Annotated in this window: 197 protein-coding genes, 8 tRNA genes, 1 other RNA gene, 1 pseudogene and 2 riboswitches (2 of these 209 running past the window's edge); of the genes and pseudogenes, 89 read left to right on the top strand and 118 right to left on the bottom strand. The window is 70.4% G+C overall.

Features of this window, described 5'->3' with window-relative positions; genetic code table 11:
- Both CT688_RS05615 and CT688_RS05610 read right to left on the bottom strand, forming a co-directional pair.
- Window positions 1-73: the 5' end (the start) of a TetR/AcrR family transcriptional regulator gene (locus tag CT688_RS05615; protein WP_107756087.1), read on the bottom strand. 503 nt of this gene lie to the left of the window's left edge; only the first 73 of its 576 coding nucleotides appear in the window; it begins with the start codon at window positions 71-73; its stop codon lies off the left edge, out of view.
- A 4-nt stretch (window positions 74-77) separates the two neighbouring features.
- A complete protein-coding gene (locus CT688_RS05610) occupies window positions 78-1,793 on the bottom strand; it encodes a class I adenylate-forming enzyme family protein (RefSeq protein ID WP_231750512.1) in 1,716 nt (571 codons plus the stop codon).
- A 165-nt stretch (window positions 1,794-1,958) separates the two neighbouring features.
- Here CT688_RS05610 and CT688_RS05605 point away from each other — a divergent pair, with 165 nt between their 5' ends.
- Window positions 1,959-3,908, top strand: coding sequence for an NAD(P)/FAD-dependent oxidoreductase (locus CT688_RS05605; RefSeq protein WP_197431476.1), 1,950 nt, complete (start codon window positions 1,959-1,961; stop codon window positions 3,906-3,908).
- On the top strand, window positions 3,905-5,038 hold the full coding sequence (locus CT688_RS05600) for a CaiB/BaiF CoA-transferase family protein (RefSeq protein ID WP_107756086.1): 1,134 nt from the start codon (window positions 3,905-3,907) through the stop codon (window positions 5,036-5,038). Before CT688_RS05605 ends, CT688_RS05600 begins: the two co-directional genes overlap by 4 nt.
- A 58-nt stretch (window positions 5,039-5,096) precedes the next feature.
- Here the strand turns inward: CT688_RS05600 and CT688_RS05595 are convergent, their stop codons facing one another.
- Both CT688_RS05595 and CT688_RS05590 read right to left on the bottom strand, forming a co-directional pair.
- Window positions 5,097-6,917 carry an FAD-binding dehydrogenase gene (locus CT688_RS05595; RefSeq protein ID WP_197431475.1) on the bottom strand — a complete coding sequence of 607 codons (1,821 nt, stop codon included), beginning with the start codon at window positions 6,915-6,917 and terminating at the stop codon, window positions 5,097-5,099.
- A gap of 17 nt (window positions 6,918-6,934) precedes the next feature.
- On the bottom strand, window positions 6,935-7,663 hold the full coding sequence (locus CT688_RS05590) for an AAA family ATPase (protein WP_231750511.1): 729 nt from the start codon (window positions 7,661-7,663) through the stop codon (window positions 6,935-6,937).
- 23 nt (window positions 7,664-7,686) lie between these two features.
- Between CT688_RS05590 and CT688_RS05585 the strand changes: the two genes are divergently transcribed.
- Together CT688_RS05585 and CT688_RS05580 are read left to right on the top strand one after the other, a co-directional pair.
- The gene (locus CT688_RS05585) at window positions 7,687-8,469 is read left to right on the top strand and encodes an MBL fold metallo-hydrolase (RefSeq protein ID WP_107758029.1); all 783 of its coding nucleotides are present in this window, start codon (window positions 7,687-7,689) and stop codon (window positions 8,467-8,469) included.
- Complete coding sequence (locus CT688_RS05580) at window positions 8,466-9,344, top strand: Sir2 family NAD-dependent protein deacetylase (RefSeq protein ID WP_107758028.1); 879 nt, start codon at window positions 8,466-8,468, stop codon at window positions 9,342-9,344. Before CT688_RS05585 ends, CT688_RS05580 begins: the two co-directional genes overlap by 4 nt.
- A gap of 38 nt (window positions 9,345-9,382) precedes the next feature.
- On the opposite strand, the gene proB is transcribed toward CT688_RS05580, so the two are convergent.
- The 10 genes from proB to CT688_RS05530 all read right to left on the bottom strand — a co-directional run bounded on the left by proB (window position 9,383) and on the right by CT688_RS05530 (window position 22,927).
- Entirely contained in the window at window positions 9,383-10,498 is a 1,116-nt protein-coding gene (gene proB, locus CT688_RS05575) for a glutamate 5-kinase (RefSeq protein WP_107756084.1), read from the bottom strand.
- A complete protein-coding gene (gene obgE / locus CT688_RS05570; RefSeq protein WP_017835682.1) occupies window positions 10,495-11,955 on the bottom strand; it encodes a GTPase ObgE in 1,461 nt (486 codons plus the stop codon). The genes proB and obgE overlap by 4 nt, the downstream gene beginning before the upstream one ends.
- Before the next feature lie 141 nt (window positions 11,956-12,096).
- Window positions 12,097-12,360, bottom strand: a complete 264-nt coding sequence (gene rpmA / locus CT688_RS05565; RefSeq protein WP_017835683.1) for a 50S ribosomal protein L27 — start codon at window positions 12,358-12,360, stop codon at window positions 12,097-12,099.
- A gap of 67 nt (window positions 12,361-12,427) precedes the next feature.
- On the bottom strand, window positions 12,428-12,733 hold the full coding sequence (gene rplU, locus CT688_RS05560; RefSeq protein ID WP_017835684.1) for a 50S ribosomal protein L21: 306 nt from the start codon (window positions 12,731-12,733) through the stop codon (window positions 12,428-12,430).
- Window positions 12,734-12,971: 238 nt separating this feature from the next.
- Entirely contained in the window at window positions 12,972-16,385 is a 3,414-nt protein-coding gene (locus CT688_RS05555) for a ribonuclease E/G (protein ID WP_107756083.1), read from the bottom strand.
- Window positions 16,386-16,715: 330 nt separating this feature from the next.
- Complete coding sequence (gene ndk, locus CT688_RS05550) at window positions 16,716-17,126, bottom strand: nucleoside-diphosphate kinase (RefSeq protein WP_107756082.1); 411 nt, start codon at window positions 17,124-17,126, stop codon at window positions 16,716-16,718.
- Between the two features lie 30 nt (window positions 17,127-17,156).
- Window positions 17,157-17,573, bottom strand: a complete 417-nt coding sequence (locus CT688_RS05545; protein ID WP_107756081.1) for a DUF4233 domain-containing protein — start codon at window positions 17,571-17,573, stop codon at window positions 17,157-17,159.
- Entirely contained in the window at window positions 17,570-19,162 is a 1,593-nt protein-coding gene (locus CT688_RS05540) for a folylpolyglutamate synthase/dihydrofolate synthase family protein (RefSeq protein WP_231750510.1), read from the bottom strand. The genes CT688_RS05545 and CT688_RS05540 overlap by 4 nt, the downstream gene beginning before the upstream one ends.
- Complete coding sequence (locus CT688_RS05535) at window positions 19,162-21,870, bottom strand: valine--tRNA ligase (RefSeq protein WP_107758026.1); 2,709 nt, start codon at window positions 21,868-21,870, stop codon at window positions 19,162-19,164. The genes CT688_RS05540 and CT688_RS05535 overlap by 1 nt, the downstream gene beginning before the upstream one ends.
- 64 nt (window positions 21,871-21,934) lie before the next feature.
- Entirely contained in the window at window positions 21,935-22,927 is a 993-nt protein-coding gene (locus tag CT688_RS05530) for a malate dehydrogenase (protein ID WP_107756080.1), read from the bottom strand.
- 295 nt (window positions 22,928-23,222) lie between these two features.
- Between CT688_RS05530 and pcaD the strand changes: the two genes are divergently transcribed.
- Window positions 23,223-24,005, top strand: coding sequence for a 3-oxoadipate enol-lactonase (gene pcaD, locus CT688_RS05525; RefSeq protein ID WP_107756079.1), 783 nt, complete (start codon window positions 23,223-23,225; stop codon window positions 24,003-24,005).
- Between the two features lie 51 nt (window positions 24,006-24,056).
- Window positions 24,057-25,268 carry an acetyl-CoA C-acetyltransferase gene (locus tag CT688_RS05520; protein WP_107756078.1) on the top strand — a complete coding sequence of 404 codons (1,212 nt, stop codon included), beginning with the start codon at window positions 24,057-24,059 and terminating at the stop codon, window positions 25,266-25,268.
- 22 nt (window positions 25,269-25,290) lie between these two features.
- Here CT688_RS05520 and clpX read toward each other — a convergent pair whose 3' ends face one another.
- The 5 genes from clpX to CT688_RS05495 all read right to left on the bottom strand — a co-directional run bounded on the left by clpX (window position 25,291) and on the right by CT688_RS05495 (window position 29,842).
- Entirely contained in the window at window positions 25,291-26,559 is a 1,269-nt protein-coding gene (gene clpX, locus CT688_RS05515) for an ATP-dependent Clp protease ATP-binding subunit ClpX (protein WP_107756077.1), read from the bottom strand.
- A 148-nt stretch (window positions 26,560-26,707) separates the two neighbouring features.
- A complete protein-coding gene (locus tag CT688_RS05510; RefSeq protein WP_107758025.1) occupies window positions 26,708-27,331 on the bottom strand; it encodes an ATP-dependent Clp protease proteolytic subunit in 624 nt (207 codons plus the stop codon).
- Between the two features lie 71 nt (window positions 27,332-27,402).
- Entirely contained in the window at window positions 27,403-28,044 is a 642-nt protein-coding gene (locus tag CT688_RS05505) for an ATP-dependent Clp protease proteolytic subunit (protein WP_107756076.1), read from the bottom strand.
- Window positions 28,045-28,305: 261 nt separating this feature from the next.
- A complete protein-coding gene (tig, locus tag CT688_RS05500) occupies window positions 28,306-29,715 on the bottom strand; it encodes a trigger factor (RefSeq protein WP_107756075.1) in 1,410 nt (469 codons plus the stop codon).
- Window positions 29,716-29,765: 50 nt separating this feature from the next.
- Window positions 29,766-29,842 (bottom strand) — tRNA-Pro (locus tag CT688_RS05495).
- 197 nt (window positions 29,843-30,039) lie between these two features.
- Here CT688_RS05495 and CT688_RS05490 point away from each other — a divergent pair.
- Window positions 30,040-30,113 (top strand) — tRNA-Gly (locus tag CT688_RS05490).
- A 296-nt stretch (window positions 30,114-30,409) separates the two neighbouring features.
- On the opposite strand, the pseudogene CT688_RS05485 reads toward CT688_RS05490, so the two are convergent.
- The 3 genes and pseudogenes from CT688_RS05485 to CT688_RS05475 form a co-directional block, all read right to left on the bottom strand.
- A pseudogene (locus tag CT688_RS05485) lies at window positions 30,410-31,255 on the bottom strand (Fpg/Nei family DNA glycosylase); the annotation flags it as partial.
- A 6-nt stretch (window positions 31,256-31,261) separates the two neighbouring features.
- Complete coding sequence (locus CT688_RS05480; protein ID WP_095718433.1) at window positions 31,262-31,735, bottom strand: ribose-5-phosphate isomerase; 474 nt, start codon at window positions 31,733-31,735, stop codon at window positions 31,262-31,264.
- A gap of 45 nt (window positions 31,736-31,780) precedes the next feature.
- Entirely contained in the window at window positions 31,781-32,407 is a 627-nt protein-coding gene (locus CT688_RS05475) for a DsbA family protein (RefSeq protein WP_107756074.1), read from the bottom strand.
- A 95-nt stretch (window positions 32,408-32,502) separates the two neighbouring features.
- Between CT688_RS05475 and pepN the strand changes: the two genes are divergently transcribed.
- The 4 genes from pepN to CT688_RS05455 all read left to right on the top strand — a co-directional run bounded on the left by pepN (window position 32,503) and on the right by CT688_RS05455 (window position 38,470).
- Entirely contained in the window at window positions 32,503-35,097 is a 2,595-nt protein-coding gene (gene pepN, locus CT688_RS05470; protein ID WP_107756073.1) for an aminopeptidase N, read from the top strand.
- A gap of 125 nt (window positions 35,098-35,222) precedes the next feature.
- Window positions 35,223-35,402 (top strand): biotin/lipoyl-containing protein, encoded by a 180-nt coding sequence (locus CT688_RS17670; RefSeq protein ID WP_370446332.1) that lies wholly within the window; start codon window positions 35,223-35,225, stop codon window positions 35,400-35,402.
- A gap of 152 nt (window positions 35,403-35,554) precedes the next feature.
- A complete protein-coding gene (locus CT688_RS05460; protein WP_107756072.1) occupies window positions 35,555-36,751 on the top strand; it encodes a cytochrome P450 in 1,197 nt (398 codons plus the stop codon).
- A 54-nt stretch (window positions 36,752-36,805) separates the two neighbouring features.
- On the top strand, window positions 36,806-38,470 hold the full coding sequence (locus tag CT688_RS05455; RefSeq protein ID WP_107756071.1) for an FAD-dependent oxidoreductase: 1,665 nt from the start codon (window positions 36,806-36,808) through the stop codon (window positions 38,468-38,470).
- Window positions 38,471-38,508: 38 nt separating this feature from the next.
- Here the strand turns inward: CT688_RS05455 and CT688_RS05450 are convergent, their stop codons facing one another.
- A complete protein-coding gene (locus tag CT688_RS05450; RefSeq protein ID WP_107756070.1) occupies window positions 38,509-39,147 on the bottom strand; it encodes a TetR/AcrR family transcriptional regulator in 639 nt (212 codons plus the stop codon).
- A 124-nt stretch (window positions 39,148-39,271) separates the two neighbouring features.
- Here CT688_RS05450 and CT688_RS05445 point away from each other — a divergent pair, with 124 nt between their 5' ends.
- The 5 genes from CT688_RS05445 to CT688_RS05425 are packed head-to-tail and all read left to right on the top strand — an operon-like array spanning window position 39,272 to window position 45,189.
- A complete protein-coding gene (locus tag CT688_RS05445; protein WP_107756069.1) occupies window positions 39,272-40,411 on the top strand; it encodes a VOC family protein in 1,140 nt (379 codons plus the stop codon).
- Window positions 40,408-41,346, top strand: a complete 939-nt coding sequence (locus CT688_RS05440) for a fumarylacetoacetate hydrolase family protein (RefSeq protein ID WP_107756068.1) — start codon at window positions 40,408-40,410, stop codon at window positions 41,344-41,346. The genes CT688_RS05445 and CT688_RS05440 overlap by 4 nt, the downstream gene beginning before the upstream one ends.
- Entirely contained in the window at window positions 41,343-43,229 is a 1,887-nt protein-coding gene (locus CT688_RS05435) for an acyl-CoA synthetase (RefSeq protein WP_107756067.1), read from the top strand. Before CT688_RS05440 ends, CT688_RS05435 begins: the two co-directional genes overlap by 4 nt.
- Window positions 43,226-43,588, top strand: a complete 363-nt coding sequence (locus tag CT688_RS05430) for a DoxX family protein (RefSeq protein ID WP_156607135.1) — start codon at window positions 43,226-43,228, stop codon at window positions 43,586-43,588. The genes CT688_RS05435 and CT688_RS05430 overlap by 4 nt, the downstream gene beginning before the upstream one ends.
- Window positions 43,585-45,189 (top strand): bifunctional 3-(3-hydroxy-phenyl)propionate/3-hydroxycinnamic acid hydroxylase, encoded by a 1,605-nt coding sequence (locus CT688_RS05425; protein WP_107756065.1) that lies wholly within the window; start codon window positions 43,585-43,587, stop codon window positions 45,187-45,189. The genes CT688_RS05430 and CT688_RS05425 overlap by 4 nt, the downstream gene beginning before the upstream one ends.
- 47 nt (window positions 45,190-45,236) lie before the next feature.
- Here CT688_RS05425 and CT688_RS05420 read toward each other — a convergent pair whose 3' ends face one another.
- Window positions 45,237-45,899, bottom strand: coding sequence for a TetR/AcrR family transcriptional regulator (locus tag CT688_RS05420; protein WP_107756064.1), 663 nt, complete (start codon window positions 45,897-45,899; stop codon window positions 45,237-45,239).
- 134 nt (window positions 45,900-46,033) lie between these two features.
- On the opposite strand from CT688_RS05420, the gene CT688_RS05415 reads away from it, so the two are divergent.
- From CT688_RS05415 to CT688_RS05405, 3 genes are all read left to right on the top strand, one after another.
- Window positions 46,034-46,870 (top strand): Emopamil-binding protein, encoded by an 837-nt coding sequence (locus CT688_RS05415; protein ID WP_107756063.1) that lies wholly within the window; start codon window positions 46,034-46,036, stop codon window positions 46,868-46,870.
- Window positions 46,871-47,351: 481 nt separating this feature from the next.
- A complete protein-coding gene (locus tag CT688_RS05410; protein ID WP_107756062.1) occupies window positions 47,352-47,927 on the top strand; it encodes a TetR/AcrR family transcriptional regulator in 576 nt (191 codons plus the stop codon).
- 93 nt (window positions 47,928-48,020) lie between these two features.
- On the top strand, window positions 48,021-49,691 hold the full coding sequence (locus tag CT688_RS05405; protein WP_156607134.1) for a hypothetical protein: 1,671 nt from the start codon (window positions 48,021-48,023) through the stop codon (window positions 49,689-49,691).
- A 71-nt stretch (window positions 49,692-49,762) separates the two neighbouring features.
- Here CT688_RS05405 and CT688_RS05400 read toward each other — a convergent pair whose 3' ends face one another.
- The 6 genes from CT688_RS05400 to CT688_RS05375 all read right to left on the bottom strand — a co-directional run bounded on the left by CT688_RS05400 (window position 49,763) and on the right by CT688_RS05375 (window position 55,613).
- Entirely contained in the window at window positions 49,763-50,836 is a 1,074-nt protein-coding gene (locus tag CT688_RS05400) for an ABC transporter substrate-binding protein (RefSeq protein ID WP_107756060.1), read from the bottom strand.
- On the bottom strand, window positions 50,833-51,648 hold the full coding sequence (locus CT688_RS05395) for an ABC transporter ATP-binding protein (protein ID WP_107756059.1): 816 nt from the start codon (window positions 51,646-51,648) through the stop codon (window positions 50,833-50,835). Before CT688_RS05395 ends, CT688_RS05400 begins: the two co-directional genes overlap by 4 nt.
- A complete protein-coding gene (locus CT688_RS05390; RefSeq protein ID WP_231750508.1) occupies window positions 51,645-52,757 on the bottom strand; it encodes an iron ABC transporter permease in 1,113 nt (370 codons plus the stop codon). Before CT688_RS05390 ends, CT688_RS05395 begins: the two co-directional genes overlap by 4 nt.
- Window positions 52,754-53,563 (bottom strand): hypothetical protein, encoded by an 810-nt coding sequence (locus CT688_RS05385; protein WP_107756058.1) that lies wholly within the window; start codon window positions 53,561-53,563, stop codon window positions 52,754-52,756. The genes CT688_RS05390 and CT688_RS05385 overlap by 4 nt, the downstream gene beginning before the upstream one ends.
- Before the next feature lie 39 nt (window positions 53,564-53,602).
- Window positions 53,603-53,792: riboswitch (cobalamin riboswitch) on the bottom strand.
- Between the two features lie 146 nt (window positions 53,793-53,938).
- Entirely contained in the window at window positions 53,939-54,865 is a 927-nt protein-coding gene (locus tag CT688_RS05380) for an undecaprenyl-diphosphate phosphatase (protein ID WP_107756057.1), read from the bottom strand.
- 136 nt (window positions 54,866-55,001) lie between these two features.
- A complete protein-coding gene (locus tag CT688_RS05375) occupies window positions 55,002-55,613 on the bottom strand; it encodes an HNH endonuclease (protein ID WP_107756056.1) in 612 nt (203 codons plus the stop codon).
- 214 nt (window positions 55,614-55,827) lie between these two features.
- On the opposite strand from CT688_RS05375, the gene CT688_RS05370 reads away from it, so the two are divergent.
- Together CT688_RS05370 and CT688_RS05365 are read left to right on the top strand one after the other, a co-directional pair.
- The gene (locus CT688_RS05370; protein WP_107758022.1) at window positions 55,828-56,223 is read left to right on the top strand and encodes a globin; all 396 of its coding nucleotides are present in this window, start codon (window positions 55,828-55,830) and stop codon (window positions 56,221-56,223) included.
- Window positions 56,224-56,258: 35 nt separating this feature from the next.
- Window positions 56,259-57,824, top strand: a complete 1,566-nt coding sequence (locus tag CT688_RS05365) for an alpha-amylase family glycosyl hydrolase (protein WP_370446353.1) — start codon at window positions 56,259-56,261, stop codon at window positions 57,822-57,824.
- 31 nt (window positions 57,825-57,855) lie between these two features.
- Here CT688_RS05365 and CT688_RS05360 read toward each other — a convergent pair whose 3' ends face one another.
- The 8 genes from CT688_RS05360 to CT688_RS05325 all read right to left on the bottom strand — a co-directional run bounded on the left by CT688_RS05360 (window position 57,856) and on the right by CT688_RS05325 (window position 65,634).
- Window positions 57,856-59,046: a site-specific DNA-methyltransferase gene (locus CT688_RS05360; RefSeq protein ID WP_107756054.1), complete on the bottom strand. Its 1,191-nt coding sequence runs from the start codon at window positions 59,044-59,046 to the stop codon at window positions 57,856-57,858.
- The gene (locus CT688_RS05355; RefSeq protein ID WP_107758021.1) at window positions 59,043-59,726 is read right to left on the bottom strand and encodes a hypothetical protein; all 684 of its coding nucleotides are present in this window, start codon (window positions 59,724-59,726) and stop codon (window positions 59,043-59,045) included. The genes CT688_RS05360 and CT688_RS05355 overlap by 4 nt, the downstream gene beginning before the upstream one ends.
- A gap of 2 nt (window positions 59,727-59,728) precedes the next feature.
- Window positions 59,729-60,214 carry a thioesterase family protein gene (locus CT688_RS05350; protein WP_182613722.1) on the bottom strand — a complete coding sequence of 162 codons (486 nt, stop codon included), beginning with the start codon at window positions 60,212-60,214 and terminating at the stop codon, window positions 59,729-59,731.
- Window positions 60,211-60,672 (bottom strand): thioesterase family protein, encoded by a 462-nt coding sequence (locus CT688_RS05345; protein WP_107756053.1) that lies wholly within the window; start codon window positions 60,670-60,672, stop codon window positions 60,211-60,213. Before CT688_RS05345 ends, CT688_RS05350 begins: the two co-directional genes overlap by 4 nt.
- Window positions 60,669-61,118 carry a thioesterase family protein gene (locus tag CT688_RS05340; RefSeq protein ID WP_107756052.1) on the bottom strand — a complete coding sequence of 150 codons (450 nt, stop codon included), beginning with the start codon at window positions 61,116-61,118 and terminating at the stop codon, window positions 60,669-60,671. Before CT688_RS05340 ends, CT688_RS05345 begins: the two co-directional genes overlap by 4 nt.
- Before the next feature lie 5 nt (window positions 61,119-61,123).
- Entirely contained in the window at window positions 61,124-62,797 is a 1,674-nt protein-coding gene (gene ettA, locus CT688_RS05335; protein WP_107756051.1) for an energy-dependent translational throttle protein EttA, read from the bottom strand.
- Between the two features lie 125 nt (window positions 62,798-62,922).
- Window positions 62,923-63,435, bottom strand: coding sequence for a single-stranded DNA-binding protein (locus CT688_RS05330; RefSeq protein ID WP_107756050.1), 513 nt, complete (start codon window positions 63,433-63,435; stop codon window positions 62,923-62,925).
- A 168-nt stretch (window positions 63,436-63,603) separates the two neighbouring features.
- Window positions 63,604-65,634, bottom strand: a complete 2,031-nt coding sequence (locus CT688_RS05325; RefSeq protein WP_107758019.1) for a cytochrome c oxidase assembly protein — start codon at window positions 65,632-65,634, stop codon at window positions 63,604-63,606.
- A 106-nt stretch (window positions 65,635-65,740) separates the two neighbouring features.
- On the opposite strand from CT688_RS05325, the gene CT688_RS05320 reads away from it, so the two are divergent.
- From CT688_RS05320 to CT688_RS05305, 4 genes are all read left to right on the top strand, one after another.
- A tRNA-Arg gene (locus tag CT688_RS05320) sits at window positions 65,741-65,813 on the top strand.
- Window positions 65,814-66,071: 258 nt separating this feature from the next.
- Window positions 66,072-66,169: riboswitch (TPP riboswitch) on the top strand.
- Window positions 66,152-67,027: an ABC transporter ATP-binding protein gene (locus CT688_RS05315; RefSeq protein WP_231750507.1), complete on the top strand. Its 876-nt coding sequence runs from the start codon at window positions 66,152-66,154 to the stop codon at window positions 67,025-67,027. It overlaps the preceding riboswitch by 18 nt.
- On the top strand, window positions 67,024-67,803 hold the full coding sequence (locus tag CT688_RS05310; RefSeq protein WP_107756049.1) for an ABC transporter permease: 780 nt from the start codon (window positions 67,024-67,026) through the stop codon (window positions 67,801-67,803). Before CT688_RS05315 ends, CT688_RS05310 begins: the two co-directional genes overlap by 4 nt.
- Window positions 67,800-68,885: an ABC transporter substrate-binding protein gene (locus CT688_RS05305; protein WP_107756048.1), complete on the top strand. Its 1,086-nt coding sequence runs from the start codon at window positions 67,800-67,802 to the stop codon at window positions 68,883-68,885. The genes CT688_RS05310 and CT688_RS05305 overlap by 4 nt, the downstream gene beginning before the upstream one ends.
- A 75-nt stretch (window positions 68,886-68,960) precedes the next feature.
- On the opposite strand, the gene CT688_RS05300 is transcribed toward CT688_RS05305, so the two are convergent.
- Window positions 68,961-69,953 carry a TIGR03557 family F420-dependent LLM class oxidoreductase gene (locus tag CT688_RS05300; protein ID WP_107756047.1) on the bottom strand — a complete coding sequence of 331 codons (993 nt, stop codon included), beginning with the start codon at window positions 69,951-69,953 and terminating at the stop codon, window positions 68,961-68,963.
- 126 nt (window positions 69,954-70,079) lie between these two features.
- On the opposite strand from CT688_RS05300, the gene CT688_RS05295 reads away from it, so the two are divergent.
- Window positions 70,080-70,754, top strand: a complete 675-nt coding sequence (locus CT688_RS05295; RefSeq protein ID WP_107756046.1) for an HAD family hydrolase — start codon at window positions 70,080-70,082, stop codon at window positions 70,752-70,754.
- 523 nt (window positions 70,755-71,277) lie between these two features.
- Here the strand turns inward: CT688_RS05295 and CT688_RS05290 are convergent.
- The gene (locus CT688_RS05290) at window positions 71,278-72,567 is read right to left on the bottom strand and encodes an MFS transporter (RefSeq protein ID WP_107758017.1); all 1,290 of its coding nucleotides are present in this window, start codon (window positions 72,565-72,567) and stop codon (window positions 71,278-71,280) included.
- A 314-nt stretch (window positions 72,568-72,881) separates the two neighbouring features.
- On the opposite strand from CT688_RS05290, the gene cmrA reads away from it, so the two are divergent.
- From cmrA to CT688_RS05275, 3 genes are all read left to right on the top strand, one after another.
- Window positions 72,882-73,700: a mycolate reductase gene (gene cmrA, locus CT688_RS05285; RefSeq protein ID WP_107756045.1), complete on the top strand. Its 819-nt coding sequence runs from the start codon at window positions 72,882-72,884 to the stop codon at window positions 73,698-73,700.
- A gap of 577 nt (window positions 73,701-74,277) precedes the next feature.
- Entirely contained in the window at window positions 74,278-74,946 is a 669-nt protein-coding gene (gene orn, locus CT688_RS05280) for an oligoribonuclease (protein WP_107756044.1), read from the top strand.
- 108 nt (window positions 74,947-75,054) lie between these two features.
- Window positions 75,055-75,127 (top strand) — tRNA-His (locus tag CT688_RS05275).
- 183 nt (window positions 75,128-75,310) lie between these two features.
- Here CT688_RS05275 and CT688_RS17285 read toward each other — a convergent pair.
- Window positions 75,311-75,484, bottom strand: a complete 174-nt coding sequence (locus CT688_RS17285; protein WP_156607131.1) for a tyrosine-type recombinase/integrase — start codon at window positions 75,482-75,484, stop codon at window positions 75,311-75,313.
- A gap of 461 nt (window positions 75,485-75,945) precedes the next feature.
- Here CT688_RS17285 and CT688_RS05265 point away from each other — a divergent pair, with 461 nt between their 5' ends.
- Window positions 75,946-77,259, top strand: coding sequence for an ISL3 family transposase (locus CT688_RS05265; RefSeq protein WP_107755580.1), 1,314 nt, complete (start codon window positions 75,946-75,948; stop codon window positions 77,257-77,259).
- A 29-nt stretch (window positions 77,260-77,288) separates the two neighbouring features.
- On the top strand, window positions 77,289-77,528 hold the full coding sequence (locus tag CT688_RS05260) for a hypothetical protein (RefSeq protein ID WP_107756042.1): 240 nt from the start codon (window positions 77,289-77,291) through the stop codon (window positions 77,526-77,528).
- Between the two features lie 124 nt (window positions 77,529-77,652).
- On the opposite strand, the gene CT688_RS05255 is transcribed toward CT688_RS05260, so the two are convergent.
- The 3 genes from CT688_RS05255 to CT688_RS17280 all read right to left on the bottom strand — a co-directional run bounded on the left by CT688_RS05255 (window position 77,653) and on the right by CT688_RS17280 (window position 79,987).
- Window positions 77,653-78,117, bottom strand: a complete 465-nt coding sequence (locus tag CT688_RS05255) for a hypothetical protein (RefSeq protein WP_156607129.1) — start codon at window positions 78,115-78,117, stop codon at window positions 77,653-77,655.
- 206 nt (window positions 78,118-78,323) lie between these two features.
- Entirely contained in the window at window positions 78,324-79,739 is a 1,416-nt protein-coding gene (locus CT688_RS05250) for an HIRAN domain-containing protein (RefSeq protein ID WP_107756040.1), read from the bottom strand.
- A gap of 32 nt (window positions 79,740-79,771) precedes the next feature.
- Complete coding sequence (locus CT688_RS17280; protein WP_156607127.1) at window positions 79,772-79,987, bottom strand: hypothetical protein; 216 nt, start codon at window positions 79,985-79,987, stop codon at window positions 79,772-79,774.
- Window positions 79,988-80,740: 753 nt separating this feature from the next.
- On the opposite strand from CT688_RS17280, the gene CT688_RS05240 reads away from it, so the two are divergent.
- The 10 genes from CT688_RS05240 to CT688_RS17660 all read left to right on the top strand — a co-directional run bounded on the left by CT688_RS05240 (window position 80,741) and on the right by CT688_RS17660 (window position 86,386).
- Window positions 80,741-80,992, top strand: a complete 252-nt coding sequence (locus tag CT688_RS05240; protein WP_107756038.1) for a hypothetical protein — start codon at window positions 80,741-80,743, stop codon at window positions 80,990-80,992.
- A 410-nt stretch (window positions 80,993-81,402) separates the two neighbouring features.
- Window positions 81,403-81,780 carry a hypothetical protein gene (locus CT688_RS05235; RefSeq protein WP_107756037.1) on the top strand — a complete coding sequence of 126 codons (378 nt, stop codon included), beginning with the start codon at window positions 81,403-81,405 and terminating at the stop codon, window positions 81,778-81,780.
- A gap of 26 nt (window positions 81,781-81,806) precedes the next feature.
- Window positions 81,807-82,049 carry a hypothetical protein gene (locus CT688_RS05230; protein ID WP_156607125.1) on the top strand — a complete coding sequence of 81 codons (243 nt, stop codon included), beginning with the start codon at window positions 81,807-81,809 and terminating at the stop codon, window positions 82,047-82,049.
- A gap of 358 nt (window positions 82,050-82,407) precedes the next feature.
- Window positions 82,408-83,307, top strand: a complete 900-nt coding sequence (locus CT688_RS05225; protein WP_159077988.1) for a putative toxin-antitoxin system toxin component, PIN family — start codon at window positions 82,408-82,410, stop codon at window positions 83,305-83,307.
- A 178-nt stretch (window positions 83,308-83,485) separates the two neighbouring features.
- A complete protein-coding gene (locus CT688_RS05220) occupies window positions 83,486-83,647 on the top strand; it encodes a hypothetical protein (RefSeq protein ID WP_231750506.1) in 162 nt (53 codons plus the stop codon).
- A 95-nt stretch (window positions 83,648-83,742) separates the two neighbouring features.
- Window positions 83,743-84,051 (top strand): hypothetical protein, encoded by a 309-nt coding sequence (locus CT688_RS05215; RefSeq protein ID WP_107756034.1) that lies wholly within the window; start codon window positions 83,743-83,745, stop codon window positions 84,049-84,051.
- Window positions 84,052-84,186: 135 nt separating this feature from the next.
- Complete coding sequence (locus CT688_RS05210; RefSeq protein ID WP_107756033.1) at window positions 84,187-84,540, top strand: hypothetical protein; 354 nt, start codon at window positions 84,187-84,189, stop codon at window positions 84,538-84,540.
- Window positions 84,541-84,893: 353 nt separating this feature from the next.
- Entirely contained in the window at window positions 84,894-85,607 is a 714-nt protein-coding gene (locus CT688_RS05205; RefSeq protein ID WP_107756032.1) for a flavodoxin family protein, read from the top strand.
- Window positions 85,608-85,652: 45 nt separating this feature from the next.
- Complete coding sequence (locus CT688_RS17665) at window positions 85,653-85,976, top strand: hypothetical protein (RefSeq protein WP_231750505.1); 324 nt, start codon at window positions 85,653-85,655, stop codon at window positions 85,974-85,976.
- Window positions 85,973-86,386: an HAD family hydrolase gene (locus tag CT688_RS17660; protein WP_231750504.1), complete on the top strand. Its 414-nt coding sequence runs from the start codon at window positions 85,973-85,975 to the stop codon at window positions 86,384-86,386. The genes CT688_RS17665 and CT688_RS17660 overlap by 4 nt, the downstream gene beginning before the upstream one ends.
- Before the next feature lie 34 nt (window positions 86,387-86,420).
- On the opposite strand, the gene CT688_RS05195 is transcribed toward CT688_RS17660, so the two are convergent.
- The 6 genes from CT688_RS05195 to CT688_RS05170 are packed head-to-tail and all read right to left on the bottom strand — an operon-like array spanning window position 86,421 to window position 105,762.
- Window positions 86,421-86,843, bottom strand: coding sequence for a hypothetical protein (locus tag CT688_RS05195; RefSeq protein WP_107756031.1), 423 nt, complete (start codon window positions 86,841-86,843; stop codon window positions 86,421-86,423).
- Entirely contained in the window at window positions 86,840-88,636 is a 1,797-nt protein-coding gene (locus CT688_RS05190; protein WP_107756030.1) for an ABC transporter ATP-binding protein, read from the bottom strand. The genes CT688_RS05195 and CT688_RS05190 overlap by 4 nt, the downstream gene beginning before the upstream one ends.
- Entirely contained in the window at window positions 88,633-90,378 is a 1,746-nt protein-coding gene (locus CT688_RS05185; RefSeq protein ID WP_159077987.1) for an ABC transporter ATP-binding protein, read from the bottom strand. The genes CT688_RS05190 and CT688_RS05185 overlap by 4 nt, the downstream gene beginning before the upstream one ends.
- Window positions 90,375-91,463: a bifunctional 2-polyprenyl-6-hydroxyphenol methylase/3-demethylubiquinol 3-O-methyltransferase UbiG gene (locus CT688_RS05180; RefSeq protein WP_156607121.1), complete on the bottom strand. Its 1,089-nt coding sequence runs from the start codon at window positions 91,461-91,463 to the stop codon at window positions 90,375-90,377. Before CT688_RS05180 ends, CT688_RS05185 begins: the two co-directional genes overlap by 4 nt.
- An 8-nt stretch (window positions 91,464-91,471) precedes the next feature.
- The gene (locus CT688_RS05175) at window positions 91,472-100,003 is read right to left on the bottom strand and encodes a type I polyketide synthase (RefSeq protein WP_107756028.1); all 8,532 of its coding nucleotides are present in this window, start codon (window positions 100,001-100,003) and stop codon (window positions 91,472-91,474) included.
- Complete coding sequence (locus CT688_RS05170) at window positions 100,000-105,762, bottom strand: amino acid adenylation domain-containing protein (RefSeq protein ID WP_156607119.1); 5,763 nt, start codon at window positions 105,760-105,762, stop codon at window positions 100,000-100,002. Before CT688_RS05170 ends, CT688_RS05175 begins: the two co-directional genes overlap by 4 nt.
- Before the next feature lie 158 nt (window positions 105,763-105,920).
- On the opposite strand from CT688_RS05170, the gene CT688_RS05165 reads away from it, so the two are divergent.
- The 5 genes from CT688_RS05165 to CT688_RS05145 are packed head-to-tail and all read left to right on the top strand — an operon-like array spanning window position 105,921 to window position 111,585.
- Window positions 105,921-106,868 (top strand): NAD(P)/FAD-dependent oxidoreductase, encoded by a 948-nt coding sequence (locus CT688_RS05165; RefSeq protein ID WP_159077986.1) that lies wholly within the window; start codon window positions 105,921-105,923, stop codon window positions 106,866-106,868.
- Between the two features lie 52 nt (window positions 106,869-106,920).
- Window positions 106,921-108,447 carry an ABC transporter substrate-binding protein gene (locus CT688_RS05160; RefSeq protein ID WP_159077985.1) on the top strand — a complete coding sequence of 509 codons (1,527 nt, stop codon included), beginning with the start codon at window positions 106,921-106,923 and terminating at the stop codon, window positions 108,445-108,447.
- The gene (locus CT688_RS05155; protein WP_107756024.1) at window positions 108,447-109,385 is read left to right on the top strand and encodes an ABC transporter permease; all 939 of its coding nucleotides are present in this window, start codon (window positions 108,447-108,449) and stop codon (window positions 109,383-109,385) included. The genes CT688_RS05160 and CT688_RS05155 overlap by 1 nt, the downstream gene beginning before the upstream one ends.
- Window positions 109,382-110,224 carry an ABC transporter permease subunit gene (locus CT688_RS05150; RefSeq protein WP_156607117.1) on the top strand — a complete coding sequence of 281 codons (843 nt, stop codon included), beginning with the start codon at window positions 109,382-109,384 and terminating at the stop codon, window positions 110,222-110,224. The genes CT688_RS05155 and CT688_RS05150 overlap by 4 nt, the downstream gene beginning before the upstream one ends.
- Window positions 110,224-111,585, top strand: coding sequence for an ABC transporter ATP-binding protein (locus tag CT688_RS05145; protein ID WP_107756022.1), 1,362 nt, complete (start codon window positions 110,224-110,226; stop codon window positions 111,583-111,585). Before CT688_RS05150 ends, CT688_RS05145 begins: the two co-directional genes overlap by 1 nt.
- A 44-nt stretch (window positions 111,586-111,629) precedes the next feature.
- Here the strand turns inward: CT688_RS05145 and CT688_RS05140 are convergent, their stop codons facing one another.
- The gene (locus CT688_RS05140; protein ID WP_107756021.1) at window positions 111,630-112,619 is read right to left on the bottom strand and encodes a DUF2804 domain-containing protein; all 990 of its coding nucleotides are present in this window, start codon (window positions 112,617-112,619) and stop codon (window positions 111,630-111,632) included.
- A 190-nt stretch (window positions 112,620-112,809) separates the two neighbouring features.
- On the opposite strand from CT688_RS05140, the gene CT688_RS05135 reads away from it, so the two are divergent.
- Entirely contained in the window at window positions 112,810-114,045 is a 1,236-nt protein-coding gene (locus tag CT688_RS05135; RefSeq protein ID WP_107756020.1) for a cation:proton antiporter, read from the top strand.
- A gap of 14 nt (window positions 114,046-114,059) precedes the next feature.
- On the opposite strand, the gene CT688_RS05130 is transcribed toward CT688_RS05135, so the two are convergent.
- On the bottom strand, window positions 114,060-115,289 hold the full coding sequence (locus CT688_RS05130; protein WP_182612954.1) for an Ig-like domain-containing protein: 1,230 nt from the start codon (window positions 115,287-115,289) through the stop codon (window positions 114,060-114,062).
- Between the two features lie 203 nt (window positions 115,290-115,492).
- On the opposite strand from CT688_RS05130, the gene CT688_RS05125 reads away from it, so the two are divergent.
- Window positions 115,493-115,565, top strand: a tRNA-Lys gene (locus tag CT688_RS05125).
- A 96-nt stretch (window positions 115,566-115,661) separates the two neighbouring features.
- On the opposite strand, the gene CT688_RS05120 is transcribed toward CT688_RS05125, so the two are convergent.
- Window positions 115,662-115,934 (bottom strand): DUF3618 domain-containing protein, encoded by a 273-nt coding sequence (locus CT688_RS05120; RefSeq protein ID WP_107756019.1) that lies wholly within the window; start codon window positions 115,932-115,934, stop codon window positions 115,662-115,664.
- A 149-nt stretch (window positions 115,935-116,083) separates the two neighbouring features.
- On the opposite strand from CT688_RS05120, the gene CT688_RS05115 reads away from it, so the two are divergent.
- Both CT688_RS05115 and CT688_RS05110 read left to right on the top strand, forming a co-directional pair.
- The gene (locus CT688_RS05115; RefSeq protein WP_107756018.1) at window positions 116,084-116,584 is read left to right on the top strand and encodes a peroxiredoxin; all 501 of its coding nucleotides are present in this window, start codon (window positions 116,084-116,086) and stop codon (window positions 116,582-116,584) included.
- An 8-nt stretch (window positions 116,585-116,592) separates the two neighbouring features.
- Window positions 116,593-117,303, top strand: coding sequence for a TetR/AcrR family transcriptional regulator (locus tag CT688_RS05110; protein WP_107756017.1), 711 nt, complete (start codon window positions 116,593-116,595; stop codon window positions 117,301-117,303).
- Window positions 117,304-117,515: 212 nt separating this feature from the next.
- Here the strand turns inward: CT688_RS05110 and CT688_RS05105 are convergent, their stop codons facing one another.
- The 3 genes from CT688_RS05105 to CT688_RS05095 all read right to left on the bottom strand — a co-directional run bounded on the left by CT688_RS05105 (window position 117,516) and on the right by CT688_RS05095 (window position 128,244).
- On the bottom strand, window positions 117,516-117,992 hold the full coding sequence (locus CT688_RS05105) for a holo-ACP synthase (protein ID WP_107756016.1): 477 nt from the start codon (window positions 117,990-117,992) through the stop codon (window positions 117,516-117,518).
- The gene (locus CT688_RS05100; RefSeq protein WP_107756015.1) at window positions 117,989-127,393 is read right to left on the bottom strand and encodes a type I polyketide synthase; all 9,405 of its coding nucleotides are present in this window, start codon (window positions 127,391-127,393) and stop codon (window positions 117,989-117,991) included. The genes CT688_RS05105 and CT688_RS05100 overlap by 4 nt, the downstream gene beginning before the upstream one ends.
- Window positions 127,394-127,707: 314 nt before the next feature.
- Window positions 127,708-128,244, bottom strand: a complete 537-nt coding sequence (locus CT688_RS05095; protein ID WP_231750503.1) for a hypothetical protein — start codon at window positions 128,242-128,244, stop codon at window positions 127,708-127,710.
- Between the two features lie 170 nt (window positions 128,245-128,414).
- Here CT688_RS05095 and CT688_RS05090 point away from each other — a divergent pair, with 170 nt between their 5' ends.
- The 7 genes from CT688_RS05090 (at window position 128,415) to CT688_RS05060 (ending at window position 134,248) form a co-directional block, all read left to right on the top strand.
- The gene (locus tag CT688_RS05090; protein WP_107756013.1) at window positions 128,415-130,034 is read left to right on the top strand and encodes a sodium-dependent transporter; all 1,620 of its coding nucleotides are present in this window, start codon (window positions 128,415-128,417) and stop codon (window positions 130,032-130,034) included.
- 3 nt (window positions 130,035-130,037) lie between these two features.
- On the top strand, window positions 130,038-130,175 hold the full coding sequence (locus CT688_RS05085) for a methionine/alanine import family NSS transporter small subunit (RefSeq protein WP_107756012.1): 138 nt from the start codon (window positions 130,038-130,040) through the stop codon (window positions 130,173-130,175).
- A gap of 138 nt (window positions 130,176-130,313) precedes the next feature.
- Entirely contained in the window at window positions 130,314-131,201 is an 888-nt protein-coding gene (locus CT688_RS05080; protein ID WP_197431473.1) for a maleylpyruvate isomerase family mycothiol-dependent enzyme, read from the top strand.
- A gap of 39 nt (window positions 131,202-131,240) precedes the next feature.
- Entirely contained in the window at window positions 131,241-131,792 is a 552-nt protein-coding gene (locus tag CT688_RS05075) for a gluconokinase (RefSeq protein WP_107756011.1), read from the top strand.
- A 148-nt stretch (window positions 131,793-131,940) separates the two neighbouring features.
- Window positions 131,941-133,425 (top strand): DUF1538 domain-containing protein, encoded by a 1,485-nt coding sequence (locus CT688_RS05070; RefSeq protein WP_107756010.1) that lies wholly within the window; start codon window positions 131,941-131,943, stop codon window positions 133,423-133,425.
- Window positions 133,422-133,772 (top strand): transcriptional regulator, encoded by a 351-nt coding sequence (locus CT688_RS05065; RefSeq protein WP_107756009.1) that lies wholly within the window; start codon window positions 133,422-133,424, stop codon window positions 133,770-133,772. Before CT688_RS05070 ends, CT688_RS05065 begins: the two co-directional genes overlap by 4 nt.
- An 86-nt stretch (window positions 133,773-133,858) precedes the next feature.
- Window positions 133,859-134,248, top strand: coding sequence for a CBS domain-containing protein (locus tag CT688_RS05060; protein WP_107756008.1), 390 nt, complete (start codon window positions 133,859-133,861; stop codon window positions 134,246-134,248).
- Window positions 134,249-134,283: 35 nt separating this feature from the next.
- Here CT688_RS05060 and CT688_RS05055 read toward each other — a convergent pair.
- Window positions 134,284-134,365 (bottom strand) — tRNA-Leu (locus tag CT688_RS05055).
- A gap of 58 nt (window positions 134,366-134,423) precedes the next feature.
- Here CT688_RS05055 and CT688_RS05050 point away from each other — a divergent pair.
- Together CT688_RS05050 and CT688_RS05045 are read left to right on the top strand one after the other, a co-directional pair.
- Window positions 134,424-134,969 carry a hypothetical protein gene (locus CT688_RS05050; RefSeq protein ID WP_107756007.1) on the top strand — a complete coding sequence of 182 codons (546 nt, stop codon included), beginning with the start codon at window positions 134,424-134,426 and terminating at the stop codon, window positions 134,967-134,969.
- Window positions 134,966-135,340, top strand: coding sequence for a DUF3817 domain-containing protein (locus CT688_RS05045; RefSeq protein WP_107756006.1), 375 nt, complete (start codon window positions 134,966-134,968; stop codon window positions 135,338-135,340). The genes CT688_RS05050 and CT688_RS05045 overlap by 4 nt, the downstream gene beginning before the upstream one ends.
- Window positions 135,341-135,346: 6 nt before the next feature.
- Here the strand turns inward: CT688_RS05045 and CT688_RS05040 are convergent, their stop codons facing one another.
- The 7 genes from CT688_RS05040 to clpS form a co-directional block, all read right to left on the bottom strand.
- A complete protein-coding gene (locus tag CT688_RS05040; protein ID WP_182613448.1) occupies window positions 135,347-135,997 on the bottom strand; it encodes a non-canonical purine NTP pyrophosphatase in 651 nt (216 codons plus the stop codon).
- The gene (gene rph, locus CT688_RS05035; RefSeq protein WP_107756005.1) at window positions 135,994-136,785 is read right to left on the bottom strand and encodes a ribonuclease PH; all 792 of its coding nucleotides are present in this window, start codon (window positions 136,783-136,785) and stop codon (window positions 135,994-135,996) included. Before rph ends, CT688_RS05040 begins: the two co-directional genes overlap by 4 nt.
- 66 nt (window positions 136,786-136,851) lie before the next feature.
- Complete coding sequence (locus CT688_RS05030) at window positions 136,852-137,631, bottom strand: MBL fold metallo-hydrolase (protein WP_107756004.1); 780 nt, start codon at window positions 137,629-137,631, stop codon at window positions 136,852-136,854.
- A gap of 82 nt (window positions 137,632-137,713) precedes the next feature.
- Complete coding sequence (murI, locus tag CT688_RS05025) at window positions 137,714-138,550, bottom strand: glutamate racemase (RefSeq protein ID WP_231750502.1); 837 nt, start codon at window positions 138,548-138,550, stop codon at window positions 137,714-137,716.
- Entirely contained in the window at window positions 138,526-139,212 is a 687-nt protein-coding gene (locus CT688_RS05020; protein ID WP_107756003.1) for a rhomboid family intramembrane serine protease, read from the bottom strand. The genes murI and CT688_RS05020 overlap by 25 nt, the downstream gene beginning before the upstream one ends.
- Window positions 139,213-139,222: 10 nt before the next feature.
- Window positions 139,223-139,834, bottom strand: coding sequence for a DUF2017 domain-containing protein (locus CT688_RS05015; RefSeq protein ID WP_107756002.1), 612 nt, complete (start codon window positions 139,832-139,834; stop codon window positions 139,223-139,225).
- 4 nt (window positions 139,835-139,838) lie between these two features.
- On the bottom strand, window positions 139,839-140,132 hold the full coding sequence (gene clpS / locus CT688_RS05010) for an ATP-dependent Clp protease adapter ClpS (protein WP_370446352.1): 294 nt from the start codon (window positions 140,130-140,132) through the stop codon (window positions 139,839-139,841).
- A 104-nt stretch (window positions 140,133-140,236) separates the two neighbouring features.
- Here clpS and CT688_RS05005 point away from each other — a divergent pair, with 104 nt between their 5' ends.
- The gene (locus CT688_RS05005) at window positions 140,237-141,583 is read left to right on the top strand and encodes a nicotinate phosphoribosyltransferase (protein ID WP_107756000.1); all 1,347 of its coding nucleotides are present in this window, start codon (window positions 140,237-140,239) and stop codon (window positions 141,581-141,583) included.
- 61 nt (window positions 141,584-141,644) lie between these two features.
- Window positions 141,645-143,753 carry an ATP-dependent DNA helicase gene (locus tag CT688_RS05000; protein ID WP_107755999.1) on the top strand — a complete coding sequence of 703 codons (2,109 nt, stop codon included), beginning with the start codon at window positions 141,645-141,647 and terminating at the stop codon, window positions 143,751-143,753.
- Window positions 143,754-143,989: 236 nt separating this feature from the next.
- Here CT688_RS05000 and CT688_RS04995 read toward each other — a convergent pair whose 3' ends face one another.
- The 3 genes from CT688_RS04995 to ctaD form a co-directional block, all read right to left on the bottom strand.
- Complete coding sequence (locus CT688_RS04995) at window positions 143,990-144,817, bottom strand: aminoacyl-tRNA hydrolase (RefSeq protein WP_107755998.1); 828 nt, start codon at window positions 144,815-144,817, stop codon at window positions 143,990-143,992.
- The gene (serB, locus tag CT688_RS04990; RefSeq protein ID WP_107755997.1) at window positions 144,814-146,043 is read right to left on the bottom strand and encodes a phosphoserine phosphatase SerB; all 1,230 of its coding nucleotides are present in this window, start codon (window positions 146,041-146,043) and stop codon (window positions 144,814-144,816) included. The genes CT688_RS04995 and serB overlap by 4 nt, the downstream gene beginning before the upstream one ends.
- A 176-nt stretch (window positions 146,044-146,219) precedes the next feature.
- Entirely contained in the window at window positions 146,220-147,980 is a 1,761-nt protein-coding gene (ctaD, locus tag CT688_RS04985) for a cytochrome c oxidase subunit I (RefSeq protein WP_107755996.1), read from the bottom strand.
- 250 nt (window positions 147,981-148,230) lie between these two features.
- Here ctaD and CT688_RS04980 point away from each other — a divergent pair, with 250 nt between their 5' ends.
- The 6 genes from CT688_RS04980 (at window position 148,231) to CT688_RS04950 (ending at window position 153,952) form a co-directional block, all read left to right on the top strand.
- A complete protein-coding gene (locus CT688_RS04980; RefSeq protein WP_231750501.1) occupies window positions 148,231-149,394 on the top strand; it encodes an ABC transporter substrate-binding protein in 1,164 nt (387 codons plus the stop codon).
- A gap of 192 nt (window positions 149,395-149,586) precedes the next feature.
- Entirely contained in the window at window positions 149,587-149,967 is a 381-nt protein-coding gene (locus CT688_RS04975; protein WP_107755995.1) for a GyrI-like domain-containing protein, read from the top strand.
- A gap of 147 nt (window positions 149,968-150,114) precedes the next feature.
- The gene (gene istA / locus CT688_RS04970) at window positions 150,115-151,683 is read left to right on the top strand and encodes an IS21 family transposase (RefSeq protein WP_231750298.1); all 1,569 of its coding nucleotides are present in this window, start codon (window positions 150,115-150,117) and stop codon (window positions 151,681-151,683) included.
- Entirely contained in the window at window positions 151,680-152,450 is a 771-nt protein-coding gene (locus CT688_RS04965) for an ATP-binding protein (RefSeq protein WP_107755567.1), read from the top strand. Before istA ends, CT688_RS04965 begins: the two co-directional genes overlap by 4 nt.
- A 291-nt stretch (window positions 152,451-152,741) precedes the next feature.
- Window positions 152,742-153,563, top strand: a complete 822-nt coding sequence (locus tag CT688_RS04955) for a MerR family transcriptional regulator (RefSeq protein ID WP_107755994.1) — start codon at window positions 152,742-152,744, stop codon at window positions 153,561-153,563.
- A gap of 11 nt (window positions 153,564-153,574) precedes the next feature.
- The gene (locus tag CT688_RS04950; RefSeq protein ID WP_107755993.1) at window positions 153,575-153,952 is read left to right on the top strand and encodes a nuclear transport factor 2 family protein; all 378 of its coding nucleotides are present in this window, start codon (window positions 153,575-153,577) and stop codon (window positions 153,950-153,952) included.
- 10 nt (window positions 153,953-153,962) lie between these two features.
- On the opposite strand, the gene nrdF is transcribed toward CT688_RS04950, so the two are convergent.
- The 5 genes from nrdF to ykgO form a co-directional block, all read right to left on the bottom strand.
- Window positions 153,963-154,979 (bottom strand): class 1b ribonucleoside-diphosphate reductase subunit beta, encoded by a 1,017-nt coding sequence (gene nrdF / locus CT688_RS04945; RefSeq protein WP_107755992.1) that lies wholly within the window; start codon window positions 154,977-154,979, stop codon window positions 153,963-153,965.
- 55 nt (window positions 154,980-155,034) lie between these two features.
- A complete protein-coding gene (gene nrdE / locus CT688_RS04940; RefSeq protein WP_231750581.1) occupies window positions 155,035-157,116 on the bottom strand; it encodes a class 1b ribonucleoside-diphosphate reductase subunit alpha in 2,082 nt (693 codons plus the stop codon).
- 68 nt (window positions 157,117-157,184) lie between these two features.
- The gene (nrdI, locus tag CT688_RS04935) at window positions 157,185-157,631 is read right to left on the bottom strand and encodes a class Ib ribonucleoside-diphosphate reductase assembly flavoprotein NrdI (RefSeq protein WP_107755991.1); all 447 of its coding nucleotides are present in this window, start codon (window positions 157,629-157,631) and stop codon (window positions 157,185-157,187) included.
- A 55-nt stretch (window positions 157,632-157,686) separates the two neighbouring features.
- Entirely contained in the window at window positions 157,687-157,917 is a 231-nt protein-coding gene (nrdH, locus tag CT688_RS04930) for a glutaredoxin-like protein NrdH (RefSeq protein ID WP_107755990.1), read from the bottom strand.
- Between the two features lie 554 nt (window positions 157,918-158,471).
- Window positions 158,472-158,594 (bottom strand): type B 50S ribosomal protein L36, encoded by a 123-nt coding sequence (ykgO, locus tag CT688_RS04925; RefSeq protein ID WP_003852698.1) that lies wholly within the window; start codon window positions 158,592-158,594, stop codon window positions 158,472-158,474.
- A 259-nt stretch (window positions 158,595-158,853) separates the two neighbouring features.
- Between ykgO and nadE the strand changes: the two genes are divergently transcribed.
- Window positions 158,854-159,705 carry an ammonia-dependent NAD(+) synthetase gene (gene nadE / locus CT688_RS04920; protein ID WP_107758010.1) on the top strand — a complete coding sequence of 284 codons (852 nt, stop codon included), beginning with the start codon at window positions 158,854-158,856 and terminating at the stop codon, window positions 159,703-159,705.
- Window positions 159,706-159,733: 28 nt separating this feature from the next.
- Here the strand turns inward: nadE and CT688_RS04915 are convergent, their stop codons facing one another.
- Window positions 159,734-160,828 (bottom strand): serine hydrolase, encoded by a 1,095-nt coding sequence (locus CT688_RS04915; RefSeq protein ID WP_107755989.1) that lies wholly within the window; start codon window positions 160,826-160,828, stop codon window positions 159,734-159,736.
- Between the two features lie 59 nt (window positions 160,829-160,887).
- Window positions 160,888-162,237, bottom strand: coding sequence for a glycoside hydrolase family 1 protein (locus CT688_RS04910; protein ID WP_107755988.1), 1,350 nt, complete (start codon window positions 162,235-162,237; stop codon window positions 160,888-160,890).
- 110 nt (window positions 162,238-162,347) lie between these two features.
- On the opposite strand from CT688_RS04910, the gene CT688_RS04905 reads away from it, so the two are divergent.
- Entirely contained in the window at window positions 162,348-162,767 is a 420-nt protein-coding gene (locus CT688_RS04905) for a YccF domain-containing protein (RefSeq protein WP_107755987.1), read from the top strand.
- On the opposite strand, the gene CT688_RS04900 is transcribed toward CT688_RS04905, so the two are convergent.
- Window positions 162,719-163,591 (bottom strand): helix-turn-helix domain-containing protein, encoded by an 873-nt coding sequence (locus CT688_RS04900; protein ID WP_107755986.1) that lies wholly within the window; start codon window positions 163,589-163,591, stop codon window positions 162,719-162,721. The genes CT688_RS04905 and CT688_RS04900 overlap by 49 nt on opposite strands.
- Before the next feature lie 84 nt (window positions 163,592-163,675).
- Here CT688_RS04900 and CT688_RS04895 point away from each other — a divergent pair, with 84 nt between their 5' ends.
- The gene (locus tag CT688_RS04895) at window positions 163,676-164,182 is read left to right on the top strand and encodes a glyoxalase/bleomycin resistance/extradiol dioxygenase family protein (RefSeq protein WP_107755985.1); all 507 of its coding nucleotides are present in this window, start codon (window positions 163,676-163,678) and stop codon (window positions 164,180-164,182) included.
- Window positions 164,183-164,285: 103 nt separating this feature from the next.
- On the opposite strand, the gene CT688_RS04890 is transcribed toward CT688_RS04895, so the two are convergent.
- The 9 genes from CT688_RS04890 to prfB all read right to left on the bottom strand — a co-directional run bounded on the left by CT688_RS04890 (window position 164,286) and on the right by prfB (window position 170,735).
- Window positions 164,286-164,358 (bottom strand) — tRNA-Ala (locus CT688_RS04890).
- Window positions 164,359-164,491: 133 nt separating this feature from the next.
- A complete protein-coding gene (locus tag CT688_RS04885) occupies window positions 164,492-165,235 on the bottom strand; it encodes a thioredoxin domain-containing protein (protein ID WP_182613808.1) in 744 nt (247 codons plus the stop codon).
- A 190-nt stretch (window positions 165,236-165,425) separates the two neighbouring features.
- Window positions 165,426-165,799, bottom strand: a transfer-messenger RNA (tmRNA) gene (gene ssrA, locus CT688_RS04880).
- A gap of 102 nt (window positions 165,800-165,901) precedes the next feature.
- Entirely contained in the window at window positions 165,902-166,411 is a 510-nt protein-coding gene (gene smpB, locus CT688_RS04875) for an SsrA-binding protein SmpB (RefSeq protein WP_107755983.1), read from the bottom strand.
- A 59-nt stretch (window positions 166,412-166,470) separates the two neighbouring features.
- Window positions 166,471-167,373: a permease-like cell division protein FtsX gene (ftsX, locus tag CT688_RS04870; RefSeq protein WP_107755982.1), complete on the bottom strand. Its 903-nt coding sequence runs from the start codon at window positions 167,371-167,373 to the stop codon at window positions 166,471-166,473.
- The gene (ftsE, locus tag CT688_RS04865) at window positions 167,373-168,062 is read right to left on the bottom strand and encodes a cell division ATP-binding protein FtsE (RefSeq protein ID WP_107755981.1); all 690 of its coding nucleotides are present in this window, start codon (window positions 168,060-168,062) and stop codon (window positions 167,373-167,375) included. Before ftsE ends, ftsX begins: the two co-directional genes overlap by 1 nt.
- Window positions 168,063-168,145: 83 nt before the next feature.
- Window positions 168,146-168,733, bottom strand: a complete 588-nt coding sequence (locus CT688_RS04860; RefSeq protein WP_107755980.1) for a hypothetical protein — start codon at window positions 168,731-168,733, stop codon at window positions 168,146-168,148.
- Window positions 168,733-169,629 carry a mechanosensitive ion channel family protein gene (locus tag CT688_RS04855; RefSeq protein WP_107755979.1) on the bottom strand — a complete coding sequence of 299 codons (897 nt, stop codon included), beginning with the start codon at window positions 169,627-169,629 and terminating at the stop codon, window positions 168,733-168,735. Before CT688_RS04855 ends, CT688_RS04860 begins: the two co-directional genes overlap by 1 nt.
- Window positions 169,626-170,735, bottom strand: a complete 1,110-nt coding sequence (gene prfB, locus CT688_RS04850) for a peptide chain release factor 2 (RefSeq protein WP_017836577.1) — start codon at window positions 170,733-170,735, stop codon at window positions 169,626-169,628. The genes CT688_RS04855 and prfB overlap by 4 nt, the downstream gene beginning before the upstream one ends.
- Before the next feature lie 166 nt (window positions 170,736-170,901).
- Here prfB and CT688_RS04845 point away from each other — a divergent pair, with 166 nt between their 5' ends.
- From CT688_RS04845 to CT688_RS04830, 4 genes are all read left to right on the top strand, one after another.
- Complete coding sequence (locus CT688_RS04845) at window positions 170,902-171,711, top strand: inositol monophosphatase (protein ID WP_107755978.1); 810 nt, start codon at window positions 170,902-170,904, stop codon at window positions 171,709-171,711.
- 121 nt (window positions 171,712-171,832) lie between these two features.
- The gene (locus CT688_RS04840) at window positions 171,833-173,239 is read left to right on the top strand and encodes an acyl-CoA dehydrogenase family protein (RefSeq protein ID WP_107758009.1); all 1,407 of its coding nucleotides are present in this window, start codon (window positions 171,833-171,835) and stop codon (window positions 173,237-173,239) included.
- A 49-nt stretch (window positions 173,240-173,288) separates the two neighbouring features.
- Entirely contained in the window at window positions 173,289-174,494 is a 1,206-nt protein-coding gene (locus CT688_RS04835) for an acyl-CoA dehydrogenase family protein (RefSeq protein WP_107755977.1), read from the top strand.
- A gap of 118 nt (window positions 174,495-174,612) precedes the next feature.
- Window positions 174,613-175,104: a GAF domain-containing protein gene (locus tag CT688_RS04830; RefSeq protein WP_107755976.1), complete on the top strand. Its 492-nt coding sequence runs from the start codon at window positions 174,613-174,615 to the stop codon at window positions 175,102-175,104.
- Between the two features lie 19 nt (window positions 175,105-175,123).
- Here CT688_RS04830 and CT688_RS04825 read toward each other — a convergent pair whose 3' ends face one another.
- The 3 genes from CT688_RS04825 to CT688_RS04815 all read right to left on the bottom strand — a co-directional run bounded on the left by CT688_RS04825 (window position 175,124) and on the right by CT688_RS04815 (window position 177,179).
- A complete protein-coding gene (locus CT688_RS04825) occupies window positions 175,124-175,645 on the bottom strand; it encodes a hypothetical protein (protein WP_107755975.1) in 522 nt (173 codons plus the stop codon).
- Window positions 175,646-175,732: 87 nt separating this feature from the next.
- Complete coding sequence (locus tag CT688_RS04820; RefSeq protein WP_107755974.1) at window positions 175,733-176,443, bottom strand: peptidase S1; 711 nt, start codon at window positions 176,441-176,443, stop codon at window positions 175,733-175,735.
- A gap of 133 nt (window positions 176,444-176,576) precedes the next feature.
- Entirely contained in the window at window positions 176,577-177,179 is a 603-nt protein-coding gene (locus CT688_RS04815) for a TetR/AcrR family transcriptional regulator (RefSeq protein WP_194861665.1), read from the bottom strand.
- A 160-nt stretch (window positions 177,180-177,339) separates the two neighbouring features.
- Here CT688_RS04815 and CT688_RS04810 point away from each other — a divergent pair, with 160 nt between their 5' ends.
- The gene (locus tag CT688_RS04810; protein WP_107755972.1) at window positions 177,340-178,500 is read left to right on the top strand and encodes an acyl-CoA dehydrogenase family protein; all 1,161 of its coding nucleotides are present in this window, start codon (window positions 177,340-177,342) and stop codon (window positions 178,498-178,500) included.
- A 50-nt stretch (window positions 178,501-178,550) separates the two neighbouring features.
- On the opposite strand, the gene CT688_RS04805 is transcribed toward CT688_RS04810, so the two are convergent.
- The 4 genes from CT688_RS04805 to CT688_RS04790 form a co-directional block, all read right to left on the bottom strand.
- On the bottom strand, window positions 178,551-179,681 hold the full coding sequence (locus tag CT688_RS04805) for an NAD(P)-binding domain-containing protein (protein WP_107758008.1): 1,131 nt from the start codon (window positions 179,679-179,681) through the stop codon (window positions 178,551-178,553).
- Between the two features lie 82 nt (window positions 179,682-179,763).
- The gene (locus tag CT688_RS04800; protein WP_107758007.1) at window positions 179,764-180,564 is read right to left on the bottom strand and encodes an enoyl-CoA hydratase/isomerase family protein; all 801 of its coding nucleotides are present in this window, start codon (window positions 180,562-180,564) and stop codon (window positions 179,764-179,766) included.
- A gap of 10 nt (window positions 180,565-180,574) precedes the next feature.
- The gene (locus CT688_RS04795) at window positions 180,575-182,041 is read right to left on the bottom strand and encodes an aldehyde dehydrogenase (RefSeq protein ID WP_107755971.1); all 1,467 of its coding nucleotides are present in this window, start codon (window positions 182,039-182,041) and stop codon (window positions 180,575-180,577) included.
- Between the two features lie 121 nt (window positions 182,042-182,162).
- Window positions 182,163-182,873 carry a TetR/AcrR family transcriptional regulator gene (locus CT688_RS04790; protein WP_107755970.1) on the bottom strand — a complete coding sequence of 237 codons (711 nt, stop codon included), beginning with the start codon at window positions 182,871-182,873 and terminating at the stop codon, window positions 182,163-182,165.
- Between the two features lie 102 nt (window positions 182,874-182,975).
- Here CT688_RS04790 and CT688_RS04785 point away from each other — a divergent pair, with 102 nt between their 5' ends.
- A complete protein-coding gene (locus tag CT688_RS04785; RefSeq protein ID WP_159077984.1) occupies window positions 182,976-185,918 on the top strand; it encodes a crotonase/enoyl-CoA hydratase family protein in 2,943 nt (980 codons plus the stop codon).
- Between the two features lie 60 nt (window positions 185,919-185,978).
- On the opposite strand, the gene CT688_RS04780 is transcribed toward CT688_RS04785, so the two are convergent.
- From CT688_RS04780 to CT688_RS04770, 3 genes are all read right to left on the bottom strand, one after another.
- Window positions 185,979-186,055 (bottom strand) — tRNA-Met (locus CT688_RS04780).
- 113 nt (window positions 186,056-186,168) lie between these two features.
- Window positions 186,169-189,159, bottom strand: a complete 2,991-nt coding sequence (locus CT688_RS04775; RefSeq protein WP_107758006.1) for a UPF0182 family protein — start codon at window positions 189,157-189,159, stop codon at window positions 186,169-186,171.
- Window positions 189,160-189,263: 104 nt separating this feature from the next.
- Window positions 189,264-190,322, bottom strand: a complete 1,059-nt coding sequence (locus CT688_RS04770; RefSeq protein WP_107755968.1) for a PDZ domain-containing protein — start codon at window positions 190,320-190,322, stop codon at window positions 189,264-189,266.
- 79 nt (window positions 190,323-190,401) lie between these two features.
- Between CT688_RS04770 and CT688_RS04765 the strand changes: the two genes are divergently transcribed.
- Window positions 190,402-191,775 (top strand): zinc-dependent metalloprotease, encoded by a 1,374-nt coding sequence (locus CT688_RS04765; protein ID WP_107755967.1) that lies wholly within the window; start codon window positions 190,402-190,404, stop codon window positions 191,773-191,775.
- Between the two features lie 19 nt (window positions 191,776-191,794).
- On the opposite strand, the gene CT688_RS04760 is transcribed toward CT688_RS04765, so the two are convergent.
- Window positions 191,795-192,439: a M48 family metallopeptidase gene (locus CT688_RS04760; RefSeq protein ID WP_231750500.1), complete on the bottom strand. Its 645-nt coding sequence runs from the start codon at window positions 192,437-192,439 to the stop codon at window positions 191,795-191,797.
- A 123-nt stretch (window positions 192,440-192,562) separates the two neighbouring features.
- Here CT688_RS04760 and CT688_RS04755 point away from each other — a divergent pair, with 123 nt between their 5' ends.
- Both CT688_RS04755 and CT688_RS04750 read left to right on the top strand, forming a co-directional pair.
- Window positions 192,563-193,531, top strand: coding sequence for a hypothetical protein (locus CT688_RS04755; protein WP_231750499.1), 969 nt, complete (start codon window positions 192,563-192,565; stop codon window positions 193,529-193,531).
- An 8-nt stretch (window positions 193,532-193,539) separates the two neighbouring features.
- On the top strand, window positions 193,540-194,856 hold the full coding sequence (locus CT688_RS04750) for an AarF/ABC1/UbiB kinase family protein (RefSeq protein ID WP_107755965.1): 1,317 nt from the start codon (window positions 193,540-193,542) through the stop codon (window positions 194,854-194,856).
- 21 nt (window positions 194,857-194,877) lie between these two features.
- Here CT688_RS04750 and CT688_RS04745 read toward each other — a convergent pair whose 3' ends face one another.
- Entirely contained in the window at window positions 194,878-196,998 is a 2,121-nt protein-coding gene (locus CT688_RS04745) for an ATP-dependent DNA helicase UvrD2 (RefSeq protein ID WP_107755964.1), read from the bottom strand.
- An 86-nt stretch (window positions 196,999-197,084) separates the two neighbouring features.
- On the opposite strand from CT688_RS04745, the gene CT688_RS04740 reads away from it, so the two are divergent.
- Entirely contained in the window at window positions 197,085-197,378 is a 294-nt protein-coding gene (locus CT688_RS04740) for a mycoredoxin (protein ID WP_107755963.1), read from the top strand.
- Window positions 197,379-197,391: 13 nt separating this feature from the next.
- On the opposite strand, the gene nudC is transcribed toward CT688_RS04740, so the two are convergent.
- The 8 genes from nudC to CT688_RS04700 form a co-directional block, all read right to left on the bottom strand.
- Window positions 197,392-198,309 (bottom strand): NAD(+) diphosphatase, encoded by a 918-nt coding sequence (nudC, locus tag CT688_RS04735; RefSeq protein ID WP_107755962.1) that lies wholly within the window; start codon window positions 198,307-198,309, stop codon window positions 197,392-197,394.
- A gap of 98 nt (window positions 198,310-198,407) precedes the next feature.
- Complete coding sequence (locus CT688_RS04730; protein ID WP_107755961.1) at window positions 198,408-199,487, bottom strand: TrkA family potassium uptake protein; 1,080 nt, start codon at window positions 199,485-199,487, stop codon at window positions 198,408-198,410.
- A 62-nt stretch (window positions 199,488-199,549) separates the two neighbouring features.
- Entirely contained in the window at window positions 199,550-202,876 is a 3,327-nt protein-coding gene (locus tag CT688_RS04725) for an ATP-dependent DNA helicase (RefSeq protein ID WP_107755960.1), read from the bottom strand.
- Window positions 202,873-206,049, bottom strand: coding sequence for a UrvD/REP family ATP-dependent DNA helicase (locus tag CT688_RS04720; RefSeq protein WP_231750498.1), 3,177 nt, complete (start codon window positions 206,047-206,049; stop codon window positions 202,873-202,875). Before CT688_RS04720 ends, CT688_RS04725 begins: the two co-directional genes overlap by 4 nt.
- A gap of 233 nt (window positions 206,050-206,282) precedes the next feature.
- A complete protein-coding gene (locus tag CT688_RS04715; protein WP_234414848.1) occupies window positions 206,283-207,395 on the bottom strand; it encodes an MFS transporter in 1,113 nt (370 codons plus the stop codon).
- Window positions 207,396-207,558: 163 nt separating this feature from the next.
- Window positions 207,559-208,452, bottom strand: a complete 894-nt coding sequence (locus CT688_RS04710) for a TIGR02569 family protein (RefSeq protein WP_231750497.1) — start codon at window positions 208,450-208,452, stop codon at window positions 207,559-207,561.
- Window positions 208,453-208,477: 25 nt separating this feature from the next.
- Window positions 208,478-209,704, bottom strand: a complete 1,227-nt coding sequence (locus CT688_RS04705; protein WP_231750496.1) for a ThiF family adenylyltransferase — start codon at window positions 209,702-209,704, stop codon at window positions 208,478-208,480.
- Complete coding sequence (locus CT688_RS04700) at window positions 209,701-210,744, bottom strand: DUF3152 domain-containing protein (protein WP_194305441.1); 1,044 nt, start codon at window positions 210,742-210,744, stop codon at window positions 209,701-209,703. Before CT688_RS04700 ends, CT688_RS04705 begins: the two co-directional genes overlap by 4 nt.
- 168 nt (window positions 210,745-210,912) lie before the next feature.
- On the opposite strand from CT688_RS04700, the gene CT688_RS04695 reads away from it, so the two are divergent.
- Window positions 210,913-211,602 carry a TetR/AcrR family transcriptional regulator gene (locus CT688_RS04695; RefSeq protein ID WP_107755956.1) on the top strand — a complete coding sequence of 230 codons (690 nt, stop codon included), beginning with the start codon at window positions 210,913-210,915 and terminating at the stop codon, window positions 211,600-211,602.
- On the opposite strand, the gene CT688_RS04690 is transcribed toward CT688_RS04695, so the two are convergent.
- A complete protein-coding gene (locus CT688_RS04690; RefSeq protein ID WP_107755955.1) occupies window positions 211,599-211,826 on the bottom strand; it encodes a DUF3107 domain-containing protein in 228 nt (75 codons plus the stop codon). The two genes, CT688_RS04695 and CT688_RS04690, sit on opposite strands and share 4 nt — an antisense overlap.
- 290 nt (window positions 211,827-212,116) lie before the next feature.
- Here CT688_RS04690 and CT688_RS04685 point away from each other — a divergent pair, with 290 nt between their 5' ends.
- Window positions 212,117-213,640, top strand: coding sequence for a DEAD/DEAH box helicase (locus tag CT688_RS04685; RefSeq protein ID WP_107758004.1), 1,524 nt, complete (start codon window positions 212,117-212,119; stop codon window positions 213,638-213,640).
- Between the two features lie 26 nt (window positions 213,641-213,666).
- Window positions 213,667-214,989 carry a hypothetical protein gene (locus CT688_RS04680; RefSeq protein WP_107755954.1) on the top strand — a complete coding sequence of 441 codons (1,323 nt, stop codon included), beginning with the start codon at window positions 213,667-213,669 and terminating at the stop codon, window positions 214,987-214,989.
- A 35-nt stretch (window positions 214,990-215,024) separates the two neighbouring features.
- Here the strand turns inward: CT688_RS04680 and CT688_RS04675 are convergent, their stop codons facing one another.
- Window positions 215,025-215,456, bottom strand: coding sequence for a hypothetical protein (locus tag CT688_RS04675; protein ID WP_234414847.1), 432 nt, complete (start codon window positions 215,454-215,456; stop codon window positions 215,025-215,027).
- 394 nt (window positions 215,457-215,850) lie between these two features.
- Between CT688_RS04675 and CT688_RS04670 the strand changes: the two genes are divergently transcribed.
- Entirely contained in the window at window positions 215,851-216,099 is a 249-nt protein-coding gene (locus CT688_RS04670; RefSeq protein ID WP_017836612.1) for a WhiB family transcriptional regulator, read from the top strand.
- Window positions 216,100-216,193: 94 nt separating this feature from the next.
- On the opposite strand, the gene CT688_RS04665 is transcribed toward CT688_RS04670, so the two are convergent.
- Window positions 216,194-216,409: a biotin/lipoyl-binding carrier protein gene (locus CT688_RS04665; RefSeq protein ID WP_107755952.1), complete on the bottom strand. Its 216-nt coding sequence runs from the start codon at window positions 216,407-216,409 to the stop codon at window positions 216,194-216,196.
- A 104-nt stretch (window positions 216,410-216,513) separates the two neighbouring features.
- Between CT688_RS04665 and CT688_RS18060 the strand changes: the two genes are divergently transcribed.
- Window positions 216,514-216,588: a 50S ribosomal protein bL37 gene (locus tag CT688_RS18060; RefSeq protein WP_370446351.1), complete on the top strand. Its 75-nt coding sequence runs from the start codon at window positions 216,514-216,516 to the stop codon at window positions 216,586-216,588.
- 73 nt (window positions 216,589-216,661) lie between these two features.
- Here CT688_RS18060 and CT688_RS04660 read toward each other — a convergent pair whose 3' ends face one another.
- Together CT688_RS04660 and CT688_RS04655 are read right to left on the bottom strand one after the other, a co-directional pair.
- A complete protein-coding gene (locus CT688_RS04660) occupies window positions 216,662-217,006 on the bottom strand; it encodes a zf-HC2 domain-containing protein (protein WP_107755951.1) in 345 nt (114 codons plus the stop codon).
- The gene (locus tag CT688_RS04655; protein ID WP_107755950.1) at window positions 217,006-217,683 is read right to left on the bottom strand and encodes a sigma-70 family RNA polymerase sigma factor; all 678 of its coding nucleotides are present in this window, start codon (window positions 217,681-217,683) and stop codon (window positions 217,006-217,008) included. The genes CT688_RS04660 and CT688_RS04655 overlap by 1 nt, the downstream gene beginning before the upstream one ends.
- A gap of 98 nt (window positions 217,684-217,781) precedes the next feature.
- Here CT688_RS04655 and CT688_RS04650 point away from each other — a divergent pair, with 98 nt between their 5' ends.
- Window positions 217,782-218,324, top strand: a complete 543-nt coding sequence (locus CT688_RS04650) for an aminoacyl-tRNA deacylase (protein ID WP_107755949.1) — start codon at window positions 217,782-217,784, stop codon at window positions 218,322-218,324.
- An 18-nt stretch (window positions 218,325-218,342) separates the two neighbouring features.
- Here CT688_RS04650 and CT688_RS04645 read toward each other — a convergent pair whose 3' ends face one another.
- Window positions 218,343-219,137: an SOS response-associated peptidase gene (locus CT688_RS04645; protein WP_107755948.1), complete on the bottom strand. Its 795-nt coding sequence runs from the start codon at window positions 219,135-219,137 to the stop codon at window positions 218,343-218,345.
- A gap of 41 nt (window positions 219,138-219,178) precedes the next feature.
- Here CT688_RS04645 and aroA point away from each other — a divergent pair, with 41 nt between their 5' ends.
- The gene (gene aroA, locus CT688_RS04640) at window positions 219,179-220,501 is read left to right on the top strand and encodes a 3-phosphoshikimate 1-carboxyvinyltransferase (RefSeq protein WP_107755947.1); all 1,323 of its coding nucleotides are present in this window, start codon (window positions 219,179-219,181) and stop codon (window positions 220,499-220,501) included.
- A 4-nt stretch (window positions 220,502-220,505) separates the two neighbouring features.
- Window positions 220,506-221,555, top strand: a complete 1,050-nt coding sequence (gene rsgA / locus CT688_RS04635) for a ribosome small subunit-dependent GTPase A (RefSeq protein ID WP_107755946.1) — start codon at window positions 220,506-220,508, stop codon at window positions 221,553-221,555.
- 30 nt (window positions 221,556-221,585) lie between these two features.
- Here the strand turns inward: rsgA and CT688_RS04630 are convergent, their stop codons facing one another.
- The 4 genes from CT688_RS04630 to CT688_RS04615 all read right to left on the bottom strand — a co-directional run bounded on the left by CT688_RS04630 (window position 221,586) and on the right by CT688_RS04615 (window position 225,235).
- Window positions 221,586-222,704 (bottom strand): ferredoxin reductase, encoded by a 1,119-nt coding sequence (locus tag CT688_RS04630; RefSeq protein ID WP_107755945.1) that lies wholly within the window; start codon window positions 222,702-222,704, stop codon window positions 221,586-221,588.
- Window positions 222,705-222,852: 148 nt separating this feature from the next.
- The gene (locus CT688_RS04625; RefSeq protein WP_107755944.1) at window positions 222,853-223,374 is read right to left on the bottom strand and encodes a hypothetical protein; all 522 of its coding nucleotides are present in this window, start codon (window positions 223,372-223,374) and stop codon (window positions 222,853-222,855) included.
- 31 nt (window positions 223,375-223,405) lie between these two features.
- Window positions 223,406-224,821, bottom strand: a complete 1,416-nt coding sequence (locus tag CT688_RS04620; protein ID WP_107755943.1) for a wax ester/triacylglycerol synthase family O-acyltransferase — start codon at window positions 224,819-224,821, stop codon at window positions 223,406-223,408.
- A gap of 3 nt (window positions 224,822-224,824) precedes the next feature.
- The gene (locus CT688_RS04615) at window positions 224,825-225,235 is read right to left on the bottom strand and encodes an HAD family hydrolase (RefSeq protein ID WP_107755942.1); all 411 of its coding nucleotides are present in this window, start codon (window positions 225,233-225,235) and stop codon (window positions 224,825-224,827) included.
- Between the two features lie 131 nt (window positions 225,236-225,366).
- Between CT688_RS04615 and CT688_RS04610 the strand changes: the two genes are divergently transcribed.
- Window positions 225,367-225,909, top strand: a complete 543-nt coding sequence (locus CT688_RS04610; RefSeq protein ID WP_107755941.1) for a hypothetical protein — start codon at window positions 225,367-225,369, stop codon at window positions 225,907-225,909.
- A gap of 6 nt (window positions 225,910-225,915) precedes the next feature.
- Here CT688_RS04610 and secA read toward each other — a convergent pair whose 3' ends face one another.
- The 4 genes from secA to CT688_RS04590 all read right to left on the bottom strand — a co-directional run.
- Window positions 225,916-228,687 (bottom strand): preprotein translocase subunit SecA, encoded by a 2,772-nt coding sequence (gene secA, locus CT688_RS04605; protein WP_182612219.1) that lies wholly within the window; start codon window positions 228,685-228,687, stop codon window positions 225,916-225,918.
- A 170-nt stretch (window positions 228,688-228,857) separates the two neighbouring features.
- The gene (gene hpf, locus CT688_RS04600) at window positions 228,858-229,541 is read right to left on the bottom strand and encodes a ribosome hibernation-promoting factor, HPF/YfiA family (RefSeq protein WP_107755939.1); all 684 of its coding nucleotides are present in this window, start codon (window positions 229,539-229,541) and stop codon (window positions 228,858-228,860) included.
- A 233-nt stretch (window positions 229,542-229,774) separates the two neighbouring features.
- Window positions 229,775-230,380, bottom strand: a complete 606-nt coding sequence (locus CT688_RS04595; RefSeq protein ID WP_107755938.1) for a ComF family protein — start codon at window positions 230,378-230,380, stop codon at window positions 229,775-229,777.
- Window positions 230,381-230,545: 165 nt separating this feature from the next.
- A protein-coding gene (locus tag CT688_RS04590) for an LpqB family beta-propeller domain-containing protein (RefSeq protein WP_107755937.1) crosses the window boundary here: on the bottom strand, window positions 230,546-230,686 show its 3' end. It continues 1,599 nt past the right edge of the window; only the last 141 of its 1,740 coding nucleotides appear in the window; its start codon lies off the right edge, out of view; it ends in the stop codon at window positions 230,546-230,548.

Genomic DNA, 230,686 nt, shown 5'->3' with positions numbered 1-230,686 from the left:
GGTAGCCCTGCTCGGCGAAGTACTCGGCCGCCGCGGCCAGTATCGAGTCGCGTCTGCTGGGCTCGGTGTTCAGCGTCTCAGTCCTTTGCGTGCAGGCGGCGCAGCTCTCTCTTGAGTAGCTTGCCCTGGGGGTCCGTCGGGAGCCCGTCCACGATCGTGATCACCTTGGGGACCTTATATCCTGCGAGCGCCGTCTTGCAGTGCTCTCGCAACTCCGGGCCCGACACGTCGCTGCCGTCGACGGCGATGACGAACCCGGTGACGGCCTCGGACCAGTACTCGTCCGGGAGTCCGACGACGGCGGCACGCGCCACCCCGGGGTGCGCCTGGAGGACGCGCTCGACCTCCTGGGAGGACACGTTGTATCCCCCTGTCTTGATCATGTCCTTGTTGCGGTCGAGGAAGAACATGTTGCCCTCGGCATCGCGTCGGACGATGTCACCGGTGTGGAGCCACCCGCCGTCGAGGACCGCGGCGGTCTTCTCGGGATCCCTGAAGTACCCCGCCATCACCGACGGGGTGCGGCACAGGAGCTCCCCGCTCTCGGACTCGTTCCCGTCGGCGTCGACCACCTTGACCTCCAGATGGCCGACGGGCTTGCCGATCCAGGTGGGGTCCTGCCCGGGAACGTCCTCGAGTTGCCTGAACCAGCCGACCGACCCCAGCTGGGTCAGCTCCGACTGGCCCCAGTAGGTTCCCCAGATCGACCGCGGCGCGGCGCGGTGCCAGGCGTCCACCGTTCGCGGGGAGACCTGTCCCCCGTAGGTCAGACACCGCTGGATGGTCCCCACCGCGTCGGGCCCGAAGTCCGGATGGTCCGCCAGCGAGATGAAGAACGTGGGCGTCTGAGCCAGGACCGAGATCTGCTCCGTCTTGATCATCGCCAACACGTCGGCGGGCGCGAGGCTGGCCGGGAGGACGAGAGTCGCGCCCAGCAGGATGAGCGAGGTCAGCGAGCCGATGCCGGCGATCGTGTGGAACGGCATGACGAAGAGCCAGACGTCGTCGTCCAGGCAGCGCAACCCCCACGTGTAGGCGGGCGAGGTGGAGATGAGGTAGTTGCGATGCGGCAGCATGACCCCTTTGGGGGCCGCTTCGGTCCCGCTCGTGTAGACGATCATCGCGAGGTCGAGCTCGTCGACGTCGCATTCGGGCTCCGTGTCCGAGGACGAGTCGAGGAGACGGTCGAAGTCGTGACACCCCGGGTCATCGGTGGAGCCGGAGTCCGGACCGTCGGGTCCCATGCCGTCGGTCCCCGTTCCGTCAGGCGCCGTGGCGTCGAGCACGATGATCTCGGGCCGGTGTCCGGAATCGCCGAGCGCCGCCCGGACGACCGGGAGGAACTCCGCGGCGACGACGACGGCCGCGGGCTCGAGGTGGTCGAGCTGATGAGCCACCTCTCCCACCCCCAGCAGCACGTTGATCCCGGAGTAGGCGGCCCCGATCTTGAGAGCTCCGTAGTAGGCGATGACCGACTCGACACGGTTTCGTGCCATCACAGCGACCCGGTCGCCGCGGGACACGCCGAGTCCGAGGAGCATGTGAGCAGCCCGGTTGGCGCCACGGTCGAGCTCACCGTAGGTGGTGACGGTCCGCCCGCCACCGGGGGCGTAGGAGACGATCGCGGCTTTGCCGGCCCGGCTCTGCGCGTGACGCCGGAGCTGATCACCGAGGGTCGCCCGTCCCAGGAGGGCGGACTGCGTGGAGGTCAGGCGCCGGTCCGTGGTGCGACCGTCCCCCGGGTTCTGGCGGGACTCGGGGGCACTCGAGGGGACTCGAACCGGCTGTTCCATGATTTCTCACTCTCCCGCGGCACTGACCGCCGTTAGTATGATCTGGCTCATACTTGCATCGCCAGCGGATGTGGTCAACCCGCCCTCGCGGGCAGACTTCGCATCTCTTCGCCGACTGATGTCAATCTCTTGGCCCTGGGACTAACTGCTGTTAGCCTGCGACGTATGACCACAGTCACTGAATCGGACCGTCGCCGCCTCCATTCGGCGGTCCGCGCGGGCAACGTCCCCACCCTGCTCGCCGTCCTACTGGAGCTGACGGCCGACGAGCGGTGGATGGCACCCCGCTATCAGCCCACCCGCAGTCGGGGCATGGACGACAACGCGACCGGGGGCCTTCCGGACGGGATCCAGGCCGAGATCCAGGACGCGGTGATCGACGCTGTCGAGCGCTGGTGGGAGTCGGGGAGGCCTCCCCGGCCGGAGGTCGGGCACTCGGACGTCGAACGGCTGCTCAACTTCACCTGCGGCGAGACCGTGCCGCCGGACTTCGCCCCGATGATGGCGGAGATCGTCAACGGGCCGCGGATCGCGCCGGCTGCCGCCGCACCCGACGAGCGCCTCCACGCGATCGTGATCGGCGCCGGCATCGCGGGGATGATGGCCTCGGTGGAGCTCACCCGTGCCGGCATCCCCCACGTGATCCTGGAGAAGAACGACGACGTGGGCGGTTCCTGGTGGGAGAACCGCTATCCCGGAGCCGGGGTGGACACCCCCAGCCACCTTTATTCGATCTCCTCCTTCCCCCACAACTGGTCCACGCACTTCGGCAAGCGCGACGAGGTCCAGGGTTACCTCGAGGCCTTCGCGGAGGCGAACGACATCCGTCAGCACGTCCGGTTCCGCCACGAGGTCACGCGCGCGCAGTTCGACGAGTCAGGGCAGTCATGGCGCGTGACGGTCCGTCGGCCTGACGGTGGATCGGAGGTCCTGGAGGCACCGATCCTCATCAGTGCGGTCGGCCTTCTCAACCGCCCCAAGGTCCCGAACCTCCCGGGAATGGAGGGTTTCCGGGGTCGTCTCTTCCATTCCGCCGAGTGGCCGAGCGACCTCGACGAGCCGGACGCCCTGCGGGGCAAGAGGGTGGGCATCGTGGGGGCGGGCGCCAGCGCGATGCAGATCGGCCCGGCCATCGCGGACCGGGTCGGTTCCCTGACGGTCTTCCAACGCTCACCGCAGTGGATCGCCCCCAACGACGACTACTTCGCGACCATCGACGAGGACGTGCACTGGCTGATGGACCACGTCCCCGGGTACCGGGAGTGGTACCGCGCCAGACTGTCGTGGATCTTCAACGACAAGGTCTACCCCACCCTCCAGGTGGACCCCGAGTGGCCGGAGCCGAGCGCCTCGATCAACGCGACCAACCACGGGCACCGCAGATTCTACGAACGCTACCTCCGCGATCAACTGGGCGACCGCGACGACCTCATCGAGGCGTCACTGCCGGACTATCCCCCCTTCGGCAAGCGGATGTTGCTGGACAACGGCTGGTTCGCGATGTTGCGCAAGCCCCAGGTCACGCTGGTCCCCCGCGGGGTCGAGGAGGTGACGCCCTCCGGACTGGTCGACTCAGACGGCGTCGAGCACGAGCTGGACATCATCGTCATGGCGACCGGCTTCCACAGCGTGCGGATCCTCTACCCGATGGACATCGTGGGCAGATCGGGGCGCTCCACCAGGGAGATCTGGGGGGACCACGACGCGCGCGCGTATCTCGGCATCACGGTTCCCGATTTCCCCAACTTCTTCATCATGACCGGGCCCAACACGGGCCTGGGCCACGGCGGCAGCTTCATCACCATCCTGGAATGCCAGGTCAGGTACATCATGGATGCGCTACGGCTGATGCGCACGCAGGACCTCGGCACGCTGGAGTGCCGCAGCGAGGTCAACGAACGCTACAACGAGTCCGTCGACCGGCAGCACGCGCAGATGGTGTGGACCCATCCGGCGATGGAGAACTGGTACCGCAACCCGGACGGTCGCGTCGTGTCGGTGCTGCCCTGGCGCATCAACGACTACTGGGCCATGACCAACAAGGTCGACCCATCGGACTTCCACACCGAACCGGTCCGCGCCACGCCGGCCCGGGCCGCCGCCACCGGGCGGTGACCGTGCGGGACGAGGCCGCCGCGGCGCCGCACGGCGGACCCCTGGCAGGACTCCGGGTGGTGGAGATGGAGGCCATCGGGCCGCTCCTGCACGCGGGTCTCATGCTGGCGGACCTCGGCGCCGAGGTGATCCGGGTGGTGCGACCCGTCCCCGTGGGGGCCGACGACGGCAACGACGACGCGAACGCGGGAATGCTCCGGGGCAGGACCGAGCTCGCGGTCGACCTGACCGAACCGGACGGGCTGCGCCGGGTGCGCGACCTGGTGGGCCGCGCCGACGTCCTGATGGAGGGGTCCCGCCCGGGAACGATGGAGAAACTCGGTCTCGGCCCCGACGTGTGGCAGCAGGAGAACCCGGGGTTGATCTACGGCCGCATGAGCGGCTGGGGACAGGAGGGACCGCTGGCCCGCGTGGCCGGACACGACATCAACTACCTCGCACTGTCAGGCGCCCTGGGGCAACTCGGCCCGGCCTCCGGGCCGCCCACACCACCGCTGAACCTCGTCGGCAACTTCGGCGGAGGGTCGATGTTCCTGCTGGTGGGGATCCTCGCCGCCCTCCACGAGCGGCAGCGGACGGGCCGGGGCCAGGTCGTGGACGCGGCGATGGTCGACGGCGCCGGTTCCCTGACGGGTCTGGTCCGATCGTGGCAACACTCCGGGCGATGGTCGTCCCGCCGGGGCACCAATCTCCTCGACGGCTCGGCACCGTTCTACCGGGCCTACGAGTGCGCCGACGGCGGGTTCGTCGCGGTGGGAGCGCTCGAGGACGTGTTCTATGACCGCGTCGTGCGCGGTCTCGGGCTGGATCACGCCGACCTGCCGAATCGCTGGGACACCACCAACTGGGACGCGCTGACCGCGCTCTTCGGTCGGTCGTTCGCCTCGCGTGACCGCGACGCCTGGGCCGAGGTCTTCGACGAGCTCGACGCGTGCGTCACACCGGTGCTCACACTCCGGGAGGCCACGCTCCACGACCACGCGGTCCGGCGGGAGTCCTTCGTCGACGCGGGGGGCTACCCGATGCCCGCCGCGGCCCCTCGGATGAGCACCTCCCGCGGAGCGGCACCGCCTCGAGCGCGGTCGGACATGGACGCGGTTCTGTCGCGGTGGAGGAATTCGCCCCGGTGAGGTCCGTGTTCCCGGTGAACGGCGGTGGCGCCCCGGGCCGGCGCCTCCGCCCCGGCGGTCAGACCTCCCGCGCCATCGCCCGCCCGGCCTTCATCCCGGAGAAGATGCAGCCGCCGAGGAAGGTGCCCTCGAGCGAGTTGTAGCCGTGGACCCCGCCGCCACCGAAACCGGCGACCTCCCCCGCCGCGTACAGACCGGGGAAGGGCTCCCCGTCCGGTCGCAGACACTGGGAGTCCAGCGTGGTCTCGATCCCGCCCAGGGTCTTGCGGGTCATGAGGTGCACCTTGATCGCGATCAGCGGGCCACCCGAGCCAGCAGCGGATCCCTTGCCGGCGCCCGAGTCCGCGAGCAGCTTGTGCGGCTTGGCGATGCGGGTGAGCTTGTCGGTGAGCACCCGGCGAGAGTTGTGGATGGCCTGCACCTGCGCGTCCTTGGCAAAGGGGTTGTCCATCTGGCCGTCCATCGACAGGACGAACTCACGCACACTCTCCACGTCGAGCTCGGGCTCGTCCCCACCGACCAGCTCGTTCATCCCGGCGACCAGCTCCTCCAGGGAGTCGGCCACCACCCAGTCCACGCCCTTCTCGGCGAATGCGCCGACCGACGCCGGCAGCCCCTTCTTGGCGCGGGACAGGAACTTCGTGACCACCTTGTCGGTCATCTCCGGATTCTGCTCGGAACCGGAGAGCACGAACTCCTTCTCCGCGATGGCCGAGTCCAGGACGAACCACGAGTAGTCGAACCCGGTCCGGCGGATGGCCTCGACGGAGGCGGTGGTGTGGAACCCCGGGAACAGCGGCACGGGCATCCGCGCGCCCGTGGCGTCCAGCCACAGCGTCGACGGGCCCGGGATGATGCGGATGGCGTGAGAGGGCCAGATGGGCGCGAAGTTGGCGACCCCCTCGGTGTAGTGCCACATCCGGTCGCGGTTGATGAGATTCGCTCCCGCCGAGCCCGAGATCTCGAGCATGCGGCCGTCGACGTGCTCCGGGACCCCCAGGATGAGGTCCCGCGGCGCGTCCCCCATCCGGTCCGTCGGCCAGTACCGGCGCACCAGGTCCGGGTTGCCGCCGATCCCGCCCGAGGACACGAGCACGGCGCCGCCGCGGAACTCGAAGGTCCCGGTCTCCTCGCGGGGCGAGGACACCCCGCGGTCCAGATCGCACGGGACCAGGGTGGCCCCGCGGACGCCGACCGCCCGACCGTCCTCGACCACGATCTCGTCGACCCGGTGCCGCACCGCGAACCGCACCAGCCCCTCGGCGGCGGCCGCGCGAACCGGTTCCTCGAAGATCCGCACCACCTCGGGCCCCGTGCCCCAGGTCACGTGGAAGCGCGGCACGGAGTTGCCGTGGCCCCCCACGTCCCCGCCACCACGTTCCGCCCAGCCGACGGTGGGGATGATCTTGAGCCCCAGCGCGTTGAGGTACGTCCGCTTCTCCCCCGCCGCGAACTCCACGTACGCCCGCGCCCACCGACGGGGCCAGTGATCCTCCGGCCGGTCGAAGGCGGCCGACCCGAGCCAGTCGCGCCACGCCAGGTCCAGTGAGTCGTGAATGCCGATACGCCGCTGCTCGGGGGTGTCCACCAGGAACAGGCCGCCGAGTGACCAGTACGCCTGCCCGCCCAGGTTCTTCTCGTTCTCCTGATCCACCACGAGAATCTTCTTGCCCGCCCGGCTCGCCTCGTAGGTGGCCACCAGCCCCGCCAGCCCGTGACCCACCACGATGATGTCGGGCTCGAACCCGGGTTCGGGAGCCGGGAGCGGCCCGGCGTTGGCCGCGGTCGAGGCGGACGGCGGGGCGTACGAGGGGTAGACGGGGCGGACGGGACGGGCCTCCCCGGCTGTGCGGCCGGGGCGCGACGAGAAGTTGGTCATGAGTCCAGTGTGCCGGGTCACTCCAGGAGATGACGCAGATACCGCTCGGGCGCCGCGAGATACCGGCGGTAGTGGTCCACCATCGCCAGGTCCTCCCAGCGGCGACGGCTCATCCCCTCCTCCGACAACTCGTATACCGCCGCCCCCGGCACGGAGGCCAGGATCGGCGAGTGGGTGGCCATGAGCACCTGGGTGCTCCGACGGCCGGCCAGGTCGAGCAGCAGCGCGACCAGCCGGAGTTGGGCGTCGAAGGACAACCCCGCCTCGGGCTCGTCCAACACGAACAGCCCGCCGCCGGTGAACCGTGAGTCCAGCAGGTCCCAGAACGCCTCGCCGTGGCTGCGCGCGTGGAAGTCCTGCCCCGGCCCCGTCGCCTGGAGGTAGGTGAACAGGCCGTGGAGGGTCTCGGCCCTCACGAAGTAGCCCCACCGGGGCGCCCCGCCCCCGCGCACCAGTCGCAGCGCGTCGTGCAACGGGGACTCCGACGCCCACGTCGAGTTCCGGGCGCCGGTGGACCCGCCCTCGGCGTTGAGGCCGAACGCCATGGCCACCGCCTCGACGATCGTGGACTTACCGGACCCGTTCTCCCCCACCAGGACGGTGAGGGCGTCCAGCTCCAACCCTTCGCGCACCAGAGCCGATACCGCGGGGACCGAGTACGGCCACGACCCGGCGCGCGGCACGAGCTGGGGGTCCACCGTGACGCGGACCAGCGGCCGCGGGTCCAGCACGCCGTCTCGACTCACGCGGCCACGGTACCGTGGCCGACATGCGGATCCACCAGATGAACTGCGGGACGTTCGCCGGACGGGTGCCGACCCGCGTGCTGCTGGTGGAGGCCCGGGGGGGTCTGGTGCTGGTGGACACCGGTGTCGGGCTCCGCGACGTCGCGGACCCCGCCGCCCGGCTGGGCCCGATGAGGCACGCGATGCGCCCGCGGCTGGACGCGGCCGAAACAGCGCGTCGCCGCATCGAGAACATGGGAATGGACCCCCGCGAGGTGCGCCACATCGTGCTCACCCACATGGACTTCGACCACATCGGCGGTCTCGCCGACTTCCCGGGGGCGAAGGTGCACGTGGCCTCCGAGGCCCTGACGTGGGCGGTGCGCACCCCACGCTGGATCGAGCGGCGTCGGTACCGGCGTGCCCAGTGGGCGCACGGGCCGGACTTCGTCGAGTACACCTACGGGACCGACCGGTGGGAGGGCTTCCGGGTGCATCCCCTGGATCACGTCCTCGAGGGGATGATCCTCGTGGATCTGCCGGGTCACACCGTCGGGCATGCCGGGGTCCTTGTCCCGGGGGATCCCGGGGACCCGGGCGAGCTCGACGTCCTGCACGCCGGGGATGCGTTCTACCTCAGGGGGCAGATCGATCCCTCGGTCGGATACCCCAGGGCGATCGCGGTCGCGGAACGCACCCTGTCGCTGGTCCCCTCGGCCGTGGAGCTGACCCACGCGCGCCTCGCGGCGCTGGCCGGGCGTCGCGGCACGGATCTGCGGGTGGTGTGCGCCCACGACCCGGCGGGGCCGGGAGGCGTGCCGGGGTGAGGATCCGGGACACGGCCTGGACTCCCGCCGCGCGCACCGATCCGGACCGGGACCTGTCGGCGCGGGCGGCCGCGGTCGCCGACCTCATGCGGGGCCGGCGCACCACGATTCTCACCGGCGCGGGGATCTCCACCCCCTCCGGGATCCCGGACTACCGCGGCCCCGACTCCCCCGCCCGGACTCCCATGACCTTCCAGCAGTTCGTCGGTGACCCCGGGTTCCGGCGCCACTACTGGGCCCGCAACCACCTGGGTTGGCGACACATGGAGGCCGCCCGGCCCAACGCGGCCCACGCGCTGCTGGTCGACTGGGAGCGCCGGGGGCTGGTCCACGGCGTCATCACCCAGAACGTCGACCTGCTCCACCTCAAGGCGGGCAGCCGCCGGCTCGTGGACCTCCACGGCACCTACGCCGTGGTGACGTGCCTCGACTGCGGGCTGCGCCAGAGCAGGTGGGCACTGCACGAGGAGCTCGACCGCCTCAACCCCGGGTTCGCGGAGCGGGTGGCCACACGCGGCGCCATCGAGGTCGCCCCGGACGCGGACGCCGTTCTCGCCGACACCGCGGACTTCCGCATGGTGGACTGCCGCCGGTGTTCGGGAGTGCTCAAACCCGACATCGTCTACTTCGGGGAGAACGTTCCGGCGCACCGCGTGGCCGCGGCCAACGACCTGGTCGACGAGTCCGACCTCGTCATCGTCGTCGGGTCCTCTCTCACCGTCCGGTCCGGGTACCGGTTCGTGCGGCGTGCGGTGACCACCGGCACGCCCGTGGTCGTGATCAACCGCGGCCACACCCGGGCGCACTCAGAGGCCACCCTGACGATCGACGGCGACTGCGTGGACGTGCTCGCCCTCGTCGACCAGGCCCTGTAGAGACAAGGCCCTGTAGCGACCAGGCACTCCGGCGAGGTCTAGAGCGCCACCAGGTCGTCGGCGTGCACGAGCGGACGTCCCTGGCCCGCCGTACCTCTGCCCGCGGCGCGGTCGGCCAGTCGCGAGCGCACCTCGATCGAGTCGTACTGGGCGATCCCCCTCGCGACGGTCTGACCGGCGGGATCGCGCATCTCGATCACGTCGCCGAAGTGGAACAGCCCGTCGACGCCGGTCACACCCGCCAGCAGCAGCGAGCGCCGCGACCCGGTGACGGCACGCACCGCGCCGTCGTCCAGGATCACCGCGCCCCGCGCGTCGGCTGCGTGGCGGACCCAGAACCGACGCGCGGTCATCCGCTCGGGCCGGGGTGCGAACACCGTGCCCACCCGCGGCTCGTCGGCCAGTGCCTCCGAGGCCAGCTCGGCCGCGGTGAGCAGCACCGGGATGCCGGCGTCGGCGGCGAGCCGTGCGGCCGCGAGCTTGGAGGCCATCCCGCCGGTCCCCAGGGCCCCGCCGGCCCCGGCCACCACCCCGTCGAGGTCGGCCGCACCCGACACCATCGTCACCGCGGTGGCGTCGCCCTTCCGCGGGTCCGAGTCGTACAGGGCGTCCACGTCCGAGAGCAGGACCAGCGCATCGGCGCTGATGAGGTGGGCCACCAACGCGGCCAGGCGGTCGTTGTCCCCGAAACGGATCTCGTTGGTGGCCACCGTGTCGTTCTCGTTGACCACCGGGACCGCGCCGAGTGTGCGGAGACGATCCAGGGTGCGTTGCGCGTTGGCGGCGCTCTCCCGGCGCCCGATGTCGCCGGCCGTCAGCAGGACCTGCCCCACCACGCGGTCGTATCGGGAGAAGGAGTCCCCCCAGGCCCGGGCCAGCTCCAGCTGGCCCACGCTCGCGGCGGCCTGCTTGGCGGACAGGGTCGCGGGGCGGGTGGTCATTCCCAGTGGGGACATCCCCGCTCCGATCGCCCCGGACGAGACCACGAAGACGTCCGACCCCGCGGCCATGCGCGCCTGACAGACATCGGCCAGGGCGTCGAGCTGCGGCCGGCGGATCCCACCACCGACGCTCGTGATGGCCGAGGACCCGATCTTGACGACCACTCGGCGGGCCGTGCCTATCCGGCGCCGCAGCTCCGGTTCACCGGTCACTCCAGGATCTCCTCGTCGGGATCGATCAGGCCGCGGCGCACCCGCTTGCGGTACTTGCGCTCCTGGGCGCCCACGCGCTCGTCGGACTCCAACCGGATGTCCGTGCCACGCCCGGTGCGCATGAGGTCCACGCCCGCCGGGGTCTGGGGCTCCCAGTCGAACGAGACGTCGCCGATGGTGACCGCGCAACCCGCCTGCGCCCCGGCCTTGATGAGCGCGTCCTCGACACCCAGCCGGGCCAGGCGGTCGGCGAGGAAGCCCACGGCCTCGTCGTTGGCGAAGTCGGTCTGGCGGATCCAACGTTCGGGTTTGGATCCCGACACCACGAAGGCACCGGCCTCGTCCGGATCCTTCCGGACCGTGAACTCGACCCCGTCCACGGCCCTGGGCCGGAGGACGATCCGCTCGGGCGCCGCAGGCGGGTTCGCTTTGCGATGGGCCTTGATGAGCTCGTACAGCCCGTACCGCAACTCGTCCAGGCCCCGGTGCGCGACCGCGGAGATCGCGTACACCGGCCAGCCCTTGGCCTCGAAGTGGGCGGTGACCATCTCGGCCATGTCGGCGGCGTCCGGAACGTCGATCTTGTTGAGCACCACGACCCGGGGCCGGTCGGCCAGGTCGCCCAGCCCGGCGCTGGCGAGCTCCGGTTGGTAGGCGGCGAGCTCGGCCTCGAGTGCGTCGACATCCGAGACGGGGTCGCGGTCGGACTCGAGGTTCGCGCAGTCCACCACGTGCGCGAGGACGGCCGTGCGTTCGATGTGGCGCAGGAAGTCCAGGCCCAGACCGCGTCCCTCGCTGGCTCCGGGGATGAGCCCGGGCACGTCCGCGATGGTGAACGTGTCGTCGCCCACCGAGACCACGCCGAGGTTGGGCGCCAGGGTGGTGAACGGGTAGTCGGCGATCTTGGGTTTGGCCGCGGACAGCACCGACACGAGCGACGACTTGCCCGCCGAGGGGAACCCGACCAGTCCGACGTCCGCCATGGACTTGAGTTCGAGGGTCAGGTCGCGGACCTCGCCGGGTTCACCGAGCAGGGCGAACCCGGGGGCCTTGCGGGCCCTCGAGGCGAGCGCGGCGTTGCCGAGCCCGCCCTTGCCGCCCTCGGCCGCCACGAAGCGGGTCCCGGCGCCGACCAGATCGGCCAGCACCTGCCCGTCCTCGTCGAGGACGACGGTCCCGGGCGGTACCGCCAGGACGAGGTCCTCACCGCGGGCGCCGTTGCGGTTGGCCCCCATGCCGGGCTGCCCCTTACCCGCCCGGGCGTGGGGGCGGAAGTGGAAGTCGAGCAGGGTGTGGACCTGCGGGTCCACCACCAGCACGACGTCGCCGCCGCTACCGCCGTTGCCCCCGTCAGGCCCACCGAGCGGTTTGAACTTCTCCCGGTGCACGGACGTGCAGCCGCGGCCGCCGTCCCCCGCCGCGAGGTGGAGCACTACGCGGTCGACGAATCTCGACATGGGCGGACTCCTCCTGCTGCTGGTGGGTGATGGGTGGTGGTGGGACTCGACGACCGGGGTGGAAATGCGCTCGGGGGCCGGGCGTGGGGTCGTCTGACCCCGCCCGGCCCCCGAGGGCGACTTCTCGTCAGCGTTGCCGGGTCAGCCCTCGACGCCGACCGGGACGATGTTGACGGTCTTGCGACCACGCTTGGTCCCGAACTCCACCGCGCCGGCGGCCAGAGCGAACAGCGTGTCGTCGCCGCCACGGCCGACGCCCACGCCCGGGTGGAACTTGGTGCCGCGCTGGCGGATCAGGATCTCGCCGGCGTTGACCTCCTGGCCACCGAAGCGCTTGACGCCGAGGCGCTGCGCGTTGGAGTCACGACCGTTACGGGTGCTGGATGCGCCCTTCTTACTTGCCATGTCCGAACCCTCCTTCAGGGAAGACGCCCGAGGGCGCTGAGCTGGTGGCCTTGGCGGCCGTGATGGATTACTTGATACCGGTGATCTTGAGCACCGTCAGCTTCTGACGGTGACCCTGACGCTTGTGGTATCCGGTCTTGTTCTTGAACTTGTGGATCCGGATCTTCGGACCCTTGGTCTGCTCCACGATCTCACCGGAGACGGAGACCTTGGCCAGGGCGTCGGCAGCGGAGGTGACGGTCGATCCGTCGACCACGAGGATCGGGGACAGGGACACGGAGGTGCCGGCCTCACCCTCGATCTTCTCGACCTTGACATGGTCCCCTTCGGCGACCTTGTACTGCTTGCCGCCGGTCTTGACGATCGCGTACATCGAGGGCTTCCCCTTGCTTCTCGGGTGTGTGACCGCCGCTGGGGACGACCACGACTACTGTGCGGTGTTCTCTCTGACCGACCGACTCTCGTCGGCCGGGATCGCCGGCCCCGGGGCCTCGGAAGGCCCGGCCCGCGACTTCTCGCGCGACGACATAGCGCCGCCACGAGCGACTTGTCAAGGTTACGGCCCGGCGGCGCAGCAGGTCAAACCGGCAGCGCCTCCGGGCCCGAGACCTCTATCGATCGCCCCCGTCGGGAGCGGTCGTGGTCCGCGTCGCGCGTCGACGTGCCGGACGCCGGCGCGGCTCGGCGACCGCGACCGGGGGCGCCTCCGCGAGCGGGGCGGCCGCGACGGGCACCGCCGCCACCGGTGCCGACTCCCCCGAGGGGGCCGTGGACGCGGCGGCACCGGCCTCGCGACGGGTCGACCGCCTGCGCGGTCGGCGGCCGGGCGTGCCGGAACCGGCGGGGTCGGGATCCGATCCGACGGCCGTGACCGTCTGCACGACCTCCGTGGCCTCCGCCATGACCGCCTCCTCGTCCTCGGGCGTCTCGACGGCCTCGACGGCAGCACCGTCCTCCGCCGCGACGGCCGGGGCGATGGTCCCGCCGGCGGGGCGACGAGTGGCGCGACGACGACGGCGACCCGGCCGCGACCCGGCGGCGTCGGAGGAGTCGGCGTCACCGGTCGTGACCGGCGACGTCGGCTCGGCGGTGACGACCTCCGCCTGGCCAGATGTGTCCGTGACCGCCTGATCCGTGTCCGACGACCCTGCGACGGCCTGATCCGGGTCGGGCTTCTCCGCGATCGCCTGCTCGGCCTCGTGACGTGCGATCGCGAGCGCGGCCGGGTGGGCGGCCGGCGCGGGCCCGTCCTTCTTGGGCGCCTGCCTGGGAGTGGTCGACGACGTGGCCTGGGACTCCGACTGATCCGGGTCCGCTCCCTTGCCACCGCGCTTGCGGCCCCGTCGCGAGCCGGGCTCGTCGGCGTTGTGGGACTCGGTGTGCACCGGGTCGGCGTGCACGATCAGTCCACGGCCCTGGCAGTGCTCACACGGCGTGGAGAAGGCCTCGATGAGACCGGTGCCGAGCTTCTTGCGGGTGAGCTGGACGAGCCCCAACGAGGTGACCTCGGAGACCTGGTGCCGGGTGCGGTCGCGGCCCAGCGCCTCGGTGAGCCGCCGCAGGACGAGATCGCGGTTGGCCTCGAGCACCATGTCGATGAAGTCGATGATCACCATTCCGCCCACGTCGCGCAGGCGCAGTTGGCGGACGATCTCCTCGGCCGCCTCGAGGTTGTTCTTCGTGACGGTCTCCTCGAGGTTGCCGCCCGAGCCCGTGTACTTGCCGGTGTTGACGTCGATGACCGTCATGGCCTCGGTGCGGTCGATCACGAGTGAGCCGCCGGAGGGCAGCCACACCTTGCGATCGAGGGCCTTGGCCAGCTGTTCGTCCACGCGGTGGGTGGCGAACACGTCGACGTCGGGGTTGTCGTAGCGCTCGAGTCGACCGGTCATCTCCGGTGCGACCCTCGAGACGTAGTCGTGGACGGTGTCCCATGAGGTCCGGCCCTGGATCACCAGCGAGGAGAAGTCCTCGTTGAACAGGTCGCGCACCACCTTGACCAGTAGGTCCGGCTCCTCGTACAGGGCGATCGGAGTGCCCGAGCCGGAGGAGGTCCGCTTGGCCGCCGCCTCGGAGATCTCGGTCCACTGGGCCGCCAGCCGTTCGACGTCGCGGCCGATCTCCTCCTCGCTGACCCCCTCGGCGGCGGTCCGGATGATCACACCCGAACCCTCGGGGACCACGTCCTTGAGGATCGCCTTGAGCCGGCGCCGCTCGGTGTCGGGGAGTTTGCGGGAGATTCCGGTGGAGTTGCCGTCGGGCACGTACACGAGGAAGCGGCCGGCCAGCGAGATCTGCGTGGTCAGTCTGGCGCCCTTCTGGCCGATGGGGTCCTTGGTGACCTGCACCAGGACCATGTCGCCGGGCTTGAGCGCCTGCTCGATCCGCCGGGCCTTGCCACCGAGTCCGGCGGCCTCCCAGTTGACCTCGCCGGCGTACAGCACGCCGTTGCGGCCGCGGCCGATGTCGACGAACGCGGCCTCCATGCTCGGGAGCACGTTCTGTACGCGGCCGAGGTACACGTTGCCCACCATGGAGCGGGCGGACTCGGTGGTCACGAAATGCTCCACCAGGACCTTGTCCTCCAGCACGCCGACCTGGGTCATGACCCCCTTGCCGTCGGCGCGCTTCTTCTCCCGCACCACCATCACGCGGTCGACGGATTCACGGCGGGCGAGGAACTCGGACTCGGAGAGGATGGGCTGGCGCCGGCGACCGGCATCGCGCCCGTCACGGCGTCGTTGCCGCTTGGCCTCGAGGCGCGTCGAGCCGCTGATGCCCTGCACCTCGTCGGTGGCCGGGCCGGAGCTCTGGCCACCGCGCGCCGAGCGACGGCGCGGTTCGCGCTGCTCCCGCGCGTCGGAGTCAGCGGAGTCGTCACCGGCGGCCTGGGTGTCGTCGTTGCCCGACCCCCCTCCGCGACGACGACGACGGCGGCGCCGACGCGAGCCGGACGGCGACCCGTCGGCGTCGTCGGAGTCCTCATCCGTGGTGTCGTCTTTCGACCCGGACCGCTCGTCGGTGCCGTCGGACGTGTCGGACTCGAGACGGGCGTCGCCTCCACCCGACGCGCCTCCACCCGACGCGCCGGCGGCGGTCTTCTCCTGCTCGTCGGCGACCGCGGCCTCGGGAGCCCCCTCGGTGCTGTCCGTGTCGACGTTCGGCTCGTCCACGTTCTCGCCCCGGCCACGCCCGCGGCCACGACGGCCCCGGCGGCGGCGGCGACCGCCCTCGCCGGCGTCGTTCTGGTCATCGGAGGCGCCGGACGGGTCGGTCTTGCCGGACTTCTCGGTGGTCTCCGCGGCGTCGGATTCGGTCCGGGCCTTCCCGGCCTTCTCGGCCTTGGCGGCGGCCTCGTCGGGCGAGAGGAAGAGAGGAGAGAACGAGGGGGTGGCGGTGGACCGGCGACGGTTGCCTGATTCCGCCGCGCCCACCTCGCCGGTCACGATCGACATCTCCGGCAGGGGCCGACGGCCGGTCGCCCGCGGCCCGGACGTCTCGTCGGCGGCGGTCTCGTCGGCGGCGGTCTGGTCGGCGGCGGTCTTCTTGGTGGCGGTCTTCTTGGTGGCCCGCCCCGCGGCGTCACTGTCGACTGTCGGGTCCGTCGCCGCGTCGCCCGCAGCGGGCGTGCGAGTCTTCCTCGCCGGAGACTTCTCGGCCGGCGCCTTCTTCTCGGCCGACTTTCTGGCCGGCGCCTTCTTCTCGGAGGACTTTCTGGCCGGCGCCTTTCCGGCGCCCGCCTTCTTCGCGGGGGCTGTGTCGGCCGGGACCGTCTCAGCGGAGGCGCCCTGGTCGGCGGGAGCCTCCGCGAGTGCCGCCCCGTCGCCGTCCTCACGGCCGGCGAACCAGGTGAGCAACACCTCGCGGGTCACGCCGGACTGGGCGCTCCTGATCTCCACGCCGATCCCGGCCATCGCGGCCAGGAACTCCTTGCTGGTCATACCCACGGCCTTGGCCGCGGCGTGCGCGCGCATCTTCTCCGGGAGCGCGTTGAGATCGTCGATGGTCAGGGTCGAATCCGACACGTGTCTCCTCTGGCCGGACTCCGGGCGCGATCACGTCACCGGAACAACTCCGGTGACCCACGCCGCCGCACGGGGTCGGCATTTCTCTCTGGGCCCCACACAGGTGGGGCTGTGTCTTGTGGTCCGCGATTCCGGTGTGATCCGGCCCGCGGATGGCGGGCGCCCGATCCGGGGCGAACTGGTGGTCCGCTCGCCGAGAATATGGGCTCCGGCCATTGTCCCACACCCGCCGGCGATCCGTTGCCGCGCGGAGCGGTGGGAAGACAGATGCGCCCGCCGGACACGGGGCCGACGGGCGCATTCAGCGCGGGCGCTGGTGGGGAACCCGGATCAGAGGTCGGGGAACCACAGTCCGATCTCGCGGGCCGCGGACTCCTCGGAATCGGATCCGTGGACGAGGTTGAACTGGGTCTCCAACCCGAAGTCGCCGCGGATGGACCCGGGCGCGGCCTTGTCCACCGGGTCGGTCCCGCCGGCGAGCTGGCGCCAGGCGGCGATCGCGCGGGGGCCCTCGACGACACCGGCCACGACCGGACCGGAGGTGATGAACTCGAGCAGATCGCCGTAGAACGGACGCTCGGAGTGCTCGGCGTAGTGCTCGGCCGCGGTCTCCTGGGGCACGTGGCGCATGTCCATGGCCACGAGCCTGAGGCCCTTGGCCTCGATTCGCGCGAGGATGGTCCCGGTCAGGCCTCGCTGGACGCCGTCGGGCTTGATGAGGAAGAAGGTTCTCTCGGTCACGGCCGCAATGCTACAAGTACCCGGATCCCGTCAGTCGTGTTGGCTGGGGAGGTAACCGGCAGCCATCCTCCGGGACAGGTCCCGCCGAAGATAGAGGATGTACGCCCACACCGCCGCGAACATCAGACCGCATACCCCCATCGACCAGTGGACGGCCCACCCGGCCACCGCCAGTCCGGCGAGAGTGAGGTTCATCGGGATCGCCCAGGGCCGCCGCTGCAGACCACTGGCCACGACCATCGCCACCGCCAGGAGGCTGACGAACCACACCTTCCAGGGTTGGAAGTGCTCTCCGTCGTCCACCCGGGCGATCACCGTGAGCACCAGTCCGATCACGATGGCCTCGAGGATCAGTGTCCCGGCCATGATCCCCCGCAGGCCCTTCCACGGATCCACCGAGGGTTCGTGGGCCGTGGCCCCCGGATCGACGGAACCGGTGTCGGTCACTGTGCGTCCTTTCCGAACAAGCTGCGGGCGGCCCCCGCGGTCACCACCGACCCCGTGACGAGCACGCCGACTCCGGAGACGTCGTCGTCGGCGGTCGGGTCGGGAACCCCCACCAGGTCCAGCGCGGCGCTGATCGCCTCGGGCAGGGTGTCCACCACGTGGACCCGCTGGGCGGTGAACCGGTCCTCGGCGATGCGCGCGAGGTCCTCGAGCGCCATCGCCCTCGGCGATCCGGTCCTCGTGACGACGACCTCGTCGACCACCGGCTCGATGGCCGCGAGGAAGGCGTCGGCGTCCTTGCCGTCGAGCATCGCGACCACGGCGACGAGACGTCGGAAGTCGAACTCGGAGGTGACCGCCTCGGCGAGTGCGCGCCCGCCGTGTCCGTTGTGCGCGGCGTCCACCAGCACCGTCGGGCTCGAGCTGAGGCGCTCGAGCCGGCCGGGGTTGTCCACGGCGGCGAATCCGGCGCGGATGAGCTCGGGGTCAAGCGACCTGTCCGGGCCCGCTCCGAAAAACGCCTCGACGGCGGCCAGCGCGGTGGCGGCGTTCTCGGCCTGGTGCTCGCCGAACAGCGGGAGGAACACCTCCGGGTACTCGCCCCCGAGACCGCGCAGGGTGAGCTGCTGTCCGCCCACCGCCAGGCGACGCTCGACCACGTCGAACTCCGAGCCGAGACGCGCCACCACCGCGCCCACCTCGACCGCCCGACGCAGCAGCACCTCCATCGCCTCGGGCTCCTGCCGACCGATCACCGCCACCGGGTCCCTCGGGAGCAGATCGTCCCCGGCCACGGGCTGGATGATCCCCGCCTTCTCCCCCGCGATGGTCGCCAGGTCGTCGCCGAGGTAGTCGGTGTGGTCCAGGCCGATCGGGGTGACGACGGCGACGGCCGGCCGCACCACGTTGGTGGCGTCCCAGGTCCCGCCCATGCCGGTCTCCACCACGGCCACGTCGACCGGGGCGTCGGCGAAGGCCGCGAAGGCCATCGCGGTGAGCACCTCGAAGTAGCTCATCCGGGGACCGCCGCCGGACTCGGACCGCTGGTCCACCAGTTCCAGATACGGCTGCAGCTCGCGGTAGGTGTCCACGAACAGACGCGCCGGGACGGGCTCGCCGTCCAGGGCGATGCGCTCGGTGACGGTCTGGAGGTGCGGGCTGGTGTTGCGCCCGGTGCGCTGGTGCAGTGCCCGCAGGAGGGCGTCGATCATCCGGGTGACCGAGGTCTTGCCGTTGGTCCCCGCCACGTGGACGACCGGATAGGCGTGCTGCGGATCCCCGAGGACACCGGTGAGCTCCGCGATCCGGTCCAGGCTCGGTTCGAGGCGGGTCTCCGGCCACCGGGTGGCCAGTTCCTCCTCGACCGCCGCGAGCTCGGCGGTGTCGGCCTGCCACTCGGGGCTGCCGACCTCCGGGATCGGGCGCGGCTCCTGGCGGTCCTCGCCGTCCTCGTCACCGGGCAGCGGTCCGCCGAGGGAGACCCCGGAGACCAGGCCCTCCTCGCCGAGCAACTCGGCGACGTCCTCCTCGGTGGGGGTGTCCCAGCCCTCGTCCGGGTCGTGGGGCTCGAGCCACCGATGACCCGCCATCAGGCGGTGCTCCCGGCCGGGAGGCCCTCGAGTCGGGCGGAGATCCGGCTGACCTCGTTCTCGGCGAGATCCCGGCGCGCGCGGATCTTGTCCACCACGTGGTCGGGAGCCTTGCCGAGGAACGCCTCGTTGCCCAGCTTGGCGCCGGTGGTCTCCAGCTCCTTGCGCGCGGCCGCGAGGTCCTTCTCCAGGCGTCGACGCTCGGCGGCCAGGTCGATGGTGCCGGAAGTGTCGATCTCGACCCCCACAGTGGACAGCCCCAGCCGGACCTCCAACGAGGCGGTGGCGGTGAAGTCGTCCCCGGCCGGGGTGATCCGCGCGAGCGAGGCCACCTGGTCGAGCAGGTCGGCGGGCAGATCCGCCCGGTCGACCCCGGTGACGCGCGCGGGCACCCGCTGGCCGGGCTTGAGTCCCTGGTCGGAGCGGAAGCGGCGGATCTCGGTGACGAGGGTCTGGGCGTCGGCCACCCGGCGCACGGACTCCGTGGCCCCCTCTGCCGGGGCCACGTCGGAGGGCCAGTCCGCGACCACCACCGAGTCGCGTCCGGTCAGGGCCGTCCACAGCACCTCGGTGACGAACGGGATGACGGGATGCAGCATCCGCAGCACCACGTCGAGAACGTGTCCCAGCACGAGCCGCGTGTGATCGGCCCGCTCGGACCCGCGCGCCTCGTCGTCGCTGCCGAACTGGACCTTGGCCAGCTCCAGGTACCAGTCGCACAGCTCGTCCCATGCGAAGTGGTACAGGGCCTCGCAGGCCTTGGAGAACTCGTAGCGGTCCAGCGCGTCGTCGACGGAGACCCGCACCTCGCCGAGGCGCTGGAGGATCCAGCGATCAGCGTCGGTGAGCGCGACCTCCGCCGGGAGCTCGCCCACCCTCGCGCCGTTCATCAGCGCGAACCGCGTGGCGTTGAAGAGCTTGGTGGCGAAGTTGCGCGATGCCTGGGCGGAGTCGTCGCCCACGGACAGGTCGCCACCCGGGTTCGCACCCCGGGCCAGGGTGAAGCGCAGGGCGTCGGCGCCGAAACGGTCGACCCAGTCGAGCGGGTCGATGCCGTTGCCCTTGGACTTGGACATCTTCTGGCCGTGCTCGTCGCGGACGAGCCCGTGGAGGAACACGTCGGTGAACGGAACCGTGCCCGGGGCGGCCCTGTCGCCGGTCAGGGTGCGACCCACGAAGGTGCCGAACATCATCATCCGGGCCACCCAGAAGAACAGGATGTCGTACCCGGTCACCAGCACGGACGTGGGGTAGAACCGCTCGAGGTCCGCGGTCCGGTCGGGCCAGCCCATGGTCGAGAACGGCCACAGTCCGGAGGAGAACCACGTGTCGAGCACGTCCGTGTCCTGCGTGTAGCCGGCGGGCGGCTCCTCGCCCACGCCCACGCAGACCACCTCGCCGCCCGGCCCGTACCAGATGGGGATGCGGTGGCCCCACCACAGCTGGCGGGAGATGCACCAGTCGTGCATGTCGTCGACCCAGTCGAACCAGCGCGGTTCCTGACTCTTCGGGTGGATCACCGTGTCACCGTCTCGCACGGCGTCTCCCGCCATCCGGGCCAGTTCCTCGACCCTGACCCACCACTGCAGGGACAGCCGGGGCTCGATCGGCTCACCGGATCGCTCCGAGTGTCCGACGGAATGCAGGTACGGGCGCACCTCCTTGACGATCCGGCCCTCGGCGGCGAGGTCCTCGCGGATCACCCTGCGCGCCTCGAACCGGTCCATCCCGTCGTAGCGGGTCCCCGTGTCGGCGATGCGGCCGGCCGCGTCCATGATCGTGGGCATCGCCAGCCCGTGGCGCTGGCCGATCGCGAAGTCGTTGGGGTCGTGCGCGGGCGTGACCTTGACGGCCCCCGTCCCGAACTCGGGATCGACGTGGTCGTCCGCCACGACGCGCAGGGTCCACCCGTCGCGGAACGGGTGCTCGATCTCGGTGCCCACGAGGTGGGCGTACCGCGGGTCCTCCGGGTGCACGGCGATCGCCGTGTCGCCCAGCATCGTCTCGAGCCGGGTCGTGGCCACCACGAGGTGCGGCTGCGAGTCGTTCATCGAGCCGTAGCGGAAGCTCACCAGCTCGCCCTCGACATCCGCGTACTTGACCTCGATGTCCGAGATCGCGGTCTGGAGTGTGGGCGACCAGTTGACCAGCCGCTCGGCGCGGTAGATGAGCCCCCGGTCATAGAGCTCTTTGAAGATTGTCTGCACCGCGCGGGACAGTCCCTCGTCCAGGGTGAACCGCTCACGCGACCAGTCGACGCCGTCGCCGAGCCGCCGCATCTGCTCGCCGATGGTCCCGCCGGACTCACGCTTCCACTCCCAGACTCGTCCGATGAACGCCTCTCGCCCGATCTCGTGGCGGTCGATCCCCTCGGCGCGGAGCTTGCGGTCCACGAGGGTCTGGGTGGCGATCCCGGCGTGGTCCATGCCCGGAAGCCACAGCACCTCGAAGCCCTGCATGCGCTTGCGGCGCGTGAGCACGTCCATGAGCGTGTGGTCGAGTGCGTGCCCCATGTGCAGGTTTCCGGTGACGTTGGGCGGCGGGAGAACCACCGAGTACGCGGGTTTGTCGCTGGAGGGGTCGGCCTCGAAATAACCGGCCTCGACCCAACGCTGATACAGCTCGGACTCGACCTCGCCGGGGTTCCAGGAGGCGGGGAGCAGATCCGCGCGGTTGTTCTCGGGGCCGGGAGTCGCTGCTGTCGTCACCCGACCATCGTAGGCCGTCCGCACCGGGGTCCCGCACACGCGGGCCGGACCCCGCCCCCCGGGGTCAGTCCGTCAGGTTGAGGGCGTGCACGGCGTCGCGCTCGGAGACCAGTTCGGCCACCGAGGCGTCGATGCGCGCGCGTTGGAAATCGTCGATCTCGAGACCCTCGACCACCTCCCATTCCCCGCCACGGCTGCGGCACGGCAACCCGGTGACCACACCCGGGACCGTGCCGTAGTGCCCCTCGGAGGGCAGCGCCACCGTGGTCCAGCTCTCCCCCGGGGTGCCGTGCACCCAGTCGTGCATCTGATCGACGGCGGCACCCGCGGCCGAGGCGGCCGACGACGAACCCCGCACGGCGATGATCTCGGAACCCCGGTTCGCGACCCGCGGGATGAAGGTGTCGGTCAACCACTCGCGCTCGAGTCCCGCGGTCACGGGTTCACCCGCGCGGGTGAGATAGGAGACGTCCGGGAACTGGGTGGCCGAGTGGTTGCCCCACACCACGACCCCGTCGAGTTCGGCGACGGGGGCGCCCAGGCGGGCGGCGAGCTGACTCAGCGCCCGGTTGTGGTCCAGCCGCATGAGGGCGGTGAAGCGGCCGGCCGGGACGTCCGGGGCGTGCCGGTGAGCGATGTAGGCGTTGGTGTTGGCGGGGTTGCCCACCACCACCACGCGGATGTCGTCGGCGGCCCCGTCGTTGATCGAGCGGCCCTGGTCGCGGAAGATGGCACCGTTGGCGGTCAGCAGGTCTGACCGCTCCATGCCCTTGCCGCGAGGCATCGCTCCGACGAGGAAGGCGGCATTGGCGCCGTCGAAGGCGACGTCCGCGTCGTCGGTGATCTCGATCGAATCGACCAACGGAAGAGCGCAGTCCTCGATCTCCATCGCCACCCCCTCGGCTGCGGCGACCGCGGTCGGGACGTCCAACAACCGCAGCCTGACCGGGGTGTCGGGGCCGAAGACCAGACCGGACGCCACTCGGAAGAGCAGGGAGTAGGCGATCTTTCCGGCGGCACCGGTGACGGTGACGGTGACCGGGGCGGAGGAGCTCATACGCAGGGACCTTCCTCTGGCGACGACGGGGTCGGTCCCCACAGTAGTGAGGAATGTGCCCCCTGTTGACCGCCCGAGCCGTCGTACACCCGTTGTTCGCCCCGGGGCCCGCCAGTGGTGTGCGATCGGCGGTGTGCAATCGGCGGGGTGTGGTCGATGGCTGAAGCCGACCGGGGGTCGGCCTCGCCCGCCTTTGTGTGACGCGGCAGCTCCCACCCGTCGTACGGTGGACCGTGCGTCCCACACGCCACGCGGGCCCGACCGGTCCCCCGACCCCCAGGAAAGGACACACCCCATGCCCGCCACCCTGTCTTGTCAGGTCAGCGGCCCGCGGCCGGAGAACGCCCCGGTCGTCGTCCTCCTCGGGTCCCTCGGTTCGGACCGGTCGATGTGGAACGCCCAGGTGCGCGACCTGGCCCGGGACCACACCGTGATCGCTGTCGACCACCGTGGCCACGGCGGCTCGGATGTGATCCCGGGGCCGTGCACGATCGCCGACCTCGCCGGCGACGTCCTGGCTCTGCTCGACACCCTCGGCGTGGACCGCTTCCACGTGGTCGGACTCTCCCTGGGAGGAGCCCTGGCCCAGTGGCTCGCTGTCCACGAGCCCACCAGGGTCGGGTCCGCGGCCCTGCTGTGCACGGCCGCGAGGTTCGGTAAGCCCTCGGCATGGGTCGAGCGGGCTGCCGCCGTCCGCGACGGCGGAACCGGTGCCGTCGCCGACGCGGTGGTGGCGAGGTGGATTACCCCCCGTCGCGCCCGACAGGACCCCGCACTGGTGGATTCTGTCCGCGAGATGATCCTGGCGACCAGCGCCGAGGGGTACGCCGCGGCCTGTGACGCGCTGTCGGGCTGGGACGGGCGCGCCGACCTCGGCCGGATCACCTGCCCCACCCTGGTGATCGCCGGGGACGAGGACCCCTCCACACCGCCCGACGTGGTCCGCGAACTCGCCGCCGGGATCCCGGGCGCCGAGTTCCTGACCCTGTCCCCCGCCGCCCACGTTCCCACCGTGGAGATCCCCGACCGCGTGACCGCGGTCCTCCGCTCGCACCTGTCCACGCACGCCACCGCGTGACGGCGGAGGACGGAGAGCTCTCGGCACCGCCGGCCACCATGAGGAGAACCCATGCGCGACATCGTCATCTGCCACCCGCTCCGCACCCCGGTCGGACGTTTCGGCGGGGTCTTCCGTGAGCTGGACGCGAACGCCCTGGCGACCTCGCTGCTCACGACGCTCGTCGAGCGCACCGGCCTGACCGGGGCCGACGTCGACGACGTGATCCTGGGCCAGGGTTCACCGGGCGGCGAGGGCCCCGCCATAGGTCGGATCGCGGCCCTCGACTCCCCGCTCGGCGTCGAGGTGCCCGGGATGCAGCTGGACCGGCGCTGCGGCTCGGGCCTGCAGGCGGTGATCACCGGCGCCCTGCAGGTGGCCTCAGGCGGGGCGGACCTCGTCATCACCGGCGGAGTCGAATCAATGAGCCAGGTGGAGTTCTACGCCACGCCCTCGCCCCGCTGGGGCATCTCCGGCGAGGGCGTCTCCCTGGTCGATCGCCTCGGTCGCGCCCGCACCACGGTCGGTGGCCGCTCCCACATCGTCGACGGGGGGATGATCGAGACCGCCGAGAACCTCCGCCGCGAGTACGGCATCAGCCGGGAGGAACAGGACCGGCTGGCCGTGCAGTCCCATCAGCGCGCGGTCGCCGCCCAGATGTCGGGGGTGTTCGCCGAGGAGATCGTTCCCGTCACCGTCCCGCAGCGCAGGGGCGCCGACCTCGTCGTCGACACCGACGAGCACCCCCGCGCCGACACCTCGGTCGAGGCCCTCTCGGGCCTCCGGGCGATCATGAGCCGGACCGACCCCGAGGCCACCGTCACCGCCGGCAACGCCTCAGGACAGAACGACGGCGCCGCGATGTGCATCGTCACCACAGCCGACAGGGCGTCCGCCCTCGGGCTCACACCGCTCGTCCGTCTCGCCTCGTGGGCCGTTGCGGGTGTGGCGCCGGAGACCATGGGCATCGGCCCCGTTCCCGCCACCGCCAAGGCCCTCCACGCGCTCGGACTCACCCTGACTGACATCGACGTGATCGAGCTCAACGAGGCCTTCGCCGCCCAGGCGCTGTCCGTCATGCGGGAGTGGGACATCGATCCCGCCTCGGAGCACCTCAACCCCCACGGCTCAGGGATCTCGCTCGGCCACCCCGTCGGAGCGACCGGCGCCCGGATGCTCACCACACTCTCCCGCGAGATGGTGCGACGCGATGCCCAGTGGGGGCTGGAGACGATGTGCATCGGCGGCGGTCAGGGGCTGGCCGCCGTCTTCGAACGCGTCTGAGCCTGACCCGACCCGGTGCAGCCTAGGCCGACTTCTCCCGGGGCTCGGACTCGGAGAAGGGGACGATCGTCGGCAGCACGTTGTGCCGCACCGTCTCGCCGGTGACCACCACGCGCGCCACGTCATCCCGTCCGGGGATGTCGTACATGACCGGGAGGAGAACCTCCTCCATGATGGCACGCAGCCCGCGGGCGCCGGTGCCCCGCAGGATCGCCTGGTCGGCCACGGCCTCGAGGGCGTCCTGGGTGAACTCCAGCTCGACGCCGTCCATCTCGAACAGCCGGGCGTACTGCTTGACGAGCGCGTTCTTGGGCTCGCTGAGGATGTTGACCAGCGCCTCGCGGTCCAGGCTCGTCACGGTCGCCACGACCGGGAGGCGACCGATGAACTCGGGGATCAGCCCGTACTTCACCAGGTCCTCCGGCATGACCTCGCTGAAGTTCTCCGTCGTGTCGAGGCTCGTCTTGCTGGCGACCTCGGCCCCGAAGCCCATCCCCTTCCGGCCCACGCGGTCACCGACGATCTTCTCCAGACCCTGGAAGGCCCCGGCGACGATGAACAACACGTTGGACGTGTCGATCTGGATGAACTCCTGGTGCGGGTGCTTGCGACCACCCTGCGGCGGCACTGACGCCTGCGTGCCCTCGAGGATCTTCAGCAGCGCCTGCTGGACACCCTCGCCGGACACGTCGCGGGTGATCGACGGATTCTCGGCCTTGCGGGCGATCTTGTCGACCTCGTCGATGTAGATGATGCCCATCTCGGCGCGCTTGGTGTCGTAGTCCGCGGCCTGGATGAGTTTGAGGAGGATGTTCTCCACGTCCTCGCCGACGTATCCCGCCTCGGTCAGCGCGGTGGCGTCGGCGATCGCGAACGGGACGTTGAGCATCTTGGCCAGCGTCTGGGCGAGATACGTCTTGCCACACCCGGTCGGCCCCAGCATGAGGATGTTGGACTTGGCCAGTTCCACCGCGTCACCGCGGCCGAGCGAGGCCCCCACGCGGATGCGCTTGTAGTGGTTGTAGACGGCCACCGCGAGGTTGCGCTTGGCCGCGTCCTGCCCCACCACATACTCGTCGAGGAAGGCGTGGATCTCCGCCGGCTTGGGCAACTCGTCGAGCGCCGATTCCTGCGAGTCCTCGACCTCGGACTCGATGATCTCGTTGCACAACTCGATGCACTCGTCGCAGATGTAGACCCCCGGACCGGCGATCAGCTTCTTGACCTGCTTCTGGCTCTTTCCACAGAAAGAACACTTCAACAGGTCGCCGCTCTCGCCCACACGTGCCATGAGTTCTACGTCCTCGCATTCCAGGGGGCCGGATTCACACCCCGTAGTCGACGGTACGCGGGAGGGACGACAATTCCGACCCGTCGCGCGATGAGGTTCATTGGACCTGACGGCGCACCGCAACCCTCCACGGCGCGCCGCCCGGGCGTCAGTTGGTCGCCGACAGTTTGCGGTAGTCGAACACGGTGTCGATGATCCCGTAGTCCTTTGCCTCCGCGGCTGTGAGGATCTTGTCCCGGTCGGTGTCCTTGCGGATCTGGTCCGCCTCGCGACCGGTGTGCCGGGCCAGGGTCGTCTCCATGAGGCGTCGCATGCGCTCGATCTCCGCGGCCTGGATCTCCAGGTCCGAGACCTGCCCCTGGATCCCGCCGGTGGCGGGCTGGTGGATGAGGATGCGGGCGTTGGGCAACGCGGCCCGCTTGCCCTTGGTGCCCGCCGCGAGCAGGACCGCGGCGGCCGAAGCCGCCTGCCCCAGGCACACCGTCACGATGTCGGGACGCACGTACTGCATCGTGTCGTAGATCGCCATGAGCGAGGTGAACGAGCCGCCCGGCGAGTTGATGTACATCGTGATGTCGCGGTCCGGATCCTGGCCCTCGAGGACGAGGAGCTGGGCCATGATGTCGTTCGCCGAGGCGTCGTCGACCTGGGTGCCCAGGAAGATGATCCGCTCCTCGAAGAGCTTGTTGTACGGGTTGGACTCCTTGACGCCGTAGCTCGAGTGCTCGACGAAGGACGGAAGGATGTAGCGCGAGGTCGGCAGTGAGGTCATCGGTGACTCCGTGGTGGTGTGCGGGGCGGGCTGGGCTGCGGGAGCGCTCCCGTGGGCGACGGGGTCGATGATCACGACGGCGAGGTCCCTCCGGTCTGGGAGGCACGGGCGATCACGTGGTCGACGAACCCGTATTCCTTGGCCTCCTCCGCGCTGAACCACCGGTCGCGGTCCGAGTCCTCGGTGACCTGCTCGAAGGACTGGCCGGTGTGGAAGGCGATGAGCTCGGCCATCTCGCGCTTGGTGGCGGCGAACTGCTCGGCTTGGATCGCGATGTCGGCGGCCGAGCCGCCGACCCCGGCGGAGGGCTGGTGCATCATGATCTTGGCGTGCGGCAGGGCGTACCGCTTGCCCTTGGTGCCCGCGGTGAGCAGGAACTGCCCCATCGAGGCGGCCAGACCCATGCCGTAGGTCGCGACGTCACACTCGACGAACTGCATCGTGTCGTAGATCGCCATCCCCGCCGTCACGGAACCACCGGGCGAGTTGATGTACATGGCGATGTCGCGGGTGGGGTCCTCCGCCGCGAGCAGCAGGATCTGCGCGCAGAGGCGGTTGGAGATGTCGTCGTCCACCTGGGAACCCAGGAAGATGATCCGCTCCTGCAGGAGACGCTCGTACACCGAGTCGCCGAGGGTCAGCCCATGGGATCCGGGCGAGCTGAGGGCGGGCTGCGTCGAACCGGGCTGTGCCGCTGAACCGTTCTGGGCCACGGGGTACCTACCTTCGCTGATCGTCTCACCGCTCCCGCGGTGCCCGACCGACCGGCGGCCGGGTATCCGTTACGTCAAACAGTAACCAACGCCCACGGCCGAACCGTCCCGACGGGGCGGGTGTTCGCTCTCAGCGTCGGCGTCGGCGTCGGCGTCCGCGGCCGCCACCGCGGGCACCGGGTGCACTGCCACCGCGAACGACGGAGCCGGGGACCACCGTGAGGTGATGCCCGGCTCCGGGGGTGGTGCAGGTGAGGACCGTCAGGCGTCGTCGCCCTTGCCGTCGGTGTCCGCGGCGTCGGTGGACTCGGCGGCCTCGTCCGAGTCGGCGGAGTCGGCGGAGTCCTCCTCGCGAGACCCGAAGAACTCGGTCGTGTCGACCGTGTTGCCCTCGGTGTCCGTGACGTTGGCCTGGACGATGACGTCCGCCAGCGCCTTGGAACGGCGCACGTCGGAGAACAGCGAGCCGAGCTGGCCGGCCTGCTGGATCTGCTGCACGAACTGGTTCGGGTCCATGCCATAGCGCTGGGCCTGGAACATGATGTGCTGCGTGAGCTCCTCCTGCGAGACCTCGGTCGAGGCCTCCTCGGCCACGGCGTCGAGCAGGAGTTGGCTGCGGATGGCGCGCGCGGCGCCCTCGCGGGTCTCCGCCTCGAAGGTCTCGCGGTCCGTGCCCTCGGCGGCCAGCGCCTGGTCGAGGATCGCCGGGTCCCCACCGAACTGGTCGATGAGCTGGTGCATCTGCGCGTGCGCCTCGGACTCGACCAGGGACTCGGGAGTCGGGATGTCGGTGGCCTCGATCAAGGCGTCCAGGACCTTGTCGCGGATCTCGCCCGCGAGGCCGGCCCTGGCCTGCTGCGCCACCTTCTCCGTGAGGTCGGCCTTGAGCTCGTCGAGGGTGTCGAACTCGCTGGCCATCTGGGCGAACTCGTCGTCGGCGTCGGGCAGCTCGCGCTCCTTGACGGACTGGACGGTCACGGTGATGACCGCCTCCTTGCCCGCGTGCTCGCCCGCGACGAGGGACGAGGTGAACTCCTTGGACTCGCCGGCCTTGAGGCCCTCGGCCGCGTCGTCGAGTCCTTCGATAAGCGTGCCGGAGCCGAGCTCGTAGGACAGACCCTCGGTCGAGGCGTCCTCGACCGGCTCACCGTCGACGGTGGCGGCGAGGTCCACCGAGAGGAAGTCACCCTTCTCGGCACCACGCTCGACGCCCTTGAGGGTGCCGAAGCGGGCGCGGAGGTTGTCGAGCTCCGTCTCCACCGCCGCGTCGTCGGCGGCCGGGGCCTCGACGGTGACCGCCAGCTCCGAGTAGGCGGGCAGGGTGATCTCCGGGCGCACGTCCACCTCGGCGGTGAACTCCACGACGTCGCCGTCCTCGAGCTTCGTCACCTCGATCTCCGGCTGGGCCAGGACCTTGAGATCGTGTTCGTCGACGGCCTGGCCGTAGCGGGTCGGGATCATGTCGTTGATGACCTGCTCCAGCACCGCCGGGCGGCCGATCCGCGCCTCGAGGAGCTTGGCGGGGGCCTTACCCGGACGGAAGCCGGCGATGTTGACCTGGCCGGCGAGCGACTTGTAGGCCTTGGCGAAGTCCGGCTCGAGCTCCGCGAACGGCACCTCCACCGTGACCTTGACCCGGGTCGGGTTCAGCTGCTCGACAGTGCTCTTCACGGTGATGATCTCCTAGGAAAGTCGTGTGGGATTCGTATTTCGGGCTCCGCTGGTCGGGATGACAGGATTCGAACCTGCGACCCTCCGCTCCCAAAGCGGATGCGCTACCAAGCTGCGCCACATCCCGGTGAGTCGCGCGACCGACCGCCCGCGCCGCACGCGGAGAACCTGCCGGGCCGCCAAACCAACTCGGCCAGTGTACGACAGTGCCGCATCACGGCAGATTCCGCGTTGGCGGGCCGGGAGTTGGGGGTGCCGCACCGGTCCGGTAGTGTGATCACCGCGCGAGCGAGCCCCGGGGGAAACTCTAGGTCAGCCGCCGACGCGGGCGTAGCTTAATGGTAAAGCCCCTGCCTTCCAAGCAGGCTACGCGGGTTCGATTCCCGTCGCCCGCTCCACACGACGACTCGCGACGCCCTCCCGGCGCTCCCGAGGATGGCGTCTCGCGGTAGCGCCTGCTCGATCAGATCCCAGCCGCTCCTCGTAATGGCGTCTCGCGGTAGCGCCTGTTCGATCAGATCCCAGCCGCCCCTCGGCATGGCGTCTCGCAGGCACTTCGGTACCCGCGAGACGCCGTCGCGACGTGCGGCTGCGAAATGGTCGCCCGCTAACCGGCTGACCCGCCCGCCCGCGGCTGCGACTCGGCGGCGGGTTCAGCGCGGCCGTCCCGGCTGGCAGGTCGGACACCAGAATGCTGGCAGGTCGGACACCAGAAGAGGGTCCGCGCCTCCAACGTCTGCAGGGCGATCTCGTCGCGGCACACCCGGCACTGCCAGCCGTCCCGTTGATAGACGTAGTTGCGCGGTCGGTCGGCACCACGTCGGGGCACGTCCCCGTGGTCGTGCTCCGGGCGGATCGTGTGGATGGCGCCGGTCTCCACCCCCACCTCCATCAACTGCACCAGGTCGTCCCAGATCGCGCGGAACTCGCCCTCCGTTAGCCGCGAGCCGGCGCGGAACGGGTCGATACCGTGCCGGAACAGCACCTCGGCGCGGTAGACGTTCCCGACTCCGGCCAGGACCTTCTGGTCCATGAGCAGCGCACCTATCGGCCGCGCACTGCGGGAGATGCGCATCCAGGCCGACTCGGGATCGGCGTCGGGATCCAACGGATCGGGGCCCAGACGGCCTCGGACCTCGGCCACGCCCGCCTCGTCGATGACCTCGCACCTTGTGGGCCCGCGGAGGTCCACGCAGTGCACCGGCCCGTCCTCTGCTTGCGACCCCGCGCCGACCGCCTCGTCGCGGACCGAGCCGACCCGCATCCGCACCTGCCCGACCGGTGCCGGGGGCTCTTCCCCCTGCGGCACCAGGTGCGTGTCGAAGAACCCGTAGAGCCCGAGGTGGATGTGGACGGCGACGCCGCCGACGTAGTGGTGGAAGAGGTGCTTGCCGACGGCCGTGGCGCGGTCGAAGTAGCGCCCGTCGACGACGACGTGGTCGGCGAACCGCCCCTGTGGGCTCGAGACGCGGACCGGCCCGCCTGCGAAGTACTCGGTGTGCAGGCGGGCCAGCCGGTGGAGGGTGTGCCCCTCAGGCACTGGAACTCAGGCGCCGGGGACCGGCGGGGCCTCGTGGGTGCGCTCGTACTCGGCGAGGATGTCGATGCGCCTCTGGTGACGCTCGGCCTCCGACCAGCTCTGGTCGAGGAACGCGTCGACGATCGCCAGCGCCTCCTCCTGAGAGTGCATCCGCCCGCCGATACCGATCAACTGCGCGTTGTTGTGCTCGCGGGCCAGGCGGGCGGTCTCGACGCTCCACGCCAGTGCGCAGCGGGCGCCGGGGACCTTGTTGGCCGCGATCTGCTCGCCGTTGCCGGATCCGCCCAGCACGATCCCGAGGCTGCCCGGGTCCGCGACGACCTTGCGAGCCGCGTCGATGCAGAAGGCCGGGTAGTCGTCCTCGGCGTCGTAGGTGTGGGCACCGCAGTCGACCACCTCGTGGCCGGAGGCCGTCAGGTGCTCGGCGATGACGTTCTTGGTCTCGAAGCCGGCGTGGTCCGCTCCCAGGTAGATGCGCATGGCGGCGATTCTGCCACGCTCGGCACCCGCCGCACCCCCGGGCCTTCAGTCGAACTGCGGCGCCTCGGTGCGGCTGCGCTTGAGCTCGAAGAAGTAGGGATATCCGGCGAGCAGGGCCGCGCCGTCGAACACCTTGCCCGCCTCCTCGCCGCGCGGGATGCGTGTGAGGACGGGTCCGAAGAAGGCCACGCCGTCCACGTGAACGACCGGGGTGCCGACCTCGTCGCCCACCGGGTCCATGCCGCGGTGGTGCGAGGCGCGCAGCTCGTCGTCGTACTCATCGGTCGCCGCCGCGGCGGCGAGGCCCGCGTCCAGTCCGGCGGCCTCGAGCGCCTCGGTGATCACGGTGGGGTCGTCGATCCCCCGGCCCTGATCGTGGATGCGGGTGCCGAGCTCGGTGTACAACCGGCCCAGGACCTCCTGACCGTGACGTTGCGCGGCGGCGATCGCCACGCGGACCGGGCCCCAGCCGAGCCGCATGTGCTCGAGGTATTCCTCCGGCAGGTCGCGGCCGTCGTTGAGGACGGACAGGCTCATCACGTTCCACGTCAGATCGATGTCGCGGACCTTCTCCACCTCGAGGATCCAGCGGCTGGTGACCCACGCGAAGGGGCACAGGGGGTCGAACCAGAAGTCGACGGAACGGCGGGCGGTGGAATCGGAGGATGTCATGGCCCCATCCTCCTCGTCAGGGTCGCCGACTGCCACCCCGCCCCGGGTGGTAGGACTGGGGCCACCACTCACGCCCAGGAACCGAGGACCTCCCGATGCGCTCGCTCAATCTCACCCGTTCCGACGCCGCCGCCAGGGCGGAGCTGATCGACGTGGATACCTACGAGGTGGACCTGGACCTCACCGACGGCTCCGGCGGGCCGGGAAGCGGGATGTTCCGGTCCCGCACGGTCGTCCGGTTCACCTGTTCTCGGCCCGGGGCGGAGACGTTCATCGACCTGAGGTCGGCGCGGATCCGGTCGGTGACGTTGAACGGGCTGACCCTCGAGAACGGGGAGTACGACGACGAGGTGGGGCTGACGCTGCCCGATCTGCAGGAGACCAACGAGCTCATCGTGGACGCCGATCTGGCGTACACCTCCACCGGCGAGGGCCTGCACCGCATGGTCGATCCCGTGGACGGGGAGGTCTATCTCTACACGCAGTTCCAGACCGCCGACGCCAAACGGGTGTTCGCCTGCTTCGACCAACCCGACCTCAAGGCGCGCTACACGCTGACCGTCACGGCCCCCGCCTCCTGGGTCGTGGTGTCCAACACCCCGGCCACCGAGTCCCCTGGCGGGTCGGGAGCGGTCGTTCACCGATTCGAGCAGACGGAGGTCCTCTCGACCTACCTGGTGGCCCTGATCGCCGGCCCGTACCACGTGGCGGAGGACTCCTACACCGACGAGCACGGGACCATTCCTCTACGCCTGCTGTGCCGGGGGTCGCTCGCCGAGCACCTCGACGCCGACCGGCTGTTCGCCGAGACCAAGGAGGGTTTCGGTTTCTACCACCGCGAGTTCGGCATGCCGTACGCCTTCGGCAAGTACGACCAGATCTTCGTACCCGAGTTCAACGCGGGTGCCATGGAGAACGCCGGTGCGGTGACGTTCCTCGAGGACTACGTCTTCCGCTCCCGCGTCACCGGATACCGCTACGAACGCCGCAACGAGACGATCCTGCACGAGATGGCCCACATGTGGTTCGGCGACCTGGTGACCATGCGTTGGTGGGACGACCTGTGGCTCAACGAGTCGTTCGCGACCTTCGCCTCCGTCCTCGCCCAGGTCGACGCCACGCAGTACACCGACGCCTGGACCACCTTCGCCAACGTCGAGAAGGCGTGGGCGTACCGGCAGGACCAACTGCCCTCCACCCACCCAGTCGCGGCCGACATGACGGACCTGGAGACTGTCGAGGCGAACTTCGACGGGATCACCTACGCCAAGGGCGCATCCGTGCTCAAACAGCTGGTGGCGTATGTGGGGCGCGAGCCGTTCCTGGCGGGCCTACGCGCCTACTTCGCCGAGCACGCCTTCGGCAACGCCGAGTTCGGCGATCTCCTGCGGGCACTCGAGGCGTCCTCCGGTCGCGACCTGTCCGACTGGGCCGCCCAGTGGTTGCGGACCACCGGCATCAACCCGATCTCCGTGGAGGTGAGCACCGCCGCCGACACCCCGGGGACGATCTCGGAGCTGACCGTCGTCCAGGGACCGGCCGCCCCCGGTGCCGGGGAACTACGCACCCACCGCCTCGGCGTGGGTCTCTACAGCCGTGATGAGTCGGGGGCACTGGTCCGGACCACGTTCGCCGAATTGGACGTCGACGCCGAGCGCACGACCGTCCCGGAAATGGCCGGGCTCCCCGTGCCCGACGTGATCCTGCCCAACGACGCGGACCTGACGTACTGCTCGGTGCGGCTCGACGAGCGCTCGCTCGACACCGTTCTCGGGTCGATCGAGGACGTGACGGATTCCCTCGCCCGCACCCTGTGTTGGTCCGCGCTGTGGGAGATGACCCGGGACGCCCGGCTTCCGGCTCGCCGGTTCGTCGAGGTGGTCACCCGCGCGGCCCCGCGAGAGCCCCACATCGGGGTGGTCCAGCGCGTGCTCGCCCAAGCTCAGACCGCGCTGGCGAGGTACGCCGACCCGGACTGGGCGGCCGCCACCGGGTGGCCCGAGTTCTCCGCCGCGATGCTCACGGCGGCCCGGGAATCGGAGGCGGGGTCCGACCACCAGCTGGCGTTCCTCGCCGCCCTGTGCAGTTGCCCGGTGGGTGCCGACCAGGCGCGCGTTCTCGCGTGCCTCCTCGACGCGGGACCTGACGAGGCAGGCCTGCCCGGCCTGACCCTCGACACCGACCTGCGGTGGACCGTCCTCACCGCGCTCGTGGCCGCCGGCGCCGAGACCACCGACCGGATCGACGAGGAGTTGGCGTCGGACGACACCGCCGGGGGCGCCCGGCGGGCGGCCACCGCCCGCGCCGCCCGGCCCACCGTCGGCGCCAAGGAGGAGGCCGAGGCGCTGCTCACCGCGACCGGTGACGACGCACCGAGCAACGCGCTGGTGCGTGCCACCCTGCTGGGCGTCGACCTGCCGGGCCAGGAACACCTGCTCACCGGGCTGTGCGAGCGCTACCTGGACGATGTGACCGGGCTGTGGAAGGCGCGATCCGGCGACCTGGCCAAGACCGTCGCCGCCGGGCTGTTCCCCGCGTGGTCGGTGGACGCCGAGACCGTGGCCCGCTTCGACGCCGTGATCGCGGACGCCTCATACCCGGCCGGCCTGCGCAGGATCCTCGCCGAGCAGAACGCGGACCTCACCCGCGCTCTGAAGGCCCGCGCCGTGGATGCGGCGGCCGCCGGCTGAGTCGGACTCATCGAGAACGCGCCGGGCACCTGAGGGTTGACTCGAACGGACCCGTGAGTGAGGTACCCGCCGCGGAGAGGGCCGACCCCGGCGACCCCCTCCACGTCGCCGCACCCTTCTCCGGTGTGGTCACCATCACCGTCGGAGTCGGCGACGAGATCGAACCCGGCGGCACCGTCGCCACCATCGAAGCCATGAAGATGGAGGCCGCGATCACGAGCCCCGGAGGCGGGACCGTCGACCGCATCGCCATCAACACGGTCGGGCAGGTCGAAGCCGGCGATCTGATTGTCGTGCTGACCTGACCGCACCGCCCGGTGCGGAACCGCAGCATTCCGGGTGTGTCCCCGGACATCACTTGACCTTTGCCACATCTTTGGATGATGATTTCGTCAGCAATGACGGAATCATCTCGAGCGGCGAACGCCGGTGCGACTCGTGAGACCAGGACGGGCCGATGACGCTTCGACACTCTCTCCTCCGGACCGCCACCCACCGTGGGGCGCCGGTGGTCGACGTCGATCTGTACGGCGACGAGGTGATCGACAGACCGCACGAGGTGTACAGCAGAATCCGGGACGCGGGCCCCGTCGTCTGGCTCCCGCGTCATCGGATGTTCGCGATCGGCCGGTTCGACGACGTTCGGCTGGCCCTACGCGACGATGCGACCTTCCGCAGTGGCAGAGGCGTGGCCGCCAATCCGGTCGCCAACACTCTCGGGCACTACACCACGCTCGCGAGTGACGACGACACGCACATGACCCGTCGGATGATCCTCATGCAGTCTCTGACCTCGCGTGCGATACGTCCGTCGCTGCCCACAATGGAGCAGGAGGCCGCGGACACCGTCGACCGGCTGTTGGCACAGGATCACTTCGACGGCATCGCCGACTTCGCGACCCGCCTGCCGGTCCAGGCGGTCGCCGAACTGGTCGGAGTGAAGGTGACCCCGGAGCAGATGCTCAACTGGGGCCAGTCGACGTTCGACGGTCTCGGTTCAGCGAACCGGCGTGCGCGTGGTTCACTCCGCGGATCGCTCGGCCTGTTCCTCTACACGTTGGCGGTCGGCCGCCGGAACGTGACACCCGGCGGGTGGGCGTCGACGGTCCTCGATGCCGCTGACCGGGGAGAGATCGGCCGAGTCGAGGCCAAGAACATGATCATCGACTTCGTCGCACCGAGTCTGGACACCACGATCCTGTCGACCGGCCAACTCCTCTGGAGCCTGGGGACGACTCCCGGGCTGTGGGAACGGCTGCGGCGAGACCCGGACCTGATCCCGACAGCGGTGGTGGAAGCAGTGCGGATAGCCTCGCCGGTCCGGTCGTTCACCCGATCCGTCGCCGCGCAAACCGAGCTCGGTGGGGTCCAGCTGCGCCCGAGGGACCGTGTCGCGGTGGTGTTCGCCTCCGCCAACAGCGACGAGCGGCACTTCCACAACCCCGAGGAGTTCTCGCTGGAGTGGCGTGGGAGCAATGTCGGATGGGGGCACGGCGTGCACACCTGCGTCGGCATGCAACTGGCGAAGCTGGAGATGCAGACCTTGCTGCGGGCAATGGTCCCGCGCGTCTCGTCCATCGAGGTCAGCGAACCCGAACTGCTGCGCAACAACTGCCTTCAGGGCTTCGAGTCCTTCCGGGCCTCGTTCCGCTGAGTGAACGCCGTCCGCCTCAAGCGGGCGGTACATGACCATCCAAGGAGGACCCCGGTGGCCCATGTCATCACGCGGCCGTGCTGCAACGACGCGAGCTGCGTCACTGTCTGTCCGGTGAACTGCATTCATCCCACACCCGGAACACCCGACTTCACCCGGGCGGAGATGCTGCATATCGACCCCGACGCCTGCATCGACTGCGGGGCGTGCGTGGATGAGTGTCCGGTCGACGCCATCGTCCCGGACGACCTCCTGCCGCCGGACTCGGCCTTTCCGGAGATGAATGCCGACTACTTCCGGGGACGCGACATCGTCCGATCGTGGACCCCGCCTCGACCCGCACACGCCTCCGGGCCCGGCGCCCTGCGGGTGGCGGTCATCGGTGCCGGGCCGGCGGCCTTCTACACCTCGGGCGAACTGCTGCGTCACCGCGGCGTCACGGTCGACATGTTCGATAGCCTCCCCACCCCCTATGGTCTGGTGCGCGCCGGTGTCGCCCCGGATCACGCAGCGACCAAGGGCGTCGAGCGGACGTTCTCGGCGACCGCCTCTCGCGAGGCGTTCCGCTACTTCCTCAACGTCGAGGTGGGAGTCGATCTCACTCTCGACGAACTCCGCGCGAGGTATCACGCGGTGATCGTCGCCACCGGTGCGGCCGCTGACCGCGCGCTGTCCATCCCCGGCGAGGACCTACCCGGATCACTCGCCGCCACGGATTTCGTGGCCTGGTACAACGGCCACCCCGACCACGCCGACGACGCGATGGACCTGAGCGGCGAGTCCGTCGTGATCGTGGGTAACGGCAACGTGGCCCTAGATACGGCACGGATCCTCGTGACAGATCCCGACGAGCTGGCGCGCACCGATATCGCCGATCACGCACTCCGGGCCCTTCGTCAATCGCAGGTGCGACACGTGACCATCCTGGGCAGACGCGGCCCGGCACACGCCGCGTACACCAACTCCGAGTTCCAGGCATTCGCCTCCCTCTCCGGCGTGGACGTGATCGTGGACCCGGCTGACCTCGTTCTCGACCCCCGGACCCACCGGGACGAACAGGCGCGAACGCTGGACCCCACGACCGCCACCAAGTTGCGCCTCGCCCGCCGCTACGCGGCCCGAACCCCGACAGGCGCGGCTCGCTCGGTCGTGTTCCGTTATCTGTCCTCCCCCACCGCCATCCTCGGCGACCACGACGGCGTCTCGGGAGTGCGGGTCTCGCGCATGGCCTACAGGGCTGATGGCACCGGTCGCGTGCGCCCGACAGGCCCGGAGACGACAGCGCCCGCCTCCATGGTGATCCGGTCGATCGGGTATCGCGCAGACCCATTCCCCGGCCTCCCGTTCGACACCGGTGCCACCGTCATCCCCAACGAGGAGGGACGGGTGACCGAGAACGGATCCCCGATCGTCGGCGTCTACGTCGCTGGGTGGATCAAGCGCGGCGCCCGGGGCGGGATCGGCGCCAACAGGCGATGCGGTCTGGAGACCGCCGAGGCCGTTCTCGCCGACTGGACGCAGCACCGCCTGCCGGGTCCCGTGATCAGCGAGGACGACATCGACGCCGTGATCACCGAGCGGCGCGGCCACCGGATCGACGCAGCCGGGTGGGCCGCGATCGACGAGCACGAACGGGCAGCCGGACGCAGCGACGGCCGCCGCCGACGCAAACTGGTGTCGATCGACGAGATGGTGCGGGTCGCAGCGACCGCCACCTGACCCACCTCGTCACGCCACGCCCGGTCGAGTCGGTGAGATCAGTCCCAGGCCGGCAACGGAAGGGCGATGAGCGCCGCGGCCTCGTCCTCGCTCACACCCAGGGCGCGCAGGACGTGGGCGGTGACGGCGTCGGTCGTGGCCGCGTCGTCGCGTTCGGGCTGATCGTGCAGCAGCAACGCCAGCGTCAGCGCGGCCCCGGAGACGACGGTCAGGGCCACGTCGATGTCGGCGGCGACGAACCGCCGGGCGGCGACCGCGGCCTCGATATCGCGACGCGCGCGGGGAAGCAGGCCCGCGTCGGCGCTGGAGAGGACCGACAGACCGTGATTGACCACGACTCTGCTCAATTCTGGGTGCCTGCGATGCAGCCGACCGGTCAGGCGGAAGCTCTGGGTGAACGCCTGAGCCGGATCGTCCATCCCCTCGGTGAGACCATCCAGCAGATCGGCGTGGTCCTCGACAACGGCGAACACCGCCGCCTCGAACAACTCCTCCTTGGTCGAGAAGTGGTTGTAGAACGAGCCGTTGCCGACGTCGGCCATCGTGGTGATGTCGAGGACCGACACCGCGGTCCGCCCCTGCGCCATGAGCTGCTGGGCGGCACCGATGAGGGACCGCCGGGTCTGGGCCTTGCGTCGCTGAGCGCGTGTGAGAGCACCCGGGTCGGCCTGAACCATCACACACTCCTTCCAGGCAGAGTCACATGGTCTCATACGCACCCGTGACGAATTCGTCAACGGACTTGACTGACGCTTGCGGCGTATATGACGATATCGTCAACCACAATGACGGGGAGGCGCGATGACGGTCAGCCACGACGTGCACGAGGGGCTGCACGCCGACGAGGGCGCGCTGCCCGGGGAGCACCCCGGACGCCGGCCGAACCCGGTGGTGAAGGTCCACGACATCGCGTGGCTGGAGTTCGACAAGCCCGATCTCACGCGTACCGCGGCGTTCGCGGTGGACTTCGGTTTCACCCCCACCTTCCAGACACCCGACGAGCTGCATCTCCGGGGCGCCCTGCCGGGTCCGCCCTGCGTCATCGTTCGCCGCGCCCCGCGCACCGCCTTCACCGCCGCGGCTTTCCGTGCGGCCGACTCCGCCGACGTCCACACTCTGGCCTCCGAGTGGGGACGGCCCGTGGAGTCTCTCGGCGACACCCTGGGAGGGCACGCGGTGACCACCCGGGATCCGAGCGGATGCCGCGTGCGGGTGGTCTCGGGAGTCACCGAATGGCCTGCGCTGCCCCTGCAGAGGGTGCGCAACCCGTTCAACTTCGAGGCCCACCGCACCCGGGTCAACAGCACTCAGCGGCCCCCGCGCGCACCGGCGCTCGTCGAGAGGCTCGGCCACGTGGTGCTCTCGTCGACGCGCTACCTGGCGTCACTCAACTGGTACCTGCACAACCTGGGGATGATCGTCAGCGACTTCCTCTACTACCCCGGACAGCGTGACCGCGGGCCCGTGATGAGCTTCATCCGGTGCGACCGTGGCGGCGAGGTGGCCGACCACCACACCCTGGCCCTGACACTCGGCCCCGCCGACCGCTACGTCCACTCGGCGTACCAGGTCTGTGATATCGACGCTCTGGCCGCCGGGAGCGAGTACCTGCTGGACCGGGGATACGACCACTCGTGGGGACTGGGTAGACACATTCAGGGCAGCCAGCTCTTCGACTACTGGCGCGATCCGGACGGATTCCTGGTGGAGCACTTCACGGACGGGGACCACTTCGACAGCACTGTCGCCGCCGGGTGGGCCCCGATGACGGCCTCGGGCCTCAACCAGTGGGGCCCGCCGGCCACCGCAGACTTCCTGGGCATCAAGCCCGGCCGCGCCGCACTGCGCGAGTTCACCTCGATCCTCGCGTCACTGCGCGAGTCCGACAACGAGTTCGACGTCCAACGCCTCTTCGGCCTGATGAAAGTAGCCCGCACATGAGCTTGTCCGTCCTCCGTACCGCCGACGCGTGGTGGGTGCTGGTGCCCGCCGGCGCCCGTCGCGTCGACACCCGCGCGACCTCCACCGCCGAGCTGATCGCGGACCGCCAGGCCGTCGTCCGTGCGACGACCGACGACGGCGAGACCGTGGACCCGTCGAGTCTGGCCCTGCAGTCGCCGGTCACCGCGCCCTGCCGCGTGATCGCGCAGATGACCAACTACGTCTCACACGTCCGCGATTCCGGCATGAACCCCGACAAGGTTCCACTGACGTTCTTCCGCAAGGCCTCGGGCTCGATCGTCGGGCCGAACGACGACATCGTCAAACCCGCGCACGTCCGACTGTTGGACTACGAGGTCGAGATCGGGGTGGTCTTCGGGACCAGCCTGCCCGTCGGAACCACCATCGACGAGCAGACCCTCGCCGACGCCGTTGCCGGCCTCGTGATCACCAACGACGTCTCAGCGCGCGACGTTCAGCTGCCCAAGACGCAGTTCTACGAAGCGAAGTCCTACCCCGGCTTCACCCCGGTCGGCCCCGTCCTGGTGCTGCTGGAACCCGGCGAGTGGGAAAAGTTCTCCACGCTCACCCTCGAGCTGAGGGTGAACGGGGTGACACGTCAGAACAGCACCGTCGCCGACATGATCTACAGCCCACTGCAGGCGGTCCGGACCTTGAACAGATTCCAGCGCGTCGATGCCGGAGACCTGCTGCTGACCGGCACCCCCGGAGGAACCGCGCTCACCGCACCCGCGAAACCCATCGAGATGATCGGAGCGCTGCTCCCGCCGCACCTGAAGTGGAAGGCGTTCTTCAAGCGGCAGGCCGGCAACCCCAAGTACCTGCAGGACGGCGACATCGTGGAGACGTCGGTCCGTGCGGGCGACGGGACTCTCGACCTGGGCATGCAGCGCAACGTGGTGCGCTACGCATGATCACCCCCACCTCATCGGCGTCGTTGTGGCCGGCCTACGACACCCCCGAGGACGTCGCGGTGATCGAACAGACACCGCTCGACGCGCGCGGGTTGCCGGTATCGACATACGCGGTCCTCGCCCGCGCGGCCGAGCAATGGCCTGAACGCACCGCGCTGCGCGTCATGCCCGACGCGACCCGGTGGCAGCAGACCACCGACCGCACGTATGCCCAGTTGCTCGACGCCGTCGACAGACATGCCGCGGCCCTCCGCGCCGCGGGGGTCGGCAGTCAGGACGCGGTCACCCTGCTGGCGCCGAACTGTGTCGAACTGATCGAGGTGATCTTGGCGGCGCAGCGCGCAGGCGTTGCCGCTCCGATCAACCCGGCCATGAACGCCGACCACGTGGCCGAACTGATCGGCAGATCGGGCTCGCGGGTTCTCGTCGCCGCCGGGCAGGACCTCGACCCCGAGGTGTTCTCGCGGCTTGACGACATCCTGGCCAGCACGGTGATCGACACGGTGTTCCTCCTCCGCCCCACCGGGGCCGACTCCCTGCCCGAGGTACCCGATCTGGGCGACGTCACCGTCGCCTACCTCGATTCGGCCGAGGTCCCCCGCGTCGCGGTCGAGGAGGTTCGTGGTGCCGACGACCTCGCCGCACTGTTCCACACCGGCGGGACCACCGGCGTGCCCAAGCTGGCCGGTCACACGCATCGCTATGAGGTCTCCAACGCGTGGATGATCGCGGCGAACACCGTGCTCGACGAGGACTCCGTCGTCTTCGCGGCGCTACCGTTGTTTCACGTCAATGCGTTGATCGTCACCGTGCTCGCGCCGATGCTGCGCGGCCAGACCGTCGTGTGGGCGGGGCCTCTGGGGTACCGCGACCTCGCCCTGTACGGCGTGTTCTGGCACCTCGTCCAGGCCCACCGGATCTCCGGGATGAGTGCCGTTCCCACCGTCTACTCGGTGCTCGCGCAGTGTCCTGTCGACGCCGACATCTCCAGCCTCAGAGCGTGCCTCGTCGGGGCGTCGATGCTGCCATCCGCGGTGCGTGAAGGATTCGAGTCTCACACGGGAGTCCGCCTCCTCGAGGGCTATGGTCTCACCGAGGCGACCTGCGCCAGCGTGCGCAGCTTCTTCGACGGTCAGCCCGCCGGCTCGGTCGGGCAGCGCCTGCCGTATCAGCAGCTCCGCGCCGTCGACGAGGACTGGCAGGAGGTGCCCGCCGGTTCCGTCGGGCGGCTCGTCGTGTCGGGCCCCACCGTGTTCGCCGGCTACATCCGCCGTCGCGGCGAGGACGGGTTCGACCTCGATGACGGTGGGTCTGTTCGAGATGGGTGGCTGGATACCGGCGATCTGGGGTCTGTCGACGAACGCGGGTTCGTGACCCTCACCGGCCGCGCCAAGGACCTCATCATCCGCGGCGGGCACAACATCGATCCCCGCGCGATAGAGGACGCTCTTCGCGAGCATCCCGATGTCACCGACGCCGGGGTGGTCGGTCGTCCCGACGTGCACGCGGGCGAAGTACCCGTCGGATACGTCACCATCCGGGACGGCGCCACGGTGACCGGTGCCGGCCTGCAGGCGTGGGTGAGCGACCGGGTGTCCGAGGCGGCAGCCGCCCCTCGAGAGGTGACCATCATCGACTCGCTGCCGGTCACCGATGTGGGCAAGCCCTACAAGCTCGCGCTGCGAGCCCTCGCCACCGAGACCGCGCTCAGCGCGGCACTCACCGAGGCCGGGGCACCCACGCCGGTGGACGCTCGGATCGTCGACGGTTCTGTCGTGGCCGTGGTCGAGCAGCCCGGAGACGTCGACACTGCGACTCGCGTCCTCGACAGCTACGCGATCCACTGGACGTGGGCGCCGAGCGACGGGCGCACCCGCTCATGATCGATTCCCACCCCCTCGCCGCGCGTGGGGTCGCGCTCGTGCTCACCGCCACCGGCACCGCGAAGGTCCTCGCCCTCGCTCCGATGAGGGAGCGAGCCAGTCACCTCGGGTTCTCCGGGCGGGCGTTCCGCGTCATCGGCGCCTGCGAGCTCGCCGGGGTGGCCGGGCTCCTGCTCGGCGAGGGCCACCCCCGTGTCGGGGCGGCGTCCGCGATCGCGGTCTGCTCATTGATTGGCGGTGCCTGCTGGGCTCACCGGCGTGTCGGGGACAGCTGGTCGGCCACTGTCCCCGCCGTCGTCGTCGGCGCCGGCGCCGCGCACGCGGCCGTCGGCGCTCTGACCCGGATGGGCGTTCGATGAGCCACGGCACCGATCCTGTCCTCATCGTCGGCGCCGGACCGACCGGACTCACCGCGGCGGCGCTGCTGGCCGACCTCGGGGTGCCGTCGATGCTCCTCGAGCGGTGGGAGGGCATCTTCCCGCAGCCGCGTGCGGTGCACCTCGACGACGAGGTGTACCGGATCATCGCCCGACTCGGGCTCGCCCCGGAGTTCGCGGAGATCTCCCGCCCCGCCCTGGGCCTGCGTCTGGTCACGTCCTCGTTGCGGGTCATCGCCGAGTTCCCCCGCGACCCGGGCGTGGGTCCGAACGGATTCCCGGCGGCGTCCATGTTCGACCAGCCGCGGCTCGAGGCACTCCTCCGCTCCGCCGTGGCCCGGCGCGCGAACCTCATCACCCTGCGTTCCGGTGTCGAGGTGACCGGAATCGATCAGTCCGATACAGGTGTCGCGGCCTCGGCGACCGATCGTGACACGGGTGAGCCGATCACGTTCCGGGGCAGCTACCTGCTCGGTTGCGACGGCGCCGGCAGCATCACCCGCGCGTCGATCTCAGCCGGGTGGCGGGACCTCGGATTCAGCCAGCGGTGGCTCGTCATCGATGTCGAGACGTCGGCCGATCTACGCCAGTGGGACGGGGTGGCGCAGGTGTGCGACACCCACAGAGCGGCCACCTACATGCGCATCGGCGAGACCCGCTACCGGTGGGAGTTCCAGCTGCTCGAGCACGAATCCGTCGAGGACTACCGCGACCTCGACGCGGTGGTGCCGTTGCTGCGGCCCTGGCTCACAGGCGTAGAGGCCGCAGACCTCGAGTTGGTCCGTTCAGCTGAGTACACCTTCCAGGCCCGCGTAGCCCGGAGATGGCGTGACCGCCGCGTCTTCCTTCTCGGCGACGCCGCGCATCTGACGCCACCGTTCATCGGCCAGGGAATGGGAGCGGGCCTGCGTGACGCCGCGAACCTCGCCTGGAAGCTCGCCGCCGTCCTGAAGGACGGAGCGTCGTCGTCGACCCTCGACTCCTATGAGCAGGAACGCATCCCGCACTGCACCGGACTCATCCGTCTCGCGATGGCCACTGGCGCCGCGATGACCGGCGGCGGTCACGGAGGTGATGTCCTTCGCCGCACGATCGCGCCCGTCCTCGCCGCGGTTCCGCGTCTGGCGAGGAGACTGACCGACAGTACGACTCCTGCCCTCCAGCCGTCCTACTACGTCAGGCGCGGGGCGCTGGGCTCCGTTGCTCCCCCGCGGATTTCGGCCCCGAGCGCCTCTGGCCTGGCCGGCCACCTCGTGCCCAACGCCGTGGTGTCCGACGACGGAGGTCGCCTCGACGACCACACGACCGGTTTCCGGGTCCTCACCGTGGACACCCCCACCCCCGAGCAGGACTTCGAGATCGCACGCCGGGGCGGGACCACCGTCGCCGTCGCGCTCGACAGTCCCCTCGGAGAGTGGTTGCGCGCCCACCGCGCCCGAGCAGCGGTCGTGCGCCCCGACGCGACGGTGATGGCGGCGGGACGCTCGATCGCGGAGGTGTACACGCTGCTCCCCGCGGCGGGGTCACAGCCTCGTGGTTGCGACGCTACGTCCCGGGGCGCTCTGGCGGGCAGAGCCGACTGAGCCCCGAGGACACCCGCCCGTGATGGTGGGCCTGCCGCTGACCGTCGTCAGGCTCTGGCCTCCCGGTCCGACGCGGCAGACCTCCCCTCGAGGAGCCGTCTCACGTGCGCCCCGACCTCCGCCGCCACCTCGGCCGCCGGTTGATCGCGCCCCGATCGAACCCATTCCGTGAGGTGCACCTGCACACTCGCGATCGTGAGGCCGGCAAGCACTCGGGCACCACCAGCGGCACTGTCCGGGGACACCATTGATGCGAGATCCGCGAGCGCCTCGAACCCCATCTCCCACGCCGCCTGCTGATTCCCACGTCCGACTCCGGCGGCGTGAGCAGTCGCCCAGCTGAATCCTTCGTTGATGTGCAGATCCAGGAAACCGGGGTGCTCCGCGAAGAACGTGGCCACCGTGACCGCGGCGGCGACGAACTGCTCGACCGGCGAGTCGAGCCCGTCGATCGCTGACGTCGCCGATTCGACGAGCTCCGTCATGCGCACTGAGTTGAGCTCGTCCCAGATCTCATCCTTTCCGTCGAACGAGGCATAGACAGTGGCGAGGGAGACCTCCGCCGCCCGGGCGATGTCACTCATCTTGGTGTTGGCGAAGCCGACTTCCGCGAACCGCATCTCGGACGCGGCCATGATCTGCTGGCGATACATCTCTCGTCGGGCCTTGCGCAGGCTTCCGGACCCGGTCGGCGCGCGGTCAAGCGCCATTCCCCTTCTCCATCCCTCGGACTGACTCACTGCAAGCTGTTGCCACCGACTGTACCTACTGTTATGTTTTCCAGAATCGTAATTCTGGTAGGAGTATCCAGAATTACCAATTGCGGAAAGCGGAGGAATCGAACGTGACCACCAGAGCAGCGAACACTCAAGATCTGTCGCACGACTTCGGGCGCCCTTGGGGCACACGCCGCAAGGACATCTACATCTGGACCACGGTCGCAGCCCTCGTGATCTGTGTCGTGCCCTTCGCGGGAGTAGTCCTGCACTGGTGGGATGCGGAGCCAGCCGGCTTCATCGCGGCCGCGCTGATCTGCGGCCCGATCATCATCCCGATGGTGGTGGCGTGGTGGGACGATCCCGGCGAGACCAGGACCATGCTCGAGCGTTTCAACGAGTTCATGATCGTGTGGATCCCGATCACCGCGTCAAGTCAGGTCCTCTGGGAGATCACCTGGCTGATCGGAGACCTCCTCGGCCATATGAACCTCACCGCCGAGGACCGGTGGGGCTGGTTCTGGTATTTCTACGGAGCCGCCGACACCCGATACCTGATCGGCGACGCCGGCCTCTTCGGCATGGAGACCGTGGCGGCCATCGGCGGATGCATCCTGCTCTACAACTGGCTGCCGCTGCTGCGCACGAAGGACGACGACCGTCGACGCATCCGGATCCTGTGGTGGTGCTATTTCGCCTTCGCGATGATGACCGCGGTCATCATCATCTACTACGTCGCGGAAGCCCGGGACAGCTTCGCCAACATCGAACAGGGTTTCTGGGGCTTCGCCCTGAAGTTCGTCTTCATGAACATCCCCTGGATGGTGGCCCCCGTCGTCTCAATGCTGTTCATCCCCAAGATGATGGCAGTGCTGTACCAGCGCGTGTACACGGGATGGAGCCGCTTCCCGCAGCCGACCTCGTCGGACCCCGGGGCCCGCCAACCCAGTGCAGACGTCCATTGACATGGCCGGATTCGACGAATTGCCACACACCAGGGTCGGTGACCCCGGAGCGTGACACCCATATCCCGGAGGAGGTCCGGGCCCCAGAGCCCGGCGACTCGTGATCGTGCGGTGACGGAAGGCACCTCCCGCTCGACACGGTGCCGGCGTCTTTCCCATCGACGGTGGCCGCGACCTCAGCGGCCGGGCGGGACCTCAGAAGTACTGGGCGCCGCCGTCGATACTGATGTGCTCGGCGGTGATGAACTTCGACTCGTCCGAGGCGCTCGATGGCCGGCCCGGGGTGCCCCGGCCGAAGCGATGGCGGCACTTCTCGCGTCGTGGTCATAGCCGACAGAGTGGCGCAGGAAATGCCACGTGGTCGAGGCCCTGACCGAGATCCGAGACACCCGCGCACGCCGAGGTCCGTGGTCCGTCTCATCCCCGGCCCCCTGCCGGGAGAAAGCCGAGACAGTCGCACGAATCTGTCTCACACTGAGATATGGCTACTGATTGGTTGCTCGACGACTCACGGGACCGGGCTGCACGTGACCGCCTCATAGCGGTTGCCGCGGAACTCATCGCGGAGGCGGGGATCGACAGGTTCGACGTCACGGAACTCGCGCGGCGCGCGCACTGCTCGAGGGCGACGGTGTATCGACATGTCGGCGGACGCACTGTGATCATCGAGGAGGTCCTCCGCCGCGCCTCCGGCTCCATCGTTGCTGCTGTGGAGGACCACGTCAGAGGCCTCACGGGGCGCCGCCGTGCCATCACCGCGTTGACCGTGGCTCTGGCTGCCGCTCGCCACGACCGAATCGCCTCGCAGTTCCTGCCCGCTGTCGGCAGAAGCGCAGAGTTTCACGCACTGTTGGAGTCGACCACGGTGATCACGACGACCATTGACCTGATCGGCCTCGGCTCCCCCGACAGCGGACGCGCACAGTTGGCGGTCCGGGTCTTCCTCACACTCCTGCTGTGGCCACCCGGTTCTGGCGAAGAGCGCCAGATCGACCTCCTCGCGGACCTCGTCTCGGGAACGGCCCCGGAGCGGGCTGACGCGGCCGTGACCGGGTGATCCGCGCTCGTCGGCCCACCGGGAGCCGAAGGTGACCTCCTCTCCATCAGATGGTCACAGTCCCGCCCTCGACATCTGATCACCGACCACGCGATGGTCGAACCCGTAGGTTACCTCACAGGCCAGCGGGTGGGGGGACGGCACGTGGAGGAGCAATGGGAGTCCGTCTATGCGACAGACGGCGACAAGCGGGTCATCCGGTTCTTTCCCGACTACGGCCGTGAGCACCCGCTGTGGGAGAGCGGGACCGACAAGTACGCGATGGATCCGGAGGATTATGGGCTCTCGGAGTCACTCTCCCGCAGGTTGGCTGGGTGGATGAGGCACTGGGAGTCCAACGTGATCCCCGAGACGGGGTGGAAGTCCGCCGAGGCGGCTGCAGAATCCGAACGCGTCGGGGATGCGCTGGTCGCCGACCTACGTATCGAAGTGTCCGGTGTCGCCGAGGTGCGCGACGAACGTAGGTCAACGGCCGCCTCCCCCGGCTCGTCAGATGCGCGCGAGTCCACAGCGCATCGCAGCTCCCCGGATCACACACTCTCGATGTTCGTCCCGAGCGCGATCTTCATGGAGGGGACACTGCCGCCATTGGCCGTGGGAGAGGTCATCAGCGTGACTCTGCTGTTCGAGACGGACGTCCCTCCCTCGGCTGTGGGAGTCGATACCTTCCACGTCACCGTGCACCCCGTCCACGGGATGTCCCCGGGCCTGGACCGCGAGGGTTATCTGACATGGCCGATCTCGGTCGCCGGTGACGGCTGGACCGCACGGTGGCTCCACCACGCACCGTTCTCCGGGCGCGTTCGACTGGACGGCCGTCTCTGCCCGGACCTCGTCAGAGCTCTGCCCGGGCATCCCGACACGACGACGGGCAGGGTTCGGCGCCTGCAGCTGGTCGAGCAAGAGTACGAGAACACTGGCAGTGGACAGCAACCCGTCCCCGGCACCGAGCGGGTGAGCGACCCGGACCGCCAGCCCGATCACTATTGGCCCGACTGGCGAGTCCCGCCCGGCAGCCAGACCTTCCACCCCACCGGAGTCCTCGTGGACCTCGATCTCGATGACGTCCCTGAGCCTGCCACCCGTTTTGACGCCGGAGCGATCTCCGTCAGCGGGAACGACGTGTGGGTGGTGGACAAGTCCGACCCGGTTCTGCTCCACATCGACACCGCATCCACGCCGCCACTCGTCACCGAGTACCTCCTGCCGCTGGTGATCGAGCCGCCCGCCGCCATGTGGACTCGCGCAGTCCATGCCGACCGCGAGGGGTGTTGGATCACCGCTGGAGACGAGATCGTCCGCTGCGATCACAACGACCGGGCCGGAGTGACACTGCGGCGTGTATCTACCGACGGCGGGGACGACACCGTCCTCGTCGACGACCGCCTTTTCGTCCTGACCTACCCGGGATTGACCACCCAGGTGACCGAGCGATATGGCGCGCTTCGAGGCGGCGGCCCGGACAGCTTCCGGGTCCGCGAGGTGGTCGACGACGAACTCGTACCCGTCCACGACGAGACCACCATCGCACGGGCCCGGGCCAGCAGTCGGAGAGCCGATATCGTGACCACCCCGGACGGCGCCACCTGGACCGCGGCCGGTCGCGTCACGGTCACACCGGACGGCGCGGCGAGTCACACCATCGACCTCCACCTACGATCTCCGGGCCGAGTGCGCTGGATTCGCCCCGACGCACGCTCCGGCCAGGGAGTCGACGAAATCGCCGTCGGCTCCTCGACGCCGCGTCCGGGAACAACCCGGTAATCGGCCCGGACACGTGGGCCGTCTCGACACGTCCCCACCCACTCCTGCCGCCCCTGCTGCGATCTGCCGGTTCAGAGCCAGTCGTTGCCCCCGAGTCCGAGCTCGGACACGTCCAGCCCGGGGGTCAGGCCCGTGTGGGGTACGAGCCCGTGCTTCTCCAGGACTGCGCGGATCGTCTCGGCCGCGTCGACGTTGAGGGGGCTCGACACCCACATGCCGTAGGGGAGGTTGACGAAGCGGTTCTCGCGTACGGCTTTGAGACCACGGCTGGCGGGGTGAGCCTTGAGCGCGGCGATCTTGTCCTCCACGGTCTGCTCGCCGTACTCGACGAACGCGATCACATCCGGATCCTCGGCAGCGAGGCGTTCCCAGCTGATGCTGGTCCAGGTGTCGGCGACGTCCTCGGTGGCATTTCGCGCCCCCGCCGCGTCGATGATCCCCTGTGGACCGCCGAACGAGCCGGACGACAGGATGGTGTCACTCGTGCTGTCGACCAGGAACACCGTCGGTGCGTCCTGCGGGGCGGGAAGGGCGCGAAGAGCGTCCACCCGCTCGGCCACCTCGTCCGCGGCTGCTGCGCCCGCGTCGGCGTTCCCGGTGATGATGCCGATGTTGCGGAGGTCGGTGTCGAGCGCGTCCCACGGGTCCATGGTCCCGCGCTGGGCTTCGCCCTCGGTCTGGCGGCACGCCTCCGTGAGCTGATAGACCCCGATATCGTGTCCGGCGAGGATCTCCGGGGTCAGTCCTCGTGACTCGGAGAACCCGTAGTTCCACCCGGCGAAGACGACGTCGGGTTGCGCCGCGACCACGTTCTCCAGGGTCGGACCCTGTTCGGTGACCTCGTTGAGTCCGTCGATCTGGTCGCCGTACGCCAACCGCAGCAGGTCCTCGTCCTTGGACGCCGCGGCCACCGCGGTGATCTGGTCGCGGGCACCGGCGGCCAGCGCGATCGAGATGATGCCCGGGTCATACGCGAACAGTTCGTCCACCGTCTCGGGGTAGGTGACCTCTTCCCCGCAGTTGACCACGGTGACCTCGCCCCCGGGACCGCCGCCGCCGGGTGCGGCGGCGTCGGAACCGCAGGCGGAGAGGAGCGCCAGCGTCACCGCCAGGACGGGTCCTGCGGTGATGATCGGACGTGTCATGGGTAGGTCCTGCCTTCTGTAGTGGTGGCGACCGCGTCTCCGAGGAGGAGGTGGGGTCGGCCGGTGCGGGGGTGGGCGACGATGTAGCCGTGGACGCCGAAGACCTCGTCGAGGAGCTCGGCGGTGAATGTCTCGACGGGCGGCCCGTACGCGACGATGCCGCCGTCATCGACGACGGCGACCGCATCGAAGTACCGCAGGACCAGGTCGAGGTCGTGGATGGCGGCCACGACGGTGGAACGCAGCGTCTCGAGCGCGTCCATCAATCGCAGCCGCCAGGCGGCGTCGAGGTGGTTGGTGGGTTCGTCGAGCATGAGCATCGGGGTGCGCTGGGCCAGAGTCCGCGCGAGCACCACCCGGTGGCGTTCACCGCCGGAGAGTCTCGTACAGGACTGGTCGCCACGCCCGGCCAGGCCCACCGTCCGCAGCGCCTGCTCGACGATGTCCTGCTCGCCTTCCTCCCCCAACGCCCATGGCGTGCGATGCGGAGTCCGTCCGAGGGCCACGGCCTCCGACAGGGTGAGTTCAGCCGAGGGCGCCTCCTCCTGACCCTGGACCGCGATCAGCCGTGCCCGCTGCCGGGACCGCATCCTGTGCACGTCGACCCCGTCCACGGTCACCGAACCCGAGACCGGGGCGTCCAGACCCGCCAGCACCCTGAGCAGTGTCGATTTTCCCGCGCCGTTCGGACCGACCAGCGCGAGCCGCGATCCGGACGGCACCTCGAGATGAACGCCGGAGACGACGATCCGCCTGCCCCTCGCACAGGACAAGTCGTCCGCGACCAGGCGCACGGCGCCCGCCCCCGTCACGAGGCGCTCCCGAACGTGTAGGCGCGGCGTCCCATGAGCAGCAGGAAGATCGGCGCACCGATGATCCCTGTGACGATTCCGAGCGGCATCTCCTGGGGGGCGGCGATCACCCGGGATACCACGTCCACCCACACCAGGAAGAGTGCTCCCCCCGCCGCGGCGACGGGCAGCATCGCGCGATGCGTGGCACCCACGACGAGGCGGGCGGCGTGGGGGATGATCAAACCCACGAATCCGACGCCCCCGGCCACGGCCACGAGAACCCCCACCAGCAGGCCCTGCGCGACGAACAGCCCGATCCGGAGCGCGCGCACCGGCACCCCGAGCGAGGCCGCCGTGTCGGACCCGGTCGCGTACGCGTCGAGCCACGAGTGCAGGAGCAGCCCGCTCACCAGAGCCACCGCGACGACTCCCGCCGCGAGGGGCACCGTGGACCACGTCGCCCCGGCGACGCTGCCGAGCATCCAGTGCATGACCGTCTCGGCCGCCCGCGAGTCTGTGGCCACGAAGACCATGAACGACGACACCGCGGTGAACGCCGCCGACAACACGACTCCGGCGAGAATCAGCCGCAGCGCGGTGAGCCCACCCGTGGCGCTCGCGACCGCATAGACGAGCACGGTCGCTCCCAACGCGCCGAGCAACGCCCCCCCGGACAGCGCCCACACGCCGAGACCGCCGAAGACGCCGAGCGTGATCACCGCGGTGGCACCCACCGCGGCCCCCGCCGATACCCCGAGGAGGTACGGGTCGGCCAGGGGATTGCGTACGAGGGTCTGCATCGCAGCTCCGGCGAGCGCGAGACCCGCACCCACCACCGCGGCGAGCACCGACCGGGGAAGCCGCAGGTCGAGGATGATGATGGAGTGCGCACGCTCGGCCTCGCCGCCGGTGATCGCCGCCCATACCGTCCGCCACACGTCGCCGACCGGGATGTGCTCGGCACCGAAGGCGACCGAGCTGACCACGCTGATGGCCGTCAGGGCGGTGAGCACGATCGCCAGTGGGACAGGCGGGAGCCTGCGGGCGGTACGGAACGAGGCCGAGCCCGCGTCGGTGACAGGCCGCGACCGACGGCTCGGACGAACGCCCACCCCGAGGCCCGTCATCGGGTGCTCTTCCCTGGGACGCCTCCACGGTCCCGCCGCAACCGTTGCTCTTGCCGGTGCCGTTGCCGCGAACGCCGCTGCGCCTCGGGGACCCGGGGACACGAGTCACACTCGGACCTCTGCGCTCCCAACCGGATGAGACAGCACGAATGCCGGTCGTGCACCAACGCGGGCGTGCCACCCAAGCGGATCATCGTCACCAGCGGTCGATCGGAGAACGCGCCGGTGACGACGTCGGCGTCCGTCTCGACCGCGCGTCGCCGTGGACCCCCCACGGTCCGGTACGCGGCCCCGAATGCGCCAGCGCACGAGGCCGCGATTCCCCCGAGAGCGGCCCTGCGTGTGACGGTGCCGGCGTCCACGCACGCATCCACCAGGGGATCGACGTGACTCCGGATGCTGTCGACCAGTGCGCCGGGGTCCTGCTCGCGACCGAGAACCGGAGTGTCGGGCAGCGACACCTGGAGTGTCGCGCCGGCGCGGTCGATCAGTGCCCACCAGCGGTCATGGCCCGGATGCAGGAGTGTCCCGTCCGCACACCACGCCGCCACCATGAGGCCGAGAGCCCGGCCGGCGTAGTGCTGGAGCGAGCACAGTAGCCCGGGCGCCGCGTGCGGGGTCCCCAGACTGTGGGAGTATCGCCGACCGAGCTCCTGCCATGTCGCGGGTTCGCAGAGCTCGGTGACGCTCCGCCAGTCCGGGTCGCCGGGGTCGGGTCGAGATCGATGAGGGACGGGCGATGCCTCGAGCGCCCGCTCGGCCAGGGCGCTGATCCCCATGCCGACGGGCCCATACGTGGAGTACACGGGTGGCCTTGTCTCTTCGGAACCTGTGCGCGAGGTTCGCTCGGATGTCGCGGAACCGACAGGTATTCGGACTCGGGATCAGCCCTCCCCGACGCCTTCCCGGAACGAATTCCAGTGGCATCCTGTCGGTTCGGTACCCCACACCGCTGCGCGCCAGTCCCGGAATCTCACCGGGTTCCCTGGCATCCGATCGTCCCCGTCAAGGGAAGCCGGATGCGGTCGGTTCCACTGTGGACGATAACAGACGGGCTGGTCAGGACGCCCGGAGGCCGCGCGATCACGGGTCTGGGGTCGAGCGGCCCGGGTGCTGCCGTGGGGTGCTGCCCTGCGCGCGGGGCTCCCCACGGACTTGACCCCCGGCAGTCGCACCGGAGCTCACTGGTGGTGAAGGGCGACCTGATCCTGATCGAGCGGCAGTTGATCCACCGGCGGGGCGTCACCGAAGTCCGGCTGGGTGATCAGGACGAACAGCGCCAGGGCCACCACGTACACCGCGAAGACCCGGAAATGCCCGCGATAGAGCAGCCGTAGCACCAACCACAGCGCTCCCGCACCGACGACGGCGGCCACCACGAATCCCAGCACGTAGTCCTGCCACCCGAGCGAGAGCCCGCCGTCGAAGGCGGCGGGATCGAGCAGGCTCAGCGACTGCACGCCGGTGGCGGCGAGGATGGTGGGTATGGCGACGAAGAAGCTGAACTGCGCTGCCAGTGGCCGGTGCATACCCAGAGCCAGCGCCGCGGCGATGGTCAGCCCAGACCGGCTCAGGCCGGGAAAGAGCGCCGCCGCCTGGGCGACACCGATCACCACGGCGACCAGCACCGTCATCTGGGTGGCCCCGCGCCAGGTCGTCTTGACCGAGTCCGACCACCAGAGCACGACGCCGGTGATCAGCAGCATCAGCGCCACAGCCCACGGCGTGACGAAGACGTCGGTGCCGTAGGCGCGGATGACCAGCCCCAGGACCCCGGTGATCGCCGTGGTCAGCAGGCCCAGCAGCGCGAGCCGCAGATGGATCAGGTGACGCAGCGTGCGCCTGCGACGCCACAGCCCCAGTTCGCGCCAGATGCCGTTGAGCAGGCGCGTGAGCGGTCGCCACATCACCACGACGACGGAGACCATCGTGCCGAGGTGCACCACCAGGTTGTAGAGGATCATCTCCGGGGTGTCCGGCGCGGGCAGAGGCGACCCTTCGGCCGCCAGCCATTGCTGCGCCAGCACCAGGTGGCTGGACGAGCTCACCGGGATGAACATGAAGAGTCCCTGGATCGCTCCCAGGAGGACCGATTCCCACAGACTCATCGAGCGTGATGCTCCGCCGTCGTTCCGACCGACCGGGCCCCGGCGGACGCATTGTCGGCAGTAAGCGGAGAATCAGGCATACCTCACACCGTAACCACCTCGGTGGTCGGGCCCGCGGGCACGTGCCGGATGGCCCTCAGGCGGCGTCGAGGTACAGGTAGTCCTCCCAGTACGGGCCGATCTCGCGCAGTTGGGACACGAGCCGCCACGTCCGGCCCCTCGGTGCCACCAGCGGAACCCGGAGCTCCCATCCCAGCTCGGAGAGGAGCTTGTCCGCTTTGCGGTGGTTGCAGGGCGCGCAGGAGGCCACACAGTTCTCCCATTCGTGTGCGCCCCCGCGGCTGCGCGGGATCACGTGGTCGATGGTGGTCGCGCGCGCGTTGCAATACCCGCACCGGTGGGAGTCGCGGTGCATCAGGGCGGCCCGCGTCATGGGCACCTGCGCACGGTACGGGATGCGGACGTACTCGCGGAGCATGATCACCGAGGGCACGCGGACGGCCGTGTCGACCGATCGGACCAGGATCTCGTCCGGGTGGTCATGGACCACCACCGCTTTGCCGCCGAGCAGCATCACCACGGCGCGACGAGCGGGAAGGGCTGTGAGGGCCTCGTAACCGGCATTGAGCAGGAGGACCCGCGGCGCGGCGGTCAGCGGGACGTGCGGGTCGGGGACGCGTTCGAGTCGAACGGGGGCTCGTGACCCCGGTTGTCGGTACTCCGAATTCTCGCGCACGGCTGTGCCCATGGTCGGTCTCCACTCATCTGCCCGTGCCCAGTCCACCATCAGCGACCGGGTCCGTAGTGAACCTCGCCTGCAACGATGATGCACCCTCGATGAACACTTCGTGTGCTATCGCCGCGCACAGGTCAGCCGCCTCGCCCGCGTCGCCCCCGGCGACCGGGGCCGACGGGTGGTGGGATCGGTCCCCCTGGCGGATCCCACGGGCATGATGGGGGGCATGAGCGGCACTACCTTCTACGACGAGATCGGCGGCGCGGAGACCTTCCGGGCGCTGGTCCACGAGTTCTACCTGCGGGTCGCGGACGACCCGGTGCTGCGGCCGCTGTATCCGGAGGAGGACCTGGGTCCGGCCGAGGACCGCATGCGGATGTTCCTGGAGCAGTACTGGGGCGGCCCCACCACCTACTCCGAGCAGCGCGGCCACCCCCGACTCCGGATGCGCCACAACCCGTTCCGTGTCGACCGGGCGGCGCATGACGCCTGGCTCACCCACATGCTCGCCGCGGTGGACACGATCGACCGCGAGACCCTGGACGACGAGCACCGGGCGGCGATGGTCGAGTACTTCACCCGCGCCGCCGCCATGATGGTCAACACCCCGGAGGGCATGTGACGTCGCCGGCCCACTCCACGCGGCCCTGGGAGGACATGGTCCTCTACCAGATCTACCCGCGCTCCTTCGCCGACGCCGACGGGGACGGCTACGGCGACCTACAGGGGGTGATCGACCACGTCGGCTACCTGGAACTGCTGGGAGTGGACGGGGTGTGGCTGTCCCCCATCATGAGGTCCCCCGGCGCCGACCACGGTTATGACGTCTCGGACCCGCGGGACGTCGACCCCCTGTTCGGTGACGTCGAGACGCTGCGGCGACTGGTGGAGGCGCTGCACGCCGCGCAGATGGTCCTGATCATGGACCTGGTGCCCAATCACACGAGCGTCGAACACGCGTGGTTCGCGGCGGCGGTGGGGGCCGGCCCGGGCAGTCCGGAACGCGAGCGCTACTTCTTCCGCGACGGCCTCGGTGACGACGGCTCCAGGCCGCCCAACAACTGGCCCTCGGTGTTCGGTGGGCCGGCCTGGACGCGCATCACCGAACCGGACGGGACGCCCGGGCAGTGGTACCTGCACCTCTTCGCGCCCGAGCAGCCGGACCTGGACTGGTCGCACCCCGACGTGGGCGACGACCTCGAGCAGACCCTGCGCTTCTGGCTCGACCTGGGGGTCGACGGGTTCCGGATCGACGTGGCGCACGGTCTGGCCAAACCGGACGACCTGGCCGACCTGCCTGACGACGTGGAGATCGCCCAACTCGTCGTCGACGAGCGCGACGCGCGATGGGACCGGCCCGGCGTCCACGATGTCCACCGGCGGATCCGTGCGGTCGTCGACGAGTACCCGGGCGCGGCGACCTTCGGAGAGGTGTGGGTGGGCCCGGCCGACCGGTTCGCCCGGTACCTGCGCCCCGACGAGCTACATTTCGCGTTCCACTTCCCGCTCACCGGCGCGCCCTTCGAGGCCGGCGCGGTGCGCGAGGCCATCGAGGCGACGCTCGAGGCCTCCCGGATCGCCGACTCCGCCCCCACCTGGGCGTTGTCCAACCACGACGTCGTGCGCGAGGTGACCCGATACGGCAACGGCGCCCTCGGCATCGCCCGGGCCCGGGCGATGCTGCTGGTGGAACTGGCCCTGCCGGGGATCTCCTTCATCTACGAGGGGTCCGAACTGGGGCTGCCGAGCGACTTCTCGATCCCCCACGACCGGTTGACCGACCCCACCTGGGAACGCAGCGGTCACGCGGAGATGGGGCGGGACCACTGCCGCGTCCCCCTGCCGTGGGAGGGCACCCGGCCTCCCTACGGTTTCTCGACCGCCGATCGGACCTGGCTCCCCATGCCGGGCGACTGGGGCCCACTGACAGTGGAGGCCCAGCTCGAGGACCCGGACTCCACCCTGTCGTTGTATCGGGCCGCCATCGAGACCCGGCGGACCTTGCGGGGCCCGAGCACAGCGGCGGTCGAGTGGTACGGCGCGCCGTCCGGGTGCCTGGCGTTCCGCCGCGACGACGGGGTGGTGTGTGCGCTCAACGCCTCGGAGCGATCGGTACCGCTCCCCGAGGGCGAGGTCATCCTCGCCTCCGGACCCCTCGACTCGCACACCCGGGCAGGTGAGATCCTGCCGCCGGACACCGCGGTGTGGCTACGACCCCGCTAGTGGACGAGAACCGGGACGGAAACCGGCTCGGTCACGCCCCGCCGACTCGCAACCGCGGCAGGATCACGTCGCGGACCGTGTCCGGGTTGCGCTCCACCACCACCCAGCGACGGCCCAGGTCGCGGGCCGCCACGGCGGTGGTCCCGGAGCCGGCGAACAGGTCCACCACCAGGTCGTCCGCCTCGGACGCCAGCTCCACGATCCGCCGCATCAGCGCCTCGGGCTTGGGGGTACGGAAACCGTCGACCCCCGCGCTGCGCAGTTCCGCGCGCGCTGTGTCGGTGGACCCGACCTCCTGGGACAGCCAGACGGTCCTGAGCTTCTTGATGCGGCCCGCCTCGTGCCGGTCGCGCTGGTACACGTCGACCCGTGGCCCGGCCCGGCCCCGCACCGTCCGACACACCAGCTCGTCGCCGCGCTCCCCCGCCCGCTCGCGCGACCAGCGCCAGACGGCCGGGCTGAGATCTCCGAACACCGGGAGGATCTCGGTGAGCCCGGGCGCGGGGTCCACGGAGACCTCGCCGGTCTCCGGGTCGCCGTAGAGCGGGTAGGTCATGGTGGGCGTCGTGCGCGGGTTGAATCTCTTGTTGGTGTTGCGCAGGGGTAGCAACCGGTAGGCGACCCCGTCCTCGGCGGTGTGCGGGAAGTCGGAGGGGTCCACCGCCGAGGCCACCCCGCCGGACAGGCGGACGCGTTCGGGGTCCCGCGCGTACACCATGAGTCGGTCGTGGGAGCCGGCGAAGAACCTGTCGAGCTGACGCCCCTTGGGGTTGCTCTCCACGGTGAGGTCGGCGATGAAGGCGTCCGGGCCGAACACCTCGTCGAGCACGCAGCGGACGCGGTGGGCCTCGGCGTCGTCGAGGTGTACCCACACGGTGCCGGTGTCCGCGAGGAGCTCGCGGGACACCACCAGTCGGCGCTCGATGTATCCCAGCCAGCGATGGCGGGGCATGTTGTCGTGGTACCCGTCGAAGCTGCCGCCGCGGTTGTAGGGCGGGTCGAGATACACCAGCTGCGCCGCGCGTGTGGCCTGCAGACCGAGACCGTCCAGCACGTCACCGACCTCGGCGATCCTGCCCCCGTCACCGCAGAGGACGACCCCGGTGACCTGTCCGCCGGCATCAGGGAACGCCTCGGCGAGCTCGGGCACCGGCCCGTGTTCTCCCGGGATCTCGGGCTCGCCCCTCCCGGGCCACGAGACCGAGAACCCCGGGGGCGTCATCGCGGTTCGAGGGTCAGTGCGTCGGTCCTGCGGTAGGCCGTGCCGTAGCGGGCATCCAGGCGTAGCCACGCGCCGCGTTCACTCACCCTCACCGGTTCGCCCTCCGGTGCGCGGCCGGCCCGCTCGGGGACGAAGCCGCACATCACCATGGAGAACACCGTCCGCATGTCCACCGCCACGGGGCTGTCGGTGTCCGCGCGGACGGTGAGCACGTCCTGGTCCAGCAAGGAGGGCGGCAGACCGGCCGGCCCCGCGCTCTCCCGGGCCGCATCGCGCCCGGACTCGGCGAGATCGAGCAGCACCTGCGCGGGGATCGCCTCGACCATCTGGAACCCGTCGGTGGGCGGGAGCAGCCCCTGCCACGAGGAGGTGAGGGGCATCCCGGGATCGACGCGTCCCTCGGCGTCGCCGCGCGGCAGGAGATCGAACTCGGTGAGCAGGTGGTCGGCTCCACACACCACGTCGCCCCGCGGGCAGTGCCCACCGACCGCGCGGACCACCAGGGCGCCGAAGGGCGTCCGGGACCACACGCGCATCCTGCCGTCGTCACCGCTGGTCAACCGCACCACCGCCGCCTCGTCGAGCCGCAGCAGTCGGCGCAGGAGGGTCCGCAGGTCGTCCCTGTCGGCGGGGTCGGGGACCGCGATCGCCTCGCCCCCTCCACCGCCGCGCACCGGCATGGTCACGCCGGATCTCCGTGACGGAACTGCATCAGATGCTCCCGCTCGTCCCGGGTGAACCGGCGCGGCCGCTGGGTGGCGAGGTCGAACGCCGCGATCGTGGACGTGCACTCCACCGCCGGGGGCGCCGAGTCCGGGGTGGCGCGCCCGCGGACCTCGTGACGGGCGACGAACATGGCCGCGCCGACCTTCTCGCACCACATGCGGACCCGGATCGGGCCGTCAGCGCGGGTGACCTGACCGCGGTATCTCACGGCGAGCTCGGTCATCACGGCGCCGGCGGTGAGCGTCGCGGTGGGGATGCCCTCCTCGAAGAGCCACGGGATCCGGGCCTCTTCGAGGAGCGTGATCATCCGCGCGTGGTTGACGTGATGGTAGAGGTCCTGGTCCGACCAGCGGACGGGCAGCGCCGCGGTGAACACGCGGCGTCCCGGCTCACCCGAGATTCCGAGGGGTCCCCCGGCCTCGTAGACGAGCTGTTCGGTCACTCCGAGGGCCTCTCGTCGGTGATCGCCGCCCGCTGGTGCGCTGCCTCGAGGACGTGTCGCACCCCTGTCGGTATCTCCACGGCCGTAGAGGTCGACGCGTCGTAGGCGACCATCACCACGCGCAGCGCGCAGCAGATCTCCCCCGCGGCGTCGAAGATCGTCTGCCGGATCTGGTACGAGGTGGTCCCGACGTGTTCGACCTCGATCTCGACGTCCACAGACGTCGAGTCCCGCAGGACCGGGCGGAGGTGGTCGATCTCGACCCGGCGGACGACCTGCGGCAGGTTGCCCAGACCGAACGGGCCGAACCTGCTGCGGACGAACAGGATCCGGGCCTCCTGTGCGTACTCGATGTACTTGACGTTGTTGACGTGCCCGAACTGGTCGAAGTCCGCCCACCGCACCTGCAGGGTGCAACGGAACGTCCCCCGGTCCGGGGTCTGATCACCGGGACTCATCTCGCCTCCTCGCTCCCGCCGAGTAACGCCGCGCGCTCCTCGGGACTGATCTCGAGTGTCGTGGTCTCGTCCGGCGCCGTCACCACCAGGACGGTGTCGACGACCGCACACGGTTCCGGGCCCGTGGAGTCCGAACCGATCGAGGTCCTCATGGTGAAGGACGTGCGCCCGACCCGCAGGACCTCCACGTCGACCCAGACGCTCGTGGCGCCGTACCCGATGACGCGGCGGAAGTCGATCTCCATCCACCGTGCCAGCGCGATCGGCACCCGCGACCCGGGCACGCCGAACCTGTCCCGGAACCACATCAGTCTGGCGTCCTGGGAGAACTCCTGGAACCGCACATTGTTGACGTGTTGTCCCACGAAGTCCGCGATGCGAAGCGGGATGTGGACCCGGTGGACCTCGCCGGGGGTCCGCGTCTCGGGCGCGGCGTGCGATCCCATCTGCGTCAGTCCCGGGTGAGCTTGCGGTGGGTGACCCGGTGCGGGCGGGCGGCGTCCGGGCCGAGGCGATCGACTTTGTTCTGCTCGTAGCCCTCGAAGTTGCCCTCGAACCAATACCACTGCCCCTCTGCGACGTTCCCCTCCCACGCGAGGATGTGGGTACAGGTGCGGTCGAGGAACCAGCGGTCGTGCGAGATCACCACGGCGCAGCCGGGGAAGTCCTCGAGGGCGTTCTCGAGGCTGCCCAGGGTCTCGGTGTCCAGGTCGTTGGTCGGCTCGTCCAGCAGGATCAGGTTGCCGCCGACCTTGAGGGTCAGGGCCAGGTTCAATCGGTTGCGCTCACCGCCCGAGAGCACGCCGGCCTTCTTCTGCTGGTCCGGGCCCTTGAAGCCGAAGGCGCTCACGTAAGCGCGCGAGGGCATCTCGTTCTGCCCGACCTCGATGAAGTCGTTGCCCTCCGACACGACCTCCCACACGGACTTCTCGGGGTCGATGTTCGCGCGGGACTGGTCGACGTAACTCAGCTTGACCGTGTCTCCCACCCGGACGGAACCGGCGTCCGGCTCCTCGAGTCCGACGATCGTCTTGAACAGGGTGGTCTTACCCACGCCGTTGGGGCCGATCACGCCGACGATGCCGTTACGCGGCAGCGTGAACGACAGATCCTTGATCAGCACGCGGTCGTCGAAGCCCTTCCGGAGATTGTCGACCTCGACCACCACGTTGCCCAGCCGCGGCGGGGTGGGGATCTGGATCTCCTCGAAGTCCAGCTTGCGGTGCTTCTCGGCCTCCGCCGCCATCTCCTCGTACTTGGCCAGACGCGCCTTGGACTTGGACTGGCGGGCCTTGGCGCCGGAGCGGACCCACTCGAGTTCGGCCTTGAGACGCTTCTGCAGCTTCTGGTCCTTCTTGCCCTGCACCTCGAGGCGCTCGGCCTTCTTCTCCAGATAGGTGGAGTAGTTGCCCTCGTAGGGGTGCAGCTTGCCGCGGTCGACCTCACAGATCCACTGCGCCACGTGGTCGAGGAAGTAACGGTCGTGGGTGACGGCCAGGACGGCGCCCGGGTAGGCGGCCAGGTGCTGCTCCAACCACAGCACCGACTCGGCGTCGAGGTGGTTGGTGGGCTCGTCCAGCAGGAGCAGATCGGGCTTGCTCAGCAGCAGCTTGCACAGCGCGACGCGGCGCATCTCACCACCGGACAGGTGGGTGACGGGAGAGTCGCCCGGCGGGCAGCGCAGCGCGTCCATGGCCTGCTCGATCTGGGAATCCACGTCCCAGGCGTCCACCGCGTCGAGCTGCTCCTGCAGCCGCCCCATCTCCTCCATGAGCTCGTCGGTGTAATCGGTGGCCATCTCCTCGGCCACCGCGTTGTACCGGCGGAGCTGCACCATGGTCTCGCCGAGGCCGTCCTCGACGTTCTCCTTGACGGTCTTGCTCTCGTCGAGCACCGGCTCCTGCATGAGGATGCCGACGCTGGCCTCGGGGTCGAGGAACGCCTCGCCGTTGGAGGGCTGATCCAGGCCGGCCATGATCTTGAGGATCGAGGACTTACCCGCGCCGTTGGGGCCCACGACGCCGATCTTCGCACCGGGGTAGAAGGACATCGTCACGTCGTCGAGGATCACCTTGTCCCCGTGCGCCTTGCGGACCTTCTTCATGGTGTAGATAAACTCGGCCATTCTACCCTCTCACCTGCGGAAATAATTCACCTCGCCGCAGCCGGGCCGCGGGCACGACCCCATGTTACGTGCCCGCCCGCAGCCCCGGTGAGCCCGGCGGAGGGGCTACCCGCGGCCGCTCGGGTTCAGATCCGGCCGGCCCCCGCCAACCCGCTGGCGGCCGCGTGCCCCTCCGGCGCCTCGCCGGCGTCGCGGGACCCGATCTCCATGGCGTCCGGCGCGCCCGCCGCCTCCTGCGGACGGCCCGGCCCCTCCCCCTCGGGAGCCGGCCCGGATCCCTCGGTCTGGGCCCTGCGCATCGTCACGTCCATCCGGGACAGGTCCGGTCCCAGTGCGGTGACCCGCATCTCCAGATCCCGCTGGATCCTGCCCTCCTTCTCGTACTCGTTGGTCAGCAGGCGGCCCTGGACGATGATGCCGTCGCCCTTGACCAGCGTCCCGGACGCCCGCTGGCCCAGCCTGCCCCAACAATTGGCCGAGAAGTACAGCGTGCCGCCCGTCCTCCACTCCCCGGTGTCGCGGTCCTGGTAGCGGGTGTTGCTGGCCACCCGGAAGGAGAGGACCGAGTCCTCGCCGACCCGGCGGGTGGTGGGGGCGGTGATCACGGTTCCGCGGACGGTGGTGTGGGTCTCGTTCATGGTCTCGCTCCTGTCACACTCGGGCCGACCGTGCGTCGGCCTCGTGCCCCAGAGCGTGCCCCACCTCGTCGTCGTCGAATCCCGGTCGCGCCGCTCGCGGCGCCTGGTCTGTGGAGGGACGGGCAGGGTGTGCAGAAGCGGGCCCGACGACGACGAGGTGGTCGCCCCTCAGGACTTGCGGTCCGCCCGGGACATCGCGCTGAGCATCTCGTTGTAGGCCTTGAGCTCGGCGTCGTCGTCACGCTCGGCCTGGCGCTCGCCGCGCCGGGCGTCCCGCATGTCGCTCTGGTACCACTGCCACGCCAGGGCCAACATGACGATGAACAGCGGGATCTCCCCCGCCGCCCACGCGACTCCGCCGCCGACCTGCTGGCTCTGAAGGAGATCCGGGATCCAGGGCAGTCCGATCCCGCCGTACCAGTTCTCGGCGAGCACGGTCTTGTAGTTCATGAGCATGATGCCGAAGAAGGCGTGGAACGGCAGCGAGCTGAGCAGCACCATGAGCTTGTAGAGCGGCGAGAAGTGCCGCGGTGCGGCGTCGACACCGATGATCACCCAGTAGAACAGGTACCCACTGATGAGGAAGTGCACGTTCATGAACATGTGGCCCAGATGTTCTGAGGCCAGGCCCTCGTAGAACCCGCCGAAGTAGATGATGTAGAAACCCGCCACGAACTGCACGGAGGCCACGATCGGGTGGGTGAGGAAGCGGGACAGGGGGTTGTTGATGAACTCGACGATCCACTCACGGGGCCCGGGCGGGTTCCCACGCCCCGCGGCCGGGAGCGCCCGCAACGCCAGGGTCAGCGGCCCGCCGAGTGCGAGGAGCACCGGCACGAGCATCGAGATGAGCATGTGCCCCACCATGTGGCTGGCGAAGTCGGCCATCATGTACATCCCCATGCCAGAACTGGTGGTGAGGAACAGGATCACGCAGCCGAGCACCCAGGCCACGGTTCGGCCCACCGGCCAGGTGTCACCGCGGCGACGCAGTGTGATCAGGCCCCACACGTACAGGCTCAGCAGGATGACCGCGGCCAGGCCCAGCACCAGGTCGAAGCGCCACACCCCGAACACGGTGCCGAGTGAGAACGGCCCGGGGAGCTCGAAGCCCAGGAGCGCCTCCTGGCGAGTGGGCACGTACAGCGGCGCCGGCGGCGGGGTGCGACCGAGCGAGACCGAGAGCCCGATCGTGCCCGCCATCACCACGGATTCGACCAGCGCTATCCGCACCAGGGTCGGCCGGTCGACGGGAGCGTTTGCCGATCTGGACTCGATCCTGGCGATGATCCGGCGGCGGATGGCCAGGCCGAACAGCGCGAGCAGGACCAGCAGGAGCGCCTTGGACACCACGAGCAGCCCGTAGGTGGAGGAGAACAGGTCGGCCGGGTGCAGCCGCACGAGCGCGTTGATGATGCCGGAGAACCCGAGCGCGATGATCGCGATGGTCGCCACCACCGAGTAGCGGCGCAGGGCCAGGGCCACGCGGGAGCCGCCCCGCATGGTGTGGGCCAGCACGGCGACCAGCCCGCCCACGTAGAACGCGGCGGCGAACAGGTGGATGATCAGCGAGTTGGTGGCGATGTCGTGCGCGGTGCTCCCTGAGGCGTGCCCCGTGGCCGCCACCGGCAGGAGCGAGAGCACCGACACGCCCAACCAGATCACCGACCAGCGCCAGCTCACGGTGAGCCGCTGACCGATCCCGGCCACCAGCGCGATCACCGCCGCCCACCGCCAGGACGAGGCCACGTCGATCTGGTTGATCGCCACGATCCACTGGTCCGGAGGCAGCGCCGCCCAGAACGTGCGGCCGGAGACGTCCGACAGGGTCAGCGGGATGAGCAGAGCCGCGGCCACCGCCCACGAGATGTTGGCCCACGAGGAGATCCGCTGCGATCGGTACCCGTCCACGTCGAGGGTCTTGTCCTTCTGGGGCGGGGTGAAGAACGCCGCGAACAGGGCCGTCCCCACCGCCACCGCGGCGAGCAGCTCGCCCACCGCTCGGACCGCCGGGAGCCCGGCCGTGGTGAGGACGCCCGGGTCCGGCACGCCCACCAGCGCGAGCGCCACCTCCGTGGACATGCCCGACAGCGGGATCACCACCGCGGCGGCCACCACCGCGAGCAGGATCACGACGGGCACCACGCTGCGGGTCGTGAGCGTTCCGGCGCGGGCGGGTGTCGACTTGGACGACGTCATGGCCACCATCGTATTAACCCGATCGCCACGGGCCGATTCGCGGCTGCGGCGCACACCCCCGGATCGGCTATCATCCTTCCGGCGACGCCGGACGCGGGCGTCGCAGGCCTCCGTAGCTCAGTGGATAGAGCATCCGGTTTCTACCCGGCTGGTCAGGGGTTCGAATCCTCTCGGGGGCGCACACTTCGGCGCAGGTCGGCGGCGCTGACCGGCGTGGCACCGGTCCGACGCCCGCCGCCTGCCGCCTCCCGCAGCACACCGCCGGCCGCAGCACACCGCTGGCCAACGCCCGCCCTCGGCATCAGGCCCCCTCGTCGCGCGGTCGATTCTGTTCACGTTTCCCCAGGTGGGGATCCGCCGGAGCCGCGCATATGTGACCACTCGCCGGGCAGCGCAGGGTGGTAGGTTCGCACTTCGAGCTGATCCACAGGATCGGCGTCGATGACACGGGGTGCCCCTACCGAACGGGGCTGAGATCACACCCGCTGAACCTGAACTCGTTCACACGAGCGGAGGGATGTCACATGCGCTGGTGCACGCGGCCACCCCTGTGCACGCCGCGGTCCTGGTGCACGCCGTGCTGAGTCGCCCCGCAGTTCCGGCCGTGGCGCTGGACGGTCTGGGCCACACCTACCCGGGAGCACGCCGGCCCGTTCTCGCGGATCTCAGCCTGTCCGTCCCGGTGGGCCAGCACATCGCGGTCGTCGGGCGCAGTGGCTGCGGCAAGTCCACGCTGCTTTCGCTGATCGCCGGCCTGACCGAACCGACGACCGGGACCGTCTCCGTGTTGGACGAACGCCGGCCCGGCCGGCGCCTGGAGCACTGCGCGTTGATGCCGCAGGGCGACAGCCTGCTGCCGTGGATGACCCTGCTCGACAACGTCGCGATCAGTCTCCGCAATCAGCGGGAGCGCCGGCGCGTGGCCCGCGCCGAAGCCCAGCACCTGCTGGACCGCCTGGGCCTGGGCGCCTGGTCGGGGGCCCGTCCGTCGGCTCTGAGTGCGGGCATGCGCCAGCGCGCGGCACTCGCGCGCGCACTGCTCGCTCGCAAACCCCTGCTGCTGGCGGACGAGCCGCTCGGTGCGCTCGACGCGATCACCCGAGCCGACGTCCAGCAATGGCTGCGCGAGACCCTCGCCGGGACGCCGGCCACCCTCGTCATGGTCACCCATGACGTCGATGAAGCCCTGCTCCTCGCCGAACGTGTGGTCCTGCTGGCACGGCACGAGGCCGACGCCCCGGCGCGCGTGGTGTCCACCTGGCCGGGGTGGTTCGGCGACGACCGCCCCCGCGAGGCCCTGCTCGGCGACAAGGGATTCGCGGCGACCCGCCAGGACATCCTCCGCGCGCTGGCACGGGAATCCCATCTGGCCGACGGCGGAGCCGCCCCATGACCGTCCGAGTCCTCCGATCCGCCGCTCCCGCCTGCGTGACGATCCTGCTGGTCCTCGCCGCGTGGATCACGATCACCGCGCTCGAACTCGTTCCGGCCTACGTCATCCCCGCGCCCGGCGCCGTGCTCGACTCGCTCGTGACCACCTGGCCCGACCGGCTCGGTTCCGCCACGCTGCTGACCGCCTCCGAGACCCTCCTGGGTGTGGTGCTAGGAGTGGTCGTCGCGGTGATCGTCGTGATCATCAGCGCGTTCGTGCCCACCATCGGTCAGGCCATGACCCCACTGCTGGTCGCCTCCCAGGCCATCCCGGTGATCGTGATAGGTCCGCTGCTGACGATCTCCCTCGGGTACGGGATGGCGCCGAAGGTCATCGTCGTCGCCCTGTTGTGTTTCTTCCCCGTCGCCCTCAACCTCCTCTCCGGCGTGCGGGCCGTCGACGCCCGGGTGATCGACACGCTGCGGAGCCTGCACGCCACCCGGTGGTCGCTCTTCTGGCGGGTTCGTCTGCCGTCCGCCGCGCCCCGCGGGTTCGCCGGATTGCGCGTCTCGGTCACGTTCGCGCCGGTGGCCGCGGTGTTCGCCGAGTACACCGGGTCGACCAACGGCCTGGGGTACCTCATGCTGCAGGCCATCCCGCGTCTCCAGACGGACTTCGTCTTCGCCCAGGTGGTCGTGCTGACGATCATGTCCAGCGTCCTGCTGGCCACCGTGACCATCCTCGAACGACTCATCTGCCCGTGGAACACCCCCACCGGGGAAAGGACCCCATCATGACGCACACATCCACCAGCGCGGCCCCACGCCGGACCGTCACCCGACCGGGCGTCACCCGAACGGGCGTCACCCGACCCGGCGTCCGCATGCTCGCGATCGCCGCCGCTGCGGCGCTGGCCCTGACCGGATGCCAGGCGGCTTCGGACGATGCGGACACGACCGAGACCGGAGCCGCACCGGTGAGTGTCCTGCTGGACTGGAGCCCCAATCCCGATCACGTGGCGCTGTACACCGCGCAGCACACCGGCGCGTACGGCGACGCCGGCGTCGACGTGACGTTCATGACGCCCGCCAACACGGCCGACGCCGCGCGGGAGGTGTCCCTGGGGCGGGCGGACCTGGCCATCTCGTATGAGCCCGACACCCTCATCGCCGCGGAACAGGGCCTCGACGTGATCTCGGTGGCCGCCCTGATCCCCACCTCGCTGACCTCGCTGATCGCCAGGACGGAGTCCGGGATCACCACCGCGGCCGACCTGGAGGGCAGGACCGTGGGGCTGTCGGGTCTGGCGTCCCAACAGCCGACTCTGGACTTCATCGCCCGGGAGGCCGGGGTCGACCCGGGCTCGATCTCCACCCCCAACGTGCAGCAGAGCCTCAACCAGGCGCTCCTCACCGACCAGGTCGACGCGATCTTCGGAGCATTCCGCAACATCGAGGGCGTCGAGCTCACCGCTCAGGGCGACGTCGTGGTGCTGCCGGCCACCGAACTCGGGGTGCCGGACTACGCGGAACTGGTGATCATCGCCAACCCGACCCGCCTCGCCGACGACGCCGACTACGCCGAGCGGGTGCGGCACTTCCTCGCGGGGACCGCGGAGGGTCAGGCCGCGGCGCTGCGGGACCGGCAGGTCGCGATCGACGCCCTCACCCCCGAGACCCAGGGCTCCTACGACCCGGACATCCTGGAGATGATGATCGACGCCACGCTCGAGCTGCTACCCGAGGACGATTTCGGTCGGCAGTCGGACGAGGACTGGGCGGCATACGCGAGGTGGATGTACCAGAACGGGCTGCTGGAGACCGAGGTCGACGGTGCCGCCGCCACGACCAACGACTACCTGCCCGGAGCCGGCGACTAGAACCGCGCCCCGCCATCCAGCAGGCCCCGCCCGAGAGAGGCCCGCCAGCCATTCGACGGCGGGGATCGGCCTGCCTCAGTTCGGGGAGGCCTCCCGCAACCGCGCGAGCAGCGGCTCGGCGGCCTCCTCGAGGAACCGGTCCAGGGTGGAGTCGCCGATCTGGATCAGCGCGACGTCCGTGTACCCGGCCTCCCAGTAGGGCTGGATCTTCTCGACGATCGCGTCCAGGTCGGGACCGCAGGGAAGTTGCTCGGCCACGTCCTCGGGGCGGACGAACTTGGTGGCGGCGGCGAATCCGGCGGTGGTGGGCAGGTCGGCGTTGGCGGCCCAGCCCCCGGCGAACCAGCGGAACTGGTCGTGCGCCCGCTCGACGGCCGCCTTCTCGGACTCGGGATCCCAACTGATGGGGATCTGGGCGATGGCCCGGGCACCGTCACCGATGTTCTTCCGTCCCTCGAGCGCGTTCCAGTTCTCGATGTGGGCGGGCTCCGGCTCGGTGGCGATGAGGTGATCGGCGAGCGGCCCGAGCCGGCCGACGGCCTTCTCCCCGCCGGCTGCCACGCCGATCGGCACCCGCTTCTCGGGCAGGTCCCACAGCCGGGCCGAGTCCACGCGGAAGTGCTCGCCGGAGTAGGTCACCAGGCCGCCGTCGAACAGTTCGCCGATGACCTCCAGAGCCTCCACCGTCATCTCGTGTCGCTCGTCGACCGAGGGCCACCGCTGACCCACCACGTGCTCGTTGAGGTTCTCCCCCGCGCCGATGCCCAGCATGAACCGGCCGTCGGACATGATCTGCACGGTCGCGGCCTTCTGTGCCACCACCGCGGGGTGGTAGCGCAGGATCGGGCAGGTGACGTACGTGCACAGGTCCACCCTCTCGGTGACGTGAGCCACGGCGCCCAGGACACTCCATACGTACGGCGCGTGGCCTTGCGAGGACAGCCACGGGAAGTAGTGGTCCGAGGCCACCTCGAAGTCGAATCCCGCCTGCTCGGCCTTGGCGGCGTAGCGGACCAGTTCCTTGGGGCCGGACTGTTCGGTCATGAGCGTGTATCCGAAACGTGTCATGGCTCCGAGGGTGCGCCGGGCCCGGGCTTGTCGCCACCGGTCGCCACCCGGGCGGGGGCCACCGGTTGACACCCGGGCGGGGGCCACCGGTTGCCGGCCTCCCGAGGGCGGTGCACGGTCGGACGCATGACCACTACACCGCGCGCCCTCCTCCTCGACGTCGACGGCACCCTGGTCGACTCCACCTACGTCCACGTCTGGACCTGGCACCGCGCCCTGGCCGAGGCCGGCGCGCCGGTGCCGTTCGTGGAGGTGCACCACCGGATCGGCAAGGACGGGTCCACGCTGGTGGACGAACTCCTGGATCTCGCAGGTGTCGACGACGACGAGGACCGCGAACGCGTGGCGAGCCGGGCCAAGGATCTGCATTCTGAGTACTACGCGGAGGCGACGCTGCGCCTGCTCCCCGGTGGCCGCGACCTCATCCGTGGCGCCAAGGAGCGGGGGTGGATCGTCGTGCTCGCGACCTCGGCGGCACCGTCGGAGTTCGAGCAGGCCCGGGAGCTTCTCGATGTCGACGACCACGTGGACGCCGTGACCACCGGCGAGGACGTCGACCAGGCCAAGCCCGATCCCACCATCGTGGCGATCGCCCTCGAGCGCTCGGGCGTCGACGCCGCGGACGCGATCATGGTGGGCGATGCGACGTGGGACGCCATCGCGGCCGGCAAACTGGGCATCCGCTCGGTAGCCGTGCGGACGGGCGGTATCGGCGACGCCGAACTTCGTGAAGCCGGGTTCTCCGCTATCGCCGACGACGCCGCCGGAGTGCTCGATTTGCTCACGTCCGGAGCGCTCTAGTCGCCGGGGGGGGCGGCCTGCCCCGGTGCCTCCCTGCCCCGCCCCCCGGCCCCACCACTTCGCGCCTCAGCCTCGCGCCTCAACCTCGCACCTCAACCTCGCGCCTCCTGCTTATGCGTCCTCTTCGGCCTATGCGTTCTCTTCGGCCTATGCGTCCTCTTCGACCGCATTCCGCACACTTGTGCGGCGGCTCGGGACCATTGCGCCCGCGCACTTCAGGGCGACCGGCACGGGACCCGGCGAGCCCGGCGGGCCCGCCTGCCGCCCCGGCGGCCATCAACCCACCCTGGAGGCCGAGTGGTGCCGGCCCCCGAAGGTCCGCCCAGCCTTGTGTGTCCTCTATGGACCAGTAGCGCCGCGCAGGTCAGCCGAGAGTATGCACTTTCGACACGCAGGCCGAAGGGGGCGCACAAGTCAAGGGGGTGCTGGGCAGGCCAGGCAGGGGGTGCTGGGCAGGCCAGGCAGAGGGGCACTGGGCAGGCCAGGCGGCAGGGTGCCGCGACCAGTCAGGACGGCGCCGCGATCAGGCGGTGCCGGCCCAGGTGGTCGACGTCTCGGCGCGGGTCGGGGTGCGCACAGGCAGCAGCAGGACCAGACCCACCAGCAGGACCAGCGCGATGCCGGCGATTCCCGCCCGGTCGGTGCCGAAACCCCAGGTGAACAGACCGAACAGCGCGGGGGCGAGGAACGACACCGCGCGTCCGGTGGTGGCGTAGAGGCCGAACATCTGGCCGTCACCGCCGGGCGGCGCGAGGCGGGCGAGGAAGGACCGCGACGCCGACTGCGCCGGGCCCACGAACAGGCACATGAGCAGGCCGAAGAGCCAGAACATGGCGGTGCCGTCCACAAACAACAGAACCGTCATGGTGCCGAGCATCGCCGCGAGCGAACCGATGATCACCGCCTTCGGCCCCGCCAGGTCGTCCGCGACCCCCGCCACCGCCGCGCCCAACGCCGCCACCACGTTGGCCGCCACCCCGAAGATCAGCACGTCCCCCGGCGCGAGCCCGTACACCGTGACCGCCAGGATCGCCCCGAAGGTGAACACCCCCGCCAGCCCGTCGCGGAAGATGGCGCTGGCCACGAGGAACTTCACGGTCCGCGGGTCCCGGCGCCACAGGGCCTTGAGGTCCCGCCAGAGGATGCGATAGGACTCGGTGAAGGCCACCTCGTCGTCGTCGCCAGACCTCGCCCGGGGCCGGTTCTCCGGCACCGACCGCAGCACGGGCAACGCGAACACCGCGAACCACACCGCCGCGACCAGGCACACCAGGCGCACGTTGAGGCCGCCGTCGGTCGGAATGCCCAGCAGGCCCCGCTCGTCGCCGTCGCCGGAGATGAAGCCGAGGAACGCGGTGAGCAGCAGCACGATCCCGCCGAAGTAGCCCATCGCCCACCCGAAGCCCGACACCCGCCCCACGGTGGCCGGGGTGGAGACCTGCCGCAGCATGGCGAAGTAGGACACCTCGGCGAACTCGAACGTGATGGACCCCAGCGCGAGCAGCAACAATCCCACGAAGAACCACGGATAGGGCGCGTCCGCGTCGACCAGGACCATCAGCGCGGTCAACGCCACCGTGAGATAGGTCCAGATCGCCAGCGAGCGTCGGCGACGCCCGCCCCGGTCCGCCCGTTGGCCCATCACCGGCGCGGTCACCGCGATCACCAACCCGGCCAGCGCGATCGCGATGGACAGCCAGGTCGCGGCCGAGAACGGGCCGTCGAGGTCCGCGCCGACCGAGTCGGTGAGATACACGGAGAAGACGAAGGTCACGATCACCGCGTTGAACGCCGCCGAGCCCCAGTCCCAGATCGCCCAGGAGAAGACCTGGCCGCGGGTGGCGGGGCGGGGATCGGGCGACGACGACGAGGTGGCGGTCTCTGGAGGGGGCGGTGTCCCGGTGCTGCTCACGCCCTAGAACCTAGTGGCTGGCGGTTCGTCAGTGGCCTCGCGAGCGCAGGTGGCGGGTCCATTTCCGCCGGCGTGGTGCCGTCCCGGTTCCCACCGCCGGTGACCGGTGCCCTTGATCGCCGGCGCCGCACCGGGAGGCGTCTCCGACTCCCCCGTTCACCACCCTCGCCGGTACGCTCACCCTCGGCCCTGACCACCTGACCCGAGGACGCATGATGCCGCTTCCCCTGCCCACCGCGACGAATCGTGCTGTCGTCACCGGCGCCTCCTCCGGGATCGGCATGGCGCTGGCCGCCGAGTTGGCCCGCCGCGGGCATTCGCTGATCGTCGTGGCGCGGCGCGGCGAGGTGCTGCAGGAGCTCAAGGAGCGGTTGGAGAGCCGGTTCCCGGTGACGGTCGAGGTGCGGGCCTGCGACCTGTCCGATCCGGCCGAGCGGGCCCCGCTTCTGGAGGAACTGGCGGGCCGCGAGGTCTCGATCCTGTGCAACAACGCCGGCATCGCCTCATTCGGCCCGGTCGCCACGCTCGATCCGCACTACGAGAAGAGCCAAGTGCAGGTCAACGCCGTCGCCTGCCACGACCTCGTCCTGGCGGTCCTGCCCGGAATGGTGGAGCGTCGCTCGGGCGCAATCCTCAACGTCGGCTCGGCGGCCGGCAACATGCCGATCCCCAACAACGCCACCTACGCCGCGACCAAGGCGTTCCTCAACACCTTCTCCGAGTCACTTCGCGGCGAGCTCAAGGACTCCGGGGTCAACGTCACGCTGCTGGCGCCCGGCCCGGTGCGCACCGAGGAGATCGCCGAGGAGGACAAGACGTTCGTCGACCGCCTGGTCCCCGACCGCTTCTGGGTGGACACCACGTACACCGCCCGGATCTCGCTGGACGCGCTCGCCCGGAACAAGATGCGCGTGGTCCCGGGACCCCTGGGCCAGGCGATGTCGGTGGCGGGCAACTACACCCCGCGCGGGGTCATGGCCCCGATCGTGGGACGGTTCTACGCCAAGCTCGGCGAGGGGCAGGCCGAGGCCTGATCGGCCGACCTCGCGAGCAGTCTCCGGCAGTTGCCAAGCATGGCCCGGCTGCTAGGGAGGCGGCGGCCCTAGCCAACGAATGCCGTCTGCGTGCTCACGGTCCTCCGCTGGGGGGTGAGCTGGATAGAAATCGTTGAGCAGTACTGCCCCGGCAACGATGTCTGGATCATCCGGTGAGAACCCGCCTCGCAAGTCCACCAAGTTCATGAACCGTCCGACGCGGACCGAGCGCTTCCCCGTGTCCGGAGCGCCAGGGAAAGCCCAGACCAGTCTTACGAATCCGCCCGTCAGTGCCAGTTCTTCCACCCTGTAGCGAACGGCCCCGGGAGAGTCGAACTCCGTTCCGGGGCGTTCCGCCAGGATTTGTCCCATCTCCGCGAGGAATCGCAAGTTCCACTCATCGGTTGCCATCGACGGTGAGTTTTCGGGGTCGGCCGCGGACGAGGGCATATCCCCACCCTACTGAGGACGTCAGCTGCCACACGGCGGTGCTCCAGACGCCTGCAGGCTCGACGCGGTGGTGGGGGGCCGCAGACGTGGGACGAAGCTTGGAACGCTGCGGCGATATAGTCGAGCGATGCCAGAGTCGAGCGCCGATCCCACCCCTGTCGCGACGTCGAGCCCGACGCCCCACAAGGAGTCCAAGAACGACCGGATCGTGTGGATCGACTGCGAGATGACCGGCCTCGACACCGCGAACGACGCGCTGGTGGAGATCGCGGCACTGGTCACCGACTCCGAACTCAACGTCCTGGGCGACGGCGTGGACATCGTCATCCACGCCTCCGACGCCAAACTGGCCGCGATGCTGCCGGTCGTACGGGACATGCACTCCTCGTCGGGGCTGACCGAGGAGATCCGCGCCTCCGCTGTGACGGTGGCGGAGGCCGAGAAGCAGGTGCTGGACTACATCCGCGCCTGGGTCCCGGTCAGCGGGACCGCTCCCCTCGCCGGCAACTCGATCGGCACCGATCGCGGGTTCCTCGCCCGGGACATGCCCGAGCTCAACTCCTACCTGCACTACCGGATGATCGATGTGAGCTCGATCAAGGAGCTGTGCCGCCGCTGGTATCCGCGCATCTACTTCGGCCAGCCCGAGAAGGGCATGTCCCATCGTGCCCTGGCAGACATCAAGGAGTCGATCCGCGAGCTGAAGTACTACCGCGCCACGGCGTTCGTCCCGCAACCGGGTCCGACCACCGACGAGGTGCGCGCCGCAGCCGGCGCCTTGCCCGCGGTCAACTGAGCCCCCTGCCGCCCGTGCGCGGGTCCGGTCCGCGTCGACACCTCCCGATTTCCTGACCGGGGCTCAGACCGGGTAACATCGTCAACGCTGTTCGCGAGGACGGCGATGGTGGCTGTAGTTCAGTTGGTAGAGCACCAGGTTGTGATCCTGGCTGTCGCGGGTTCGAGTCCCGTCAGCCACCCCCACCGGAAGCGGCGGGTGACCTGCACATTGTGCGGGTCGCCCGCCGTTTTCATTTTGGCCCATGCAACGGTTCCTGCAGCAGCGGTCGTTCATAGCCGCCGAGCAGGGCACCGAATCGGTCCACCGCGCTGCGCTGCATCATTTCGGTGACGCGGGCGAAGATGTCCATGGTGATGGTGATCTAGGCGTGCCCGAGCCTCTCTTGGACCACCTTCGGGTTCTCCCCCGCCTCCAGCAGCAACGTCGCGCGGGTGTGTCTGCCGCCGTGAAGGGTGAGCGCCGGCAGGGGTTCCGCTCTGAGCGCCTTCCGCGCCTTGCGGACTCGGTGGGTGAACATCAGCGACACGGAGTTCACGTTCCGCACGCTGGCCTCCAGATCTCCGAATAAGGGGCCGCCGCCCCGCACGAAGTCGAGAGACAGGGATCCGCGGTGCGCCCGCCACGCCCTCAGGGACGCAACCGTTGACTCGTCAGTGTCGATCACACGAGGAGCACGGTCGAGGCGTCTTCAGATCAGGTTGCGCGGCTCGAGTTGGGGCAGGCGGGCTTGCGGGTGGCGATCAATCCGCGCTAGTAAAACACCTGCGTCGATGCACTTCGGCCGTGAAACTCATGCGGATCGACAGCGGGGCGTCGGCACAAGTGAATCCGATCAAAGACGCCGATCGTGGCCGGTCTCCGGATTACCGGCTCTTCCGGATCCGGAGTGCGTAGCGGGGATGCTGCGGTGATGCGGTGAGGCACAAGATGTAGGGGTCCTGGGGCGTGTGAAGATGCAAGTTCCTACACCAGCACTTCGCATCCCCAGGACCCGCTTTGAACGCTACCGCCAGCCTGCTCGCCGACACCATCTGCCGCACCGTCGAGCTCGGGGTGACCATCACCGACGCCGCTGTGGCTGACGAGCTCACGCACCTGTTCTGCGCCCCGGTCACACTCGACCCGATCTGCGCCGAGTGCGGGATGGCGGGCCGTTTGCGGGACCACGTCCAGCGGAAGGTCACGGATCTACCGATCGTCGGGCATCCCACCAGACTGCACGTGCGGGTACCGCGCTTCACCTGCGACAACACCGAGTGCGCTACGAGGATCTTCCAGCAGCGGATGCCGGCGTTGGCCGAGCCGCGGGCCAAGACCACCCGCCGCTGCAGCCGCTGGATCCTGCAGCGTCTGGCGATCGACCGCACCAGCGTGTCCGCCGTGGCCAAGGCCCTCGGGCTGGGGTGGGACCTGGTCAATGACCTGGCGGTCTCGGAGGTTCGCACGATGGTCTACGAGCAGCCCGGACACTTCGACGGAGTCCGCGTTCTCGGTGTCGATGAGCACAAATGGAAGCACGTGCGCGGCGACGGCAGCAGTGCGTTCGTCACCGTCCTGGTCGACCTGACCCCGGTCGTGGACGGCACCGGCCCGTCTCGCCTGTTGGACATGGTCCCGGGCCGTTCGGCGAAGGTCCTCACCGAGTGGCTGGACGCCCGTGACCAGGTGTTTCGAGACCGGGTCAAGGTTGTCACGATGGACGGGTTCGCCGGCTACCACACCGCCGCCGCCAGCGCGGTGCCCGCTGCCCGGACGGTGATGGACCCGTTCCACGTCGTGCACCTGGCCGCCGACAAGCTCACCGTGTGCCGCCAACGCATCCAGCAGGCCACCACCGGGCACCGGGGCCGCACGGGCGACCCGCTGTACGGCATCCGCCGCACCCTGCGAACCCGCGCTGAACTGCTGACCGACAAGCAGAAGATGCGCCTGTTCCAAGCGTTCACCGCCCATGACGCGCACGCGGCGGTGGAGGTCACCTACGGCGTCTACCAGCGACTCATCACTGCTTACGAAGCCTCGGGCAAGCGGGAGGGCAAGATCGCTATGTACAAGCTCCTCAAGTCGATCCGGGCCGGTGTACCCGCCGAACTCCCCGAGCTCGCGCAGCTCGGCCGTTCGCTGTGGAAGCGGCATCGGGAGATCCTGGCCTACTTCGACGTGGGCGCTTCCAACGGCCCCGTCGAAGCCATCAACGGACGCCTCGAGCACCTCCGCGGAATCGCCCTGGGCTTCCGGAACCTCAAGCACTACATCTTGCGGTCACTGATCCACTCCGGACAGCTTCAGGACCGGATCAATGCACTCTAAAACCGGAAGGGCCGGATTACCTTCTGGACATGGGTTACGCGTGGAAGTCGGGCACCGGTTTTCGAGAGTCTGAGCCGTACGAGGTCCAGCGTCCCGACGATCTGCCGATAGCGTCGGCAGTGTGGGACGAGGTGAAGAAGGTGCGGATGGTCGTTCCTACCCACCACTCCCTTGGGATTGCGTTGTACCGGGCGCTCGGTGATCTTGAGTTCGAGGTGATCGAGCTACGCCGTCGTCTCGCTGACGTGGAGGAACGTGAGAACGGGTAACACAGGCAATACCTACCGCACTCCTGACTAGCTTCCTGAGAGCGCAGGACCCGCCCACATCACACCCGATGGTAGCGGCGATTACGCATTGCCGGATACGACATGAATGCGTCTCGAACAGGAACTACACGGATTCGGTTCGATCCTCGTCCGAGATCCCCTCGTCTCGAATGTCCCGATAGAACGCTGCCCAGATGGTGAACGTCACCATGGCCACCACACCCAGAGAAGTCAACACGCTGCCCACCACGATGCCTCGCGCCACCCAGCCGTCCGCGAAGACGCCACAGATCGCGGTGGCAACTGCTGCGAGGAACAAGATGAAGACGGAGAAGGCGAGCGCGTTTGGAAGGCGAACTCCAACCTGCCGCCTCATTCGTTCGACCGCTAATCCCGAGGTGCCCAAGAACACCATCACCGCAGCCACGAAACCAGCCATGGTTCCCATAACGCCGGCCAGGGCGAAGATCCCCGATGCAAGATCGTCTCGACGCACGACAAAGGCCAAATCATGGTAGACGCCGCTTATCGCCACCCCAACCCCGACGAGTACAACGCACATGGATAAAGCGAGCACGAGATCACCCAAGGGCGAAGAGTCGAATCGCTCCCACCCCGTACGCACTCGCCGAGCTGCAGAGTTACACCCACGCGAAGGCAGCCCGGCCAGTCTCCGAAGCACCATCCCAGCTGTCGCCAAAGCCGAACCTCCTACCGGCGCGAAGATCCTGGTCCACTGAGGCAGCGGGCCCCGCCGGTGGCCTGCAGCATCCAGGAGCGGTGGACGGCCAGTTCTCACGACCCTTTCCACCCGTTGCCCGGGTCCTGGTTCTCTTTGGCGGAGACACTGGCGGCCCGTCGCCCCCAAATTCCGACGCCGATCGCAACAGGAACGCCAAGCAGCCAGACGATGGCGCCGCCGCCGGGAGATCCGAGTCCGGAGATTAGGATCCCCAGCGCGAATGCGGCGAAGAACGTTGCGGCGGCCAGGCCGAGAGCGCGGCCGCTCCCCTTCGTGTTCTTGCGGGACTTCGCCACGGGCAGCGGAGCATTGCCGTGCGAAGAGGCACCGTACGGGACAAGCGGGGGCGTCGTCGGTGCTGGCCGCGGGGACAGCGGCGGTCTCGCCACGTGCGCGGCCGGCGGCGAAGCCGGGGCATGGTTGGGCTCAGGCGATCTCGGGGGCGGCGCCGAATGGCCAGCCGGTTGTGACCGCGGTGGCTGAGCCAAGGTGCGCTGGATCTTGACTTGCGGTGTAGACGGCGTGCGAGCCTCTGCGTCGTGGCCGATAGCCGTGCCTCGGCCGAAACGCTGCTTCTCCTCTCGGATCGAGCGAGCACGCGCTGCGGTGGTGGTCTGGCCGTAGGTATTCGGTACTAGGTACTGCGCGTTTGGATCGTAGGGAGTGAGGCTGGGCAGCCGCACCGCTGGGCCGTCCAAGGCGGCGTCGTCCAGCTCGTGGGCTTTGGCTGCGCGGATGGTGAGTTCCGCGGCGACTCCGGAACCCTTGATCGCGGCTCGAACCGCCGTGGCCAGCCCGCGGTCGGTGTTGTGCACGATCGCAGGCAGGAACTTCTCGCTGGTGGCCTTAGTGAGTTCTCCAACCCGTTCACCGTCGAGGCGCACCTCGGCTACGACCCGCCGCGACCTCGAGGAGACGATCTCTTCCTTGTGAAGGGTCACGTACAGCGCGCCGGCACCGCTTGGTGGGACATAGTCGGCGAGCACATCAAAGTGGTCGGCTTCCTTAGTTACCTGGACAACGTTGCCGGAGGGCAGGAGGTTGTGGGGCTGGGAGGGCGGATCGTTGAGCGGCAAGCTCAGGTCAGGTTCGCCCAGTCCGAGGCGCACGCTGCCGGTCTCGAATCCGGCGGACTTCTGGTACCAGATCCGGCCTGGTGCGGCCGCAGTGAGCCCGGTCGCCGCGACGCGAGCGACGACGGGCCACCAGTCAAGGTTGGTCTCTTTCGGGAAGTAGCCAACGATGAGTCCCTGGTAGCGGACGGAGATGGCACGGTCGTCGTATGGATTGTCCGGCTCGGGGACCAGTTCCAGGTCCACCCGAACATCGTTGTACTCGGACTTCGGGGTGCGGTTCCACGCCCGTCGGATCGCAGGCAGGTAGTTCGACTCTCCGACGACCTCGAAGTCCTGCCAGATGCGGTTGACGCCCCATAGCGCGTAGGGCTGGATGGTGCGTGAGCGGGTCATTGCGATCCTTCCGTCCCGTCGTGCTGAGACTCTTAGCTGGCGTAATTGGGTCGGCGGTGCAAATGCTCATCCCTTGGTGGTACTTCGGTGACGAACGCGGTGCGCTGCCGCACGGGGTAGTAGTGCAACATTGGCTCATTGCGCTCGCCGTCCGACTCGTCGTGTCGGTGCGCCTCCTCGGCCAGCCCGGCATGCAGGTCATCGACGTCCGAAGCGTGGAATTCGGCGAGGTGGGTGGCGGGTGACACGGTATTTCCTTAGACATCGGGGGCCAGTTCCTGGAATTGTTCCCCAGTGGATCGCATCTCGTAGTGGAGTTGCTCCGCGAATCTGGGCCGGGACCTTTTCACGCCCCTCAGTCGTGGCTCTATCCCGCCTTCATTCATAAAATGACCGACTACGCTCCGCGGCGGTCAATCTCTGCCTGGACCCGGGGGATCTCCCTCTGGAGGAAGCCGGCTGTGGCCAAGTCGTTTTCTTGGATACAGATATCCCAGGAGCGCCGTAGGCCCGCGAGGTGGGGGCGTAGCTCGTCGTCGTCCATTACTTCAATCGGTCTCATAGGCACACCCTTTAACGACTGCGCCGGGGTGTCAACGCATCGAGACCGGTCGTCGAATCCGAGCGGCGCTGTTGACTTCCACGCCCGACTATGGGCGGGGTCGGGCGTGGCCCTACTCGCGAGAATTCAGCACCGCTCATCGAGCTGATCTTCGTAGCTTGCGGCGTTTCCACCTCCTGGATCTGCCTCAAGCATCTGCCGAAGAGACTCGCACTCGTAAGGCTCCAGCGGAGAGTTGCTCCAGTCGAAGTCGTCTTCGTCCCCACACCCGACCACCATGAGGCTAAGGGCCAAGAATGCAGCAGTTGCTATGGCTCGCATGAAGACAAACTTAGTTCCCCTTGCCCGTTGCGTGGTCAAGTATCGCCAAGTGGCACCGATTATCGACGGTGAATCTGGGGCGGGTCTCAAACCCCGGTCGGCGTGATCCAATTGGCGCATGCAGAAGCAGTGCCCGGACAGCCGGCTGGATTACATCGTCGAGGGAATCAAGTTCGAGGGAGCGCGAGTCGAGTACCAGATCGTCGAGGGCCAGGATCCAGGGTGGGTGCTGCACGTCTTTGAGCCGAAGCTCCCCAACACGGCGATGTTTAAATACCCGGTCCGCGAGGCAGACGTGCACGACGGGGACTCACGGGCCCGCCTGCGGTCAGGGCTCGACTGCGCCTGGCGCATGGCCTTTATGGACTAGCCACCCGCGCCCCGCTCGGCGAGCACCAAAGCCTCGGCCTGGCCCGCTGGGTTTCCGCGCTTGCGGTAGACGCTCGCGGTCACGTCGCCCCTGAACGGGTCGCAAACCCCGTCTGATCAGGTCACTAGCGGCTCGTACCGTGCCGCTATGTCTACGGCACAGGGACGCGCAAGGATCGAGTTCGAGGCGGATGCTTCGGGCGTCTCTGCCGAGCTCATCGCGAAGATCAATGCGACGCTCGAGAAGATCGCGGCCACTTTCGACAAGGCCTTCGCTCGCATGGAGGCCAATGCTCAAGCCTGCATGGGCGGCATCGGGCAAGCCGCCGAGACCGCCGGTCGACGAGCAGACGGCGCCGCGTCCGGAGCGGCCGCGGCCTTCGGCAAGGTTGACGCCGCAGCGGCCACTACATGGACATCGGCAACGGCATCGGCTACGACCAGGGTGGTGTCGCGGTCGGTGAGGGGTTCCTGCAGAAGAAGACCGTCGACCCGGCCCTCGCCGGGGCCCTGCAATCCGGTGTCGAGTGGGAGCGCGTAACCCAGGGCATGCAACGCTCCGCCGAGGCGTGGGCCAACGGCGACTCGGTGCGCGTCGCCGAGGACAAGCGGCTCGCCACTCCCGACGAGATGCGCCGCCAAGTTGAAGGGAACTTCCTGTCCGAGCTCGCCGACGAGTTCGGCGGCCTCATCGAACTCAAGGGCTGTAGAAGGCACCCGAGCTGGTCTGAGACTCCGGCCTGGTCACCCTCGACAAGAACACTCTCGCCAAGCTCGACGCCGCCATAGCCACCCCAGACGGCGCCACCCCCGATGTGGCCGTCCCGACTGGAGTGGTCGCCAGCGATGAGCTGACGAAGGCCACCCGCATCACCACCGACACCACCGGCGGCGGCGCGGCCACTGGCACCGGAGAGCGCGGCGAGAAGGTGATCAACGTGGACATGACGGTCAACGTCAACGGCGCCACCGACCCCATGGCGATCGGCGACCAGGTCGTCTCCCGCATCACCCGCGGCCTCGAAACAGCGATCGGCGGTCAGGTGAGGTCCCAGTGACCGCCGCCTCGCCGGTCGTGGTCTACAGCTCGCTTACTCGGTCAGTAAAGCCGGATATGGCCGGGCGGGACCCGCGTAGTCTGGATAGACATAGCTTGGAAGGACAGGCGTTATGGGGTACTCCTCACGACAGGACGCGGCCCGCCGGCGGTTGAACAAGAAGTTCGGCGAGAGGGAAGGCCAGGGCGATGCAGTCTTGGCTGGCGGCGCACTCGCTGCGGTTGCGTCTACCGTTGCCCGCCGAGGCCCTCTTTCTGACGAACAGGCCTACGCAGAGGTGCAGGCGGAGACTGAGCTGATGCGTCGCGAGCGCAGAGAGCACAGCACCGCAGATGCTGCGCACAGGAAGTAGCTGCGCGTGTCAAGGCCGAGAGTCGTTATCGACACAAACGCCCTCATTTCGGCAGCCCTGAGCCCTCGAGGCGCTCCAGCCCAGCTTCTAGATCGAGTCCGGTCAGGCGGTGTCGAGATGATCATGTCGGATCATCTGTGCCACGAATTGGAATCCCGACTAGAGCGGGAGAGGTTTCGCCGTTGGCTATCCCTCGAGGAAGTCGAGATCTTCGTCGACGCACTTAGCCTTCTCGCCACTTGGCTGGATGACAGGCACTCTGACGAGGTGCCGCACGTGTGCGATGACCCCGACGACAACTTCCTCGTAGCTCTCTATCAAGACTCGGGGGCCCACATGCTCGTTAGTGGAGATAAGGCCGTGCTGCGGATCGACTATCCAGGTCTCCACCTCTACAAGCCGGCAGAAGCACTCACCGCCCTCCAGTTCAACCACAAGTGGGGCAGCGCCTACTTGTCGGGCGAGGGGCGCCAAGCAGATTCGCTCCGTGACATCAACGGTGAAGGCAACGCCGGAATCTTTAACTGCTACACGACATTTGCTGCAGTCATCCAAGACCCCACCGCCCTACATCTGCTGCCACTTGTCGTAGTCCCGGACACTCTCAAGTACTTCAAACGCGGTCAGAAGGACCTAGCGAAACAACTGGCCGACCGGGGAATGGCTACCCGCCCGATCTACGCCTCCCCAGAAATCGCGTACATCAAGTTGCCCCCGGACCCGGGCGTGAACCTCCGGGTGATGGATTCAGCAGAGCTTCCCCAAGGGACCATCTTCGCCACCATGCAGCGGTGCCCAGACCTCAGTGACCCCCCAGGCTCGAGCTTCGATCACTGGCGGGTTTGGGGAATCGGAGGACTTGTAGAGCCGGAGAGGATCCGCCCTCGCAAGGAGCGCACTCGCTAGACCCGTAGCAACGCCTCGACCGGACGGCGCCTCCGCGGCCTCCCACCCGGGCCCCAGCGGCGTTCCTTTAGAAGGTTCAGCAGGCCAACTTGTCGTAGAGCGGACATGCGCTGCGTAGCTACGGGGATGCCGAGACTTCGTCTCCTGTCGACGACACGCCACCCAAAAGTAGGACTCGATGTCCATGATCGAAGAACTCCTCACCCCTGAACAGCTCGCCGACGACCTCGATATGACGGTGACTGCGCTGGCGCAGTGGCGGTACCGGGGCATGGGGCCACGGTTCGTGACGGAGGCCGCTGGGTCCGCTACCGCCGCGCCGACGTCGAGGAGTGGCTAGAGTCGCGGGTTCACACCCGGACCGATCAGCCAGCAGGCCCTCGGTGAGACTTGAATCCCTGAGCTCCGGTCGCTTCCGCCGTACCGTGAACCGGTATGGCCACCCCTGACTTTGCCGAGATCTTCCGCCAAGTAGACCGGGCAGGCCGCCACCGCACCGAAGTGTTCGACCTCGCCAGTGCACACTGCGGTGGCCGGCCCATCGAGGCCACTATTGAGCTGAGCGGCGAGGAGATTTTGGTGCTCGCCCGGGCCCTGGAGCCATTCCCAGTCGACGTCGCACCCGCGTTCAGCGACTGGGGTCACCAGCTTCGCTCCGCCCTTGACGGGATCGTCTACCATCTCGCCGTCAAAGACAGTAGGCAGTGCCCACCCCCGGGGACGAACAGCTGCAGTACCCACTGAGCGTGACACCCGAGAAGTTCGCCAATGAGGCGAAGCGGCGTCTCAAGCACCTCTCGGCCATTTCGATCGAAGAGATAGAGCGGACCCAGCCGTACAACCTCCCGACGGGGGGAACACGGCCACGCACTTTGGCGGTTGCACGAGGTTGCCAAAATCGACCGTCACCGCCTCGCCCACGAGTTCGCCTGGAACGTCCGCGGCGTGGAATTCGCCATTCGAGGGCTCGCCGGCGCCCAGGTCGACGACTGCGACCACACGCTGACCTACGTCACCCACGAGCAGACGACCAGGCTCACGACGATCACTCCCCCACCCGGCGTCCACCCACAACCCGGCTCCTCAGTCGACGTGCTCGCCTTTCCGGAGGTCCCCCGGTGGCACTTGGACGCGTTTCCGAGCTACCGACAGTACGGGCTGATTGATCGCATGGGGAACGTCGAGGAGCTCATCCGGAAGATGGCTCAGCACTTCGCCGAGCGCAACGATTGATGACGGCTCGGTCGGCCGACTATGGGGGCCATGCAACACATTCTGCAATGCCGACGTTGCACCGGAATGCACACCAAGGCACACATCGACCCGAAGAAAGCCGTCTAAGCTCAGCTCAGGGGCCGTTCGCTGACCCGGAATGTGCGTCGATGCGCCACCCGGGACGGGAGTTCGAGTCCCGTCAGCCACCCCGTACGAACGAGGTCCGAACTGTCGACCAAGGGACCACCCTTGGACGGGGTTCGGGCCTCGTTCTCATTTGTCCCCTCCCATCTCGTCACCGAAACCGGCAGGAACCTCCCCGCTGGTGATTACGCTCGGATTCACGCCCGCACCGATGCCGAGGAGTCCCGATGAGCGAGCCCGACTTCGCCGGCCTGCGGGCGATGTTCGTCAACTGCACTCTCACGCGCAGCCCCGGGCTCAGCCACACCCAGGGACTCATCGACGCGAGCGCCTCAATCATGCGCAGGCACGGAGTCGAGGTGGAGATCCTCCGCGCGATCGACCACCCGATCGCCACGGGCGTCTACCCGGACATGCGCGAGCACGGGTGGGACGTGGACGCCTGGCCGGAGATCTACCCGCGGATTCTCGAGGCCGACATCCTCGTGTTGGCCGGGCCCATCTGGCTGGGCGACAACTCCAGCGTGATGAAGAAGGTCATCGAGCGTCTCTACGCACTGTCCGGGATGCTCAACGACAAGGGTCAGCACCTCTATTACGGCCGGGTCGGCGGGTGCCTGATCACCGGCAACGAGGACGGTCTCAAGCACTGCGCGATGAACATCCTCTACAGCCTGCAACACCTCGGCTACACGATCCCGCCCAACGCCGATGCGGGTTGGATCGGCGAGGTAGGCCCCGGGCCGTCGTACCTGGACCCCGGCAGCGGTGGGCCGGAGAACGACTTCACCAACCGCAACACGACCTTCTTGACCTGGAACCTGATGCACCTGGCCCGGCTGCTCAAGGCGGCCGGCGGCATCCCCGGCGAGGGCAACCAGCGCTCCGCCTGGGACTCCGGGGCCCGCTTCGGCTGGGAGAACCCCGAGTACCGATCCTGACCGCGCGATCCTGAGCGAGCACCGATCCTGAGCGAGGAGGGTTCCATGACCGACGAGCTCTCTCGGGAGCGATTCGCGAGGCAGGACCACCCGGCGAACCCGGGCGGGCCACCGACACCTTCCCTCATCATCTTCGACGTCAACGAGACCCTCTCGGACATGTCGCCGATGGCCCGGCGGTTCGAGGACGTCGGCGCGCCGGCTCACCTGGCGTCGAGCTGGTTCGCAGGACTTCTCCGGGACGGCTTCGCCCTCACGGTCGTCTCGGCGAGCGACTCGTTCGCCACCTCGCCGCGGAGTCCCTGCGGATCAGCCTCCACAGCACGCCGCTCGATCGCGACCCGGACGAGGCCGTCCAGCACATCATGAGCGGGTTCTCGGTCCTCCCCGTGCACTCAGACGTACCAGATGGAGTGCACGCACTCACGGACCTCGGGATCCGCTTGGTGACTCTGAGCAACGGCTCGGCGGCGATAGCCGAAGGCCTCCTCGACCGCGCATCGATACTCGAGCACTTCGAGGCACTTCTCTCGGTGGAGGACGCCGGCGCCTGGAAACCGGCCGGCAGGGCATACGCGCACGCTCTCGCCCGGTGCGACGTCGACCCCAGGGACGCGATGCTCGTCGCCGTTCATCCCTGGGACATCGACGGCGCCGCTCGGACGGGACTCGGCACCGCCTGGATCACCAGGGACGGTGCGCCCTACCCGGGATACTTCAGGGCGCCGGACGTCACGGCATCGTCCCTCTCAGACCTGGCCGGCCAGCTGCGTCGCTGAAACCTCCCACTGACAGCGGCGGCGACGTCCCCGATCAGTTCCTCGACGCCACCCGCTCGTAGTGCGCTCGCCGGAGAGGCAGCGGGAGTTCGTCCACCGTGAGATCGGAGGTCTCGAGCCACCGGATCAGTCCGTTCACCTCCGGGGTCGTCCGCACCGGTCCGACGGTCACCACGTGTCCTCGGGGCTCGCGGGTGACGCGATGGCACCGTTGCACTAGGACGACGGGGCCGTCCGCGTTCGACTCCCGTGCGGCCCCACACCTGCCGCCGAAGAGGCAGGTGGCGCGCGCCAGCACTCCGTGGGCAGAGCGGCCCACCGCCCGGCTCAGGGCCGAGAGCAGCGCGGACTCCCTCTCCCCGCCGCACGTGCCGCAGTACATCAGCGTGAAAGCGTTCTGCGGTCGGTCGCCGGGGTTCGGGCGAGGCGGGTTCTCCGGGTGATGGGACTTCGTCATCGTCTGCTCCTCTCATCCGTCCCGGCTGTCGACCGGGCGCGGGGCCCGTTCCGGGCGGGACTCCTCTGGGCGGGGCTCTTCTGGGCGGGATCACCGGCCGGTTCGACCCGGTCCCACATCCGTCGATACCGTCCGTCCGTGCTCAGCAGCTGCGCATGGGTACCGCGCTCGATCACCCGCCCCTGCTCCAGGACGACGATCTCGTCGGCTCGGGTGACCGTGCCGAGGCGATGCGCGATGAGCAGGACGGATCGTCCGCGGGCCAACTCAGCGATCACCTCCGAGACCTCGCTCTCGGTCCGGGTGTCCAGGGCCGAGGTGGGCTCATCCAGCACTACGACCGGTGCATCCACGAGCAGGGCCCGGGCGATGGCCACGCGCTGCCGCTGTCCCCCGGACAGCCCGGCTCCGTCCTCCCCCAGACGCGTGTCGTATCCGTGGGGCAGGTCGCTGATCGCGGCGTGGAGCTGCGCGCGCGTGGCCGCGTCGACGATGTCGGCACGGTCGGCGTCGGGGCGGCCGAGCGCGATGTTCTCGGCCACCGTCCCCGGCACCAGATGGGTGTGCTGGAACACCTGGGTCACCGTGGCCGCGAGGGTGTCCGGGGCGATCTCGCGGACGTCCACTCCGCCGATCCTCACCGACCCGGCGGCGGGATCGTCGAGGCGTGAGAGCAGGCCACCGAGCGAGGACTTCCCGCTGCCCGAGTGGCCGACCACGGCGACCATCCCCCTCTCGGGGAGTTCCAGATCGATCCCCCGGAGCGCCGGGGTGCCGTCCGGGTAGTCGTATCCCACGTCGTCGAACCGCACCTCGACACCTCGTGGTGTCCGGGGCTCCGCCGGGTCGGGAAGCTGCGGGATCTCGGCCACCGATCGCAGCCGCTCCAGGGCCGAGCGGGTCACGTGCCACTGCTCCCCCACCGACAGCGCGGCCACCAGAGGCCGGTAGACGGCGATCGCCACGAGGAGGAACCCCACGGCGATCTCCGTTCCGCGGCCGGCCACCACCGCCATCAGCACCGGGACGCCGGCCATGAGGACAGCCGAGGCCAGCATCAGCGGGGGGATCAGCCTGCCGAGCATCCGCACCGAGGAGTCGCGCAGGTCAAGCGCCGTTGCGCGCAGGACGTCGGCGATCCGCCCCGGCGCCGCGAGGACCCTCCACACGGTGATCCCGGTGAGCACGTCGACGAACCGCGCCGAGGACTCGGCCTGCAGGGTGGTCCGCTCCCGGGCGGCGGCGGTCGTCCGGGTCCCCGCCCACACGGTCGCCGGGATCGCCGCGAGGACGGCGCCGGCGAGCACGAGAGCGACGACCGGGTCGTAGACGGCCGCGGCCACCACGACGAAGACCGGCAGCCCGAGAGCCTGTCCCAGCTTGGGCAGCCCTTCGGACAGGAAGTCCTCGATCTGCTGCATGTCACCCGTGAGCAGGGCCTGGATCTCCCCGCGGCGGCGACCGGTGGCCGTCGGGACGGGCACGCGGAGCAGGTGCTCGAGCACCCACTCGCGGACATGAGCGGACACCTGGTAGGAGGCCAACCAGGAATCCCTGGCGGCCAGATACGAGGCGAGCAGTTGTCCGATGAGCGTTGCCACGGCCACCACGGTCACCTGAACGGCCCGGTTCCTGTCGACCTGCCCACCGCGGGCCAGGTCGACGACGAGGGTGATCAGCACCCCGTAGAGCAGCCCGCCGAGCAGGGACTGGACGATCCGCCAGCCCACCCCGCGCAGGACGCGGACCCGTTCGGCCCCGGCGATCCGCCACATCGTGCCCACTCCGCTCATCGGATCCCCGCCCCCGCCCGCGACTCGGCCTCGGTCAACTCGGCATAGAGCCCGCCGCGGTCGAGCAGTTCGTCGTGAGTGCCCTGCTCGGCGATCGCGCCCCGGTCGAGCACCACGATGTGATCCGCCCGGCGGGCCAGCGCGATCCGGTGGGTCGCCATCACGAGCGTCCTTCCCCGGCACCACCGCGAGATCGACTCCCACAAATCGTCCTCAGTGAGCGGGTCGACCGAGGCGGTCGGCTCGTCCATCAGGACCAGCCAGGCGTTGACGACGAGGGCCCGCGCGAGCGCGAGACGCTGCCGCTGCCCCCCGGACAGGCCCGCCCCCGCCTCCCCGAGGCGCCGGTCGAGGACCGGGTCCCCGAGTTCCCCGAGGAGCCCGACGGCATTCAGCGCGTCGAGCAGGAGACCGTCGGGGGCGTCGGGCGCCCCCATCCGGAGGTTCTCCCCGATCGAGCCGGCGAACAGCAGGGGATTCTGAGCGGCCAGGCTCACCCAACGGCGGCCGGGGACGCCCAGTAGGTCGGCGGTGGGCACGCCACCGAGCATGACCTCACCGACGGGTGGTCTCCTCACCCCGGCGATCACCTCCAACAGGGTCGTCTTGCCCGATCCGGACTCCCCCACGAGGGCGACCGTCGTACCCTCCGGGACCCGAAACGAGACGCGTCGGAGCGTGCTCTCGCGCCCCCGGTGACCGAAGTCGAGGCCGTCGACGGCCAGGGTGCGATCCCTCGGCTCCCGGCCGGTCACCGTCGTCGGCTCACGCGGGGCCAGGTCGAGCTGCTCCTCGACCGCTCGGGCGCTCGCCGCCGCGAGGGGAAGAGAGTGCATCCGGTAGAAGAGTGTGACGAGCGGAACCGTGTAGGCCGGGGCCAGGACCACGAACAGCAGGAACGTGTCCACCTTGAGCCTCCCGGCAGCGAGCAACCAGGCCCCGAGCACCGCGACGACCGCCGGGGTGGCGGTGACCAGAGGCGAGAACCAGGCGCCCCAGCGGAGGAACGCCGCTCCCCACGCGGACTGGAGGCGCGCGGTGCGTTGGATCGCGGACACCGCCGTCGACCCCGACGTCCGCGCGCCGAAGACCCTGATCTCCGCGAGGGCGGTGAGCTGGTCCATCATCGCCCGACCCATCGCCGCGTTGGCCTCGACGAACTCGCCCATCCGGTGGGCGTTGGACCGCATCGCCCGCCGCATCGTCCAGAAGGCCAGCGGGGCCACCGCCGCGCACGCCAGGGCCAACCGCCAGTCCTCACCCAGGAGCCACACCGTCATGGCGAGCCACACCGTCACACTGGCCGCGAACTCCGGGACGCCGTGGGCCAGGATCCCCTCGAGACGCTCGACCTCCTCCCCCGCGGCAGAACGGGCGGAGGCGGTGTGACGGTCCGACAGGTCGGACAACTCCGCCACGGACCACGCTTCTCCGAGGGCGATGCGGATCCGCGCGATCACCTCGAAGGCGGCACGGTGCGCCAGCGCGGTCGCGGCACCGAAGGTGAGATAGGTGACGACGACCCCCGCAGCGGCGAGAGCGACCGCCTGGGGCACCGCCATCCCCCCGTGGCCCACCACCACGTGCACGAGCAGACGGTAGACGGCGTAGGGCACCGCGAGCTCAGCGAAGGCGGACACCACGGCGAGCGACACCGCGGCCGCGAGCAGGCGGCGGGACCCGCCGAGGTGGGGGCGCACCAGCCGTGGCACGGCCCGATAGTCGAATCCCGAGGCGCTCACTGCGGCTCTCCTCGCCGATGGCCGGTCGGGGCGAGCGGGCGGGAGGTGAGGATCAAACGGTCCGGCGACTCCCGGCTCATATGCACTCCGGCGCCACCCGCCGGGGTCCACTCCGAGGCCTCCAGCGCCGAGGGCCCGAAGGGGCACACCAGGCCGTCCGGTACGTCCACCACCCCGCCCGCCTTCAGGACCGCGCGGGCTCCGGTCTCCCGACGACGTTCGTCGTCGCCCAGGTCCTCCCACCGGTGGGTGGCGCGAGGTCCTGCGTCGGTGCCACCGGCCACCCCACCGACGGTGGCACGAGCACCGCCTCCGGGTCCGGCGGAGCCCTCGGGCCGGAGCAGGACGTCCACGCGGTACCGGGCGAGATCACTGTCCTGCAGGCAGCGCGCCAGCACGGTGGTCTCCACCCCGAGGGATCGCCCCGGCTCCCAGGGGTCGAGCGCGAGTTCGCGGTCCCGTCGAGCGAGGTCCGCGACCAGTGCGTCGAGCCGGCCCGGTCCCGCCCACGGCTCCGATCTCAGCGCGCGCTCGCGCAACCGCCGCGCGTCACGGCGGGCGTCGCGCAGATCTCCGAGGAACAGCACCCCACCGGGAGCCAGCAGGTCGAGCAGGCCGGTGAGCACCACTTCGAGGTAGTCCATGTCGGGGAAGTAGTGGACGACACTGTTGAGGAGGATGAGGTCCGGCCGGTCCCCGGGTAGCACCTGCGGGCTCAGCTCGTGCGCAGCCCGCCGATCGAAGGTGAGACCGGAGGGCCGCCCCGGATCGTCGAGGAGGTCGCGGACGCCGGCGAGGGTGAGGTCCACGGCGTGATACGACCTCACCTCCGATGCCAGGGCCCGGGCGATCATCCCGGTGCCTGTTCCCACGTCGAGTACGCGCACCGGACGCAGGCCCCGCAGCCGGTCGACCGTGGCGTCCCGCCACTCCCACATGATCTCGGCGGGCAGAGGTCGACCGGACAGCGCGTCGACCCACCCCTCGAGACCGTCGGCCGCGGTGCCGCGGGCGTGACCGTCGGTGTAGACCTCCTCGTACACCGCCGACCACGCGTCCACCCGGTCGACCTGGGCGCTCGTCACCGTCCCGCTCACCGCTCGGCCCCGGCCGCGTCGGCGAGGAACTCCCGGATCGCCGACCCGATCCGCGCCACGGCGGGGCTCCTGAGCACCGAGTAGTGATGGGCGTCCACGCCGAGGATCGTGGCGCCGGATCCGAGGGCGGCCCCCCACCCCAGATCCTCCGACCCCGCCGCGTCGTCCACGCCCATACCGACGCCGGAGTTCACCGGTGAGGTCTCGTCGGCGCGCAGCAGCAGGACGGGCACCCCGGTGCCCTCGAGTGACCGGGCCTGATGCTCCGCGAGCCCTGCCAGGTGGGAGGTGAACACCTCCAGCCGCCGGCGGGCATCCGTCGCGGCCAGTCCATTGGCCCGCAACTGCTCGGCGAGCACGTCCCCTCGGGCGCCGGGATCCGCGGCCGCGGCCATACCTCGCCGGATCGACGTCTCGGCGGACCCGACCGACGACTCCGTCGGGGAACCGTCTCCGGCGAAAGCCTGGACGGATCGCAGGTAGCGCAGGGCCACCTCGGCGTCGACCTCACCCGGAGCGAGGCCTGCGATCCGCCGGATACGGTCCGGGGTCGTCGAGTCGATCATGATCACCCCTCCCACGCGGACGCCCCGGCCCTGCAGCTCCACGGCCACGTCGTGCGCGACGGTGCCCCCCATCGACCAGCCGCCGATCACCAACGGATGGTCCTCGCCGCGGTGGGCCAGCTCGAGCAGGTCGGCGTAGGCGCACACGACGAGCGAGAGATCGTCCGGCATCGGGGTGTCGAAGTACCGGGGGTCGGGAAGCGCCAGCACGCGGTGGTCCGGGAGTTCGGCGACCAGGTCGGAGTAGCACAGGATGTCGCCGCCCGACGGGTGGAGCAGGTAGACGGGCCCACCTCCGGACTCGGACATCGGCACGAGGTGGGTCTCCGGATCGAGCGTGCTGACCCGGGCCGGCGCAGCGTGGTGGGCCGGCGTCTCCGGCCCGCGGGTGAGCTCCGCCGAATCGGCCTCGCGACGCTCGTCCACCAGGGCCGCGAGGCGCTCGACGGTGGGCTCGACCACGGCCTCCGCCGGGGCCACCACCAGCCCGGTGCGGCGGCGCAGATCCACGAGGACCCGCACCAGTCCGAGCGAGTCCCCGCCCGCGGAGAAGAAGTCGGTCGAGTCCCCGGGGGTGCTCCCCAGCTGAGACGTCACCGCCTCGCGGACATGGGCGAGGGTGGCCTCCCCGGCGGGCCGCAGGGGCCTCGGCCCGGTGCTGTCCGTGATGCCACTCGGCGAGGAGCCGTCCTGATCTTCCCGTTCCGGCCGCGGCCACTCGGTGGGTTCGAGGGCCCGGCCCGCCAGCACGTCGTCGATGAAGGCCCGCACCCGGTCGATCAGTCGCCGGTGGTCGTCGGGATCGATGACCCCCTCGGGGCAGTCGACGTTGCACACGATCTGGTCGTGTTCCGACGCCACCTGCAGGTCCACGAGGACCTGGGGAGTGCGCACCCGCTCCCACACGTCGGTCGGGTCGATGCGCCTGGTCACCGAGTGCGCCGTGGGGTCGCTGAAGCCCAGTGTCGAGGTGAACACGACCGGAGAGACCAGTCCGCGGGTGCCCCGGTGCCGCGACAACTCCCGCGCGACGTCGACTCCGTCGATCGCCGAGTCGTCGAGCGAGCGACCGACCGCGTCCCCGAAGCCGCCGGCGTGGACCGCGGGGTCGGACGACTCGGGGACCGCGACGTCCACCAGCACCGTCGAGGAGAACGCGCCCAGGACCCGGTCGATGTCGCCGGAGATCGGCGGGCGGTTGAAGTACAGGACGGTGAGCAGGAATCGCTTCTGGTCGCACCATTCGCCGAGCGCGCGGGAGTACGCCGCTCCGAACACCGCCGCGGGGGTGACCCGGGCGCTGCGGCACCGCTCGGTGAACGCCGCGGCGGTGTCGGCGTCGAGCCGAAAGGCTCGGCGTTCCATCCGCCGCACCCGATCCGGCACTGACCGCACGGGCACGCGCGGGGCCTGCGGGAGCTCGGGCAGCCGGCGCCGCCAGTTCTCCAGTGCTCGACGTGCGGCCGGCCGCGTCGCGCCCGCCTCGAGGGTCGCCACGTGGTCGGCGAAGCTCACCTCGGGCGCCCGGAAGTGGGCGTTGGGCTCGTCGTGAAAGGTGAGCAGCTGGTCGAAGAACAGGTAGAAGGACCACCCGTCCACAAACACGAGCGCGGCCACCACATGGACGCGGGCACCGCCTCCGGGCAGCAGGTGCGCCCGGATTCGGAAGGTCGGCCACTGCTCGGGGTCGGGCCCGTCGACCTCCCAGGCCGATCGGGTGTCGGCGATCGCTCGGGCGACCTCGTCGTCCGGGCTCCCGGTGAGGTCCACGATCTCGACCGGATCGACACCGAGCCGGGGGTCGTCGGCATCGAGGACGCGCTGGTAGCCGTCCTCGGTGACCACCGCGCGGAGCATCGGCTGGTGCTCGATGAGCCGTCGAGCGGCCGCGCGGAGCCTTTCCGGGTCGCACAGCGGGTCGAAGAAGTCGACGACGAAGTGCGCTGCGTCGTTGGAGAGCTGCCAGCCACCCTGGGCACCGACCCAGTAGGCCTGCTGCAGCGGGGTCAGGGGGAACGGCCGCCCCGGCTCCGCCCGGACGAGTGGCGTGGGTTCGGCATCGCCGATGCGCCACCCTGCTGCTGTCGCCTCGCGGGCGATCTCCTCGGGGCTCACCCCGTTGAGGACGTCGGCGACGGGGACCGTGACACCGACGGCTCGGAGGCCGGCCACCGTTCGCACGGCGGTGAGCGAGTCGCCCCCCAGTGCCAAGAAGTCCGCATCCGCGCTGACCTCGGCCGGGTCCAGGTCCAGCACCTCGGCCCAGGCCCCCCGGACCAGGTCGAGTGGCGTCGCCGCCGGGTCGGCCGCCCGGCCCGATGGGTCCGCCTGGCCTGACGGGTCTGCCTGGCCCGACGGGTCTGCCTGGTCTGCCGGGTCCGCGCCGGTGTCCCCCACGAGGGTGCGCACCGCGTCCCCGTACACCGCGACGGCCCGCGCGAGTCGGTCGGCGTCGACCGCCGAGGCGAGGTAGTCCCACTGGGCGATGATGCTCCCACCCCAGCGGTAGGCCTGGTGGTCCAAGACCACCTGGGGTGTCTGGCTGACCCCGCCGATGAGCTCGCCGCTCCAGTCGTCGTCGAAGCCCGACTCGTCCTCACCGCCGAGGGTGCTGGTGAACACGACCGGTATCGAGAACCGCCGACCCTCCTGGGCACTACGCATGGCCAGGACGTCGATCCCCGAGACGCTCGACCGGTCGAGCGTCTCGAACAGAGACTCGGCCACCGAGTGAAGAGAAGCGTGAGGATCAGCAGAGGTGTGCAGTGCCACCGGGGAGAGCTCGGTGAACTCCCCGATCACCCCGGCCATCTCCGGCGGACGCCCGAAGGTCGTGAGCATGACGGAGAAGTCCGATCGGCCGGACATCTCGCGGAGCATGTGGGCATACGCGGTGAGCAGCATCGCGGCCGGCGTGGTCCGCCGGCGGGCGCTCGTGCGGACCACCGCCTCGCTCAGTTCGGAGCCGAGGGTCCAGCGGTGCCGGGCGAAGCCCCCGGCCGGCACCTGCTCGGGAGACCCCGCCCCGCCGGGGGCCGCCTCGCCGGGCGACGCCGACCCACCGGGAGCAGCCCCGCCGGTGATCTCGGGCGCCGCGGGTAGCTGTCCGGCCCGCTCCGCCCACCAACGGCGGTCCTCGTCCTGCCCGGGACCAGCCGGGACTCCCCCTGCCGCGCTACTGCGCACGTGGTCGGCGAAGGTGCGCTGCGGAGCAGGGCCAGGGTCCTCGCCGCGGTACACCACTCCCATCTCGGAGTGCAGGAGGCCGAAGCTGTCGGCGTCGCAGACCAGCACGTCGACGCTCCACCCCACGTGCACCGCGTCGGCGGTGATCGCGAGGTACGGGCAGACCAGCGGCCACCGTGACGCCGGGGCGCGCCGCGTCGACAGGCGGTCACGCCACCGCCGGAGCCCGGTCTCGGGGTCGTCGGACTGCCTCAGGTCGGTCACGTCGAGCCGGAAATCCTCGGGCCTGATGTCGACCTCGTGCATCCCGTCCAGCTCGACGACCGTCCGCAGCATCGGGTGCCTCTGCACCATCGTGCGGAACGCGGCCTCGAACCGATCCGGATCCAGTGAACGGGCACGGAACTCCACGAAACTGTGGCACGCCGCGCCACCGATGCCGTAGTCGTCCTCGCGGCCCAGGAGGTACGCACGCTGGACCGGCGTCAACGGCGCCGGGTCTGTGGGATCGGGCTCGATGTCCGCATCCCCCGTGCCCGCGCCCCCCGTGCCAGAGTCCTCCGCGCCAGAGTCCTCCGTGCCAGAACCCTCCGTGCCAGAGCCCCCGGACGAGTCCTCCTGCTCCCGACCCGGATCCGACACGACGGCTCCCGCGACACCCCCCGGCGTCGGATCGTCGAGGAGGTCTCGCAGCCGCAGGTCGAGTCCCAGCTCGTCGCGGAGAGTGCCGAGCAGTCGTGTCGCGGCCAGGGACTGACCACCGAGGGCGAAAAAATCGGAGTCGGCGCCGACCTCGTCCCGGTGGAGGCCGAGCGCGTCAGCCCACAGTTCGCACAGACGCGAGAGCGACGCACGGGCCTCCTGCCCGTCCGAGCTCTCCGAGCCTCCCGGGGAGACCACGGTCGATGGTGTTCCGGCGGTCTGCAGGGAGACTTCGGCGCCGGTCGCGCGGTCCACATCCGCACCCTCGATCGTGAGCGGACGGCGGCTGGCGATCACCGTTCCCCGGGACGGTCCGGCGGCGATCCGCCTCAGCAGCGTCGAGGCGTAGTCCGGATCCAGCGCATGTCTCAGCAAATTCCGGGCGAATGCGGCGTCATCGGCGTCGGTCGTCCGCCATCCGTCCCAGGCCACCGCGATCCGCCGGGTCCGCGCTGCCGGCGAGGCGTTCTCGCAGCGCAGTTCCACAGCCCGGCACGACACGGCGTACGCGGCCAGACCGAAGCCACCGGAGACGGAGGCCAGTGACGACATAGCCACGAGGACATCGGGGGCGCGCTCGCCGAGCTGCGCCACCGCGTCCTCGAGGGCGTTCCAGACCTGCACCCGCGCACGATCGTGGGCCAGCAGGGTCTGCGTCCCCGATTCCTGGACCGTCGCGAAGCTCTCCCTGCCCACCACCCCGGTGCACTGGACAACGACCAGTGGGCCGCCATCCGGGAGAGCGCGAACCATCTCGGCGAGGGCGGTGGCGTCGAGGCCGTCCCAGGTGACGACGGATGCGCCCCGGGGGGCCAGCTCGGCGGCGATATCTCCCGCATGACGACGGGTGGTCAGGGTGACGCTTGCCCCGGCAGTGAGGAAGGAGGAGGCGAGGTGGCGTCCCACGGTGCCGAGTCCGCCGATCACCACGACGCGCGGGGGCGCCTGGTCCGGGCCCTCGTCCGGCTCGTACGGCTCGATCGACGCCGGATGGTCGACGACGACCTCGTCCTGCCACGAGTCCCCGGTGAGGTGGACCGTGGTGGGCCAGCGGGCCGGCCCGTGACGGTGCAGGTCGGCCGCCAGAGCGCGCCCGGCGCGATCGGGGTCGCCGTGGTGCACGACGATCCCGGCCAGGTCGAGCTCGGGGTGCTCGGCACGCACCGACGGCAACGCGGCCAGCACGGCCGCCGTCAGCTCGGGATCACCCGCGCGGGCGTCGACCGTGACGACGAGAGGACCACCGGACGCGAGTGCGTCCTGGATGGCGGTGCGGAGTCCGTCCAGAGCACCGAGCGGCGGGCCTTCGGCGCGCCAGACGACCGCCCCGTGCGGAATGTGGTCGACGTCCGACGGCGCGACCCGATCGCGACGGGCCCTGCGGCGCAGTTCGGACGGGCTCGCCGCCGGGGTCGTCCCGTCCGGCTCGGCCCAGGCCCGGGTGCGGTCGAAGGGATAGCGCGGCAGCGGGTGCGCCCCGCGTCGTCCGGTCAGGAGCCCGTCTAGGTGCACATCACGGCCGGCGACGTACACCTGGCCGAGGGCCCGCAACACCCCAGAGCGCCGCAGGCCGCCGTCGTCGTCGGCCAGCGTGACGATCCTCTGCAGCCCGGTCGGGGCGCACTCGCGGGTGAGGGAGGCGAGTACCGAGCCGGGCCCGAGGTCGACCACGGTGAACGCTCCCCCCAGGTCATCGGCGATCCGCGCCAGGGTCTCGTCGAAGCGCACAGAACCGCGCAGGTGGTCGGCCCAGTGTTCGGGATCACCGACCTGTTCCGCGGCGACCGGCCCCGCCGTGAGACAGCTGTAAAGCAGACCCCGGGGATCGTGTGCTGTGAGACCTGAGGCCGCATCGCGGAGCTCGGGCATCGCCGAGACCACGTGCGTCGAGTGCCCCGGGACGGAGATCCGGACCCGCGTGGCGTCGTCACCGAGTTCATCGACCAGCCGGGTGATCACCGCGGTCGATCCCGCCAGCACTGACGACCGCGGCGAGTTCTGCGCCGCGATCTCGAGCCCGGGGAAACGATCCAGCAGATCCGGGATCGACTCGGCACCGCGCCGCACGCGCGCCATACCTCCGGGCTCGAGTGTGGACAGGGCCCGGGCCCGCCGGGCGACGAGCCGCATCGTCTCGACGGCCTCGAGCGCTCCCGACAGGACCGCGGCGGCGTATTCCCCCGAGGAGTGGCCGATCCAGGCATCGGGCCGCGGCCCGCCTCGCAACCACAGCCGCCCGGCGGCCACCGTGGTGGCGAACAACGCGGGGAGGCCGAGCAGGGGGTCGTCGGCATCGGCCGGGACCACCCCGGCGGCGGACGGGCAGCACACCCGACGCAGGTCATCCCCCAGGATCTCCCGGGCGACCGCGGCGAGGTCGTCGATCAGCGCCCTGGCCGAGGGCTCCGTGCCGTAGAGATCCTCGGCCATCCCGGTCCGCTGCGCGCCGCCCCCCGGGCAGGCCGCGACCACGGCGGGGGGCCGGGTCTCGACCAGGCCCGCGGCGGTGACCGTCTCGAGCACCGTGCCGTCGGCGCCGTCGACGACGAGTGCGGCCCGCAGCCCCCGGGGCCCGGCTGAACTGGCGAGCGAGTGGGCGAGATTGGGGACCGCGGTCGCGCTGGGCGCACCGGTGGTCGCCGACGCCGCGGTCCGGGCGGTCGAGACCATCCCGTCGAGCGCGGCGCGGCTGGCCGCACCGAGGAGCCACAGCTGCGGACGGGGATCGGGATCGGTGTCCGGCGTGCGGCCGGAGTGCGCCACCACGACGTGCGCGTTGGTGCCGCCGAACCCGAGCGAGCTGATCCCGGCGACGCGCGGCCGATCCGGGTCCCAGTCTGACGGGGCGTCGGCGCAGCGGAGGGCGGAGCCGGCGAGCCCGAGGTCGGGGTTGGGATCCGCGCAGTGCAGCGAGGCCGGGATCACTCCCCGCTCGACCGCGAGCACCGCCTTGATGAGGCCGGCGACCCCGGCGGCCGCCTCGGTGTGCCCGATGTTGGACTTGATCGAGCCGAGCAGACACCACGGTCGCTCCGCCCGCCCGAACACCCTGTGCAGCGCCGCGACCTCCACGGGATCGCCCATCCGGGTGCCGGTACCGTGCCCCTCGACGTATCCGATGTCGCGTGGCCCCAGGCCCGCGCCGGCCAGTGCCTCGGCGATGACCGAGGCGTGTCCGTCGACGCCCGGCACCACGAACCCGGCCTTGGCGGCTCCGTCGTTGTTGACGGCACTGCCCCTGATCACCGCTCGGATCCGGTCCCCCGACCGCACGGCGTCACCGTAACGGCGCAGGACGACCGCGCCCGCGCCCTGAGTGAACACCGCTCCGGAGGCACCGTCGCCGTAGCTCCGCGTGTGCCCGTCGACGGAGAACGGCCCGTCGGGGACGTAGACGTACCCGTGAGAGGCCGGCACCCGCACGGTGACCCCACCGGCGACCGCCATGTCCGATTCGCCGCTGCGCAACGATTCCACCGCGAGGTGGACCGCGACCAGGGAGGTCGAGCAGGCGGTGAGCACGGTCTGCGCGGGCCCGGTGAGGTTCATCCGGTAGGCGATACCGGTCGCGAGGTAGTCCGGCATGGTCCCCAGCGCGATCTGCATGGCATGGGCCGGATCGGTCCCGCCGGACGGGTCGAAGGACTGCCGGAACGCGTGGTGGAGATACGCGGAGGGAGAACATCCGGCGAACAAACCCACCCGGTCCACGCCTGAGCCGTGCCCGTGGCCGGCGTCGTCGAGCGCGTGCCACACCTCCTCCGCGAAGACCCGGTGTTGCGGGTCGAGGTACCTGGCCTCGTGCCGGCTGAGTTCGAACGCGGCGAGATCGATGCCGTCGATCGGGCCGAGGTCCGACCCGGTGGGCACGAAGCCCGGGTGGTCGACGAGCTCCGAGGGTGCGCCGGCGCGACGCGCGGCCTCGCGATCGGTTCGCACGACCCCCTCCCTGCGGTCGAGCAGCAGCCTCCACAGCGCCTCGACGTCGGGCGCGCCGGGCAGGCGACAGGACATGCCGATCACGGCGATGTCCGACTCGTGGTGCGCCAGTCGCGGATCGACGGGACGGGTCATGAATTGGTCTCCTGCCGGATGCGGCGGCGCTGACGCCCGCGCTCACGGGCCTGCGCGAGCGGGTCGTGCGCATCGGGGCGGATGGCGGGCCGGGATCGGTCCGGGTCGGCGTGTGGGGTCACGTTCGGGTTCTGGGCCGGGTTCACGCTCGGGCTGGGTTCCCGGATCGGTTCGGGGCTCAGGGCTGGTGCGGCCTGCATCCCCGCGGCGAGCGATCTGATGTCAGGGTGGGCGAAGAGTTCCGCGAGCTCCACCCGGTGCCCTCGGTCGGCGAGTACCCGGCGGAAGCGGACGAGATCCATCGACGTCATCCCGAGTTCGAAGAAGCCCCGGTCGAGCTCGTCGTGTGACGGGGCCCTCCCGAGCACCTCGGCGACCGTGGCGCGCACGACGGTCAGCAGGTCGCCGTCGTCCCCCTCGACCGCGAGACGTCCCCGGATCGTCGTCGATCGGCGACGACCCAGTTCGGCGACATCGCGTCGCGGTACTCCTGGCGTCGCAGTGGAGGGAAAGCCGGGCTCGTGCCAGCGGTCGTCTCCGTCGGCCAGCGTCGTCACCGTCGCGGCCAGAACATCGGCGACCGCGTCGAGCACGCCATCGAGGAATGCGTCCTCCACCGCGTCGAGGACGAGCAGCAGCGAACCGTCGCTGTCGCGGAAGCTCTGGAGATCGATCAGGACCTGCGGCGTCGAGCTGATCGAGTGGACCGGCTCACCCAGCTGCGCCAGCGCATCGCACGCGGCCGGTCCGCCCGTCCACCCGGTCAGACCGGAGGAGTAGACCACGGGGAGCACGCCGGTGCCGCTGCCCGAACGGAGATGCTCGCGGATCCGGGTGTTACCGTGGCCGGATCCGTCGCGTCCGAGATCACGGACGCCCTCGAGTAGACGGGTCGCCGCGGCGCGGGCACGCTCGCTCGTGGACCGGCCCTCCGGGGGATCCAGCACGACGGTCGAGGTGTACTCCCCCACGACGTCCCGATGCTCGGCGGGGCGGTCGAGGACGGTCACCACGACCGGGGGTCGGTGCCCGTCATCGGTGGCCAGGAGCTCGGCGAACACGGTGACGAGGACCGCGTCGAGGGTGGCCCGGTGGACTGCACATCGCCGAATCAACTCCGTGGTGGTGCGCGGGTCGAGCTGGCGGCGTCGACGGGTGAACCGCGAGCTCTCGGGCGGGCGGACCGGCAGGAGGACGCGCGGCCTCGGTGCCCCCGCCTGCGACGAATCCGGCAGCGCCGAGTCCCCCTGCGCCGCCCCGGCTCGGGCCTCAGCCCAGCTGAGGAATGCACCCTGGGGTCGGTCGACGGGGTCGCCCCGGTACGCCGCGGTCAGGTCACGGGCGATGATCTCCGCTCCACGGACGTCGCAGAACAGCATGTCGAGAATCAGCACGACCATCCATCGGGAGACCTCCGCGGCGGGCGCCGGTAACCGCACCGCACGGAGCTCGAGCCAGGGCCGCCCGCTCTGGGGGTCGTGGATCCGGGACATCTCCTCTGCTCGGCGGCGTTCACGCTCGGCGCGCACCTCGGCGTCCGTCGCCACGCTCAGGTCCTCGATTTGCAGTCGCGGCCGGGCCGCGGTGTCGAGGACCTGCCGGCCGTTGTCGTCGACTCGCGCCGACAGCATGGGGTGGGCATCGACGATCGTGTCCAACGCCCGCTCGAGCGCCGGGACGTCGAGACCGCCCACCTCGACCTCGGTCCGATAGCGCGGCGCGACCGGGCGGCCCAACCACGGGTCCGCACGGCCGACGAGATAGGCCACCTGCATCTCTGTCAGAGGGGCGCTCGTGGCCACCGTTTCAGGGGGCTCCGCGATGGCGGGCTCGGGCGTGAGCGTCTGAGCTGGGCCTGAGGGGCGGGATGCGCGGTCCGACGGCGGTGCGGTCCTCCGGCCGAGGCGCAGCACGACGAGGTGGTCTGGCCCACCGGCCGTGGCCTCCGCCTCCAGGCCCTCCTCGGCTGCGGCCTGCTCGATCCGGCTCAGCCACCGACCGGCCGCGAGCAGCTGTGATCCGAGTGGGCCGTCTCCAGCGGCGATCGTCACCTCCACACCGGAGCCGGCACGGGCCACATCGAGAAGGTCCGTGCCCGAATCGTGCGGGGCCGGCGGCGCGGGGAGGGCCGGGACCTGCGGCGCGTGGCCGGGCGGGGCCGGCGTGGAGGCGGCCGGAAGGTCCGCGGCATCTTGATCGGACTGGATCGCGGGCTCGGGGACCGGGTCGTCGCGGAGGATCCGGTTTAACGGTGTCGCCAGGAGTTCCTCGAGATCCGGCCGGGAGCCGGTGAGGTCCTCGACGAGATTCGCTATGCGCACCACGGCGAGCGAGTCCAGACCGGCAGCCAGCGGTTCGAGCGCCGGATCCACACCGTCCGGGACCACTGCGGCCAGCTCGGGTGCCAAGCCTGCCGAACCACTTGCGAGCGCCTCCGGCCGAGACGCCGCGGGTTCGGCCTGCGCGGACGTCGCCGGTGCTGGGGTCGACGAGGCGGGGGGCGACGAGTCCAGGGTCGACGAGGCGGGACTCGACGGTGCTGGGCTCGACGCGGCAGAGTACGACGAGGCACTCGCGAAGGGGTCCGGAAGCGCTTTGTGGTCGATCTTGCCGTTCGCTGTGACCGGTAGCTCCCGGTGGATCAGGACAGCGGTAGGAACCATGTACGCCGGAAGCGCCTCCCGGAGGGCGGCGCGAATCGCACGCTGGTCGAGTCCGGACTGCGGGGTGAGCGCGACATGCCCGACCAGGCGTTTGCCACCGCCGGGGCCGTCGACCGCACTACAGACTCCCGCACGCACCCCGTCGAGGCGCGTGAGTGCTGCGTCGATCTCTCCGAGCTCCACGCGATAGCCGTTGATCTTGACCTGTCGGTCGACGCGACCGAGGAACCGGATCGTCCCGTCGGGCAACCACATCCCCTCGTCGCCGGTGCGATAGAGGCGTTCGCCGTAGACGGGGTGGACCCGGAACCGCTCCGCGGTCTGTTCCTCGTCGCCCAGATACCCGCGCGCCACGCCGTCGCCGCCGATGAACAACTCGCCCGCGACTCCGATCGGGACCGGCTCCCCGTCCGGGCCGTCGAGAATGCGGAACCACTGCCCGTCCAGCGCCGTGCCGTAGGGAATCGATGGCCACTGCGGATGGACGTCGCCGATGACGTGGTGAACCGACCAGATGGAGGCCTCCGTCGCCCCGCCGAGACTCACGACGACGGCATGCGGGGCGAGGGCGCGGAGTCGATCCGGCAGCGTCACCGGGATCCAGTCACCGGACATCATGACCAGCCTGAGCGAGCCCAGCGCGGTGCGCGCGCGCTCGGGATCCGATTCCGCGTAGTCGACGAGCATCTCGGCCAGGGCAGGCGCGGAGTTCCAGACCGTGACGCCCTCGGTCTCGATCGTGCGCAGCCAGTGCTCGGGATCGGCCTCCGAGCCGCGTTCGGGCAGGACCAGTCGCGCGCCGGCGGACAGGCCGCCGAAGATGTCCCACACGGACAGGTCGAAGCTCAACGCGGACAACCCCAGGACGACGTCCGTCGGACCGGGATTGAACCGGCGCGCCAGGTCGTCGATCGTCGTCCTGGCCTGAGCGTGTTCGATGGCGACGCCCTTGGGCTCTCCCGTCGAGCCCGAGGTGAAGATCGTGTACGCAAGTCCGGCCCCCTCGACGGGTGCGGGACCGGGACGAACCGCATCGTCCGCAGGCCGCTGGACCACGGCGGGTATCGCCGTGACCCCGTCGGGCATGTCCGTCCCCTGCGCGGCGACAGCGACCCGGGCGCCGGCTCGGGCCGCGATACGTTCCACGCGCGTGAGCGGCCATGCCGGGTCCACGGGCACGTAGGCGGCCCCGGCCGAGGTGATCCCGAGGACGATGCCGATCTGTTCGACCGACTTGCCGAGCAGGACGAGGACCGGCTCCCCGGGTGTGACCCCCCTGGAGTACAGCTCACCGCGGGTCCACGCAGCGATGGAGGCGAGTTCGTCGGCATCCGCGACGCGGTCCCCTTGCGAGACCACGCGCCGCGTCCCGTCCGCGTCCAGCGCCGCCAGCACCGGGTCGTGCAGACCCGGGCCGGAGTCGTAGGCCACCGGTCGCGGCCGCGGGGTACGGACCCAGGGGTCGAGAAACAGACCCGGTCGCGTCCAGGCGGCCTCGTCGCGGGCCAGTACCTCGACGGCCCTCTGGACCGCGCGGCGCATGCCGTCGACGACGCCGTCGTCGACCGCCCCGACCACGTGGTCCCAGGCGAGGACGAGCGCGTCGTCCTCCTCCCAGTGGATGGCGTCGAGCAGGACCTGGGGAGTCTGGGACACCCCGAACCCGCGTCGGCCGAGCCAGGCGTCCGTGCGGGACCCGGCGCGGTCCCCTACGGAGGAGGTGAAGACGACAGGGTGTTCGGGGATCCCGTTCGTCGGCCCGAACAACTCGCCGACCACACGCGATGCAGGCACCGCGCTGTGGTCCACCGCGTCCCAGAAGTTGCGCGTCACCCGGAGGGCGTAGTCCACGAAGCCCTCGGCGCACCCCGTGTGACCGGTGTCGAGAAGAGCGGTCCGGGTGGTGTCCCCCACGCCCGCGTCCTCGCGGGCCTCGGGGTCGAAGAGTGTGGTGACCAGGCAGAAGCGCTCCCGGGCGCCGAAGCGCCGGAGCGCGGCCGCGAACAACGCCGCCAACGCCCCCGTGGGCGAGACACCCCACGCCCGGGCCGCTACGCGGAAATCCTCCCAGACGTCGGAGCCGACCCGGCCCTCCGACCGCCGGAACCGTGGCGGGGTCAGCTGATCGGCCCGAAGGTGGGTGGTGTCCCACGGCCCACCCGGCAGGTCCTGCGCCCTCCCGCGCCAGAACTCCATGGCGTCCCGCTCGGCGGCCTCGGTGCGTGGCAGGGCGGGTGGGGGCACGGCAGACGGGGGCGCCGCCCTCACCCCGCGGCCCTCCGCGCTCTCACCCGAGCGTTCGTGCCGGTGTTCCGAACCCCACTCGTCGAGCACTCGCCGTATCCCGGGGAAGTCGATGAGCAACACATCGAACCCCACGCACAGGACCAGGGACCCGTCGGGCCGCACTACGGCAGCGAACGTGTGCACCGGCCATCGGTGGGCGGGCGCGCGACGGTGGGACAGGTCCTGCCGCGCCTCATCCTCGGCAGCCTGTGGGTCGGGGTGCGAGCGGAGATCCACGATCTCGAACCGGTGGGCCCCCGGATCGTCGAGCACCCGGCCCACGCCGTCGCGTCCCACCACCGCCCGGAGCATCGGGTGGCGGGCCACCACGCGGTTCCACGCCGACTCGAGCTCTCCCACGGTGGTGAGGGCGTCAGTCCCGGCAGGCAGCACGAACTCGTACTCGGAGTAGAAGTACGTCGAGACGCCGCCGAGCGGGTAGTCGTCACCCCGGCCGACCCAATAGGTGCCCTGTACGGGAGTCAGAGCGAACGTATCCGGGACCTCCTGACCGCCCGCGTCGGCGGGGGTCATCGCCGTCGACACCTCCGCGGCCACCTTCTCCGCGGACACCGGCCCGGCCGCACATCTCCGCTCGAGTGTCGTCAGGTCGATGTCTCCGACGAAGTCCCGCAGGGGGATCCTCACCCCCGTGCGCTCCACCAGCAGCCGCTGGAGCCGCACCGCCGAGAGCGAGTTCAGCCCCAGGTCCACCAGCGTCCCCGGGCCCACCGAGTCGACCTCCAGGACGTCGCAGACAGCAGCTTCGACCACGGACCAACTCGACGGCATGCCCCACCTCTCGCTCACAACACAAAGCGTCGCTGTCCGGACTGAACCACGGCGACACCGGCACGACTCTATTGATAATGAGTCTCGTTATCAATAGAGTCTCTACAGTCGTTGCCCGTCTCCCCGTTGTTGGAAGGGGGGTCCGCGCGTCCTCGCACCACCACCAGGGAGCCGCCATGTCCTCACCCATCCCCGACGCAGTCGAGGTCGCCGTGATCGGAGCCGGTCCGGCCGGGCTCACGGCGGCGCTCGTCCTGGGCCGCCAGAAGCGGACGGTCGTTCTGGTCGACTCCAGCCAACCGCGCAACGCCCCCGCGACCGAGATGCACATGTATCTCGGCCTCGACGGCAGGTCCCCGAAGGACCTGCGCAGGACGGGGATGGAGGAGGTCGCCGGTCATCCCAACGTCGAGATCGTGCATTCCACCGTGACGGGCATCGAGGTGACCGGCCCCGACACACCGGTCAGTCTCGCCACCTCGGATGGCAGATCATTCCTGGCCGAACGGCTGCTCGTCACCGCCGGGGTCCGAGACGACGTGAGCGGGATCCCCGGTGTGGTGGAGCGCTTCGGACAGGGCGTCTACCACTGCCCGTTCTGCCACGGCCACGAGGTCGACGGGCGGCGACTCGCCGTCCTCACCGACGCCCCGGAGAACCCGGCCCAACCCGGACTGCAGGCGGTCTATCTGGCCACCCACTTCTCCCGCGACGTCACCCTGCTCACCAACGGTCATCCGGTCCCGGACGAGATCCGCGAGACGCTCGCGCGCAATGGCGTTGGGCTCGAGCACCGGCCCGTGACCGAGCTCGGCGGGACCGACGGCGCCCTCACGGTCTCGGTCGGCGACGAGGAGCTCACCTTCGGTGCGGTCTTCCACACCCCCCGCGAGCAACCGCGCGACTCCGTGCTGGGCCTCGATCTCGAGACCGAGGGCGCGCACATCCTGGTGGACTGGCAACAGCGCACGTCGGACCCACGCGTGTTCGCGGCCGGCGACTGCGCCCGTCGTCGCGATGACCCCGTACCGCTGGCGTTCGTGGCCCGCGCCGTCGCCGCCGGACAGGCCGCAGGATTGTGGATCGACCAGGACCTCTTCCGCGCCCAGGCCGGTCTCGGCTGACGCAGTCCCACCCCACCCGTCACCACCCACTCACCTAAGGATCACCACTCTCATGGATCGCCGCGGTTTCCTCCGTCTCATCGCCGTCACCGGTGCCGTCACCGGCGCCGGACTCGCCCTGGGCGCCTGCGCCACCGAGGACGGAGGCGCGAACGGGACCGGCACCGGGACCGGCTCGGGCACAGGCGGAGACGGGGGCACCGTCCGTGTGGCGGCGATGGTCTCCCCGGGGGACACGCTCGACCCCGCCGCGGCGACCTCACCGGGAGCCTGGGTGGGCATCTTCGCTCTGTACGACTCCCTGGTGGTCCTCCTCGACAACGAGCCGGTATCCCAGCTGGCCGAGTCGATCACCTCCAACGACGCGGCGGATGTGTGGACGGTCCGGCTCCGGCCCGACGCCACCTTTTCGGACGGCTCACCGGTGACCGCCGAGGACGCCCTCGCCTCGCTGGTCTACACGGCCGCGTCCCCGATGGCCGGGTCCTTCCTCGCCCCACTGGACACCGCGGCGTCCCGTACGGTCGACGAGCGCACGCTCGAGCTGCACCTCAGCGCTCCGCGCGCAGACTTCGTCGAGGCTGTCCTGGCCCCGCAGAGCGGCGTGTTCAAGGACGGCGACCCCGACTCCGGCATCGGATCGGGACCGTTCGTCCTCGAGTCCGGATCGTCCGAGGACGGGTGGGTCTTCACACCCAACCCCCACCACCCGGGCGTCGGCATCGACCGACTCGAGGTGTGGTCGGTCCCGGACCCGGATGCGCGAGCCCGGGCCGTGGTCTCCGGCGACGTCGACTACGCCAACGACCTCCCGGTGACCGCCGCGCGGACGGTGGCCGAACCGGCCCGCATCACCGAGGGAGGCCCGGCGGACTCCAAGGCGCTCGGCCTCATCCTCAACACCCGTGTCGCGCCGTTCGACGACGAGCGGGTACGGACGGCGTTCAAGCTGCTGGTCGACAGGGAGACGCTCGTCGGCACCGTCCTCGGCCAGGGCGCCGTCGTGGGCGAGGACGTCCTGGGCAAAGGCATCAGCGGCTATCCCGACGAGCTGTCCGAGATCTCCCGTGACGTCGACCGGGCACGGTCCATCCTCGCGGAGGCCGGGGTCGACGACCTGACGTTGGTGACCTCCGACGTGGTTCCCGGCCTCAACGACGCCGCCGAGCTCCTGGTCACCCAGGCCCGCGAGGTCGGACTCACCCTCACTCTGGAGCGTCGGGACCCGGCGGCCTACTTCGCCGACATCCCGGGACTCATGGAGTTGCCGCTGTTCTCCCTCTACTGGGTCAACCGTTCGACGGCCACAGCGCTACCGTTCACCACGGGTACCGCCGGCGGCTTCAACCTCGACGGATTCGGCGCCGACGCGGCGTGGGACCGGCGCCTGGCCGACGCCGCGGCCATCACCGACGACGCCGAACGGCAGGCGGCGGTCGCAGCGCTCGCCACGGAGGTGTCCGAGCGGGGGGGCCAGCTCATCTGGGGATACCAGCCGTTCCTCAACGCCACCACCGACGCCGCTGGTGACGTCCCCTCGAGCCAGTCCGCACCGTTCTTCGGGTCCCGCCCCGACTGATGACGCCCAGACGCGCCGCGGCGCGGATCGCCCAGACGCTCCTCACCTTGGCGGTCACCGTCGTGCTGGCGTTCTGGTTGGTCGACGCACTCCCCGGAGATGCCGCCACGGCGTCATACGTCACCACCGACGCCGCCTGGCTCGCCCGGCGACGGGCCGAGCTCGGACTCGACCTCCCGGTGGCCGAGCGCTTTGCCGAGTGGCTGGCGGGGATGCTCCGGGGTGACCCGGGACTCTCGGTCTCGGGCACGCCTGTCGTCGATCAGATCAGGGAGCCCCTGGCTCGAACGGGCCTGCTGTTGCTCGCGGCGATCCCCGTGGCAGTGGTGGCCGGACTCGGCGGCGGGGTGCTCGCCGGTGCCCGCGCCGGGTCCCGTACGGACCGGGCGACCTCACTCACCGCGGCCGCGGTGCTCGCCACCCCGGAGTTCGTCCTCGCCGTGATTCTCGTGTCGGTCCTGTCGGTCCGGCTCGGCCTGCTCCCACCGGTCTCGCTCGTCCCACTGGGCGGGAGCCCACTGGACCGGCCGCAGATCCTCGTGCTCCCGGCGCTCACCGCAGGGTTGGCCGTCGGTGCGTGGCTGCAGCGGACCGTCCGCGCCGTGGTGGCCGCCGAGGCCGCGCGCCCACATGTTCGGGCCGCACGACTGGCCGGGATCCCGCCCCTGGCCGTCCTCGTCCGCCACCTGCTGCCCGGGGCGGCGGGTCCGATCGTCCAACTCTGCGCGCTGGCCGTGCCCGGCCTCATCGGCGCGGCGCTCGTCGTGGAGGTGGCGTTCGGATACTCAGGCGCCGGCAGCCTGCTCGTCACCCTCATCGCCAACCGCGACACCGTCCCGGTCGCCACACTGGTCACCGTGGCCGCCGGCGTCACCGCCGCGTCGCTGCTGCTCGCCGATCTGACCACAGGCGGCGGACCCCAGCGGTGGCTCCGGTGACCCTCCCCCGCCTCGTCCGCGCCCGCCCTGCCCGCATGCACAGTGCCCGCCCACACTATGTCCGCGCGCTCCTGGTCGGACTGCTCGCAGCGGGTCTGGGCCTCGCCCTCCTGGGGCCGTTCATGGCCCCCGCGCTCGGGTTGCCCGACCCGGACGCCGTGGCGGGCGGAGCGTTCACCCGGGACAACGCGGTGTGGGGCACCGACCGGCTGGGACGGGACGTCCTGTCACGAGCCCTTCACGGCAACCTCCCGCTCGTGACGATCTCCGTGACGGCGGCGGTCCTGTCGACCGCGATCGGAGCCGCCGTCGGGCTGACACTCGCCTGGATCCCCGCACTGCGACCGGTCGTCCGATTCGCGACCGACGTCCTGGTCACCCTCCCTCCGGTGCTCGTCATCCTGGTCGTGGCCACTGCTGGGAACGGCTCGGCCGTGGTCGTGGCGGCGGTGACGACGCTGCTGTTCATTCCGGTGAGCTCGCGCTATCTGGAGGCCGCGAGCGCACCCCTTCTCGACTCGGGGTTCGTCGAGGTCGCGCGTGCGGAGGGACGGACGAGACTGGACGTGACGGTCCGGGAGGTCATCCCGGGCCTGTCGCGACCACTTCTCACGGAACTGTCTGTCCGCTTCACCAGCGCCGTTTACCTGGTGAGCACGCTGGCGTTCCTCGGCGGCGGGGTGGGAGGGGGCGGTGACGACTGGGCGTCCACCGTCCGGGATTCGATCGCCGGGGTAACGCTCAACCCGTGGTCCGTCGTGGTGCCCGCCATCGGGATCGCGCTACTGACGGTGCCGCCTGCACTCCTGGCCGACCGGGAAGGGCACGGGGCGATCTGATGGTGACCGCCTCCACCCTCTCCGTGCGCGACCTGGTGATCCGGGACCGGAGCGGCGCGCCGCGTCTCGAGGTGCCGCGCCTGAACGTCGAGCCCGGTGAGCGCCTGGTCGTGGTGGGCCCGTCCGGTGCCGGGAAATCGACCCTCGCCCACGCCGCCGTCGGCGACGTTTCCCCCGGCCTGCGGGTGACCTCCGGATCGGTCCTCGTCGACGGCGCGGACGCGCTGGGGGCGAGCCCCCGGCACCTGCGCCGACTCCGCCGTCGCAGCTGCGTCGTGGACCAGGATCCGGGCGTGGCGCTGACACCGTGGCGCCGGGTCGATCAGCTCGTCGAGGAGAACGCGGCCCGCCCGGGCCTGGGCATACGCTACGCGCGGGACCTGGGGCTCCCCGTCGAGGAGGGATGGCTGCGTCGACGACCGGCAGAACTCAGTGGCGGCCAACGGCGCAGGGTGGCCATCGCGCGCGCTCTGTCCGTCGATCCGGGACTCGTCGTGCTCGACGAACCCACGGCCGGACTCGACCCGGACACCGCGCGAGCGTTCACCGAACTCCTCCTCTCGGTGACGGCCGGACGCACGCTCGTGCTGGTCACCCACGACGCCCGTCTGGCCCGCGAGGTGGGCGGGACGGTGGTGACCGTGGACGGCGGCCACATCGAGGAGACGGCCCCGGCGCTGCGCCCGGTCCGGTGGCCGGCCCGAGTTGCTCCCACCTCCGGGGGGACGCGCATCGGCCTCGCTTTCGACTCGCTCGCGGTGGCGTACCCGAACTCCGCGCTCATCGGACCACTCGATGCCGTCGTACCCGCCGGGTCGGTCGTCGCCCTCGCAGGTCGCTCGGGTTCGGGAAAGTCGACGGTGCTGCGCGCTGCCGCCGGCCTCCATCCCCCAGCCCGTGGGAGCGTACGGCTCGACGGAGAGGAACTCGCGCCGCGGGTCGAGGATCGGCCCAGAACCCACATCGACTCCATCGCTCTGGTCCCGCAGGACTCCTCGCTGGCGCTCGCCCCGGCGGTCACGGTGGGTCGCAGACTCCGCCGGCTCGCGCGTGATCACCGCACCGACCTGGCGAGGGTCTGCGAGGAACTGCAGCTCGGTTCCGAGTTGCTGGACCGCCGACCCGGTGCGCTCTCCGGAGGGCAACGACAGCGCGTCGCCCTGGCCGCGGCGATCCTCCGCGAGCCGGACGTGCTCCTGGTCGACGAGCCCACCGCAGCACTCGATCGAGCGACGGGCAGTGCCGTACTCGCCAGACTCGAGCAGGCGTCGGCCGCCGGGGCCGCCGTGCTCGTGGCGACGCACGACGCGGACCTGATCTCCCGCTGCGACTCGGTTCTCGAGCTGCCGGACGTCGGGTAATCTCCCCACACCGGGTGCCGAGACCCAATGCCGGCACCCGGCACCTACCAGCGGTTACGTGACTCCTCTGCCCACCCGGTGAGGCCGTCCAGGCTGACGGCGGTGCCATCATCGAGCACCCCGGTACCGGACCAGGTCCCGAAGGCCTGGTGGGTCCGCACGGCCAGGATCCCGAGTTCGGTGATGTCCCGGCGGAGGTGGAAGGGGGTGAGTGTGGCGTCCACGCGCTCCCCTCGGACCCGCCAGGCCCCCGCCGGATCCGCCAGGTCATACGTCCACCGCAGATCCTCGCCGATCTTGTGCAGGCGGCCATCGTGGAGTATCCCGTTCTCCGTGGACCCGGTCCCGTCCGTCCACCGGCCGCCGACCTGCAGCGCGCACGGCACTCCGTCCACCACGCCGCTGCCCGCTCCCCAGTTCCAACGGGTGGCGTACCGCCACCGCCCGCGCCCGCGGTCGAGAACAGCCCACCCGGTCCCGAGGTCGTGGACGACCCCGTCCAGGGTCACCGAGCCGGTCACGGGGTTGGCGAGATCCTTGAGGGTGTACTGGAACCGGCGCCTACTCCACGGCACCACCACGCCGAGGCTGTCGTGGTCCGGACGGACGATGTCCAGGCTTACCTGGAGACCCGCCGCCCGCACCCGGATTGCGGTGGTGCCCTCGTCGTCGTCGATCTCGACGCGCACCCGCCCCGAACCCACTCCGGCCGACGCGTGCACCGTCCCCACCCCTGCGGCGTCGCTGAACGCCGGCCGACCGAACGGACTGACCGCACCGCGCGAGGTCTCCACTCCGGTGCGGCGGTCCAGGACGTAGACCGCGCAGGTGGACAGGTAGTCGAGCCCGGCCACGGTCAGGCCCACCACGAACCGGTCGGTCACGACACCCCAGTACTCCCAGCGCTTGGTGCGACCCCAGCCGGCGATCGCGGTGCGGTGCAGCGGCGTACGGGTCCACCCGACCGCGGCCGGATCGAGTCGGCGGCCGCGGGCGAGGTCGGTGGGCACGGTGATCTCACGCTCGTGGGACATGTGTCCAGTTTTCCATTGCACGACACCGCGGCCGTCGGCGAGGCCCGCCGCTCCCTCGGAGTGGCCCGCCGCTCCCTCGGAGTGGCCCGCCGCTCCGTCGGCGAGGCCCGCCGCGGGAGTAGAGGGACCGATGGCGCGGCCGCCCGGGGTTGCCTAGGGTTCCGGTGGACCGGACTGACCTGGAGGCCACGTGTCCACACTCGATCTGTTGCTCGCGACGGTCGGCGCGCTCGGCGTCGTGATCGTCGCGGTGTCCGCGCGACTCCACCGGTGGCCCGTGTCGGAGCCCCTCATCGCGCTCGGGGTCGGCATCGTCCTGGGGCCGGCGGTCGCCGGGGTTCTCGACGTCCCCGACATCGTCGCCGACCCCTCGACGCTCCATCGCGGCGCGGAGATCCTTCTCGCCGTCTCCGTGATGGGTGTGGCGCTGCGTTATCCCTTTTCGGCGATACGACGTCACTGGCGGCGTCTGGCCCTCCTGCTGCTGGTGGTGATGCCGGCGATGGCGCTCATCTCCACCGGTCTGGCGATCTGGGCGCTGGGCATCCCCATCGCGGTGGCGTTGCTCTTCGGCACCGCGATCTGCCCCACGGACCCCGTTCTGTCCTCCGCGGCGGTGACCGGCGACGCCGCCGAGCGGGACCTGCCCGAAGACGACCGGCAGCTGCTCTCACTCGAATCGGGGGCGAACGACGGATTGGCCCTTCCTCTCGTCGTGATCGCGCTCGCCGTGGCGACCCCGCTCACCGCCGGGCAGGCCGCCCTGGAGATCGGCTGGCAGATTCTCGGGGCCCTGGCGTTGGGTGTTCTCGCCGGGGTGGCGGCGGCCAAGGCCCTCCATTTCTCGGAGCGCCACGACGCCGCCGAGAACGGCCCGATTCTCATGTTCACCCTGCTGTTGGCCCTCCTGGTCCTGGGCTGCTCGGGCCTGCTGGGAGTCAACGGGGTGTTCGCCGCGTTCGTCTCGGGACTGGCCTTCAACCTGACCAGTGCCGGAAACGAGAGGCGGGTGGAGGTGGAGATCGACGAGGCGATCAACCAGTTCGCGGTCCTACCGTTCTTCCTGGCCCTGGGGGCGATGCTGCCGTGGGCGGAGTGGGCGCGGTTGGGGTGGGGAGCGGTGCTGCTCACCGTCGCGGTGCTCGTACTCCGGCGTCCGCCGGTGCTTCTCGCCCTCATGCGCCCCCTCGGACTGCGCGTTCGCGATGCCGCGTTCCTCGGCTGGTTCGGTCCGGTCGGCGTCGCGGCGGTGTTCTACCTGACCGAGGAGGCGTCCCGGGCGGGTCCGGATTCGCTGCTGCTCGGCGTGGGCACCCTCATCGTGGTGGCCAGCACCCTCGCCCACGGCGTTACCGCGGCTCCCGGTCGTGCGGTGTTCAGAGCCGCCGGTCGACGCGACGACCGGGCCGCCGATCACTCCTGCTGAGGGTGCTGCGCACGTCAGGCGGTGCCCGCGTCCGCGTTCCCGGCCTTCCAGGTCTCCCACGGGATGTTCCAGTCACCCAGACCGTCCCACCCCGGCAGCGTGGGGCCGACCGTGCCGGAGACCTCGAAGATGTCGCCCCGCTTGGCGTTGTCGTAGAACCACTTCGCATCGGCCGTGGTGACGTTGAGGCACCCGTGGCTGACGTTCTGGCTGCCCTGGGCCCAGACGGACCACGGCGCGGCGTGGACGAAGATGCCGCTGTACGACATCCGCGTGGCGTACTGCACCGGGGTGCGGTAGCCGTCCGGCGAGTCGACCGGAACGCCGTAGGTCGAGGAGTCCATCACCATGGAGGCCAACTTCTCCCCGATCACGTACGTGCCGTTCGGCGTCGGGGTGTCGGCCTTGCCCATCGAGGTGGGCATGGTCTTGATCACCTCGCCGTTGCGCTCGACCACGATCTGCTTGGTCGAGTCGTCGACCCGGGAGATGACCGCGTCACCGATCTGGAAATCGCTGCGCACGTTCTCCTGGCCGTACATCCCGCCGCCCAGGTCCTTGCCGTAGATGTCCACGTCGACGTCGATCGTGGTTCCCGGCGCCCAGTACTCGGCCGGACGCCACCGGACCTCCTGGTTGGACACCCAGTAGAAAGCACCCTCCACCTCTGGCTCGGTCCGGATGTGGATGTTGTCCTGCGCCGCGCGACGGTCCGCGATCGGCTCGTCGAACATCACCGCCACGGGTTGTCCGATGCCCACCGTCGCACCCTGACCCGTCGTGAGATACGCGGCGGTGAGGACACGGGGAGTGACGGTGCTGAACGTGACAGTGCTCCGGGTGACCAGACCGGCGTCGTCGGTCGCGGTGGATTCCAGCGTGTACTCGCGGCTGTACCCAAGGTCTTCGGTGGTCCGCCACTCGGTGAGATCCGGGTTGAACTCTCCCTGGACCTGCACGCCCTCCGGGTTGCGCATGACCACCGAATCGAAACGGCCGTCTCTGGCGGTGAGCACCACCGGCTCCGCGGGGTTGGCGTCGAGCGACCCGTCCTCCACGGAGACGTCGATCACCGCGGACGGCTCCGCGGGGGCCTCGGCGACCTGGCCGTCGTCCGCTCCCCCTGACCCGATGGTGCACCCTGTCAACACGAGGGAGCCCGCGAACACGGCGGCCAGCGCGATCCGGGATCTCGACCGGGCGCGGGCCCGGCGTCTGGTCCGATCCGTGTGGCGCACGTTCACTAATGGCCCCTTCCGAGCGTCATGTCCCTTCCGACCATGAACTGAGCCAGAGGGATGTCTTCACAAGTATGCATGCGTCCGCCACTGCATTTCATATCGAATTGATAAAGGATCACCGCCTCCTGGCCCGTCTACCCCCGTCCTGACCAGGCGATTTCGTGTTGACGGCGGGGCCCTGTTACTGTTTCTCTCGCACCACGCGGGCGCCATTAGCTCAATTGGCAGAGCAGCTGACTCTTAATCAGCGGGTTCGGGGTTCGAGTCCCTGATGGCGCACAGAAGCGAGAGGCCCTCCCCGGTCGGGGAGGGCCTCTCGTCGTCGTGGTTCCGGTGAGCGGGCCCGGCGCGGGGACGCGGGCCGGGCGCGCCGACTCAGGCCCGGCGCGCCTCGAGATAGGCCTCGATGCGACGACGCTCCTTGCGCTTGTTGGCGATCGACACCGAGATGCCGCCGAGGATCAGCGCCGCCACTCCGCCGAGCACTGCGAGTACCCGGGGATCGGTGAGGGCGGCAACGGCCCTCTCCTTACCCTCTTCGGCCAGGTTCTTGGGATTGACCCGGTCGACGATCTCGTCCAACGTCGTCGCGAGATCGTCACGCGCCTTGGCGATGTCGCCTTCGATGCTGTCGTAACTCCTGGACACGAGACCTCCGTCAATCGCTCGTCACGCGGCTGGCCGCGGATTCTGGACCCCGCCCACGGTACTGCACCCGCCGATGATCCGCGCCCGCGCGCCGACGCATCGGATAGGTTGGTGTGATCACAGACCCCGACCCGACTCCAGGAGCACCGGTGACCACACCACGGCTCGAGGTGGGCCAGACCGCCCCCGACTTCACCCTCCCCGACGCCGACGGAAACCCCACGTCGCTGCAGGACCTGCTCACCGCGCACGGGCGCGTGGTCGTGTACGTCTACCCAGCCGCTCTGACGCCCGGCTGCACCACCGAGACCGTGGACTTCGAGGGAGCCCTCCAGGAACTGCGGGAGGCCGGTATCGGGGTGGTGGGGGTGTCACCCGACGCGCCGGAGAAGCTCCAGCGCTTCCGGGACAAGCACGGCATCACATTCCCTCTGCTGTCCGATCCGGACAAGACCATGCTCACCGAGTGGGGCGCGTTCGGCGAGAAGAAGAACTACGGCAAGACAGTGATGGGCGTGATCCGCTCGACGTTCGTCGTGGACTCCGACGGGACGATCTCCCTGGCCCGGTACAACGTCCGGGCCAAGGGTCACGTGGCCATGCTCTCCAAGCTCCTCGGCGTGGACCTGCCCGAACCCGCGGAGGGCTGAGTTCACCCATGCCGGCCGAACCGCACGAGCGGATGCAGGACCAGACCCCGGACTCTGTTGACGAGGCCGTCCAGGATGAACCGAACATCCTGGTGCCCCGGCGCCGGCCCATCCAGGAGAGGAGCCGGCGCAAGTTTCAGGCACTGCTGTCCTCCGCCCGCGATGTGCTGGTCGAGGTGGGATTCGATTCGTTCACCTGCGAAGAGGTGGCCTCCCGCGCGGGAGTGCCGATCGGGACGCTGTACCAGTTCTTCGCCAACAAATACGTGCTGGTGTGCGAGCTGGACCGCCAGGACGCGCACAGCGTGATCGAGGAGGTCGAACGCTTCGCGCAGAAGATCCCCGCGCTGGACTGGCCGGAGCTGCTCAACGACTTCCTCGACCACCTGGCGGATCTGTGGCTGCGCGATCCCTCCCGGCGAGCGGTCTGGCTGGCCACGCAGGCCACCCCTGCCACTCGAGCCACCGCCGCGGTCAACGAGCGCGAGCTGGCCAGGATGATCGCCAGCGTGCTCGCCCCGCTCATGCCGTCCACCGAACGGCAGCGCCGCGCCTTCATGGCCGACGTGCTGGTCCACGTGTCCTATTCGATGCTCAACTTCTCCGTCAGCGCCGGTTCCGCCACGGGCGAGGACATCCACGACGCCACCGTCACCGAACTCAAGCGGATGCTCACCGCGTATCTCTGGCTGGCGGAGAAGGAAGCCCAGGCGGACTGACGCCGTCGGCACAGGCGGCGCTTCGCCCCTCGGATTCGCCTGCGCCCCCGGAGGTACGCGGGCGCATCGTGGTCCGAGGGGCGTATCGCACACCCGAAGCGAAAGGCACACGGCGCTTCGCACACCCGAAGCGAAAGGCACACGGCGTATCGCACACCCAGCGGGCATCGCGGTCCGAGGGGCGTATCGCACACCCAGCGGGCATCGCGGTCCTATCCGGTGCCCGGCCCCTCGAGTACCACGAACGCCACGGCCGCGTCGCCGTCATGACTGAGTGAGACATGCCAGCGCGCGCCCTCCCCCACGGTCGCGGCGACCTGCCGAGCCACCTCGCCCCCGAGCCGCACAGAGGGCCGACCCCACGCATCGCAGACGGTCTCGATCTCGGACCAGACCAGCAGGTCCGGTGCGATCGGTGGAGGCGTTCCGTACAGGGCCGAGGACCACGCCTTGACCACGGCCTCCTTGACCGCCCAGCGGGCTGCCAGGTGACGGTCCTCCCGCCGGGCGGGGTGCCGGGCGGAGTGGGTGGAGTGATCCGAGGACGACGCCTCCGCACGCTCCCGGCACTGCCGCTTCTCGGTGGCGGAGAAGGCGCTGGTGAACCGCGTCCCCGGTTCGGCCAGGGACGCGGCGAAGGCGCCGAGGTCGACCGTGTCGACCCCGACGCCCCGCACCGCCATGGTCACCGCCAGTCGCTGGCCGCGAGGACGCCGTCGGACTCGAGACGCGCGGCCGGGTCCAGCAGGACCGCGGCCTCGCGCTCCTTGACCTCGTCGGCCGACCCTTCACCGAGGCGCCGGGCCTCGGGACGGCTGTAGAGGGACTCGCCACCGTAGATCGCGTCGGTCAGGCGCCGGACGCCGTCCCGCTCGCGCCCCAGCGCCTCCTCGCGGATGCGCTCGGACTCCTGCTCGCCGAGCTGCGACGCGACCGCGCGGTGGAAGGCCTCGGGATGCGTCACGGCGATCAGGCCGGACACGTGACCGAAGCCGAGCGAGGTGAGCAGACCGGCCTTGAGCGGCAGGTCCCCGCCCAGCTGCACGGTCTCGCGCAGCCACACCAGGTGCCGGTGCCGGTCCAGGACGTCGTCGACGCAGTCCAGGGCCCGGTTCGGGGGAAGCGTCCCCGAGCGCAGCATCTGGGTCAGGCCGATGAGCTGGAACGCGGCCGCGCCCCCCTTGGCATGCCCGGTGAGCGACTTCTGCGACACGACGAACAGCGGGTTGCCGTCGGAGCGACCGATCGCCGCGGCGAGACGCTCGTGGAGATCCGACTCGTTGGGGTCGTTGGCCTTGGTCGAGGTGTCGTGCTTGCTCACCACGGCCAGGTCGTCCGCGGTCAGTCCGAGCTCTGCCAGACCCCGGGCCAGCGGCGACCGTCGTCCCCCGCGACCGGCGCCGAGAGCACCCAGCCCTGGGGCCGGGATCGAGGTGTGGGCGCCGTCGGCGTACGACCCCGCCCAGGCCACCACTCCGTGCACCGGCAGCCCCATGCGGGCCGCGACGTCGCCGCGCGCCAGCAGGATGGTGCCGCCACCCTGGGACTCGACGAACCCGCCGCGCCGCCGGTCGTTGGCGCGGCTGTAATGGCGCTCGTCGATCCCCTTGGCGGCCATCGCCGCGGAGTCGGCGGTGGCGGACATGTCGGCGAAGCCCTGGATGCCCTCGGTGGACAGGTCGTCGAACCCGCCTGCCACCACGAACTCGGCCTTGCCGGCGCGGATCTTGTCGAAGCCCTCCTCGACGCTCACCGCGGTGGTGGCACAGGCGGCCACCGGGTGGACCATCGAGCCGTAGCCGCCGACGTAGGACTGCATGACGTGGGCGGCCACCACGTTGGGCAGGGCCTCCTGCAGCGTGTCGTTCGCGCGGCTGCGGCCCAGGATCCCGTCGATGTAGAGCGAGCGCATGCTCGTCATACCGCCCATGCCGGTGCCCTGGGTGTTGGCGACGTCGGCCGGGTGGACGTGGGCCAGCAGCTCCGCCGGGGTGAAGCCCGAGGAGATGAAGGCGTCCACGGTGGCCACCAGGTTCCACGCCGCCACCCGGTCGATACCGGAGACCATGTCGGCGGGGATGCCCCATGCCGTGGGGTCGAAGCCGGTGGGGATCTGGCCACCCACGATGCGCGTGAGCGTGGTGCGGCGGGGGACTCGGATCTCGGTGCCCGCCTTGCGGGTGACCGTCCACTCGCCGTCCTCGCTTCGGGTGACGACGGTGTTCTCCGGATCGTCCTCCTGGTACGCGCGGGCCTGGCCCTCGTCATCCACGACGAAGGACAGGTCCTCCGGCAGGAACACCGAGGTCAGTTGCGGCGAGGCATTGTCGAACATCTCCGCGCGCGAATCGTCGGCGTAGGTGCGCACGCCCACCCGGGCGAGGACCTCGTCGTGGAACCGCTCCGCGATCTCGGCCTCGTCGATCGGGTCACCGGATTCGGTGACGGTCCAGCCGGCGCGCGGCGAGTCCTCCCAGGTGATGAGTCCGGTGGACCAGGCCAGCTCGACCACGCCGGCGGCGCTGAGGTCGCCGGTGGTCTCCACCTCGAAGCGGGTGCGGGCGCTGCCGTACGGGCCGACCTCGCCGGAACCCACGATCACGACCATGTCCTCGAGGTCCTGCGTGACCTCGCCCCACTCGGGACGCTCGTCGGGGGTGACGGTCTGCAGCGACGGCAGGGCGGCGATGGTCCCGTCCGCGTCCTCGGTGGTGGTCTCGGACGTCACCGCCGGCCGGTCCGCGGCGAGCGCGGCCATGTCCAGATCGGCGGAGCCGAGCCCTCCGGTGAGGTCGACGGTGAGGGGTGCCTCGCCGGCGGCCCGGCGGACGTCCGGGGTGCACGAGTCCAGTAGCTCGTCGGCGATCCCGGTGGTGGACCAGGTGGACACGCCCGCGGCCTCGACGGCCTCGACGAGCGGGTCGTTGTGGCCCATCAACCCGGTGCCCCGGACCCAGCCGATGATCGCGTGAACGAACGTCACCCGCTCGGCCCAGGACTTCTCGGAACCCCACTTGGCGATCATGGCGTCGAGCGCGGCCTTGGCCTCGCCGTAGGCCCCGTCGCCGCCGAAGATCCCGCGGTTGGGCGAGCCGGGCAGGACAACGTGCAGGCGGGAGTCGACGTCGGTGTCGGCGCCGATCGCGCCGAGGCCGGCGACGAGCTTCTCCACGCCCCACAACAGGACGCGCATCTCGGTCTCGGCCCGCGGTCCGGCGTCGGCCATCGAGCCCTGGACGCGGGGGGCGGCGAACGGGAAGAGCAGCGTCGGGGTGAGCGGAGCCTTGAGGACGGTGGTCTGTCCCCCGGCCGACTCGGCGTGCTCGGAGCCGACCCACTCGACCAGGGCGTCGACGTCCGAGTACGAGGTGAGGTTGGCCGGCAGCACCCACAGCACCGCGCCGCCACGGGCGTGGGAGCGGTAGAGGTCCTTGAAGAAGGCCAGCTTGGACTGGTCCAGGCTGGAGGTGGTGGCCACTACGGTGGCCCCTCCCGCCAGGAGCTTTCCGGTGACGGCGGCGGCGATGGAACCCTTGCCCGCCCCGGTGACGACGGCGACGTCGTCCGCGTAGCGGCCGACGAACTCCTCGGCGGCCGTCTCCGCGATCTCCCGGTAGGCCACGGCGAGGGCGTCCCGGCGGGCGTCGGCGGCCCGCCCGGCCCACCAGCGGGCCTGCTCGGCCACGATGTCGCCGGCGCCGCGGAAGCCCTCCGCGGCGTCCGTGGGCACGTCGGTGCGCGTCCAGAGCCGGGCCAGGTCCTCGCGCGCGGAGGCCCACCGGTCGTCGAGGAGCACGGCGCGGCCCGGGTCGAAGGCCGGGGCCACCACTCGGCGCCAGTCGGCGCCCAGCTCGGCGGCCACCAGGTCGGCGAGTTCGGTGTCGGGATCGGCCTGGGCGAGCAGGTCGATCGCGTCCGGCTCGAGGTGCCCGAGGCGGGTGAGCACGCCGCGTGCGGCCCGGGCCAGGACCCCGTCGGCTCCGGTGATCTCGTCGGCGAACTCGGACAGCGCCGCCGAGTCGACCACTCCGCCGCCGCCGGCCCCGGAGGACGGCATCGCCACGGCCACGCCGTTCGCGGCGCCGACGGCGGACACGGCGGCGTCGATGAGGGCGTCCAGCCCGGCCACGTCCTTGACGCCCGAGGCGTCCAGGGTGGCCAGGTCGCCGCCGCGGATCGAGGCGCCGTCCCGGGTGCCGAGGGCGATCTCGGCGATCACGTGCTGCGCCCAGCCGGAGCCCAGCTCCCACGGCCCCGTGACGCGCTCGGTGATGTACGCCGGCCGCTTGCCGGTGCGGCCCAGGACCGCACGCAGCGCCTCGCCGACAGCGTCGGACAGGACGGGACCGAAGGGCGAGTACCCGCGGGCCAGGCGCGAGACCTGGTCGGACAGGGTCGGGAAGTCCGCCTCGGCCGCGCCGTCGATGGCGCCCAGGCTCAGTTCCGTCCCCAGGTCCAGCAGCAGCTGGTTGCGGCGCGAGGAGACGCCGTCACACAGCGTCTCGATGGAGTCACCGGGCGCGATCTGCTCGGGACGGACCTTGGTCCGCAGCGCCACCAGCATGCGGGTGGCGGCGGGGGCGCCGAACTCGAGGTCGTCCGGGCGGGGTGCACCGGGTGCGGCCGCGGCCGGAGCCGCGTCTGATCGGTCCGCACCGGCCGTGCCGGGGGTGTTGACGGCCGGTGCGGGGTCTGTGGGGGCCGCCTGCTCGGCGGCCGCGGGGGTGGTCGGACCTGCGTCGCCCGACCCGCCGGTGGGCTCGGGGGCGTCCACCGAGTCGTCGTCGACCTCCACGCTGGGCGGCAGTGTGCCGTACAGCGTCGCCGAGTCGCGCTCGACGTTGAGCACCTGGGCGCGGGGCCCCCGGTGCGTGGGGAGGTCGAGGGTCTTGGAGGCGAGGTTCGCCACGGTCGGGGCGTTGGCCACGCCGACCTCGACAAAACACTCGATGCCCAGACCGCCGCGCTCGATCGGCGTGAACAGCAACTCCTGGGTCTCGATCCAGCGGACCGGGCTGGCGAACTGCCAGGCCAGGAGCTCCACCAGGAGGAGGCGTCCCAGGCGCGTCGGGGTGGCGGACCACGAATCCCAGTCCGCGAGGACCTCCGCGAGGGAGTCGGCCGGCACGAGGTCCGCGATCTCCTGCACGAAGTCGCGCTCGAGACTGAACAGACGCGGCACGAGGTTGGGGATGTAGCGGCCCACGAGCACCGAGATGTCGATGTCGTGCGGGATCAGCGCGTCGAGGGTGGCCCGGAAGTCCGGGACGCCGCCGCGCAGGACGGTGGAGTGGAAGGGCACGTCGATGCCGGGCACCAGGATGAAGGCGTTCTTGCCCCCGGACCGCTCGAGCTCCCGCTCGACGGCCTTCTCCAGGGCCTTGCAGCCGGCGACGGTGCCGGCCAGCGCGTACTGCGAGCCCGCGAGGTTGTAGTTGACGATCTCGATGAACTCACCGGACTCTTCGGCCACGCCGGCCACCCAGTCCACGACCTCCTCGTCACCGATCCCCATCTGGGACGGCCGGATCGCGGCCATCCGGTAGTCGGACCGCCCCTCGGCATCGCGCGGGACGAGCTCGTGCATGGTCGATCCGCGCTGGAAGACGATCTCCAGCAGCGGCTCGAGCTCCAGCGTCCCGGAGATGGCGGCCAGGGCGTCGTACTCGCCGATCGAGTGGCCGGCGAAGTAGGCGCCGTCGACGAACAACCCGTCCGCCTCCAGCTCGGCGCGCTGCGCCACCGCGAGGCAGGCCATCGCGACCTGGGTGAACTGCGTCAGGTACAGCACTCCGTCGGGGTGCCGGTGGACGGTGCCCCGGACGGTCACCTCCGTGGGATTGTCGCGGACGAGCGCCAGGATCGAGAAGCCGAGGGCCTTCCGGGTGTGCGCGTCGGCGCGGTCCCAGATCTCGCGGGCGGCGGGGCATCGGGTGCGCCCCTCCATGCCCATCCCCTTGGCCTGGATGCCCTGGCCGGGGAAGGCGTAGACGGTGCGGGGGGCCTCGGTCAGCGCGGTGGCGGCCATGACGGTGGCCCCGTCGACCGTGCAGGTGACCTCGAGGACCTGGCCGCCGGCGAACCGACCCGTCTGGACGGCCCGGACGGCGATGTGGTCACCCGGTCGGACCGGCGCGAGCATGCGGGCGGTCCACCCGGCGATCCGCAGGGCGGGGTCGCGGCCGTCCGAGGCCTGCACCGCGTGTTGCGCTGCGGCCGAGAGCCACATGCCGTGGACGATCACGCCGCCGAGGCCGGCCAGGTCGGCCGCGGTGTCGGAGACGTGGATGGGGTTGTGGTCGCCGGAGACCAGCGCGAAGGCGGTCATGTCGTGCGGCGCGGTGAGCGAGGTGGAGACCCGCTGCTGGCGGCTCGTCTCGGCCGGGCTCGCGGTCCCTCCCTCGGCCGTGATCAGGGCGCCGCCGGCGGGCCGCGGATCGCCCACCTCCGCGCCACCGGTGCGGCCGCGGATCGCGAACCGCTCCGACAGGGTGCACAGGGGTGACCGCGCACCGTCGGCGGCGACCGTGGCGACCTCGACCGACACCTCGACGACGCGCCCGAGGTCGGTGTCGCGGACGTCTCCCGACCGGGCGACGACGACGAGGTCGGTCGACTGCGCGGGCAGCGCGGAGTGCATGCGGATGCCGTGGTCGAGGTGGACCAGGTCCAGCAGACCCTCGACCACTGTTCCCTCGACAGCTGTGCCGCCGCCGCCCCGGGGGCGACGCGCCTCACCGAGGACCGCGAAGACCGCGGGCCACGCCGCGCCCACGAGGGCGTCGGGGACGCCGTCCGAGGTGATGAGCGAGGTGGGCAGACTGCCGGCGGTGACACCGGTGTGGTCGGAGGCGAGGGTGGGCTCGAAGGTGAACCGGGCCGTGGCCACGCCGTCCGAGACCTCGGGCAGGGCGTCGATCGCGGTGCCTCCGGCGCCGCCGCGCCCGACGCCGGCGGCGGTGCTCAGAAGGGTACGCATGGCGGCTTCTGCGGCGGCGTCGGTGACGACCGGGGCGGCGCCCGTGGCGACCGCGTCACCCAGGGTGATCGTGATGGTCATCTCGGTCGGTCCGATGGGCAGTGTGAGGTCGACGGTACGGCCGTCCGCGCCCGGCGTGAGGACCGCGCCGGAGACCGGGTGGTACCCGATGCCGCTCGGGTCGATCTCCCAGGCGTGCAGGACGCCGAGGCGGTGGACGGGGCTCACCACGAGACGGCCCGCCCACGAGACGTCGGGGGCGTTGAGCACGTCGGCGACCGGGCCCTGCGCCGTGGTCACGGTGCCGCGACGGCGGCTGCTCACGTCCTGCGTGGTGGGCATGTACTCGCGGACGCGGTCGACGGTGGCGTTCTCGAACCGATCGAGCAGTTCGCCGACCGGCTCGTCGACCCGGGTGATCCCGGCGACCGCGGTGGTACCCGGGATGATGCACACGGCGTCGGCGTCGTACCGGGCGTCATGGGCCTGCCAGAGTGAGTCCGAGCGCCACCAGCGGCGGACGTCGCCGTCGATGACGGGCACGAACGGGACGGGCTTGCCCGGCATGCGGCAGATGTCGAGGAACTCGGCGGCGTCGGCGGGGTGCAGGGTCGCGGTGGCCAGGTCCGGGTAGCGGTCGGCGAGGGCGTCGACGACCTCGGTGGGCCGCTCCATCGCCTCGACGAGGGGGAAGGCCGACACGATTCGTCCGGAGTCCGCCGCGTCCAGCCTGGCCTCGGCGCGCTGCACCATGCGGTGGAACCGCTCGCGGATGGTGGGGTCGAGCCACACCGAGCGGCCGCTGGCGGCCTCCGACTCCGAGGCGGTGCCGGCGGTGGGAGCGGGTGCGAGCGACAGCTCGGCGAACCGGCGCAGCCACTGCTCGTAGGTCATGGATCCGAGATCGCCGAAGTACGGCTTGGCGGTCCCGTTGATCGCGGCGATGATCTCCTCGCGGCGCTCGGCCACGGCGTCGGCGTCGCCGGCGACCTCATCCAGCAGGCGTCCGGCGCGGGCGGCGGTGTTGTCGATCTCGTGGATGTCCGCGCCGAGCTGGCTGCGGCCCGAGGCCATGCCACCCTCGGCCTGTCCCGCACCCACCCAGTGGTCCACGCCGACGGTGTCCACGAGGAGCTGCTTGACCTGCGGGCTGGTGGTGGCCTCGAGGGTCGCCATCGCGGCCGTGCCCACGAGGATGCCGTCGACGGGCATGGCCGGGAAGCCGTGGGCGTTGGCCCAGGAACCGGTCAGGTAGTCCGCCGCCCGTTCCGGGGTGCCGATCCCGCCGCCGACGCACAGGACCACGTTGGGACGGTCCCGCAGCATGGGGTAGGTGGCGAGCAGCAGTGAGTCGAGGTCCTCCCACGAGTGGTGTCCCCCGGCCCGGCCACCCTCGACGTGGACGATCACCGGCATGTGCGGGACCTCGGCCGCGATCCGCACGACCTGGCGGATCTGCGCGACGGTTCCGGGTTTGAAGCTCACGTGGCGCAGTCCCGCCTCGGTGAGCTCCTCGATCAGGGCCACGGACTCGTCGAGCTCGGGGATGCCGGCGGTCACGATGACCCCGTCGAAGGGGACGCCCGCCGCGCGGGCCTTCTGGACGAGCCTCTTGCCACCGACCTGCAGCTTCCACAGGTACGGATCGAGGAACAGGGAGTTGAACTGGACGCTGCGGCCGGGCTCGAGCAGCTCGGCCAGACGCCGGGTGTTCTCCGCGAAGATCGCCTCGGTCACCTGTCCTCCGCCGGCGAGCTCGGCCCAGTGGCCGGCGTTGGCCGCGGCGGCGACGATCTCCGGATCCACGGTGGTCGGGGTCATCCCGGCCAGCAGGATCGGCGAGCACCCGGTGAGGCGGGTGAACGAGGTCTCCACGTGCACGGTGCCGTCGGGCAGGGTGATGAGCTGGGGCTGGTAGGCCGTCCACGGACGCTCGATCGACGGGGTCGCGCCGGGGGTGAAGAGGTTGCGCAGGCCACCGCGGGTGGCGGCGGCGACCACGCCGACGCCCTGACCACGGACCACCGAGCGGTTGAGGCGGGTCAGGGCCTCGCCCGGGCCCATGTCGAGGATCCACTCCGCGCCGGAGTGCAGGGCCTCCGCCATCTCCTCGACCCAGTCGACGGGCTCGACGAAGACCTGGCGGGCCAGAGCCGTCGCACGAGCGACGTCCAGGCCACAGCGGGCCGCCCAGTCGGACACGACGTCCACGGCGGGGGCCATCGCCGGGTGGTGGAACCCGACCTCCACGTCGAGGGGGTCGAAGACGGGGGCGAAGACCTCGCCGCCGGTGAGCTTGGCCTCGCGACGGCGGCGTGACTCGGCCTCGAGGTCCGCACAGTGACGGCGCAGGTCCTCGAGGTCGTCCGGGCGGCCCACCACGACGTGGCGTCGCTGGGCGTTGCGGATGGAGACGGTGGGCCGCAGCGAGGGGTCGACCGCCGCGAAGACCTCGTCGACCAGGGCGCGCAGCTCCGCGCCGTCGATGCCCGACACGCCGACCATGGGGCTGGCCTCGCCACGACGGAACAGGCCCGTGCGGCGACCGACCAGGGTGGCCGCGGCGCCGACCAGTTCGGCCACCGCCAGAAGGCGGTCGTCGACCGATCCGAAGGTCTGGACCGACTCCACGGCCAGGATTCCCTGGGAGTGCCCGACCACCGCGGCGGGGGCGGTGTCGTTGACGTCGAAGCCCTCGGCGGCGAGCGCGCGGACGGCGCCCACCTGGGTGAGAAGGACGGCGGGCAGGGAGACCGCGGCGGACGACAGCGACGCCTCGTCGGGCAGGTCGCCGTGATCCTCGTCCTCGCCGGTCGTGGTGTTGGCCCACTCGATGGGGCGGAAGCCGTGGGGCCGGACCACCGCGATCTCGTCGTGGACGGGTTCGGTGAGGGCGACGGAGGAGTCGACGAGGTCCTGCAGTTCGGGGCCGATCCCGGTGCCGTCGATGAGGTCGCTCAACGCGTCGCGCCACGCGATCCCCTGCCCGCCGAAGGCGAGGGCGTAGGCGGTGCCCTCACGCAGATCGTCCGCGAGCGCCCGGGCCTGGCGGCGGGCCGCGTGTCCGGTCTCGAGCGGGCGGGGTGTGAGGTCGCGGTCGTCGATCGTCACGTGTGGAACTCCTTGGCAACTTCGTCTGGAACAACTCCGCGCCGAAACCGGGTGCTGGTCCGACGCAGAGCACAGACTGCCACAGGAACTTGAGGGCTCCCTCAGCTTGAGGGGGTACAACCGTCCGTCGGGGGGAGCCCCGAGGGGCATTGACAGTGGCGCTCATCACACCGTGAACCTGACGATTACCTCATATGTACAGGTGAGGGGCACCTCAGGTTCCGTCAGGCTCCGTTATCCAATCGTTACTTCCTTCTCAGGGGGGAGCCTCGCCACGACGGCGTGTCGCGGGCGTCTCGCGCCGCCGGTTCCCCTCAGGCTCCGCAGCGGAGGGCGGCCATCATCCCGGCGTCGAGCCCCTCGGCAGGGCACAGGTCGGCGGCCAGTCGGCGCGGACCCGACGACCACTCGACGTGGGCCGTCCGCACCGCGTCACCGAAGGCGACGGTGACCAGTCCCCCGACCCCCGGTCGCTCATCCGCTGCCAGCCCCCCGCGCCCGACCGTCTCGACGGCGGTCACCTCGGCGACGGTCGCCGGCCCCGGCGCGGGGATCAGTCGCAACTGGACCCTGGTCCCGTCGAACGCCCCCATCCAGGCCGCGAACATCCCCGTGCCGTCCGCGCGGAGGTCGAGAGTGTAGCCGTGCGAGAACCATGACCCGGTCTCGCGGACCACCTCGGCCGGGGAGGGCACCGAGACCGCCGGCGAGGGGGCGGCCAGGGCTGGTGCGGCCAGGGTTGGTGCGGCGACGAGACCGGACACCACGACCATCAACGCAGCGACCGTGGCCGTGACCGTGGCCGCGGCCAGCCGACGCCCCACTCCCGGGCTCATTCGCTGCATCCTCATGAGATCACTGTAGTCACACTAGTAACACGATTCGGTGCCGCGAATGCGTCGAAATGGTCACCAAAACACCAACCCGCCGTGAAGATATGAGAAGTAGTGGAGACCGCACCTATCGTCGTTCCGTCACACCCGGCGGATCCGCCGCCCGATCGCCCCACAAGGAGTCGACCATGACCAGCCCGCCCACCAGGAGTGGGGCGACACCGAGAGAGACATTCTCCCGTCGCTCCGTCTTCGTCTTTGCCGCCATCGGCTCCGCCGTCGGCCTCGGCAACATCTGGCGCTTCCCCTTCGTCGCCTACGACAACGGCGGCGGCGCCTTCCTGCTCCCCTACCTCGTGGCCCTGCTCACCGCGGGCCTCCCGTTGCTGTTCTTCGACTACGCCATCGGCCACCGTTTCCGCGGGTCCGCGCCGCTGAGCTTCCGGCGGATGAACCGCTTCGCCGAGCCGATCGGCTGGATCCAGGTCCTGGTGTCCTTCGTCATCGCCGTGTACTACGCCGTGATCATCGCCTGGGCCGCCTCCTACGCGTGGTTCTCGATCGACGAACGGTGGGGGGAGACATACGAGGAGTCGGCGTCGTTCTTCGCCGAGGACTTCCTCCGCGCCGGCAGCGGCTTCGGCGTCGACTTCGTCCCGGGCATCGCGATCGTCCTGGTGGTCGTGTGGATCGTGACGCTGGGAGTCCTGCTCGCGGGTGTCCAGAACGGTATCGGCCGCACCGCCCTGCTCTTCGTCCCGCTGCTCGTGGCGCTCTTCGCCGCCCTCGTCGTGCGGTCACTCTTCCTCGACGGCGCCATGGACGGCCTCAACAACTTCTTCACCCCGGACTGGGGCGTGCTCACCGAGCCGAGCGTGTGGATCGCGGCCTACGGGCAGATCTTCTTCTCGCTCTCGGTGGGCTTCGGCATCATGCTGACCTACTCCTCCTACCTCAAGCGCAAGTCCAACCTCACGAGCTCCGGGCTGGTCGTGGGCTTCTCCAACTCGGCCTTCGAGGTCCTCGCCGGCATCGGCGTGTTCGCCACCCTCGGCTTCCTCGTCTCCACGTCGGCGGGCGCCGGCTGGGAGGACGTGGGCGGCGGGCCGGGCCTGGCGTTCATCGCCTTCCCGGCCCTGATCTCGCAGATGCCGGGCGGCCCGATCTGGGGCGTGGTGTTCTTCGTCTGCCTCATCCTGGCCGGTATCACCTCACTCATCTCGATCGTCCAGGTGGTCATCTCGTCCTTCCAGGACAAGATGGGCAGCAGCCGCACCACCTCGGTGCTGGCCGTCGGCATCCCGATGGCGGCCGCCTCGATCCTGCTCATGCCCACCGAGACCGGGTTGCAGAACCTCGACGTGATGGACAAGTTCGTCAACAGCCTCGGCATTGTCGGCATCACCCTCATCGCCCTCATCGTGGTGATCTTCGTGATGCGCCTCGCCCCCACCCTGCGCGATCACCTCAACTCGGTGTCCTCGTGGAAGGTCGGCACCTTCTGGATCGTGTGCCTCGCCGTGATCACCCCGGTCGTCCTGGGTTACTCGCTGATCCGCGAGATCATGCCCCTCATCTCCGAGCCCTACGAGGGCTATGACGCCGCCATCCTGGGCGTCTGGGGTTGGGGCATGATCGGGACCATCCTGGTCTTGTCGATCATCCTGTCGGCCCTGCCCTGGCGGGGGGCCCGCCAGCTCGACGGACCGCCGAGTGTCGACGACGACCCGAGTGACTACGTCTACGAGGAGGGACTCACCCGTCCCGACGAGAACCCTGCCCCCACCCACACGCCCAAGGAGGCCTGAGCCATGGACGCTTCCGCGATCATCATGATGGTGCTGTTCCTGCTCGTGATCTGGGGCGGACTCGTCGCCAGCATCGTGCACTACGCCGGCCACCCCGACGATCCTGACGGATCCACGGCGACTCCCGCGCGCGAGCTCTGAGCTCCCGCCGCACGACCTGATCGCCGACCCCGGCGTCCGCACACCACAGCGGCGCCGGGGTCGGGTGTTCCGAGGAGAGCACCGGCCACGGCCCCAAGTCGCCGCGCGGCTCTCCTGCACGGCACTAGCCTTGTGGTCATGGACGCCACCGACAGCGACGCCGCCTCCGCCACCTCCGCAAGCGGAGCCGACACCGGAGCCCCAGACGAGGCCCCTACTGAAATCCGTCACCTGATCCAGCAGTGGAACCATCTCGACGAGCTCCTGGCGGGACTCAAGAGGGACGACTGGGCCACCCCCACCGCGCTCCCGGGCTGGACGGTGCGAGACGTGGTGGCGCACATCGCCGGAACCGAGCACCTGCTGGCCGGCGAGCCGATACCGGACGTCGACCTCCCCGCCTCGTCGCGCGACTATGTCCGCAATCCCATCGGGGAGCTCAACGAGAGGTTCGTCCAGGAGGCCCGGTCCCTGGCCGTCGAGGACGCGTTCGCGGACTTCCGCGAGGTCGTGGCCGAGCGCACCGTGCAGCTCTCCGAGATGACCGCCGAGGACCTGGAGGCCGAGACCGACTCCCCCGTCGGCCGCGTGCCGTTCCGACGCTTCATGGGGGTGCGCGTGTTCGACTGCTGGGTCCACGAGGACGACATCCGTCACGCCCTCGGCATGACGCACCACCTCGACAGCGGCGTGGGGAGGTTCGCGCTCGGGGAGATCGTGCGCGCCCTACCCCGGATCGTGGGCAAGAACGCCGGGGCCCCGGACGGTTCGCGGGTCCGGTTCCGGGTGAAGGGCGACTCCGATGCCGACCCGTCCCTGGCCACCGATGTGCTGGTCGCCGGCCGGGCGGGACTCGTGGACGTCGACGACTCCGCACGGGTCACGGTCGAGCTGGTCTTCGACACCCCGACCTTCGTCCGCTCCGCGACCGGCAGGATCTCCGCGGAACCCGGAAACGGTGTGGAGATCAGCGGCGACGAGGAGCTGGGCCGGAGGATCCTCGAATCGATGGCCTTCACCATCTGATCCCGGTCGCCGGATCCGCTGCCGACGGTGTCGACACCGATGACGCACATCGTGGTGATGGGCGTGACCGGTGCCGGCAAATCGACCGTTGCGCAGGCGATCGCCGAACGGATCGGCGCCCCTTTCGTGGACGCTGACGACCTGCACCCGCCCGCCAACCGCCGCAAGCTGGGCGCAGGCGAGCCGCTCACCGACCTCGACCGCGAGCCGTGGCTGGAGGCGGTCCGCACCCGGATGGCGGAGCAGAGCCGGTTCACATCGGGGTCGGGGCGCGATCCGGCCCCCGAGACGACCGCCGGCCCGGGTCTCGTCGTCGCGTGTTCGGCGCTGCGCCGCGCCTACCGTGACATCCTCCGGGGGGTCGACCGCCCGGTGTTCTTCGTCGAACTCCGCGGCGACCGGAAGCTTCTCGCGGCCCGGCTCGCGGCCCGGGGCGGGCACTTCGCGTCCCCGCGGATCCTGCACTCCCAGCTGGCCACGTTGGAGCCTCTGGCGCCGGACGAGGACGGGATCTCCTGCCCGACCTCGTGGGCGGTGGGTCAGATCGCCGCCACGGTCGTCGCCGCGCTGCGCTCACCACGACCCCGGTGACGTGAACGGTGAGCCGCGGGTGAGCGAGCCCCGCCCCGGGGGCCCGGCCACCGTCGCGCCGCCGATTCGTGGACGCCCCGGGGGTCGTGCGTCAGACTGGACGCCAGGCCGCCTGTCGACCAGACCCGGGAAGAGGACGCCAGCCTCAATGGAGCATCTCCGCCACTTCGCCCAGGAGTTCCGGAAGGCCCTGCGGAATCTGCTGCCCATCGTGGTCGTGGTGGCGGCCTTCCAGCTGCTGGTCTTCCGCCGGATGCCCGAGGACCCCGTGCAGCTGGTCGCGGGTCTGCTGATCGTGGGTGTGGGGATAGCCCTGTTCCTCCAGGGCCTGGATCTCAGCGTGTTCCCGGTGGGCAAGAACCTCGCCAACCAGTTCACCCGCCGCGGTGCGCTCGGACTGCTCCTCACCTTCGGCTTCGCCATCGGATTCGCCGCGGTCGTGGCCGAACCGGCCCTGATCGCGGTCGCGGGACAGGCGGAACTGATCAGTGAGGGACGCATCGACGGCGTCGTCCTGAGGGTGGTCATCGCCGTGTCCGTCGGCCTCGTCCTGGTCCTGGGCATCCTGCGCGTGTTGCGGGGCTGGGCGGTCCACCGAATCCTCATCGGCGGGTACGTGGTGGTCCTGGTGGCCACGTTCGTGGCGCCGCCGGAGATCGTGGGGCTGGCCTTCGACTCCGGCGGGGTGACCACCAACGTCGTGACGGTGCCGCTGATCGCCGCGATCGGGATCGGGTTGGCCAACTCGATCCGGGGCCGCAGCGCGCTCACCGACGGTTTCGGCCTGGTGGCGCTGTGCGTGATGGTGCCCATGATCGGGGTGCAGCTCTACGGCATGTGGGTCTACACCTTCGGCGGTGGCGGCGGCACGCCCACCACCGGGGCGGAGGAGACCGGCGGGACGCCCCTCTGGCTGGAACACGTGGTGGGACTGGCCGAGATGGTGCGCGACGTGGCTCCCATGGTGATCGTCGTCCTGTTCTTCCAATACGTGGCGCTGCGCCGCAAGCTGTCCCACCCGCTGCGCGTGGCCGTGGGGTTCGTCATGGTGCTCGTGGGTCTCTACGCCTTCGTGGTGGGCCTGAAGATGGGACTCTTCCCCCTGGGGACCCAGATGGCGGAGCAGCTGATCGACCGCGACATCCCCGTCCTGATCCTGCTGTTCGCCCTGCTCATCGGGTTCGCCACCACGATGGCCGAGCCTGCCCTGGTCGCCGTCGCAGACCAGGCGGAGAACGTCTCACCGGCCGGGATCAACGCGACCGCCATCCGCCTGGTCGTGGCCACCGGGGTGGCGGTCGGGATCGCCCTGGGGGTGTTCCGCATCCTGACCGGCGGGCCGCTGCACTACTTCATCATGGTCTCCTATGCCGCGGTCCTCGTCCTGCTGGCAGTGGCCCCGAAGTACATCGTCGCCCTGGCCTTCGACCTCGGCGGGGTGACCACCTCCGAGGTCACCGTGCCGCTGGTCACCGCGTTGGGCATCGGGTTGGCGAGCGCGATCGAGGGCCGCAGCGCCTTGATCGACGGCTTCGGGCTGATCGCCTTCGCCTCGATCTTCCCGATCATCTCCGTCCTGCTCTATGCCATCGTCCTCGAGAAAATCCCTCGTCTGCAGAAGGAAGCGTCATGAAATTCACGGCCGTCGTAGTGATCGCCCCTCCCGAACTGGAGGACCCCGCCATCGAGGTCGCGCAACGCGCGGGCGCGACCGGGGTGACGATCCTGGAGGGTAAGGGCATCGGCGGGCAACAGAAGAAGACGTTCTTCGGCCTGACCTTCGAGGGGTCCCAGTCGGTGCTGCTCATGGTCGTGGGCACCCACCTGGCCACCCCGATCCTCAAGGCGCTGCACGAGGTCCTCGTCGACGGGGACAACTCCCGCGGCATCGCCTTCAACGTCCCCATCGAGCACCTCACGGGGATCGACCCCCGACAACTGGTCAAGTTCGAGGAGTACATGCGCCGGGAGGACACCTGAGCCACGCCCGCCCGCTCGACCCCGCCACGCAGCACCCCGCCCCTGCCCGCCCCATCCCGACCGTACGACCCCACAGGAGGTCCCCCATGCTCACCGTCACGCAGGTCATGGTCCCCGAGGTGATCACCATCTCCCCGTTCGCCACCCTGCGCGAGGCGCTGTCGACGATGCGCGCGAATCGGGTCAAGAGCCTCGTGGTGGAACGCCAGCACCCCCACGACGCCTACGGCCTGCTCAGCTACAACGAGTTGCTGCGCGCCATCATCGTCGAGGAGGGCGACGTCGACCTGCTCAACGTGTACGACGCCGCCGTCAAGCCCGCCATCTCCGTGGGTGAGGACCTGTCGGTGAACCAGGCCGCCGCCATGATGAGCCGGTACCACCTCAACCGCCTGGTCGTGGTCCGCGGCAACGAGCTCATCGGACTGCTCACGATGAACGACATCCTCGCGCGCCTGATCGACGACCTCGACTGACGGGGCCGGCTCGAGCGAACCGCGAGCCGTAAGGGTGCGCCCGGGGAGACTTGAACTCCCACGTCCGTAGACACTGGAACCTAAATCCAGCGCGTCTGCCAATTCCGCCACGGGCGCCCGCCCGGGGGTACCGGGCGAGGTGAGCTTACCGCGCCGTCGGCGGTATCGTTGAGGGGTGTCCGACAGCCTGAGCACCCGCCCGGTCGGAGGCGACGCCGCCTCCGGTCCACCGGTCTCCGCCAAGGTCAGGCACCGCCCCTCGTGGATCGCCTTCGTCGTCCTCGGTGCGATCTTCTGCCTGGGGATGGGCCTCTGGCAGCTGGACCGCTACCAGGAGGCCACGGGCACGGTCCAGAACCTCGGCTACACCTTCATGTGGCCGTTCCTGGCAGGCTTCCTCGTATACGCCTATCTGAAGTATGTGCGGCTGGAGGCGGACGAAGCCGACACGGCCGGTGCCGGTGCCGCCGAGGATGCGGGCGGTGAGGGTGACGACGACGAGGTCGGCGCTCCCCCCGGCGGTACGCCCCCTCGCCGGGGTGCGCGTCGGCGGGAACGGGCCGTCACCGAGATCCCCGCCGACCTCCTCCCCACCCGACGCCCCGTCGCTGAGGTACCGACCCGCGACGAGGGGCTGGAGGCCTACAACTCATACCTCGCCGAACTGGCCCGCCGGGACGCGGCCGCTGGCGACCGTCACCAGGAGAGAACCGACTCATGACCGTTGACGCCACCCCGGAGACCGACCACCGGAAGCCGGACCCCGGGGGCAAGATCCGTGGCGCCCTCGCCCGGTACCGCGCCCTGGCGTGGATCACCGGTGTGTGGCTGCTGGTCCTCACGGTGGAGATGATCTATAAGTACCTGATCATCGAGAACTCCTCCGACGCCCCCGACTGGTTCACCTACATCGGACAGGCACACGGCGTCTTCTACATCTTCTACCTGTTCATGACGCTCGACCTGGCCATCAAGGCCCGCTGGCCGGCCTCCCGCACCCTGCTGACCGCCCTGGCCGGGACGGTCCCGTTCCTGTCGTTCTGGTTCGAGCACATACGAACCCGGGACGTCAGGGCCGAATACGCGGTCTGAACCGGGTCAGCTCCGCATCCCGCGCTCGGCGAGCTCCCGCAACGCCGGCACGAGCGCCCGCAGGGCCCGACCGCGGTGGGAGTCGGCGTCCTTCTCCTCCGCTGTGAGTTCGGCGGCGGAGCGGTCCGAGCCCTCGGGCAGGAACAGCGGATCGTAACCGAATCCGCGCTCGCCCCGGGGCTCCCGCAGCACCTGTCCGGCCCAGCGCCCCTCCACGACCCGCGTCATGAGGGTGGCCGTCGACGGCGCCGAATCCCGTGCCGAGTACACCAGCGCGCAGCTGGAGAAGAAGGCCGCGCCACGACGCTCGTCGGGCACGTCCGAGAGCTGTGCGAGCAGCAGCGCGTTGTTGGCCGCGTCGTCGCCGTGACGGCCCGCCCAGCGAGCGGAGAGCACGCCCGGCATCCCGTTCAGCGCGTCCACGGCCAGCCCGGAGTCGTCGGCCAGGCACGCCAGGCCCGTCGCCATCCACCCGGACCTCGCCTTGATCAGAGCGTTGTCCTTGAACGTCGCGCCGTCCTCCGGCTCCTCGGGGAAGTCGGGCACCTCGTCCAGGCCGATCGGCTCGATGCCGGCGATCCCCTCGGCCTCCAGGACCCGGCGCAGCTCGGCGAGCTTCTTGGCGTTCCGGCTGGCGACCAGCAGCCGGACGGTCACCGCTGCCGCCCCGCGCTCCGGGCGGCCGGGGGCACCGGCAGCTCTCCGGGATACGGCTCCGCGAGGGCCAGCCGCTGCAGCTCGAACAGCCGCTCGCAGCCGGCCTGGGCCGAGTCCAGCATGGCGTTGAGGGTGTCCCGCCCGAACGCGGCGCCCTCGGCGGTGCCCTGAACCTCCACCAGCTCCCCGGCGTCGGTGCAGACGACGTTCATGTCCACCCCGGCGCGCGAGTCCTCCTCGTAGGGCAGGTCGCACAGGACCCGGCCGTCCACCACGCCGACGCTCACGGCCGCCACAGCACACGTCAGGGGGTTCCCGGTGACGGCGCCCTTGGCCGCCAGCCAGGTCACCGCGTCCGCGAGCGCGACGTAGGCCCCGGTGATCGCGGCGGTGCGGGTGCCGCCGTCCGCCTGGAGCACGTCGCAGTCCAACGCGATGGTGTTCTCCCCCAGTGCTGACAGGTCGATACAGGCGCGCAGGGACCGGCCGACCAGGCGGCTGATCTCGTGGGTGCGTCCACCCACCTTGCCGCGGACCGACTCGCGCCCCGAGCGCTCGTGGGTCGCGGCCGGCAGCATCGCGTATTCCGCGGTCAACCATCCCAGGCCCGACCCCTTGCGCCAGCGCGGCACGCCCTCGGTCACGCTCGCCGTGCACATGACCCGGGTCTGACCGAAGGTCACGAGAACCGATCCGGCCGGGTGCGAGGTGAATCCCCGCGTGAGGGTCACGTCGCGGAGGTCGCCGTCCGCGCGTCCGTCTGTTCTGCCGTCAGTAGATGAGGTCACGCCCGCCGATCCTAGCGGCCACCGCCGTCCGTCGACCGGGTAGCTCTCCTGCGAGGACCCGGATGGCTAGACCTCGAGTCGCAGATCCGGTTCCGCCAGCATGACCTCGCCGTCGAACTCCGCGGCGGCCTCGGCGCGCACGGCCTCGCTGTCCGTCCACGGCGGGATGTGGGTGAGCACCAGACGCCCCACCCCGGCGAGACGGGCGGTGCGACCCGCCTCGGCACCGGACATGTGGATGCCCGGTGGACGACCCTCCTCGTCTGTCCAGGAGGCCTCGCAGAGGAACACATCCGCCCCCGCCGCAAGCTCGATCAACGCCTCGCAGTAGGCGGTGTCGCCGCTGTAGGCCAGGACGCGACCGGACGCCGAGGTCAGCCTCAGCCCGTAGGACTCCGGCGGGTGATCTACCCGGTCGGCTCGCACACGCAGGGCCACCTCGTCGTCCTCGCGCCTCAACTCCATGTCCGGGGTGACCTCCCACGATCCCACCTCGAACGTGTCCGAGAGATCGTCCACGGCGCCCGGCTCCTCCGATGAGGCGACCCCGATCCGGTAGGCGGTCCCGGACGGGCCGATGAGCGGCATGCGGACCGCGTGCTCCGCCTCGGGGCCGAAGCGCCGCAGCACCATCAGGCCCGGGACGTCCAGGCAGTGGTCAGCGTGGAGATGGGACAGCAGAACGGTGGCGGTCTCCGGCGAGATGTACCGCTGCAGAGCCCCCAACACCCCGGGCCCCATGTCGATCACGACGGGCCCGATTCCTTCGACCTCGACCAGATACCCGGACGCCGGCGAGGTGGGTCCGCCGATACTCCCCGAGCAACCCAGGACAGTCAGAAGCATGGGCACCATCGTGCCACGGTCGGCCCGCCGCCGCCCGGGGTGTGCTCCCGAGGGCGGTCCCGCGTCCGTCGGTGGGGAGGATTCACACCGCGGCCGCGCGGCCGACGGCCACCAGGTCGGGGCCGAGAAACCGGGACGCCACCCGACGGAAACCGTCCGGGTCACCGGTCACGAGGAACTCCCGCAGGGCCGGGGTCTGCGCGTCGTGGGGTCGCAGGAGGTCCTGGGAGGTGAGGACGCGCACCACGTCCTTGGCGGTCTCCTCGGCGCTGGAGACCAACGTGACGTGATCGCCCACCGCGAGCTGGACCACCCCGGACAACAGCGGGTAATGGGTGCACCCCAGGACCAGGGTGTCCACGTCGGCATCCCTGATCGGGGCGAGGTACGCCTCCGCCAGGCCCAGCACCTGCCGACCACTGGTGATGCCACGCTCGACGAACTCGACGAATTTCGGGCACGCCACCGAGGTCAGCTCGACGCCGGTCGCGGCGGCCACCGCGTCGTCGTAGGCCAGGGAGGCGACCGTGGCGCGCGTGGCGATCACCCCGATGCGACCCGACCGCGTGGTGGCCACCGCCCGCCTGGCCGCCGGCTGGATCACCTCGACCACCGGAACCGGGTAGCGCTCACGGGCGTCCCGCAGCATCGCCGCCGAGGCGGTGTTGCACGCGATCACCAGAGCCTTGACCCCCCGGTCGACGAGGGAGTCCGCGACCGCCAGGGCGTGCTCGCGGACCCGCGCCAGCGGCAGCGGTCCGTATGGCCCGTTGGCGGTGTCCCCGACGTAGATCAGCGATTCGTCGGGGAGTTGGTCCATGATCGCCCGGGCCACGGTGAGTCCGCCCGCGCCGGAGTCGAAGACCCCGATCGGGGCCAGCGGGTCCGGGGACGTCACCTGCGCGGACCGGAGTTCCACCCCGGCTGTCCGGCGGTGACGGCCTGTGGCCTGCGGTCACGCTTGAGCCCGTACGCCGAGAGCACGCCGCCGATGGCTCCGCCGAGGTGCCCCTGCCAGGACACGCCGTCCAGCATCGGGGACAGACCGGCGAGCGCCTCGAGCCCGTAATAGAAGCCGATGACGAGCCCGACCAGCAGATGCAGGATCCGTCGGGAGAACAGTCCCCGGACGATCACGTAGAAGATGTAGCCGAACACGATCCCCGACGCCCCGATGTGGACGGTCCCTGCCCCGCCCAGGATCCACGACACCACACCCGAGGCCAGCCACGAGATGAGCGTGACGCTGATCAGGGGCCGGATCCCGGACATCGCGATGATCGAGCCCAGCACGAGCAGGGCGATCGAGTTGCCGATGAGGTGAGCCCAGTCCCCGTGGAGGAAGGGTTGGAAGATGATTCCGGGCAACCCGTCGGTGCTCAGGGGGCGGACACCGTAGTTGTCGAGGGTCTGGGGTGGCCCGATAGCGGCCCGGATGACCTGGTCGGCCGCCTCGACCACCCACATCAGCGCGACAAAGGCGAAGAGCAGGATCAGCGCCGGCCAGCGGCGCGGTCCCTGGGGGACGGGCCGGGCGGCCTGGACGCCCCCCGACCGGAACGTGCGTGGATCTGGATTCACCGTGCTCTCCTCACTTCCCCGTCAGAACCGAACACAGGGAGTCCTGCATGAAGGTCAACCAGTGGTAGACGTCCAGGTGCGCCGACCTCGGGTCGTCCTCCTCGACGTACTCGGGGATGTCCGTGGCCGGGACCCCGTCCACCGCCCCCGCCTCGAGCAGCAACGCGCCCAGGCCGAGCCGCACGTCGTTGAGACAGCCCATCCAGGCCTGCGCCTGCTCGGGGCTGAGCGAGACCGTCCCCCCGCGTGCCGGGAGCGACCTCAGGACCGTCGAGGCCGCCGCGAGCTTGGCGTCGATGATCTCCGGTTCGTGGAGCATGCGCATCCCCGAGTTGTGGGCGCGGGCCACCGCCGCGGCGTCCGCGTCGGAGGCGCTCCCCGGCTCGGGACGGTGGAAATCCGGCAGCAGGCGGGCGAGTGGGGCCTCGGCGGGGAGCTCGGAGTGTCCGCTGCGCATGCCGGTGATCTCGGCCAGCTCGTCCCGCGGTGCGGAGTCGCGCCGCTGCTCCAACATGTCGACGATGTTGGACACCAGGGCGTGGAGGATCTGCACCTCGTGGCTCTCCATGACCGCCTTGACCCGCGGGCCGGTGAGGGAGGTCTTGCGCTGCCAGGCCTTCACCGGTTCAGGCCTCCCGCTGCATCGTGGCCCACAGTCCGGCCTCCTGCAGCTTGCGCACGTCGTTCTCCACCTTGTCGCGACTGCCGGAGGAGACCACGGCGCGACCGTCGTTGTGGACCTTGAGCATGAGCTCGTGTGCCTTTTCCCGGCTGTAGCCGAAGACCCGCTGGAAGACGAAGGTCACGTAGCTCATGAGGTTGACCGGGTCGTCCCACACGACCGTGAGCCAGGGACTGTCCACCCCGGCGTCGAGCTCGGTCTCCGTGTCCTCCACGGGCGCGGCCGACGGCATCGCCATCACGGGGACGACGCTCCGGTCGTCCGCGGTCTGTGCGGTGACGGTGTGCATACGGCCAAGGATACGGATTACCGCCGGGTCGGCCACGCCGTAGAGTCGGCCGGGTGACCTCGACCGCGCCGACGCGCGCCCCTCACCCGCCGGACCGTCCGTCCACCGCGCTGCTGACGGACAAGTACGAGCTCACGATGATCAGCGCCGCGCTGGCCGACGGCACCGCCGACCGTCCCTGCGTGTTCGAGGTGTTCGCCCGGCGACTGCCGGCCGGTCGCCGGTACGGCGTCGTCGGCGGCACCGGACGGCTCCTGGAGCGACTCCGGGACTTCCGCTTCGGGGAACAGGAGCTCGCGACGGTGGCCGACTCGCTCGACGAGCGGACCCTCGGGTGGTTGCGGGACTTCCGTTTCACCGGACGGATGGACGGGTATCCCGAGGGGGAGCTCTTCTTCCCCGGATCCCCGGTGTTGACCGTCCGGGGCGGGTTCGCCGAGTGCGTGCTGCTGGAGACGCTGGTGCTGTCCGTGCTCAACCACGACAGCGCGATCGCCTCCGCCGCCGCGCGGATGACCTCCGCGGCGGACGGGCGCCCGATCATCGAGATGGGCTCACGCCGCACGCACGAGGAGGCCGCAGTGGCCGCGGCCCGCGCCTCCTACCTCACGGGGTTCGCCTCCACCTCGAACGTCGAGGCCACCCGGCGGCACGGGGTCCCCTCCGCCGGCACGTCGGCCCACGCGTTCACTCTGCTGCACACCGGTCCGGACGGCCCGGACGAAGCGTCCGCCTTCCGCTCTCAGGTCGCCACCCTCGGTGTGAGCACAACCCTGCTGGTGGACACGTACGACATCACCCGCGGCGTGGCCACGGCGATCGAGGTGGCCGGGCCCGGGCTGGGCGGGGTCCGCATCGACTCGGGCGATCTCGGGATGCTGGCCCGGCAGGTGCGTGTGCAACTGGACTCCCTGGGCGCCCACGGGACCCGCATCGTGGTCTCCGGGGACCTGGACGAGTACGCGATCGCGGCGCTGCGGGCCGAGCCCGTCGACGCCTACGGGGTGGGCACCCGGTTGGTGACCGGCTCGGGCGCCCCCACCGCGGGGATGGTCTACAAGCTCGTCGAGGTGGACGGCATCCCCGTGGCCAAGCGCTCGACCCACAAGGAGTCCCTGCCGGGCGCCAAGCGGGCCGTCCGACTCCACCGACGATCCGGCACCGCGGTCGAGGAGGTGCTCCTACCGTGGGCGGGGTCCGTGACCGCTGAACCGGGACTGGAGCAGAGGGATCTGATTGTCCCCCTGATGCGCGAGGGCGCCCCCGTCCCCGACCTGCCGTCCCTGGAGGAGTCGCGGACGTTCCACCAGGCAGCGATGGTGACGCTGCCGTGGGAGGGCCTGGCGTTGAGCGAGGGCGAGCCGGCGGTCCCCGTGCGTGTGGTGCCGCCGGGTCCGTGACGCTGATCCACCGGTGCCCGGCCCCGTGTCCGGCGTCGCACCGGGCCGCTAGGGTGACCGGGTGACCGACTCGCTTCCCCCTGTCTCCGAGCTGCTCGCCACCGCGGTCGAGAGCCTGGGCGGCAGCGAGCGGCCGGGACAGGTCCGCATGGCCGAGGCGGTGGGCAACGCCCTGGCCACCGGCGAACATCTGGCCGTCCAGGCCGGTACGGGTACCGGCAAGTCGCTGGCCTATCTCGTGCCGTCGCTGCGACACGCCGTGTCCACCGGGGGCACGGTGGTGGTGTCCACCGCCACGATCGCCCTTCAGAACCAACTGGTGGACCGGGACCTCCCCCGCCTTGCCGCCGCTCTCAGACCGGAACTCGGGGTCACGCCCTCACACGCGATCCTCAAGGGCCGCGGGAACTACCTGTGCCTCCACCGCGTCTCGTCCGGCCCGGTCGACGAGGCCGATCCCGAGGAGGTGGTGTCCGAGGAGTTGTTCGACCTTCCCCTCGGGGGCGAGTCCACGGCCGCCCGCACCCCCCGCGAGTCCTCCCCGCGCGACGCGGGGCCCGGGTCGCGACTCGGCCAGGAGATCGCCCGACTGCACGACTGGGCGCAGGACACCGAGACCGGAGACCGCGACGACCTCCCCCGCGGAGTGTCTGACGCCGCGTGGCGACAGGTCTCGGTGACCAGCCGCGAGTGCCTGGGCCAACTGTGCCCCGAGTTCTCCGAGTGCTTTGCCGAACTGGCCCGCCAGGAGGCCGGACGAGCGGACGTGGTGGTGACCAACCACGCACTGCTCGCGATCGACGCCATGACCGACGTCTCCGTCCTGCCCGAGCACGACGCGGTCGTGATCGACGAGGCCCACGAACTCTCCGACCGCGTGACCGGGGTGACGACGGCAGAACTCACCGGTGCCGCCGTCATCCAGGCGGCGCGGCGAGCGGCCAAGCTCGTCGATCAGCAGGCCGCCGACCGCATGGTGGCGGCCGGCGAGGGACTGGCGAGTCTGCTCGACCTGTGCCCCGAGGGGCGGTGGGACCTCCTCCCCGAGGGCGCCGACCTCGCGCTGGCGGCGGTCCGGCACACGGCAGAGAACTGCCGGAGCGCGGTGCCCGGGCCCAAGCCCGGCGAGGTCGCGAACGATCCGCAGGGCGCCTCCGACCGGCAGAAGACCCTCGCGGCGCTGGACGAGGTCGCCGACGCGGCCGACCGCATGCTCTCCTCGTTCGAGCGCCCGGTGACCGAGCGCCTGGAGATCGTGTGGATGAGCGAGGAGGACCGCCGCGGCCGGATCCTGCGCGTGGCCCCGCTCTCCGTGGCCGGCCTGCTGCGGGCGCGGCTGTTCGCCGAGTCGACGGTGATCCTCACCTCCGCCACCCTCACCACCGGCGGGAAGTTCGACGGGTTGGCAGCCACCTGGGGCCTTCCGCCGGCCTCGTCCTCCAGGCCTGACCCCGCGACGGCCGTCGCCCTGGAGCCCCCGTCCGACGACGACGCAGGCAGCCTCCGCTGGACCGGGCTGGACGCCGGGTCGCCCTTCGACTACCGACGCAACGGCATCCTCTACGTGGCCTCGCACCTGCCGGCGCCCGGCAGGGAGGGTGCCTCCCCCGAGGCGGAGGACGAGCTGGCGGACCTCGTCACCGCCGCCGGCGGACGCACCCTCGGGCTCTTCTCCTCGATGCGCGGCGCCAGGGCGGCGGCGGAGCTGCTGCGCGAACGTCTCGACACCCCGGTGCTGTGCCAGGGAGAGGACTCGACCGCCAACCTGGTGGCGCAGTTCGCGGCGGACGAGGAGACCACACTGGTGGGCACGCTCTCGCTGTGGCAGGGCGTCGACGTCCCCGGTCGGTCTCTGTCCCTGGTGGTGATCGACCGCATCCCGTTCCCCCGGCCGGACGACCCCCTGCTCTCGGCGCGCCAGCGCGCGGTCGGGGCCCGCGGCGGAAACGGTTTCCTCGCGGTCGCCGGCAACCACGCCGCACTGCTCCTCGCCCAGGGCGTGGGGCGGCTCCTCCGGCGCACCGACGACCGGGGCGTCGTCGCGGTCCTCGACTCCCGGTTGGCGACCGCCCGCTACGGCGGCTATCTCCGGGCCTCCCTGCCCCCGTTCTGGCAGACCACCGACCGGGACGTGGTGATCGGCGCCCTCGAGCGGCTGCGCGACGGCTGAGACCGCCGCGCTGCTCCCCCAGCCGCAGCCGCCCCCGCGCATCCGCGCCAGCGCCTGCTCCCCCAGCCGCAACCGCCCGCGTGCATCCGCTCCAGCGCCTGCTCCCCCAGCCGCAGCCGCCTGCGGCGATGAACTCTCGCCTGCCCCGCTGCGCACGCCACCGTGCATGGCAGGGAGCGGCTGGGGGTGTGTGCCATCGGCGCCTGCGGGTGTCAGTCGCCGCCCGGCGTCGGGCGTCAGCCCTGGTCGACGGCGATGACCGTCAGCGAGCCCGGCGCGACCTCCGTGAACCCTGCGTCGACGACAGCGGCCACCCCCGGGGCACGAGCGGACACGGCCGCCGAGAGCTCTCGCCACCGGTCGGGATCCGCCTCCCGAACCGCCACGCGGAACCCGTCGTCGATCCACCGCTCGAGCCGGTCGCGGTCCATCTCCGCCATCAGCACCATCACCCCGTGGCCGACCTGGGCGGCGGCTTTACCCACGGACATCTCCAGCGTCCTGTCCACCCACACGACCGGCACACGCGGCGGCGGGGGGCCCGGATCATCCCGCTCGAGGTCGGTGCCCCCGATCTGCAGACGGCCGAGGCGCGGGTCCACGTCGTCGACCGGGCCGGGGACGAACGCCCTGGCCGCGCACCCGTCCACCTCGCGGGTCACCCCCTCGACCTCGAGAGCGGTGCGCCACTGCGCGCCTCGCGCACGCCGCGCGATCTTGCGCATCCTGGCATCCAGCCACGCCGCGTAGTCCTCGTGCCACGGTCCGCCGGGGGCCACGCGCTCGTCCAGGCACAGCGCGGCGACGGCGGCCGCGACCGCCTCGAGCAACGGGGTCCGACCCGGCGGGTCCGCCTTGGGCAGGTGCAGCACGATCGGCATCGACCGAACGGTGTCGCGGTCGTCGGGATCCTCGGCCCCCGCCGACCCCGCGCGGAGCCGCGAGTGGCACCAGTCGAGCGCGGCTCCGGTCGCGGGCGCTCCCGCCGGTGGCGCGTCGGGATGCGGACCGTCGGTCAGGGGCTCCTCGGGACGCGGTCCGTCAGCCTGTGCTCCGTCGGTCACTCGAGCGGAACGCGGCGATAGGTTCCGGCGGCGGTGTCGGCCGCCTCGATCTCATCGCGCGTGATGCCGAGGACGAACAGGACCGTGTCGAGGAACGGCTTGGACAGAGACGCGTCGGCCACTTCACGCAGAGCGGGCTTGGCGCAGAACGCGATCCCCAGCCCCGCGGCGGAGAGCATGTCGATGTCGTTCGCCCCGTCCCCCACGGCGACGGTCTGGCTCAGCGAGATGCCGAGCTCCTCGGCGAACTGGCGCAGGTACTCGGCCTTGGCCTCCCGGTCCACCACCTCGCCGACGACCCGGCCGGTGAGCACCCCGTCCTCGATCTCGAGCGTGTTGGCCCGAGCGAAGTCGAGCCCCAGCTCCTCGGCGAGACCCGCGATCACCTGGATGAACCCGCCCGACACCACACCGCAGCGGATGCCCAGTCGCTTGAGGGTGCGGATGGTCGTGCGCGCGCCCGGGGTCAGCACGATATTCGCCGCGACCTCGTCGAGGACGTCGGCCGGCAACCCCTTGAGCGTGGCCACCCGTTCGTGGAGCGACTGGGCGAAGTCCAACTCACCCCGCATCGCGCGCTCGGTGACCGCACGGACCTCGGCCTCCCTGCCCGCGTGTGCTGCCAGCATCTCGATGACCTCGCCCTGGACCAGCGTGGAGTCCACGTCGAACACCACCAGGCGCTTGGAGCGGCGTCCCAGGCCGGCGCCGTCCACCGAGATGTCGACTCCGTGCGCGTCCGACAGGGGTGCCATCGCTTCGCGCAGTCGCGCGTCGTCCGCGGCGTCGCGACCGGCCGTCGAGACATGCAGTTCCAGACCCGTGACGGGGTAGTCGGCGATCCCCCGGATCGTGTCGATGTTCGCGCCGATCGACGCGAGTGACCCCGATACCGCGGAGAACGCCGACGCGGTGACCGGGCTGCCGAGGATCACCACCGCGTGGGTGGAGGGCGGGGTGGGAGGCGCGATGTCGTCGAACTGGACCTCGAGTTGCATCCCCAGTTCGTGGATCTGCTCGGTGAGCTCGCGGACCACGGTCACGACATCGGCATCCGACTCCACCCGGACCATGAGGCCGAGGGAGAGGTGCCCGTTGACGACGACCTGTTCCACGTCCACCAGGTCGGCGTGGTGGGAGGCGAGGACCGACATGACCCTCGCGGTGACACCCGGCCGGTCGGGGCCGGTGACGGTGAGGAGTGCCGGGGTGCCGGGGGTGCTCACGTGTGCTCCTGACGAGTGCTTGATCTGGCGGGTGGTCCTGGTGTCCGGGAGGCGGGTTCAGACCGAGGCCGGTGGTGAAGGGTCCGGGGCGACACGCGCCGAACCCCGCCGGAGGGCGAGCCTACCGACGGGGTTCTGCGGGGACCGGAGCCCGTGGGTGAGTACGGGCGGCCGGGTCAGCCCTTCTGCGGTGACGTGCCGCGCTCGGCGACGTCCTTGACGGCGGCCGGGTCCTGGGCCGCGGCCCGGCCACCGACGTGGGCCTCTGCGCGCATGCGCTCACTCATGTGCGGGTAGTGGAGCTCGAACGCCGGGCGCTCGGAGCGGATCCGGGGCAGGGTCACGAAGTTGTGACGCGGCGGCGGGCACGAGGTCGCCCACTCGAGCGAGTTGCCCGCACCCCACGGGTCGTCGACGGTGACGATCTCGCCGTAGCGCCAGCTCTTGATGACGTTCCAGATGAACGGAAGCATCGCGATGCCGAGGATGAACGACCCGATGGTCGAGATCTGGTTGAGGACGGTGAAGTTGTCCGTCGCCAGGTAGTCGGCGTAGCGACGGGCCATGCCCTGGTTGCCGAGCCAGTGCTGCACGAGGAACGTGGTGTGGAAGCCGATGAACATCAGCCAGAAGTGCAGCTTGCCCAGCTTCTCGTCGAGCATCCGGCCCGTCATCTTGGGGAACCAGAAGTACACGCCGGCGAACGTCGCGAACACGATGGTGCCGAAGAGCGTGTAGTGGAAGTGCGCGACGATGAAGTACGTGTCCGAGATGTGGAAGTCGATCGGCGCCGCGGCCATCATGATGCCGGTCAGACCACCGAAGAGGAAGGTCACGATGAAGCCGAGCGCGAAGACCATCGGCGTCTCGAAGGTCATCTTCCCGCGCCACATCGTGCCGATCCAGTTGAAGAACTTCACACCCGTGGGAACGGCGATGAGGAACGTCATGAAGGAGAAGAACGGCAGGAGGACGGCGCCGGTGACGAACATGTGGTGCGCCCACACCGCCATGGACAGCGCGGCGATCGCGAGGGTCGCGAAGATCAGACCGGCGTAGCCGAAGAGCGGCTTGCGGGAGAAGACCGGGAAGACCTCGGAGACGATGCCGAAGAACGGGAGGGCGAGAACGTACACCTCGGGGTGGCCGAAGAACCAGAACAGGTGCTGCCACAGGATGGCACCACCGTTGCCCGGATCGTAGATGCGACCACCGAACTGGCGGTCGTAGAAGACGCCGAGGGCGGCGGCGGTGAGGAGCGGGAAGATCAGGAGGATCAGCACCGACGCCACCAGGATGTTCCAGGTGAAGATCGGCATACGGAACATGGTCATGCCCGGCCCGCGGAGGCAGATGATCGTGGTGACGAAGTTGACGGCGCCGAGGATGGTGCCGATACCGCCGATGCCCACGCCGAGGATCCACAGGTCCGCGCCGACGGCCGGCGAGTGGATCTTGTCGGCGAGCGGCATGTACATGGTCCAGCCGAACGCGGCCGCACCGCCCGGGGTGATGAACCCGGAGAGCATGATGATGCCGCCCGCCGTGAACAGCCAGTAGCCCAGGGCGTTCAGTCGCGGGAAGGCGACGTCGGGGGCGCCGATCTGCAGCGGCATGATGTAGTTCGCGAACCCGACCACGATCGGGGTTCCGTACAGCAGCAGCATGACCGTGCCGTGCATGGTGAACAGCTGGTTGAACTGCTCGTTGGACAGGAACTGCATGCCCGGGACGAAGAGCTCCGCCCGGATGAGCAGGGCCATGAGCCCGCCGATGAAGAAGAAGACGAAACAGGTGACGATGTACATCAGGCCGAGCAGCTTGTGATCGGTCGTCGTCATCATCTTCCACACGAACGAGCCCGGCCGGGCGGAGCCCGTGGGTTCGCCCGGCGGATGGTCGAGATCGTCGACCGGCTTGGGGGCCACTGCGGTCATAAGGGTCCTCCTGAACGCCTCACCCGACGCCGCGGGTCGAACCACCGACCCCACGTCGAACGCAAAGGAATAGTGCGTGAGGGCAATCCTAACCCTCCGCTGAGAGCGCCCACCACTCACCCCGCCGAACTCGTCGGGGTGGGTCATCTGCGGTGATCCGCTTTCGTGACGACACGCCCGGGATCGCCCTCCGACCCGCCGCGACCTCCTCTTTGACCACGCTGAGCACCCATCTCCTAGGCTCTGCTGCATGACCGATCACGCGCCGGGCCGTCTCCGCCATCGCGGACGGGGGTACCCTTCCACCCCCGCGAGGGTCTCGGTCGGCATCGCGGGGGCCCTCGTCGCCGGTCTGGCGCTCTCCGGGTGCGGGCCCTCCCCCGTCGACATGGTCGAGCACCCCGTCACCACGACCCCCTCCCGGATGGCCGGTGCGGAGCTCCAACGCTCGGCCGAGCCGGAGGAATCGTGCGCGCCCGCACCGGTGCCGGCCGAGTTCCCCGGAAACGGGGTCCGAGAGGTCGCGTCCACGGATCCTGCCGAGGCGACGGTGGAGGTCCCCCGCTCTCCGGAACGGATCCTGGCCCTCGGCAGCGGGGCCGTGGACGTGGCGTGCGCTCTGGGCCTGCAGGACCTCGTCGTGGGGACCTCCGGACTGCCCCACGATGCCGACGTCTACCTCCCCGCGAACCTGGTGGGACTGCCCGACCTCGGTATCGCCGGCGACTGGCGGGCCGAGGGCGCCGACTTCGACGCGGATGCCGCCGCGAACGCCGCCCGGGACCTGAACCCCGATCTCATCGTGCTGGCCGACTCCCCCGATCCCGACCCCGATCTGGCACGGGCGTTGTCGGCTGTCGCGCCGACCGTCGTCTACGACGCGCGGAGCCTGAACTGGGCCGAGAGCACCGAGGCGATCGCCGACGCCTACGGTCGCCCCACGGCCGGCGGAGACCTCCTGTTGGATGTGATCGACCGGGCGCGGTTCACCGCGGACGCGACCACCCCGAGAGACACCTGGGTCTCGCTCGTCTCCGTCTCCGACGGGGGCGAGATCGAGGTCCAACGGCCGGACACACTCGGCAGCCTCATGCTCGAGGCCGTCGGTGCCGGCCGGCCCCCCGCCCAGCGCACCCGGGACGGACAGCGGATCGGGCCCGCCCCGGAGTCGCCTCCGGTGGGTGACGAACTGGGCGGGGACGTGATCTTCGCCGTGGTGGGTGGCAGTGACCGCTCCGAGAAGTCCGCGCGGGAGGCGTTCGCCACCGAGCGGTGGACGGACCTCGACGCGGTGGGGGCCCGCCGCATGTTCGTGGTGGACCGGGCCGTGTGGGAGGGCTCCGGTCCGGTGGCCGCACGAGCGGTCCTCGACGACATCAGGAGTTCCATCAACGGGATCGCCCCGGACGGCTAGACGGGGACGGTCGTCGCCCCGGGACAGGTGGTCGGCGACGGTCGTCGCCCCGGGACAGGTGGTCGGGGCACGGCAGTCGAGCCGGTCGGATCGCCCGCCCGGTGGGCCCCGCTTGACCTTGCCCCTGGGGGAGGCGGTGGAGTGGGTCCAGGCGGCTCTCCGCCGTCACGACACCGATCAGAGGAGCACCCGATGGGCTTGGAGATCACACCGCAGGACCGCCCGGAGACCCATTATGTCGGCATGGCCGTCACGGCCCGGTTCTCCGAGTTCGGTTCACCCGGCGGTCCGAACGAGATGATCCCCCTCGTCTACCAGTGGCTCGCGGACCACGGCATCGCGCCGCGGAGTGGTCCGCTGTACATCTACCGGAACGTCGGCGCTCCCGGGGAACCGGTCGACCTGACAGTCGCCGTGCCTGTGGCCGAGGCGGTCGAGCCAACGAACGGTCTGGTGGCGGGAAGCCTGCCCGCCGGGGAATACGTGGTCGGTCGCCACGTGGGAGAGCCCGACGAGATACCCGCCGCCCACGTGAGGGTGCAGGAATGGGCCGACGTGGCGCGTAGGGCCTGATGGTTGCGCAGATCCATCGACCCGGTAGCAAGATTCTGGATACCCGGTAGCGGCGGGTTGGTGTGTGCTCGGCTGAGGGCGACGGCACAAGGGGTGTCGTCGTTCGTGGCATGAGAGGCGGGATCCGTGGCGGATTACCGAAGGATTATGGCGCTGTTGCTCCAGGGCCGCAGCTACCGGGAGGTCGTGGAGACGGCGGGCTGCTCGCACCGTGACGTCGCGCGGGCCAAGCAGGTGATCGGAATGAACGGCATCACCTCAGTGGAGGGCGTCTCGGATGCGGAGGTCGCCGGATGGTTCCCCGACGGGCGACGGCGGGTCTCGGATGAGTACGAGCGGCCGGAATTCGAATCTGTACTCCAAGCGCTCAAGCACCGTCGCCACTTCACCTTGCTGCAAGGGTGGCGTCGGTACGCCGATGCCGCCGGCACGGGGAAGAAAAAGTACGGATACGCGCAGTACTGCGCCCTGTTCTCCGAGTGGGCGCGAACGAATGACCTGGTCGCGGTCCTGCGCCACGAGCCGGGCCGGGCGATGCACGTGGACTGGGCCGGGGACACCCTCGACGTGGTGGACCGGGCCGACGGCGTAGTGGTCAAGGCCTACTTGTTCGTGGCGGTCCTGCCGTACTCGGGCGCGGTGTTCTGCCGGGCGTATCCGGACATGAAGTCCGAGGCCTGGCTGGACGCCCACGTCCAAGCATTCGCCTTCTTCGGGGGCGTGCCCCAGCTGGTGGTTCCCGACAATCCGACCACCTCGACGCACCAACGACACAAGGGCGATGCAGAGCGGGTCGTCAACGCCCGCTACCAGCAGCTGGCCGACCATTACCAGTGCGCCATCGTCCCAGCTAGAGCCAAGAAACCAAGGGATAAGGCTGCCGCAGAGTCCGCGGTGAACGTGGTGAACCTACGCGTCATCGGCTATCTCGAGGGCGAGACGTGGTTCTCGGTGTCCGAGCTCAACGAGGCGATCGACGAGCGGGTGCGCGAGGTCAACCGCGACCTGAGGCGAGCCGACGATTCCACCCGGTGGGAGCGCTTCGAAACCGAGGAGCAGCACCTGCTCACAGCCCTGCCGGATGCCCGGTTCGAGGAGGTGGCCTGGAAGCAGCTCAAGGCCGCCCGCAACTACCACATCACCGCCGACTACCAGCATTACTCAGTGCCGTACTCGCTGGCCGGGCAGCTGCTGCGGGTTCGGCTGACCTCGAGCCGAGTCACGGTGTTCAACGGCAACGAAGTCGTCTGCGAGCACCCGCGGCTGAGCGGCCGCAAGGGCCAGTACTCCACGCTCGCCGAGCACGTGCCAGACAAGCACCGCGACATCGACGGCCTATGGTCCAGGACCTGGTTCAGCGATCGCGCCCGCAGCTTCGGTCCGGCCACCCAGGAGGTGATCGAGCAGATCCTGGACCGCCACCAGATCGAGGCCCAGGGGTATCTGGACTGCCAGAACATCCTGGGCGGACTCGGCAAGAAGAACCGACAGCGCCTCGAGGCCGCCTGCGGAGAACTCCTGGCCCGCGGCGGCTATCCCACCTACACCACCCTCAAGCGACTGATGGCCGCGATCGACTCCGATGCCAAGGCGCCCAGGACCATCAGGCCCGCAGCCTCAACCCGCAAACACACCGAGACCCGAGAACCCGGACCCGAGGTCTACGTCCGCGACGCCTCCCACTACGAAATCGGCAGTCAGGGGGCAGGGCAGTGACGTTCACCGACATCGACTACGACAAGTTCCGCGCCCTGCGCGTGACCAGGGTCGCCGCCCGGCTGGAGCAGCTCATCGGCGACGAAGCCAACGACGAGCTGACCCCCGAGCAACTGTTCCTCACCGCCGTGGATGATGCCCTCGAAGATCGCCGGGCACACAAGGTCGACAAACTCATCCGGGCCGCCGGGTTGCCGATCCCGGAGGCGAATGTCGCCGAGCTCGACTACCGGGAGGGCCGAGGGATCAACCCGGTGCGGATGAAACGCTACGCCGCCCACGACTGGGCCGCCGACCCCACGAACCTGCTGGTCATCTCCCCAACCGGAGGAGGAAAAACGTACCTGGCCTGCGCCATCGGCATCGCCGCCTGCCACAACGGCCACGCCGTCACCTACGCCAGAATGGACTCGCTCGCACGGCAATTGGTCATCACCCGCGCCGACGGGATCGCACACCAGAAGCTGCTCAACGATCTGTCGAACACCGATCTGCTGATCATCGACGACTTTCTCACCGTCGGCATCGACAGCGACGCCGCCTCCGACCTGTTCGCCATTCTGGCCAACCGAGAACACCGCCTGCCGACGATGATCGCCTCGCAGACAGGACCGGCCCACTGGGTCGCAGAACTACCCGACCGGGTCGCCGCTGACTCCATCGTCAACCGTCTGGCCAACAACGCGCGGACGATCAACCTCGGCCAGATCGATATGCGCCGACAGCGCCAAGACCAGGCTCGCACCACCGACGGCTACTGGGAGTAAACGCCAGCGGCTGCGGCCCCGCCCAGAAGCAGGGGCCGCAACCGACCCCCCAGAACAGCGCTACCAACTCCGTGGACTCGCGCAACCGAGTAGCCCTACGCGCCACCGACGCGCACGGACACCCTCTCGGTGAGCGCCGGGACGGCAGCGGAGCACCCTGGACGGGCCACGCCGAGCACTTCCTCACCGACCCGGGTGTCCACCCGGACCCCTCGACGTGGGTGACGGAGCTTGTGTACAAGACGATCTGAGGTGAGAGCGGCGCCACTACACTCGCCCGGTGGGTGAATCATGGCCGAGTTGATGACCATCGGTCAGTTCGCGGCGGCGACCTGGCTCTCACCCAAGGCGCTGCGGCTCTACGACCGCAAGGGGCTGCTCTCGCCTGACACCGTCGACCCTCACAGCGGCTATCGGAGATACAGCCCGGCTCAGATCGATGCGGCCCGACTGATCACCATGCTTCGACGGATCGACATGCCACTGGACGAGATCCGCACGCTCATGGAGCGCTCGCCGGAGGAGCAATCGGCGCTGATCGCGCACTTCCGTGAGCACGAGTCCGAACAGCACGCCCGACGACAGTCCCTGGCCCGGTACCTGCAGCACGCGGTCGCGTCAGGGTCGTTGGACGTCGACGGGCAACCCGGGGTCTCGACATCCGGCGTCACCACCCGCGTGGTGCCCAGGACCCCGTTCCTGTCCGCCACGCGGCACACCGCGGCCAGGGATCTTCCCGGAGTCATCCGGGACAACGCGACCCGGCTGTCGTCCCTGGCGGAGGATCGAGGCGGTGCGAGCGGTCGGGTCATCGTGATCTACCACGGGCAGGTCGGCTGGGAGTCGGACGGCCCCGTCGAGGTCTGTGTACCGATCGAGGACGCGGACCGCGCGCACCGTGTCGAGGAGGAGCACGTGGAGTTGTTCACCGGGGTGCCCACCGCAGATGTCCAGTTCCCACGCATCCTCACCGCATTCGAGGCGGTGCACCGTCGGGCCGTCGAGCTCGGACTCGCGCCCGCCGGGCCACCGAGAGAGGTCTACGAGCCGGCGCCACCGGGCCGGATGCCGCGCTGCGAGGTCGCTCTACCGGTGCGCGAGATGACGAGGTGACAGGAGGGGCGATGGAGATCAGCCTGCCGACCGACTGCGGGAACGCCCCCCGGATGGGCATAGTGGGCGACTTCGCCGTGAACTGGGCCACGGGACACACGGAATCGGTGTCCGAGTGGCTCGCCGAGGACATGACCTGGACGCTCCTCGGCGTCGGCATCTACCGCGGCCCCGAGGCGGCCGGAGAGGTCGGTCCCGCCTTCACCCCTGAGCGTGTCAACGTCGTCTCCGTCATCACCCACGGTCGCGTCGCGTCGTGCGACGGCCACCTGGAAGCAGGAGGACGGCGTCTCTACTTCAGCCATGTCCTGCGCTTCGCCAGCACATCCAGGACCGCGAGAATCGCTGAGGTGCGCAGCTATTGCATCGAGACACCAGGCGTCCGGTGATGCGCCCGCCTCAGAAGTCCCAGTCCTCGTCCTCCGTCGCCACGGCCTTGCCCATGACATAGGAGCTGCCCGAGCCCGAGAAGAAATCGTGGTTCTCGTCGGCGTTCGGGCTGAGCGCCGAGAGGATGGCGGGGTCGACGTTGGTCTCGTCCTTGGGGAACATCCCCTCGTAGCCGAGGTTCATCAGCGCCTTGTTGGCGTTGTAACGCAAGAACTTCTTGACGTCCTCGGTCCACCCCACGGTGTCGTAGAGGTCCTCGGTGTAGTCCGCTTCGTTGTCGTACAGCTCGAAGAGCAACTCGAAGGTGTAGTCCTTCAGCTCGTCGCGCTCCGCCTGGCTGATGTGCTCCAGACCGCGCTGGTACTTGTAGCCGATGTAGTACCCGTGCACCGCCTCGTCCCGGATGATGAGCCGGATGATGTCCGCGGTGTTGGTGAGCTTGGCGCGCGACGACCAGCGCATCGGCAGGTAGAAACCCGAGTAGAAGAGGAACGACTCGAGGAGGGTCGACGCGACCTTGCGCTTGAGGGGGTCCTCGCCCGAGTAGTACCCGAGGGTGATGTGGGCCTTGCGCTGCAGGTAGGTGTTCTCCTCCGCCCAGCGGAAGGCGTCATCGATCTGGGGGGTGGAACAGAGCGTCGAGAAGATCGTGGAGTAGCTCTTGGCGTGGACCGACTCCATGAACGCGATGTTGGTGAGCACCGCCTCCTCATGCGGGGTCGCCGCGTCGGGGATCATGCTCACCGCGCCGACCGTCCCCTGGAGGGTGTCCAGCAGGGTCAGTCCGGTGAACACCCGGGTGGTGAGCTCCTGCTCCGAGTCCGTCAGGGTCTGCCACGACGGGATGTCGTTGGACACCGGGACCTTCTCCGGCAGCCAGAAATTGCTGGTGAGCCGGCCCCAGACCTGGTCGTCGACCTCGTCGGTGACGCGGTTCCAGTTGATCGCCGACACCCGGTCGACGAGCCGGGGGGCGACCCCGGCGGCGGGGCTGTGGGATCCCGGAGCGTGCAACTCGGCGGTCATCGGATCTCCTCGTGGTGGCGGGGGCGGTTCGGGTCGCAGGCCTGCGGCACCGGCGTCAGAGCATGCACGAGACGCACCCTTCGACCTCGGTGCCCTCGAGTGCGAGCTGTCGCACGCGGATGTAGTACAGGGTCTTGATCCCCTTGCGCCAGGCGTAGATCTGGGCGCGGTTGACGTCCCGGGTGGTGGCCGTGTCCTTGAAGAACAGGGTCAGCGACAGGCCCTGGTCCACGTGCTGGGTGGCCGCGGCATAGGTGTCGATGATCTTCTCGTACCCGATCTCGTACGCGTCCTGGTAGTAGTCCAGGTTGTCGTTGGTCAGGTAGGGCGCCGGGTAGTAGACGCGGCCGATCTTGCCCTCCTTGCGGATCTCGATCCGGGAGGCCACGGGGTGGATCGACGAGGTCGAGTTGTTGATGTAGCTGATCGATCCCGTGGGCGGTACGGCCTGGAGGTTCTGGTTGTAGATGCCGTACTGCTGCACATCGGCCTTCAGCGCACGCCAGTCGTCCTGGGTGGGCACCGCCACGCCGGCGTCGGCGAACAGCTGGCGCACCCGCTCGGTGGCCGGCTCCCACGCCCGGTCGGTGTACTTGTCGAAAAACTCGCCGGAGGCGTACGTGGACTCCGGGAATCCGGCGAACCAGGTCCCCCGCTCCCGGGCGAGGAGGTTCGACGACCGGATCGCGTGGTAGAGGACCGTGTAGAAGTAGATGTTCGTGAAGTCCACGCCCTCCTCGGATCCGTAGTGGATCCGCTCGCGCGCGAGGTAACCGTGGAGGTTCATCTGCCCCAGGCCGATCGCGTGCGACTCTGAGTTGCCGCGCTCGATCGACGGGACCGAGTCGATGTGGGTCTGGTCGGACACCGCGGTCAGGCCCCGGATCGCCGTCTCGATGGTCGCTCCGAAATCCGGGGAGTCCATGGCCTTGGCGATGTTGAGCGAGCCGAGGTTGCACGAGATGTCCTTGCCCACGTGCGAGTAGGTGAGGTCCTCGTTGTACGTCGACGGGGTGGAGACCTGGAGGATCTCCGAGCACAGGTTCGAATGGGTGATCTTGCCTGCGACCGGGTTGGCCCGGTTCACCGTGTCCTCGTACATGATGTACGGGTACCCGGACTCGAACTGCAGCTCAGCGAGGGTCTGGAAGAAGTGCCGTGCGTTGATCTTGGTCTTCTTGATCCGGCTGTCCTCCACCATCTCGGTGTAGTGCTCGGTGACGTCGACGTCCGCGAAGGGCTTGCCGTAAATCCGCTCGACGTCGTACGGCGAGAACAGGTACATGTCGTCGTTGCGCTTGGCCAGTTCGAACGTGATGTCCGGGATCACGACGCCCAGCGACAGGGTCTTGATGCGGATCTTCTCGTCGGCGTTCTCGCGCTTGGTGTCGAGGAACTTGAAGATGTCCGGGTGGTGGGCGTGCAGGTACACCGCGCCGGCTCCCTGGCGGGCGCCGAGCTGGTTGGCGTAGGAGAAGGAGTCCTCGAGCAGCTTCATCACCGGGATGACGCCGGAGGACTGGTTCTCGATGTGCTTGATCGGGGCGCCGTGCTCGCGGAGGTTCGACAGCAGCAGCGCGACCCCGCCACCGCGCTTGGACAGCTGCAGTGCGGAGTTGATGTTGCGTCCGATGGACTCCATGTTGTCCTCGATACGCAGGAGGAAACAGGAGACGGGCTCACCGCGCTGCTTCTTGCCCGAGTTCAGGAACGTCGGGGTGGCCGGCTGGAACCGACCGTCGATGATCTCGTCGACCAGGCGGCGGGCCAGGGTCTCGTCGCCGTCCGCGAGGGTGAGGGCGACCATGCAGACGCGGTCCTCGTAGCGCTCGAGGTAGCGCTTCCCGTCGAAGGTCTTGAGCGTGTACGAGGTGTAGTACTTGAACGCGCCGAGGAATGTCGGGAAGCGGAACTTCTTGGCGTAGGCGTGATCGAACAACTCGCGCACGTAGTTGCGGGTGTACTTGTCGAGCACCTCGCGCTCGTAGTAGTTCTTGTCGACCAGGTAGTCCAGCTTCTCGTCCAGGTTGTGGAAGAAGACCGTGTTCTGGTTGACGTGCTGGAGGAAGTACTCGCGCGCGGCCTCACGGTCCTTGTCGAACTGGATCCTCCCGTCCGCGTCGTAGAGGTTGAGCATGGCGTTGAGCGCGTGGTAATCCAGGCGCTGCCCCTCGCCCGCCTCACCGGCGATGGTGCCTTCGGGGGTCACGGTTGGTGCTGCCAAAACTCTTCCAATCCCTCACGGACGCGGATGACGTCCTCATGTGTGCCCATCAGTTCGAACCGGTAGAGGTACGGAACCCCGAGCTTGCGTGCGATCACATCGCCGGAGACCGCGTAGTCCGCACCGAAGTTGGTGTTGCCGGCGGCGATGACACCCCGGCAGAGGCTTCTGTTGTGCGCGTTGTTCAGGAACGCCACGACCTGTCGTGGGACCGAGGCGCCGGTCCTCCCGGTGACCTCGAGGCAACCCCCGTACGTCGGGACGATCAGAACATACGGGTCCGACACGACCGGCGGGGCATCGGTCCTCCGCGTGGGGATCCGCAGCGCCGGGAGCCCGAGCCGGTCGACGAACCGCTTGGTGTTCTCGGAGACGTTGGAGAAGTAGACGATCCTCACCGGCTCGGTGGCCGGCAGCGGAGCCGCCATGACTGCCCCTTTCGGATTACACGTGTTCCGGGAGCCCCCCGGTGTCGGGCAGGTGTCAGGCCGCGACGGTGACGAGAGCCTTGATCCGGTCCGGCCGGAATCCCGACCAGTGCTCGGTGCCGGACACCACGACGGGGGCCTGCAGGTAGCCGAGAGCCATCACGTACTCCCGCGCCTCGTCGTCCACCGAGATGTCGACCACCCGGTACTCGACGCCCTGCTTGTCGAGGGCCTTGTAGGTGGCGTTGCACTGGACGCAGGCGGGCTTGGTGTAGACGGTGACCATCAGTCGTGGACCTCTTTCGGCACGGGCGCCGCGGAGGCGCGAGGGGTACTTCTCGGACGGTCATCGGTTCCGGCTCGTGAGCCCGGCTTGTGGATAACCGCGGTGTCTGTCAGGGTTCGCAGCCCGAATGCCACGAGTGGTATTCATCGGGTGCCGCAACGCCTTAGACACTACCCCTAGTGTCCGACGAGTCAATGGACCACAACATTTTGGTCTTACAACGGTGGTATTCCCAGGTCGCGATCCCGCCTTGTGGACACCGCCCACCCCCGGCTGGACAGAGCGTCCCAGATGCCGACGCGCCGCTCCCCGGACGCCACACTGCCACGCCCGAACACGCGTCGGGAACCCGGTCCGGCGCCCCACAGGCCGTCCCCAAGCGCCCCACATCCTGTCCCCACCCGCTCCACAGGCGCGCCCGGTCACGCGCCCGTGATCGCCGGCCCCGACGGACCGGCATCGACGGTTCGGCACCGCCCCACGACGACGAGGGCCCGCCACCGGCGAACCGGTGACGGGCCCTCGCGGGTGCGTGGGCTCCCACGCGGACGGACTCAGCCCTGGCGGGCCTTGAAACGGGGGTCCTTCTTGTTGATCACGTAGACCTTGCCGCGACGACGGACAACCTGGGCGCCCGGCTTGTTCTTCAGCGACCGAAGGGACTTGCGGACCTTCATCTGGCGCTCCTTAGGCTCTCGGGGCGGCCGTGATGGCCGCCGACACGACTGGGATGACTGCGCGACACGTCCGACCCGGAGGTCGGATGCACGACACACAACTGGTCCATCGTAACGGACTGCCCCGTCAGAACTCCAACCGGCGATTCCGTGCGTCGACCCTGTCCCCGTCCGTACGTCACGCCGTGTCCGCCCCGCATGTCACCCAGAAGTCACACTGGGTTTCTATGCTGACGCCATGACCCAGTCCTCTCCCGGCATCAGCGCGCTCCGCGCGTCCATCATCCACGAACTCGGTGTTCGCCCCGACATCGATCCGGCGCAGGAGGTGGATCGTCGGGTGGCGTTTCTGGCCGACTACGTCCGCAGCACCCCGGCCACGGGGTTCGTCCTCGGCATCAGCGGTGGCCAGGACTCCACCCTCACAGGTCGACTCTGCCAGCTCGCCGCGGAGAAGCTGCGCGACGAGGGGCTGCCCAGCGCTCGATTCGTCGCCATGCGCCTGCCCCACGGCACCCAGGCGGACGAGGCCGACGCCGTCGTGGCCCTGGACTTCATCCGACCCGACGCCCGCGTCACCGTCGACGTTCAGCCCGCGTCGGCCACCATGTCAGCGATTACTGCCGAGGCGTTGGAGGTGCTGCCCGACCACGGGGGTCCGCTGCGGGACTTCGTCCGGGGCAACGTCAAGGCGCGTCAGCGGATGGTCGCACAGTACGCCGTGGCCGGGCAGCTCGGACTTCTCGTCGTGGGCACGGATCACGCGGCCGAGGCGGTCACGGGGTTCTTCACCAAGTACGGCGACGGCGGGGTCGATCTCACCCCGTTGACTGGCCTCACCAAGCGCCAGGGCGCCGCGCTCCTGCGATACCTGGGCGCGCCGGAGTCGACCTGGCGAAAGCTCCCCACCGCCGATCTCGAGGACGACCGGCCGGGACTGCACGACGAGGAGGCGCTGGGCGTGACCTACGAGCAGATCGACGACTATCTCGAGGGCCGCGACGGCGTGTCGGCGGAGGCCGTCGACCGGATCGAGCAGCTGTTCCTGGCCACCCGCCACAAGCGGGCCGTCCCGGCCACTCCTCTGGACACCTGGTGGCGCGAGGGGTGAGCCCCCGCGGTCGCCCACCGCCGATCGGTCACCGCAGCAGCGCCCACACGGTGTCCAGCGCCTCCGCCGTCCCCGGTACGTCGTAGGACTGCGTGGTGAACACCGCCGCGCCGCGGCCCGTGCGCCGGTCGACGTATGCGATGGTGCCCAGTCCCCCGGCCCAACCGACGACCCCGCCGGGACGGACCTCGACCTGCATCCCGTACCCGCAGCCGGGTCCGATGAACCCCTCCGCGTCGGCCCGCTGCCGCGCGGTCAGGTGGTCGGCCGTCATCACCTCCACGGACTCCGACCCCAGGACCACCCCACCGTCGACCAGGACGTCGAGGAATTCGAGGTGGTCCGAGACGGTCGAGGTCAGCCCGCACGCCAGAGACTCGAAGCGCGGCGGGTGGGCGAACCGGTCACCGGTGTCCAGCGCCCGTAAGCCCCCGTCGGGGCCGGGCCCGTAACTGGTGGGGAGTCGGTCGGGGTCGGCGGTGAACCCCACGTCCGCGAGACCGAGCGGGCCGGTGACGTGGTCGGCCACCAGGTCGGACACGGTCGCTCCCGTGGCCCTCGCCAGGAGGACACTCAGCACGTCGCTGCTGGTGTGGTAGTGCCAGCCCACCCCGGGCTGATCGGCCAGGGGCAGCGCGCCCAGCAGCCGCAGGTACTCGTCCGGCTCCATCGGAGGCGCGAAGGGTCCCGGCGCGATCTGTCGCTCGACCATGGCGACGGTCAGAGGACTGCCCTCTCCCGCCCATCCGACGCCGGCGGTCATGGTGAGCAGGTGTCGCAGGGTGATCTGTCGGCCGGCCGGCACGGTCCGGTCGATCGGTGCGCCGGGCCGGGTGAGGACCCGCGGGGCCGACAACTCCGGCAGAAGGGTGGAGACCGGGTCGTCGAGTGCGAGGATCCCGAGCTCGACCATCCGCAGCGCGAGCACGCCGCCCACCGGCTTGGTGTTGGACGACAGGGGGAACACCGTGTCCGGGTCGAGCGCGGGCCCGTCGGGTGACCGCGACCCGCCCGCTGCGATCAGCGTCCGGCCATCCTGCCGGACCCCGCAGACGAAACCCGTGAGCCGCCCGGCGTCGACCAGGGCGTCGAGCTCCCTGACGACGGTGTCGAACCGATCCATGGGATGACCCTACGTCCGCCCGGCCCGGCGGTGACAGGTTCTCCTCTGAGCGCCCGCGGTCAGCGACCCAGCCTCGCGAGCGGCCCGTGAACGTCGACCGGATCCAGGCAGGTGTCGGGGATCGTCCCCAGCGAGCACACACCCACCGGCAGAACCGGGCGGTAGCCCTCCGGGACTCCGCCGCGCGCGATCACGTCCCGGTAGGCGTCGACCCCGGAGGTCGGCCTGCGCTCGAGCAGCGGATCCGTGAGTACGTCGACCCGGTACAGGCCGAAGCGGGAGTCGTATGTTCCCCACTCGTAGTTGTCGACCAGAGACCAGTGGTTGTATCCGATCACCGGGTAACCGTCGGCGGCCGCGCGCTGGATCCAGAAGACGACGTCCCGGAGGTAGTCGCCGCGCTCGATCCCGTCCTCCCGGTGCCCGTTGTGGGTGGGCATCCCGTTCTCGACGATGTACAGCGGCTTACCGGGAAAGTGCCGCGCGTAGTGCACGATCGACTCGTACATCCCTTCCGGTTGCGGACGCACGCCGGCGAAGTCGTCCCACGCGGCGCGGATGGTGGTGAGGTTGTCGAGCGCGATTCCGTAGTAGTAGTCGATCCCGATGAAGTCCAGCTCCTCGCGGATGTGGTTGAGCAGCAGGTCGTCGGTGGCCGGGGCGAACGCGGGGAGGTACGCCTCGTTGGCGGTCACCATCGCCTCCGGGTCGGCGCGGTGCGCGGCGTGGTATCCCAGCTTGTGGGCCGCGACGACGTTGTCGCGGAACTCGGTGAACTGGTGCAGGCCGACCAGGCCGATGCGAAGTTCGTGGCTGAAGAACACCAGGGGCTCGTTGAAGGTGACCCACATCGTCCCGTCGCCGGCCCACCGCTCGGTGACGAGCTCGGCGTAGCGGCCGAAGGCCTCCACCGCGTCCGGCGAGAGGAAACCGCCCCGGTCGACGAGCCATCCGGGGTACACGTAGTGGACCATCGTGATCATGGGCGTCATCCCGTGCGCCCGGATCGTGTCGAGGATGTGGTCGTACCGACGCAGCGCCCCCTCGTCGTACCGCCCCGGCTCGGGTTCGATGCGGGACCACTCCACGCTGAGACGGAAGGTGGTGACGCCCATGTCGGCGGCGCGCGCGATGTCCTCCGGGTATCGGTTCCAGAAGTCCACCGCGTCGTTCACCGGGTCGGCCTCGCCGCGGGCGGCCGCGGCGTCGACGTAGCGCTTCCAGTTGGAGTCCCTATTTGAACCCTCGACCTGGAAGCCCGAGGTGGCCACCCCCCAGTGGAACCCCTCGACCATCCGAGATTCGGCACGCGCCAGCGCGGAACCCGTGATCAGGACGGTAGCGACCAGTGCGATGACGAGCGCCGGGGCGAGCAGGAGCCTGGTGACAACACTCTTACGGGGAGTCATCCTCCCAACATCACACACGCCGGGCCCGCCGTCAGCGGTTTGGCCTCACGCCGTGCACCGGGGCCCCGGAACCGGTTACCGGGGTCCGAGTCGACGACTACCGTGAGGAGATGCGAACCCTGGGGAACGTGCTCTGGTTTCTTCTCGCCGGCTGGTGGTTGGCACTGGCGTACGTCATCGCCGGGGTCATCGCCTGCATCCTGATCATCACCATCCCCTTCGGCATCGCCTCGTTCCGACTCGCCGCGTATGTCCTGTGGCCGTTCGGCCGGCGGACCGAGTTCCGCCGGGACGCCGGTGCGCTCTCGATGCTCGGGAACATCCTGTGGATCCTGGTGCTCGGCTGGGAGCTGGCGCTCGCCCACCTGGTCGCGGGGTTGCTGCTGTGCCTGACGATCGTCGGCATCCCCTTCGGGATCGCCTGTTGGAAGATGGTCCCGCTGGCACTGCTCCCGCTCGGCCAGCGGATCGTCCCCATCCGTCACCCGTCCGAGGATCCCTTCGCGGCGGCGCCGGGCCCGCGACGGTAGGAGCGGGGGCTCAGTCCGAGGACCGTGCGGAAGTCCGCGCTGAGGTGGGCGTGGTCGGAGTACCCGAGGTCGGCGGCGACCCGGGCGATCATCACAGTGGGGTCGTCGCGTAGCCGCTGCGCGGCCTCCTGGAGTCGGTACCGACGGATCATCTTCAGTGGTGGCAGGCCCACGTAGCGGCGCGCGAGCCGCTGCACGGCACGCGTCGAGATCCCCAGGGCCGCGGCGACCTGGTCCACCCGCACGATCGACCGGTCGGAGGCGATGAGGTCCTCCATGGCGTTGGCCAGCATCCCGTCGGCACCAGGCGCCGCCAGGGTCGCGGCGGCCCAGGCCGAGAAGGCGCGCACCGCCTTGTCGCGCGCGAGGGGTTCGCGCTGGTGGTCGCACTGGTCGACCCCGCGCTGGTCGGATGGTCGCGGCTGGTCGACGACGTCGTCCCCCATCGCCGCGCCGACGGCGCGATGCAACTCTGCTGCCTCGACCGGTGTCTCGGCATCGCGGAGCTCCTGCGGCGCGGTCGACAGGGAGGCCAACCCGGCGGGTCGGAGCAGGGCTCCGACCGCCCACCCGCTGCCACTGAGGTCACGGTGGGAGATGCCGGTCGTCGGTCCGGAGAGGGTCACGCCGGAGGGTTCGACGACGAGGTTGGACGCGGGAAACGGCAGGAGTTCCTGCCGGGAGGTCCTGCCCGGTGGCAGACTCCACCGCGGGATCCAGAACCACCGGATGCGGTCGCGCAGGTCGACCGGGGCCTCCTGGCGGTGGAAGGTGGGCAACCGGTCCGGGTAGAGCACTCCGCGCCGATCTGCGAGCTCCGACATCCTCTCCCCTCCCTCACTCCTCCGCCGCGACTGACGTCGCGAATCTTCAAGCCATCAAAGTGCGGGCACTTCTAGGGTCATCCCATGACCGACACCACCTCGCCCCGGACCGGGGCCACCGGGCAGCACACCACAGACGGCGTCCCCCACGGCTCGACCAGCCTCACTCCGTTTCTCGCGATCGAGGGCGCGAAGGGGGCCGTCGAATTCTATTCCTCGGTCTTCGGCGCCCGGGTGGTCGACGTGACGGAGATGGGAGGGGTCGTCGTCCACGCCGAACTCGACTTCGGCAACGGCCGGTTGCAGTTCGGCGAGCCGAGCCCCGACTACGGGCTCGTGCCCGCACCCTCCGGAGGGGTGGCCTGCTACTCGCTCGGGCTGTACTGCGCGGACGTCGACGAGGTGGTGGACCGCGCGGTCAGGGCCGGCGCGACGGTCCGCGAGCCGGTGAGCGAGTTCGTCTCCGGCGACAGGTTCGCCTCGATCGTGGACCCTTACGGCGTGCGCTGGTCGATCATGACGCGCGTCGAGGACCTGTCCGAGTCGGAGAGCGCGCGACGCGTCGCCGAGTGGGCCGCGCAGCAGGGATAGCCGTGCGGTCACGCCCTCACCCACCATGGAAATGAATAGGAGCCCGACCAGTGGCCGGGCTCCTATCAGTGCGAACCGTCCGTCGCCGGATCGGTCCTCCGGGTGGAGCTAAGGGGACTCGAACCCCTGACCCCCACACTGCCAGTGTGGTGCGCTACCAGCTGCGCCATAGCCCCGTGCTCATTCTCCTGCCGTTCACCTCTCGGCGACCGGCCCGACCAAAGTTACACCATCCCGCTTCGGCCCTCCAAATCGCCTCCGGCCCCGCCCTGGACGGGCGGGGCCGGAGGCGATCCGCGTCGACCCGGGTCAGGAGATGATGTTGTCCAGCCAGGCCGGGTCGCCGAACTCCACGACCTCACCCTCGTAGGCGACGGTGGGCGTGGAGACGCGGTCGGTGACCTCACGGATACTGTCCTGCGAGTTGTCGGCGGTGTCCGAGGCCTTCTCCATCCCGCCGTTGGTCTCCACGTTGCCGATGCACTCGACGGTGTCCGCGTTCGCGCCGGCCGCCTCGGCCGTGGACGCCAGCTCCCGGGCGGAACGGTCGCCCCCGCCCTCAGCGGGTTGCTGCGCGAAGAAGGCGTTCTTGACCTCGAAGAAGGTGGGCATCGAGTCCTTGGCAGCGACGCACTGGACCGCGGCGATGGCCCGCGTGGAGTATTCGCCCGAGGCCGACTGGCGGTCGAGGAAGTTGAGGGTGTGGTACTCCACCCGCAGGTCACCGGCCTCGACGGCCTCTGCGATCGGGACGCCGTACTGCCTCTCGAACGAGGCGCACGCCGGGCACATGAAGTCCTCCCAGATCTGGACCGTCGGAGCGGCCTCCTCCCCCACCGTGATCACGCCCGTGTCCGAGATCTCGATCAGCTCATCCGCCGTCTCACCGAACGTGATGGGGTTGGCCTCGCCCCCTCGCTGGGCCATCCACACCACGCCACCGAGGACCAGGACGGCGACGGCGATCAGCGCCGCGACCGTGATCAGCATGCCGTTGTTCTTCTTGGTCTGGAGCACCTTGGTGCTCTTGTTGCCTGCGGACTTGGCGTTCACGTGGGCGTGGGCCTTTCTCTACTGGGACATCGTCGGCCCGTTCGGGACGAGCGGCGACTACAGCGAGGGTACCGAAGCCGCCTGAGTCCTCTTTCAGGTGCTTCGAGGTGCCGCACAGGCGCCTGGAGGTGGGAGGACCGTCGAAATGCACCGAACCCCCGGTCGATGGTCGACCGGGGGCTCGGCCCGATGGTGGAGCTGCCGGGAATTGAACCCGGGTCCTCCGCAGCATCGGCAGGGCTTCTCCGTGCGCAGTCCGCGTTGGCCTCTACTCGGATCTCGCCCTCATGCGGACATGTCGGCGATGACGATCCCAGTCACTGTTGGATGTCCCGACCCACCCCGTGACCGGGTGAGCCGGTGATCCCTCTAGATGATGCCGGTGACCGGGGCGAGGGCGACCCCGGGCCGACAGACTACGGGCTCGCTATCAGGCAGCGAGGGCGTAGTCGCGCTGATTGGTATCGGCGCGTAATTGGTTGCCACGACGCTTACGGTGGTCTCTGGCCTGCACCGGCACGCTTCCCCTGCGTCAACTCACGTAGTCGAAACCACATCAGCCCCGTCAGGACCGCCGACTCTCATCGACGGACCACCGATCTTACCCCGACCGAGGTCGAGTCGCCAGGGTGATGTCCGTCTCCACACCACCCCTGCGCGACCGGATCACGCGTGCATGCCCTTGATCTTCCTGCCGAGCTCGCGGACGGCCTCGCGCTCGGCGGTCCTCCTGGCGATGTCGTGCCGCTTGTCGTGCGCCTGCTTACCGCGAGCGACGGCCAGTTCGACCTTCACCCGTCCGTTCACGAAGTAGAGGGACAGGGGGACCAGAGTGGCGTTGCCGTCCCGCACCTTGCCGACGAGGGAATCGATCTCGCGCCGGTGCAGTAGGAGCTTGCGGGCCCGCTTGGGCGCGTGATTGGTCCAGCTCCCGTGCGAGTACTCGGGGATGTGGAGCCCGCGGAGCCACACCTCGCCGTCGTCGATGGTCGCGAACGCGTCGACCAGCGAGGCCTGTCCCTCACGCATGCTCTTGATCTCCGTGCCCAGGAGCGCGATGCCGGCCTCGTGGGTGGACAGGATCGAGTACTCGTGGCGGGCCTTGCGGTTGCTGGCGACCACGCTGCCGTCACGGCCGAGGGTCGACGCGCCCTTCTTCTTGTTCTTCTTGGCCACGCCGGTTCACCTCCTCGTCCGTCCGTCGGGCAGATCCCCCAGTCTAGATCAGCGCGGGATCACTGCCGAACCGTCACCCTCAGGGTGACCCACGCCGTGAGGGCGGACACGACCGCGCCCGCCACGATCAGCCCCGGGGCGAGCGTCAGGATGTCGGCGGTGGTGATCCGTTCCACCAGGTTCGCCCGGTACGCCTCCGCCAGCACCCTGTCGAGGAACACGACCTTGGCCCCCAGGAGTCCACCGACCGCGAGCAGCGAACCGACCACCGACGCGAGCACGGCCTCCACCACGAACGGGAGTTCGGTGTACCAGCGGCTCGCGCCCACCAGTCGCATGATGCCGAGCGCGGTCCGGCGGGTGAAGGCCGCGATCTGCGTCATGTTGGCGATGAGCAACACGGTGGCCAGGAGTTGGACCACCGCGACGGCGAAGGCGGCGTTCCGGATGCCGTCGAGGACCGAGAAGACGCGCTCGACCAACTCCCCCTGGCCCTGCACGACCTCGATCCCCGCGATCGCCCCCAGGTCCGCGGCCACCGACTCGGCCCGGGTGGGGTCGTCGAGTGTGAGGGTGAACCGCGAGCCGAGGGCGTCCGGCGAGGTCGACTCCACGAGGACGGGGTCGGTGGAGGAGAACAGCTCGACGAACTCCTCGTACGTCTCCTGCGGGTTCTTGTACTCCACCGACGCCACGCCGGCCGTGGCCTCCAGCTGGTCCCGGATCTCACCACACGCGGCAGTGCAGTCGGGGTCCTCGATGGAGATGGGACGGTCCACGTAGACGCGGAACTCGTTGAGGTAGTCGTACTTCGCCTGGCTGGCCGAGGCGGTCATCACCACCAATACGCCCGCGCCGAGCATCGCCAACGCGACGGCGGTGGTGATGATCATGGCCAGCGTCATGGACAGGTTCCGACGCAGCCCCTGCCCGACCTCGGACGCGATGAACCGCGCGGCCATCAGCGTCCCACCCCGTAGGTGCCGCTGGCGTCGTCCCGGACGACCATCCCGTCGACCAGCTCCACCACGCGGCGCCGTGACCGGTCGACGATGTGGCGGTCGTGCGTGGCCATGAGGACCGTGGTGCCGGTCCGGTTGATCCGGTCGAGCAGCAGCATGATGTCCTCGCTGGTCTCGGGGTCGAGGTTGCCGGTCGGCTCGTCGGCGAGCAGCAACCGCGGCCGGTTGACGAACGCCCGGGCGATGGCGACGCGTTGCTGTTCGCCACCGGAGAGCTCGTGCGGCCGACGTCCGGCCTCACGGGCCAGTCCGACCATCTCGAGCGTCTCGGGAACGACCTTGTCGATCGTGCGGCGGGAGGTGCCGATCACCTGGAGCGCGAAGGCCACGTTCTCGGCCACGGTCTTGCTCGGCAGGAGGCGGAAGTCCTGAAAGACGCAACCGAGCGAGCGGCGCAGCGTGGGTACGGACGACGCCTTCATCCTGGTGAGGTCGTGGCCCGCGACGACCAGGGTCCCGGAATCGGGCCGGTCTTCGCGGAGCAGCAGACGCAGGAACGTCGACTTTCCCGACCCGGACGCGCCGATGAGAAATGCGAATTCGCCCTCGGCGATCTCGACGCTCACGTCGGACAGAGCCGGGCGCGTCGAGGACGCGTACGACTTGGTCACATGGGAAGCACTGATCACACGAGCAGCCTAGCGTTACTCCTGCAACATGTGGAGGCGACTCGGGTCGCCTCGTGCGGCGGGCACCTCGCTACCCGGAGCCTCTACGGCGAGGTCTGCTCGTCGGCGGTCGGACCGGCGGCCGCGCCCCCTTGCCCGGTCTGGGGTTGGGTCTGGGTCCCCTGCGGGGCCTGCTGCGTGGTCGGGGTCCCGGGCCGAGCGGGGGCCGGGGACGTCGTCGGCTGACCCCCGGGTGCCTGAGTTCCCGTGGGGACCCCGGTCGGCGCGGTCGGCGTGGTCGTCGTGGGCACGGTCGTCCCGGTGACCGGTTCCGTCGGGGGGGTGCTCGTGGGGGTTCCCGTCGGCGCGGTCGGCTCGACCTCCGTGGTGGTCGCCGGGGGTGGGGCGGGCGTCCGGATGGCGACGACGGGCTGCTCCCTCACCATCGAGTACAGGATGCCCACCACCACGAACGTCACCAGCAGGATCGCGGTGGTCCGCGACATCGAGAAGAACTCCCCGAGGAGCGAGAGGACCTTCGGTCGGGGGCGACGGGACGGGGCGTCGGGATCGGTGGTCCCGCCGAGACCCAGCGGATCGCTGGTGATCACGGGTTCCCGCGTGGTCGTCGCCGCCGTGTCGTCTGGTGTGCGGTCGTCGGGTGTCGTGTCGTCGTCTCGGCGCTCGGCCATCACGCGCTCCCCTCTCCGGTCTGCGGGCGGACCATGCCCGCCCGGATCGCGGCCAGTGCCTCCGGTTCCAGGACGATGCCCTCCGCGCGGAAACGGCGCAGGATGACCGCGCGCATCCGCCGGCCGACCTCCCACTGCATGCCGGGCTTGGTGCGGGCCAGCAGCCGGATCACGGTCTGCTCCAGGCGGATCGACTGCACTCCCATCACGGTGGGCTCGTCCAGGATGTATTGGCCCACCCGCTCGTCGTCGAGGATCTCGCGGCAGACCTCTGCGAGGACCTCGTGGGCCTTGTCCATGTCGGCGTTGTTGGGCACCGGGACGTCGATGATCGCGCGCGCCCAGTCCTGCGACTGGTTGACCGCGGTGACGATCTGACCGTTGGGCACGATCACCGCCTCACCGTCGAGGGTCCGCAGACGCGTGATCCGCAGGGTGACGTCCTCGACGGTTCCCGCCGTCACCCCCGTCGCCGTGGTGAGCTCGACGATGTCGCCGTAGCCGTATTGACGCTCGGCAAGGACGAAGAACCCGGCCAGGAAGTCCTGGACGATCTTCTGCGCACCGAAGCCCAGCGCCGCACCGAGGACGGTCGCAGGCGCGACCAGCGCGACGAGGTTGACGCCGAAGCGCAGGAGGATCTGGATCCCGAACAGGATGTAGAGAACACCCACGGCGACATACGAGATCACCTGGATCAGGGAGTGGAGGTGCTTGGACTCCTCGGACCAGAATTCCTCGCCGGCGTGGCGTGAGTCTATCCGCCCCGTCCACATCCGCGCGATCTTGGCGATCACCCGGGTCAGCAGCACCGCACCGAGGACGAGGAGGACGACCTCCAGGCCCTCGTTGCCCAACCACCTCAGGATCGGACTGAAATCACTCTGCAGACTCACTCCGCGTCGGCCCCCTCCCGCATCCGCCACCGGATGCCAGCCTCGATGAACCCGTCGAGGTCGCCGTCCAGGACCGCCGACGGGTTGTTGACCTCGAACTCTGTCCGCAGGTCCTTGACCATCTGGTACGGGTGCAGGACGTAGGACCGCATCTGGTTACCCCAGGAGGCGTTCCCCCCCGACCCGAGCGCGTCCAGCGCCGCCCGCTCCTCCTGCTGCTTGCGCGCGAGCAACTTGGCCTGCAGGACCTTCATGGCCGCGACCTTGTTCTGCAACTGGGACTTCTCGTTCTGGCACGTCACCACGATCCCGGTCGGGACGTGGGTGAGGCGGACCGCCGAGTCGGTGGTGTTGACGGACTGTCCGCCGGGGCCGGACGAGCGGTAGACGTCGACGCGCACCTCGTTCTCGTCGACCTCGATCGAGTCCGTCTGCTCCACCACCGGCAGCACCTCGACCTCGGCGAAGGACGTCTGCCGCCGACCCTGGTTGTCGAACGGGCTGATCCGCACCAGGCGGTGCGTGCCCTGCTCCACCGAGAGCGTTCCGTACATGTACGGGTCGTGGACGACGAACGTCGCCGACTTGATCCCGGCCTCCTCCGCGTACGAGGTGTCGTAGACCTCGACCTTGTGACCGGCCTTCTCCGCCCACCGCACGTACATGCGCATCAACATCTCCGCGAAGTCCGCGGCGTCGACACCGCCCGCGCCGGCACGGATGTTGACCACGGCCTCACGCTGGTCATACTCGCCGCTGAGCATCGTCTTGACCTCGATCGCCTCGACGTCCTCCCGGAGCTGCGCCCGCTCGGCGTCCGCCTCCTCGACGGCCCCGTCGCCCTCCTCCTCCGCGAGCTCGTACATCAGCGGGAGGTCCTCGATGCGCTGGCGGAGCTCACGGCACCGCCGCAGGTCGGCCTGGATGTAGGAGAGCTCGCTGGTGACCTTCTGCGCCCGTTCCTGGTCGTTCCACAGGTCGGGGTCGGCGGCCATCTGCTCAAGCTCGTCGACGCGACGGGCGAGTTCCTCGATGTCGAGGACCTTCTCGACCGTCGTCATGGTGGCGTCGAGGGCGGCGATGTCGGCGGAAACGTCGGGGTGCACGGCATCGGAGTCTACGCGGGTCGGCGTCCTCCTCGTGTTCGCCCACCCGCCACCCGCCCGAGGCCCGCCGCACGCCCAGCCGTCGCCTGACGGGGGTAGCGTCGCGGGGGACGGACCCGCTACCGCACGAGGTCGGCGGGCCACTGCGGACCAGCGGAGGAAGCCCATGCCCCCTGAGACCCGCCACCGGCGGCACCCCTCCGACGAGTCCGTCACGGCGATCGCGGACGAGGATCTGGCCGCCCGGCTCGTCGTCGACGCCGGGACCCTGGCGCGCCGTCTCCGTGACGACGGACTGGATGTGCACCACAAGACCTCGGTGTCCGACGTGGTCACCGAGGCGGACAGGGCCGCCGAACACCAGATCACCACGCTCCTGGCCGCCCACCGGCCCGAGGACGGGGTCCTCGGCGAGGAGGGGACCCTCGTCCAGGGGAGCCACGAGCGCAGGTGGGTCGTCGACCCCGTCGACGGGACGTACAACTTCGTCAGCGGTTCCGACTACTGGTGCTCGGCCGTCGCGGTGACCGGCCCGGACGACTACCTCCTGGGGGCCGTCCACCGCCCCGTCACCGGAGAGACCTTCGTCGGGGGTTCGGACGTCCCCACCCGCCGCAACGGCGTCCCGGTGACCCGCCTCACCCCCGGTGCGTTGGCCGCCGGGAGCCTGGCCACCTATCTGCACCCGCCGTTCTTCGCCGACCCCGACCTCGCCGATCCCTTCCACCGCGTCAGCCGGGGCGCGGCGACCATCCGGATGCTCGGTTCGGGTTCGGTCGACCTCGCGGCGGTGGCCTGCGGCGTCCACTCTGTGTGGTGCCAGCACTCGTGCCCGGAGTGGGACTGGCTCCCCGGGCGGGCGCTCGTCGAGGGCGCCGGCGGGCTCTGCGCGACCGTCGAGGTGAACGGTTACGACTGGTTCGTGGCGGGCCGTCCCGGGGCCGTCGAGGACGCGGTAGCGCTTCTCCGGGGCTGAGTTAGACGCCCTGACCTGCACTCGAGACGATTTGAGGGGAAAGTGTGGCGCTCGGAACTTACTCCGAAGTAAGATGTCCGTCGACAGCACCGTCCACCGTCCGTCACGAGAACAGCTGGTGATGATGAGCAAGAATTCGACGTCCCCGTCCACGACCGGACGCGCGGAGACCTCCACTCCGGGCAAGAACCCCACGAGGATCGACGCCATCGGAGCCGCCATGCGCGCGCTCACGACGATCACCGGGTCGGAGTTCGCCGAGCGCTTCAACCTGCGCCACAAGGTCGACCGGGTCACCTACGAGGCCACCAAGACCGGCTTCAAGACCCTCGGCGCCGCCACCAAGTCCTTCAAGAAGGTCTCCGGATCCGGCGCGCCCAAGCGCCTGCCGGACGCCGACTCCGGGTCGAGGCCCGACCTCTTCGACCTCACCCTCGACGACGACCAGCAGATGATCGTCGAGACGGTCCGGGACTTCGCCACCGAGGTCATGCGGCCGGCCGCCCACGACGCCGACCACGCCGCCGAGGCCCCGGCCTCGCTGCTGGAGCGCTCCGCCGAGATCGGCGCCACCATGCTCAACGTGCCCGAGGAGTTCGAGGGCATCGCCTCCGAGCGCGGAGTGGTGACCAACTCCCTGGTCGCCGAGGCGCTGGCGTACGGCGACATGGGGCTGGCCCTGCCGATCCTGGCGCCCTCCGGAGTCGCCACCACCCTGACCCAGTTCGGGTCCGACGCGCAGCAGAAGAGCTATCTTCCGGCCTTCGCCTCCGAGAAGACCCCGGCGGCCGCCGTGGTGGTGGCCGAGCCCCGCCCGCTCTTCGACCCGTTCGAGCTCACGACCACCGCGACCCGCGGGCCGGGAGGCTTCACGCTCAACGGCATCAAGTCGATGGTGCCCACCGCCGGCAGCGCGGAGCTCTTCGTCATCGCGGCCTCCCTCGACGGCGCCCCGACGCTCTTCGTGGTCGAGTCCGACACCGAGGGCCTCGTGGTCGAGGCGGACCCGTCCATGGGCCTGCGAGCCGCGGGCCTGGGACGCCTCGTCCTGACCGACGTCTCGCTGCCCTCCGATGCCGTCTTGGGTGGCCCCGACTCCTCCCCCGAGGACCGGGCCGCCACCTACGCCGACGTCATCCGCCTGTCCCGCCTGGGTTGGGCCTCACTCGCCGTGGGCACCTCGCACGCGGTCCTCGACTACGTGACCCCGTACGTCAAGGAGCGCCAGGCGTTCGGCGAGCCCATCGCCCACCGCCAGGCGGTCGCCTTCGCCGTCGCCGACATGGCCACCGAACTCGACGGCATGCGCCTGGTCACCTGGCGTGGGGCGTCCCGCGCCGAGCAGGGACTCCCCTTCGCCCGCGAGGCCGCACTGGCCCGCAAGATCGCCGCCGACAAGGGCATGAGGATCGGGCTCGACGGCGTCCAGCTGCTCGGTGGCCACGGGTTCACCAAGGAACACCCCGTCGAGCGCTGGTACCGCGACCTGCGCGCCGTGGGCGTGGCCGAGGGAGTGGTGGTCCTGTGATCACCACCCACCCCGCCACCCGCCCCACCCGGACTAAGGAACTCTGACGATGATCAACCTCGAACTCCCCAAGCGGCTCGAGGCGGGCGCCAACCAGGCCCGCCAGGTCGCCACCCAGATCTTCCGTCCCGTGTCCCGCAAGTACGACCTCGCGGAGCACGAGTACCCCGTCGAGCTCGACACTCTCAAGGCCATGATGGAGGCCATGGAGGACGCCGGGCAGGCCGCCTCCGGTGCCACCATGGGGTCGGGCGGCGCGCCGCGTCGCGAGGGCGTGTCCAACGGCGGCAACATGAAGTCGCTCCTCAACATCATCGAGACGTGCTGGGGGGACGTCGGACTCACCCTGTCGATCCCGCGCCAGGGCCTGGGCAACTCCGCGATCGCCGCGGTCGCCAACGACGAGCAGATGGAGAGGTTCGGACGGGTCTGGGCCTCCATGGCGATCACCGAGCCCGAGTTCGGTTCCGACTCCGCCGCGGTGTCCACCACCGCCCGGTTGGACGGCGACGAGTACGTGATCAACGGCACCAAGATCTACATCACGTCCGGTGCCCGGGCCGACCACATCGTCGTGTGGGCGACCCTCGACAAGAGCAAGGGCCGCGCGGCCATCAAGTCCTTCGTCGTGCCGCGCGAGCACCCCGGTGTGAACGTGGACCGGCTGGAGCACAAGCTCGGCATCCGCGCCTCCGACACCGCACAGATCACCTTCGACAACTGCCGGGTCCCCAAGGAGAACCTCCTGGGCGATCCCGAGGTCCGGGTGGACAAGGGCTTCGCCGGCGCCATGCAGACGTTCGACAACACCCGCCCGCTCGTGGCGGGGATGGCGGTCGGCGTCGCACGTGCCGCACTGGAGGAGATCCGGGCGCTGCTCGAGGAGGCCGGGCTGGAGATCGACTACGACCGGCCCGCGACCAGCCAGCCCGCCGCGGTGGCCAAGTACCTCGAGCTCGAGGCCGACTGGGAGTCCGCGTATCTGCTCACCCTGCGGGCGGCGTGGATGGCCGACAACAAGATGCCCAACACCAAGGAGGCGTCGATGTGCAAGGCCAAGGCCGGGCGCACCGGCTCCGCCGTGACCCTGGGCGCGGTCGAGCTGGCCGGCAGCTACGGCTACTCCGAGCGCAGTTTCCTGGAGAAGTGGTCACGCGACTCCAAGATCCTCGACATCTTCGAGGGCACCCAGCAGATCCAGCAGCTGGTGATCGCGCGGCGACTGCTCGACCTGTCCAGCGCCGAGCTGAAGTGAGTCCCTGCCGCGCGCGCGGCTGAGATCGACAGGCGCCCCCGTGGATCGGTGATCCGCGGGGGCGACTGGCGTCAGGCACCATGACGGGTACGGTGCCGCGCGAACAGGAGCAGAACCGATGTCCCCTGACGACGACGTCCCCCTCTTCCGGGCCCCGATGCGGTCGCGGGACGACCGGGTGCCCGACGGTGGCGGAGTCGAGCGCGGCCTGCGCCTCGGCCTCTGCGGCATGGGAGGGCGCCTCGAGGGGCCGTCACCGTCGTCGCTCGCCGAAGCGGTCGACGCCGCCGCGGCGCAGCACGACTCCAGGTTGGCCCGCCGGATCGAGCGGTTCGCCGACGTCCCCGACGGCGTCTACGTCTGGACCCGGGACGTCGACGGCCACTACTGGCTCGGGCGTCTCGCGGGGCCGTGGCGCTACGACGCCTCAGACGAGGCGCACTCGGTGGACCTGGTGCACGTCCGTGAGTGCACGTGGCGATCCGAACCGACAGACCGGTCGAGCGTCCCCGACGCCGTCCTGGCCACCTTCGCGCGCGGTGGCCGCAACTGGCAACGCATCCGGTCTGAGGCGGGCGCCGCCGAGTCCGCCGAACTGTGGGCGAGGTGAGGTCACCCGGCCAGCGCGCCTACCCCGCCAGGGCCGGGTCGACGAACTGCTCGTCCGCCTCGGCCCACACGTCCTCGCGCCCGATCCCGTCCGGGTCGATCCGTTCGACTGTTTCGGGCAGGTACACCATCCTCACCATCTCCTGGCCCTCCGGCTGGTCGCCGGCCGCAGAGTAGGCGGTGATCTCCACGGTCCCCGACCACTCGGAGTCCTGAACGGCGCGGAGAATGCTGATCGAGTCGTCCTGGGCGGCCTGGCTGGCGGCGGCCGGAGTGGCATCCGGCGGCAGGGGGAAGGTGACGGCGGCGAGGCCGGGTTCGAACTCGACGACGGCGCCCTCCACCTCCGCGGTGATGGCGTCGGCGAGCGCGGAGTGGGGGTCCTCCGCCGCGGGCTGCGCGGACTCCTCGGCATTCCCGGTGAACAGGAACACCAGAAGACCCACGACGATCACCACGACGATCAGCCCGAGGATCATGAACAGTCCCCTGCTGGCCCGGTCGCGTCGCTCGGGAGGAACGGTGGCATCGGTGCTGGTCATGGGTTCACCTCTCATCCGGGATGACCCCAGTCGTACCAGGTGGGCCGATGATCCACACCGATTTCGGGCGGTCCGCTCGGCGGGCCGTCAGGCCATCCGGAAACCGCGACCGGGCCAGTTGCGGTCGGTCGCATCGGTCACGATCGCATCGAACGAGTACGCCAGCGCCGGGAGGAAGAAGGGCGACTGCGCGGCGTGGAAGCAGGACGGCAGGAGTGGACCGACGCTGCCGATGGGCCCGGCGTTCGGAGGCATGTGCCCACCGGACAGCAGTCCCACCAGGCGACCGTCGCGGGTCACCGGACCACCGGAGTCCCCGTATCCCGCGCAGGCCTGGCTCCAGAACTTCGCGCCGTCGCGCTGCCACGTGATGCCACAGGTGTGCCCCGTGGACAACCCGTCCTTGCACACGACGTCACCGAACTCAGGGGCGGGACCGCGCCCGCTGACCCCGGGCTGGCGGACGGGGACCGCGGTACCCGGGTCGAGCCGGATCACCGAGTAGTCGAGGATCTCGTTACGCGTCGCGACGGTGCCGATCACCCCGGCTCCCGGGTCGCTCCGGAGGAAGACCGGGGAGTTGATCCGGTCGCTGCAGTGGGCGGCCGTGAAGGCCACCGGGGCTCCGGTGGCGTCATACCCGGCGGCGGTGAGGGTGCACCCGGCCACTCCGTTGACCAGCACCGGGGTGCCGCCGGCGACCGGGACCGCGGCCTGGGCGGCGGCGGGGGCCGCGAGTGCGGTCGCACCGGCCATCACAGCGGTCACGGCGAGCTTGGCCAGGCCGGTGAACCTCATGAGCGTGTCCTTCCCACCCCGGCAGACTGCCCGGGTAAACGCCCTGACAGCCTATCGGGCGCCGGCTCCGGCTGCACGGCGGGCGCGCCCCGCTACTCGCGGCGAGCCAGCCGTCCGACGGGCTCGTTCGGCGTCAGTGACCCTCGACCGTGATCCGGATCGACGGGCACTCGCCCGGATCCCCACCGATGTGGGCCCAGATGGCCTCGACCACGGGCCGGAGGAACACCTCCCCCACCTGGTCGACGAGCGTACGGACCACCTGCACCTTGTCCGAGGCCCTGGTGGAGGCCAGACCCCCTCGCCGCAGGCCCTCGATCTCCCTGGTGGTGAGGTCGACGATCGCCTCCAGCAACGGTGCCCCGCGACCGTCGGGTTCCAACAGGGCCCGGTTGAGGTAGCTCACGAGCTGCGGGTTCTGCCGGAGCATCTCGCGGACCGCGACGTTCCTGGCCTCCACCACCTCCGCCGGCGTCCCGGTGTGTTCCACCGTCGCCAGCGCCCCGACGACCCGCTCCACCACGAGGTCGTCGACGGCGCGGCGCAGGCCGTCCTTGGTGCCGAAATGATGCTGGATCAGGCCGATGGTCACCCCGACCTCGGCGGCGACCCGACGCATCGAGACCCGGTCCTCGCCGTACTCGGCGTACAGGGCCAGTGCGGCGTAGCGGATCCGCGCCCGCGCGGTGAGGTCCCCCTCGGCGGCACCGCCGCGGTCGGCTGTGGTCCCGGCCATGTGCGCCACCCCGTTCCTCGTCCCTCGACCGGCGTCTGCGTCCGGTCGATGTCGGAGACGATACCGCGACCATACGATTGCATAGCAAAGCATGCACTCGTATTGTGGTGGACGAGCGGGGCCGCCCGGGCCCCACGCGACCGACCCCTGGAGATCCCTCGTGTTCGAGACCGCCCCCTACCGCTCCCCGTGGATGACCGACGACCTGGACGCGCTACGCGCCCACACTCGTGCGTTCCTGGACAAGGAGACCGCGCCGAACCTCGAGCGGTGGGCCGCCGAGGGCGCGGTGGACCGAGGATTCTGGAACAAGGCCGGCGACGCGGGCCTGCTGTGCATATCCATCCCCGAGGAGTACGGAGGGGGCGGCGGCACGTTCGCCCACGAGACCGTGATCGCCGAGGAGCAGACCCGGGCGCTCGACGACGGTTGGGGCAACTCCGTGCACAGCACGATCGTCGCCCACTACCTGCTCCAGTACGGCACCGAGGAGCAGAAGACCCGCCTGTTGCCGAAGCTGGCGACCGGCGAGATGGTGGGGGCGATCGCCATGACCGAGCCCGGAGCGGGTTCGGATCTGCAGGCGCTGCGCACCACGGCGGTGCGGGACGGCGACGACCTGGTGGTCAACGGCGCCAAGACGTTCATCTCCAACGGCATGCACTGCGACCTGCTCATCATCGTCGCCCGCACCGGTGGCGAGGGTGCCCAGGGGCTGTCGCTCCTGCTGGCCGAGACCACCGACCTCCCGGGGTTCGACCGCGGGCGCAAGCTCGACAAGATCGGCCTGAAGTACCAGGACACGATGGAGCTGTTCTTCGACGACATGCGGATCCCCGCCGCCAACATCCTCGGCGGCGAGGCGGGCGAGGGCCAGGGCTTCATCCAGCTCATGCAGCAGCTGCCCCAGGAGCGCCTCATCATCGCCGTCACCGCCGTCGCCGCGGCCGAGACCGCGGTCCGCCTCGCGGTCGACTACGCCAAGGAGCGCGAGGCGTTCGGCAAGCCCATCCTGAAGTTCCAGAACCTCCGCTTCGAGCTGGCCGAGTGCAAGACCGAGGCCCTGGCGGCCCGGACCCTCCTGGACCACTGCATCTCCCTGCATCTGGAGGGCAAGCTGGATCCGGCCACGGCGTCGATGGCCAAGTACTTCTGCACCGACAAGCAGTGCGAGATCATCGACCGCTGCCTGCAGGTCTTCGGCGGCTACGGGTTCATGACCGAGTACCCGATCGCCCGGATGTACGCCTCCGCCCGCGTGCAGAAGATCTACGGCGGGACCAACGAGATCATGAAGGAGCTGATCTCCCGGACCCTCTGAGCCCCACCACCCTGAGCCCCACCACTCCGAGCCCCACCACCCTGAGCCTCTCAGAGTTCGGACACGATCGCGCGGACGGCGTCACGGCCCGCCCGGTTGGCCCCCACGGTCGACTGGGACGGGCCGTAGCCGATGAGGAACAGCCGCGGCTCGTCGAGGGCCCGGCCGTCGGCCACACGGATCCCCCCGGCCGGGGTCCGGAGGCCGAGTGGCGCGAGGTGGGCGACCGCGGGCCGGAACCCCGTGGCCCAGAGGATCGCGTCGGCGGGCTCCAGCCGGCCGTCCGGCATCCGCACCCCGTCGGGCTCGATCCGGGTGAACATCGGGTGCCGCACCAGCGCCCCGCGGGCCTCCGCCCGATCGATCCACGGGGTGCGGTACATGCCGGTCACCCGGATCACGCTCTCGGGCGGCAACCCCGTGGCCGTGCGCTCGGCGACCGCCGAGATGGCGGCCGAGAAGTTCTCCGGAGGCGGGCCCGTGGCCCACTCGATCTCCCGCCGGGTCACCCACAGGGTGTCGGCCCCGCGCGAGATCTCCTCGAGCAGTTGGGTGGCCGAGATCCCCGAGCCCACGATCACCACGCGCTGACCGGCGAACTCCTCCGCGCGGACGTAGTCACGGACGTGGAGCTGGCGCCCGCGGAAGCTCTCCCGCCCGGGGTAGTACGGCCAGAAGGGCCGCGTCCACGTCCCCGTGGCGTTGATGACGTAGCGCGCGTGCCACACCTCGTCGTCGTGGCCCCGCGCACCGTCCCCGCCAGCCCTCTCCCCCGGAACCCCGGAGGTGGCGACGACGAGGCGGCCGCGCCCCGGGCCGCCCTGCTCGTCCGGGGCGCGGCGCACCTGCCTCACGCGCACGGGCCGCCGGACCCCGAGGGAGAAGCGCTCCTCGTAGTCGGCGAAGTAGGCGGGCAGGACCACCCGGCTGGGCGCTCCGGGATCCACCTCGGGCACCGGCGCGCCGGGCAGCCCGAAGATCCCGTTGACGGTGGCCATGGTCAGCGACTCCCAGCGGTGCCGCCACGCCCCGCCGGGGCGGTCCTCGCCGTCGACCATCACGAAGGTCCGGTCGCCGGCGGTGGCCCGGTCGGCGGGGACGAACCTCCGGCGTCGCAGGTGATATCCGGCGGACAGGCCCGCCTGACCGGCGCCGATCACCACCACGTCGACCTCTGGCATCACCACATCATCGTCGCGCACCGGCCCTCCGGGCGTGCGGCGCGCGCGGGACGCCCGGGCGGGCGGCCGATGCCCTCCGCGGTCAGGCCCCGTCCGGCAGCCCGGTGAAGTCCGCGGGCCGGCCCTCGGCGAACGCGGCCAGGGCCTCGGAGTTCGCGGGGCCGCCCATGAGGTCGGCGAAGCACTGGTTCTCGCGTTCGCGCGCCTCGGCGATCTGGCGGGCCAGCGGCTCGACCATGGTCCGCTTGACCGCCCGCAGACTCGAGATGGGCAGCCTCGCCAACCGTGTTGCGTGCTCGGTGGCCACCCCCAGCAGGTCGTCGGGGGCGCACAGCCGCCACACCAGGCCCATCTCGTGCGCCTCGGCGGCGCTGATCCACTCCGAGGACAGCAACACCCACGCCGCGTTCTGCCGCCCGACGAGCCGGGGCAGCAGGTAGCTCGAGGCGGCCTCGGGCGCCACCCCGAGGCTGGTGAACGGGCACTTGAGACGGGCGTCCTCGGACATGAATACCAGGTCGGCGAACCCGATGACGGTCATGCCGATCCCGAGGCCGAGGCCGTTGATCGCCAGGACGAGGGGCTTGTCGAACCCGGTCAGGGCGTCGATCAACCCGAGAAACCCGTGCTCGCCGGGGACGAAGTCGGGATCGGTGATCCGCTGGGCCATCTCGGCCAGGTCGGTCCCGGCACTGAACGCCCGCCCCTGCCCGGTGAGCAGCACGACCGCCACGGTGGGATCGTTCGAGGCCTCGTGCAACGCGATGGTGAGCGCGTCGTACAGGGCCTCGTCGAACGCGTTGAGCGCCTCCGGTCGCGCGAGCGTCAACGTGCGGACGCGGTCGGCGTCGCGCACCTCGAGCGGCGTCGTGTTCTCTCCCACCACGGCGGTATCAGCCGTCGACCGCGGGCGCGTCGAGGTAGACGGACTTGACCTCGGTGTACTGCGCCAGGCCCTCGGGGCCGAACTCGCGGCCGACCCCCGATGCCTTGAAGCCGCCGAACGGGGCCGAGAAGTCCATCGTGTACGTGTTGACCCCGTAGGTTCCGGTGCGGACCCGACGCGCGACGCCCAGCCCCGCCTCCCGGTCCGCGGTCCACACGGTTCCCGCCAGACCGTAGTCGGAGTCGTTGGCGATCCGGACGGCGTCGTCCACGTCGTCGTAGGCGATCACGGACAGAACCGGACCGAAGATCTCCTCCTGGGCGATCCGCATGGAGTTGTCGACCCCCGCGAACACGGTCGGTCGGACGTACCACCCCGAGTCGAGGCCGTCCGGGCGGCCGGTGCCACCGGTGAGCAGCTTCGCCCCCTCCTGCTGCCCGATCTCGATGTACGACGACACCCGTTCCTGCTGCCGCTGCGCCACCATCGGGCCGATCTGGGTGTCGGGGTCCATCGGATCGCCGACGACCATCGACCCGATCCCCTCCGCGAGTGCGCCGGCGACCTCGTCGTGCCGCTCGCGGCTCACCAGGATCCTGGTCTGCGCCACGCAGGCCTGACCCGAGTTCATCACGCCCAGGAACTTGATTCCCTCGACGACGCTCGTGAGGTCGGCATCGTCCAGCACGATCGCCGCGGACTTGCCTCCGAGCTCGAGCGAACAGCGCTTGAGCTGCTCGCCACAGATCGCCCCGATCTTCCGGCCCGCCGCGGTGGACCCCGTGAAGGCCACCTTGTCGACCGCGGGGTGGCGGACCAGGTGCTCGCCCACCTCGCGGCCGCCCGCGACGATGCTCACCACGCCCTCCGGCACCCCGGCCTCGATGAGCAACTCGCCCAGCAGGTAGGTGTCGAGCGGGGTCTCGGGGGCGGGCTTGATCACGATCGTGCAGCCGGTGAGCAGCGCCGGGATCAGCTTGGACAACACGGTGAACTGGGGGACGTTCCACGGCGGGATCGCCGCGACCACGCCCACCGGCTCGTGGCGGACCAGCACCTCGCCCCCGAGCACGCCCGGCCGGGTCTCCTCCCACGGGAACTCCCGGGCGATGCCGACGAACGCCTCGATCTGCATCCAGGGCGCAGGAGCCTGGGCGAGCGTACTGAACGAGATCGGTGACCCCATCTCGGTGGAGATCAGGGTCGCCATGTCGTCCAGCTTCGCGGCGTAGAGAGCCGAGAGACGGGCGACCACGTCGATCCGCTCCTGGGGGCTCATCCGCGGCCACGGGCCGGAGTCGAACGCCTCCCGCGCCGCGGCCACGGCGGCGTCGATGTCGGCGACCGAGCCCTCCGGGACGCGGGCGACGATCTCCTCGGTGTGGGGGCTGACCACCTCGATGACGCCGTCGGTCGCGGGTGAGCGCCACTCGGTACCGATCAGGAACGCGTCGCGGTCGAGGGAGGATGTCATGGTGGGTCTCCTGCTGTTGCCGGGTGGGGTCCTGTCGCAACGGACATGCGAACAGACACCTGTCCAACCTAGGCGGTGCCGGCCTCGCCCGCGGCGGTTCCACGGATTCGGCTCGACCGGCTCAGCGGAGCGCCGGCACCCGTCCCCCGTCCGTCCGGGCCAGCTCCCGGACGGCGATCTTCCAGGCCTCGACCACGGCCGAGGCTCCGACCCTGGGCTGCAGGGTCCCGGCCAGGTGGGCCCCCGTGAGCAGGTCGATGGTGAACTGCACCAGCATCGGCGCGCGCGGATGGTCCTCCCCCGCCAGACGCGTGACGTTCCGGTGCACCGTGCGGAAGATGCGTTCCTGGAGAGGGATGAGCGCCCGGCGGAGCTCGGGATCGGTCCGGGAGGCCACCCAGAGCTCGAGGGCCACCGTGAACGGCGGACCCTGGAGCTCTTCCCAGACCAGATCCACCACGTCGTCCCAGCTCGTGGCCAACGGCACGTCGTCGCGCGCCCCGGCGTCGGGGTCTGCGACGGCGTCGGCACCGTCGCCGGCACCGTCGTCGGCACCGTCGTCGGCTCCCACGCGAGCCCGGACGCCGAGGCCCGTCGAGGTCAGGACGCGGAGCCGGCGTTCGACGATGTCCTCCACGACCCCGGCCATGAGCGAGCCCCTCGTGGGGAAGTGGTGCAGCAGCGTGCCCCGCGCGACCCCCGCGCGGTTCTGCACCTCGCCGACCGTCGTCGCGCCGTAGCCACGGTCGAGCAGCGACTCGTACGCGGCCTCGAGGAGCTTCGAGCGGGTGGCGGCGGACCGCTCCTGCTTCGGACGACGGGGGGCTGCCATGGCCGAGACATTACTCGGGCCACCGCCGCGGCGACTTGCCGCCGAGTCGGTCCGATCGGCATGATTCAGCAAAACAGTCTGACCAGACGGAAAGTGGCATCCATGTCCAAGAGATCGCGCATGAAAGGCCTCGTCGACACCGGCCGCACCCTGGCTCCTGTGCTGGCCCGGACGGCGGTGACGCCGCTGGCGGACCTGGCCTCCCGGATCATCCCCGGCATCGGTTCGACGGCGCCCGCTGCAGACGTGACCGTCCCCGCCCCCGAGGGCATCTCCGGCTATGCACGGCAGGTCGACGTCGCGCGCGCGATCAGCGCTCCGCCGACCGCGATCCTCGACGTGGTACTGGACACCACCCGGACCCACGAATGGCTGACCTTCCACCTGTCCTGGCGTGGAGAGCGGGACGAGAAGCTCACCACCGGCGGGCAACTCGTCCAACAGATGACTCTCATGGACATCCCCGTCCAGGTGCGGTGGACCGTCGAGAAGGCCGACGAGACCGGGGTCGAACTGCGCGGCGCGGGCCCCATGGGCATCACGGTCGGCCTGTGGTGCACTGTCGTGCCCGCCGCCGACGGCAGCGCGGTCCGCCTCGACGGCGCCCTGGACGGTCCGCCGGTGCGCGGCCCGGTCGGCCTCTCCGCCGTCCGCAGTGTCGAGGCGGCCCTGACCGAGTCGCTCGACGCCCTGGCGGGCCTCGTCGACGGCGGTGGCGGGCCCGGGCGCTACGCGGACGAACCCGTCCTCCACGAGCGCACCGGCGAGATGCTGGACCCGTCGACCCCGGTCCTCATCGGCGTGGGCCAGATCGTCCGCCGCGACCCCGATCCGGACACCGCCACCGAACCGGCCGTCATGTCCGTCGAGGCGCTCCGGGCCGCCGCCGCCGACACCGGCGCCGAGGGGCCGCTGCTCCCCCGCGCCGATCTGGTCTACGCGGTCCCCAGCGCCTCCTGGACCTACCCCGACCAGGCGGGGTTCGTGGCCGAAGCCGTCGGAGCGGAGTCCGCCGAGACCGTGCAGACCTCTCCCTACGGCGGCGACGGTGCCCAGCTGGCCGTCAACGACGCCGCCCAGCGGATCGCGGACCGGGCCGCCCACCTCGCCCTGGTCAGCGGAGCCGAGGCCGGGGCCACCGTCGCGGCGCTCCAGTCCCGGGGCCGTGAGCCCCGCTGGACCACCCAGGACCCGGACCGCGGCCCCGACCGGGTGATCGGGGTCGACCGGCCGGCCAACAACGAGGCCGAGACCAGCGTCGGGCTCGGCGCGCCGATCTACGTCTACTCGCTCATCGAATCCGCTCTGCAGGCCGACTCCGGCGAGACGGCCGAGGCCCACCAGCAGCACATCGGGGACCTGTGGTCGCGCCACAGCGCCATCGCGGCCCGGAACCCGTTCGCGTGGGACCCGACCGCCCGCACCGCCGAGGAGATCGCCTACCCGAGCGCGTCCAACCGCACCGTGTCCGCCCCGTACACCAAGCTCATGTGCGCCAACCTCCAGGTGGACCTGGCGGCCGGGGTGATCGTGGCCAGCGTCGCGGCAGCCCAGGCGCTCGGGGTCCCCCAGGACAAGTGGGTGTTCCTGCACGCCGGCGCCTCGGGCACCGACGAATGGTTCGTCTCCGAGCGCGCCGACCTGACCCGCTCTCCCGCGATCGCCGCCGCCGGCGCGGCCGCGTTCGATCACGCGGGCATCACGGCGGACGACCTCGGCCCCGTCGACCTCTACTCGTGCTTCCCCTCCGCCGTTCAGCTCGGCGCCCGCGCCCTCGGCCTGCCCTGGCAGGACCCGTCGCGGCCACTCAGCGTGACCGGCGGACTCACCTCGGCCGGCGGACCCGGCAACAACTACGGCCTCCACGCCGTCTCGACTCTCGTGCCGCTGCTGCGCGAGGACCCGGATCAGGTCGGACTGTCCACCTCGCTGGGCTGGTACGCCACCAAGCATTCCCTGGGCATCTACTCGGGCACGCCGCCGAGCCGCCCGTTCGCACACCTCAGGCCCGCGATCGAACGCCCCGCCCCGCGCCCGGCGCGCACGGAACTCGACGGTCCCGCGGTGATCGAGGCCGTGACCGTCCCCCACGGTCGCGACGGTGGCGCGGAGGGAGTCGTGGTCTCCGCGATCACCCCGGACGGCGCCCGCGTCCTCCTGCGGCGCGAGAGCGCCGACGACATCGCCGCGCTCACCTCCGGTACCCCGCTGCGTCGGACCCTGCGTCTCGACGGCGACCGGGTCGTCGTCGAGGGCGAGCGGCAGGAGCTCCCGGAACCGCCCACGGCCCCGGTCCTCACCCGACGCGACGGCTCGGTCTGGGTGATCACGCTCAACCGCCCCCACGCCAAGAACGCCATCGACCACGCCACCGCCGTCCAACTGGAGCGCGCGGTGGACGACGCCGAGGACGACTCGAGCGTGCGCGCCATCGTCCTCACTGGCAGCGGCGACACTTTCTGCGCGGGCATGGACCTCGCCGGGGCCCACCGCGGGCAGGTGCCGGTCACCGACCGCCGCGGTCCGCTGGGCCTGACCGCCGAGCCACCCACCACGCCGACGGTCGCCGCGGTCGAGGGACCTGCGCTCGCCGGCGGATTCGAGCTCGTGCTGTGCGCCGACCTCATCGTCGCCGCCGAGAACGCCACCTTCGGCCTCCCCGAGGTCACGCGCGGCCTCCTCGCCGCGGCCGGCGGACTGTGGCGGTCGGCCACCCGTCTGCCGAGGCCGGTGGCCCTGGAACTCGCCCTGCTCGGCGACGCCCTCCCCGCCGCGAGGTTGGCCGAACTGGGAATGGTGAACACCGTGGTACCCGAGGGCAGGGCCCTGGAGACGGCGATGGAGACGGCCCGGCGCATCGCCGCCAACGCCCCCCTCTCGGTGAGGGTCGGCAAGAAGATCGTCGACGAGGCACCCACCTGGAGCCCGGACGAGGCGTTCGGACGCCAGAGCGAGATGGCCGGCCCCGTGATCCTGTCCGACGACGCCAGAGAGGGCGTGGCCGCGTTCGCCGAGAAGCGGGAGCCCCGCTGGACCGGCCGCTAGCCACTTCGCCGAAATAGCCTCAGGCCCGGCTCCCCTGTTGGGGAACCGGGCCTGAGTGCGTGGTAGCGGGGACAGGATTTGAACCTGCGACCTCTGGGTTATGAGCCCAGCGAGCTACCGAGCTGCTCCACCCCGCGTCGTTTGCGTCTATGACACTACGTGCCACTCACCGCGGAAGGCAAATCGGTGAACGCGGAACGACCGGAACATGACTCAACTCACACTGCGGCTGCCATTCATGCAGGTCAACTCAGTTCCCGAGGGCCTGGTAGGCGTCGACGGCCTCCTGCAGATCCTCCAGGGCCCGGCCCAGTGAGGACAGGTCCCCGCCCTGGGCCGAGCGGACCGCATTCAGCGCCTGGTTGATGTCCCGCACGGCTGCGGCACGCGCGGCTTCGTCCGTCCCCCCGGTGGCCGGGGCCGCCGGGCGCGGAGCGGTGGCAGCGGTGGGAGACGCGGCGTCCTCCGCCTCGGCTTCCGCCTCGCCGCTCTCGTCGATCCGCACGACGTCCGGGTCGGCCTCGATACCCACCTGGCGCAGCGCCTCGTACAGCGTCGGCGCGTAACCCACCGCGCGGTCGTAGCTGACCATCACGCGGAGCAGCCTGGGGAACGCCGAGTCCTGGTCCTTGCGCTGCGTGTAGATGGGCTCCACGTACAGGACGGAGTCATCCGCCAGCGGCAACGCGAGCAGGTTGCCCTCGGTGATCTCGGCCGTCTCGCCCCACAGTCGGCGGTCCTCCGCGATCGCCGGGGAGGCGATCATGATGTCCTGCGCCTGGTTGGGTCCCTGCGCCAGGGGTTCCGTGGGCCGCTGCACCCGGACCGTGATGTCGCCGTAGGTGTCCAGGTCCGAGCTCGCCGACATGTGCGCCGCGAGGAACTCGCGCTCGTACCCGCGGAACGCGGAGATGAGCTGGAACGAGGGCTCGTCCGACTCGGGGTCGGTCGGATCGGAGACCACCACGTAGTACGGCGGCTGACTCGGCCCCTCCACAGGACCGGCATTCGCGGCCTGGGTACCCGCAGGTCCACCGGCCGGCCCACCCGGGGGCGGGGTCGGGTTCTGGATCGACGAGGTCACCGTGGGATCGGACGGCACCGACCAGAAGGCGTCGTTGGTGAAGAACTGACCGGGGTCGTCGACCTGGTACCGGGCCAGCAGCTCACGCTGGACCTTGAACAGGTCCTCCGGGTACCGGAGATGCTGCTCGAGCTCCTCCGAGATGGCCTCCCGGGGCTGCACGATCCCGGGCAGGGCCTTCATCCAGGTCTGCAGCACCGGGTCCGACTCGTCGAACGCGTAGAGGTCCACCGTGCCGTCGTACGCGTCGACCGTGGCCTTGACGGAGTTGCGGATGTAGGAGACCTTCTCGTCCGGCAGGACCCGACCGCCGGCCTCGTTCGTGGAGTCGGCCGTCATGGCCTCCAGGGAACTCAGTTCGGCGTAGGGATACGTCTTGAGCGTGGTGTAGCCGTCGACGATCCACTTGATCCGGCCGTCGATCACGGCCGGGTACGTGTTGGTGTCGGTCGTCAACCACGGCGCGACCTTCTGGACACGGTCCCGGGGGTCGCGGTCGTAGATGATCTTGGAGTCCGGGCCGATCAGACTGGACAGCAGGATGTTTCGCTCGGCGAACCTCAGCGCATAGGCCGTGCGGTTGAGCCAGTTGCCGATCGGGACACCGCCCTCACCGGTGTAGGTGTACTGCTCGGTGTCCGTGTCGTACTCACGGGGACCCTCACCGTTGTCGCCGACGATCGCGTAGTCGGGGTCGGCCTGGGCGATGAGCGGACCGAAGTAGGTCCGCGGCTGGGTCACCGGGATCACCATCTCCTGGCCGCTGTTGATGGCCTCGAGGTCCGAGATCTGGAAGTTCGGCAGGCCGCCGCGGTCCGAGCCCGCGTCGTCGGCGATCTCGTTGACCCGGTTGGCGGGCGCGGAGACGAACCCGTTGCCGTGCGTGTAGACGGTGTGCCGGTTGATCCAGTCTCGCTGATTGGCCTGCAGGGACTCCGGGTTGAGCTCGCGCGCGGCCACGAGGTAGTCCCGCATCTCACCGTCGATCGTGTACCGGTCGATACCCAGCGTCTCGGGGAAACCGTAGAAGTTGCGCAGCTGGTGAAGCTGGGTGAAGGTGGGCGAGAGCACGTTCGGGTCGAGCACGCGGACGTTGGACAGTGTCGTGACGTCCGACCCCGCCTCCCGCGGGTTCGGATCCGCCGAGCCCCAGCCCTCGATGTACGTCACCCGGTCGTCACCGATGTCGTACGCGGCCCGCGTGGCCTCGATGTTGCGGGCGATGTACTCCCGTTCCTTCTCGGCGCGGTTGGGGTTGACCGAGAACTGCTCGACCGCCAGCGGCCAGACCGATCCCACCACGAGCGCGGAGAACAGCAGGAGCACGGTGGCGAGCGCGGGGATCCGCAGATCCCTGATCACGATCGCGGAGAAGAAGGCGATCGCACAGACGATCGCCACGGAGAACATGAAGATCTTGGCCGGGATCAGGGCGTTGACGTCGGTGTGTCCGGCACCGGTGAACGTCGCGTTCTCGCGGAACAGCAGCTCGTACCGGTCGAGCCAGTACGCCGCCGCCTTGAGCAGGATGAACAGTCCCGCGAGACTGACCAGCTGGATCCGCGCGGCGCGGGTCAACGCCCCTTCGCGCGCACCGGGTCGGAGCCCACCGAACAGATAGTGCGTGACGAGATTGGCGAGGAACGCCAGGACCACGGCGACCATGAGCCAGGTGACGAGCGATCGCCACAGGGGCAGCTCGAACGCGTAGAAGGAGATGTCGATCCCGAACTGGGCATCGGTCTGCCCGAACGGGGTGGAATTGAAGAACGCGAGAACCGACTGCCAGCCCGTCTGAGCCACGGAACCGGCGAGCAGTCCGAGCCCGACGGGGACCCAGAGCACGGTCTTGGCCGGTGAGTCGCCGAGAGCGGCCCGGTACCTCGCCAGCACGTCCGGCATCCCCGGTTGTGCCAGGAAGACCGGACGGTACCGGTAGGCCAGCAGGATGCCCGCGGCGACCGCGAGTCCCACGAGCAGGGCGACCACGACGAAGAGACCGATCCGCGTGAGCAGCTCCGTCCTCATGACGGTGGTGGCGTCGACCGAGGAGAACCACAGCCAGTTCGTGTACGTGGAGTTGATCCTCGGTAGCACCTGGATCAGGACGATGAGGATGACGATAGAGATGGCGACGGCTCGGCCGCGACGTGAGATCGCGATCGGCCGACCGGGATTACCGGGCGGACGGACACCGGGGAAGCTCCTGGACTGCTGGGGCGGACATGCTCGTGGAATCCACCTTACGGAAAAGCCCCGGCTCACCCGCAGGTCGGTGGCTGCCCCCCGGAAACGGCCTCCTCCAGCGCCTCCAGCGCGCCCCGGAGCGTGTCCACCTCGATCAGGCGGATCCCTCCCGGTGGGTCCTGCACGGCCTCCGCACAGTTTGCGGACGGGACGAGGAATTCCGTGGCCCCCGCCTCCCGGGCGGCCCGGATCTTGTGGGTGATCCCGCCGATCGGGCCGACGGTGCCGTCGGGCCGGATGGTGCCCGATCCCGCGACCTGCGCGCCGCCCGTCAACTCCCCCGGTGACAACTTGTCCACGATCGCGACCGCCAACACCAGCCCCGCCGAGGGGCCCCCCACGTTCGGGTCGATGTTGATGTCGACGTCGGTGCCGTCCGCCGGTGTGTCACCGACGAGGATGCCCAGGCGCCCCTGGTCGGGATCGCCGTCCGGACCGGCGGGCTGCAACGTCGTCGTCGTCGTCTCCTCGCGCCCGTCCCTGGTGAACCCGATCGAGACCTCCTCGCCCGGCCGCCGGGCGCTGACCTGCTCGACCACCGCGGTGGCGTCGGAGACCCGCTCGCCGTCGATCGAGGTCAGGACGTCACCCTCACGGAGGCGGTCGGCGGCCGCGCCCTCGGGGTCGACGGCCTCGACCCTGGGCTGCATCGGGATCCCCAGGTACCTGTAGGCGGCGGCCTCCGCGGAGTTCTCCGAACCCACCATCTCGGCGGCGTTGGACTCGCGGACCTCGTCCCGGGACCGTTCCGGGGGGAAGACCTGGTCACGCGGGACCACCACCTGCACCGGGTCCAGCCAGAACCTCGTGGCCTCGAGGAGGGTGAGGTTGTCCCGGACCGCGACCGTGGTCATCCGCAGCGCACCGGAGGTCTCGTCCGCCTCCCTGCCGCTGATCTCGATGACGGGGACCGTCTCCACCCCGTCCTCGCCCTCGACACGGACGTCGCCGAACGTGTCGTAGGTGGGTCCGGGGCCCATGGACACGAGCGGAACCGTCGCGGAGGTGGCCAGGACGAGCAGCAGCACCGCCGGGACCAGAGCGGCGAGGAGGGTCAGCAGTCGGCGACTCACGGGGGCAAGGGTAGTCCGCGAGCCGATACCGTGACGTCGGGCCCGGACCTGCGCACCCGAGGGGCTGTACCGTTGTGGCATGAACCAGCCCTTCGGTTTCTCCGCTTCCGATGACGACGGTCGCGACGACGACCGGAGCCGCGACCCGGGCGGCCCCGGCGGTTTCGACCCCTCCCAGTTCGGCCAGTTCGGTCAGATGCTCTCCCAGTTCGGTCAGATGCTCGGCTCCATGGGATCGGCGATGACCGGACCCGGCTCCACGGGCCCGGTCAATTACCAGCTCGCGCGCACCGTGGCCCTGCAGGCCCTCGGACGCACCCCGGTCGTGTCCGAGGCCTCCCGGACCGCCGCGCAGGAGTCGATCCGCCTCGCGGAGCTGTGGCTGGACGAGACCACCGTGTTCCCCTCCGGCGTCCACCGGACCGAGGTGTGGACGCCCCAGCAGTGGGTCGAACAGTCCCTGCCCACCTGGGAGAAGATCTGCACCCCGGTCGCCGAACAGATGAACTCGGCCACCAAGGGGGCGATGCCGGAGGAGGCGCGCCAACTCGCCGGACCACTACTGGGGATGCTCGACCAGATGGGCGGCATGGGCTTCGGGATGCAACTCGGTCAGGGACTGGGCAAGCTCGCCCCCGCCGTGCTGTTCTCCTCTGAGGTGGGCCTGCCGTTCGCGGACGACGGTGTGAGCGCCCTGTGCCCGACCGCGATCGACGCGTTCGCGGAGGAACTCGACCTCCCACGCCAGGAGGTCCTGGTGTTCCTGGCCGCGCGGGAGGCCGCCCACATCCGGTTGTTCGCGGGCGCACCCTGGCTCCGGGCGAGGGTCCTGGCCACCGTCGAGGAGTACGCCCGCGGTATCCGGGTCGACACCTCGGGACTGGACGACCTCGCCTCCGGTCTCGACCCGTCCATCCTCCAGGACCCCGCCAAGCTCCAGGAGCTGCTGTCCGGCGGGGCCGGTGCCATCGGGCCCAAGGTCACCAATGTCAACGAGGCGGCGCTCGGCCGTCTCGAGACGCTGCTCGCCCTGGTCGAGGGCTGGGTCGACGCGGTCGTCACCGCCGCGGTCGGCGATCGCCTGCCCAGCGCCGACAAGCTACGCGAGATGTGGTTACGCCGTCGCGCCACCGGTGGGGCGGCGGAGCAGGCCTTCGCCGGTCTCGTCGGTCTCGAACTGCGCCCACGCAAGGCCCGGGAGGCCTCGGAGCTGTGGCGCCGGGTCTCCGAGGCGGTGGGCACGGACCGCCGGGACGGCCTGTGGAGCCACCCGGACCTGCTCCCCGTGGGCGAGGACCTCGAGAACCCGGCCGCGGTGATCGACCGGCTGCTCGACGAGACCACCGGGGACCAGTCCGGGGTCGACGAGATCGAGAAGTTCCTCCGCGAGTCCGGGGGCGGTCCCGGCACGGGATCCGGCGGCGACGCGAACGGACCGGCGCGGGACTCCTGAGCCGCCGGCCCGTCTGAGGTCAGGGGCCGTCGTCCTGCACGAGGTCCCCCACCGCCTCGCCGCCATCCGCGGCTCCGCCGGACCCCGGCGCGAGAGTCCTGGAGTGGGCCTCCAGAAAGCCCATGGCACGCTCGGTCCGCGGATAGCGTCGCACCACCTCCCAGAAATCCGGGGTGTGTCCGCCGGGCACCACGAGATGGGCGAGTTCGTGCACGACGACGTAGTCCAGCACGTACGCGGGGACCTCCCGCAGCGCCTCGCTGACCCTGATCTCCCCCGACGCGGGGGAGCACGAGGCCCACCGGGTGGTCATCGCGGGCACCCACCGGATCGACCCAGGTCGCGCGCGTCCGTCCATCCACCTGTCCGACAGCGAGGTCGCACGTCGCATCAGGTCCTCGTCGGACGCCCTGGCCCCCGACCGCCTGGCGGAACGACGCAGTCGCGACAGCATGTCGGCGACGAGCCGACGTTCCTCGGCCCGGGGCAGCCCGGCCGGCATGAGCACCACCACGGCCCCGTCCTCCACTCGCGCGGAGACCGTCCTCGTGCGACGACGCGACCGCCGCACCTCGATCCTGGGGTCATCAGGGCTGGTGGGCAGCCCGTCAGCGGGTACCGAACCCTGATCGACGTCGGATTCCGGCTGGGGCGTGGGTGACACGCCGACCACGCTAGACGACGGGCGACCTCTCTGTTCTCCACAGGTCGCACCAGGTGCACCGGGCTGTGGACAGGCCGCCGACGAGCGTCCCCGCGACGACCACGTGCGTGCCACGATGTGCTCGTGTCATCAGCGACCCCCTCCGGAGTGCGTCCACCCCACACCGCGATAAGACCCACCCCGCGGGATCCCGTCCGGGCCGTCCTGCGGGCCGGGACCGTCGTGGTGGTGAGGGACCACGACTCGGTGCAGGTGGGACTCGCACCGGACCGCGCGGTCGTGGTGGCCGCCCCCGGGTCGTGCGGACCCCGGGGTCTGGCGGCACTGCTCCTCGAGCTCGAAGGCGGGTCCGACCTCGACGACGCCGCCTCCCGGGCGGGGGTCGACGCCGCAGATCTCCCCGCGGTCGCGGGGATCCTCGTCCGCCTGGCCGAACTCGGCCACGTCCGGTTCCTCGGCCCGCACACCGCCACCCCCGAGCCGGTGCCGGCCCCGCGGCCGCCCGCCGTCCGGCAGATCCACATCCTCGGCAGGGGACAGGTATCGGAAGTACTGCGCGGACCGCTGTCGGTCAACGGTTGCCGGGTCACGACCAGCTCCGACCCCGGTCTGGCCTTCGACCCCGACCGCCCGCCCTGGCACCGGCGCGGTCCGGTACCGGACCTGGTGGTCCTCACCGGCTCCGTGGCGGCGGATCCGGTGGTGGTCTCCGCGCTCACCCGGACCGGCCAGTCCCATCTCCACGTGCACACCCGTGACGGACGAGTGGTGGTGGGCCCCACCGTCATCCCCGGACTCACCCCGTGTCTACGCTGCGTCGACCTGTTCCGTGCCGGGCGCGATCCGCGGTGGCCGTACGTGGCCGCGCAGCTCGTGGGCCGGTCCCCCGCTGCCGGTGTGCCCGCGCTCACCGCGGCCGCCGCACTCGTCCTGGCCGAGGTCGCCGCCAGTCGCGTAGAGGACCACCCCCTCCAGACCGTCGGCGCATCCGTCGAGATCAACCCTGCAGAAGGGCTGTGGAGGAGATTCGAGTGGCCGGCCTCCGAGCGCTGCACCTGCGGCGCGGCGACACAGGGGCATCCTCTGTCATGATTGGAAGCGTGCCCGAACTCCCCCGTACCTCATCCCGCCGAGCAGCTCGCCTCGCAGGCCTGCCCCTGGGAATCGCCGGACGAGCCGCGGGGTCCCTGGGGCGTCGTGCCCTGGGCAGAAGCGATGGTGTGTTGACCGAGGAGCTCGCCGACCAGGCGGCAGACCAGGTCTTCGCCGTTCTCGGAGAGCTCAAGGGCGGGGCCATGAAGGTGGGACAGGCCCTCAGTGTGTTCGAGGCCGGGATGCCCGACAAGTACGCCGGGCCGTTCCGCGAGGCGCTCACCAAGCTCCAGGCGGAGGCGCCACCACTTCCCCCCGCGGAGGTGGAGAGGGTCCTCGACACCCAGCTCGGACTGCGGTGGCGGGAGCGGTTCGCGGAGTTCAACACCTCCGCGGCCGCCGCGGCCTCGATCGGTCAGGTCCACCGCGCGGTCTGGTCGGACGGCCGGGAGGTGGCGGTCAAGGTGCAGTACCCCGGGGCCGACGAGGCGTTGCGATCTGATCTGCGTCAACTCCGACGGCTCGCCCCACTCCTGCGACCCCTCACCCCAGGCACCGACGTCAAGGGGGTCATCGACGAGTTGTACGACAGCGCCGTGGCCGAACTCGACTACCGGGGTGAGGCCGACACGCAGCGGGTGTTCGCCGCCGCGTTCCGCGACGATCCGCTGATCCGCGTGCCCGCCGTCCTCGCGTCCGCCCCGAAGGTCCTGGTCACCGAGTGGGCGGAGGGGCGCACGCTCGGCCGGATCGCCGCGAGCGGCACGCAGGACGAGCGCGACCGTGCCGGAGAGCTGCTGACGGAGTTCCAGTTCTGCTCCCCCACCCGCGCCCGGATGATGCACGGGGATCCGCACCCCGGCAACTTCCTTCTCGCCGACGACGGGCGGATGGTGGTGTTGGACTTCGGTGCGTCGTTGCCCCTGCCGGAGGGCATGCCCGCGGCCCTCACCTCGATGATGCGGCTCGCTCTGGCCGGGGAGGCAGACGAGTTGGTCGCCTTGATGGCGCGGTCAGGGTACGTGGGAAGGGGCGGCGTGGAGCCCGAGGACGCGATGTCCTTCCTCGACCCCTTCATCGAACCGATGCGCACTGCCGAGTTCCACTTCGACCGCAAGTGGTTGCAGGGGATCATGGCCGTCTACGGGGACGTCTCCGGCCGGGAGTTCCGGACCTCGCGGTCGTTCACACTGCCCCGCGACTACGTCCTGATCCATCGCGTGCTCTCGGCGTCGGTCGGCATGCTGTGCCAACTCGAGGCCACCGCGCCCTACCGGGAGATCGTCCACCGCTGGATGCCGGAGATCTTCCCCGACGAGGAGTGACCCGCACCGGATCGTCCCGGTTCAGCCCTCCCGCACCAGACGCAGGACCTCGTCGCCGTACTCGCCGAGTTTGTGGGCCCCGATCCCGCCGATGCGCCCCAACGATCTGGTGTCCGCGGGGCGCTCGCGAGCGATCTGCACGAGCGTGTCGTTGGTGAACACCGTGTACGCCGGTTTGCCGATGCGTTCCGAGGTCTCCCTACGCCAGTCCCGTAGCCGCTCGAACAACCCGGTGTCGACCTCGACCGAGCAGTCCGGACACGATCCCAGCGCCCGGTGCATCGACCCGGTGAGCCGCTCCCCGCAACCACGACAGCGCCCCTTGTCCGCCGAGTCGGTCACCTGACGGGCGCCGGCGGGCGCCGGTGCCGGGCGCACCGGGTCGAGGAACCGACTGGGGCGGCGGGTGGCGCGGCCTCCGGCCCGACGGCTGCGACTCCACGAGACGGACAGGTGTTCCCGCGCCCGGGTGACACCCACGTACAACAACCGCCTCTCCTCCTCGATGGCGTCCGGCCCGGCCTTGACGGCGTGGCTGATGGGCAGACCGCCCTCGTGCACCCCGAGGAGGAAGACCGCATCCCACTCGAGTCCCTTGGCGGCGTGTAACGAGGCCAGGGTGACCCCGCGCTCGTCCGGTGCGTGCCGCGCGGCCGCGCGGGCCCGCAACCCGGCGACCACCGGCAGGAGCCCGGGGTGGTCCCCCGTGGTGGCGATCTCCTCCACCAGTCCCATCAGCGCGGTGAGGGACTCCCACTTCTCCCTGGCCTGGGCGCCCGACGGCTCGGCCGCCGTGAGACCCAACGGCTCCAGGGCCGCCCGGATCACGCGGACGACGTCGGAGGGATCGGTGAGCGCGGAGTACTCCCCGGCCGCCGACTCGTCCGAGCCGTCGACCAGTCTGTCGATCGCCGCCATCGCACGCCTGACCACCGTCCGGTCGAAGAATCCCTCGCCCCCCTTGAGCCGGTAGCCGATCCCCACCTCGTCCAGCGCGGCCTCGATGCGCTCCGACTGCGCGTTGACCCGGTAGAGCACCGCGATCTCCGCGGGGTCGAGTCCACCGTGGACCAGGTCGGCGATCGCCCCCGCCACGGCCTCGGCCTCCGCGTCCTCGTCCGCGTACTCGGTGAGCACGGGCTCGGGCCCTGGCGGTCGCATCCCCCGGAGAGTGAGCCCGGCCGCCCGGAAACGCCCCGAGCCGGACCCGATCACGGCGTTGGCGAGCTCGACGACCTGCGGCGTGGACCGGTAGTCCGACTCCAGCCGCACGACGGTCGCCTCCGGGTAGCGCTCTTCGAACCCGAGCAGGTAGTCCGGGTCCGCGCCGGCAAAGGAGTAGATGGTCTGGTTGACGTCACCCACCACGGTGAGGTCGTCGCGTCGGCCCAGCCAGGCCGATAGCAGGCGCTGCTGGGCGGGGGTGACGTCCTGGAACTCGTCCACCACGAAGCACCGGTAGCGGTCCCGGAACTCCTCGGCGATCGCCGGGACCTCCTCCACGAGGTCCGCCATGTGCCCCAGCAGGTCGTCGAAATCGAGCATGCGGACCGGGCCCGAGACCTTGAGGTCCTCGTAGGCGCGGAACACCCGCGCCACCTCCGGGGCGGGGGCCGGGAGGTCACGCCCGAGCGCGATCGCACGCTCGGCGTACGTGTCGGGGGTGAGCAGACTGGACTTGGCCCAGCCGATCTCGGTGAGGACGTCCCGGATCGTCTCCGTCGAGGGATCCAGCCCCACCCGGCGGACGGCCTGGGCGACCGCCCGGAACTGCCCGTCGAGCAGCTGCCAGGGCTCCTCTCCGTAGACCCGGGGCCAGAAGTAGGACAGATTGCGCAGCGCCGCCGAGTGGAAGGTCCTCGCCTGGACCGGGCCCGTCCCGGCCTCCGCGACGCCCAGTCCGGCGAGCCGCATGCGTAGTTCGCCCGCCGCACGGGCGGTGAAGGTGACGGCGAGGACCTGGTCCCCCCGCACGTGACCGGTGGTCACCAGGTGGGCGATGCGGCGGGTGATGGTGCGCGTCTTGCCGGTGCCCGCGCCGGCGAGGATGCAGACGGGGCCGCGGGGGGCCAGGACGGCCCGCCGCTGCTGGGGGTCCAGTCCGTCGAGGGCCGACTCCCTGTCACGTCGCACGTCTTCCACGCCCCCATGGTGGCATCCTGCCCCGACACCGGCGCCTCGGGCCTGCCCCGGGAAGATTCCACCGTCGTCGGACGTTGAACCCCGTCATGAGCGAACCGAGGAACGACAGCGATCTCACGGCCGGCGGCGCGGAGGCCCTGACCCTCTACACCACCTCCTGGTGCCCCTTCTGCACCCGACTCAAGAAGCTGCTGGACGAGAAGGCGATCGGGTACGTCGAGATCGACGTCGACGCCGACCCCGACGCCGCGGCGTTCGTGGAGAGCGTCAACGGGGGCAACCGCGTCGTCCCCACCGCCCTGTACTCGGACGGCACCACCGCCACCAACCCCCCGGCCTCTCAGGTCAGGGCCAAGCTCGCCGAGCTCGCGGGCGCCTGACCCGCCGGGCACCTCACCCGCCGTCCACCGCCGCCGCCCACGACCGGAGCATCACGTGGGCGATCGACACCGGCGGCGCCACCCTCAGCGTGCCCCGGCCGTCGAGCGCTGCGCGGACGTCGTCGACGTCGAACCAGGCGGCCTCGCTGATCTCCTCGTCCTCGAGGACGATCGGCGCGTCCGGGTCGCCGATGGCGTGGAATCCCACCATCAGCGAGCGCGGGAACGGCCAGGGTTGACTGCCGAGGTAGCGGACGCGGTCCACGGCCACGCCGACCTCTTCCTGCACCTCGCGAACCACGCATCCCTCCAGCGACTCCCCCGCCTCCACGAATCCCGCGACGTGGGAGTACATCCCCGTCGGCCAGACCGGCTGGCGGGCGAGGAGTACCCGACGGCCCCCGTCGTGGACCAGGCAGATCACGGCCGGGTCCGTGCGGGGGTACTCGGGCCCGCCGTGGAAGGGGTCCTCGATCGCCCAGCCCGCGTCCACTCGGCGCGGATGGTGCTGCGGTCCCCGGCCCCGCACGGTGTCCCGGTGCCACCCGAGCAGCGCGAGGGCCTGTGATGCCAGCGCCCCGTCTCCGTCCACGAGGTCCGCTCCGGACGACCGGAGGGTCGTCACCGACGGATCGTCGGGGAGCTCATCCTCCGGCATCGCCCAGAGGTGGCGACCCTCCTCCGTGAGCCCGAGGAACACCGCGGTCTCGGGCATCCGGTCCGCGTGGTCCATCGCGGGCTCCAGCCGGAGGCGTCGACGGCCACCCGCCACGGGATCGGTGGCGAACCGATCACGGCGGTCGATCCGCACCACCCGCGCGGTGGCCCACCCCCGCGCCAGACCGTCGGCGTCCTGGCGCAGGTGCGCGGCCCGGTCGGGGGCGGCGACGGACAGGACGGGGTCGGAGTCGAGGCTGAAGTCCAGCGGCATGGTCGGGTTCCTTCTCGCGGATCATGGGAGGCGGTCAGCGTATCCGGAGACCTTCCCGCCGGCCCGGGTCACCCGGGCCGACCGCCCCGGTGCCGGAATCAGCTTGCGACCATCCTGATGTAGAGCAGGCGGTCGCCGGTCTCCAGCGCATCGGCCTGCGGTTCGTTGACCTTGATCAACTGGCCCTTGCGGACGACCCCCAGGACGAGTTCGGCGAGGTGTCGCGGAGACCCGCCGACCTCGGACTCCTCGACCCGTCGTTCGGCGATGGAGAAACCCTCGTCCGGCGTCAGCAGGTCCTCCATCATCCCCACGACGGTCGGGGTGATGGTCGCCAGTCCGAGCAGCCGGCCAGCCGTCTCGGCGGAGACCACCACGGAGTCGGCACCGGACTGTTTCAGCAGATGCTTGTTGTCGGACTCGCGGACGGTGGCGACGATCTTCGCGTTGGGTGCGAGCTCTCTGGCGGTCAGCGTGACCAGCACCGCCGTGTCATCGGAGTTGGTCGCCACCACCACGGACGCGGCGCGCGTCACGCCCGCGAGCTTGAGGACGTCCGACCGGGTGGCCGAGCCCTGGACCGTGACCAGACCGCGCGCGGCCGCCGACTTGAGCGCCTGGGGGTCGGTGTCGACGACGACGATGTCGTCGGGAGCGGTGTCGTCGGCGAGCATCGCCGCGACGGCGGACCTGCCCTTGGTTCCGTAGCCGACGACGACGGTGTGGTTACGCACGAGGTTCCTCCAGCGCTGGATCCTGAGGGCCTGACGGGACTGCTCGGTGAGCACCGACAGGGTGGTACCGACGAGCAGGATCAGGAAGAGCACGCGCAGCGGCGTGATCAGGATGGCGTTGAGCAGCCGCGCCTGCTGGGTGATCGGGGAAATGTCTCCGTAGCCCGTTGTCGAGAGGGAGACCGTGGCGTAGTAGAAGGCGTCGACGACCGTGATCCTGCCGTCGGCGCCTCCGCCGCCCTCGTACCCCTCCTGATCGAAGTACACCACGAGTGCCGCCAACGTCAGCGTGAGCACGGCCATCAGCACGCGCTTGCCGATCAGTCGCCACGGGCTCTCGGCATTGGCGGGGATGCTCACCACGCCCACGAGGATGTGGTCGGGGCTCTCGTCCAGTGGGTCGCTGCTGCGGGAACGGGACGCGAGTGGGCGCTTCCTCACCATCAGCAGCTCCGTTCCGGGACGAGACCACCGTCGTTCATCGGGGTCACCCGGACCATCGTGGCCTATCGGCCCCTGTCGGACAACAACCGCCCTCTCCCGGGGCCGGTGGACAGCAGTTGCCGCAGTTCCTCCGCATCGGGCAGAGCGTCCGGTTCAACGGTCCTCCCGACGCGGACGTAGTGGAAGGCGGCCCGGACCCTGTCGAGCTCGACCGGTCGACCGAGCCTGGCCGAGACGATCCTGGCCCAGGCGTAACGGTAGACCGCCAACTGGAGCGAGACGGCCGGCATCTCTCCCGGACCCGGCACCCGCCCGGTTTTCCAGTCCACGACGATCCACTCGTCCCCGTCCGCGAACACCGCGTCCATCCGGCCGCGCAGCAGGTGACCCCCGAGGCCCACCTCGAAGGGCACCTCCACTGCCTCGGGGGTCAGCCGTGACCACCTCGACGCCTCGAACGCCCTCTTCAGCGCCGCGAGGTCCGCCTCCGACACGCCGTCGACCGCCCCGTGGTCCCCTGCTCCGGGGAGGTCGTCGATGTCGAGCAGGTGGGTGGCTCCGAATCGGTGCTCCACCCACTGGTGGAACCGCGTTCCCCGGCGGGCGAAACGGTCGGGCCGGAACGGCACCGGTCGGCGCAGCCGGTCGGCGTACGCATCCGGATCGGTCGCCATGGCCACGACCTCCCCCGCCGTCAACCGGCGCGGTAGGACCACTCTGTCGCGCTGGTCGGCGGCCCGGCGCGCATCCGCGAGCAGCGGCGCCGCAGTGAGGTGCCAGAGCCGGGCGGGTCCGTGGTCGGGAGCCGGGTCGACCTCGGGATCCACGGGACGGGCCTGCGACACCGCGTCCGCCGCCGTCCTGCGATCGTTCACCGACGCACGTGGCCAGGTGGCCTCGACCACCGTCGCGGTGGCCGGGTTGGTGGCCGACGGCGTGACGACGAGGGGGTCCACCATCCCGAGGGATTCGGGTCCCCGGCAGAACTCGAGGACCTCGTCGAGGAACTCCGACGGGCCACGGGGTGTGGAGCCACTGCCGTGCCAGTGGGAGGCCGAGAGCAGGAGGGAGTGTTCCGCCCGGGTGACGGCCACGTAGAACAGGCGTCGGTCCTCGTCGAGCGACCGCTTCTTGACGCGGTCGATGTGGGCCTTGAGCGTGGCCTCCAGTCGTTTGCGGTCCCCGATTCCGTCGAACCGGGGCACCGGCACGCCTCCGGGGTTGTCCTCGCCCTCGCGGTCCCCGCGGAGGTACTCGGGCAGGTGGGTGGCCGCTCGAACCGAGGTCTGGGGCGCGCGGTCGGAGGGGAATATCCCGACGGACAGGTGGGGCACGGCGACGATCTCCCATTCCAACCCCTTGGCCGAGTGCACGGTGAGGATCTGTACCCGTCCCGGAACGGAGGCGACCTCGCCCCGTGCGAGCCCGCCGTCCACCGTGCGTGCCAGATCGAGGTGTGCCAGGAAGGCGTCCAGACCCTGACCGCGGTCGGCCCCGAATCCCGCGGCCACCTCCTGCAGCTCATCGAGCTGCTCTCGTGCCTCTCCCCCGCCGGTGCGCTCCCGGAGGCGCACCTCGGCGTCCAGACCCAGCGCCTGTTCCGCGGCGGCGACGAGTCTGGCAGGGGGAGCGGATGACCGCGCTCGAAGCCCGGCGATGATCCGCGAGAGCCCGGTGATGCGGGCCAGGCCGTCTGGGCTGTAGTCGCCCTCGGGGCCCGGGTCGGCCAGCGCGTCCGCGAGTCCCGCGGCATCGGTCTCCTCGCCGCGGGCGATGGCGTCCAGTGCGTCCTCGAGTTCGCGGACGGAGGACAGTGCTCCTCCGGCCTCGGCCGGGCGCCGGAGTGAGAGCGCGGACGCCCGTCTGGCCAGCGCGGCCAGATCGGCGGCCCCCAGGGCGAACCTGGGCCCTGTGAGCAGCCGCATCAGGGGCGCACCGGCGCCGGGACGGGCGACCACCGTGAGCAGTGAGACCACGTCCGCGATCTCGGGGACGTCCAGCAGTCCCCCCAGCCCGACGACCTCCACCGGCAGTCCACGGTTCTCCAGCGCCTCGGCGATGGGCCCGGAGTCGCCGTTGCGTCGGACGAGCACGGCGGCGGTGGGGACACGACCGGCCGCCTCCGCCGCGCGGTACCGGCGGGACACCTCGTCGGCCAGCCACTCCCGCTCGGCGTCCGCGGTGTCCAGCACCGCCACCTGCAGGTCGGCGGGTTCGGCGCCGGGACGCGCTCGCAGCTGCGGGACCGGCACGGTGCCAGGGCGGTCCCGCAGCGGCTGGGTGATCCGGTTGGCCAGGGAGAGCACCTCCGGGGGGTTCCGCCACGAGGTGGTCAGCTCGAGCAGGTGGGACCGCTGACCTGCGGGCCGGGGGAAGTCGTCGCGGAAGCGGTCGAGGTTGGAAGCCGATGCCCCTCTCCACCCGTAGATGGACTGCATCGGGTCCCCCACCGCGGTGACCGCGGGCACCGGACCGGCGCCGCCGCCGAACAACGAGCTCAGCAGGACCCGCTGGGAGTGGCCGGTGTCCTGGTACTCATCGAGGAGCACCACCCGGAACGCCCGACGCTCGGCCTCACCGACCTGCGGGTGGTCGCGGGCCACCGTGGCGGCGAGCGCCATCTGCGAGGCGTGGTCCATGGCGGACTCCGCCCGCATCCGAGCGGCGACCGCGTCGACAAGATCCGCCAGTTCTTCACGGTGCCCCTGGACGGTGGCGGCCTCGTCGAGCCACTTGGTGGGGGTCTCGCGCTGGCCGGGCCCGCCGGGCAGTGTGGCGACCAGCGTCGTGATCAGATCGGGGTGGGTCCGCAGGTCGTCGGTCGTGACGAGGTGCTCGGACAGTTGCCCCGCCAGTGCCAGGACGTCGCGGGTGACCTGGGCAGCGGAGGACCGCGTCGCCAGCGGGGACTCCCAGCGTGAGACCACGTCGTGGGCGAGGTGGAACGCCGCGGTCGGTGTGAGCAGCCGCGAATCCGGTTCGACCGGCACCAGCAGGCCGTAGGACCCGAGAAGAGTGCCCGCGAACGCGTGATAGGTCGAGATCTGGGGATCCTCGGTGCGGATCGACTCCGCGATCCTGGGGTCCGCCCCCGGGCCCGCGCAGAGCGCGCTTCCCGCCAGTGCCTCGAGCCGCCGCCGGATCCTCCTGGACAACTGCTGGGCCGCCTTGCGGGTGAAGGTGAGCCCCAGGATCTCCGACGGGCGCGCATGACCGTTGGCGACCAGCCACACCACGCGCGCCGCCATGGTCTCGGTCTTGCCCGCCCCAGCGCCCGCCAGCACGAGGGTGGGTTCGGCGGGGCCGGCGATCACGGCCGCCTGCTCCGGGGTGGGCCGGTGGACGCCGAGTGCGTCGGCGATGTCGTCGGGTCCCATCGAGGAGGTCACTCGATCACCTGCCGGCCCTCCGGTTGCGCGGGGCAGCTGGACCGGACTCCACAGTGGTCACACCACGGACCCACGCGGGCCGTGTAGGACGGCCCCACCGTCGCACGACCGGCGTCGACCACGCGGTCGGTCAACGCCTCTGCGGCCTCGCGGCCGAGCGGGTCCTGGACCCGTTCCGTGGGCAGGCGGCCCTCCCGGCCCCCGAGGTACAGGAGGAGCCCGCCTCCCGGCTCGCGACCCGCGACGGAGGCGACGGCGCCGCCGGCCACCGCCAGTTGGTACAGCGCGAGCTGGGGGTGCGCCGCCGCCACTGCCTTCGAGACGGCTCCCGGGGAGGTCTTGATGTCCACGGCGACCACCTCACCGGCGCGGGTGGTCTCGAGTCTGTCGATACGCCCCCGTATCCGGACCCCGCCCCGGACGTCCAGGTCGAAGGCCTCCTCCACTGCCGCGGTCGTGAACTCGTCACGGGTGCCCCGTCGCCACTGCCGGAACGACTCCGCCATCCCGACCATCGACTCCGCGCCCCGCTCGGCGAACCACCCGCGGGCTCGCGTGAGCGACTCGGCCCGCCGGGACACGGCCGCCCGCAGCGCGTCCTCCCCGATCCCCCCCTCGACCGCCTGCGTGAGCGCGTGCACGACCGAACCGCGGATTAGGGCGGCCTCGGACCCCGGATCGGACGACTCACCCCTGACCCTCTGCAGGAACCAGCGGAGTGGACACTCCTCGAGAGCACCGAATCCAGACGGGGAGAGCACGGCCGACGGCTGCCCCGGGCCCACCGGGAAGGCCGGGGCGGCGGTGGACGGTCCGCGCGAGCCGTACCAGGTGCCGGGGTCCGCCTCGGCGACCCCCGCGTCGCGCATCCCGGCCAGGAGTCCCGCGGCGTGGGCGGCGTCCGCCGGGTCGGTGGACGGATCGAGCAGTGCGGCCCGGAGGTCGACGGCGAGGTGCTGGACGGTGAACACCGTCGGGGCGTGACCGCTCGCGGCCGCCGCGGCGCCACCCGGGCCATGAGACCCGGTCCCACCCGGGTCCGCCCGGGTCGTGGCGAGGTCCGAGATCTCGTCGACGAACCGTGACGGGGCGGCGTCACCCTGCTCGGGGGATTCGACGGCGGTGACGAGCAGGTGGCTCCGCGCACGCGAGCAGGCCACGTAGAACAGGCGTCTCTCCTCGGCCGACCGTGCCGACGCCGACGACGCGGCCCGTTCGGCCTCGGACGGCAGGGGCCCGTCGCCCGCCACCTCCGTGAGGTCGACGAGTTCGTCGACCCCGAGCAGCCCCGACCGACGACGGGGCGCGGGCCACACCCCGTCCTGGACCCCGCACACCGCCACCGATCTCCACTGCCTCCCCACCGCGGCGTGGGCGGACAACAGGGTCACGGCCCCACCACGTGCGCGGGTGTCCGCCCGCCGGGGGGCGGGGAGGTCCTCCCTCGACACCACATCGCAGAAGAGGGCGACGGAGCCCCCTGGGACGCGGTCGACGTAGTCCGCCGCGTGATCGAACAGGGAGACCACCGCGTCGAGAGACCGGTCTGCGGAGCGGGACCACGCATCCGCGGCTACGGCCTGCCGGACGAGCCGCCGCTCCATCCGCGAGGCGGACCACGCCTCCCAGAGCACCTCCTCGACCGTGCCCCCTGCCCGTAGCGACTCCACCACGGCGGTCCGGGCGTGACGGATGCGGGTGACCGGCGCGAGTTCGACCGCGGTGAGCCCGGACGGCGCCGGGTCGCCCTCGGCCAGGACGAGTGCGCGGAGAGTCTCCGCGCTCGGAGCGGAACCGCCGATCCCGGAGCGGCGTATGCCGCGCCGCAGCCGGCGCATCGCCACGGCGTCGGCGCGCCCGATGGGTCCGGACAGCAGCGCGAGGGTCTGCTCGGCATCCGTCCCGTCGGCCCCCCGCAGCGCTGACCTCACCAGCAGGAGGAGCGCCGCCACCACGGGATCGTGCGCCGGGGGCAGCTCGGCGCCCGCGTCGACCACGGGGACGCCGGCCGCGTCGAGTGCCGGGAGCAGGGTGTCGACGACCCGGGGAAGCGATCTGCTGACGACCGCCATCTCCCCGTAGTCGACGCCGTCCAGCACGTGTCGCCTGCGCAGGAAGTCCGCGACGACGGCGGCCTCCGCAGCGGCCGACCGGGCGACGGTGACCGTCACCGATCCCCCCGGCGCCACCGGTTCGACCACAGCCGGCGCACCTACCGCACCCGGGCCCGGTCCGACCGGCCTCTCACGCGGTCGGTGGCGGGCGGCGCCGGGCAGCCGGGAGCCGATCCGTCCCGCCACCGCCGCGACCGCGGGGTCCATCCGGTGCCCCGCGTGGAGATCCACCTCACGGCCGCCCTGGTCCGCGACAGCGCGGGCGAGACCGCCGTCCGCCCCCCGGAAACGGAACACCGACTGGTCCCCGTCCTCCACCACCACCATGACGTCCGCGCCCCCACCGACGGCGGCCACGAACTCGGCGGCGAGCGGGTCGAGGTGGTGCGCGTCGTCCACCACCACCAGCCGACGGGACCGGAATATCTCCCTGAGCTGCGGGTCCGCTGTCAACGCGTCCAGCGCCGCCCCCACGAGTTCGGCGGCGTTGAGCGCCTCGGGCACGTCCGACTCCCCACCCCGTAGGCCCGAGCGCAGGGCCATCTGCTCCTCGTGCCTGCGGAAGAACCCGGCGGCGGCCACCCACGCGGGCCTGTCCGCCGACCGTCCCAGGCGGGCGAGTTCCCGGGGGCCGATCCCCCGCTCGAGAGCGCGCAGCAGCAGGTCACGGATCTCCCGCGCGAACCCCACGGCCGACAGCGCGGGACGGAGCTGTTCGGGCCAGTGCGGGGCGCCATCCGCCACCTCTCCGAGCAACGTCTCGCGGATCAACGCGTCGTGCTCCGCGCCCGTCCGGAGCCGCGGGGTCGGGGCGTCGACCCGAGCGGCGGCCAGCCGGACCACGGCATGGGCGAGGGAGTGGACGGTGCGGACGGGGGCGTCCGTTCCCACGACGACCTCCGACGGGAGTCCGCGGGTGATCTCCTCCAGCACGGCGGCCCCGGCGGTGGCGGAGCCCGTGAGGACCAGGACACCGTCCATACCCACCCCGCCCGTCACCGCGGCGCGCACCACGTCCACCAGGAGTGAGGTCTTCCCGCTCCCGGGCCCGCCACGCACGACCCACCGGTCCTGACCATCCGCCGGGCCGGCACCCCAGTCCCGTCCGATCAGCCCGCCGAGGGCGGTCGGCCACTCCCTGGCTGGCGGGGCCTGCCCCGCGCGGGCCGGATGCGGTGCTACGGCGGGCGGTACTGCGACGGTCGGTACTGCGGGCTCTGTCACGGCTCGATGAGACCACACTCCTCCGACAGGCCCGCGGCCACCGGATCGGTGGCCCCGGACCGCCGGCGTCAGCGCAGCGTGTCCTCGAGCATCCGGGGTCGACACGCGATCCGGCCGACCACGCACATCACCGCGAGCACCACCGTGAGGAACGCCAGTCCCCCGCCGAGACCCGGACCGGACAGCAGGAGGCCGAAGACGACGGGGCCGAGGCTCGCCGCCGTGTACCCGACCCCCTGCGAGAACCCGGAGAGGGCGGCGGAACCGGCCTGCGTCCGCGTGCGGAGGTTGATGAGTGTCAGGCAGAGCGGGAACGTACTGGGCCCCACCCCGAGCAGGCAGATCCACAGCCACGGGGCGGCGCCGGGCGCCCAGAGCAGTCCGGCGAAACCGGCCAGGTAGCAGACCACGGAGACGAGGACGACCGGGTAGGGATCGGCGAAGCGCCCCGCCGCCCAGGGCACGACCAGGGCGGCGATCAGGCCGATGGCCGAGTAGACCGCCAGAGCGAGTCCTCCCTCGGCCCGGGTCATCCCGATCGACTCGGCCACGGCCGGGAGCCACGTGAAGAAGGCGTAGGTGCACAGTGAGTTGGTTCCGAAGAACAACGCGAGGGCCACCCCCACGGGCGAGCGCCAGGGCCGGACCCGCCGTGCCGGGCCCGACCCGCCGACGACCGTGGTGGCCCGTGAGGGTCTGGCCGGCGCGGACCCGGCTGAGGTGGATCCGGCGGTGGCGGATCGGTCGGGGCCCGACCTACCCCGCAGGATCTCGATGATCCAGGGCACCGCCGCGACGATCGCGAGAACCGCCCACCAGCCTATGGACACCCGCCACCCGGCGAGCTCGTCGACGGGAACGGCGACCAGGGCGGGCACCACCGTTCCCAGTTGGAGGCCGGTGATGTACGCCATGCTCACGGCCGCCACGTGCCGGGGAAAGTACTTCTTGACCAGCGGCGGAGCCACCACGTTGCCGATACCCATCCCGGCGAGCGCGACGAGGGATCCCGCTCCCATCACCCATGGGTCGTGGGCGAAGGCCCGAAGGATCTGGCCGGCCGCGGCCGCCGTCATCGCCAGGACGGTCAGCACCTCCAGACCCGTCCGCCGGAGCACGACGGGGGTGAGGACACCCCAGAGGGCGAACATGGCCGTGGGCACCATCCCGAGCAGTCCCATGCCCCCGGCACCGAGACCGATCTCGGCGTCGATGACCCCAACAGCGGGCTCAGGGACGTGACGGCGGTACGGAGATTGAGCGAGACCAGGACGACGCCGAGCAGGGCCACCACGGGAAAGGCGAGCGTGCCGGTGGGGGTGGCTGCTCGCGGGGAGCGACGGTTCATGCGTCCGGGTCGCCGATGTACTCCTCGACGGTCCGGGCCATGGCCTGCAGTCCGTCCATCGCGGCGGGGCGGGATCCCGGGTGTAGCGCGTGCACCGCCAGCCTGAAGACCGCCGCCCGAAGCACCATCTGCGGCCAGTCGTCGAGGTGGCGCCATCGCGGGAGCACCCCGGCGTCGACGGTCCCCCAGGAGAGGTGGTCGATCGCGACGACCGCCGCCGACCACGAGGCCGGGCGGGCGTACGGCACGACGTCCGTCAGGGCGGGCTCCTCCGACGAGTCGAACAGCAGTCCCCGTGCGAGGTCACCGTGCACCACCCCGGAGTCGGACGCCGGGTCGACCGGCCGGCGGAGTCGGATCAGCCCGGTCGCGCCGAGCAGCGCGGCCGCACGGTGGGTGGCGAAGGGAGTTCCCCTGTCCTCCATGCCGGGGCCGAGATCGCGCTCCGGGTCGCCGTCCCACGCCGCCGCCTCGGCGATGGCGAACAGGTCGGACTCCGTCCACGGCCGGGTGGCCGGACGAGGAGACGGCCGTGGCCGATCGACTCCGCTGAGCGCCGCGTTGATCCGCGCCGACCAGGCGATGGACTCGTCTGCTCTGGCCTCGGGGCGTCCCGTGACCGCCCGGTCGGCCCGCCAGCCGCTCACCACGTGCCTGCCGTCCGTCGACCGCACCGGCTGAGCCACGCGCAGCCCGGTGACGTCGAGTTCCTCCCGCACGCGCGCCGACCAGTTGGCCAGGGCCGTGTCGGCGACCGGCCGCAAGACCACAGGGAGTCCCGACGCGGTGACGAGCCACCCCGTCCCGGACCCGGCCACCACGGGGACGGCAGGGCCGGCCACCACGCCGAAGGCGCCGCGGACGTGGTCGGGGACGGTCACGTCGTTCACGTCGTTCACCGTACTCACCCCCGGTTCAGTACCCGGGCAGGGACGGGTCGACATCGCGGGTCCAGGCCTCGATCCCGCCCTCCAGCGACCGCACGCCCGCGAAACCCGCCCCGGTCAACGTCGCCGCCGCGCGGGCGGAGCGCACACCCGACTTGCAGTACACGACGAGCGGCCCCCGGGCCGCGGCCCGCCCGAGGGCCCCGGTCGGGTCCGAGGCCACCTCGGCGACCGTGTCCAGCGGTACCCACACCGAGGGATCGATCGCCGCGATCGATCGCTCCCCCGCACCACGGACGTCGACCAGGACGGGTGCGACAGCCCCGGATGACCCCGCCCCCGCCAGTTCGGCGGCCAGGGCGGTCGCCGACACGGTGGGCACGACCTGCGCGTCCGGCGACCTGACCTCACAGCTCTCGACTCCCCCGTCCGGCAGACACGTCACCGGGGTGCGGGACGGGTCCGGTCGGATCGTCACGGTCCGGTGTGTGGTCTCGAGCAGGTCCATCAACACGAGTCGGCCGAGCAGCGGCCTGCCGGACCCTGTGATCAGCTTGACCGCCTCCATCGCCATCATCGATCCCACCGTGCCGCACAGCGCACCCACAACCCCGGCCTCGGCGCAGCTCGGGACCGAGCCGGGCGGCGGCGGGGCCGGGTAGAGGTCCCGGAGGGTGACGGGGTCCGCGGGCGTGGGCGGACGGGACCAGAAGACGGCGAGTTGGGCCCGGAAGCGGTCGATCGTCCCCCAGACGACCGGGATCCCGGCGATCTCGCAGGCATCCGAGACGAGGTAGCGCGTCGAGAAGTTGTCGCTGCCGTCGACCACCAGATGGTGGCCCTCGAGCAGAGCATCGATGTTCAGCGCGTCGAGTCGGGCGTGGACGGCCTCCACCCTCACTCCGGGCGCCAGCTCGGCCAGTCTCTCCCGGGCGGACTCGACCTTGGGTCGGCCGATCGCCGGCACGGAGTGGATCACCTGCCGGTGCAGGTTGCCCTGGTCGATCTCGTCGTCGTCGATCACGGTGATGCGCCCGACGCCCGCCGCGGCGAGGTACATCAGGACCGGCGCGCCGAGGCCTCCCGCCCCCACCACGAACACCGACGCGGCACGCAGACGACGCTGCCCCTCGTCACCGACGGCCTCCAACAGAAGATGCCGGGAATAGCGGGCGCGCTCCTCCGCCGTCAGAGAGGGCACCGGGGGCACGAGGGGCGGGAGCGCTCCGGTGCCGTCACCGGCCACGGGGGTCACCGGTTCACCGGCGGGCCGTCGGGGTACGGCCACGCGTTGTAGAGGCAGGTGTCGTCGTTGTCCGGGACCACGCCCTCGTTGTCGAGGACGAAGATCTCGTGGTTGGCGACCCCGAGGGTCTGTTGCATCATGATCGGCGCGAGCGCCCCGTCCGCGGGGCACGGTTCGTGGTCCGGGTAGCCGATGGCGTGGCCGACCTCGTGGTTGACGAGGTACTGCCGGTAGGAACCGATGTCGCCCTGGAAGGACCGCGCGCCGCGGATCCACCGGGCGAGATTGAGGTAGACCCTGTCGGTGGACGGGTTGTAGCAGCTGGTCTCGAGCTCGATCTCGTAACCGCAGTTCTCACGGACGGTGCGGGGACTGGCCAGGCTCACCCGGAACGCGGGCTCGTCACCGGACGTGCGCTGGAACGCCACCGCCCCGTCCGCCGTCCAGCTCTTGGGGTTGGCCAACGTCGCGTCCACCATCCGGGCCACCGAGTCGTCGCCTCCGAAATCCGTCGTGTCGATGCCCTCCTCGACCTCGACGGTGTAGGTGAACTGCTCGGCCTCGGGACGCCCCACGCGGTCCGTGCCCCCGGGCACCACCCGGAACACGCCCTCGCCGGCCTCCTCGAACGGCCCCCCGTCCGGCAGCTCCCCGCTCGGGGGCACCTGTCCCCGCGGCGGCTCCCCCATCAGCGCGGGAGTCTCCGCCGTCTCCCCCACGCCGTCGCCGTCGTCCGGACCGGCACCCGTCACGGAGTCGGCGATCACGAGCGCGGTGAGCACCACCAGAACCGGGATCGCGTACGCGCGCCACCCCCACGTGGTGAAGAACCGGCCGACAGGGCTCTGTTTGCGCAGATGGTCTCTGGCGCCGGGGACCGAACGGCGACGCCCGGGGGTTCTCTCCGCCTCGGGATCCCAGGGAGCGCGCAGCGGCTCACCGTGCGGAGGGTAGTACGGAGTACTGTGCCCGCGCTGGCCCGGAACGCCACCCCGAGCGGTGGGCTCGGCGTCGACATCGTTCGACATCCGGCGACGGCCGTCGCTCATCCGCGCCTCCACGTCCGCTCCGGTCAGGCCCGCGTCGGGCCCGAGTGATGGTCTCCACGATTCCACATCCCGAGGTGGTCGCCTTCTCCGGCACTCCGCGGGTACGGGTATTGTGCGTCAGGCCCGGTCGACCGTCGACCCGACGTCCGGGAGGACAGGAGCCAGACGATGACAAGCCCGGGCGGACCGTTTCCGACGGCTCCGGGGCGCGCCAGGGCCACCCGGCTGCCCCGCGGCGCCCGACGCCGGCAGCTCCTCGACGCCGCGGGGGCCGTCTTCGTCGACCAGGGCTTCCACTCCTCGGGGATGGACGACATCGCCGTCCTCGCCGGCGTCTCCAAGCCTGTGCTCTACCAGCACTTCGACTCCAAGCGGGACCTGTACATCGAGGTCCTGCGTCACCACGTGGACGAGCTGCTCGGCCGCATCCGGGCGGCGCTCGACTCGACCTCCGACAACCGGCGCCGTGTCGAGGCCGCCGTGGACACGTTCTTCGCGTACGCCGATTCCGATACCAAGGGTTTCCGCCTGGTGTTCGCCTCCGAGTCCGGCGACGAGGACGTCCGGCGCGAACTCGACCGCGCCACCGACGGCTGCATCGACGCCGTACACGACCTGGTTCGGGGCGATTCCGGGCTCGACGCGCACCGGTCGCGACTGCTCGCGGTGGGCCTGGTGGGGGCGAGTCGGGTGAGTGCCGGGCACTGGCTCGACGCGGGCCGACCGATCTCCCGCGCCGACGCCGTCTCCACGACGGTCACCCTGTGCTGGGGTGGACTGTCGAAGATCCCCCGCCAGGGCGGGGATCGTTCCGCCAACGACGCCCACCCGCAGGATTCCCGCGCCCACGACTCCTAGGAGAGGAATCCCACCGGGCGGCGCGCCGATTCGCCGATCTCGACGTAGGCGACCCTGTCGGTCGACACGAGATAGCGACGGCCCTTCTCGTCGTCCAGCTCCAGGACCGCCTTGCTCTCCGCGGTGAGAGCGGCCTCGACGCGGGCGTGCACGTCCTCCGGCTTCATGCCGGTCTTGAACACGAGCTCGCGATTGCTGTCGGCGATGCCGATCTTGACCTCCACGGTTACTGCCCTTCTCATCGTCGGCGCCTGTCACGCCATCGTCGGTGTTGCGTGGGACCCAGGCTAGCCCGGACCCTGTGCACCGGGGCGCCACGGGATAGGGTGGGTGCACGTGGATCACACCCGCGCCCGGCCCGTAGTCCGGGCCCCGCACCGAGGATCCACGTGGAAATGTGTGCGCGCCCCGCTCGCCGAGGCCCTCTCTACGACACGGCCCGACCATCCGCGCGCGAGACGAGAAAGGCACCGCCCTGTCCACCACCGATGTGACCACCAGCGAAATCGACGGCATGGCCACGACGACGGCCGTCGTCGACGCCCCGTCCTCCGATTCTTCCCCCAGCTTCGCCGAACTCGGGGTCCGTCCCGAGATCGTCACCGCGCTCGGTGAGCGAGGCATCACCCACACCTTCGCCATCCAGGAACTGACCCTGCCGCTGGCTCTCGCCGGTTCCGACCTGATCGGCCAGGCCCGCACGGGGATGGGCAAGACCTACGGGTTCGGCGTACCGCTCCTGCACCGCATCTCCACGGGCGAGGTGACCCGGGAACTCGACGGCACGCCACGAGCCCTGGTCATCGTGCCCACCCGCGAGTTGTGCGTCCAGGTCACCCAGGACCTCAAGATCGCCGCCACCGGGCTCACCGCCCCGGGCCGGTCGGGGACCCGCCCGCTCAAGGTGCTGTCCATCTACGGTGGCACCCCCTATGAGCAGCAGACCGACGCTCTCGAGAAGGGCGTCGACGTGGTGGTGGGGACCCCCGGGCGACTGCTCGACCTCGCCAACCAGTCGAAGCTGGTGCTCGGCAAGGTCGAGGTGCTCGTCCTCGACGAAGCCGACGAGATGCTCGACCTGGGCTTCCTGCCGGACATCGAGAAACTGCTCCGGATGGTGCCCGACCAGCGTCAGACCATGCTCTTCTCGGCCACCATGCCGGGACCGATCATCACCCTGGCCCGCACGTTCCTCACCAAGCCCACGCACATCCGGGCGGAGGCGGCCGACTCCGGCGCCACGCACGAGAACACCACCCAGTTCGTCTATCGCGCGCACTCCATGGACAAGCCCGAGGTGGTCTCGCGAATCCTGCAGGCCGAGGGACGCGGCGCCACGATGATCTTCTGTCGCACCAAGCGCACGGCACAGAAGGTGGCCGACGACCTGGCCGAGCGGGGATTCCGGGTGGGGGCGATCCACGGAGACCTGGGCCAGGGCGCGCGCGAGAAGTCGCTGACGGCCTTCAGGTCCGGGGACGTCGACGTCCTCGTGGCGACCGACGTGGCGGCGCGCGGCATCGACGTCGACGACGTCACCCACGTCATCAACTACCAGTGCCCCGAGGACGAGAAGACCTACGTCCACCGGATCGGTCGTACCGGACGAGCCGGACGGAAGGGGGTCGCGGTCACGCTCGTCGACTGGGACGACCTCCCGCGCTGGGGCCTCATCGACAAGGCGCTCGGCCTCGGCCACGGCGAGCCCGCCGAGACCTATTCGACGTCTCCTCACCTCCGGACCGACCTCGGTATCCCGGAGGGCGCGGGGGGCCGGATCGGGGCCGCGACCGGGACCGGTTCCGGTCGTCGTCAGTCCGATCGCGACGCCCGGGGATCCGGGCGCGGATCCGGCACTCCCCGTCGGCGCACGCGATCCGGGCAGTCCGGGTCCTCCGGGTCCGGCGATGCGGTCGCGACCTCCGACTCCGGCCCGGCCGGTGGCGACGCCGCGACCGGCGGTGACGGCACCCCGAGGCGACGTCGGCGTCGTCGGCGGAATCCCTCGTCGTCGTCCGACTCCACCGGCCGGGACTAGAACCGACCCCCACCCCTGGAAGGCACGTGCGCACACTCAGGAGAGGGTCCGGCCGCCGGTGGACGGACATCGGCGTCGCCCCCGAACGCCGGACGCGGCGAGACCTCGTCACCGCCGGGGTGATCGCCGTCGTCATGGTGGTGACGGCGGCCGTTGTGCTGGTGACCGGCAGCGCGACCGGGTCGCAGCTGCGTGCGGCGGGATCGCAGCAGCCCGAGTACGGTCCGGCCACCGAGCCCCCGACCTCGCTCCAACCGCTCTGGACGCACGAGTCCGCCGACCCCGGTCCCCCCCTCACCACCAAGGGCAATCTCGTCACCGTCTCCCCGGACGGGGTACTCGTCGGTCGTGACGCGGGATCCGGCGAGGAGCGCTGGACCTACACCCATGCGGGGCGGTTCTGTGCCGGGGCGTTCTACGCCGATCGGCTCGTCGCCGCGTTCGACGGCGCCTCCGGGTGCAGTGACGTGACCTCCCTCGACCCGACCGGGCAGGAGTACGCGAGCACCAGGCAGAGCGCGTTCGCGGACTCGATGGAACTCACCGCGACCTGGCGGCACGTACTCGCGTTGAGTCCGGACCGGCTCGAGATCTGGCGCGACGACCTGGTCCGGACCGTCGAGTACGGGGCGGTGGACGCACCGCAGGAGGCCGGGATGCAGCCCAGGGCGGGGTGCACGCTCGTGACCGCCGACCTCACCGACGAGCGCTTCGCGGTGACCGAGCGCTGCCCCGGCGAGCAGTCCGTCAGGCTGACGATCTCCGAGACCGTCCCCGAGGACAACCGCGCCCCGGAGGAGATCGCCTCGGAGCCGACCGGTGCCGACGGCCTGTGGATCATCGACGTGACCGAGCAGGGGGTCCTGGCGCTTCGGAACCGGGGCCCCGACTGGACCGTCGAGTGGTTCACCTCCCCCACCGAACACTCGACCGTCCTCGGCCTGGACGGCGAGCCGGGCGTACTGCCCTCACCCCGGTCCGTCTCGGGTGACAACGCGCAGGTCCGGTGGTTCGACGGGCGCTCCACGCACGCCTTCGACGGACAGTCCGGGAGGTACTCCTGGACGCTCGGGGCGTCGACCGGCCCCGGAATGACCGGTGGATGGTCCCCGGACCCGGAGGCCCATGCGAATGACGAGTGGGTACTCGTCCCCCTCGACGGTGCCTTCGCGCTCCTCGACCACGACACCGGTCGCGAGTTCCGCCGTCTCCCCGGAGCAGCCACAACGGGGAACGGTGCGACCGGGGAGGGTGTGACAGGAGGCGGCGTGACGGGACTCGCCCAGATCGGCGACATCCTCTACGAGAGCAGGGCGGGTCTGGTCCACGCGTACAAGTTCCTCGACTGACCATTCCGCGGCGCACCCGGTTACGGTCGATCAGGTCACGCGGCGTACCACTCGATCGCGTCCCTGCGGAACAACGAGACCAACGCGACCGCGCAGATCACGGCGAGGAGCAGCCCGGCGAGGTACTGGTCCGAGCCCACCCCGACGTACCAGGCCACGAACAGCAACAACAGCTCGGCGATCACCACCAGACCCCGGCCCCAGCGGCGCCCCCGCAACAGACCGACGCCGGCCGCGAGAAGGCCGCCACCGAGGATCGCGAACCAGACCGCGGTGCCGTAGCCACTGATGACGACGGTCTCCTCCCGATGGCCGCCGGCCGCACGGATGGCGAGGGCCACGGCCACTCCCACACCGATGAGCCCCTGCGCCGAGGAGATCCACCCGGCCAGCCGGACGGGCGTGGGGATGGCCGCTCGGGGATCACGCCGATCAAGCGGGGGACGATGGTCGTCAGGTCGGGTCACGTTCACCTCCACAGACTATGTCGCGACCGCGGCCGAACCCGCACCGCCCTTGTGGACTGGACTCCGTTTAGCTCATCACGGCCCCTGGCGTGGGCTTTCGGGTCGATTTGACAACCGGGGTGACCTTTGCCACATGTGACGGGAGAGGGTTGACTTGTCATGGAATCGTGGCACGATCGTTCGTAACAGCGCAGACGCACAATGTTTGCATTGCCTTAACCGAGAGCTCTTCCTCACGGACCGAGCCCGAGGAGAGGGTACACCCCCCACCGCATCGCCGGATGTGAATGACCATGTACGTCCGCGCGCCGATTTTCGCACACATCGGCGCGTCGACGTCGTCTTCTCGTGTCCGGTTGACCCGATAACGGTCTCGTAACCGTAAGGAGTTTCCATGGACTGGCGCCACAAGGCCATCTGCCGCGACGAGGATCCCGAGCTGTTCTTCCCCGTCGGCAATTCCGGACCCGCCCTCGCCCAGATCGCCGAGGCGAAGATCGTCTGCAACCGTTGCCCCGTCACCGCCGAGTGCCTGGCCTGGGCCCTCGAGTCCGGCCAGGACGCGGGCGTCTGGGGCGGGATGAGCGAGGACGAGCGTCGCGCTCTCAAGCGTCGTCGTGCCCGTACCCGCACGTCGGTCTGACCACCACCGTCTGACCACCACCGCCTGATCGACGCGGAGGCCGGTTCCTCTCCCCTGTGGGGGCGGAACCGGCCTTCGTCGTTCCGGACGGAGGTCAGCCGATCACGGCGATGAGATCACCGGCCTGGATGACATCTCCGGGGGTCACGGCCACCTCGGTGACGGTGCCGGCCGTCTCACACAACACCGGGATCTCCATCTTCATGGACTCGAGGAGCACGATGGTGTCGCCCTCGGCGACCTCGGTGCCGACGGCTGCGACGACCTCCATGACGTTCGCGACCATCTCGGCACGGACCTGTTCAGTCATTCGGATGTTCCTCTGCTTTCCTCACGCGGCGGCCCCCGGACTCCTCAATGCAACCACACAGGGGTTCTCGTGGGAGACTTGTACACCGACGAAAGGAGGCGACCATGGGCAAGCGTGGCCGCAAGAGGCGGGATCGCCGCAAGAACAACGCCAACCACGGCAAGCGTCCGAACAGCTGAGTCCGGACCACCAGAACCGAGTGGAGGGGCGGGCACCGGCACGGTGCCCGCCCCTCCACTCGTCCACCGGGGATCACTCGGTCCGGTGACGTCCTTCCGCATCGCGCCGGTGGACGGTCGTGGTCCGGTGCACCACCGTCGTCCCGTCGGCATCGGTCGTGGTCACCGTGGTGCGTCGGATCTCCACCATCAGTCGTTCCCTCAGCCCGGACGGCGCCTTCTCACAGCATGAACTGGACAACTTCGCCTTGAGCCGACGCTCCGAGAGGAAGAGCTCCCTACAGGTGGGGCACCCCGCGAGGTGATGCTCGAGCCTCGAGCGACACGCGTCGTCGCATTCGAGGTCCACGAGCAGGGACAGGTCGCGCCGGGCGGCCTCGCAGTCGATCCGATCCAACCGCGGGTCGTGCTCCCTCATCACGACGCACCCCCCGCCCTGTCACGACCGAAGCCACGCTCGGTCGCCACGTCGCGCAGCAACTCACGCAGCTGCTTCCGGCCCCTGTGCAGGCGCGACATCACGGTTCCCAGCGGGGTGTCCATGATCTCGGCGATCTCCTTGTAGGGAAGATCCTGGACATCCGCGTAGTAGACCGCCATCCGGAACTCCTCCGGCAACTGCGCCAACGCGGCCCGGATCTCGTCGTCCGGCAGCAGCTCCATCGCCTCGACCTCCGCCGAACGCAGCCCGGTGGAGGTGTGTTCGGCGGCGGCCGCCAGCTGCCAGTCCGTGATCTCCTCGGTCGGATACTGGGCGGGTTGGCGCTGCCGCTTGCGGTAGTGGTTGATGTACGCGTTGGTGAGGATGCGGTGCATCCAGGCGCGGAAATTCGTCCCGGGCTTGAACGAGTGGAAGCCCGCGTACGCCTTCGCGTACGCCTCCTGCACGAGGTCCTCCGCATCCGCCGGGTTGCGAGTCATCCGCAGAGCAGCACCGTACAACTGGTCGAGAAGCGGCATGGCCAACTCTTCGAACTGCTCGGCACGTTGGTCGGACTCGTCGGGCTGCAACTCTGTCGGCAACCGGTACTCCTCACCTGTCGGTGACCCGGAGTCTATCCGCACGCCGGGGGCCTCGAGGACCGCGGTCCGCATCGCACCCTCCTCTCCTCGCCCCGGAACCGTCCCGGGTACCTGCTCTCACCAACACCCGCCTCTCGCGCGCTATTCCACCGGGCGCCGTCGCTACGCTGGTGTGGGTGACCCGGAAACGCGCGGGACAGCGCACACCCGCCGCCGCGGCGACCCCCGCCGTCGCCGCCCTGCTCTCCGCGGGCGTCGACCACGTGGTGCACACCTACAGCGCCGGCGCGGGGGCCTTCGGCGACGAGGCCGCACGCATCATGGGCGAACGCCTGGGAATCGACGCCGGCAGGGTGTTCAAGACGCTGGTGCTCACGACCGCCCGCCCACCCGAGGGGACCCGGACCCCGCTGGCGGTCGCGGTCCTGCCGGTCACGGCCATGCTCGACCTCAAGGCGGCCGCTTCCGCGCTGTCCTGCGGAAAGGCCTCACTCGCCCCTGTGGACGTCGCGGAGAAGACCACCGGGTACGTGGTCGGCGGGGTCTCGCCCCTCGGGCAGAAGAGGTCCCTGGCGACGGTCGTCGACCGGTCCGCGTCGGACCACACCACAATCCTGTGCAGCGCCGGCCGGCGGGGATGGGAGATCGAGCTCGCACCCACGGACCTCGTCGCCCTCACGGGAGCGACCACGGCGGCGATCACCGCGCGGTGACGCCCCGGGGCGGTCTGGTCAGAACAGCAGCCCGGCGGTCGGATCCACCGGGCGCACCAGGTCCGGACCCTCGTTCCGGACGTTGGAGACCGCGCGCGAGACCGGCCGGATCTCCACCCGGTCGGCCCACTGAGCCAGGTCACCGCCCGCACCGTCGACCAGCGCCCGGGGGTCGCCGATCACGGACGGGTCGAGCCAGTCGGAGACCACGGACGGGTCCACCACGAGCGGCATCCGGTCGTGGATGCGGCGCAGCGGTCCGAGCGCCGCGGTGGTGAGGATGGCGCACGAGAGCTGGGTGACGTCCTGGTCGGCGGGATCGCGCCGGGCTTCCCAGAGCCCCGCCATGAGCAAGCCCTCGGTGCCGGGCAGGCTCATGTGGAACGGCTGCTTGGGCCCCGCCCGGCCCCCCGGTGTCGCCGGCTGCCCGGGGACCCACTCGTACCACCCGTCCATCGGCACCACACAGTGGCGCCGGGCCACGGCGGCACGGAACGACGGCTTCTCGAAGGCGGTCTCGACCCGGGCGTTGAACAGGGTCGGCAACCTCCCCGGGTCCCTGGCCCAGGACGGCACCAGGCCCCAGCGCATCGAGCGCAGGACCCGTCGGGGGGTCTCGCTCAGGTCGAGACGTTCGCGCGGGGCGTCCAGGACGAGCGTCGGGATGGTCGTGGTGGGTGCGATGTTGAACCGCGGTGAGACCGGACCCCGGTCGGGCCACAGCCCCGGCGGGGGCGACGACGCCTCGTCCACGGCGTCGAGTTCCACCGCGAGCCGCGCCGGATCCGAGGAGAGCGAGAACCGTCCACACATGCGGTCCATCCTCCCACCCGGGCCGGGCGGGATCGGAGTGGATGCGCGACAATGACCAGGTGAGTCATTGGAACGCCCCCGTCGCCGACACGCCCGTGAACGCCGTGGTCCCGGTGCCCGGGTCCAAGTCGCTGACCAACCGCGCCCTCGTCCTGGCCGCGCTGGCCGACGCCTCCGCGCGGGTGAGCGGGACGTTGCGCAGCCGGGACACCGACCTGATGATCGGAGCGCTCGGTGCTCTCGGAACCCGGATCGAGGGCCCCGGGGGACCGCTCGGCCCCGACGACACCGAACTGGTCGTCACACCCGGGCCGTTGCACGGGGCGGACGTCGAGTGCGGCCTGGCCGGGACGGTCATGCGGTTCGTACCTCCACTCGCCGCGCTCGCCACCGGCATATCGACGTTCGACGGTGACCCCGCCGCGCGGGTGCGTCCGCAGGCCACGGTCCTCGACGCGCTCCGCTCGCTCGGGGCCGACGTCACCGGGGACAGGCTCCCGTTCTCGGTGTCCGGGACGGGTTCCCTCCGGGGTGGACGGGTGGAGATGGACGCCTCGGCCTCCTCTCAGTTCGTCTCCGGACTGCTGCTCTCCGCCGCCCGCTTCGACGACGGGGTGGAACTGGTCCACGTGGGCGCGTCCGCCGTCCCGTCCGGTCCGCACATCGAGATGACGCTGGCGATGCTCAGGGAGTCCGGGGTGGTTGTCGAACAGCCCACGGCGTCGTCCTGGCGCGTGGCTCCGGGGCCGATCTCCGCAGTCGACCGGGTGGTGGAGCCCGACCTGTCCAATGCCACCCCGTTCCTCGCCGCGGCCGCCGTCACCGGCGGGTCCGTGCGCGTGCCCCGCTGGCCGGTGGCCACCACACAACCGGGGGACGCCATCCGCGGGATCCTTCAGGACATGGGCGCGACCGTGACCCTCGAGACCGTCGACGGGGCGGACCACGGGACCCTCGTCGTCGTCGGACCCGACCACCTGTCACCCGTGGACGTGGATCTGTCCGCCATCGGTGAGCTCACCCCGACGATCGCCGCACTGTGCGCGCTCGCCGACGGCCCGTCCACGCTCACCGGGATCGCCCACCTCCGCGGGCACGAGACCGATCGTCTCGCCGCCCTCGCCGCCGAACTCGGCGCGGTGGGGTGCGACGTCACGGAGCGGGCCGACGGCCTCGAGATCGTCCCGGGATCCCTGCACGGCGCCCCCTGGCGGGCCTACGCCGATCACCGCATGGCCACCGCGGGTGCCATCATCGGCCTCGTGGTACCGGGGATCGAGGTGGACGACATCGACTCGACCGCCAAGACCATGCCGGGGTTCACCTCGATGTGGACCGGCATGCTCGCCGGCGGGACGACGTAGCGTCGTGGCCACCAGGCGGGGCGGGAGCGGCGCGCGCGGCTGGGACGAGTCCGACATCCGGATCCGGCCGGGCAAGGGGTCGAGGCCGCGAACCAAACGCAGGCCCAGCCACTCCGACGCGGCGTCCGCGATGGTCGTGAGCGTCGACCGGGGGCGCTGGGGCTGCGTGCTGCTCGACGACGGCCCCGACCACGTCGCCGGCACCCGGATCGTCACCATGCGGGCCCGCGAGCTCGGCCGCACGCCCATCGTCGTGGGCGACCACGTCGGCGTGGTCGGGGACCTCACCGGCACCCGGGACACCCTGTCGAGGATCGTCCGGGTCGCCGACCGCAGCACGGTGCTGCGCCGGACCGCCGACGACTCCGACCCGTACGAGCGGGTCGTGGTGGCCAACGCCGAACTGCTCCTCATCGTCGTCGCGGTCGCGGACCCCCCGCCCCGCGCCGGCTTCGTGGCCCGCGCCCTCGTGGCGGCCTACACGGGCGGACTGGACCCCGTCCTGTGCCTGACCAAGGGTGACCTCGACGACCCGTCGGTGTTCGCCGCCGAGTTCGAGGCACTCGACGTCCCCGTCCTGCGGACCGGGATCGACGACGACCTCGGGGCCCTGCACGATCGGATCGACGGCCGGATCTCCGCCATGATCGGCCACTCGGGGGTCGGGAAGTCCACCCTCGTCAACCGTCTGATCCCCGACGCCCACCGGGCGACCGGCGCGGTCTCGGGAGTGGGCAAGGGCCGGCACACCTCGACCCAGTCGGTCGCCCTCGAACTGGGATCGGGGGGCTGGGTGGTGGACACCCCGGGGATCCGGAGCTTCGGACTGGCGCACGTCTCGCCCGACGACGTGGTGGCGGCGTTCTCCGATCTGGACGCGATCGCTCAGGACTGCCCGCGGGGCTGCACCCACCAGGGCCCGCCCGCCGATCCGGAGTGCAGGTTCGACACCGTCATCGACCCCGCGGTCCACCGACGCGCGCTGGCCGTGAGAGAACTCCTCGGCGCCCTGCAGTCCAACGACGCGTGGGCGCTCGGGTCGGATCAGGACTGAGCACGAGCCGCGACCGTCGCGCCGACGCGGTCAGAGCTTGAGCTCGACGTCCCCCAACGCCACCGAGACGCAGGTCTGGATCCGCTCACCGGGTCCGTGGTCGGTGCCGTTGCGCAGATCGCGGACGTGCCCCTCGTCGAGTCCCACGACACACGTCTGGCAGATCCCCATCCGACAGCCGAAGGGCATCTGCACGCCCACCTTCTCCCCGCCCTCGAGGATGGTGGTGGCACCGTCGAGCTCGACGGTCTTGCCGGTCGACCCGAACGTCACGGTCCCGCCCGAGGCCCCGGCGTCCCGGTTGACGGTGAAGCGCTCCACGTGGAGGTCGTCCCGATTCGTGGCTCTGAAGTGCTCGTCGAGCTCGTCGAGCATCGCGTTGGGCCCGCACGCCCATGTCGGACGCTCCGACCAGTCGGGGACGAGGGCGGACATCTGGCGCGAGTCGATGCGGCCCTCCTCGCTGGTCACCCGGAGATGCAGGACGTAACCGGGTTGGGTCTTCTCGAGGGCGCGCAGCTCGTCGTAGAAGAGCGCGTCCTCCCTCTCACGCACCGAGTGCACGTGGACGACGTCCGGGAACGGTTCGGTGACCGAACGGCGGTCCAGGGACCGGAGCATCCCCATGACCGGGGTGATCCCGGAACCGGCGGTCACGAACATCAGCTTGGGAGGGGTCGGCGTCGGCAGGTGGAAGTCGCCCGCCGGTGCCGCGAGACGGACGATGGTCCCGGGCTCGACGGTGCCGACGATGTGGTTGCTGAGAAGTCCCTCGGGAAGCGCCTTGACGGTCACCGAGTACTCGCCGCGGCCGGTGGTGGGGGCCGAGGTCAGGGAGTAGGAGCGCCAGGTCCAGCGGCCGTCGAGAAGCACGCCGATGCCCAGATACTGGCCGGGCTGGTAGTGCGGGGTCGCGCCCCAGCCGGGCTTGATGACCAGCGTGACGGTGTCCTCCGCCTCGCGGCGCACCGACACCACCTCGCCGCGCAGTTCGCGGGAGGACCACAGCGGATAGATGAGCGACGAGTAGTCGTCCATCCGGAGCGGGTGTGTGAGGCGGTTGAGGAATCGATGTGCGGCCCGGGGTTCAGGAACCCTCGCAGCCGCTGCGCGCAGTACACGGTTGAGCCCGCTGGTCGACTCGGTCACTGGTGCCTCCTTGAGACCGGGGACCGCACGACCCGAGGACCGGGCCGACGGTGCCGGAGATGAGAACCTACGGTAGCGGAGGGTAGCGCCTGGCGGGCACCACACGGGCATGATCCCGCCGGACGGGGCCGGGCTCCCCGATCCCTTCTCAGAGCAGATTAAGCAGGAACGGCAGTTCACCCGCGTCGTACCAGGCGAGATCGATGTCGAGGGCGTCCCCCACGGTGAGCTCCGCGTCCTCGTCCCCCAGATCGGCGCGGTCCACGGCCTCGACCGCGGCCTCGACCGCGCCGGCGGCGCCCGCCAGGTCCACGTGGACGGCGGCGATCTCCTCCATCCCCACGGTCCCCCTGGACAGGCGCACCACGGCGGTGTCCAGATCCGGTCGCGGCTGGGTGTCGGCGTCGGGGACGTCCACGCTCACCACCACCCGGCGGTAGGGATGCGTGTCGTGTACCGCACCGGAGTCGATCTCTCCACCCAGCAGCCGCAGCGAGGCGCGGGCCGCCTCGAGGTACGCCACGTGCTCGATCTCCTCCGTGTCCCCCTCGGCGTAGGATTCCACGAGCGCGGGGGTCGCCGCGAAGGCGGTCCCGCTGCGGACGGGCATCTCCCCGCTGTCGAGCAGGGTCTCCAGCATCGCGAGCGTGGCGGGGATGAACAGACGCATGATGGTGCCTTCCTCGGGTGGACGGTGCGGGTCAGCGGGAGGTGCCGGTGAGCTCGTCCAGCGCCGAGGAGATGAGCTCCCCGATCTCCTCCACGTCCGGCACCGCCTGACGGTCCGCGGTGAACCCGCAGTAGACCACCCCCGAGTAACTGCTCATGGACACGGCCAGCGCCTGACCGTCGAGCAGCGCCGGCACGGGATAGACCTCAGCGAGCTCACCGTCACCCCAGAACATCTTGTGCTGCGGACCGGGCGCATTGGTGACGACCAGGTCATAGCTGTCCGACGGCAACATGATCGCGGCGCGGGAACCCAGCGCGTGCAGGGTGGGCGGGGCGAAACCCGAGAGTCGGGCCAACGACTTGGCACCCACCGCCTGTCTGGGATGCCGCTGGGTGGCCGTCTCCCTGGAGATCTGCGCGAGCCGCATCCTGGGGTTGGGCTCCCCCACCGGCATCCCGATGAGCGCGGAGGCGATCTCCGCCGAGGTCGCCTCCGCGGAGGCCTCGGGACCATCGGAACCCTCGGCCGTGCCTGACTCCGAGGACACGGCCATCGGGACGATCGCGCGGAGGGTGTCGGCAGTCGAGAGGGGGTGACCGCAGGACAGGATCCACGACCGCAGCGCCCCACAGAGGACTGCCAGGACCACGTCGTTGACCTTGCAGCCGTGGTCCCTCGCGATCGCGCGTGCCCGGTCCAGGGGGAACGACGCCAGCCCGACCCTGCTGCCGCGGGGTCGGGAGGTCCGGAACATCTCCGCCAGTCCCCCGGGCGGGCGCAGGACGGTGAGACTCGCCGCGCCGACCAGACCCCGGCTCGCCCTCTCCACCGCGTTCACCAGACGGGCCGAGCGTCGGACCAGCTCCAGGGGGTCCGTGGCGATGGTGATCAAGGCGTCCAGCACGAGGACCCCGTCGCCCGGTGACGGGACGGGGGTCCAGGTGGCCACCTCGTGCACGTCAGCAGACGCCTTCTCGTCGGTCATGAGGACCTGTGCGAGGTCCACGGCGTTGGGGCCGCCGAGCAGGACGTGGTGGGTCTTGGTGAGCACCGCCAGCCGCCCGTCGCCGAGACCCTCGATGAGGTAGAGCTCCCACAGCGGCCGGCCGGGTTCGAGCGGACGGTCGACCAGCCGGGCCACCAGATCGGCGAGCTGCCGCACCCCGCCGGGAGCCGGCAGGGCGGACCGCCGCACGTGGAAGCTCAGGTCGAAGTCCGGATCGTCGACCCAGACCGCCCGGGCCAGCCCGAACGGGACGTACCGGATGCGCTGCCGGAACCGGGGTGCGTCGGCCAGTCGGGCGTCGACGAATTCCATCACCCGGTCGATGTCCCAGGGATCGTCCCGGGAGACGAGCGCCAGGGAGCAGGAGTGCCGACTCCGTGATCGGGTGGCGTCCCCGAGGAGCAGATCCGCGTCCGCCGTCGCCAGCCTGGCCGCCACCGGTCAGACCGCCTCGTCGAGTCCGAGCAGCCCGCGGATCTCCACGGCCGCGCGGTCGAAGACCTGGTAGAACACCCCGATCATGCCCGTCTGCACCGCGCCCAGGACGTTCTCGATCGCGTCGTCGACCATCACGCACTCGCGCGGCTCCAGCTCGAGGCGTCTCGCCGCCTCGAGGAACGCCTCGGGATCGGGTTTCTCCACCCCGGTCAGCCCGCTGAGCACCACGTGATCGATCCCGTAGGCGCGGGCGTCCTCACGCACCCGGTCGGCACCCGGGCCCTCGGGTTCGTTGCTGAGGACCGCCAGGCGTACGTCGTTGGCACGTGCACCGATGAAGATCTCCCGCCAGCTCTCGCGGTCCTCTTCCGTGCCGTCCAGCACCCCGAAGTAGTCGACAATCAGTCCTCGCATGGGACCAGCCTAGGCAACGCCCGTCGACGGTGCAGAGGTGGAGCCGGAACCGCCCGGTTCGCCCCGCGCGTCACACCACATAGAGGGATGCGAGACCGGCCCGGTTCTCGTCGGAGAGAGCAGGAGTGCACATGGCCCCGACACCAGTGTCATCGACCCCCCGGGAGAGCGCGCAGGACGAATGCCGGGTCAGGCCGCTGCTGTCGACGGAGCCCGGCCCCGACGTCCGTCCGCACGACCGGGCGAGCGGCCCGGTCGCCGACATGATCGCGGTGGCGGTCCCGGTGCCGGACCCAGAGGACGCGGTACCGGTGCCGGCGCGGCGGGCAGCTCACGCGCTGGTGATCATGGCCCTCGAGGTGGTCGACCGAAAGCGGGCACCACGCAACACCCGGGGCGCGTTCCCGCCCCACCTGATCGAGATGCTCGGGACGGTCGCCCGCGGTGGCGTCCCCGGCCGCGCCCTCGGTGTGGCGCGGATCCACCGCCTCCACATCCACCCCGCCGATCCGGGAGCGGCGGACTCCGAGGGTGCCCCCGGGTCCCCGGGCGGCGGCGGCCGGGACTACGAGGTCTGCGCCACGTACGCCCGCGGGCCGAGACTGTTCGCCGTCGCGGCCCGCATCCGGGTCACCGATACCGGGGCGACCTGCACGGCCCTCCGGTTGGTCTAGGGGCCGTCAGCCCTTGCGCCCGCGGGACGCGGCCTTGGCCGCTCGTTCCCGGCGGTCGAGCCGGTCCTGCCGTTCCCGGGAACGACGCTCGGCACGGTTGGCCGGGACACTCTCGTCGACGAGCTGCGCCTCACCCGTCTCCGACGGGCCCGAGAACTGCATCTGGTCGTCGCTCACGTCGCGGCCCGTGCCCGCGGCCTGCAGGATCGGATTGGCACCCGCGAGCGACGCGGCCTGCGCCGCAGAGGGCGCCGCCACCGACTTCTGCTGCTGACCGGCCTCGACCTTGACGTTGAACAGGAACGCGACGGTCTCCTCGCGCACCCCGTCCATCATCGCCGCGAACATGTCGTAACCCTCGCGCTGGTACTCGACCAGGGGGTCGCGCTGGGCCATGGCACGCAGCCCGATGCCCTCCTTGAGGTAGTCCATCTCGTAGAGGTGCTCGCGCCACTTCCGGTCCAGGACCTGGAGCATGATCGATCGCTCGAGCTGACGCATCGCGCCCTCGCCGCCGATGCCCTCGATCTCGGCTTCGCGCTCGTCGTATCGGGCGAAGACGTCGTCGAGGATCGCGTCCTTGAGGTTCTTGGCCGACAGGTCGCCCGACGCCCCGTACTCGTCGCCGTCGATGATCGACTGCGCGGTGATCGAGACCGGGTAGAGCTGCCCGAGCGCGTCCCAGAGCTTGTCCAGGTCCCAGTCCTCGACGTACCCCTCGGCGGCGGCGCCGTCGACGTAGGCGCTGATCACCTGATAGATCATCGACTCGACCTGGTCGGTGATGTCCTCGCCCTCGAGGATCCGCTTGCGCTCGCCGTAGATGACGGTGCGCTGCTGGTTCATCACCTCGTCGTACTTGAGGACGTCTTTGCGGATCTCGAAGTTCTGCGACTCGACCTGTGTCTGGGCGTTCTTCACGGCCCGCGAGACCATGCCTGCCTCGATCGGCACGTCGTCGGGCAGGCTCAACCGGTTCATGATCGCCTCGACGGCCGCGCCGTTGAAGCGACGCATGAGCTCGTCACCCAGGGACAGGTAGAACCGGGACTCACCCGGGTCACCCTGGCGACCCGAGCGGCCGCGCAACTGGTTGTCGATCCGCCGGGAGTCGTGTCGCTCGGTGCCCAGGACATAGAGACCGCCGGCCTCGCGGACCCGCTCGGCCTCCTCCTTGCTGAGCTTGCGCATGCGCTCGATCTCGGCGTCCCATGCCTCCTCGTACTCCTCCGGAGTGTCCACGGGGTTGAGTCCGCGCTCACGCAGGTTGAGGTCGGCGATGATGTCCGGGTTGCCACCGAGCACGATGTCGGTTCCACGACCGGCCATGTTGGTCGCCACGGTGACCGCACCCGGGCGACCGGCCTGGGCGATGATCTGGGCCTCGGACGCATGGAACTTGGCGTTGAGGACGTGGTGCTTGATGCCCCTGCGGGTGAGCAGCCTCGACAGGTGCTCACTGCGTTCGACGGACGCGGTGCCCACGAGAACCGGCTGCTTCTTCTCGACGCGTTCGGCGATGTCCTCCACCACCGCGGCGAACTTCGACTCCTCGGTCTTGTAGATGAGGTCGGCCAGGTCCTCGCGCGCCATCGGCCGGTTGGTCGGGATCGGCATGACCTCGAGCTTGTAGATGGAGTAGAGCTCCGCGGCCTCGGTCTCGGCCGTACCGGTCATCCCCGCGAGCTTCTCGTAGAGACGGAAGTAGTTCTGCAGGGTGATGGTGGCCAGGGTCTGGTTCTCGGCCTTGATCTCCACCCGTTCCTTGGCCTCGATGGCCTGGTGCATTCCCTCGTTGTAGCGGCGCCCGTCGAGGACCCGCCCCGTGAACTCGTCGACGATGATCACGTCGCCGTCGCGGACGATGTAGTCCTTGTCCTTGGTGAACAGCTCCTTGGCCTTGATGGAGTTGTTCAGGTAGCTCACGAGGGGCGAGTTCGCCGCCTCGTAGAGGTTGTCGATCCCGAGCTGGTCCTCGACGAACTCGACGCCCTGCTCGGTCACACCGATCGTGCGCTTCTTCCGGTCGACCTCGTAGTGCGTGCCCTCCTCGAGCAGGGGGGCGATACGGGCGAACTCCCCGTACCACTTGCTCGACCCGTCGGCGGGGCCCGAGATGATCAGCGGGGTCCTCGCCTCGTCGATGAGGATCGAGTCGACCTCGTCGACGATCGCGTAGTTGTGGCCACGCTGGACCAGCTCCGCGGTGTCGTGCGCCATGTTGTCGCGGAGGTAGTCGAAGCCGAACTCGTTGTTGGTGCCGTAGGTGATGTCGGCCGCGTAGGACTCCCGCCGCTGCGCGGGGGTCATGCCGCCGAGGATGGCTCCGACGGACAGCCCGAGGAACCGGTGGACGCGACCCATCCACTCGGCGTCGCGCTTGGCCAGGTAGTCGTTGACCGTGACCACGTGGACGCCCTGGCCGGACAGGGCGTTGAGGTAGGCGGGCAGCACACAGGTCAGGGTCTTGCCCTCACCGGTCTTCATCTCCGCCACGGCGCCGGTGTGCAGGACGATGGCACCGATGATCTGCACCTTGTACGGCCGCTGCCCGAGCACCCGGTAGGCGGCCTCGCGGGCCACCGCGAACGCCTCCGGCAGCAGGTCGTCGAGCGTCTCACCCTTCGCCAGCCGAGCCTTGAACTCGTCGGTCTTGGCGCGGAGCTCGTCGTCGGTCAGCGTCTCCGTCGCCTCGGACAGGGTGTCCACGTAATCGGCGAGAGCGCTGTACCGCTTGAGCTTTCGACCTTCGCCGGCTCGGAGCAGCTTGGAAAGGATGGACACAGTCTCGAACGTCCTCGTGGTCGGGGTGATCGGAATTCTGGCTACCTGCGCGGGGTCCACGCGGGCCCTCGGTCCATCCTAGGTGCTCTGGGCCCCGGATACACGCCGCGGGCGGCCCGGTCCATTCGGACCGGACCGCCCCCGGGGCGTGCGAGCCGTGACCGTCAGGCCTCGTCGCTCAGCGTGATCAGCCCGTAGTCGAACGCGTGCCGCCGGTAGACGACGGTGGCGCGCCCGGACTCGGCATCGCGGAAGAGGTAGAAGTCGTGTCCCACGAGCTCCATCTTCTCGAGCGCGTCGTCGACCGACATCGGGGTCCCGTCGTGCTCCTTGCGGCGCACGATCTGGCCGGGGAGCTGATCGTCGTGCCCGTCGGCGTACTCATCCAACACGTCCGCCGGTGCGGCCTCGGGCGCGAGCTCAGCGGTGGCCTCGGCGACGGACTGCGGCCGACGGTGACCGGAGTGGCTGATCTTCCGCCGGGTGCGGGCCTTGCGCATCTGCCGCTCGAGCTTGGCCACCGCCGATTCCAGAGCGGCGTAGAAGGTGTCCTCGGCGGCCTCCGCGCGGGCGACGCCCGGCTTGCCCTTGAGGGTGATCTCGATCCGCTGGCTGGCCTTGGCCAGTCGTGGATTCTTCTCGTGCAACAGCACCACGTCGAACCGGGTGATCGCCGGCGAGATCTTCTCGATCTTCGCGAGCTTGGTGTGGATCCGGGTCGCGAAGTGGTCGGGGACCTCGACGTTCCGGCCCTTGATGGTCACCTGCGCTTCAGGGGCACCGGGGTCGTCGGTCGACGGACCGTCGAAGGTGGCGGGGTCGAGCAGGACTGCGGGGGTCTTCGCCATCGAAGCTCCTCCTCATCGGGCCTGCGGCGGGCCCCGGAGACCGGCCCGGTTACCGCCCGGGACCCCGGTCGAGGGGCCAACCCACATGGCTGAGTGGACACTCTCCGGACGTGGGACACCATCGGCTGAATTCTCGTGAACGCGCTGGTGAACCCCGTCCGCGACCTACGATACCCGGTCGCCTGTGCACCGGACCGCAGTAGGCTCAAGTCGTCCGGAAGTCACCCTCGCCCTCAGGCGGCGGTGACCGCGATGACGCCGTCGACGCGCAGACCGCCCTCGCCCAGCGCACCGACGCACGCGGCGGCCGTGGCCCCCGTGGTGACGACGTCATCCACCACGAGGACGGTCGCCGGCGTCCTGAGCACCTCGGCGACCGTCGACGGCGCCCCTGGCGTGGCCCGGATCAAGGTGTCCGGCGATCGTCTCCTGATCCGGCCCGAGAGGTTGCCGGACCTCGCCCGCGCGTCCAATCCGGCGGCGTCGCGGACCCTGCCCCGGATCTCGAGCAGCGGGGCCACGGCCACGGGTCCACGCGGGACCGACCCCGCCAGCTCGGCCGCGAGGGCGTCCACGAGCCCCCGGACGTGGTCGAACCCGCGTCGACGGCGCGCCCGGCCTGAGGCCGGCGCGGGCACGAACACCGTCGGACGTTCCGACGCCTCCGGGATCTCGCCCTCAGCCCTCAGCGCGTCGATCCCGGCCGCGAGCGCCGCACCTATGGGGGCGGCCAGGTCCGGACGGCCCCGGTCCTTGTACGCCGACACGGCCCGGGCGGCGGGTCCGACGTGCCGTGCGAGCGCCCACACGGGCACCGAGAGATCCGCGCGTGTGCGCACGTGCAGCGGGCTCCCGCCGAGACTCAGGGCGCACTGCGGACACCATCGCTGCCGCGCGCGCCCGCACCCCGCGCACTCCAGCGGGACCACGAGATCCGCCAGCGCCGCGGACCACCCGGGGCCCGGTGGGCGCCCGCGTCTCCCGTCGGCCCCCGCCGGCACTCGTCAGCCCGCGACGACCGGGTCCGCCCGGATGGCGGCCAGTCCGTTGATCTCCCGCCAGTAGCGGTCCCCGGTCTCGGCCACCGTGTCGAGCCTCAGCAGGGACCTCTGGTCCACCACGTACACCTCGCGGCCCGCGGCGGC

The organism is Dietzia sp. JS16-p6b (genome assembly GCF_003052165.1).
GTDB lineage: Bacteria > Actinomycetota > Actinomycetes > Mycobacteriales > Mycobacteriaceae > Dietzia.
Note: the sequence above shows the minus strand (reverse complement) of the source record. Positions and strands in the feature narration are given on the sequence as shown.

Excerpts from the sequence above, each read along its gene's own strand:
- CT688_RS04610 (WP_107755941.1), top strand. The coding sequence starts at position 225,367 with ATGGCCCCGACACCAGTGTCATCGACCCCCCGGGAGAGCGCGCAGGAC.
- nrdF (WP_107755992.1), bottom strand. The coding sequence starts at position 154,979 with ATGACCGCCGAGTTGCACGCTCCGGGATCCCACAGCCCCGCCGCCGGG.
- CT688_RS05540 (WP_231750510.1), bottom strand. The coding sequence starts at position 19,162 with ATGGCGGGTCATCGGTGGCTCGAGCCCCACGACCCGGACGAGGGCTGG.
- CT688_RS04910 (WP_107755988.1), bottom strand. The coding sequence starts at position 162,237 with ATGACTCCCCGTAAGAGTGTTGTCACCAGGCTCCTGCTCGCCCCGGCG.
- nrdH (WP_107755990.1), bottom strand. The coding sequence starts at position 157,917 with ATGGTCACCGTCTACACCAAGCCCGCCTGCGTCCAGTGCAACGCCACC.
- CT688_RS05530 (WP_107756080.1), bottom strand. The coding sequence starts at position 22,927 with ATGAGCTCCTCCGCCCCGGTCACCGTCACCGTCACCGGTGCCGCCGGA.
- CT688_RS05345 (WP_107756053.1), bottom strand. The coding sequence starts at position 60,672 with ATGAGTCCCGGTGATCAGACCCCGGACCGGGGGACGTTCCGTTGCACC.
- CT688_RS04835 (WP_107755977.1), top strand. The coding sequence starts at position 173,289 with ATGATCAACCTCGAACTCCCCAAGCGGCTCGAGGCGGGCGCCAACCAG.
- pepN (WP_107756073.1), top strand. The coding sequence starts at position 32,503 with ATGCGCTCGCTCAATCTCACCCGTTCCGACGCCGCCGCCAGGGCGGAG.
- CT688_RS05430 (WP_156607135.1), top strand. The coding sequence starts at position 43,226 with ATGATCGATTCCCACCCCCTCGCCGCGCGTGGGGTCGCGCTCGTGCTC.
- CT688_RS04840 (WP_107758009.1), top strand. The coding sequence starts at position 171,833 with ATGATGAGCAAGAATTCGACGTCCCCGTCCACGACCGGACGCGCGGAG.
- CT688_RS04730 (WP_107755961.1), bottom strand. The coding sequence starts at position 199,487 with ATGGTGAGGAAGCGCCCACTCGCGTCCCGTTCCCGCAGCAGCGACCCA.
- CT688_RS05325 (WP_107758019.1), bottom strand. The coding sequence starts at position 65,634 with ATGACGTCGTCCAAGTCGACACCCGCCCGCGCCGGAACGCTCACGACC.
- CT688_RS05305 (WP_107756048.1), top strand. The coding sequence starts at position 67,800 with ATGACGCACACATCCACCAGCGCGGCCCCACGCCGGACCGTCACCCGA.
- CT688_RS05190 (WP_107756030.1), bottom strand. The coding sequence starts at position 88,636 with ATGAGCGGAGTGGGCACGATGTGGCGGATCGCCGGGGCCGAACGGGTC.
- CT688_RS04900 (WP_107755986.1), bottom strand. The coding sequence starts at position 163,591 with ATGTCGGAGCTCGCAGATCGGCGCGGAGTGCTCTACCCGGACCGGTTG.
- CT688_RS04700 (WP_194305441.1), bottom strand. The coding sequence starts at position 210,744 with ATGAGCGACGGCCGTCGCCGGATGTCGAACGATGTCGACGCCGAGCCC.
- CT688_RS05510 (WP_107758025.1), bottom strand. The coding sequence starts at position 27,331 with ATGACCTCACTGCCGACCTCGCGCTACATCCTTCCGTCCTTCGTCGAG.
- hpf (WP_107755939.1), bottom strand. The coding sequence starts at position 229,541 with ATGGCGAAGACCCCCGCAGTCCTGCTCGACCCCGCCACCTTCGACGGT.
- CT688_RS04670 (WP_017836612.1), top strand. The coding sequence starts at position 215,851 with ATGGACTGGCGCCACAAGGCCATCTGCCGCGACGAGGATCCCGAGCTG.
- CT688_RS05400 (WP_107756060.1), bottom strand. The coding sequence starts at position 50,836 with ATGACACGTCCGATCATCACCGCAGGACCCGTCCTGGCGGTGACGCTG.
- cmrA (WP_107756045.1), top strand. The coding sequence starts at position 72,882 with ATGCCGCTTCCCCTGCCCACCGCGACGAATCGTGCTGTCGTCACCGGC.
- CT688_RS04815 (WP_194861665.1), bottom strand. The coding sequence starts at position 177,179 with ATGGCCGGGACCACAGCCGACCGCGGCGGTGCCGCCGAGGGGGACCTC.
- CT688_RS04950 (WP_107755993.1), top strand. The coding sequence starts at position 153,575 with ATGGAGATCAGCCTGCCGACCGACTGCGGGAACGCCCCCCGGATGGGC.
- CT688_RS05060 (WP_107756008.1), top strand. The coding sequence starts at position 133,859 with ATGCTCACCGTCACGCAGGTCATGGTCCCCGAGGTGATCACCATCTCC.
- CT688_RS05085 (WP_107756012.1), top strand. The coding sequence starts at position 130,038 with ATGGACGCTTCCGCGATCATCATGATGGTGCTGTTCCTGCTCGTGATC.
- CT688_RS05420 (WP_107756064.1), bottom strand. The coding sequence starts at position 45,899 with ATGGCGCTTGACCGCGCGCCGACCGGGTCCGGAAGCCTGCGCAAGGCC.
- CT688_RS05215 (WP_107756034.1), top strand. The coding sequence starts at position 83,743 with ATGGCCACCCCTGACTTTGCCGAGATCTTCCGCCAAGTAGACCGGGCA.
- CT688_RS05365 (WP_370446353.1), top strand. The coding sequence starts at position 56,259 with ATGGTCCTCTACCAGATCTACCCGCGCTCCTTCGCCGACGCCGACGGG.
- CT688_RS04645 (WP_107755948.1), bottom strand. The coding sequence starts at position 219,137 with ATGTGTGGACGGTTCTCGCTCTCCTCGGATCCGGCGCGGCTCGCGGTG.
- CT688_RS04715 (WP_234414848.1), bottom strand. The coding sequence starts at position 207,395 with ATGGGACTGCTCGGGATGGTGCCCACGGCCATGTTCGCCCTCTGGGGT.
- CT688_RS05450 (WP_107756070.1), bottom strand. The coding sequence starts at position 39,147 with ATGGTTCAGGCCGACCCGGGTGCTCTCACACGCGCTCAGCGACGCAAG.
- CT688_RS05165 (WP_159077986.1), top strand. The coding sequence starts at position 105,921 with ATGTCCTCACCCATCCCCGACGCAGTCGAGGTCGCCGTGATCGGAGCC.
- CT688_RS04830 (WP_107755976.1), top strand. The coding sequence starts at position 174,613 with ATGTCCCCTGACGACGACGTCCCCCTCTTCCGGGCCCCGATGCGGTCG.
- CT688_RS04660 (WP_107755951.1), bottom strand. The coding sequence starts at position 217,006 with ATGAGGGAGCACGACCCGCGGTTGGATCGGATCGACTGCGAGGCCGCC.
- CT688_RS05175 (WP_107756028.1), bottom strand. The coding sequence starts at position 100,003 with ATGACCCGTCCCGTCGATCCGCGACTGGCGCACCACGAGTCGGACATC.
- CT688_RS05425 (WP_107756065.1), top strand. The coding sequence starts at position 43,585 with ATGAGCCACGGCACCGATCCTGTCCTCATCGTCGGCGCCGGACCGACC.
- CT688_RS04955 (WP_107755994.1), top strand. The coding sequence starts at position 152,742 with ATGGCCGAGTTGATGACCATCGGTCAGTTCGCGGCGGCGACCTGGCTC.
- pcaD (WP_107756079.1), top strand. The coding sequence starts at position 23,223 with ATGCCCGCCACCCTGTCTTGTCAGGTCAGCGGCCCGCGGCCGGAGAAC.
- CT688_RS05355 (WP_107758021.1), bottom strand. The coding sequence starts at position 59,726 with ATGCCGGTGCGCGGCGGTGGAGGGGGCGAGGCGATCGCGGTCCCCGAC.
- rplU (WP_017835684.1), bottom strand. The coding sequence starts at position 12,733 with ATGTACGCGATCGTCAAGACCGGCGGCAAGCAGTACAAGGTCGCCGAA.
- CT688_RS05045 (WP_107756006.1), top strand. The coding sequence starts at position 134,966 with ATGACCGTTGACGCCACCCCGGAGACCGACCACCGGAAGCCGGACCCC.
- ctaD (WP_107755996.1), bottom strand. The coding sequence starts at position 147,980 with ATGACCGCAGTGGCCCCCAAGCCGGTCGACGATCTCGACCATCCGCCG.
- CT688_RS05235 (WP_107756037.1), top strand. The coding sequence starts at position 81,403 with ATGGACATCGGCAACGGCATCGGCTACGACCAGGGTGGTGTCGCGGTC.
- CT688_RS04795 (WP_107755971.1), bottom strand. The coding sequence starts at position 182,041 with ATGACATCCTCCCTCGACCGCGACGCGTTCCTGATCGGTACCGAGTGG.
- CT688_RS05095 (WP_231750503.1), bottom strand. The coding sequence starts at position 128,244 with ATGAGGATGCAGCGAATGAGCCCGGGAGTGGGGCGTCGGCTGGCCGCG.
- CT688_RS04845 (WP_107755978.1), top strand. The coding sequence starts at position 170,902 with ATGCCCCCTGAGACCCGCCACCGGCGGCACCCCTCCGACGAGTCCGTC.
- CT688_RS05140 (WP_107756021.1), bottom strand. The coding sequence starts at position 112,619 with ATGTCCCACGAGCGTGAGATCACCGTGCCCACCGACCTCGCCCGCGGC.
- CT688_RS05460 (WP_107756072.1), top strand. The coding sequence starts at position 35,555 with ATGACGCTTCGACACTCTCTCCTCCGGACCGCCACCCACCGTGGGGCG.
- CT688_RS05250 (WP_107756040.1), bottom strand. The coding sequence starts at position 79,739 with ATGACCCGCTCACGCACCATCCAGCCCTACGCGCTATGGGGCGTCAAC.
- CT688_RS05440 (WP_107756068.1), top strand. The coding sequence starts at position 40,408 with ATGAGCTTGTCCGTCCTCCGTACCGCCGACGCGTGGTGGGTGCTGGTG.
- CT688_RS04655 (WP_107755950.1), bottom strand. The coding sequence starts at position 217,683 with ATGCGGACCGCGGTCCTCGAGGCCCCCGGCGTGCGGATAGACTCCGGG.
- CT688_RS04820 (WP_107755974.1), bottom strand. The coding sequence starts at position 176,443 with ATGAGGTTCACCGGCCTGGCCAAGCTCGCCGTGACCGCTGTGATGGCC.
- CT688_RS04685 (WP_107758004.1), top strand. The coding sequence starts at position 212,117 with ATGGCCACGACGACGGCCGTCGTCGACGCCCCGTCCTCCGATTCTTCC.
- CT688_RS05030 (WP_107756004.1), bottom strand. The coding sequence starts at position 137,631 with ATGCTTCTGACTGTCCTGGGTTGCTCGGGGAGTATCGGCGGACCCACC.
- ftsX (WP_107755982.1), bottom strand. The coding sequence starts at position 167,373 with ATGGCCGCGCGGTTCATCGCGTCCGAGGTCGGGCAGGGGCTGCGTCGG.
- ykgO (WP_003852698.1), bottom strand. The coding sequence starts at position 158,594 with ATGAAGGTCCGCAAGTCCCTTCGGTCGCTGAAGAACAAGCCGGGCGCC.
- CT688_RS05205 (WP_107756032.1), top strand. The coding sequence starts at position 84,894 with ATGAGCGAGCCCGACTTCGCCGGCCTGCGGGCGATGTTCGTCAACTGC.
- CT688_RS05220 (WP_231750506.1), top strand. The coding sequence starts at position 83,486 with ATGTCCATGATCGAAGAACTCCTCACCCCTGAACAGCTCGCCGACGAC.
- CT688_RS05310 (WP_107756049.1), top strand. The coding sequence starts at position 67,024 with ATGACCGTCCGAGTCCTCCGATCCGCCGCTCCCGCCTGCGTGACGATC.
- CT688_RS04825 (WP_107755975.1), bottom strand. The coding sequence starts at position 175,645 with ATGACCAGCACCGATGCCACCGTTCCTCCCGAGCGACGCGACCGGGCC.
- CT688_RS04805 (WP_107758008.1), bottom strand. The coding sequence starts at position 179,681 with ATGCCAGAGGTCGACGTGGTGGTGATCGGCGCCGGTCAGGCGGGCCTG.
- clpX (WP_107756077.1), bottom strand. The coding sequence starts at position 26,559 with ATGGCACGTGTGGGCGAGAGCGGCGACCTGTTGAAGTGTTCTTTCTGT.
- CT688_RS05080 (WP_197431473.1), top strand. The coding sequence starts at position 130,314 with ATGGACGCCACCGACAGCGACGCCGCCTCCGCCACCTCCGCAAGCGGA.
- CT688_RS05595 (WP_197431475.1), bottom strand. The coding sequence starts at position 6,917 with ATGACCAACTTCTCGTCGCGCCCCGGCCGCACAGCCGGGGAGGCCCGT.
- CT688_RS05090 (WP_107756013.1), top strand. The coding sequence starts at position 128,415 with ATGACCAGCCCGCCCACCAGGAGTGGGGCGACACCGAGAGAGACATTC.
- CT688_RS04740 (WP_107755963.1), top strand. The coding sequence starts at position 197,085 with ATGAGCGAACCGAGGAACGACAGCGATCTCACGGCCGGCGGCGCGGAG.
- clpS (WP_370446352.1), bottom strand. The coding sequence starts at position 140,132 with ATGGCGATGCCGTCGGCCGCGCCCGTGGAGGACACGGAGACCGAGCTC.
- CT688_RS05300 (WP_107756047.1), bottom strand. The coding sequence starts at position 69,953 with ATGACACGTTTCGGATACACGCTCATGACCGAACAGTCCGGCCCCAAG.
- CT688_RS05070 (WP_107756010.1), top strand. The coding sequence starts at position 131,941 with ATGGAGCATCTCCGCCACTTCGCCCAGGAGTTCCGGAAGGCCCTGCGG.
- CT688_RS04860 (WP_107755980.1), bottom strand. The coding sequence starts at position 168,733 with ATGGCCGAGCGCCGAGACGACGACACGACACCCGACGACCGCACACCA.
- CT688_RS05145 (WP_107756022.1), top strand. The coding sequence starts at position 110,224 with ATGGTGACCGCCTCCACCCTCTCCGTGCGCGACCTGGTGATCCGGGAC.
- CT688_RS04785 (WP_159077984.1), top strand. The coding sequence starts at position 182,976 with ATGTCCAAGAGATCGCGCATGAAAGGCCTCGTCGACACCGGCCGCACC.
- nrdE (WP_231750581.1), bottom strand. The coding sequence starts at position 157,116 with ATGCTCAACCTCTACGACGCGGACGGGAGGATCCAGTTCGACAAGGAC.
- CT688_RS05405 (WP_156607134.1), top strand. The coding sequence starts at position 48,021 with ATGGTCGAACCCGTAGGTTACCTCACAGGCCAGCGGGTGGGGGGACGG.
- CT688_RS04665 (WP_107755952.1), bottom strand. The coding sequence starts at position 216,409 with ATGACTGAACAGGTCCGTGCCGAGATGGTCGCGAACGTCATGGAGGTC.
- CT688_RS05195 (WP_107756031.1), bottom strand. The coding sequence starts at position 86,843 with ATGACGAAGTCCCATCACCCGGAGAACCCGCCTCGCCCGAACCCCGGC.
- CT688_RS05520 (WP_107756078.1), top strand. The coding sequence starts at position 24,057 with ATGCGCGACATCGTCATCTGCCACCCGCTCCGCACCCCGGTCGGACGT.
- ettA (WP_107756051.1), bottom strand. The coding sequence starts at position 62,797 with ATGGCCGAGTTTATCTACACCATGAAGAAGGTCCGCAAGGCGCACGGG.
- CT688_RS05445 (WP_107756069.1), top strand. The coding sequence starts at position 39,272 with ATGACGGTCAGCCACGACGTGCACGAGGGGCTGCACGCCGACGAGGGC.
- CT688_RS05075 (WP_107756011.1), top strand. The coding sequence starts at position 131,241 with ATGACGCACATCGTGGTGATGGGCGTGACCGGTGCCGGCAAATCGACC.
- CT688_RS05240 (WP_107756038.1), top strand. The coding sequence starts at position 80,741 with ATGCAGAAGCAGTGCCCGGACAGCCGGCTGGATTACATCGTCGAGGGA.
- CT688_RS05375 (WP_107756056.1), bottom strand. The coding sequence starts at position 55,613 with ATGGGCACAGCCGTGCGCGAGAATTCGGAGTACCGACAACCGGGGTCA.
- CT688_RS05330 (WP_107756050.1), bottom strand. The coding sequence starts at position 63,435 with ATGAACGAGACCCACACCACCGTCCGCGGAACCGTGATCACCGCCCCC.
- CT688_RS05370 (WP_107758022.1), top strand. The coding sequence starts at position 55,828 with ATGAGCGGCACTACCTTCTACGACGAGATCGGCGGCGCGGAGACCTTC.
- istA (WP_231750298.1), top strand. The coding sequence starts at position 150,115 with ATGGCGCTGTTGCTCCAGGGCCGCAGCTACCGGGAGGTCGTGGAGACG.
- rpmA (WP_017835683.1), bottom strand. The coding sequence starts at position 12,360 with ATGGCAAGTAAGAAGGGCGCATCCAGCACCCGTAACGGTCGTGACTCC.
- CT688_RS04790 (WP_107755970.1), bottom strand. The coding sequence starts at position 182,873 with ATGGCAGCCCCCCGTCGTCCGAAGCAGGAGCGGTCCGCCGCCACCCGC.
- orn (WP_107756044.1), top strand. The coding sequence starts at position 74,278 with ATGCCAGAGTCGAGCGCCGATCCCACCCCTGTCGCGACGTCGAGCCCG.
- CT688_RS05475 (WP_107756074.1), bottom strand. The coding sequence starts at position 32,407 with ATGACATCCTCCGATTCCACCGCCCGCCGTTCCGTCGACTTCTGGTTC.
- CT688_RS05480 (WP_095718433.1), bottom strand. The coding sequence starts at position 31,735 with ATGCGCATCTACCTGGGAGCGGACCACGCCGGCTTCGAGACCAAGAAC.
- CT688_RS05160 (WP_159077985.1), top strand. The coding sequence starts at position 106,921 with ATGGATCGCCGCGGTTTCCTCCGTCTCATCGCCGTCACCGGTGCCGTC.
- CT688_RS05110 (WP_107756017.1), top strand. The coding sequence starts at position 116,593 with ATGCCGGCCGAACCGCACGAGCGGATGCAGGACCAGACCCCGGACTCT.
- CT688_RS05585 (WP_107758029.1), top strand. The coding sequence starts at position 7,687 with ATGCGGATCCACCAGATGAACTGCGGGACGTTCGCCGGACGGGTGCCG.
- aroA (WP_107755947.1), top strand. The coding sequence starts at position 219,179 with ATGCGCGACAATGACCAGGTGAGTCATTGGAACGCCCCCGTCGCCGAC.
- CT688_RS05155 (WP_107756024.1), top strand. The coding sequence starts at position 108,447 with ATGACGCCCAGACGCGCCGCGGCGCGGATCGCCCAGACGCTCCTCACC.
- CT688_RS05295 (WP_107756046.1), top strand. The coding sequence starts at position 70,080 with ATGACCACTACACCGCGCGCCCTCCTCCTCGACGTCGACGGCACCCTG.
- CT688_RS04895 (WP_107755985.1), top strand. The coding sequence starts at position 163,676 with ATGACCGACACCACCTCGCCCCGGACCGGGGCCACCGGGCAGCACACC.
- CT688_RS05390 (WP_231750508.1), bottom strand. The coding sequence starts at position 52,757 with ATGACGGGCCTCGGGGTGGGCGTTCGTCCGAGCCGTCGGTCGCGGCCT.
- CT688_RS04980 (WP_231750501.1), top strand. The coding sequence starts at position 148,231 with ATGACCGATCACGCGCCGGGCCGTCTCCGCCATCGCGGACGGGGGTAC.
- nudC (WP_107755962.1), bottom strand. The coding sequence starts at position 198,309 with ATGCCGCTGGACTTCAGCCTCGACTCCGACCCCGTCCTGTCCGTCGCC.
- CT688_RS05315 (WP_231750507.1), top strand. The coding sequence starts at position 66,152 with ATGTCACATGCGCTGGTGCACGCGGCCACCCCTGTGCACGCCGCGGTC.
- CT688_RS04615 (WP_107755942.1), bottom strand. The coding sequence starts at position 225,235 with ATGCGAGGACTGATTGTCGACTACTTCGGGGTGCTGGACGGCACGGAA.
- CT688_RS05360 (WP_107756054.1), bottom strand. The coding sequence starts at position 59,046 with ATGACGCCCCCGGGGTTCTCGGTCTCGTGGCCCGGGAGGGGCGAGCCC.
- CT688_RS05435 (WP_107756067.1), top strand. The coding sequence starts at position 41,343 with ATGATCACCCCCACCTCATCGGCGTCGTTGTGGCCGGCCTACGACACC.
- CT688_RS04915 (WP_107755989.1), bottom strand. The coding sequence starts at position 160,828 with ATGGATCGGTTCGACACCGTCGTCAGGGAGCTCGACGCCCTGGTCGAC.
- CT688_RS05260 (WP_107756042.1), top strand. The coding sequence starts at position 77,289 with ATGGGTTACGCGTGGAAGTCGGGCACCGGTTTTCGAGAGTCTGAGCCG.
- CT688_RS17660 (WP_231750504.1), top strand. The coding sequence starts at position 85,973 with ATGAGCGGGTTCTCGGTCCTCCCCGTGCACTCAGACGTACCAGATGGA.
- CT688_RS04905 (WP_107755987.1), top strand. The coding sequence starts at position 162,348 with ATGCGAACCCTGGGGAACGTGCTCTGGTTTCTTCTCGCCGGCTGGTGG.
- CT688_RS05410 (WP_107756062.1), top strand. The coding sequence starts at position 47,352 with ATGGCTACTGATTGGTTGCTCGACGACTCACGGGACCGGGCTGCACGT.
- CT688_RS05605 (WP_197431476.1), top strand. The coding sequence starts at position 1,959 with ATGACCACAGTCACTGAATCGGACCGTCGCCGCCTCCATTCGGCGGTC.
- obgE (WP_017835682.1), bottom strand. The coding sequence starts at position 11,955 with ATGTCGAGATTCGTCGACCGCGTAGTGCTCCACCTCGCGGCGGGGGAC.
- CT688_RS04695 (WP_107755956.1), top strand. The coding sequence starts at position 210,913 with ATGACAAGCCCGGGCGGACCGTTTCCGACGGCTCCGGGGCGCGCCAGG.
- nrdI (WP_107755991.1), bottom strand. The coding sequence starts at position 157,631 with ATGGCGGCTCCGCTGCCGGCCACCGAGCCGGTGAGGATCGTCTACTTC.
- CT688_RS17665 (WP_231750505.1), top strand. The coding sequence starts at position 85,653 with ATGACCGACGAGCTCTCTCGGGAGCGATTCGCGAGGCAGGACCACCCG.
- CT688_RS04765 (WP_107755967.1), top strand. The coding sequence starts at position 190,402 with ATGAACCAGCCCTTCGGTTTCTCCGCTTCCGATGACGACGGTCGCGAC.
- CT688_RS05340 (WP_107756052.1), bottom strand. The coding sequence starts at position 61,118 with ATGGGATCGCACGCCGCGCCCGAGACGCGGACCCCCGGCGAGGTCCAC.
- CT688_RS04625 (WP_107755944.1), bottom strand. The coding sequence starts at position 223,374 with ATGCGTCTGTTCATCCCCGCCACGCTCGCGATGCTGGAGACCCTGCTC.
- CT688_RS05610 (WP_231750512.1), bottom strand. The coding sequence starts at position 1,793 with ATGGAACAGCCGGTTCGAGTCCCCTCGAGTGCCCCCGAGTCCCGCCAG.
- CT688_RS05380 (WP_107756057.1), bottom strand. The coding sequence starts at position 54,865 with ATGAGTCTGTGGGAATCGGTCCTCCTGGGAGCGATCCAGGGACTCTTC.
- CT688_RS04975 (WP_107755995.1), top strand. The coding sequence starts at position 149,587 with ATGGGCTTGGAGATCACACCGCAGGACCGCCCGGAGACCCATTATGTC.
- CT688_RS05065 (WP_107756009.1), top strand. The coding sequence starts at position 133,422 with ATGAAATTCACGGCCGTCGTAGTGATCGCCCCTCCCGAACTGGAGGAC.